The organism is Actinoplanes sp. GCM10030250, assembly GCF_042666575.1.
Classification (GTDB): Bacteria; Actinomycetota; Actinomycetes; order Mycobacteriales; family Micromonosporaceae; genus Actinoplanes.
In genome coordinates, this window is record NZ_JBHTDO010000009.1 from 66,292 (window position 1) to 233,694 (window position 167,403).

General features: G+C 71.0%; 150 protein-coding genes, 1 tRNA gene, 3 pseudogenes and 2 riboswitches. Of the genes and pseudogenes, 74 read left to right on the forward strand and 80 right to left on the reverse strand.

What is annotated here, in order from left to right; all coding sequences use genetic code 11:
* Window positions 1–143: 143 nt before the first annotated feature.
* Window positions 144–2,342, reverse strand: coding sequence for a putative bifunctional diguanylate cyclase/phosphodiesterase (locus tag ACFQV6_RS14425; protein WP_378027961.1), 2,199 nt, complete (start codon window positions 2,340–2,342; stop codon window positions 144–146).
* A gap of 114 nt (window positions 2,343–2,456) precedes the next feature.
* On the opposite strand from ACFQV6_RS14425, the gene ACFQV6_RS14430 reads away from it, so the two are divergent.
* Complete coding sequence (locus ACFQV6_RS14430; protein ID WP_378027962.1) at window positions 2,457–3,941, forward strand: diguanylate cyclase domain-containing protein; 1,485 nt, start codon at window positions 2,457–2,459, stop codon at window positions 3,939–3,941.
* A 257-nt stretch (window positions 3,942–4,198) separates the two neighbouring features.
* On the opposite strand, the gene ACFQV6_RS14435 is transcribed toward ACFQV6_RS14430, so the two are convergent.
* Window positions 4,199–5,533: a WD40 repeat domain-containing protein gene (locus ACFQV6_RS14435; protein WP_378027963.1), complete on the reverse strand. Its 1,335-nt coding sequence runs from the start codon at window positions 5,531–5,533 to the stop codon at window positions 4,199–4,201.
* Between the two features lie 10 nt (window positions 5,534–5,543).
* On the reverse strand, window positions 5,544–6,320 hold the full coding sequence (locus ACFQV6_RS14440) for an IclR family transcriptional regulator C-terminal domain-containing protein (RefSeq protein ID WP_378027964.1): 777 nt from the start codon (window positions 6,318–6,320) through the stop codon (window positions 5,544–5,546).
* Window positions 6,321–6,420: 100 nt separating this feature from the next.
* Between ACFQV6_RS14440 and ACFQV6_RS14445 the strand changes: the two genes are divergently transcribed.
* From ACFQV6_RS14445 to ACFQV6_RS14460, 4 genes are read left to right on the forward strand one after another with little or no spacing between them, the layout of a single operon-like run.
* The gene (locus tag ACFQV6_RS14445; RefSeq protein WP_378027965.1) at window positions 6,421–7,383 is read left to right on the forward strand and encodes an ABC transporter substrate-binding protein; all 963 of its coding nucleotides are present in this window, start codon (window positions 6,421–6,423) and stop codon (window positions 7,381–7,383) included.
* Complete coding sequence (locus tag ACFQV6_RS14450; RefSeq protein ID WP_378027966.1) at window positions 7,380–8,183, forward strand: ABC transporter permease; 804 nt, start codon at window positions 7,380–7,382, stop codon at window positions 8,181–8,183. Before ACFQV6_RS14445 ends, ACFQV6_RS14450 begins: the two co-directional genes overlap by 4 nt.
* Window positions 8,183–8,956: an ABC transporter permease gene (locus ACFQV6_RS14455; RefSeq protein ID WP_378027967.1), complete on the forward strand. Its 774-nt coding sequence runs from the start codon at window positions 8,183–8,185 to the stop codon at window positions 8,954–8,956. Before ACFQV6_RS14450 ends, ACFQV6_RS14455 begins: the two co-directional genes overlap by 1 nt.
* Before the next feature lie 10 nt (window positions 8,957–8,966).
* Window positions 8,967–9,740 carry an ABC transporter ATP-binding protein gene (locus tag ACFQV6_RS14460; RefSeq protein WP_378027968.1) on the forward strand — a complete coding sequence of 258 codons (774 nt, stop codon included), beginning with the start codon at window positions 8,967–8,969 and terminating at the stop codon, window positions 9,738–9,740.
* 44 nt (window positions 9,741–9,784) lie between these two features.
* Here ACFQV6_RS14460 and ACFQV6_RS14465 read toward each other — a convergent pair whose 3' ends face one another.
* Window positions 9,785–11,401: an alpha/beta hydrolase gene (locus ACFQV6_RS14465; RefSeq protein ID WP_378027969.1), complete on the reverse strand. Its 1,617-nt coding sequence runs from the start codon at window positions 11,399–11,401 to the stop codon at window positions 9,785–9,787.
* A 184-nt stretch (window positions 11,402–11,585) separates the two neighbouring features.
* Here ACFQV6_RS14465 and ACFQV6_RS14470 point away from each other — a divergent pair, with 184 nt between their 5' ends.
* From ACFQV6_RS14470 to ACFQV6_RS14495, 6 genes are all read left to right on the forward strand, one after another.
* On the forward strand, window positions 11,586–13,169 hold the full coding sequence (locus ACFQV6_RS14470; protein WP_378028102.1) for a M28 family metallopeptidase: 1,584 nt from the start codon (window positions 11,586–11,588) through the stop codon (window positions 13,167–13,169).
* 138 nt (window positions 13,170–13,307) lie between these two features.
* A complete protein-coding gene (locus ACFQV6_RS14475; RefSeq protein WP_378027970.1) occupies window positions 13,308–13,907 on the forward strand; it encodes a DUF2510 domain-containing protein in 600 nt (199 codons plus the stop codon).
* Window positions 13,908–14,069: 162 nt separating this feature from the next.
* On the forward strand, window positions 14,070–14,888 hold the full coding sequence (locus ACFQV6_RS14480) for an RNA methyltransferase (RefSeq protein WP_378028103.1): 819 nt from the start codon (window positions 14,070–14,072) through the stop codon (window positions 14,886–14,888).
* 391 nt (window positions 14,889–15,279) lie between these two features.
* On the forward strand, window positions 15,280–15,759 hold the full coding sequence (locus ACFQV6_RS14485; RefSeq protein ID WP_378027971.1) for a hypothetical protein: 480 nt from the start codon (window positions 15,280–15,282) through the stop codon (window positions 15,757–15,759).
* Window positions 15,760–15,766: 7 nt separating this feature from the next.
* The gene (locus ACFQV6_RS14490) at window positions 15,767–16,591 is read left to right on the forward strand and encodes a class F sortase (protein WP_378027972.1); all 825 of its coding nucleotides are present in this window, start codon (window positions 15,767–15,769) and stop codon (window positions 16,589–16,591) included.
* A gap of 194 nt (window positions 16,592–16,785) precedes the next feature.
* Complete coding sequence (locus tag ACFQV6_RS14495; RefSeq protein WP_378027973.1) at window positions 16,786–18,678, forward strand: glycosyl hydrolase family 28-related protein; 1,893 nt, start codon at window positions 16,786–16,788, stop codon at window positions 18,676–18,678.
* 13 nt (window positions 18,679–18,691) lie between these two features.
* Here the strand turns inward: ACFQV6_RS14495 and ACFQV6_RS14500 are convergent, their stop codons facing one another.
* A complete protein-coding gene (locus ACFQV6_RS14500) occupies window positions 18,692–19,108 on the reverse strand; it encodes a universal stress protein (RefSeq protein ID WP_378027974.1) in 417 nt (138 codons plus the stop codon).
* Between the two features lie 111 nt (window positions 19,109–19,219).
* Here ACFQV6_RS14500 and ACFQV6_RS14505 point away from each other — a divergent pair, with 111 nt between their 5' ends.
* The 5 genes from ACFQV6_RS14505 to ACFQV6_RS14525 all read left to right on the forward strand — a co-directional run bounded on the left by ACFQV6_RS14505 (window position 19,220) and on the right by ACFQV6_RS14525 (window position 27,908).
* Window positions 19,220–20,602 (forward strand): APC family permease, encoded by a 1,383-nt coding sequence (locus ACFQV6_RS14505; protein ID WP_378027975.1) that lies wholly within the window; start codon window positions 19,220–19,222, stop codon window positions 20,600–20,602.
* A 138-nt stretch (window positions 20,603–20,740) separates the two neighbouring features.
* Window positions 20,741–21,799, forward strand: a complete 1,059-nt coding sequence (locus ACFQV6_RS14510; RefSeq protein WP_378027976.1) for a helix-hairpin-helix domain-containing protein — start codon at window positions 20,741–20,743, stop codon at window positions 21,797–21,799.
* 156 nt (window positions 21,800–21,955) lie between these two features.
* Window positions 21,956–22,204 (forward strand): hypothetical protein, encoded by a 249-nt coding sequence (locus ACFQV6_RS14515; protein WP_378027977.1) that lies wholly within the window; start codon window positions 21,956–21,958, stop codon window positions 22,202–22,204.
* 350 nt (window positions 22,205–22,554) lie between these two features.
* Complete coding sequence (locus ACFQV6_RS14520) at window positions 22,555–26,520, forward strand: beta-propeller fold lactonase family protein (RefSeq protein ID WP_378027978.1); 3,966 nt, start codon at window positions 22,555–22,557, stop codon at window positions 26,518–26,520.
* Between the two features lie 23 nt (window positions 26,521–26,543).
* Complete coding sequence (locus ACFQV6_RS14525) at window positions 26,544–27,908, forward strand: transaminase (protein ID WP_378027979.1); 1,365 nt, start codon at window positions 26,544–26,546, stop codon at window positions 27,906–27,908.
* Between the two features lie 3 nt (window positions 27,909–27,911).
* Here the strand turns inward: ACFQV6_RS14525 and ACFQV6_RS14530 are convergent, their stop codons facing one another.
* A complete protein-coding gene (locus ACFQV6_RS14530; RefSeq protein WP_378027980.1) occupies window positions 27,912–28,835 on the reverse strand; it encodes a hypothetical protein in 924 nt (307 codons plus the stop codon).
* A gap of 5 nt (window positions 28,836–28,840) precedes the next feature.
* Window positions 28,841–29,341 carry a SigE family RNA polymerase sigma factor gene (locus ACFQV6_RS14535; RefSeq protein WP_378027981.1) on the reverse strand — a complete coding sequence of 167 codons (501 nt, stop codon included), beginning with the start codon at window positions 29,339–29,341 and terminating at the stop codon, window positions 28,841–28,843.
* Window positions 29,342–29,434: 93 nt separating this feature from the next.
* Here ACFQV6_RS14535 and ACFQV6_RS14540 point away from each other — a divergent pair, with 93 nt between their 5' ends.
* The gene (locus tag ACFQV6_RS14540) at window positions 29,435–30,247 is read left to right on the forward strand and encodes an alpha/beta fold hydrolase (protein WP_378027982.1); all 813 of its coding nucleotides are present in this window, start codon (window positions 29,435–29,437) and stop codon (window positions 30,245–30,247) included.
* Entirely contained in the window at window positions 30,240–31,331 is a 1,092-nt protein-coding gene (locus ACFQV6_RS14545; protein ID WP_378027983.1) for a phosphotransferase, read from the forward strand. The genes ACFQV6_RS14540 and ACFQV6_RS14545 overlap by 8 nt, the downstream gene beginning before the upstream one ends.
* 293 nt (window positions 31,332–31,624) lie before the next feature.
* On the opposite strand, the gene ACFQV6_RS14550 is transcribed toward ACFQV6_RS14545, so the two are convergent.
* The 4 genes from ACFQV6_RS14550 to ACFQV6_RS14565 all read right to left on the reverse strand — a co-directional run bounded on the left by ACFQV6_RS14550 (window position 31,625) and on the right by ACFQV6_RS14565 (window position 35,538).
* A complete protein-coding gene (locus ACFQV6_RS14550; protein ID WP_378027984.1) occupies window positions 31,625–32,134 on the reverse strand; it encodes a transglycosylase family protein in 510 nt (169 codons plus the stop codon).
* A gap of 40 nt (window positions 32,135–32,174) precedes the next feature.
* Window positions 32,175–32,352, reverse strand: a riboswitch (cyclic di-AMP (ydaO/yuaA leader).
* Between the two features lie 361 nt (window positions 32,353–32,713).
* Complete coding sequence (gene menC / locus ACFQV6_RS14555) at window positions 32,714–33,832, reverse strand: o-succinylbenzoate synthase (RefSeq protein ID WP_378027985.1); 1,119 nt, start codon at window positions 33,830–33,832, stop codon at window positions 32,714–32,716.
* Window positions 33,833–34,123: 291 nt separating this feature from the next.
* The gene (locus tag ACFQV6_RS14560) at window positions 34,124–34,756 is read right to left on the reverse strand and encodes a MurR/RpiR family transcriptional regulator (RefSeq protein WP_378027986.1); all 633 of its coding nucleotides are present in this window, start codon (window positions 34,754–34,756) and stop codon (window positions 34,124–34,126) included.
* Complete coding sequence (locus ACFQV6_RS14565) at window positions 34,753–35,538, reverse strand: GNAT family N-acetyltransferase (RefSeq protein WP_378028104.1); 786 nt, start codon at window positions 35,536–35,538, stop codon at window positions 34,753–34,755. The genes ACFQV6_RS14560 and ACFQV6_RS14565 overlap by 4 nt, the downstream gene beginning before the upstream one ends.
* 99 nt (window positions 35,539–35,637) lie before the next feature.
* Between ACFQV6_RS14565 and ACFQV6_RS14570 the strand changes: the two genes are divergently transcribed.
* From ACFQV6_RS14570 to ACFQV6_RS14580, 3 genes are all read left to right on the forward strand, one after another.
* Window positions 35,638–36,726, forward strand: a complete 1,089-nt coding sequence (locus ACFQV6_RS14570) for a M20/M25/M40 family metallo-hydrolase (RefSeq protein WP_378027987.1) — start codon at window positions 35,638–35,640, stop codon at window positions 36,724–36,726.
* A gap of 80 nt (window positions 36,727–36,806) precedes the next feature.
* Window positions 36,807–37,067: a DUF3040 domain-containing protein gene (locus ACFQV6_RS14575; protein WP_378027988.1), complete on the forward strand. Its 261-nt coding sequence runs from the start codon at window positions 36,807–36,809 to the stop codon at window positions 37,065–37,067.
* Window positions 37,068–37,107: 40 nt separating this feature from the next.
* Window positions 37,108–37,890 carry a HEAT repeat domain-containing protein gene (locus tag ACFQV6_RS14580; protein WP_378027989.1) on the forward strand — a complete coding sequence of 261 codons (783 nt, stop codon included), beginning with the start codon at window positions 37,108–37,110 and terminating at the stop codon, window positions 37,888–37,890.
* A gap of 238 nt (window positions 37,891–38,128) precedes the next feature.
* On the opposite strand, the gene ACFQV6_RS14585 is transcribed toward ACFQV6_RS14580, so the two are convergent.
* Genes ACFQV6_RS14585 through ACFQV6_RS14605 form a run of 5 tightly spaced genes read right to left on the reverse strand, consistent with a single transcriptional unit; the run spans window position 38,129 to window position 43,054 of the window.
* Complete coding sequence (locus tag ACFQV6_RS14585) at window positions 38,129–38,728, reverse strand: hypothetical protein (protein ID WP_378027990.1); 600 nt, start codon at window positions 38,726–38,728, stop codon at window positions 38,129–38,131.
* A 46-nt stretch (window positions 38,729–38,774) separates the two neighbouring features.
* Entirely contained in the window at window positions 38,775–39,947 is a 1,173-nt protein-coding gene (locus tag ACFQV6_RS14590; protein WP_378027991.1) for an ABC transporter permease, read from the reverse strand.
* Entirely contained in the window at window positions 39,944–40,702 is a 759-nt protein-coding gene (locus ACFQV6_RS14595; RefSeq protein WP_378027992.1) for an ABC transporter ATP-binding protein, read from the reverse strand. The genes ACFQV6_RS14590 and ACFQV6_RS14595 overlap by 4 nt, the downstream gene beginning before the upstream one ends.
* A gap of 2 nt (window positions 40,703–40,704) precedes the next feature.
* Window positions 40,705–41,895, reverse strand: coding sequence for an efflux RND transporter periplasmic adaptor subunit (locus tag ACFQV6_RS14600; protein WP_378027993.1), 1,191 nt, complete (start codon window positions 41,893–41,895; stop codon window positions 40,705–40,707).
* Window positions 41,896–41,953: 58 nt separating this feature from the next.
* A complete protein-coding gene (locus tag ACFQV6_RS14605; protein WP_378027994.1) occupies window positions 41,954–43,054 on the reverse strand; it encodes an efflux RND transporter periplasmic adaptor subunit in 1,101 nt (366 codons plus the stop codon).
* A 68-nt stretch (window positions 43,055–43,122) separates the two neighbouring features.
* On the opposite strand from ACFQV6_RS14605, the gene ACFQV6_RS14610 reads away from it, so the two are divergent.
* Window positions 43,123–44,574 carry an MFS transporter gene (locus ACFQV6_RS14610; RefSeq protein WP_378027995.1) on the forward strand — a complete coding sequence of 484 codons (1,452 nt, stop codon included), beginning with the start codon at window positions 43,123–43,125 and terminating at the stop codon, window positions 44,572–44,574.
* On the opposite strand, the gene ACFQV6_RS14615 is transcribed toward ACFQV6_RS14610, so the two are convergent.
* Together ACFQV6_RS14615 and ACFQV6_RS14620 are read right to left on the reverse strand one after the other, a co-directional pair.
* On the reverse strand, window positions 44,524–45,774 hold the full coding sequence (locus tag ACFQV6_RS14615) for an RNA polymerase sigma factor (protein ID WP_378027996.1): 1,251 nt from the start codon (window positions 45,772–45,774) through the stop codon (window positions 44,524–44,526). The two genes, ACFQV6_RS14610 and ACFQV6_RS14615, sit on opposite strands and share 51 nt — an antisense overlap.
* 2 nt (window positions 45,775–45,776) lie before the next feature.
* The gene (locus ACFQV6_RS14620) at window positions 45,777–46,118 is read right to left on the reverse strand and encodes a YciI family protein (protein WP_378027997.1); all 342 of its coding nucleotides are present in this window, start codon (window positions 46,116–46,118) and stop codon (window positions 45,777–45,779) included.
* A gap of 542 nt (window positions 46,119–46,660) precedes the next feature.
* Here ACFQV6_RS14620 and ACFQV6_RS14625 point away from each other — a divergent pair.
* Both ACFQV6_RS14625 and ACFQV6_RS14630 read left to right on the forward strand, forming a co-directional pair.
* A complete protein-coding gene (locus tag ACFQV6_RS14625) occupies window positions 46,661–46,876 on the forward strand; it encodes a ribbon-helix-helix protein, CopG family (RefSeq protein ID WP_378027998.1) in 216 nt (71 codons plus the stop codon).
* 290 nt (window positions 46,877–47,166) lie between these two features.
* A complete protein-coding gene (locus ACFQV6_RS14630) occupies window positions 47,167–47,325 on the forward strand; it encodes a hypothetical protein (RefSeq protein WP_378027999.1) in 159 nt (52 codons plus the stop codon).
* 67 nt (window positions 47,326–47,392) lie between these two features.
* On the opposite strand, the gene ACFQV6_RS14635 is transcribed toward ACFQV6_RS14630, so the two are convergent.
* From ACFQV6_RS14635 to ACFQV6_RS14660, 6 genes are read right to left on the reverse strand one after another with little or no spacing between them, the layout of a single operon-like run.
* Window positions 47,393–47,740, reverse strand: coding sequence for a DUF1330 domain-containing protein (locus tag ACFQV6_RS14635; protein ID WP_378028000.1), 348 nt, complete (start codon window positions 47,738–47,740; stop codon window positions 47,393–47,395).
* Between the two features lie 50 nt (window positions 47,741–47,790).
* Entirely contained in the window at window positions 47,791–48,387 is a 597-nt protein-coding gene (locus ACFQV6_RS14640) for a lactate utilization protein C (RefSeq protein WP_378028001.1), read from the reverse strand.
* Entirely contained in the window at window positions 48,384–49,814 is a 1,431-nt protein-coding gene (locus ACFQV6_RS14645; protein WP_378028002.1) for a LutB/LldF family L-lactate oxidation iron-sulfur protein, read from the reverse strand. Before ACFQV6_RS14645 ends, ACFQV6_RS14640 begins: the two co-directional genes overlap by 4 nt.
* Complete coding sequence (locus ACFQV6_RS14650) at window positions 49,811–50,545, reverse strand: (Fe-S)-binding protein (protein WP_378028003.1); 735 nt, start codon at window positions 50,543–50,545, stop codon at window positions 49,811–49,813. Before ACFQV6_RS14650 ends, ACFQV6_RS14645 begins: the two co-directional genes overlap by 4 nt.
* A 3-nt stretch (window positions 50,546–50,548) precedes the next feature.
* Window positions 50,549–51,928: a rhamnulokinase family protein gene (locus tag ACFQV6_RS14655; RefSeq protein ID WP_378028004.1), complete on the reverse strand. Its 1,380-nt coding sequence runs from the start codon at window positions 51,926–51,928 to the stop codon at window positions 50,549–50,551.
* Between the two features lie 12 nt (window positions 51,929–51,940).
* The gene (locus ACFQV6_RS14660) at window positions 51,941–53,971 is read right to left on the reverse strand and encodes a bifunctional aldolase/short-chain dehydrogenase (protein WP_378028005.1); all 2,031 of its coding nucleotides are present in this window, start codon (window positions 53,969–53,971) and stop codon (window positions 51,941–51,943) included.
* Window positions 53,972–54,167: 196 nt separating this feature from the next.
* Here ACFQV6_RS14660 and ACFQV6_RS14665 point away from each other — a divergent pair, with 196 nt between their 5' ends.
* Together ACFQV6_RS14665 and ACFQV6_RS14670 are read left to right on the forward strand one after the other, a co-directional pair.
* A complete protein-coding gene (locus ACFQV6_RS14665) occupies window positions 54,168–54,734 on the forward strand; it encodes a sugar O-acetyltransferase (protein ID WP_378028006.1) in 567 nt (188 codons plus the stop codon).
* The gene (locus ACFQV6_RS14670; protein WP_378028007.1) at window positions 54,731–55,495 is read left to right on the forward strand and encodes a TetR family transcriptional regulator; all 765 of its coding nucleotides are present in this window, start codon (window positions 54,731–54,733) and stop codon (window positions 55,493–55,495) included. Before ACFQV6_RS14665 ends, ACFQV6_RS14670 begins: the two co-directional genes overlap by 4 nt.
* Before the next feature lie 163 nt (window positions 55,496–55,658).
* Here ACFQV6_RS14670 and ACFQV6_RS14675 read toward each other — a convergent pair whose 3' ends face one another.
* Both ACFQV6_RS14675 and ACFQV6_RS14680 read right to left on the reverse strand, forming a co-directional pair.
* Window positions 55,659–56,048 carry a VOC family protein gene (locus ACFQV6_RS14675; protein ID WP_378028008.1) on the reverse strand — a complete coding sequence of 130 codons (390 nt, stop codon included), beginning with the start codon at window positions 56,046–56,048 and terminating at the stop codon, window positions 55,659–55,661.
* Window positions 56,045–57,133, reverse strand: coding sequence for an RNA ligase RtcB family protein (locus ACFQV6_RS14680; protein ID WP_378028009.1), 1,089 nt, complete (start codon window positions 57,131–57,133; stop codon window positions 56,045–56,047). Before ACFQV6_RS14680 ends, ACFQV6_RS14675 begins: the two co-directional genes overlap by 4 nt.
* A gap of 247 nt (window positions 57,134–57,380) precedes the next feature.
* On the opposite strand from ACFQV6_RS14680, the gene ACFQV6_RS14685 reads away from it, so the two are divergent.
* Window positions 57,381–58,253, forward strand: coding sequence for a dienelactone hydrolase family protein (locus ACFQV6_RS14685; RefSeq protein ID WP_378028105.1), 873 nt, complete (start codon window positions 57,381–57,383; stop codon window positions 58,251–58,253).
* A gap of 277 nt (window positions 58,254–58,530) precedes the next feature.
* Here the strand turns inward: ACFQV6_RS14685 and ACFQV6_RS14690 are convergent, their stop codons facing one another.
* From ACFQV6_RS14690 to ACFQV6_RS14740, 11 genes are all read right to left on the reverse strand, one after another.
* Window positions 58,531–59,364: a DUF72 domain-containing protein gene (locus ACFQV6_RS14690; RefSeq protein WP_378028106.1), complete on the reverse strand. Its 834-nt coding sequence runs from the start codon at window positions 59,362–59,364 to the stop codon at window positions 58,531–58,533.
* 26 nt (window positions 59,365–59,390) lie between these two features.
* Window positions 59,391–60,080: an alpha/beta fold hydrolase gene (locus ACFQV6_RS14695; RefSeq protein WP_378028010.1), complete on the reverse strand. Its 690-nt coding sequence runs from the start codon at window positions 60,078–60,080 to the stop codon at window positions 59,391–59,393.
* A gap of 4 nt (window positions 60,081–60,084) precedes the next feature.
* Complete coding sequence (locus tag ACFQV6_RS14700) at window positions 60,085–61,131, reverse strand: LacI family DNA-binding transcriptional regulator (protein WP_378028011.1); 1,047 nt, start codon at window positions 61,129–61,131, stop codon at window positions 60,085–60,087.
* Between the two features lie 89 nt (window positions 61,132–61,220).
* Entirely contained in the window at window positions 61,221–61,745 is a 525-nt protein-coding gene (locus ACFQV6_RS14705) for a hypothetical protein (protein WP_378028012.1), read from the reverse strand.
* Between the two features lie 336 nt (window positions 61,746–62,081).
* Window positions 62,082–62,453 carry a nuclear transport factor 2 family protein gene (locus ACFQV6_RS14710; protein WP_378028013.1) on the reverse strand — a complete coding sequence of 124 codons (372 nt, stop codon included), beginning with the start codon at window positions 62,451–62,453 and terminating at the stop codon, window positions 62,082–62,084.
* Window positions 62,454–62,533: 80 nt separating this feature from the next.
* A complete protein-coding gene (locus ACFQV6_RS14715) occupies window positions 62,534–63,511 on the reverse strand; it encodes a DUF2332 domain-containing protein (protein ID WP_378028014.1) in 978 nt (325 codons plus the stop codon).
* Window positions 63,512–64,147: 636 nt separating this feature from the next.
* Entirely contained in the window at window positions 64,148–66,394 is a 2,247-nt protein-coding gene (locus ACFQV6_RS14720; RefSeq protein WP_378028015.1) for a putative bifunctional diguanylate cyclase/phosphodiesterase, read from the reverse strand.
* 7 nt (window positions 66,395–66,401) lie between these two features.
* Window positions 66,402–67,211 (reverse strand): SAM-dependent methyltransferase, encoded by an 810-nt coding sequence (locus ACFQV6_RS14725; RefSeq protein WP_378028016.1) that lies wholly within the window; start codon window positions 67,209–67,211, stop codon window positions 66,402–66,404.
* 141 nt (window positions 67,212–67,352) lie between these two features.
* A complete protein-coding gene (locus ACFQV6_RS14730) occupies window positions 67,353–68,402 on the reverse strand; it encodes a M14 family zinc carboxypeptidase (RefSeq protein WP_378028017.1) in 1,050 nt (349 codons plus the stop codon).
* A 69-nt stretch (window positions 68,403–68,471) separates the two neighbouring features.
* Window positions 68,472–69,623: an acyl-CoA dehydrogenase family protein gene (locus ACFQV6_RS14735; protein ID WP_378028018.1), complete on the reverse strand. Its 1,152-nt coding sequence runs from the start codon at window positions 69,621–69,623 to the stop codon at window positions 68,472–68,474.
* Window positions 69,623–70,294: a TetR/AcrR family transcriptional regulator gene (locus ACFQV6_RS14740; RefSeq protein ID WP_378028019.1), complete on the reverse strand. Its 672-nt coding sequence runs from the start codon at window positions 70,292–70,294 to the stop codon at window positions 69,623–69,625. Before ACFQV6_RS14740 ends, ACFQV6_RS14735 begins: the two co-directional genes overlap by 1 nt.
* A gap of 111 nt (window positions 70,295–70,405) precedes the next feature.
* Between ACFQV6_RS14740 and ACFQV6_RS14745 the strand changes: the two genes are divergently transcribed.
* Complete coding sequence (locus ACFQV6_RS14745; RefSeq protein WP_378028020.1) at window positions 70,406–73,393, forward strand: crotonase/enoyl-CoA hydratase family protein; 2,988 nt, start codon at window positions 70,406–70,408, stop codon at window positions 73,391–73,393.
* Window positions 73,394–73,407: 14 nt separating this feature from the next.
* Complete coding sequence (locus tag ACFQV6_RS14750; RefSeq protein WP_378028021.1) at window positions 73,408–75,003, forward strand: acyl-CoA synthetase; 1,596 nt, start codon at window positions 73,408–73,410, stop codon at window positions 75,001–75,003.
* 168 nt (window positions 75,004–75,171) lie between these two features.
* Here the strand turns inward: ACFQV6_RS14750 and ACFQV6_RS14755 are convergent, their stop codons facing one another.
* Entirely contained in the window at window positions 75,172–75,780 is a 609-nt protein-coding gene (locus ACFQV6_RS14755; RefSeq protein ID WP_378028022.1) for a helix-turn-helix transcriptional regulator, read from the reverse strand.
* Window positions 75,781–75,933: 153 nt separating this feature from the next.
* Between ACFQV6_RS14755 and ACFQV6_RS14760 the strand changes: the two genes are divergently transcribed.
* The 3 genes from ACFQV6_RS14760 (at window position 75,934) to ACFQV6_RS14770 (ending at window position 78,210) form a co-directional block, all read left to right on the forward strand.
* Window positions 75,934–76,929 carry a hydrogenase expression protein HypE gene (locus ACFQV6_RS14760; protein ID WP_378028023.1) on the forward strand — a complete coding sequence of 332 codons (996 nt, stop codon included), beginning with the start codon at window positions 75,934–75,936 and terminating at the stop codon, window positions 76,927–76,929.
* Window positions 76,929–77,393, forward strand: coding sequence for a hypothetical protein (locus ACFQV6_RS14765; RefSeq protein WP_378028024.1), 465 nt, complete (start codon window positions 76,929–76,931; stop codon window positions 77,391–77,393). The genes ACFQV6_RS14760 and ACFQV6_RS14765 overlap by 1 nt, the downstream gene beginning before the upstream one ends.
* A 262-nt stretch (window positions 77,394–77,655) precedes the next feature.
* Window positions 77,656–78,210, forward strand: coding sequence for a hypothetical protein (locus tag ACFQV6_RS14770; protein ID WP_378028025.1), 555 nt, complete (start codon window positions 77,656–77,658; stop codon window positions 78,208–78,210).
* On the opposite strand, the gene hypB is transcribed toward ACFQV6_RS14770, so the two are convergent.
* Both hypB and hypA read right to left on the reverse strand, forming a co-directional pair.
* Window positions 78,203–78,838: a hydrogenase nickel incorporation protein HypB gene (hypB, locus tag ACFQV6_RS14775; protein ID WP_378028026.1), complete on the reverse strand. Its 636-nt coding sequence runs from the start codon at window positions 78,836–78,838 to the stop codon at window positions 78,203–78,205. The two genes, ACFQV6_RS14770 and hypB, sit on opposite strands and share 8 nt — an antisense overlap.
* Window positions 78,839–78,889: 51 nt before the next feature.
* Entirely contained in the window at window positions 78,890–79,219 is a 330-nt protein-coding gene (gene hypA, locus ACFQV6_RS14780) for a hydrogenase maturation nickel metallochaperone HypA (RefSeq protein WP_378028027.1), read from the reverse strand.
* 174 nt (window positions 79,220–79,393) lie between these two features.
* On the opposite strand from hypA, the gene ACFQV6_RS14785 reads away from it, so the two are divergent.
* The 14 genes from ACFQV6_RS14785 to ACFQV6_RS14850 all read left to right on the forward strand — a co-directional run bounded on the left by ACFQV6_RS14785 (window position 79,394) and on the right by ACFQV6_RS14850 (window position 92,281).
* A complete protein-coding gene (locus ACFQV6_RS14785; protein WP_378028028.1) occupies window positions 79,394–80,440 on the forward strand; it encodes a hydrogenase expression protein HypE in 1,047 nt (348 codons plus the stop codon).
* Between the two features lie 14 nt (window positions 80,441–80,454).
* Window positions 80,455–82,230 (forward strand): nickel-dependent hydrogenase large subunit, encoded by a 1,776-nt coding sequence (locus ACFQV6_RS14790; protein ID WP_378028029.1) that lies wholly within the window; start codon window positions 80,455–80,457, stop codon window positions 82,228–82,230.
* Window positions 82,231–82,234: 4 nt separating this feature from the next.
* A complete protein-coding gene (locus tag ACFQV6_RS14795; RefSeq protein WP_378028030.1) occupies window positions 82,235–82,708 on the forward strand; it encodes a hypothetical protein in 474 nt (157 codons plus the stop codon).
* A complete protein-coding gene (locus ACFQV6_RS14800) occupies window positions 82,705–83,376 on the forward strand; it encodes a DUF5947 family protein (RefSeq protein ID WP_378028031.1) in 672 nt (223 codons plus the stop codon). The genes ACFQV6_RS14795 and ACFQV6_RS14800 overlap by 4 nt, the downstream gene beginning before the upstream one ends.
* Window positions 83,373–84,014: a DUF6084 family protein gene (locus ACFQV6_RS14805; protein WP_378028032.1), complete on the forward strand. Its 642-nt coding sequence runs from the start codon at window positions 83,373–83,375 to the stop codon at window positions 84,012–84,014. The genes ACFQV6_RS14800 and ACFQV6_RS14805 overlap by 4 nt, the downstream gene beginning before the upstream one ends.
* On the forward strand, window positions 84,011–85,327 hold the full coding sequence (locus tag ACFQV6_RS14810; protein WP_378028033.1) for a hypothetical protein: 1,317 nt from the start codon (window positions 84,011–84,013) through the stop codon (window positions 85,325–85,327). Before ACFQV6_RS14805 ends, ACFQV6_RS14810 begins: the two co-directional genes overlap by 4 nt.
* On the forward strand, window positions 85,321–85,443 hold the full coding sequence (locus tag ACFQV6_RS14815; protein ID WP_378028034.1) for a DUF6893 family small protein: 123 nt from the start codon (window positions 85,321–85,323) through the stop codon (window positions 85,441–85,443). Before ACFQV6_RS14810 ends, ACFQV6_RS14815 begins: the two co-directional genes overlap by 7 nt.
* Window positions 85,440–85,940, forward strand: coding sequence for a hydrogenase maturation protease (locus ACFQV6_RS14820; protein ID WP_378028035.1), 501 nt, complete (start codon window positions 85,440–85,442; stop codon window positions 85,938–85,940). The genes ACFQV6_RS14815 and ACFQV6_RS14820 overlap by 4 nt, the downstream gene beginning before the upstream one ends.
* A gap of 1 nt (window position 85,941) precedes the next feature.
* Entirely contained in the window at window positions 85,942–88,548 is a 2,607-nt protein-coding gene (hypF, locus tag ACFQV6_RS14825; RefSeq protein WP_378028036.1) for a carbamoyltransferase HypF, read from the forward strand.
* A gap of 39 nt (window positions 88,549–88,587) precedes the next feature.
* Window positions 88,588–88,842 carry a HypC/HybG/HupF family hydrogenase formation chaperone gene (locus ACFQV6_RS14830; RefSeq protein WP_378028107.1) on the forward strand — a complete coding sequence of 85 codons (255 nt, stop codon included), beginning with the start codon at window positions 88,588–88,590 and terminating at the stop codon, window positions 88,840–88,842.
* Complete coding sequence (hypD, locus tag ACFQV6_RS14835; RefSeq protein WP_378028037.1) at window positions 88,826–89,920, forward strand: hydrogenase formation protein HypD; 1,095 nt, start codon at window positions 88,826–88,828, stop codon at window positions 89,918–89,920. Before ACFQV6_RS14830 ends, hypD begins: the two co-directional genes overlap by 17 nt.
* Complete coding sequence (hypE, locus tag ACFQV6_RS14840; protein WP_378028038.1) at window positions 89,917–90,966, forward strand: hydrogenase expression/formation protein HypE; 1,050 nt, start codon at window positions 89,917–89,919, stop codon at window positions 90,964–90,966. Before hypD ends, hypE begins: the two co-directional genes overlap by 4 nt.
* Window positions 90,967–90,968: 2 nt before the next feature.
* Window positions 90,969–91,673, forward strand: a complete 705-nt coding sequence (locus tag ACFQV6_RS14845) for a DUF6390 family protein (protein WP_378028039.1) — start codon at window positions 90,969–90,971, stop codon at window positions 91,671–91,673.
* A 101-nt stretch (window positions 91,674–91,774) separates the two neighbouring features.
* On the forward strand, window positions 91,775–92,281 hold the full coding sequence (locus ACFQV6_RS14850) for a peptidase inhibitor family I36 protein (protein ID WP_378028040.1): 507 nt from the start codon (window positions 91,775–91,777) through the stop codon (window positions 92,279–92,281).
* A 17-nt stretch (window positions 92,282–92,298) separates the two neighbouring features.
* Here the strand turns inward: ACFQV6_RS14850 and ACFQV6_RS14855 are convergent, their stop codons facing one another.
* The 6 genes from ACFQV6_RS14855 to ACFQV6_RS14880 form a co-directional block, all read right to left on the reverse strand.
* On the reverse strand, window positions 92,299–95,298 hold the full coding sequence (locus ACFQV6_RS14855; RefSeq protein WP_378028041.1) for a BTAD domain-containing putative transcriptional regulator: 3,000 nt from the start codon (window positions 95,296–95,298) through the stop codon (window positions 92,299–92,301).
* Window positions 95,299–95,776: 478 nt separating this feature from the next.
* The gene (locus ACFQV6_RS14860) at window positions 95,777–96,559 is read right to left on the reverse strand and encodes an SAM-dependent methyltransferase (RefSeq protein WP_378028042.1); all 783 of its coding nucleotides are present in this window, start codon (window positions 96,557–96,559) and stop codon (window positions 95,777–95,779) included.
* A 49-nt stretch (window positions 96,560–96,608) separates the two neighbouring features.
* Window positions 96,609–97,445, reverse strand: a complete 837-nt coding sequence (locus ACFQV6_RS14865; RefSeq protein WP_378028043.1) for a carbohydrate ABC transporter permease — start codon at window positions 97,443–97,445, stop codon at window positions 96,609–96,611.
* Window positions 97,442–98,359, reverse strand: a complete 918-nt coding sequence (locus tag ACFQV6_RS14870) for a carbohydrate ABC transporter permease (protein WP_378028044.1) — start codon at window positions 98,357–98,359, stop codon at window positions 97,442–97,444. Before ACFQV6_RS14870 ends, ACFQV6_RS14865 begins: the two co-directional genes overlap by 4 nt.
* Window positions 98,356–99,675 carry an ABC transporter substrate-binding protein gene (locus ACFQV6_RS14875; protein WP_378028045.1) on the reverse strand — a complete coding sequence of 440 codons (1,320 nt, stop codon included), beginning with the start codon at window positions 99,673–99,675 and terminating at the stop codon, window positions 98,356–98,358. The genes ACFQV6_RS14870 and ACFQV6_RS14875 overlap by 4 nt, the downstream gene beginning before the upstream one ends.
* Window positions 99,676–99,691: 16 nt before the next feature.
* Complete coding sequence (locus ACFQV6_RS14880) at window positions 99,692–102,427, reverse strand: family 78 glycoside hydrolase catalytic domain (protein ID WP_378028046.1); 2,736 nt, start codon at window positions 102,425–102,427, stop codon at window positions 99,692–99,694.
* A 187-nt stretch (window positions 102,428–102,614) separates the two neighbouring features.
* Here ACFQV6_RS14880 and ACFQV6_RS14885 point away from each other — a divergent pair, with 187 nt between their 5' ends.
* Window positions 102,615–103,556, forward strand: a complete 942-nt coding sequence (locus tag ACFQV6_RS14885; RefSeq protein WP_378028047.1) for a helix-turn-helix domain-containing protein — start codon at window positions 102,615–102,617, stop codon at window positions 103,554–103,556.
* Window positions 103,557–103,640: 84 nt separating this feature from the next.
* Here the strand turns inward: ACFQV6_RS14885 and ACFQV6_RS14890 are convergent, their stop codons facing one another.
* Window positions 103,641–104,225 carry a hypothetical protein gene (locus ACFQV6_RS14890; protein WP_378028048.1) on the reverse strand — a complete coding sequence of 195 codons (585 nt, stop codon included), beginning with the start codon at window positions 104,223–104,225 and terminating at the stop codon, window positions 103,641–103,643.
* Window positions 104,226–104,630: 405 nt separating this feature from the next.
* Between ACFQV6_RS14890 and ACFQV6_RS14895 the strand changes: the two genes are divergently transcribed.
* Window positions 104,631–105,029, forward strand: coding sequence for an MmcQ/YjbR family DNA-binding protein (locus tag ACFQV6_RS14895; RefSeq protein ID WP_325336505.1), 399 nt, complete (start codon window positions 104,631–104,633; stop codon window positions 105,027–105,029).
* Between the two features lie 196 nt (window positions 105,030–105,225).
* Here ACFQV6_RS14895 and ACFQV6_RS14900 read toward each other — a convergent pair whose 3' ends face one another.
* Together ACFQV6_RS14900 and ACFQV6_RS14905 are read right to left on the reverse strand one after the other, a co-directional pair.
* Complete coding sequence (locus ACFQV6_RS14900; RefSeq protein WP_378028049.1) at window positions 105,226–105,990, reverse strand: DinB family protein; 765 nt, start codon at window positions 105,988–105,990, stop codon at window positions 105,226–105,228.
* A 361-nt stretch (window positions 105,991–106,351) separates the two neighbouring features.
* The gene (locus tag ACFQV6_RS14905; RefSeq protein ID WP_378028050.1) at window positions 106,352–107,863 is read right to left on the reverse strand and encodes a hypothetical protein; all 1,512 of its coding nucleotides are present in this window, start codon (window positions 107,861–107,863) and stop codon (window positions 106,352–106,354) included.
* 157 nt (window positions 107,864–108,020) lie between these two features.
* Between ACFQV6_RS14905 and ACFQV6_RS14910 the strand changes: the two genes are divergently transcribed.
* Entirely contained in the window at window positions 108,021–109,109 is a 1,089-nt protein-coding gene (locus tag ACFQV6_RS14910; RefSeq protein WP_378028051.1) for a glutamate-cysteine ligase family protein, read from the forward strand.
* A gap of 29 nt (window positions 109,110–109,138) precedes the next feature.
* On the opposite strand, the gene ACFQV6_RS14915 is transcribed toward ACFQV6_RS14910, so the two are convergent.
* The gene (locus ACFQV6_RS14915; RefSeq protein ID WP_378028052.1) at window positions 109,139–110,017 is read right to left on the reverse strand and encodes an LLM class flavin-dependent oxidoreductase; all 879 of its coding nucleotides are present in this window, start codon (window positions 110,015–110,017) and stop codon (window positions 109,139–109,141) included.
* Between the two features lie 154 nt (window positions 110,018–110,171).
* Here ACFQV6_RS14915 and ACFQV6_RS14920 point away from each other — a divergent pair, with 154 nt between their 5' ends.
* On the forward strand, window positions 110,172–110,945 hold the full coding sequence (locus ACFQV6_RS14920) for a GAF domain-containing protein (protein WP_378028053.1): 774 nt from the start codon (window positions 110,172–110,174) through the stop codon (window positions 110,943–110,945).
* Window positions 110,946–110,993: 48 nt separating this feature from the next.
* On the opposite strand, the gene ACFQV6_RS14925 is transcribed toward ACFQV6_RS14920, so the two are convergent.
* Both ACFQV6_RS14925 and ACFQV6_RS14930 read right to left on the reverse strand, forming a co-directional pair.
* Complete coding sequence (locus ACFQV6_RS14925; RefSeq protein WP_378028054.1) at window positions 110,994–111,728, reverse strand: nucleotidyltransferase domain-containing protein; 735 nt, start codon at window positions 111,726–111,728, stop codon at window positions 110,994–110,996.
* 86 nt (window positions 111,729–111,814) lie between these two features.
* Window positions 111,815–112,030 (reverse strand): hypothetical protein, encoded by a 216-nt coding sequence (locus tag ACFQV6_RS14930; RefSeq protein WP_378028055.1) that lies wholly within the window; start codon window positions 112,028–112,030, stop codon window positions 111,815–111,817.
* A 418-nt stretch (window positions 112,031–112,448) separates the two neighbouring features.
* On the opposite strand from ACFQV6_RS14930, the gene ACFQV6_RS14935 reads away from it, so the two are divergent.
* Both ACFQV6_RS14935 and ACFQV6_RS14940 read left to right on the forward strand, forming a co-directional pair.
* Window positions 112,449–112,835, forward strand: a complete 387-nt coding sequence (locus ACFQV6_RS14935) for an ArsR/SmtB family transcription factor (protein ID WP_378028056.1) — start codon at window positions 112,449–112,451, stop codon at window positions 112,833–112,835.
* Window positions 112,832–113,314 (forward strand): SRPBCC domain-containing protein, encoded by a 483-nt coding sequence (locus ACFQV6_RS14940; protein WP_378028057.1) that lies wholly within the window; start codon window positions 112,832–112,834, stop codon window positions 113,312–113,314. The genes ACFQV6_RS14935 and ACFQV6_RS14940 overlap by 4 nt, the downstream gene beginning before the upstream one ends.
* Before the next feature lie 102 nt (window positions 113,315–113,416).
* On the opposite strand, the gene ACFQV6_RS14945 is transcribed toward ACFQV6_RS14940, so the two are convergent.
* The 4 genes from ACFQV6_RS14945 to ACFQV6_RS14960 are packed head-to-tail and all read right to left on the reverse strand — an operon-like array spanning window position 113,417 to window position 120,495.
* Window positions 113,417–114,676, reverse strand: coding sequence for a glycosyltransferase (locus ACFQV6_RS14945; protein WP_378028058.1), 1,260 nt, complete (start codon window positions 114,674–114,676; stop codon window positions 113,417–113,419).
* Between the two features lie 14 nt (window positions 114,677–114,690).
* The gene (locus ACFQV6_RS14950; RefSeq protein ID WP_378028108.1) at window positions 114,691–116,910 is read right to left on the reverse strand and encodes a glycoside hydrolase domain-containing protein; all 2,220 of its coding nucleotides are present in this window, start codon (window positions 116,908–116,910) and stop codon (window positions 114,691–114,693) included.
* Window positions 116,911–116,919: 9 nt separating this feature from the next.
* Complete coding sequence (locus ACFQV6_RS14955; RefSeq protein ID WP_378028059.1) at window positions 116,920–119,220, reverse strand: putative bifunctional diguanylate cyclase/phosphodiesterase; 2,301 nt, start codon at window positions 119,218–119,220, stop codon at window positions 116,920–116,922.
* A gap of 54 nt (window positions 119,221–119,274) precedes the next feature.
* Window positions 119,275–120,495 (reverse strand): aminotransferase class V-fold PLP-dependent enzyme, encoded by a 1,221-nt coding sequence (locus ACFQV6_RS14960; RefSeq protein WP_378028109.1) that lies wholly within the window; start codon window positions 120,493–120,495, stop codon window positions 119,275–119,277.
* 13 nt (window positions 120,496–120,508) lie between these two features.
* Window positions 120,509–120,623: riboswitch (SAM riboswitch) on the reverse strand.
* 37 nt (window positions 120,624–120,660) lie between these two features.
* Between ACFQV6_RS14960 and ACFQV6_RS14965 the strand changes: the two genes are divergently transcribed.
* Window positions 120,661–121,446: a DUF1684 domain-containing protein gene (locus ACFQV6_RS14965; RefSeq protein WP_378028060.1), complete on the forward strand. Its 786-nt coding sequence runs from the start codon at window positions 120,661–120,663 to the stop codon at window positions 121,444–121,446.
* Between the two features lie 9 nt (window positions 121,447–121,455).
* The gene (locus tag ACFQV6_RS14970; protein WP_378028061.1) at window positions 121,456–122,526 is read left to right on the forward strand and encodes a M20 family metallopeptidase; all 1,071 of its coding nucleotides are present in this window, start codon (window positions 121,456–121,458) and stop codon (window positions 122,524–122,526) included.
* 312 nt (window positions 122,527–122,838) lie between these two features.
* Here the strand turns inward: ACFQV6_RS14970 and ACFQV6_RS14975 are convergent, their stop codons facing one another.
* Both ACFQV6_RS14975 and ACFQV6_RS14980 read right to left on the reverse strand, forming a co-directional pair.
* Window positions 122,839–123,408, reverse strand: a complete 570-nt coding sequence (locus tag ACFQV6_RS14975) for an HDIG domain-containing metalloprotein (RefSeq protein ID WP_378028062.1) — start codon at window positions 123,406–123,408, stop codon at window positions 122,839–122,841.
* A 61-nt stretch (window positions 123,409–123,469) separates the two neighbouring features.
* A complete protein-coding gene (locus ACFQV6_RS14980) occupies window positions 123,470–124,690 on the reverse strand; it encodes an MFS transporter (RefSeq protein WP_378028063.1) in 1,221 nt (406 codons plus the stop codon).
* Between the two features lie 163 nt (window positions 124,691–124,853).
* Between ACFQV6_RS14980 and ACFQV6_RS14985 the strand changes: the two genes are divergently transcribed.
* On the forward strand, window positions 124,854–126,473 hold the full coding sequence (locus tag ACFQV6_RS14985; protein WP_378028064.1) for a glycoside hydrolase domain-containing protein: 1,620 nt from the start codon (window positions 124,854–124,856) through the stop codon (window positions 126,471–126,473).
* Window positions 126,474–126,628: 155 nt separating this feature from the next.
* On the forward strand, window positions 126,629–127,216 hold the full coding sequence (locus ACFQV6_RS14990; RefSeq protein ID WP_378028065.1) for a hypothetical protein: 588 nt from the start codon (window positions 126,629–126,631) through the stop codon (window positions 127,214–127,216).
* Between the two features lie 22 nt (window positions 127,217–127,238).
* On the opposite strand, the gene ACFQV6_RS14995 is transcribed toward ACFQV6_RS14990, so the two are convergent.
* Window positions 127,239–128,354, reverse strand: a complete 1,116-nt coding sequence (locus ACFQV6_RS14995) for an endo-1,4-beta-xylanase (protein WP_378028066.1) — start codon at window positions 128,352–128,354, stop codon at window positions 127,239–127,241.
* Between the two features lie 362 nt (window positions 128,355–128,716).
* Window positions 128,717–129,193 (reverse strand): NUDIX domain-containing protein, encoded by a 477-nt coding sequence (locus tag ACFQV6_RS15000; RefSeq protein WP_378028067.1) that lies wholly within the window; start codon window positions 129,191–129,193, stop codon window positions 128,717–128,719.
* An 85-nt stretch (window positions 129,194–129,278) separates the two neighbouring features.
* On the opposite strand from ACFQV6_RS15000, the gene ACFQV6_RS15005 reads away from it, so the two are divergent.
* Genes ACFQV6_RS15005 through ACFQV6_RS15015 form a run of 3 tightly spaced genes read left to right on the forward strand, consistent with a single transcriptional unit; the run spans window position 129,279 to window position 131,538 of the window.
* Window positions 129,279–129,674 carry a GntR family transcriptional regulator gene (locus ACFQV6_RS15005; protein ID WP_378028068.1) on the forward strand — a complete coding sequence of 132 codons (396 nt, stop codon included), beginning with the start codon at window positions 129,279–129,281 and terminating at the stop codon, window positions 129,672–129,674.
* On the forward strand, window positions 129,671–130,570 hold the full coding sequence (locus ACFQV6_RS15010; protein WP_378028069.1) for an ABC transporter ATP-binding protein: 900 nt from the start codon (window positions 129,671–129,673) through the stop codon (window positions 130,568–130,570). The genes ACFQV6_RS15005 and ACFQV6_RS15010 overlap by 4 nt, the downstream gene beginning before the upstream one ends.
* Complete coding sequence (locus ACFQV6_RS15015; protein WP_378028070.1) at window positions 130,567–131,538, forward strand: ABC transporter permease subunit; 972 nt, start codon at window positions 130,567–130,569, stop codon at window positions 131,536–131,538. Before ACFQV6_RS15010 ends, ACFQV6_RS15015 begins: the two co-directional genes overlap by 4 nt.
* A gap of 6 nt (window positions 131,539–131,544) precedes the next feature.
* Here ACFQV6_RS15015 and ACFQV6_RS15020 read toward each other — a convergent pair whose 3' ends face one another.
* From ACFQV6_RS15020 to ACFQV6_RS15040, 5 genes are all read right to left on the reverse strand, one after another.
* Entirely contained in the window at window positions 131,545–133,182 is a 1,638-nt protein-coding gene (locus tag ACFQV6_RS15020; protein WP_378028071.1) for an ATP-binding protein, read from the reverse strand.
* A 19-nt stretch (window positions 133,183–133,201) separates the two neighbouring features.
* Complete coding sequence (locus tag ACFQV6_RS15025; protein ID WP_378028072.1) at window positions 133,202–134,839, reverse strand: ATP-binding protein; 1,638 nt, start codon at window positions 134,837–134,839, stop codon at window positions 133,202–133,204.
* Window positions 134,840–134,890: 51 nt separating this feature from the next.
* Window positions 134,891–136,468: an ABC transporter permease gene (locus ACFQV6_RS15030; RefSeq protein WP_378028073.1), complete on the reverse strand. Its 1,578-nt coding sequence runs from the start codon at window positions 136,466–136,468 to the stop codon at window positions 134,891–134,893.
* Entirely contained in the window at window positions 136,465–137,355 is an 891-nt protein-coding gene (locus ACFQV6_RS15035) for an ATP-binding cassette domain-containing protein (RefSeq protein ID WP_378028074.1), read from the reverse strand. The genes ACFQV6_RS15030 and ACFQV6_RS15035 overlap by 4 nt, the downstream gene beginning before the upstream one ends.
* Window positions 137,356–137,691: 336 nt before the next feature.
* The gene (locus ACFQV6_RS15040) at window positions 137,692–137,967 is read right to left on the reverse strand and encodes a hypothetical protein (protein WP_378028075.1); all 276 of its coding nucleotides are present in this window, start codon (window positions 137,965–137,967) and stop codon (window positions 137,692–137,694) included.
* A 132-nt stretch (window positions 137,968–138,099) separates the two neighbouring features.
* Here ACFQV6_RS15040 and ACFQV6_RS15045 point away from each other — a divergent pair, with 132 nt between their 5' ends.
* The 3 genes from ACFQV6_RS15045 (at window position 138,100) to ACFQV6_RS15055 (ending at window position 140,240) form a co-directional block, all read left to right on the forward strand.
* A complete protein-coding gene (locus ACFQV6_RS15045) occupies window positions 138,100–138,837 on the forward strand; it encodes a class I SAM-dependent DNA methyltransferase (protein ID WP_378028076.1) in 738 nt (245 codons plus the stop codon).
* Entirely contained in the window at window positions 138,837–139,490 is a 654-nt protein-coding gene (locus ACFQV6_RS15050) for a GNAT family N-acetyltransferase (RefSeq protein WP_378028077.1), read from the forward strand. Before ACFQV6_RS15045 ends, ACFQV6_RS15050 begins: the two co-directional genes overlap by 1 nt.
* 99 nt (window positions 139,491–139,589) lie before the next feature.
* The gene (locus tag ACFQV6_RS15055; protein WP_378028078.1) at window positions 139,590–140,240 is read left to right on the forward strand and encodes a cysteine hydrolase family protein; all 651 of its coding nucleotides are present in this window, start codon (window positions 139,590–139,592) and stop codon (window positions 140,238–140,240) included.
* Between the two features lie 56 nt (window positions 140,241–140,296).
* On the opposite strand, the gene ACFQV6_RS15060 is transcribed toward ACFQV6_RS15055, so the two are convergent.
* Window positions 140,297–141,178, reverse strand: a complete 882-nt coding sequence (locus ACFQV6_RS15060) for a hypothetical protein (protein WP_378028079.1) — start codon at window positions 141,176–141,178, stop codon at window positions 140,297–140,299.
* 326 nt (window positions 141,179–141,504) lie between these two features.
* Here ACFQV6_RS15060 and ACFQV6_RS15065 point away from each other — a divergent pair, with 326 nt between their 5' ends.
* Window positions 141,505–142,977: an AAA family ATPase gene (locus ACFQV6_RS15065; RefSeq protein ID WP_378028080.1), complete on the forward strand. Its 1,473-nt coding sequence runs from the start codon at window positions 141,505–141,507 to the stop codon at window positions 142,975–142,977.
* Window positions 142,974–143,765, forward strand: coding sequence for an SDR family oxidoreductase (locus ACFQV6_RS15070; protein WP_378028081.1), 792 nt, complete (start codon window positions 142,974–142,976; stop codon window positions 143,763–143,765). Before ACFQV6_RS15065 ends, ACFQV6_RS15070 begins: the two co-directional genes overlap by 4 nt.
* A gap of 3 nt (window positions 143,766–143,768) precedes the next feature.
* On the opposite strand, the gene ACFQV6_RS15075 is transcribed toward ACFQV6_RS15070, so the two are convergent.
* Entirely contained in the window at window positions 143,769–144,872 is a 1,104-nt protein-coding gene (locus ACFQV6_RS15075) for a pyridoxal phosphate-dependent aminotransferase (RefSeq protein ID WP_378028082.1), read from the reverse strand.
* 63 nt (window positions 144,873–144,935) lie between these two features.
* Here ACFQV6_RS15075 and ACFQV6_RS15080 point away from each other — a divergent pair, with 63 nt between their 5' ends.
* Entirely contained in the window at window positions 144,936–146,360 is a 1,425-nt protein-coding gene (locus ACFQV6_RS15080; RefSeq protein ID WP_378028083.1) for a PLP-dependent aminotransferase family protein, read from the forward strand.
* 107 nt (window positions 146,361–146,467) lie between these two features.
* Here ACFQV6_RS15080 and ACFQV6_RS15085 read toward each other — a convergent pair whose 3' ends face one another.
* Entirely contained in the window at window positions 146,468–147,040 is a 573-nt protein-coding gene (locus ACFQV6_RS15085; protein ID WP_378028084.1) for a TetR/AcrR family transcriptional regulator, read from the reverse strand.
* A 111-nt stretch (window positions 147,041–147,151) separates the two neighbouring features.
* Between ACFQV6_RS15085 and ACFQV6_RS15090 the strand changes: the two genes are divergently transcribed.
* The 3 genes from ACFQV6_RS15090 (at window position 147,152) to ACFQV6_RS15100 (ending at window position 149,819) form a co-directional block, all read left to right on the forward strand.
* Window positions 147,152–148,183, forward strand: coding sequence for an aldo/keto reductase (locus ACFQV6_RS15090; RefSeq protein ID WP_378028085.1), 1,032 nt, complete (start codon window positions 147,152–147,154; stop codon window positions 148,181–148,183).
* 86 nt (window positions 148,184–148,269) lie between these two features.
* Window positions 148,270–148,611 (forward strand): YciI family protein, encoded by a 342-nt coding sequence (locus tag ACFQV6_RS15095; RefSeq protein ID WP_378028086.1) that lies wholly within the window; start codon window positions 148,270–148,272, stop codon window positions 148,609–148,611.
* The gene (locus ACFQV6_RS15100; protein WP_378028087.1) at window positions 148,608–149,819 is read left to right on the forward strand and encodes an RNA polymerase sigma factor; all 1,212 of its coding nucleotides are present in this window, start codon (window positions 148,608–148,610) and stop codon (window positions 149,817–149,819) included. Before ACFQV6_RS15095 ends, ACFQV6_RS15100 begins: the two co-directional genes overlap by 4 nt.
* On the opposite strand, the gene ACFQV6_RS15105 is transcribed toward ACFQV6_RS15100, so the two are convergent.
* From ACFQV6_RS15105 to ACFQV6_RS15120, 4 genes are all read right to left on the reverse strand, one after another.
* Window positions 149,812–150,246 (reverse strand): nitroreductase family deazaflavin-dependent oxidoreductase, encoded by a 435-nt coding sequence (locus ACFQV6_RS15105; protein WP_378028088.1) that lies wholly within the window; start codon window positions 150,244–150,246, stop codon window positions 149,812–149,814. The genes ACFQV6_RS15100 and ACFQV6_RS15105 overlap by 8 nt on opposite strands.
* A 160-nt stretch (window positions 150,247–150,406) precedes the next feature.
* Window positions 150,407–151,183, reverse strand: a complete 777-nt coding sequence (locus tag ACFQV6_RS15110; protein ID WP_378028089.1) for an ABC transporter permease — start codon at window positions 151,181–151,183, stop codon at window positions 150,407–150,409.
* Window positions 151,180–152,664 carry a hypothetical protein gene (locus ACFQV6_RS15115; protein ID WP_378028090.1) on the reverse strand — a complete coding sequence of 495 codons (1,485 nt, stop codon included), beginning with the start codon at window positions 152,662–152,664 and terminating at the stop codon, window positions 151,180–151,182. The genes ACFQV6_RS15110 and ACFQV6_RS15115 overlap by 4 nt, the downstream gene beginning before the upstream one ends.
* Window positions 152,661–153,596 (reverse strand): ATP-binding cassette domain-containing protein, encoded by a 936-nt coding sequence (locus ACFQV6_RS15120; RefSeq protein WP_378028091.1) that lies wholly within the window; start codon window positions 153,594–153,596, stop codon window positions 152,661–152,663. The genes ACFQV6_RS15115 and ACFQV6_RS15120 overlap by 4 nt, the downstream gene beginning before the upstream one ends.
* Window positions 153,597–153,729: 133 nt before the next feature.
* Between ACFQV6_RS15120 and ACFQV6_RS15125 the strand changes: the two genes are divergently transcribed.
* Both ACFQV6_RS15125 and ACFQV6_RS15130 read left to right on the forward strand, forming a co-directional pair.
* Window positions 153,730–154,392 (forward strand): response regulator transcription factor, encoded by a 663-nt coding sequence (locus ACFQV6_RS15125; RefSeq protein WP_378028092.1) that lies wholly within the window; start codon window positions 153,730–153,732, stop codon window positions 154,390–154,392.
* The gene (locus tag ACFQV6_RS15130) at window positions 154,389–155,483 is read left to right on the forward strand and encodes a sensor histidine kinase (protein ID WP_378028093.1); all 1,095 of its coding nucleotides are present in this window, start codon (window positions 154,389–154,391) and stop codon (window positions 155,481–155,483) included. The genes ACFQV6_RS15125 and ACFQV6_RS15130 overlap by 4 nt, the downstream gene beginning before the upstream one ends.
* A gap of 12 nt (window positions 155,484–155,495) precedes the next feature.
* On the opposite strand, the gene ACFQV6_RS15135 is transcribed toward ACFQV6_RS15130, so the two are convergent.
* The 5 genes from ACFQV6_RS15135 to ACFQV6_RS15155 form a co-directional block, all read right to left on the reverse strand.
* Window positions 155,496–157,721: a transglutaminaseTgpA domain-containing protein gene (locus tag ACFQV6_RS15135; protein WP_378028094.1), complete on the reverse strand. Its 2,226-nt coding sequence runs from the start codon at window positions 157,719–157,721 to the stop codon at window positions 155,496–155,498.
* Window positions 157,715–158,830, reverse strand: a complete 1,116-nt coding sequence (locus tag ACFQV6_RS15140) for a DUF58 domain-containing protein (RefSeq protein WP_378028095.1) — start codon at window positions 158,828–158,830, stop codon at window positions 157,715–157,717. Before ACFQV6_RS15140 ends, ACFQV6_RS15135 begins: the two co-directional genes overlap by 7 nt.
* Window positions 158,827–159,804 (reverse strand): AAA family ATPase, encoded by a 978-nt coding sequence (locus tag ACFQV6_RS15145; protein WP_378028096.1) that lies wholly within the window; start codon window positions 159,802–159,804, stop codon window positions 158,827–158,829. The genes ACFQV6_RS15140 and ACFQV6_RS15145 overlap by 4 nt, the downstream gene beginning before the upstream one ends.
* Window positions 159,798–162,401: a fibronectin type III domain-containing protein gene (locus ACFQV6_RS15150; protein WP_378028097.1), complete on the reverse strand. Its 2,604-nt coding sequence runs from the start codon at window positions 162,399–162,401 to the stop codon at window positions 159,798–159,800. Before ACFQV6_RS15150 ends, ACFQV6_RS15145 begins: the two co-directional genes overlap by 7 nt.
* Before the next feature lie 98 nt (window positions 162,402–162,499).
* Window positions 162,500–163,930, reverse strand: coding sequence for a tetratricopeptide repeat protein (locus ACFQV6_RS15155; RefSeq protein WP_378028098.1), 1,431 nt, complete (start codon window positions 163,928–163,930; stop codon window positions 162,500–162,502).
* Between the two features lie 200 nt (window positions 163,931–164,130).
* On the opposite strand from ACFQV6_RS15155, the gene ACFQV6_RS15160 reads away from it, so the two are divergent.
* Together ACFQV6_RS15160 and ACFQV6_RS15165 are read left to right on the forward strand one after the other, a co-directional pair.
* Window positions 164,131–164,215 (forward strand) — tRNA-Leu (locus ACFQV6_RS15160).
* Window positions 164,216–164,320: 105 nt separating this feature from the next.
* Entirely contained in the window at window positions 164,321–164,587 is a 267-nt protein-coding gene (locus tag ACFQV6_RS15165) for a hypothetical protein (protein WP_378028111.1), read from the forward strand.
* A gap of 164 nt (window positions 164,588–164,751) precedes the next feature.
* On the opposite strand, the pseudogene ACFQV6_RS15170 reads toward ACFQV6_RS15165, so the two are convergent.
* A pseudogene (locus ACFQV6_RS15170) lies at window positions 164,752–164,838 on the reverse strand (zinc ribbon domain-containing protein); the annotation flags it as partial.
* Entirely contained in the window at window positions 164,802–165,737 is a 936-nt protein-coding gene (locus tag ACFQV6_RS15175) for a recombinase family protein (protein ID WP_378028099.1), read from the reverse strand. The gene ACFQV6_RS15175 and the pseudogene ACFQV6_RS15170, both read right to left, overlap by 37 nt.
* A gap of 395 nt (window positions 165,738–166,132) precedes the next feature.
* Between ACFQV6_RS15175 and ACFQV6_RS15180 the strand changes: the two are divergent.
* Window positions 166,133–166,375 (forward strand): annotated as a pseudogene (locus ACFQV6_RS15180) (helix-turn-helix domain-containing protein); the annotation flags it as partial.
* Complete coding sequence (locus tag ACFQV6_RS15185) at window positions 166,293–167,135, forward strand: transposase (protein ID WP_378028110.1); 843 nt, start codon at window positions 166,293–166,295, stop codon at window positions 167,133–167,135. The pseudogene ACFQV6_RS15180 and the gene ACFQV6_RS15185, both read left to right, overlap by 83 nt.
* 37 nt (window positions 167,136–167,172) lie before the next feature.
* Here the strand turns inward: ACFQV6_RS15185 and ACFQV6_RS15190 are convergent.
* Window positions 167,173–167,403: pseudogene (locus tag ACFQV6_RS15190) on the reverse strand (hypothetical protein); the annotation flags it as partial.

The following is a 167,403-nucleotide window of genomic DNA, read 5'->3' on the forward strand; positions in this document are numbered from 1 at the left end:
CGGGCCCCGCTGAGCTGACCCGGGCCGGGCCCCGCTGAGCTGACCCGGGCCGGGCCCCGCTGAGCTGACCCGGGCCGGGCCCCGCTGAGCTGACCCGGGCCGGACCCCGCTGAGCTGACCCGGGGCCGGGCCGGGCCGGGTTCTCACACCCGGGCGGCGGGCTCCGGGAACGGCTCGAAGCTCGGCGACGGCACCGGGCGGCCGAAGTGGTAGCCCTGGGCGTACTGATAACCCAGGTCCCGCAGATAGCCCGCCTGCTCCGCGGTCTCCACCCCCTCAGCCACCGCCCGCAGGCCCAGCCCGTTGCTCACGTGGATCAGCGCGTCCACGATCACGGCGCGTTCACCGCCTGCGGTGATCTCGTCGACGAACGACTTGTCGACCTTCAGGACGTCCACCGGGACCGTGCGCAGCAACCCGAGCGAGGAGTGACCGGTACCGAAGTCGTCGAGGGCGATCCGCACGCCGGCCCGGTGCAGGGTCTCCACCGCCTCGATCGCCGTGCGCCCGGCGAACAGGGCCGTCTCGGTGACCTCGACCAGCAGCGACTCCGGATCCACACCGGCGCCGGCGAGGATACCGATCACCACGTCCGGGAAGCCGGGTTCGTTGAGCTGGCGGGCGGAGACGTTGACGCTGACGTACTGGGGCGCGCGCAGCCCGAGCTCGCGGCGCCACACGGCGAACTGCCGGCAGGCGGTCCGCATCACCCACTCCCCCAGCTCGACGATCAGCCCGTTGTCCTCGGCCGCCGGGATGAACGCGACCGGGCTGACCGGCCCGCGCACCGGATGCTCCCATCGCACCAGGGCCTCGACCGCCGCCACCCGGCCGCCCCGCAGCTCGATGATCGGCTGGTAGACGACGTGGAAGTCACCGTCGTCGAGGCTGTGCCGCAGATCGGCGCCGAGCCGTTCGGCGGCTTCGGCACGCTCGTCCAGTTCGGCGCTGTAGGTGACGAGCTGCCCGCCGGAGGCCTTGGCCGCGTACCGGGCGGTGTCGGCCCGGCGGACCAGCTCACCGGCGGTGATGTCACCGGACGCCTCCGCGACGCCGAGGCGAGCGTTGAGCAGCAGCTCGTGCTCACCGGCCTGGACCGGGTGGCGCAGCAGTTCGAGAAGCCGGTCGGACACCCTGTCACCGTCGCCGGGCAGGGTGTCGCAGACCAGCACCGCGAACTCGTCGGCGCCCATCCGGGCCACCACGTCGTGATCGCGGACGTAATCGCGCAGCAGCCCGGCGACGGCCACCAGCGCCTGGTCACCGGCGCCGCGGCCGAGACGGTCGTTGACGTGCTTGAACCCGGCCAGGTCGATCATGATCAGGTGGCAGCAGCCCTCCTCGACGGCCTTGGCGGCGAGCCGCTCGAAGTCGCGCCGGTTGGGCAGCCCGGTGAGGTCGTCGCGCATCGCCAGGATCCGCAGCTGCTCGGCCTGGGTGTCGACGCGGGCGATGTAGCCGTACATGCGGGTGGCGACGAGCACGAACAGGGCCATCGAGCCGAACCCGACGGCGGCCCAGCTCAGCGTTCCGCCGTTGCGCTCGCCCTGCACCAGCAGGACCGCCGGGACCAGCAGCATGCTGGCGGTCAGCACGATCAGGCGGCGGCCTCCCATGCTGTCGGGCTCGGACGCGTACCGGTGTGCCGCGGAGGGATGCGCCGCAGCAGCGGCCCACAGTGTGTAGGCGCACAGGTAACCGGCGAAGAGCAGCGGACCCGCGGCGGAGGCCTGGATCGAGGGGAGCAGCGTGTAGACGACGTTGCAGACCAGCGTGAGCGCGCTGCCGGCGGTCAGCAGCCAGAGGCTGGGGGTACGCGGCCCGCGCCGCAGCAGGATCGGCACGATCACCGCGCAGAGCAGCACGCCGACGCTGATGTAGCCGGCCGTCACCACCCGGCTCAGCAGCGGCGCCGATCCGTCCGTCACTATCGGCTCGATCAGGAACGTCCAGTAGACGATGCCCACCGCCACCGCGATGATCGCCGAGTCGATCAGGTTGCCGGACCGGATCGCGCCGCGCTGCCGGGTCCGCAGGTACAGCGCCACGGTCAGCAACGGATAGGCGCCCAGGTAGAGGGCGTCCGCCAGGGACGGATAGGGCGCACTTCCGCGAGCCAGCACGTAGTAGGCGTAGACGAGGTCACCGAGCACCCAGCAGAAGACACCGGCGGCGAAGAGGTACCAGCGGGCGGCGACCACCATCACGACGCACGCGGCCAGCGCGATGACGGCGGCGATGATCACGGCGAACCAGCCGTACGGCAGCAGGGCGTAGGCCAGCGCGGCGGCGATCCCGCCGGGCCACACCCGCCACCACGTGCGGAGCCGCAAGTCCGTCACAGTCCGTCTTTTCGGCTGATACACCTCGAAATTGAGGAACCAGCGGGCCTCAACTCCCCCCGCAACCTGCCGAAGCTGTCTGAGTCAATCGACCGGCGGAACGGGAAGGACTCGATGACGAACGGGACTCGTCCGGCCATCCGCGCCTGCATCGGCCTGTTCGCCGTCGCCGTCGCCTGGTTCGCGGTGAACATGGTGCACCCGGTCGGCCCGCCGATGCTGCTGTGGGCGACGATCCCGTGCATCGCTCCGCTCGTCACTGTCGTCTTCTGGCTCACCTCACGGAACCCGCGGCTGCCGGAGCCCACGCAACGGTTCTGGCGGCACCTGTCCCCCGTACCCCTGCTCATCGGTGCCGGTCAGAGCGCGCAGGCGATCGACGTGCTCAGCCACCCGGGGGTGCGCACCTCCTACACCGGCCCGTTGATGCTCGCCCTCGACGGCGCCGGCATCCTCGTCCTGAGCTATGCGCTCAGCCGCCTGCCCGTCGGCAACGACAAGCGCGGAGCGCTGGCCCGGGTGATCCTGGACGCCGGCAGCGTGGCCCTGGCCGCGGCCGTCTTCATCTGGCACTTCGGCACCCGGCAGGCGGTCGCCGCCGGGCTCACCCCGCCGGTGATCACCTCGCTGATCCTCTGCGTGCTCGCCATCCTCGCGGTGTTCGCGCTGGCCAAGGTGATCCTCGCTGACTACTCGGCGGTCGACGACCGCGGCCTGCGGTTCCTCGCCACCGGTGTCTTCATCGGCGCGCTGGCACCGATGTTCCAGCCGCTGGTCACGGCCGTCGACGAGCGGCTCTACGTCAATCAGCTGCACCTTCCGGCGGTCTTCTGCCTGGCCGCGCTCGCCGCGCACGCGCAGTGGCGGCTGCCCGCAGCTGTCCGCGCTCGGGCCGTCACCAAGCGGCGCCGTCCCTACAGCGTGCTGCCCTACACCGCGGTCGCGGCCGTGGACGGGCTGCTGCTCTGGGAGGCGTGGAGCGGCGGCGGCGACATCGTGATCCTGGCGTTCAGCGCCGTCGCGCTGACCGCGGTGGTGGTCGCGCGGCAGATGTCCGCCCTGCGCGACAACAGCCGCCTGCTCGCCCAGGTCGATCACGCCGCGAGCCACGACGCCCTCACCGGCCTCGCCAACCGGGCCCTGTTCCAGCGCCGCCTCGCCGGCTGCCTCACCGAGGACGGCCCGACACACGTCGCGCTGCTCGATCTCGACGGCTTCAAGGAGGTCAACGACACCTACGGCCACGAGACCGGTGACCTGCTGCTGACCACCGTCGCCGAGGTGCTGCGCGACAACATCCGGCCCGGCGACACCGCCGCGCGTCTGGGCGGCGACGAGTTCGTGCTGGTCCTGGCGGGTGCCGAGCGCGCCGAGGCGACCAGGGTGGCCGAGCTCATCGCCGAGTCGCTGCGGCGGGATCCGGTGGTCGCGCACGGCCACCGGCTCCATGTCCGCGCGAGCATCGGGCTCGCCCGCGGCGTCGCGGGCGCGGATCCGGGCGAGCTGCTGCGGCGGGCGGACGCCGCGATGTACGCGGCGAAGAGACTGCCCGGCACCGCGGTGCTCCATTCCGAGGCGCAGCTCCATCCCGCTGCGTGACCTTTTTTCGTACGGTCGGCGCAGGGCTCTCCACTGTTCACGCGATCGCCTGCCTGGTCACGGCCGCAGCGCGCCCGCCGGGCTGAAGCGCGTGGCTCCCCAACAGCTCTCACCGCCGCCGCCAAGCCGTCTCGACCCCGCTCACAACCAGCTGGCCGTCAGAGGTGCCCCCGAGCCGTTTCGGCCCCGCTCAGAGCCAGCTGGCCGTCAGAGGTGCCTCCGAGCCGTTTCGGCCCCGCTCAGTGCCAGCTGGATTTTCAGGCGGGGCGGCGGGAGCGGGGGCGGCGGGTGCGGAGGTGGTGGGTCAGGAGGAGTAGGAGGCCGGTGGCGAGGGAGAGTGCCAGGGCGAGGGGGATCAGGACGAGGGCGGCGATGGAGCGGGCCGGGAAGGGGCCGGCGCGCGGTTCGGGGCCGCCGAAGTGGCCGGCCGAGAGAAGGTCGCGGGCCACGTCCATGGTGAGGACGCCGTCCGGTGGGTCGAGCAGGGTGCGGGTGCCGCCGCCGGGTTCCAGGACCAGCAGCGTGATGTGGCCGGTCTCCTCCCAGCCGGTGTCGTTCCAGTAGGTGTTCGCCGGGAGGCGCTCGGCATCGTCCTCCGGCTCGTAGCGCAGGACGACCAGGTCACGGCCCTGGCTCCAGCCGAGCGCGCGGATCGCGGACCCGGTGATCGTCGCGAGCGCCGGGCCGGTCGCGGGGCGGCCGGTGGCGGCGTCGAGGTAGCCGATCGTCCAGCGCCGGGCGGCGAGCGCCGGCTCGTCGCAGTCCTGGAGGCAGCCGTCGAGGCCGGCGATCGCGATGCGCGTGCCGTCGTCGCTGAAGGCTCCGGCGCCGGCCAGGTACTGCCGGTCCGGCAGTCCGGCATTCCAGAGCATTTTCCCCGTACGGTCGACAAGCTTCACCGTCTGCCCCTCGGTGATCGCCATCAGCTGCCCGTCCGGGCTGAACGCGCCACGCGAGGCCGTGCGGATGTTCTCCCAGGCGTCGTGGCTGGCGCCGAGCACCACCAGGCGATCAGTCGCCAGATCGAGCAGCGCCAGCCGCATGGTCGCGGTGTCGGACTCGAACGGCGCCCTGTCGTAAACCTCGACGAGCATCGACTGCCCGTCCGGCGCCCACGCCACCGGGACGCAGCATCGCCCCTCCGGCTGCCCGCCGCGGTAGAGCGTGCTGCGGCCGGTGGTCAGATCGACGATGTCGAGCCCGGTCCCGCTCTCCGTCGAGTCCACCAGGTACTCCTGGGCGGCGCGGCGCCCGTCCGGGGAGAGCAGCACGTCCTCGCCGGCGATGATCGTGTTCTTGCCGCCGTACAGCAGAGTGCGGTACTTCCCGCCCCGGCCGACCGCGGCGATCTTGCCCTCGGAGTCGTAGAAGTCGGCGCCCTGGAAACCCGCGGTGTCGCCGCCGATCAGGACTGACGCCGGGCCGGGCGGGTCCATCCGCACGGTGGCCTGCCACATCCACGGCAGGCTCACCCCGCCCGGAACCACGTCGCCGACCGGGTCGGGCCGCTGCCAGGGCCGGACGAACGCGGCCAGGATCAGGGCGGAGATCAGCAGGCTGGCGGCGGCACCGGCGGCGACTCTTCTGAGCACGGCGGTCAGGCTACGCGCCGGGTGAGGCGATCCGCAGGTCCGCCTCGATCGCCGCGGTGGCGGCGAGCAGCGGGGGCAGCAGCCGTTCGCGGATGTCGTCGACGGTGGCCCGGGCGGCGTGCACCGAGACGTTGACCGCGCCCGCCGCGCGACCGTTGCGGTCCCGGATCGGCGCGGCGAGGGCCCGCAGTCCCTCCTCGAGTTCCTGGTCGACGATCGCGTAGCCCTGGGCGCGGACCCGGTCGAGCTCGGCGCGCAGGGCGGCCGCGGAGGTGAGGGTGCGGTCGGTGAGCGGCTCCAGCTTCGCCCGTGTGAGATAGGCCTCAAGCTCGTCGATGGGCAGGGCGGCGAGCAGGACACGGCCCATCGATGTCGCGTACGCCGGGAACCTCGTACCGACGTTGATGGCGACCCGCATGATCCTGCTGGTCGGGACGCGGGCGACGTAGACGATGTCGTCGCCGTCGAGCACCGACATCGAGGAGGACTCGCGGACCTGCGCGACGAGGTGCTCCAGGTGCGGCTCGGCAACCTCGGGAAGCGACAGGCTGGAGAGGTACGAGTACCCGAGCTCGAGCACGCGAGGTGCCAGGGAGAACAGCCGGCCGTCGGTCCGCGTGTAGCCCAGATCAGTGAGCGTGAGCAGGAATCGGCGTGCCGCCGCACGGGTCAGGCCGCACGCGCGCGCGACGTCACTGAGGGTCAGTTCGCGATGTTGTGCGTCGAATGCACGGATTACTGCGAGCCCTCGCTCCAGCGACTGAACGTAGTACGGTTCGCGCGGCATCAGAAGATCGAAAGCAATCGTTGACGTGACACGGGGCACATCATAGCGTTCTGTCTGAGAACTCGTGTTCGTAGAGCGCACACAATTTGAAGGAGTAGATATGCGGCGTCTCCTCACGGGGATCGTGGTGGCAGCGCTCGCCGGTTTCCTCGCGGCGTGTGGCACGTCCGGTGACTCCGGTGACTCGGGTGATACCGGCGGAGTCGACAACGTGAAGGTCGGCGTCATCCCCATCATCGACGTGGCACCGATCTATCTGGGCCAGCAGAAGGGGTTCTTCAAGAGCCGGAACATCGAGCTGACCATGGAAGCCGGTCAGGGCGGCGCGGCGATCGTGCCCGGCGTGGTCAGCGGCCAGTTCCAGTTCGGCTTCAGCAACTTCACCTCGCTGATGATCGCCCAGACCAAGAACGTGCCGATCAAGGCTGTCGCGGCCGGCGTGGCCTCCGTCGGTGAGCAGGGCAAGGACTTCGGCGCCGTCGTGGTGAAGAAGGACAGCCCGATCAAGACCGCCGCCGACCTGGTCGGCAAGAAGGTCTCGGTGAACACGCTGAAGAACATCGGTGACACCGTCACCCGCGAGTCGGTCCGCAAGGCCGGCGGCGACGGCGCCAACGTCAACTTCGTCGAGATGCCGTTCCCGAACATGCAGGCGGCCCTCGAGAAGGGCGACGTCGACGCGTCCTGGGTGGTCGAGCCGCAGCTGTCCACGATCAAGGCGGCCGGCGGGCGCGAGGTGGCCTCCACCTTCGTCGACGCCGCGCCGAACCTGACGGTCGCCGCGTACTTCGCCTCGGAGAAGCTGATCGCCGACGACGCCGACCTGGTCAAGCGCTTCACCGACGGGATCAACGAGTCGCTGGCGTACGCCGACGCCCACCCCGACGAGGTCCGCGCCTCGCTCAGCACCTACACGAAGATCGACCCGGCGCTCGGCGCCAAGCTGGTGCTGCCGAAGTGGCCCACCGAGATCAACAAGGCCTCGGTCGAGACGCTCGCCAAGCTCGGTTCCCAGGACGGCATCTTCGAGGGCAGCCCGGACCTGGAGAAGCTCCTCCCGTGACATCGGCACGCCGTGGCTACCCGGCCTGGCTCGGTCATCCCGTTGTTCTGGGCGGGGCCGGGCTGGCCGGGTTGCTCCTTCTCGTCGAACTCTTACCGCGCCTGGGCCTGGTCGACGACCGGTACCTGCCGCCGACCAGCCGGATCGTGGCCGCCCTGGCCGGCGAGACCGGCAATCCGGCGTTCTGGGCGTCGCTCGGCGACACCCTTGTCGCGTGGGCGCTCGGCCTGGCCATCGCGGTCGGCGCGGGGGTGCTGGCCGGCCTCGTGATCGGCTCCGTGCCGGTGCTGCGCGAGCTGACCGCCTCCACTGTCGAGTTCCTCCGGCCGATCCCGTCGGTCGCGCTGATCCCGCTCGCGGTGCTGCTCTACGGCACCGAGATCGGCTCCACCCTGATGCTCGTCTGCTACGCCGCCTTCTGGCAGGTTCTCGTGCAGGTGCTGTACGGGGTGGCCGACGTCGACCCGGTCGCGTACGAGACCGCCCGCAGCTTCCGGTTCTCCGCGTGGGCCCGGGTGCGGTACGTGCTCTGGCCGACCGCCCTGCCGTACGTCTTCACCGGTGTCCGCCTCGCCGCCTCGGTGGCGCTGGTCCTCGCGATCACCGCCGAGCTGGTGATCGGCGCTCCCGGCCTGGGCAAGGAGATCGCCGTCGCGCAGGCCTCCGACGCGGTGCCCACCATGTACGCGCTGATCGTCGTCACCGGCCTGCTCGGCGTCGTGATCAACCTGCTGGCTCGTACCGGCGAGCGCCGCCTGCTCGCTTGGCATCAGTCGGTGCGCGGGGAGATGGCCATCTGATGGGCGTACTGAAGAAGATTCTGCTCGCGATCGGCCTGCCGGTGGTGCTGTTCGCCGGATGGTTCCTGCTCAGCGACAGCAGCGAGAGCTTCTACGCTCCCCCGCTGCGCGACATCCTGGCGGCGTTCGGCGAGACCTGGACGGCCGACCGGATCGGCACCGACGTCGTGCCGAGCCTGCTGCGCCTCGCGGCCGGCTATGCCCTGGCCGCCGTCCTCGGCGTGACGATGGGCCTGGCGATCGGCATGAACCGGCGGTTGCGCGCCACCGTGGAGCCGGTCCTGGAGTTCTTCCGGGCCATCCCGCCGCCGGTCCTGGTCCCGGTCATCATGCTGTTCGCCGGCATCGGTGACGGCATGAAGGTGATCGTGATCGTTTTCGGCTGCGTCTGGCCGATCCTGCTCAACACCGTCGAGGGGGTCCGCGCGGTGGACAGCGTCGTGCTGGACACCGCCCGCGCCTACGGGGTGACCGGCCCGGCCCGGATCACCCGGGTGATCCTGCCGTCGGCGAGCCCGCAGATCGCGGCCGGACTGCGCCAGGCACTGTCCATCGCGATCATCCTGATGGTGATCAGCGAGATGTTCGCGGCGAGCAACGGCCTGGGCTTCACCATCGTCCAGTTCCAGCGCAGCTTCGCGATCCCCGAGATGTGGAGCGGGATCATCCTGCTCGGCCTGCTCGGCTTCGTGCTGTCGCTGCTTTTCCGGCTCGCCGAGCGGCGGGCGCTGCGGTGGTACGAGGGCCTGCGCGCGGCGCAGCGCACACGTTAGGAGGTTGACGATGCTCGAGGTCAAGGGCCTGCGGAAGGTCTACCGTTCCGGCAGCCGTGAGGTGGAGGCGCTGCGCGACCTCACCTTCACCGTCCAGAGCGGTGAGATGGTCTGCCTGGTCGGCCCGTCCGGCTGCGGCAAGACGACGCTGCTGCGCTGCGTCTCCGGCCTGCTGGACCCCACCGGCGGCGACGTGAAGGTCAACGGCAAGGCGGTCGACGGTCCGCCGCCGGGCATGGCCGTCGTCTTTCAGGAGTACGGCCGAAGCCTGTTCCCCTGGATGAGCGTGCGGGACAACGTGGAGCTGCCGCTCAAGCAAAAAGGTGTCGGGCGAGCCCGACGCAAGCAGCTGGTGGAGCAGTCACTGGACGCGGTAGGACTGACAGGCACGGCCGCGGCGTTCCCGTGGCAGCTCTCCGGTGGCATGCAGCAGCGGGTGGCGATCGCCCGCGCGGTCGCGTACGAGCCGCAGACGCTGCTGATGGACGAGCCGTTCGCGGCTGTCGACGCGCAGACCCGCGCCGACCTGGAGGACCTGGTCCGGCGGCTGTGGAAGCGGCTGAACGTGACGATCCTGTTCGTCACCCACGACATCGACGAGTCGGTGTACCTGGGGCAGCGGGTGGTGATGCTCTCGTCGTCGCCGACTGTGGTGCAGGACGAGCTGACGATCGACCTGCCGGACGAGCGGGACCAGCTGCACACCCGGGCGGATCCGAAGTTCATCGAGCTGCGGACCCGCGTCTACGAGCAGATCCAGCTGGCCAAGAAGAACGCCGCGTAGAAGGACGGCCCGGACACCCCTCGGATGTCCGGGCCGTCTCGACATCAGCGCTTGGTGATCGCTGCTTCCAGCTCGGCACGCACCTCGGCGCGGGCGTCACCCGCACCGGAGAACGACTTGGCCGTCGCCGCGGCGGCGGTCGGATCCGGCTGCGGAACCGGGTCGCACTTCAGGTCGGACCGGTTGCCGCGGACCCGGTCCGGCAGCTCGCCGGTGGCCAGGTACGCCGCGATGGTGTCGTCGGTGCACGCGATCCCGCTCAGCGAGCCGGAGTGCGTGGTACCGCCGACGCCCTCGATCAGCACCGACTTCGGGAAGCGCTTGCGCACCTCCAGAGCACCGGAGTACGGCGTGGCGGCGTCGTTGGTCTCGGCGATCATCAGGATCTCCGGCGCCTTCTTGCCGTTCACCTCGACCGGCTTGCCGGCTTTGGCACCCCAGAACAGGCACGGCGCGTTGAACCAGGCGTTGTTCCACGTCATGAACGGGTGCTTGGCGTGGATGCGCCAGTTGTCCCGCTGCCAGGTGGACCACTTCTTCGGCCACTGCACGTCGGTGCACTGGACGGCCAGGTAGACCGCGGTGCCGTTGTCGGCGCCGGGGCCGCCGGGCTCGCCGAAGAGCGCGAGCAGGCCCTCCGCGTCCTTGTTGTTGACCCAGGCCGAGAACGCCTCGGCCACCGACTCCCAGCCGTAGACGTAGTAGCCGGCCGAGACGAAGATGTCGTTCCACTCCGCCGGGCCGATCTTGCCGGCCGCCGGCGTCTTGATCAGCGAGTACAGGGTCGCGTAGTACTTCTGCTTGACCACCCTGGCGGACGTGCCGAGGTGGTAGACCGCGTCGTACTTGGCGATCCAGGCGAAGTAGACGTCCATGTTCTTGTCGAACTGGACGTCCTGGTCGAGGTTCGCGTCGTACCAGACGCGCTCGGGGTTGACCACACCGTCGAAGACCATCCGGCGGACCCGATCGGGGTGCAGGGTCGCGTAGACCTGGCCCAGATATGTCCCGTACGAGAAGCCGTAGAAGTTGATCTTCTTTTCACCGAGGGCCTTCCGCAGGCTCTCCATGTCAGCGATCGTGTCGGTGGTCCGCAGGTGATCGAGCAGGTCGCCGCCGGCCGCGTCGCAGGCCTCGGCGTACCCCTTGGCCTTGGCCAGCCAGGTCTTCTCGATCGACCGGGTGATCGGCACGTAGAACGGCCGGTTGTAACCGGTGTACTCCGGGTCACAGCTCAGGGCCGGGACGCTGGAGCCGACACCGCGCGGGTCGAAGCCGATCCAGTCGTAGAAGTCGCCGGCACCGTTCGGGATCGCCCCGCCCAGCGTGGCGAGACCCAGACCGGAACCGCCCGGGCCACCCGGGTTGGTCAGCATGACGCCCTGGTACTCGGTGTCAGCCGACTTGTGCTTGATCCGGGAGACCGCGACCTTGATCTTGGTGCCCTTGGGCTTCGCGTAGTCCAGGGGTACGACCAGGAAACCGCACTGCGCGCCGCGAGCCTGCAGGCTCGGCCGTGCGCAGGTGCCCCAGTCGATGGGTGGTGGCGTGTAACCACCGGCCGCGGGAGAACCGTGCGCCTGCGCCGCCGCCGGGATCACACCGGCACCGAGCAGGAGTCCCACGGAGGCGGCGATGGTGGCCGCCAGCATTCTTCGCATCCTCTGCCTTCCGTTCTCGAGCCACAGTGGTCGCCGTGACTCAGGGCGATTCCCGCAGCCTAGACATCCAGGGATGGAGATGCAGCGGTTCGACGTCGGGAAACAACGGAACGCGATCCGCACGGGACGATAGGTATCGATTGATATGACGATCCTGGGTTCCGTCGATGCGATGCTCGGGCGGATGCCGGCGCCCACCCCCGCGCCGGCCCGTTACCGAGCCCGCGGAGGAAAACCCGTGCGAGCCCCGTTCTTGAAGCGAGCCCTGCCCCTTGTCGGCGTGGCTGCGCTGGTCACCGGCCTGGCCTCGGCCACACCGGCCCAGGCTGCCGTCGCGCCGCCCGACATCGCCCTCGCCAGCGTGAAGGCGCACCTGACCCAGTTCCAGAACATCGCCACCGCCAACGGCGGCAACCGCGCCCACGGCCGGCCCGGGTACCTCGCCTCGGTCACCTACGTGAAGGGGCTGCTCGACGCGGCCGGGTTCACCACCAGCCAGCAGTCGTTCACCTACGGCGGCGCCACCGGCTACAACCTGATCGCGGACTGGCCGGGAGGCGACACCAGCGACACGCTGATGATCGGCGCGCACCTGGACAGCGTCACCGCCGGACCGGGCATCAACGACAACGGCTCCGGCTCGGCGGCCAACCTCGAGGTGGCGCTGCAGGTCGCGCGTACCGGGTTCCAGCCCGACCGGCACCTTCGTTTCGGCTGGTGGGGCGCGGAGGAGCTGGGCCTGCGGGGATCGACGGCGTACGTCAACTCGCTGTCCTCGGCGCAGAAGGCGTCGATCACCGGCTACCTGAACTTCGACATGGTCGGATCGCCGAACCCGGGCTACTTCCTCTACGACGGTGACAACTCGGACGGCACCGGCTCCGGGCCCGGCCCGGCCGGCTCGGCGCAGATCGAGCAGACGCTGGCGGCGTACTTCACGTCGATCGGCGTACCGACGCGGGGCACCGACTTCGACGGGCGCAGCGACTACGGCCCGTTCATCTCCGCCGGCATCCCGGCGGGCGGCATCTTCACCGGTGCCGAGGGCTCCAAGACGTCCGCGCAGGTCCAGCTCTGGGGCGGCACCACCGGCCGCTTCGACCCCTGCTACCACGCGTCCTGCGACACCATCACGAACATCAACGACACCGCGCTGAACCGGAACTCCGACGCCATCGCCTACACGGTGTGGACCCTCGCCGACGGCGGCACGACGGAACCGCCGCCCACCGGCACCACGGTCTGGGCGGACGACCTGGAGACCGCCACCGCCTGGACCGCGCTGTCCTCGGACACCGCGACCGCCGGCCGGTTCGAACGCGGCAACCCGGCGGCGACCACCAGCTCCGGCGTCGCGACCCAGCTCGACGCGGCGGCCAGCGGCAGCAACGCGCTGATCACCGGGGCGGCGGCGGGTGCCAGCGCCGGCGCCAACGACCTGGACGGCGGCATCTCGACCCTGCTCTCGCCGTCGATCACCCTGCCGACGGGGACGCTGACGCTCAGCCTCTCCTGGTACCTGGCCCACCTCAACAACGCGACGACCGCCGACTACCTGCGGGTGCGGGTGGTCTCCGGCTCCACGACCACCACGGTCCTGACGCAGACGGCCTCGGCGGCGAACAAGGCCGCGGCGTGGGCGACGGCCACCGCGAACCTGTCGTCCTACGCCGGCCAGACCATCCGGATCCAGGTCGAGGCGGCGGACGCGGGCACGGCGTCCCTCGTCGAGGCGGCCGTCGACAACCTGAAGATCACCAAAGCCTGACGCTCACCCGTGAAGGGTGCGGATTGCGGCCGTCCCGCAGTCCGCACCCTTTCTTCGCGCCCAAAGCTCTCAGGCCTTCGCGCGCGGTGCCGATGGGGACTCACAGCCGTTGGGATGCCACACAGAAGGACCCACACCATGAGCCCTGCGCAGCCGCCGGCGCCCCCCGGATGGTACGCCGACCCGAGCGGCCTGCCCGCCTCCCGCTGGTGGGATGGCCAGGAGTGGACCTCGCACGTGCAACCCGGCGCGACGGCCCGGCCGCCGACGACGATCTCCGCGGGCTGGCGCGGCGGGCCCGCGACCAAGCCGGTCGGTGAACCGCTCCCGGGCGCGCACACGGTCGAGGCTCCGGGTGATCAGTTCGCGCCTACGGCGCCTCCGTCGGCCACGCTGGGTGCGACGCAGTCAGCCTCTTCGGGGTACGCCCAGAGCACCACATTTCTCGCACAGCCGATGGACGCGGTCTCGGCGCAGCTGGGGTACACCTCGCCCGCGCCGGTGGTCACGCCGCCGGCCGCGGCCGCTGTGCCGTCGAAGCGGGCGGTGGTGGTGGGTGCGGTCAGCCTGCTGGTCAATCCGCTGCTGTTGTGCTCGGTCTACGCGATCCTGATGGGTTTGCGCGGGATCAAGGAGTCCCCGGCGGCGCGCCGGGACGGGCTGCTCGCGGTTGGTCTCGGGGCGGGTGGGGTGCTGACACACGCGGCACTGGTCGCCGTGCTGATCCTGGTGCTCTGACGCTGGAGCCGCGTGTGGCCCGTCGGTGCGCCGAGGGCAGCGCACGGTAAATTGTGGTCCTTCTCCATTCCGGCGCGGTGGCCGGAGCGGGCCGGTTTCGTCGCATCCGGCACGCCGGGCAGGGCATGCGGCGGGGTGACGGAGGCGGGGTCGGCGGTGGGTCTGCGGGTGAGTGGCCGCAATGCGCGGTTCCAGCAGTGGGAAGCCCTCCTCGGCAACCGGACCAAGCGGCAGCGCCGCGGCGAGTTCCTCGTGCAGGGTGTGCGCCCGATCAGCATGGCCGTCGAACACGGCTGGCAGATCCGGGAGCTGCTCCACGACGCCGGCGCTCACCTGTCCGACTGGGCCCGCGAAACCCTGGACACCGTCCCGGCCGAGAAGATCGCCGTCTCCCGTGAGCTGATGCACGAGCTGGGAGGCAAGGCCGACACCGTTCCGGAGCTCCTCGCCGTGGTCGCGCTGCCGGACGACGACCTGCGCCGCATCCCGGCCGGGCCGGCCATGCTCACCGTCGTCTTCGACCGGCCGGCCAGCCCCGGCAACATCGGAACCCTCATCCGGTCCGCGGACGCGTTCGGCGCCTCCGGCGTCATCATCACCGGCCACGCCGCCGACGTGTACGACCCGAAAGCCGTCCGGGCGAGCACCGGCTCACTGTTCGCCCTGCCCGTGGTCCGGGTCCCCTCTCACCAGGCCGTACTGTCCTGGGTCGCCGGCGTCCGCGCCGGCGGCGTCGCCATGAGCATCGTGGGGACCGACGAGCACGGCACCCTCGACGCCGCCGACCACGACTTCACCCGGCCCACCCTGATGCTGATCGGCAACGAGACCACCGGCCTCAGCTCCGGCTGGCGCGAGGCGTGCGACCAGCTCGTCCGGATCCCGATGTCCGGCTCCGCCAGCTCCCTGAACGCGGCGACCGCCGCAACGGTCGTCCTCTACGAATCAGCACGCCAGCGAACCGCCGCCACCCGCCGCTAGCCGCCACCGGCACGCGGCAGGCGGCAGGCGGCAGGCGGCAGGCGGCAGGCGGCAGGCGGCAGGCGGCAGCGATAGGCGCACACATTGAGGTTGCGTGCGCGTCCGCACCGGTCACGGCACCAGCCAGCGCACACGCAACTCCAATGTGCGCTGACCACCCCCGCCCCCGTCCTTGCGCGGGGGTCGCCGCGCCGCGACGTCGTTGCACGCCCCCGCGACGTCGTTGCGCGGGGCCCGCCGCCGCTCCCGATCTTGTGGAGAGGGCCGGTCCGGGGCGGTTGAAAGTCCGAAGTGACCGATCACGGACAGGCGGGTGCGGCGGGCGGGCCGGGTCACTAACGTGACGCCAACATCCCATCCGGGATGCGCCGTTTGGAGTGAAAGGCCTCCCGTGTCCTCTCCATCCCATGCACAGCCATCGCGGCGCAACCGGATCCTGGCGCTCGCCGTCGGTCTCATCCTCGCGTTGATCCTGCTGGTGATCCTGCTGACGCAGTGCGGGAGCCCGGGGGACAACACCGGCCAGCCGGGGCCGTCCAACCCGTCGGTGAGCAACTCCGCCGGCACGAACCCGTCGGCGAGCGTGGTGCCGCCGGTCACCGATCCGTCCGGCTCGACCGCGCCCGACCCCGATCCGAACGGGAGTGAGAGCACGGGGCCGGGCACGGATCCCGGCACCGGGCCGACCGAGCCCGAGGACACCACGGAACCCGATGACACGTCCGGCCCGACACCGAGCGGCGGCGTCGACGCGGGCGGCGGCAGTGGTCTCAGCGACCGGCGCGTCCCGCTCCTGGCGACCGGGTTGTTCCTGCTGCTGGCGGCACTCGGCACGGCCTGGCTGGCAGTCGGCCGCAGGTCGCGCGCCTGACACCGCTGTGCCTTACATCCGTAATCGCCGGGCGGCTGGGCTGACCGTGCTGCTGGCCCTGCTGGGCACGACGAGCATCACGATGGGCCTGCGCGTCGAGGTTGCCGCGCCCCCGCCGATAGCCGCCGATGCCCCACTGCCTTCACGAAAGACCTCCACCCCGGCTCCAGACTCCGCGACAGGCCCCGCGACGGATGAGACCGATGAGACCGATGGGACGGACGGGGTGGATTCCGCGACGGTTCCGGGCGTAGCCACCGCGCCGGAGGTCGGCGGCTGGCCCGGCGTCGCCCCCCTGCCCGGGACCACCAGGTCAGGCCCGGCCACCCGCACTCCGCGGGCGACCAGCACTCCTCAGGCGATCGCGGACAAGGGCCTCCCCCGCTCCGAGCCGGTCCGCCTCGAGATCCCGGCGATCAAGCTGCGCACCGGCCTCACCGCGGTAGGGCTGAACAGGGACGGCACCATCGAGGTGCCTCCGCTGCGTGCGAACGCGCCGGCCGGCTGGTACCGCCACTCGCCCACACCGGGCGAGCCCGGCCCGTCCGTGATCATCGGGCATGTCGATTCGGCGCGTGAGGGCCCGGCGGTCTTCTTCCGGGTGCGGGAGTTGCGGCCCGGCGACACCATTACGGTACGCAGGACCGACTCCACCGTCGCGCGGTTCACGGTGACCCGGGTCGCGAGTTATCCCAAACTGGACTTCCCGACGAGCGAGGTCTACGGCCCCGTGGATCATCCGGCGCTGCGGCTGGTCACCTGCGGCGGCAGTTTCGACCGGAGCCGGGGCAGCTATCGGAGCAATGTGGTCGTCTACGCCGAAGCGATCTGAGTGGACGTTCTGAAGGCTTCGAAACCGATTCCGGTACCGGTTCCACAGGGCCTTTCGGACACCTTGGTTCCGGAACACGACCGGCTCGTCCGGATCCGCGGCCTATGCCGGTTGACCCCTCTTGACATGGAGGTTCGGCGATTGCTTCTGTGACCGGGATCATTGCGATCTTGTTACGGAAGGGATCCCTCCGCATGACGCGAATCCGCGAGCGTAGTGGCCGTACACCACTGCGCCGCATCACTGCCGGAGCGCTCGCTCTCGGCCTCGCGCTGGCGGCCGCCGGCGCCGGGGCCGGACCGGCCGCCGCCACACCGGTCAAGACCGGTTCCGGCGCGCCGAACCTCGGCGCGAACGTGACCGTCTTCGACCCCAGCATGCCGGTGGGCGAGATCCAGGCCAAGCTGGACGCCACCCACGCCGCCCAGGTCAACAACGAAATGGGTACGGCGCGGTACGCGTTCCTGTTCAAGCCCGGAACCTACGGCACGGCCGACAAGCCGCTGCAGTTCCAGGTCGGCTACTACACCGAGATCACCGGTCTCGGCGCCAACCCGGGCGACGTCGTGATCAACGGCAAGGTGGAGGTCTACAACCGCTGCCTGAGCTCAGATCCGGCCAACCCGAACTGCATCGCGCTCGTCAACTTCTGGCGCACCATCTCCAACCTGACCGTCAACATCAACGGTGCGGGCCAGGACGGCTGCCGTGGAACGGCGAACTTCTGGGCCGTCTCGCAGGCGGTCTCGATGCGCCGCGTCCAGTTCACCGGCGGCGGCCTGTCGCTGATGGACTACTGCACCGCCGGTCCGCAGTTCGCCAGCGGCGGCTTCATCGCGAACTCCAAGCTGCCGGCCACCACCAACGGCTCGCAGCAGCAGTGGCTCACCCGCAACAGCGAGGTCGAGAGCTGGTCGAACGCGGTGTGGAACCAGGTGTTCGCCGGGGTGAAGGGCGCGCCGGACGACGCGGCATTCCCGGACCCGCCGTACACCACGCTGGAGACCACCCCGGTCAGCCGGGAGAAGCCGTACCTCTTCGTCGACGCGAAGGGTAAGTGGCAGGTCAAGGTGCCGGCCGCCAAGCGCAACACCAGCGGCTCCTCGTGGGACGCCGAGGGTGGCCGTACGCTGCCCCTGTCGGACTTCTACATCGCCAAGCCGGGTGACTCGGTCCAGAAGATCAACCTGGCCCTGGCCCTCGGCAAGCACCTCCTGCTGACCCCGGGCGTGTACGACATCGCCCGCAGCATCGAGGTGTGGCGGCCCAACACCGTCGTCCTCGGCATCGGCCACGCGACCCTCACCGCGGTCAACGGCTCGATCCCGATCGACGTCGCGGGCGTACCCGGCGTTGTCGTGGCCGGCGTGACCATCGACGCCGGAACCAAGGAGTCGCCGGTCCTGCTGCGTGTCGGCAAGAAGCACGGACTCGGCATCACCAGCCCGTCGAACCCGACGACGCTGAGCGATGTCTACTTCCGGGTCGGCGGCCCGCACATCGGCAAGGCGAACATCGCGCTCGAGGTCAACAGCGACGACGTCCTCATCGACCACACCTGGGTGTGGCGTGGTGACCACGGCGTTGAGGGCTTCACGGAGGGCGTGAACGGCGACACCGACCGGTGGCGTACCAACACCGGCCGGTACGGCGCGGTCATCAACGGCGACGACGTGACCGCGACGGGCCTGTTCGTCGAGCACTTCCAGAAGTACAACACCGTCTGGAACGGCGAGCGCGGCACCACGGTTCTCTACCAGAACGAGCTGCCGTACGACCCGCCGACGCAGGCCGACTGGATGAACGGCAAGGTCAAGGGCTACGCCGGTTACAAGGTGGGTGACAGGGTCAAGAAGCACACCCTGTTCGGCGGCGGCGTCTACGTCTTCAACCAGAACAACCCGGCCATCGAAACTGAGAACGGGTTCGAGGTACCGAAGACGCCGGGCGTCAAGCTGCACCACATCATGACCGTCAACCTCAGCGCCGGCGTGGTCAACCACGTGGTCAACGGCGTCGGCGAGGCGGCGGACATGACGAAGATCGGCCAGCCGGTCTTCGTGACCGATTACCCCGCGGCACCCTGATAAACGCTGGTGGTCACCCGCTCGCCGGGTGGGTGACCACCAGCACCGGGCGTCCGGCCTTCTCGATCAGGGTCAGCGGCACGCTGCCGAGCAGGCGCTGCGCCATCAGCGGCCGGGCACTCGAACCCACGACTATCAGATCGGCGCGATGCTCCTCCGCGTACCGAATGATCTGATCGACAGCCCGGCCCGGCAGGACCACGCGCCCGGCCTCGATGCCCGCGCCCGCCAGTCTCGCCACCGCGGCGTCCGCCGCACGCTCAGCGCGCTCGATGTAGACGCTGCGCGGCAGGGGCGCCAGATGCTCGGTCTCCAGTTCGTCGGCCGCGATCACCGTCACCGTCGCGCCGGTCTGCTTGACCAGGTCAGCGGCCGCGTCGGTGACCCATGGCTGATCGACCTCGGGATTGGCGGCGAGCACGATACGCATGGTGGCCTCTCCTGCCTGTTGATGTTTCCCGTCCTGCCACTTTGATGTTTCCCGCCACTCAAGGTACGGGTAACGTCACTGTTCCGCGATGGCTGCGACGAGGGGCGAGCTATGGCCGAGCCGATCAGCACCGGGCCGATCAGTACCGAGTCGGAACAGCCCACCTTGAACCGGGTCATCGGGCCGGCCCTGCTGTTGCTGTTCGTGGTCGGCGACATCCTGGGCACCGGGGTCTACGCGCTGACCGGCAAGGTCGCCAACGAGGTCGGCGGTGCGGTGTGGCTGCCGTTCCTGGTGGCCTTCGTGGTGGCGCTGCTGACCGCGTTCAGCTATCTGGAGCTGGTAACGAAGTATCCGCGGGCGGCCGGTGCCGCGCTCTACACGCACAAGGCGTTCGGCGTGCACTTCCTGACGTTCATGGTGACGTTCGCGGTGATGTGCTCCGGGCTCACCTCGGCGTCCAGCGCGTCCAAGGCCTTCGCCGGCAACTTCGGGGAGGCGTTCGACCTCTCCATCGGCGACGGTTTCGCGCTCACCGCCATCGCCCTCGGCTTCATCACGCTGGTCGCCCTGATCAACTTCCGCGGCGTCGGCGAGAGCGTCAAGGCCAACGTGGTGCTGACCTGCGTCGAGCTGACCGGCCTGCTGATCGTCATCGGGATCGGCGCCTACGCGCTCGGCGGCGGCAACGGCAACCTGTCCCGGCTGACCGAGTTCAACACCCCGCCCGGCGAGAGCATCGTCCTGTCCGTCACCGCCGGTACGGCACTCGCCTTCTTCGCCATGGTCGGCTTCGAGGACTCGGTGAACATGGCCGAGGAGACCCGCGACCCGGTCCGGATCTTCCCGAAGGTGATGCTGACCGGCCTGTGCATCACCGGCCTCATCTACGTGCTCGTCGCGATCTCCGCCGTCGCCCTGGTCTCCCCCGCCGACCTCGGTTCCGGCGACACCCCGCTGCTGAAGGTCGTCTCGGCCGGCGCCCCGAGTTTCCCGCTCTGGATCTTCGCCTTCATCACGATGTTCGCGGTGGCCAACTCCGCCCTGATCAACATGATGATGGCCTCCCGCCTGCTGTACGGGATGGCCAACGAGCGGGTCCTGCCCCGCATCCTCGGCCGCGTGCACCGGACCCGCCGTACGCCGTGGGTGGGCATCGTCTTCACCACGGTGATCGCTTTCGGGCTGATCTGGTTCGCCGACCTGACCGCGCTCGGCGGGACGACCGCGCTGCTGCTGCTCTGCGTCTTCACCGTGGTGAACGTGGCGGTTCTGGTACTGCGCAAGGACCCGGTTGAGCACAAGCACTTCAAGGCGCCCACGGTGATCCCGGTGATCGGTGCGGTCGCCTGCGCCTTCCTGGCCAGCCCGTTCTCCGGCCGAGCGACGGCGGACTACCGGGTGGCGGGAGTGCTGCTGCTCATCGGGATGGCGCTGTGGGCGCTGACGTATGCGGCAAAGCGGTTCGCACCGGACGCGATGTCCCGCTCCTGACCCCACGCGGCGATGCCCTCGGGAACGTGAGTGCGGATCGCATAGTGGCCGGTAGCCACCCTGATCGAGGCTGCTTGACGGGATGTGGAAAGCTGCCCGCTACCACATGCACCCTCATCTCCAAACCGGAGGCCCGATATGGCATCATTCCTCTACTTTGTTGCCGGGCTCGTGATCGGCGTCGCCGCCGGTTGGCTGCTCTGGGGCTGGCGTCACGTCTCCCCGCGGCCGAAGCCCGCCACCGACACCGCCGCTGACACCGCCCCGGTCGCGGCTTCCGCGGGCACCGTCGCGGCCCCCGCCACGGCTGCCGCGGGCACCGTCGCGGCCTCTGAGGCCGCCAAGTCCGACGAGTCCGATGACGTCCCGGTGGCGTCGGCTGAGCCGAAGGCCGCTGAGGACGCCACCGAGATCCTGCCCGTTGCCGACTCTGTTCCGGTCGCCCGGGAGTCGGCTGAGACGGTGGTCCTGCCCGCCGCCGAGCCGGTCGCCGATTCCACGCCCGCCGGTTCGCCGTTCGCCGCTTCGTCGTTCGCTGATGACTCCAGGACCGAGGTGCTGCCGGCCGCCGAGGCGACCCCGGCCGACGACAGGACCGAGTTCCTGCCGGCCGCCGAGGCGACTCCGGCCGACGACAAGACCGAGTTCCTGCCGGTTGCCGAGCCGGTTGCTGTTACCGAGCCGATCGCCTCGCCGGCGACCGAGCCGGTTGCCTCGCCGGCGACCGAGCCGGTTGCCGCCGGCGACGACAAGCCCGAGTTCGTCGAGGCGACGCCGGAGCAGGTTGAGGTTGTCGACGAGCCGGTGGCCGTCGCGGAGCCGGAGCCCGTGGTTGCCGCGGAGCCGGAGCCCGTGGTTGCCGCGGAGCCCGAGCCGGTGGCTGTCGTGGAGCCGGTTGTGGAGCCGGAGCCGGTTGCGGCGGCTGTGCCCGCGCCCAGTGCTGCCGTGGTCGAGGAGATTCTGGCTGCCGAGCCGGCGCCGGGTGTTCAGGAGCCGGACGACCTGACCAAGATCCCCGGCATCGGGCCGAAGATGGCGATGGCGCTCGCCGCCGCGGGGATCACCACGTACGAGAAGCTGGCCGACGCCGACGTCACCAGCCTCAAGCAGGCGGTCACCGCCGCCGGCATGCGCGGCTCGGCGAGCCTCGCGACCTGGCCGGAGCGGGCCCGCCAGCTGGTCAGCGTCAACAGCTGACCGTCCGGTTGCCTTTCCGGTGCACGGGACACCGGACAACGCTGTGACCTGGGCACACTCTGTTGCCCAGGTCACTTCGAAAAGTTGCAGCTCGGGAGCACCCCGGACGATGGTTGCGGCCGTCACCACCCGGCAGAACCCCCCGAGGAGCCCCCGATGTCGATGTCAGTCAGCGCCGCGACAGCCTCGACCTGGAACAGCTACGCCGCCTGGAGCAGGCTGATCAGCGCCCGGGACAGGCTCACCGGGGACCTCAGCCCGGTACCGGCCTGCGAATCCACCCTCATCAACGACCGGGCCGACGTGGTGAACGCCGCCCACGAGGTCGCCCGCGTCGAGGCGATCCGCGCGGCCGACGTAGCCCGCCTCACCGCGAGCCACCACACCTTCGACCTGATGATGTGACCCGCCCCCGGCGAGGGCGCGCTGCCACCGGGACGACATCGTCAAGGGGTGTCAGTGACGGATAGTCGTCAACGCGAGAAGACGGCTGTCGATGTCATGATCCCGTTTGCGCCACTGGATGCGGTGAAATTGCCGGCTCGGCATCATTGGCACATTTTGCTTGATCAACACGGGGTGGAGTGCCGGGCGGTACAACATCATCCCTGGTAGATCGCTATTCGGGGGACGTTCGCCGGCAGCGGGAAGTTCGTAGATCAACGACGCTGTGTTGCTGATGCATGGCGGTTCGTAATCATCGAGGGGTTTCGCCCCTGGGCTCCGGCATCGCACCATGGGTGCAGGGTGATGCGATGAGCGGGCGACGGCTGGCTGTGGTGGTGACGGTCGAGCACCACGAAGATCCTGTCCTGAGCAGGTTCGCGGTGCCGTCTGCTGACGTGCCCGCACTCGCCGAGGTGCTCGGCGACCCGGGGCTGGGCGGGTTCGACGTGGCGTTCCTCCGGGATGCGGGAGCACGCGAGGCGTACGCGAAGATCAAGGCCTTGTTCGACGGCCGCGACCAGGACGACAGTGTGTTGTTCTATTTCCGTGGCGTGATGCTGACCGGACCGGGTGCCGGGCTTCATCTGGCCGCGGCCGACACCATGATGAGCCGCCCGGCCGACACCGCCCTCGACGTGGCGCAGGTGGCGGCCCTGCTGCAGCACAGCCGGGCCGGGCAGGCCGTGGTGATGCTGGACGGGCGTACGGGTGGGCCGGTCGACGCCGGCCATCACTTCCGGGCGGCCCGATCGGCCGACTGGCAGAGCCGGATCGTGATCGCCACGACGGCGCGGCTCGAACCGCCGACCTTCGCGGGGCTGATCGCGGACGGGGTGCGCAGCGGTGCGGCCGACCGGGACCGGGACGGGTTCATCGGACTCGGCGAACTCCACGAGCACCTGCGCGAACGGGATCCCAACGTGCGCCAGTGGGTGTTCGGGTCGGGGCGCCAGCCGTACCTCTCCCGGGTGCGGCGCCCGGGAAGCGACCAGATGGCCCTGATCGCGCAGCTCGCCATGGCAGCGGGCGGCGATGATCTGTCCCGTGCTGTCGAGGCGCGCGCGACGCTGCGGCGGATAACCACCGGCGAGGGTCGCGTGGCTGCCGCGGCCTCGGCGGCGCTGCGCCGCACCTCGGTCCGGATCGCGGAACCGGCGCTGGACTTCGGGAGCGTGCCGTCCGGTACCCGGCAGTTGACCGCGGAGATACCCGTGCAGGGCCCTCCGCTGGCGGCGGCTTCGGCGGTGACCAGCAGCGTGGAAGGGTTGCACGCCCGGCTGGAGAGTGGGGTGCTGCGGGTTTCGTGGTTCCCGGCGGCGGGGCGGCTGGAGGGGACGGTTTCGCTGGAGGGGCCGGCCGGGAGTGCTCAGCTTGTTGTCACCGGGGAGGTGGCGGAGGAGGCCGGTGCCGGATGGCCCGCGCCGGGGGTGAACGGGGCTGTGGCGGAGATGCCGCAGTTGGCGGCTGGATCACCGGTGGTCAGGCCGGCGTTGCCGGCCGCGTTGCCGGCCTTGCCGTCGGCTTCGGAGGTTTCGGGGGAGGTTCGGCGAGGGCCGTTTCCGCCCGGTGCGGTGGCGGGGGCGGTCGCAGCGCAGATTCCGGCTCAGCGTGGGCCGGAGCGGCATCCGGTCTCGCCTGCGCCGCCCGGCGCTGAGGATCAGGTTTCGCCCGCGTCGCGCGGCGCCGATGATCCGCGGCAGGCCTGGCCGGGCACGGGTGGCTGGCCCAGTGCGGCATCCGGTGGCTTCGGATGGGCGAGCAAGCCGGCGTCGCCGCCGCCGAACGGGGCCGAAATTGCACACGAATCCGCTATCCCCGAAGGCGCCGAAGTGCGGGATACTTCCGCGTCCGGCAACACGGCGCCGGGCGACGTTGAGGGTTCGGCGGTCACCACCGGCGGCTCTTCGGCGAGCACGTCCCTGACTGACAGCACCACCGCTCCTGATGTCCCCACGGTGGAGGACGGTCCCGTACCGGACCGTTCCGAGCCGATCAGCAGCACGGCTGTGCAGCAGCAGCCCGCGGTGGACGATTCCGCAAAGGACGAACAACCCGTGTCCGACGACGCAGCACAACCGGGCGAACCCGCGGCGGTAGCCGAGAGCAGCACGCCCGAGCAGGAGCGCCGGCAGGCCCTCCCGACGCAGCGGCAACCGGCCGACGACCTGCCGGCGACTACCTCGTCCGGCGACCTGCCGGCGACTACCTCGTCCGGCGACCTGCCGGCGACTACCTCGTCCGGCGACCTGCCGGCGACTACCTCGTCCGGCGACCTGCCGGCGGCCGAGTCCGGCGACCTGCCGGCGGCTACCGAGGCCGGCGAGCTCTGGCCGGGCGAGGTGCCGGAACCGGCGAGCCCGTGGCCACCCGCCGCCGCGGTCGCCGGAACGGCCGTCACCGCCGGAGCAACCGCAGCCGCTACCGCTGGGGGCACGGCGCCCGCACCGCCTTCCCCTCCGCCGAGCGGTTCCGGAAACCCGTGGCTGACCACGCCCATTCGTGTGGAGAACGGCCAGGAAGCGAGCCGCTCCGAGGACCAGCCTGCCGCCTGGCCGACCGGCACCGTGAGCACAGCCGCAGCCGCCGAAAGCCCCGAGACCCCGGCCGCGCCGACGTCCCCGGCCGCATCGCCGGCGCCGCCCGCCCCGTGGCCGGGCCCGGTCCAAGCCTCAGGCGCCGATCTGACTCCACCCGCCGACCCCTGGCAAACCACCACACCCACCCAGGTCGACCAGGACGAACCCACCACCTGGTCCGGCGGCACACCCACCTCGGGCGCACCGGCCTCAGGCGCCCCACCGGCACCCTGGCCCATCGCCGGAGCCCAGCCCGCCCCATGGCCGGCACCCACCCCGGCACCCAGCCAGGCACCCGCCCCGGCGCCCGCCCCGGCACCCGCCCCGGCTCCCACGTCAGGCGCCCAAGCCAACCCCTGGCCGGCCACCACCCCCGCCGACCCCTGGCAGACCTCTACCGGCCAGCCGACACCCATCTCCGGCGGCCCCACCACCAACCGCGTAACAGGCTGGCCCGCCGCCACGTCTCCGGCAGCAACCGGCACACCCGCGGCATCGGCCTGGCCCGGCAGCACCGACTGGCCGCCCGCCCAGCCCCCTCCCCCGCAGCGCACCGACAACGCCGGCGCGCAGCCACCCCGCCGCCGCCACACCGGCCGGATCGCCGCCATCCTGCTGGTGATCCTCCTGCTGGCAGCGGGCACCTACGTGGGCGCACGGTTCGCACTCACCGGCGACGACAAGGACAAGCAGACCGAAGCCGCGCCGCAGCAGCAATCCGCACCGGCGTCGGAGGCCGCCGCGGCGCCCACCGAGGCCGCCACCACCGCACCCGCCCCCGTCGCGCCGGTGTCGATCGCCAAGCCCGCGGTGGTGGACACCTTCCGGCTGGGCCGCGAGCCGGAGGGCGTGGCCGTCGCGCCCGACAACCGTACGGTCTACGTCGCCGACCAGAACTCGAAGGACGTTCACTTCATCGACCTCGAGTCCCGCAAGATCACCTCGATCAAGGTCGCGAACACGCCCCGCTTCCTGGCAGTCTCGCCGGACGGAACCCGTCTCTACGTCTCGATGTTCGAGAACAACTTCACCGGCAACGGCCTGGCGGTGATCGACACGGGGAACCGTTCCGTGGTGAAGACGATCCGCACCGGGCCGCGGCCCTTCGAGCCGGCGGTGGCACCGGACGGGCAGGTCTGGCTGCCGATCCACAACGGCGGCCGGATCGAGATCTTCGACGACGAGTCGCTGACCGAGGCCGCCCGGATCTCGGTGCCGCCGAATCCGCACTGGGTGACGTTCTCACCGGACGGAAAGCTGGCCTACACCGCGAACCACGAGTCCAGCCAGGTGTCGGTGGTCAACACGGCCGACCGGATCGTCGTACGCAATGTCAAGGTTGGTAAATCCCCGCACAGCATCGCCGTCACGCCGGACGGCAAGACGCTCATCGTCACGAACTACGACCTGGACACCGTCGAGGTTTTCAACACCCCGGACATGCGGCGGCTCCAGCGGATCAACGTCGGCAAGGAGCCGCAGGCGGTCGTCACGTCGACCGACGGCAAGCACGCGTACGTGGTGAACGAGGGCTCGGACACCGTGTCGGTGATCGGCCTGAAGTCCGGCAAGGTGGTCTCGACGGTCAAAGTGGGTGACAGCCCGCGGGTCGTCGCGATCTCCCCCGACGGCTTGCGCCTCTACGTCACCGACGGCCGCGGACGTACGGTAACCGTACTCAAGACGACCGAGGAGTGACGATTCCCTGCTAACGTCTCGCCATGACGACGGATTCCGGTATCGACCGCGCCCGCCTGCGCACTCTCGCCGAGCGGGAGCGGGCCTCGTTCGCGGAGCGGCACCCGCGTTCGAGGGCCGCCTACGCCAAGGCTGACAACCTGTTCGGCCGCGTACCGATGACGTGGATGAACAAGACGGCCGCCGGTTTCCCGGTCTACCTGGCGACGGCCCGCGGCAACCGGATCACCGACGTCGACGGCAACGAGTACGTGGACTTCTGCCTCGGCGACACCGGTGCGATGGCCGGCCACTCCCCCGCTCCGGTGGTCGCCGCGGTGACCCGCCGGCTCGGCGAGCTGGGCGGCGCGAGCACCATGCTGCCGACCGAGGACGCCGCGGTCGCGGGCGCCGAGCTGGCCCGCCGGTTCGGCCTGCCGGCCTGGAGTTTCGCGCTGACCGCGACGGACGCGAACCGGTGGGCGATCCGGCTGCTGCGCGCCGTCACCGGCCGGTCGAAGATCCTGGTGAACAGCTACTGCTACCACGGTTCGGTGGACGAGTCGCTGATCGTGGTGGGCCCGGACGGGCGCGGGCAGAGCCGCGAGGGCAACGTCGGCGCCCCGGTGGACGTGACGATGACCAGCCGGGTGGCGGAGTTCAACGACCTGGAGGGCCTGGAGCGGGAGCTGGCGCACGGTGATGTCGCGGCGGTGCTGATGGAGCCGGCGCTGACGAACATCGGCATCGTGCTGCCGGAGGACGGCTATCTGGCGGGGGTGCGGGAGCTGACCCGCAGGTACGGGACCTATCTGATCAACGACGAGACGCACACGTTCTCGGCGGGGCCGGGCGGGGCGACGGCGCTGTGGGATTTGCAGCCGGACGTGGTGACGATCGGCAAGGCCATCGGTGGAGGCGTACCGGTTGGGGCGTACGGTCTCAGCACGGAGCTTGCCGAGACACTGACCGCTCGCGATGATCTCGACCTGGTGGACATGGGTGGGGTGGGCGGCACGCTCGCCGGCAATCCGGTGTCGATGGCCGCGACGCGCGCCACCCTGGAGGAGGTCCTCACCGACGCCGCGTTCACGCGCATGACCGAAACCGCATCGGGCTTCGCCGACCAGATCAACAAGATCATTCAGGGGTACGCCCTGCCATGGTCGGTAAGCCGGCTCGGCGCCCGCGTGGAGTACCGCTTCGCCGACCCGGCCCCGCGCAACGGCACCGAATCGGCGGCCGGTGCGGACGGCGAACTGGAGGACTTCCTGCACGTCTACCTGGCGAACCGGGGCGTGCTGCTCACCCCGTTCCACAACATGGCGCTGATGTGCCCGGAGACCTCGGCGGCCGACGTCGCCCGGCATCACGAGGTCTTCGACCGGGCGCTCGCCGAGCTGACCTGATCCTCAACGGTCACCTACCCAGGAGAGGTCCGGCGTGGTCCAGCGAAGTTCCTCGATCAGGCGCCCGGCCTCCGCGCCGGTGACCGAGTTCCCGGTGACATAGAGGCTGACGCCCGGGCCCGCGAGCCACCGGATCACCGAAGCCGGCGGCGGACCGGTCCGCACGACGACCTCGGCGGTCTGGAGGTAGTCGGCCGAGCAGTACAGCAGCGACTGCTGCCAGCCGCCCGCCGCCGCCGGAAACACGGTCGCCGTGGTGGTTCCGCCGGTGAACCGGCCGGGCACCCACGGCGAGCTCATCGACAGGTTCATCAGCGCGCTGCTGTGGATCGTCGACCGGGCCACCCGCAGCGCGACGTCCACCGGGTCGGGCAGGCCCTGCACCGCGACGGTCAGGCCCGGCCAGTCCGGCCCGGCCTTCCAGCAGACCTGGACCGTGTCGCCGGTCTGCAGGGTGCCGGGCCGGCCCGCGATGTCGACCGGTTCGCCGGAGTCGTCGCCGAGCCTGTCGTCGGCGTACAGGACGAGGCCCGGGCCCTCGGTGTCGGCCCGGACGCCGGGCGGCAGCCAGGAGCGGGCGGCGCCGCGCCCGGCGCCGGCCACCACACCCGGTTCCGGGCCGGTGGCGGTGTCGAACCGGACCGAGCGGTACTGCTCGGTGACTCCGTCCGGGAACCACGACGGAGTGAACATCAACGGTGCCTCGATCACCGAGGGCGCACCGGCGGGCGCCGTCTCGGGGCGCCGTTCCTTCAAGGTCAGTGGTACGCCGACCGCAGCGACCGCCGTGGCCGCCCCCGCGGTGAGCAGCAGCCGCCGCTGCCGGTGCGCCCGGGCCCGCGCCGTGATCCGCGCCTCCAGGCCGTGCGATGTCGGCGCCAGGGCGGCGATCGCCTCGTACGCGTCAGAGATCCTCTTCTCGTCCATCATGGTCATCCTCCGATGCGTGCGGTAGCGGCCGGAAAGTCTTTGCGGAGCGTCGCCAGAGCCCGGGAGGCATGGCTGCGGACCGTCACCACACGGCAACCGAGCAGGTCGGCGATCTCCGCGTCGGTGCGTCCCTCGTAGAACCTCAGCGCGAGCACGATGCGCTGCCGGATCGGCAGCCCGGCGAGCCGCCGGATCATCGCGTCGCGTTCGTCGACCGCGGCGCTGTGGTCCGCCTGCGGTTCGGCCACCGCGTCGAGCGCCGCCAGCGACAGCGGCACCACCGACGCCGCCCGGCGCCTGCGCCACGACGCGAGCTCGTTGATGATCATGCGTTTCACGTACGCCTCCGGCACCTCGGCACCGGCGATCCGCGACCAGCGCGGCTGTGCCCGGGCCATCACCTCCTGCACGATGTCCTCGCCCAGGTGCGGGTCGCAGGCCAGGACGGTGGCGTAGCGCAACAGCGACGCCAGCCGTGCCGACAGGAACTCCTCGAACGTCACCAGCCGCTCCCTTCCGTCCCTCGTGACGCGTTCGGCCGCCGGAAACGTGGAGTGGGGTCGCGGTGAAAAATCCCCGCGGACCATAGTGACCTGATGACCATCGAGATCGACATCCGCTCGGACGACGGGCGGACGGTGCACGCCTACAGCTGGGGCGACGGTGACCGGGTGGTGATGTGGCATCACGGCACGCCGAACGTCGGCTCGCCTCCCCAGCCCCTGTTCGCCGCGGCGACCCGGCTCGGGGTGCGGTTCCTCTCCTACGACCGGCCCGGTTACGGCGGCTCGACCCCGCTGCCCGGCCGGGACATGGCCTCGGCCGCCGGCCTGGCCGCGACGGTGGCGGACGCGTTCGGCGTGGCGCGGTTCGCGGTGCTCGGCCACTCCAGCGGCGGCCCGCACGCGCTGGCCTGCACGGCGCTGCTGCCGGACCGCGTGACGGCCGCGGCGAGCATCTCCGGCCTGGCACCCCGCACGGCCGCGGACCTCGACTGGTTCGACGGGATGGGCCCGGGCAGCCTCGCGACACTGGGCGCGGCGGCGGCCGGGCACGCGGCTGCGACCCAGGGCGAGCCTGATTTCACCCCCGGCGACTGGGCGGCGCTCGACGGCGACTGGGGCTGGTTCGGCAGCGTCGTCGAACCGGCGATGGCCCACGGACCCGCGCCACTGATCGACGACGACCTCGCCAACGCCGGCCCGTGGGGATTCGACCCGTCGACGATCACCGCCCCCGTACTGCTCGTGCACGGCGGCGCCGACCGGGTGGTGCCGAGCTCGCACAGCATCTGGCTGGCCGGGCAGCTCCAGGCCCCGGAGCTGCGGATCGAGATCGGCGAGGGTCACATCTCGGTGCTGCCGGTGCAGGCGGAGCCCGCGCTGGAGTGGCTGAGTCACCATGCGTGAGCCGCCCAGGGACCTCACCGAGGAGGCGGTGATCTCGGCACTGCGCGCCGGGTGGGAGATCGAGGCCGCCACCACGGAGTACCTGCCGGTGGGGGCGGGCAGTCATCACTGGTCGGTACGGGATCGCGGTGGCGCGACCTGGTTCGTGAAGGTGGACGACCTGGGTGCCGTCCCGGCCGGCCGGGAGGCGGCGTTCGACCGGCTGCGCCGATCCCTGATGACGGCGGTCACGCTACGTCGCGAGTCAGGGCTCGACTTCGTCCTCGCCCCGGTCCCGGCGCCGGGTGGGGAGGCCCTGCGGCGGCTTTCTTCACGGTACGGGCTGAGCTTGTACCCACTTCTCGAAGGCTCATCCGGCGACTTCACGCCGCATCCACCCGCCGACCGTCAGGCCCTCGTCGAGATGCTGGCCGCCCTGCACCGGACCGGCTCGTCCACAGCGTCCGACACCGCTTCGTCCCCTTCCCCTCTGTCCCTTCCCGGCCTGTCCCTTCCCGGCCTGTCCCTTCCCGGCCTGTCCCTTCCCCGGCCTTCCTTCCCCGGGCGTTCTGGGCTCGAAGAGGCGCTCCGGGACACGGGTCGCCCGTGGACCGCCGGCCCGTACGCCGAACCCACCCGTGCGGCCCTGACCACCCACACGACCCTGATCCAGAAATGGCTGACCGATTTCGACCAGCTCGCGGAAAGCATCGGCGATCCGGCCCGGTGGGTCCTCACCCACGGCGAACCCCACCCCGGTAACCTCCTGCACACCCCCGGCGGGCTGCTGCTGATCGACTGGGACACGGCCGGAGTCGCGCCACCGGAGCGGGACCTGTGGATGCTCACCTCCGTATTCGCGGAAATGCTGGGCGAGAAACCGAGCGGTGACGATGCCGCCGTCCTCGACCGCTACGCCGAACTGACCGGGCACCAGGCGTCCACGGACGCGCTCGCCTTCTACCGGCTGTGGTGGGTACTCGCGGACATCGCCATCTACACGGACCAGCTACGACGCCCGCACGTGGCGGGTGCCGACCTGGCGGCGTCCCTCAGCTACCTGACGGGCAACCTGCAAGCCAGCTGGTCCTCCACGAGCGACTGACGGCGCCCGTCGCGGTGTTTACCGGCCGGCGCGGCTGCTGGCCGACCGGCGCGGCTGCTGGCCGACCGGCGCGGCTGCTGGCCGACCGGCGCGGCTGCTGGCTGACCGTCGCGGCTGCTGGCTGCCCGGCACGGCTGCTGGCTGACCGGCGCGGCGACGTCCCGGATGATGACGCCATGCCCGGCATCGTCGGCGGGCATGGCGTCGTCGTAGGCGCGGCGTCTCCGGCGGTCAGCCCAGTGGCGTTGGTGGACGCCACACGGCCGCACTGTTCGGTAACGCGCGCTGTCGGATTAGCGGACGCGGATCCGCTGGCCCGGGAAGATCAGGCTCGGGCTGTCGAGCCGGTCCTTGTTCAGCTTGAACAGGGTGCGCCACCCACCGGTGACCTTGTGCTTCTTGGCGATCGAGGCGAGCGTGTCGCCGGAGCGGATCACGTACGTCTTGCCGCTCGGCTTAGCGACCGCCTTCTTCTTGGCCGCCTTGGTGGCCTTGTAGATGCCGGCCTTCTTTCCGCAGGTCGGCCAGGGGCTGAGGCCCCGCTTCGCGTGCAACTTCTTGGCGACCTTGATCTGTTCGGCCTTGGACGCCTTGTCGGCGGTCGGCGCATACTTCCCGCCGCCGTTCGCCTTCCACGTGCTGCGGCTGAACTGCAGGCCGCCGTAGTACCCGTTCCCGGTGTTGATGTGCCACCTGCCGCCGGACTCGCACTTGGCGAGCACGTCCCAGTTGACCTGGCGGGCCGCTGATGCCGGAGTGGCGGGGCCGAGCAGGATGCCGGCTCCGGTCACACCCGCTGTCACCAGACAGAGGGCAAGGCGCGTTCGTCTACCGATCCGAGACATGGATGATCCTCCACGCCTGCGAGGTGAGCTGTCGGGTTCGGGCAGAGTGGCCCGGCCGTCCTCATCACGGCTTCACCCCAAGACGCGGAGTATTCGCGCGCCGGCTTACCTGGGTCCCCCGCTCCTGCCGTCGATTCGTGTCTGTGGACAGCGGCAGGATTCGGCGGTCCATCCACAGTGCCCGCTGTGGCGGGACGGCCCGACGGTAACCACGACAGGGCGTGATCAACCAAGTTTTACACCCGGAATAGTGACGTGCTTCTCAGTATTTGCCCCTTTTGATCTTGTTCGTGCCCTGGAAAGGCAGGCATTCCGGAAAAGGCCCCCCGAGTCGCTCGTCCCACCATCCGGCAGACCACCAAAAGCCCCGATTCCCTCCTTTCGCCAGCCGATCTAAGTCCGATTTACCCGCTTTCGACGAGCGCACCTTTGCCTGATTCACCCCCTTTTGCCGGACGAGCCTTTAACCTCATCCGCCCCTTTCGCCGGGCAAGCCTCAGCTCGATTCACCCTCTCGCCGGCACGCTGGGGCCCCTCTCACCCTCCCTTCTTGATCACGAGCTGGTCGGTGGTGTGCCCGGCGACAAAGTCGAGGTCGGCCTCCCACCCGAGGCCCGGCCCCTCCGGCACGTCGACGAAACCGTCCACGGAGACGATCGGGCGGGTGGTGACGTCCCTGGCGTAGTACTTGTCAGAACCGGACACATCCGACGGCAGGGTGAACCCGGGCAGCGAACTGAGTGCCACATTCGCCGCCCGCCCGATGCCGAACTCGTGCATGCCTCCGCACCACACCGGCATCCCCTCCGCCCGGGCCAGCTCGTGAGCGCGAACCGCCTGAGTCAGGCCGCCCATCCGGGACACCTTGATGTTGAGAATCCGCCCGGAACCCAGCCGCAGCGCCGTGACCAGATCCTCGACATCCTCCACCGACTCATCCAGGCAAACCGGCGTCGCCAGTTCGGCCTGCAACTCCGCGTGCGCTACCAGAGCCCGGGGCGCGAAAGGCTGCTCGATCATCAACAGACCGCATTCGTCCAGTGTCCGAAAAATCGACATGTCGGAAATGCCATAAGCACCATTCGCGTCGACGTGCACCGGCACGGAAGGAAACGCGGACCGGACCTCTCGAACAGGTTCAACATCCCACCCCGGCGCGATCTTCAGCTTGATCCGCCGATATCCCGACGCCACCTGCGCCGAAACCTGAGCAAGCAGATCGTCGATCGTCGGCTCGATGCCCAGCGACACCCCGGCTTCGACGCTCGACCGTGTCCCGCCCAGAGCCTTCGCCAGCGGAACCCCCTGCAAGCCCGACCACAGAGCCCACGCGGCCATGTCGAACCCGGCCCGCGCGAAGTGGTTCCCCCGCACCTTCGCCATCGCACCCGCCAGCGAAGACGGATGCTCCCACGACGCACCAAGGACCAGCGGCGCCAGAAACGACCGCGCCACCCCCCAACAGCTCTCCACCGTCTCCGCCGAGTAGAACGGCCCGCTCGGCGAAGCGATCTCCCCCCACCCCACCGCCCCGTCCGCACTCCGCAGCACCACGAGAATGTGCTCCAGCTCCCGCTTCGCATGCGAACTGGTCCGGAACTGATGCACGAGCGGCAACCGAACCCGCCGCAACTCCACGGCCTCAACGCGGATCATCGCTCTCCCATCCCGATCACGGCTCTCCCCTGCGCTGCTCCTCCACGCGGATCACGGCTTGCCTGCGCGCGGCTCCCCACGCGGATCACGGCTTGCCTGCGCGCGCCTCCCCACGTGGATTGCGGCTTGCCTGCGCGCTGCTCCTCCACGCGGATCGCGGCTTGCCTGCGCGCGGCTCCCCACGCGGATCGCGGCTCTTCCCTGCTCGGCTTTCCCGCGGGGGGTCACGGCTCGGCTGTGCGCGGCTGCCGCGCGGGTCATAGCCCGGCCGTGCGCCGCTACCCAGGCGGATCATGGCTCGTCCATATAGAGACCCAGCTCGACGGCGAGGGCGTCCCGGTCGCGCAGGCGGCGGCCGGCGCCCTTCGAGCTGGCGATGGTCAGGGTGGCGAGCAGGTGCAGGGCGAGCACGACCGAGGTCGGCGAGTTCGCGAACGACGCGGTGTAGGTACCGATCACGATGCTCGTCGTAGCGACCTCACTCAACGGCGAGTCCTCGGAGTCGGTGATCAGAATCAGCTCACCGCCATGCCGCACGTAGACGTTGGCGACGTCGACGGTCTCCCGCCGATACCGCTCCATCGAGACGGCGATCAGCAGATCACCCTGCCGGATGTCGCTGAGCAGATCGAGCGGGCGCACCGACGCACCGTCAACCAGGTTGACCCCGGAGAGGCCGGCGGTCAGGTCGGACGCGAGCAGCGCGGCATAGCTGTGCGATTTGCCGTGGCCGATCAGATAACGCCGCCGCGCGGACACGATCAGGGCGGCGGCGCGCTCTATCGCATCCTGGTCGGCTGCCCAGGCCAGCGCCTTGTCGAACTCGGCGCGCTGCTGCTCCAGCACCCGCTGCTTGAGCACGTGCGCGGAGCGGCGCTGGACGTTGCGGTCGAACCGCTCGGCGGGAGTGGATGGTCGCGTCACGGTTCGCCATTCTCGAACGTGTAGACCACCCGGTCGCCCTCCGGGGCCCTGGTCACCGCGGTCAGCCGGCCACCGGCCGCGAAGTGCTCCCTGAGCTGCTGCCGCAGCCTGGCACGGTCAGCAAGCTCAGGAGCCGCGATCCGGTCACCCGCCGGGGCGCTCACCGCCGTGTGACGGTCAGCCGCCGTGTGACGGTCGGGCGGCCTGTAGCGGTCGGACGGCGTGTGACGGTCGGACGGCGTGTGACGGTCGGGCGGCGTGTGACGGTCGGGCGGCGTGTGGCGGTCGGCGCGCTCCGGGTTGGCCGTCAGGTCCCAGCTGACGAGCACGCGGTCGGTGCCGATCGCTCCGTAGAAGTCGGGCAGGAAGCGGATCCCGGTCGCGCCGAGAACCGCGAAGTTGAAGTGGGCGTTGCGCACCTCGTACGGATCGAAGGTCCACCGCATGGCCCCCGCACCCGTCCGGCGCGCCGCCGCGGCCTGGGCCTGTTTCAGCAGGCGCCCGACGCCGGCGCCCTGCATGCCCGGCGCGACAACCGCGGCCTGGCTGTAGTGGTAGATCGCGCCGTTCTCGACGGCGCAGAAGCCGTAGCAGAAGCCGGTCAGCACGCCGTCCGGGTTGAAGGCGCCGATCACGGTGCCCGAGTTCTCCCCCAGCGCGGCCAGCAGCCGGGGACTCAGGCCCCACTCGGGTTCGGTGTATCCGAAGACCAGACGGTAGAGGGCGGAGGCGGCCGTCCACTCGGCGAGCCCGTCCAGGTCACGCACCACCACGCCGGCCATCCGTGTCACCTCCGCCTCGATGATAGCAATCGTATGTCAGCCATTCTGCCCTTGAAAACGCTCGTTGACAACGCTTGCCGCAGAACTTAGCGTTCGTATATGTCATCCGCTGCCCTTGAGAACCTGCACCGATACACGTCCATGGAGTCGCCCACCGGTGACCCGCGGTCCCTCGCGGCTCTGGCGGAGATCCTCGAGGCGGATGCCGCCGGGGCCGGTTTCGCGACCGCCCGCGAGCAGCACCCCACTGGCGACCACCTCGTCTGGACGCTGCCGGCTCGCGGGGTGAAGGGTGAGCCGATCCTCTTGCTCAGCCACTACGACACCGTCTGGCCGGTCGGGACCCTGGCCGGCGGCATGCCGTGGGCGGTGGAGGGGGACGTGGTCCGCGGGCCCGGCGTCTACGACACGAAAGCCGGGATAGTGGCACTGCTCGCGGCGGCCGGGCGGATCGCCGAGCAGCCACATCCGGAAATCCGGGTCATCGTGGTCGCCGACGAGGAGATCGGCTCGCCGACCGCGGGTGACCTCGTCCAGGCGGAGGCAGCGGGGGCGCGGGCGGTGCTCGGGCTGGAGCCGCCACACCCGGGCGGTGACCTGAAGACGGGCCGGAGGGGCAGCACCCGGGCCCGGATCGAGGTCACCGGGATCGAGGCGCACGCGGCCCTCGACCCCGATGCGGGGGTGAACGCCATCGACGAGTTGATCGATCAGCTCGTGCGGGTGCGAGGGCTGGTCGCTGACCGTCCGGTGCTGCTGAACACCGGGACCATCACCGGCGGCGGGCGGACCAACGTGGTGGCCGGTGCAGCCCACGCCGATCTGGGGCTGCGGTTCATCAACCCGGACGACGAGCGAGCGGTGCTCGATGCGCTGCAACGGCTGGAGCCGGTGCGCGCGCGGGCGCGGATCACGTCGGCGCTGCTGTCACACCGGCCGACCTGGCAGCCGTCGGACACGGCCCTTCTGGAGCGGATCAGGCGGGTCGCGGCGGGGATCGGGCAGGAGCTGGACGGGCGGCCCGCCGACGGGGCCGCCGACACGAACACGACGGGAGCGCTCGGACGGCCCACTGTGGACGGGCTGGCTCCTGCCGGGGGCGGTGCTCACGCCCGTACCGAATGGGTCTCGGCCTCGAGCATCGCCTCGCGCACCGATCTGCTCGCGGCCCTGCTCACCGGCCTCTGAAGAATTTCTTATCGGAAGGTGGTTTGCGTCTTGCCTCTACGGGGTTCTCGTCGGAGTCTGGAGGCTCTGAGGAGTCATCGATGCTTGACGATAAAGAGCGCAGAATCCTCGCCGCCCTGGAACGCGACCTCACCCACGGCGACCCGGGCTTCGCCGCCCGGATGGCCGGGTCCGGGGAGGAACGGCCGTTCCCCGCCGTCTCCGCGCTCTGCGTCCTGCTGTTCCTCGCGTTCCCACTGGTCATGCTGCTCTTCGGGTGGCGCGGCATGGTGATCACGCTGGACGTGTTCGCGGTTGCCCTCGCGGTCGTACTGATCCGTCGTCGCAGGCGCCACCACTGACCGCACGGACGGGCTCGGGGCGCCTAAACTCCGCTGCACCATGGCGGATCTTGTGCACCTCACCCTGGAACGCAACGCGCGGCGCGTGATCCGCTCCGGGATCGCCGCCCGCAGTCACGGCTGGTTCGGGGACCGCGGTGTGTACTGCATGCCGGTGCTGCCGTCGTTCACCCTCACCCACCAGTGGGTGCGTGAGCTGCGGCGCTGGAAGCCGGGAGTGCACGTCGCAGTGCACCTGCGGGTGCCGGACGACGAGATCGTCACGGTGGGGCACTACGGGCGGGAGCCGCAGCGGGTTCCGCTGGCACGGGCGGTGGCCGTGATCCGCGAGGCGGCCGACCCGCGGGGCTTCGAGATCTTCGTGCCTCGGGCCGTCGGTGCCGGCGAGGTGCGGCGGATCCGCGACATCCCGCAGGGCGTGGGCTGGCGGTTCAAGCCGGGCGCACACGGGCGGCGGCCGTGCGCGTGCCCCGCGTGCCTGGCCTCCGGGACGCCGGGAGCCGGGAGGTTGCGGCGGCGGTTCCCGTATGAGGATCCGCTGCGTCCGAAGCCTGAGGTGATGGCGGAGTTGCGGGCTGCCACCACGAGCGAGCAGATCATCGAGGCGCTGAACGAATTGGGGCGTCGGAGCCGGGGTGGTGCGGAGGAGCTGGAGTTCCTGGTCGAGCATCCTGACTCGGAGGTGCGGGAGGTGCTCTTCTACTTGCTCGAGCGCTACCGCGGGAGGGTGGCTCGGGAGCTGCGCGATCGGCTCGGCTTCGACGACGACGACGACGAAGAGGAGGAGGAGGAAGAAGAAGAAGAGGAGAAGGAGCGATGGTGAACGGCGCGCGCGAGGCGGGCGGCACGCGGGAACCCTCAAGGAGGCTCAACACGAGTAGGCGCACACATTGGAGTTGCGAGTGCGCTGGTGGGGCCCATGGCGTTGGTAGACGCGCACGCAGCCCCAATGTGTGCGCCTACCTCCGCTCAGCACGCGCCGGGGCGGAAGTGGGGACCCAACGTGTGCGCCCATCCCGCCCGGCGTGGCGGTGAGCGGGGAGGAAAGGCGAGGCGGAGGGTCAGCCGGCGGTTACCGCGGTGGCGTTGAGGATGCCCTCCTCGTCGGGGGTGCCGGCGATGGTGACCTGCTGACCCGGGGTGAGGCTGGACAGAGCCGACAGCTGGGTCACCTTCACTGTGGTGGTGTCGGTCGTGCGCACGGTCACCGTCTCCCCCGCCGCTGTCTGCAGGTAGAGGGTCTTGCCATCGACGAGCTTGACAGTGCCGGCGGTGCCAGCAGCGGCAGGACCCGCGGCACCGGGAGCGGCAGGGTCGGCGGCGGCAGGACCCGCGGCACCGGCGGCGGGACCCGGGGCGCCGGCAGGGTCGGCGGCGCCGGGGGCTGCGGACTGGCCGCCGCGGGGCAGGCCGCTGGGCATTCCCGCGCCGCCGGGGAGGCGTTCCGGGAGGCTGCTCGTCTCGTCGGTGCCCCAGCGCTCCTGCGCCTGGACCCCGCCGAGGAACCCGCCCGCCAGCAGCGCCACCCCTAGCAGCGCAATAGTGGTCCGGTTCCACCAGCGGCGGGGGGCGGCGGCCTCGATCGCCTCGGTGAGGTCCGGCGGGGGCGGGGGCGTTTCGGTGCGCGGCAGGATCTCGGTGTCTTGGTCGGTGCTGGTCACTGGTCTCCCAATCCATGGCGCAAAACGTATAAAAACTCAGAAAACATCATTCGTAGCGCAGAGCATCGATCGGCCGCAGCCGAGCGGCCCTGGCAGCGGGCAACCCGCCGAAGAACAGGCCGATCAGCACAGACACACCCAGAGCGAGCACCACCGAGCTCGGCACGATCACCGGCTGCACCCCGACGATCTCGAAGCGGCTGCCGACCACAGCCGCGGCCACACCCAGGGCGCCGCCGATGAAGCTCAGCAGCGTGGCCTCGATCAGGAACTGGGTGAGGATCACCCGGCGGGGTGCGCCGAGGGCTTTACGGATGCCGATCTCCCGGGTCCGCTCCGTAACCGTGACCAGCATGATGTTGGTGATTCCGATGCCGCCGACCAGCAGGCTGATCGCGGCCACCGCACCGAGCAGCGTGGTGAACGTGTCAGCGGTCTCGGTCTGCGTCTCGAGGAGCTGCGACGCGTTCTGGATGCGGTAGGAGTCCGCTTCGATCCGCTGGTTCAGGACCGTGCTGACCTCGGACTGCACCGTGTTCACCTGGGCGGGGTCTCCGGCTTCGACCAGGATGGAGCTGAGGGGGCCGTACCCGGCGAGGACCTGGCGTACGGCACTGAGCGGCGCGACGGCGGTGTCGTTCGAGTCCTGGAAGCCCGGCGAGCTCTTCTCCTGGAGCACCCCGACGACGGTGAACAGCGCACCGCCGACGGTGACCTGCTGGCCGATCGGGTCGACGCCGGTGAACATCTCCTCCGCAACGGTCTGGCCCACGACGACGACGCGGCGGGCCTGGGCCTCGTCGTCGGCGGTGAAGGCGGCACCGGCGGCGACCGGGGAGTTGGAGGCGGCGAACCAGGCGGGGGTGGTGCCGACGAACGAGTTCACGTCGTGTTCGGTGCCCTCGTAGGTGAGCGTTGCCGACGTGCTGACCACCGGGCTCACCGATTTCACGCCGGGGGCGAGGAGCGGGTCGTCGAGGGAGTCGGCGACCCGCATGGTGAGGTCGCCGCTGCCACGGCTGGTGCTCATCACGGTGAGCGTGTTGGTGCCCAGGGCCTCGATCCGGTTCGCGACCGACTGGGCGGACCCGTTGCCGACCGCGACCAGCAGGATCACCGCGGCGACGCCGATCAGGATGCCGAGCATGGTGAGGCCCGAGCGCAGCTTGTTGGCGCCGATACCGCGCAGCGCGAACCGTACGATTTCTGCGAGGTTCACGTCCGGCCTCCTCTCGAAAGGGCTCCTCCCAGAAGGCCTGGCGCCGAGTGCCGGCCGACCGGGTCCTGGCGTGAATCGCCGGCCACCCGGCCGTCGAAGAGTCTGATCAGCCGGTCGGCGCGGGCACCCACCTCGCCCTCGTGCGTGATGATCACGATGGTGCGGCCCGCCGCGTTGAGGTCGTCGAACACGCTCAGCACCTCCTCGCTCGCGTGGCTGTCCAGGTTGCCGGTGGGCTCGTCGGCGAGCAGCAGCGCCGGCTCGGCGACCAGGGCGCGCGCGATCGCGACGCGCTGCTGCTGGCCGCCGGAGAGCTGGTGGGGCTCATGGTCGGCCCGGTCGGCGAGGCCGACCAGGTCCAGGGAGAACAGGGCGCGGCGGCGGCGTTCGGCGGCGCGCATTCCGGAGTACGCGAGGGGCAGTTCGACATTCGCAACGGCACTGGTACGCGGAATCAAATTGAACGCCTGGAAGACGAACCCGATGAGCCGGTTACGGACCAGTGCCAGCTGCGCGTCGGTGAGCCCGCTGACGTCCACCCCGTCCAGCAGATAGGTGCCGGTGGTCGGTACGTCGAGACAGCCGAGGATGTTCATCAGTGTGGATTTGCCGGAGCCCGACGACCCCATGATCGCCACGTACTCGCCGCGCTCGACCTGCACGGTGACGCCGTCGAGCGCGCGCACCGCTGTCTCGCCCTCGCCGTACACCTTGGTCAGCGACCGTACGTCGAGGACCGGGCGGGTGGCGGACATGCTCAGCGACCGCCCGTCCCACCGCCGCCGGCCGGCGCGACGCCTCCGCCGCTGAGGCCGCCGCCGGCCGGCGCGACGCCTCCGCCGCTGAGGCCGCCGCCGGCCGGCGCGACGCCACCGCCGCCGAACCCGGTCCCGCGGCCGGTGGTGGACGTCGTGGCCGAGGTGGTCGGCACGACGACCCGCTCACCCGCGGTGAGGCCCGAGGTGATCTGGTACGCGTCATCGCCCTCGAGACCGACCTGGACCTGCCGCACCTCCTGCCGGTTGGCGCTGTTCAGCACCGTGACGCTGTGCCGGTTCCCGGTCGCGGTGACGGCCGCCGAGTTCACCAGGACGGCGTTCTCGACGCTGCCGGTGACCACCGAGACGGTGACGGTCTGCCCCGGCTTCGCGCCGTCCGGCGGGTGGGGCAGGCTCACCGTGACCCCGTAGGTGACCGCACCGGCGGACGAGGAGGTCGCGGTGGGGTCGACCGTGACGACCTGACCGGTGCTCTCGGCACCCTCCAGCGCGTTCCAGGCGATCGTCGCGCTCTGCCCCTGCTTGAGGGCCGTCGCGTCAGCCTCCGAGAAGGCCGCCGTGATCTGCAGCTTCCCCAGATCGGCGATGTCAACGAAGCCCTCCGGGGATTCACCCCCAGCAGAGGCGGCGGGCGAGGACGACCCGCCGAGCGATCCGTTCACCGCCACGACCGTCCCGGCCATCGGCGCCGTCAGCCTGGTGCCGTCGACAGCCGCCTCCGCCTCGTCGACAGCGAGTTCCGCCCGGGTGACCTCGTTGACCGCGCTCGTGGTGTCGGTGCCCGCGTCCTCGGCCCGGCCGAGCGCGTCCTCGGCGGCCTTCAGGTCGGCCTTCGCCAGTTCCAGCTGCCGCTTCGCGCCGGTGGCACCGATCCGGGCCAGCAGCGCGCCCGCCGAGACCTTCTGGCCGACCTTCACCTTGATGGCGGTGACCGTGCCCGAGGTGCCGAAGGTCGCGGTCGCCGTGGCGGCGCTCTGCACGGTGCCGTCGGCCGTGACGGTCTTCGTGACGGTGCCCTGAGCGGCGGTCACCGTGCGGACCCCGGAGGCGTTCGCCCCGCTCTCCGACGAGGTGCCCCGGAGCAGGGTGTACCCCCAGAAAGCGGCACCGACGATCAACAGGGCCAGCAGTGCGTTGACCGCCGTGCTGGGACGACGTAGGGCATTCACCCCGTCATTCTGTCCGGTCCGACCGGTTCGTGGTGGCTTGTTCGCTGGTATTCGATCATCACCAGGAACGTACGACGTGTTCGCCCTCGGCCAGTCCGTCGGTTATCTCGGTGTATTGGTCCCCGCGGAGCCCGACGGCCACGGCGCGTTCGAGCGACCGGTTTCCGGAGCGCACCAGGACCGTTCCGGAGTCACCCGAGACGTCATGGATCGCTGTGGACGGCACGCGTACCGCCGCGGGAACCGTACCGGTGCGGACCTTGACCTGGGCGCTCTGCCCGACGAGCAGGCCGTCGGGCGAGTCGGTGAAGGACAGCAGGACGCCGTACCGGACGAGGGTGCCGTCGGAGGTGCCGGCCGGGTCGACCTGGACGACCGAGGCCTCGATCGGGGCGTCGGAACCGGCCAGGGTGACGGTGGCGGCCTGCTTCACGGCCAGGGAGCCGGCGTCCGCCTCCGGGAACTCGGCCCTGACCTGCATCCGGTACGTGTCAGCCAGGCTGATCACGGTCGACCCGGCGCGCACCTGGTCACCGACGCTGCCCGCGACGGCGACCACGGTCCCGGCGATGGGCGCCTTGATGACGGTGCCGTCCAGGGCGTCCTCGGCGTCGTCCACCGCCTTCTCGGCGCTGTTGACCTCCTGCTCGGCGTCGAGCACCGGGTCGGCGCCGGTGTCCGGGAAGCCGAGGGTGGCGCAGTCCGTGCCCGGGGTGGCGGCGGTGTCGCGTACGCATGCTGTGGCTTTTCTCGTTGCCGTCACCGCTGTGGCGTTGGCAGCGGCCAGGCGGTCCTCGGCTTCGGCGAGCTTCGCCCGGGCGTCGCTGAGGTCCTCGGCCGCCTCGGTGTTGTTGACGGTGGCGAGGGTCTGCCCGGCCGAGACGCGGTTGCCGGCCTGGACGGTCACCGACGCCAGCGTGCCGCCGGCCACGAACGCGAGGCTGCGGGTGGAGGCCGGCTCCACGGTGCCGGTGGTGGCCACGTCGACGGTGACCTGACCCTTGTCGACGGCGGCGACGACGACCGCGATCCTCGTGGTGCCGTCGTCGCGGGCGATGGCGAGGGTGACTCCCCCGGCGATCGCGCCGATGATGACGATGGCGGCGCCGATCCAGCGGATCCGCCGTTTAGCCCTGGTTTGCCCCGTTCCCTTGCTCATAGTGACTGATTGTTACTGTTCCGGCCCCCACGCGGATGGGAATCCGGGTCTGCGGCGATGATGGTCCCGTGCTCCTCACCTATGGCAGCCGGCAGGGCCGGTGGGTTCTCGCGGCGACGGTCGGCGGATCGGCTGTCGCCTCCATCGACGCGACAGCGGTCAACATCGCGCTGCCCGCCATCGGCCGCGAGTTCGGCGCGGACATGTCGGCCCTGCAGTGGGTGGTCACCGCCTACACGCTGACCCTGGCCGGGCTGCTGCTGGTGGCCGGGGCGCTGGGCGACAGGTACGGCCAGCGGCGGATCTTCACGATCGGCATCATCTGGTTCGCGCTGGCGTCCCTGCTCTGCAGCGTGGCGTGGAGCGCGCCGTCGCTGATCGGTGCGCGAGCGCTCCAGGGTGTCGGTGCCGCCCTGCTGACGCCGGGCAGCCTCGCGATCCTGGAGGCGGTCTTCGTGCCCGCCGACCGCGGCCGGGCGATCGGTGCCTGGTCCGGCCTGACCGGTGTGGCGAGCGCCGTCGGGCCGTTCCTCGGCGGATGGCTCATCCAGTCGGCGTCCTGGCGGTTCATCTTCGCGATCAACCTGCCGATCGCCGCCGCCGTCGTCCTCGTCGCGCGGCGCCACATCCCCGAGACCCGCGATCCGGACGCGCACGGACGGGTCGACATGTTCGGCGGTGTCCTCGTCACGCTCGGCCTGGTCGGGATCACCTTCGGGCTCATCCAGGGCCCGAACTACGCCGTTCTCGCCCTCGGCGCCGTGCTGCTGGCCGCGTTCATCGCCTGGGAGCATCACACCCCGTCGCCGATCCTGCCGCTGCACCTGTTCCGGTCCGCCCGGTTCAGCGCCACGAACCTGGTCACCTTCGTCGTGTACGGCGCGCTGGGCGGAGCGCTGTTCCTGCTCCCGCTCCAGCTCCAGGAGGTGTCCGGGTACACGCCGGTGCAGGCGGGCATCTCGCTGCTCCCGATCACCGTGATCATGCTCGCGCTGTCGGCACGCTCCGGTGCCCTCGCCGCCCGGATCGGGCCACGGCTCCAGATGAGCGCCGGCCCGGTGCTGGTCGGGCTCGGCCTCGCGCTGTTCACCCGGATCGGGCCGGCCGGGACGTACCTCACCGAGGTCCTGCCGGCCGTCCTCGTGCTCGGCCTCGGCCTGACCGTGACGGTCGCGCCGCTGACCGCGACCGTGCTGGCGGCGGTACCGGCGCGCAACGCCGGGGTGGCGTCGGCGGTCAACAACGACGTGGCCCGCGCGGCCGCCCTCATCGCGGTGGCGGTGCTTCCGGGCGTTGCGGGCATCACCAGCGACGCCTACCTGGACGCCACGAAGTTCACGGCCGGTTTCCACACCGCGGCGCTGATCTGCGCCGTGCTCTGTGTTCTCGCCGGGCTGCTCGCCGCCGTGACGATCCGCAACGAGGACCGGCCCGCGCAGGCACAGCCCGTTCATCCTCCGCACTGCCGACTAGACTGCCCGGCGCCCGTCGCCACCACCTCCGAGCAGGTCAGAGACTGAGTCGAGCCGGCGGCGCAGCAGCGCACGCTCCGGTTCGGTGCCGGCCAGGTGCAGCGCCTCACGGTAGGCGTCGGCCGCCTCGCGGCGCCTGCCGAGTCGCTCCAGAAGATCACCACGGGCGCTGGGGTACGGGTGATGCCCGCGCAGAAGCGGCTCGTCCGCCAACTCGTCGAGCAGGTCGAGGCCGGCCTGCGCCCCGTCGCGCATGGCCACCGCGGCCGCCCGGTTCAGCGCCACCACCGGCGATCCGGTGATCGTCATCAGCACGTCGTAGAGTGCCACGATCTGCGGCCAGTCCGTGCTCGCGAAGTCCGCCGCCTCGTCGTGCAGCGCGGCGATCGCGGCCTGCACACCGTAGGGACCGGCGGGCCCACCGGTCAGCGCGGTCACCACCAGCTCCCGCCCCTCGGCGATCATCCGCCGGTCCCAGCGCCCCCGGTCCTGCTCCGCCAGCAGCACGAGCCCGGCACGCGCGTCGCGCCGCGCGTGCACGAGCAGCATCAGCGCCAGCAATCCGGTGATCTCACGCTCCGAGCCGAGCAACCGCTGCAGGATGCGGGTCAGCCGGATGGCCTCGTCCGCAAGGTCAGCGCGCTGGGCCGCGTACCCCTCGGTGAAGATCGAGTAAATCGCCTGAAGGACCACCGGCAGGCGTTCCGGCAACTCGTCGGTGCCCGGCACCCGGAACGGGATCCGCGCCTCGCGGATCTTCTTCTTCGCCCTGGTGATCCGCTTCGCCATGGTCTCCACCGGCACCAGGAACGCCCGCGCCACCTCGGGCGTGGTCAGCCCACCCAGGCAGCGCAGGGTCAGCGCGATCCGGTCCTCCTCGGCGAGCGCCGGGTGCGCGCAGGTGAAGAAGAGCTGAAGCCGCTCGTCCGGCAGGTCGGCGTCCGGTTCCACCGGCGGGACCGGCCCGGCCCGGTCCGCCTCCACCTGCAGGACGGCCAGCCGGGTGGCGAGGACCCGGTCCCGGCGCAGCCGGTCGACGGCCTTGCGCCGGGCGGTGGTCATCAGCCAGGCGCCGGGCCGGGGTGGTACGCCCTCGGCCGGCCAGTGCGTCAGCGCCGCCTCGATCGCCTCCGAGGTGACCTCCTCGGCCAGGTCCAGATCGCCGAAGCGGCGGACGAGGGCCGCCAGCAACCGGCCGTGCTCCTCCCGGAACACCGCTTCGATCGAGGTGGCAGCCCCCGCCTCCACGATCAGAAGTCCGCGACCGGGCGGACGGTGATCGAACCGTCCCGCGAGCCGGGGCAGCGGGCCGCCCAGTCGAGGGCCACGTCGAGGTCGGGCACGTCGATGACGTAGAAGCCGCCCAGGATCTCCCGGGTCTCGGCGAACGGCCCGTCGGTCACGGTGCGCTTCCCGTCCGGGTCGACCCGGACGGTCGTGGCGCTGACCAGGTCGGCGAGCGACTCGCCGGAGACGAAGATGCCCGCCTCCTTGACCTCCTTGTCGAACGCCATCCAGTCGGCGGGCTCGCAACCCGGCGGCTTGCCGGCCTCGTCGACGGTGTCCGCGTTGATCAGCAGCAGGTACTTCATGGTCGCTCCTTCGGTGTCCCTCGGTCTCGGTACACCATCACTACGAGCGAGGGCGCTCGCCATGGACAGCCGTCCCGAGAAAGTTTGCCAGCCGCGCACGGCGAGCCGGTCCCACCGCCGATCGGCATTCGGTCAAAGGAACCCGTTCGGGCGTAATCGCGCGTCGCGGTATTCCTTCGGTATGCATCGAGTATATGTTCGAGGTGGTAGTGAAACCGTCAACATCCTCGGCTGAGGCTTCCAGCTCCCAGGCCGATGCAGTCGAGGCGGACCAACCGAAAGAGGTGAATCAGATTCGCATGATTCGAGGCCCGCCAGAACCGGCGAACACAGGACAGTCGATTTCCCGCATCGCCGGAAGAACCATTCCTGTATGACTCGCAGATCGGATCGGAAGAATGCCGAATCAACGATCACCGCCGGACCGCGCCGGGCACGTACCGCACCCATGCTGAGCCGATGAGCCGGAAAGAAGGTCCAATGACACGGCAGCGCGGCCCTCCGCGACGAGCGCCGACCTGAACAGGAGAAAGGAGGACAGCGTGGCGACCGGATATCAGAAGATTTCTGTGAACCTGTCGGACGAAGTACTCGGAGCACTGCGTGAGATGGCCGATCGGGACAACATCACCATGACGGAGGTCCTGCGCCGGGCCATCTCGACGCTGAAGTTCCTTGACGATTCACGACGAGACGGCAAAGCGTTACTACTGAGGGACGAAAAAACTCAAGAGATGGAACGGATCGTCTTTCAGTAGCTGCTGAAAGGGGTGACAACAGATGAATAAAGACGGCCGAAAACGGCCCCGGCTTGATCATTGGCGGAGGATGTTCGCCTGAATCCGCTACGAGCCGGGGGGAGGAGCAACAGCGGGACGCTACCATCGCATTCTCTGAACCACCCAACGAGTCCTCCCTTGGCGGGCTCATCGAACCGCAGCGTCAGCGAGTGCAAGGCGACGCCGACGGGTTGCCCCGTCGGACACTCGCTGCCTGTGTCACCTTCTTGTGCGCCACGTTTTTCTTGGCCGGCCTCACCTCATTGACGGTGGCAACAATCCTGGCTAAGCAGACCGACGCGATCTCCGAATACCTGAACAACGTGATCGCGTTCGTCTTCGGGGCGCTGGCTTCCGTTCTCGGATCCAGCTTCATCCGGTCCGGCCGCAACGAGACGGCAAGAAGTCGCAACGAGCACAACCAGTAGACATCGAGCGTGGTGGGGCCGTCCTGGCCCCACCGCGCTGCTGGCGTTGCTGTGATCCCGGCATCCGTCACACAGCATTAAGGCTGCTGCGCAGCGCGGCGGCCGACTTCCGCGGGTCGTAATCGGGGCCGACGCCCTCGACGACGATCACGTCGCCGTCGATGTGGCGGGTGCGCAGGGGCAGGATCGCCGTGTAGGCGGGTGACGCGTACCAGGCGTGGATCGCCGCCGTGTCCGGGAACTCGATCACGACGACGGCGCCGGGCCACTCCCCCTCGACGACCTCGACCTCGGCCATGTGCACGAGGAAGCGGCCGCCGAACGGGTCCATGGTGTCCTGGATGCGGTCGATGTAGTCGATCACGTCGTTGGTCATCCCGGCCGGCCGCAGGTGGGCGATGGCGTAAGCAGTCATGCCCCGAGCATCACCGTCCGGGCCGGGCACGGCGATTACCCGGGAGGTAATCAATCGAGCAGGATCAGGACGTGCAGGCTGCGCGGGCCGTGCACACCCTCCACCCGGTTCAGCTCGATGTCGCTGGTCGCCGACGGCCCGCTGATCCAGGTCAGCGGCCGCCGCGGGTCCAGGCGCGCGACCGCGTCCGGCACCGCGGCCACCACCTGGTCCGGGCGCAGCACGCAGATGTGCACGTCGGGCAGGAGCGTGATGATCCGCCGGCCCTGGTCGGGTGAGGCGTCCAGCACGATGGTCCCGGTCTCCGCCACCGCAACGGCCGCGGCCGTCAGGACAGCGTCGGCTGCGGCTATCCGGTCCGGCGCGAGGCCGTCGTCGGCAAAGGCACCGTGCGGGCGCCACGATTCAGGCAGACCTGGGGGTACGAGGACCGAGTGGCCCTCTCCGACCAGGCCGGCCACCGTCACGGCCACCTCATCGGAGGTCACCCGGTGCACGGTGGCCTTGTAGTCGACGAGCCGGTCGATCAGCACCTCGAGGTCGGCGGGCCGGCCGCCCGGCCGGTAGTCCCGGGGCACCCGCTCCGGCACCGGGGCGTCGCGCAGGGCCGCGCGCACCCGGCCGAGGATCAGTTCGCGGGAGCTCATCGCTGTGCCCACCAGTCACGGAACGTCTGCTTCGGGAACTCCGGGAGATCCCGTCCCGCCGTCCAGCCCGACAGCGGTGGTGGCAGACCCCGTCCGCGCCGCCCGGCTATCCGGGCCAGCTTCGCGGCGCGTTGCGCTCTCGCGTACAGCCGGGGGTGGTTCATGATCCGGGCCGCGGTCGCCATCGCGGCGCGCTCCGCCGCCGGGTGCGGCACCTTGTTGCGCAGGTGCACCAGCATCGACGGGATGTCGATCTTCACGGGGCAGGCGTCGAAGCAGGCGCCGCAGAGGGAGGACGCGTACGGCAGGGAGGCGTTGTCCGCGACGCCGGTCAGTTGCGGTGACAGCACCGCGCCGATCGGTCCCGGGTACACCGACCCGTACGCGTGCCCGCCGGTCCGCTCGTAGACCGGGCACACGTTGAGGCATGCCGAGCAGCGGATGCAGTGCAGTGCCGACCGTCCGGCCGGGTCGGCGAGGACCGCGCTGCGGCCGTTGTCGAGCAGCACCAGGTGGAAGTTCTGCGGTCCGTCGCCGGGAGTGACACCGGTCCACATCGTCGTGTACGGGTTCATCCGCTCCCCGGTCGACGCCCGCGGCAGCAGCTGCAGGAACACCTCCAGGTCGCGCCACGTGGGCAGGACCTTCTCGATGCCCATCACGGTGATCAGGGTGTCCGGCAGGGTCAGGCACATCCGCCCGTTGCCCTCGGACTCCACCACGCCGAGTGTGCCGGTCTCGGCGATCGCGAAGTTCGCCCCGCTCACCGCCACCGTCGTGGACAGGAACGTCTCGCGCAGGTAGCGCCGGGCCGCCGCGGCCAGCACCGGCGGGTCGTCGGTCAGCGCCGGGTCGACGCCCGGCATGGCGCGCAGGAAGATCTCCCGGATCTCCGAGCGGTTGCGGTGGATCGCCGGCACCAGGATGTGGCTGGGCCGGTCGTCGCCGAGCTGCACGATCAGCTCGGCCAGGTCGGTCTCGACCGGCGTGATGCCGGCCTGTTCCAGGGCCTCGTTGAGCGCGATCTCCTGGGTCGCCATCGACTTGACCTTGATGACCCGGGTCGAGCCGGTCTCCCGGACCAGGCGGGTGACGATCTGATTGGCCTCGTTGGCGTCGGCGGCCCAGTGCACCACGCCGCCGGCCTCGGTGACGCGCTCCTCCAGCGCCTCCAGCAGCTCGGGCAGCCGGGACATCACGTCGGCCTTGATCGCCGAGCCGGCGTCGCGCAGCTCCTGCCAGTCGGGCAGCTCGGCGATCACCCGGCCGGACTTGCCGCGGATCGTCGTGGTCGCGTGCCGCAGGTTGCGCCGCAGCTGGGAGTTGCCGAGCGCGTCGTGCGCGGCCTCCGGAAACGTCTGGTCACCGCGCAGGTGCCCGACGCCGCGCGGTGCGGTCGCCGGCATGCCCAGGAAAGTGCCGCTCATGAGTACTCCGTCGACGCCAGGATCTCGGCCAGGTGCACTGTCTTCACGCCGGTGCGCAGCCGGGACAGGCCGCCGCCGATGTGCATCAGGCAGGACGCGTCCCCGGCGGTGCAGACGTCCGCCCCGGTCGACACGATGTTCGTCATCTTGTCGGCCAGCATCGCCGTGGAGGTCTCCGCGTTCTTGATCGCGAAGGTGCCGCCGAACCCGCAGCACTGCTCGGCCGCCGGCAGCTCCACCAAATCCAGCCCCCGCACCCGGCGCAGCAGCCGCAGCGGCTTGTCACCGACCCGGATCATCCGCAGCGAGTGGCACGTCGGGTGGTAGGTGACCCGGTGCGGGTAGTACGCACCGACGTCCTCCACCTTCAGCACGTCGATCAGCAGCTCGGACAGCTCGTAGGTGCGCGCGCCCACCGAGGAGGCGCGAGCGGCGAGACCCGCCTCGCCGTAGGACGCGGCCACCATCTCGTGCTGGTGGCGGATCGAGCCCACGCACGATCCGGACGGCGCGACGATCACGTCGTACCGGTCGAAGGTCTCGACGTATCGTTTAACCAGCGGTAATGCCTCCCGCTGGTAGCCGGTGTTGACGTGCATCTGCCCGCAGCACGTCTGGGCCGGTGGGAAGACCACCTCGTGGCCGAGCCGTTCCAGCAGCAGGACGGTCGCCTTGGCCGCCTCCGGGAACAGGGTGTCGGCGAGGCAGGTCGCGAACAGCGCGATCCGCACCAGTCACCTCCCTGCCCGGGCGGCGGCGTCGTCCCAGGCGGAGGCGTCGCCGCGCGGCTCGTAGCGCACGATCCGTTGAGTCTCGCGCACCAGCGCCCGCATCGCATCCAGTCCGCCCTCGACCGCACCGGCGGCGCGCGCCTGCACGAGCAGGTTGCCGAGCGCTGTCGCCTCCACCGGGCCGGCCAGCACCGGCAGCGCGCAGGCGTCCGCGGTCAGCTGGCAGAGCAGCTCGTTGAGCGCTCCCCCGCCGACCAGGTGCACCACGTTCACCTCTCGGCCGGCGAGTTCGCGCGCCTGGCGTACCGCGCGTCGGTGTGCCAGGGCCAGGCTGTCCAGGATGCACCGGGTGATCACCGCGGGCCCGTCGCCGGCGGCGAGACCGGCCGTCTTGCGCAGGCGTCCCTCCATGTCACCGGGCGGCAGGAACACCGGGTCGTCCAGGTCGACCACGTGCGCCAGGGCCGGTTCGGCCGCCGCCGCCGTCAGCAGCTGCCCGAGGTCCGGTGAACCCCACTCGCGCAGGCACTCCTGGAGCGGCCACAGGCCCATGACGTTGCGCAGATAACGGATCGTGCCGTCGACGCCACCCTCGTTGGTGAAGTTCGCCTGCCGCGACTCGCGGCTGAGCACCGGGTGGTCCAGCTCGAGACCGACCAGGGACCAGGTGCCACAGGAGATGTACGCGAAATCGGCGCCCGCGGCCGGCACACCCACGATGGCCGACGCCGTGTCGTGCGAGCCGACCGCCACCACCGGCGTGCCCTGGTAATGCCCGATCACCTCGCCCGGCTGCCGGATCGGCGGCAGCAGCCCGGCGCGCAGCCCCAGGTCGGAGACGAGCGACTCGGACCAGTTCCGGGTACGCACGTCGAGCAGTCCCGTGGTCGACGCGTTCGTGTACTCCGCGCCGACCTGCCCGGTCAGCCAGTACGCCAGCAGGTCCGGGATCAGCAGCAGGTGCTCGGCGGTCAGGTACTGCGGTGTCTCCCGTGCGGCGATCAGCTGGTAGACCGTGTTGAACGGCAGCGTCTGCAGACCGGCGATCTCGTAGAAGTCGCCGTACCGCTCGGCGATCCCGTCGGTGCGCGAGTCCCGGTAGTGCACCGGGTTGCCGAGCAGCGCACCGGTCGCGTCGATCAGACCGTAGTCGACCGCCCACGAGTCGATGCCGATGCTGGCCACCGGCCCGGCCGCGCGCAGCCCGTCGAGCATGCCGCGGTGCAGCCCGAGAATGTCCCAGTGCAGGGTGCCGCCGACGCGCACCGGCTCGTTCGGGAACCGGTGCACCACGTCGAGGGTCAGCTCGCCCCCGCCGAGCCGGCCGACCACGACGCGCCCGCTGGACGCGCCGAGGTCGACCGCGGCGAATCTCTCGCTCATCGAACGCCGTGCTTATCGCAGGAACGCGGCGGCGACGCCGGCGTCGACCGGGACGTGCAGGCCGGTGGTGTGCGACAGGTCGCCGGCGGCGAGCACGAAGACCGCGTTCGCCACGTGCTCCGGCAGCACCTCGCGCTTGAGCAGGGTGCGCTGCGCGTAGAACTCGCCCAGCTGGTCCTCCGGCACGCCGTAGACGGCGGCGCGCTGGGCACCCCAGCCACCGGCGAAGATGCCCGAGCCGCGGACCACGCCGTCCGGGTTGATGCCGTTGACGCGGACGCCGTACGCGCCGAGCTCGGCGGCGAGCAGCCGGACCTGGTGCGCCTGGTCGGCCTTGGCCGCGCCGTACGCCACGTTGTTGGGCCCGGCGAACAGCGAGTTCTTGCTGGAGATGTAGACGATGTCGCCGCCCATCCCCTGCTCGATCAGAATTCTCGCGGCCGCCTTGGCGACCAGGAAGGAGCCCTTGGCCATCACGTCGTGCTGCAGGTCCCAATCCTGCTCGGTGGTCTCCAGCAGCGGCTTGGAGATGGACAGCCCGGCGTTGTTGACCACCAGGTCCACACCGCCGAAGGCGAGCACCGCCTCGCGCAGCGCGGCCTCGACCGCTGCGGCGTCGGTGACGTCGGCGGTGACCGCGACTGCCTTGTCGGTGCCGCCGATCTCGCGGGCCACCGTCTCGGCGGTCGCCGCGTCCCGGTCGGCGACAACGACGCAGGCACCCTCGGCGGCCAGCCGCAGCGCGATGGCCCGGCCGATGCCGGAACCGCCACCGGTCACGAATGCGACCCGGGTGGCCAGCGGCTTCGGCTTCGGCATCCGCTGGAGCTTGGCCTCCTCCAGTGCCCAGTACTCGATGCGGAACTTCTCCGACTCGTCGATCGGCGCGTAGCGGGAGACCGACTCGGCGCCGCGCATCACGTTGATCGCGTTGACGTAGAACTCGCCGGCGACCCGGGCGGTCTGCTTGTTGGCGCCGAACGAGAACATGCCAACGCCCGGTACCAGCACGATCGCCGGGTCGGCGCCGCGGATCGCGGGGCTGTCCGCGGTGGCGTGCCGCTCGTAGTAGCCGCGGTAGTCCTCTCGGTACGCCGCGTGCAGCTCCTTGAGCCGGGCCACGACCTCCTCCAGTGGCGCGTCCGGTGCGGTGTCGACAACGAGCGGCTTCACCTTGGTGCGCAGGAAGTGGTCGGGGCAGGACGTGCCGAGGGCGGCCAGCTCGGCCAGGCGCTCGCGGCCGACGAAGTCGAGCACCACGTCGCTGTCGGTGTAGTGGCCGACCTGCGGGCGGTCGGTCGAGGCGAGACCGCGAACCACAGCGAACAGAGCGGCGGCACGCTCCCTGCGTACGGCTGCCTCCAGAGGCTGATGGACCACCTCGCCGAACGGCGCGCTGCGGCCGTGCTCGGCCAGATAGGCCGCGGCCGTCTGAATGATCTCGGTGGAGTTGGCCTCGCACTCGTCGCTCGTCGTGCCCCACGCGGTGATGCCGTGCCCGCCCAGGATGACGCCGATGGCCTGCGGGTTCGCCTTCTGCACGGCGGCGATGTCGAGGCCCAGCTGGAAGCCGGGACGGCGCCAGTCCACCCAGACCACGCGCTCGCCGAAGATCTCCTTGGTCAGCGCCGGGCCGTCGGCGGCCGTCGCGATCGCGATGCCGGCGTCCGGGTGCAGGTGGTCGACGTGCGCGACGTCCACCAGGCCGTGCATCGCGGTGTCGATGCTCGGTGCGGCACCACCGCGGCCGTGCAGGCAGTAGTCGAACGCGGCGACCATCTCGTCCTCGCGCTCCAGCCCCGGGTAGACGGTGGGCAGCGCGCGCAGCCGGTCCAGGCGCAGCACCGCGAGGCCGGCTTCGGTGAGGGTGCCGAGGTCGCCACCGGAGCCCTTCACCCAGATCAGGTCGACCGGGGCGCCGGTGACCGGGTCGGTGTCGGTGCCCTTGGCGGAGGTGTTGCCGCCGGCGTAGTTGGTCGTGCGCGGGTCGGCGCCGAGACGGTTCGAGCGGGCGATCAGCTCGCTGACTACGGGGTTGGTCATGACGGTCCTGTCCACGGGGGCTTGCTCACGGCTCTACTGGCTTGCTCACGGCTTTACTGGCCCGCTCACGGCTTCGCAGCTTGCTAACGGCTTTCGAGATGCGTGAAACGTTTCAGAGTTACGGACAGATTACGAGCCATCGGCGGGTGTGGTCAAGGGCACTCGTGAACCTGATGACCAGCGTACGTTTGTACACATGACCGTCAGCGAGAAGAGCATGCGCGACCGGATGCTGGCCGGCGAGCTGTACATAGCCGACGACCCCGAGATCGGCCGTGACCTGGCCCGCGCCCAGCGCCTCAGTCACGAGATCAACACGATGGACCCGACCGACTACGACAGGCGCCGCGATCTGTTCACCGAGCTGCTCGGCGGTTACGGCGAGGGCGCCGAGATCCGCCCGCCGTTCCACTGCGACTACGGGTATCAGACCACGTTCGGCGCCCGCTCGTTCGCCAACTTCGGCCTCGTCGTGCTCGACGTGGCCACCGTGACCGTCGGCGACGACGTGCAGATCGGCCCCAACGTCCAGCTGCTCACCGCCACCCACCCCCTGGAGCCCGGCCCGCGCCGCGACAAGTGGGAGGCCGCGCAGCCGGTGGTGATCGGCGACAACGTCTGGCTGGGCGGCGGGGTGATCGTCTGCCCCGGCGTGACGATCGGCGAGAACACGGTGGTGGGCGCCGGCTCGGTCGTGGTCCGCGACCTGCCGGCGAACGTGGTGGCGGTCGGTTCGCCGGCACGGGTGATCCGCGAGCTGTGAAACCCACCAACCCGGGCCCGTCAGCCGCCGGCCCCGGCGTCCCACCCACAGCTGCCGCCGGCTCCGGCGTCCCACCCACAGCTGCCGCCGGCTCCGGCCTCTCACCCGCCGCCGCCGGCGGGCCCGGCTTCTCACCCTCGGTGGTTGCCGGCGGCGGCTCGGTTGCTTCTCGTGCTTCGTCGAGGGGTGCGGCGCCGAGCCAGCCGGGGCCTTCCGAGCGGCGGCCCCGGCGGCACGATCCGGACCGCAAGGACCGGATCATCGACGCGACCATCCGGGTGATCGCCGAGCACGGTGTCGCCGGCACCACCCACCGGCTGATCGCCGCCGCGGCCGACGTACCGCTCGGTTCGCTGACCTACCACTTCACCGGCCTCGACGACCTGCGCACGCAGGCTTTCCGCCGGCACGCCGAGCGGATGTCAGCCACCTACGCGGCGCACTTCGACGGCGTCTCCACCCGCGAACAGCTGATCGACGCCGTCACCGCCCTGATCCACGGTGACGCCGGGGCCGACCGCGACGACTGGGCGATCGCCTACGAGCTCTACCTCGCGGCGCTGCGCGACCCGGTCCTGCGCGAGGTGACCGAAAGCTGGATGCGCACCAGCCGGGCCGTGCTGGAACGGTTCGTCGACCCGGCCACCGCCCGCGGCGTGGACGGCCTGATCGAGGGCCTCGTCGTGCACAAGATCCTGGCCACCTCACCGGTGCCGATCGAGGAGATCCGGGCGGTCGTCACCCGCGCCGTCGGACCTTGATTTGTTAAATCTGTGTTACACGTACAACGTTTCAGGCCCCCTGGAGCGTCCGAAGTCATGAGGGCCGCACGCGGCCCGGGCACGGGTACGGGGAGCGGTGGCGGTTTCCGGTTCGGGACCGCCGCCGTCCCGTGTCGGAGAGCGTGGCCTGAACAGCGGCGGCTCATCCCGTTGGCGCGCACACCATGACCGGGTTGCCCTCGGGGTCGGCGACGTAGGCCATCCGCTCGCCCCACGGCTGGTCGGCCGGTTCCACCAGGACGGGCACGTCACGCGCCCGCAGCTCACCGATCGCCCGGTCCACGTCGCCGGTGTAGACGCAGAGCTCGAACTGCCGCCCCGCCCGCGGCCGCACCTCGAGCCCGTGCGACCCCAGCTGGCCGTCGGTGACCAGCGCGAGCGAGACGCCTGCCGACAGCGCGACGAACACGGGCGGGCCCTCGTCCGGGAAGCGGTAGGTCTCGGTGAAGCCGAGCAGGTCCCGGTAGAACTCCAGCATCGCATTCAGGTCCTCGACGTAGACGATCGTGGAAGCGTCCCGGAACTCGGTCATCGCCGGCCTCCTCGCTGTGGCGCCGTCTTGTAGGTGACCACCGGCACCGTGCTTACCACAGGGGTGGCCAGCCCGAACCCGGTCAGATCGCCGATCACCTGTTCGATCCGCTTGTACGCCGTGGGCGCCTCTTCGAACAACAGCTGCCGGTCGCCGCAGACGACCACCGAGCCGACGGCCGTACGCCGGAGCTCCTCGACTGTGTGCTTGGCCTTTCCTCGCCGCAGGGCGTCGGACCGCGACATTTTGCGGCCCGCACCGTGCGCCACCGAGTGGGCCGCCTCCGGTCCGGCGTGGGTGGCCACCAGGAACGAGCGGGTCCCGCGGGTCCCGGCGATCAGCACGTCCTGGCCGTCGCCGGGTGCGGCGCCCTTGCGGTGCAGGTAGGCGCCGTCGCGGACCTCCACCGAGTTGTGGCAGACGTCGGTGATCGGCTCGCCGAGGTGTGCACCGATCGCGTCGGCGACCCGCTCGGCCATCAGCCGCCGGTTGAGGTGGCCCCAGCGGACCGCGTCGTCGTGGGCGGCCAGATAGACGGCGGGGTCGGCTGCCGGGCCGGCGCCGTGCACCTCGGTGTGCGCGCGCAGGATCCGCTTGCCGAGGCCGCGGGAGCCGCTGTGGACGATCAGGACCACGTCACCGGCGGCCAGGCCGAGCCGCTCGGCATGGGCGGCGTCGGCCACCGCGTCGACCCGGGCGAGCTCGGCGAAGTGGTTGCCCCGGCCGAGGGTGCCGAGGCTGTCGGTGCAGCCGGCCGGGATGTCGGTCCCCGCCAGGCCGCCCGGGTCGAGCGGCACGTCGAGGTCGGGGAAGCGGGCGGCGAGCTTCTCCGGGACGACGCGCTTGAGGCGCAGCGGGAAGACGGCGATGCCGCAGCCGATGTCGGAGCCGACGAGCAGCGGGTAGAGCACCGAGGAAATCATGGCGGCGCCGATCGGTGCGCCCTTGCCGGGGTGCAGGTCGGGCATGCCGGCGACATGGATCATGCCGTCGAGGGCGGCGACCTGGTGGCACTGCGCGACCGCATCGGACTCGATCCAGCTTCCGGGCGCGGCGAAGACGGTGACTGTTGCAGACGACTGCACGAACGCTCTCTTCTCGAGGCAGGTGTGGAGAAACGGGCTGCTGAGGGCGGTTCGTCAGGACGTCATGCGTACCAGGGTGGCCGAGATCATCCGAGGTGACAACCGTATTTGACCTTGTTGGCATGCCGCCAATTACATAACGCCGACCGCAGGGAGTGGCTGGGATTACCGCTTTGTTACCGGCGGGTTAGCTTATTTACATCCATCGATGTTGATCCACGCCTCCCCCTACCCCTGGGAGTTCGACATGTCCCGCAGCCGGAAGGTCTCACTACTCACCGCCGTCACCGCGGCCCTCGCCACGGTCCTGATGGCGCCCGCCGCACCCGCGGCGGCCGCCAACCCGTACGAGCGCGGCCCCGCACCCTCGAACGCCAGCATCGAGGCCAGCCGGGGATCGTTCGCGATCACCCAGGTCGCGGTGGCACGGTCCGCCGTCACCGGTTTCGGCGGCGGCACGATCTATTACCCGACGTCCACCACGGCCGGCACGTTCGGCGGGGTGGCCATCTCGCCCGGCTTCACCGCCTCGCAGTCGAGCATCGCCTGGCTGGGACCGCGACTCGCCTCCCAGGGCTTCGTCGTGATCACCATCGACACGCTGAGCACCCTCGACCAGCCCGACAGCCGGGGCACCCAGCTGCTCGCGGCCCTCGACTACCTCACGCAGCGCAGCTCCGTACGCACCCGGATCGACGCCACCCGCCTCGGCGTGATGGGCCACTCGATGGGTGGCGGCGGCAGCCTCGCCGCGGCGCGGACCCGTCCCGCGTTGCAGGCGGCGGTGCCGCTCACGCCGTACCACGGCACCAAGTCCTGGACGACAGTCCGGGTCCCCACCATGATCATCGGTGCGGAGAACGACACCGTCGCGCCGGTCTCCTCACACTCCGAGCCGTTCTACACCAGCCTGACGGCGGCTCCGGACAAGGCGTACCTGGAGCTCAACAACGCGACCCACTCGGCACCCACCTCCGGCGGCAACGTCACCGTCGCGAAGTACAGCCTCTCCTGGATCAAGCGCTTCATCGACAACGACACCCGCTACGACCAGTTCCTCTGCCCGGCACCGACCGGGTCGGCGATCCAGGAGTACCGCGCCACCTGCCCGCACTCCTGACACTGCCGGCGCGTCTGACGATGTGACGCTTTCTGCTCGACAGGCGTGGGGTCCCGCTTCCAGGGGCCCCACGCTCGTCACGTGGCGCAGTCACCGGCGCCCGGGCTGTACACCTTCCAGGGTGAAGGTCCGCGGTGCATCGGGCGCAGGCTGACGCGGCTCCGGCTGGCTCCCGGTGCTGCGTCGCGCGCCGGGTGGCAGCACCGGGAGCCAGCCACAAAGATCCGGCTGGACGTGAGTGCTGCCTCGCGCGCCGGGAGGCAGGAAGCGCGGGCGATCAGAAGAGCGTGAGCGGCTCGTCCTCGGGCGGCGACAGCGGAGCGGGGTGCGGCAGCGACGGTAGGCCGGGTACGCGGGCGCGCACCTCGTCGTGGAAGCGGCGGCACAGTTCCGGGGCGTCGGCGTTGTCGGGGGTGTGCACGAAGACTGTCGGCGAGCGGCCCTCGCGCAGCCAGCCCGCCACCACCTCCACCCAGCGCTGCCAGCCCTCGACGGTTCGGGTGGTGTCGTCGCGGCCCAGGTAGCGGACGATCGGCCGGTCGGTGAGAGCCGCCGTGCGCAACGGCATGCGGGGCTTCTTCAGCCAGGCGTCGCGCTCCTCGTCGCTGGTGGGCGGGGTGGCGAAGAACGCGGTGGTGTCGAACGGGATCCACTCGGCGCCGGCGGCGGCGAGCACCTCCTCGAGGCGGTTCGGATCATCGAAGAAGGCGGAATGGCGAAGCTCTACGCCGTACCGATGGCCCTGGGGAAGGCTCCGCAGAAAGCGCGACAGAACCGTCAGGTCGCCGGGTCCGAAGGATCCCGGCAGTTGCACCCAGAGTGTGTGGGCACGCGGCCCGAGTGGCTCGATGGCGTGGAAGAACGCCCGCAGGGGCTCCTCCGCGCCGATGAGCCGCCGCTCGTGCGTTACCACTTTCGGCAGCTTGAGCACGAACCGGAAGTCCTCGCCGGTCTGCTCGGCCCACGTCGCCACGGTCTCGCGGGAGGGTGTGGCGTAGAACGTGGTGTTGCCCTCGACGGCGTTGCACCAGCCGGCGTAGGACCGCAGCCGCTCCTGCGCGGTGGCCGGATGCGGCAGGAACCGTCCCTGCCAGGACTTCAGGCTCCACATCGCGCAGCCGACGTGCAGCTTCGGGGTCATCGCCCGGTGACCGCGAGGATTTCGGCGACCAGTTCGGCGGGGTGGCTGAGCGCTGCCAGGTGGCCGCCCGGCACGATCCGCGGGGCGAGGCCGAGGCGTTCCCGTGCGACCCGCTCCTGGAAGTCCACGGGGAAGAACCGTTCTTCGGCGCCGGCGAGCACGTGGGTCGGCACGTCCGGCCAGGCAGGCAACGGCCACGGCTCGGTGAACGGCGTACCCGACTGCGGCTGCTCGGTGGCCAGCGCCTCGGCGGCGAGCGGCGCGGGGAGGTCGTGGAGGAAGTAGACCTCCAGGTCGAACGGGCCGTCCGGGTCGCGGCCCTCGCGGCGGTCCAGGTCGCGCCGGGCCTGCTCCTGGCGGGTCACCTCCCACCAGTCGCCGCCGGTCTCGCCCGGCAGCGGGATCATGGCGTTGAGCAGGACGATCGCCGAGACGGGCAGCCCGTCGCAGGTCAGCGGGGCGCTCAGCCCGCCCATCGAGTGGGCGACGAGCACCACGTCGTCCAGGCCGGTGGCGGCGGTGACGATGGCGTCCGCGTACTCCTGGAGGCCGGCCTTGTCGTCCGCGGCGGGCAGCTCGACGGCTGTCGCGTCGTGGCCCTGCTCGCGGAGCAGGGGGATCACGCGCTGCCAGGAGAAGGTGCTGCCACCGGCGCCCGGGACGAGGACATACGTACGGTTCGGCATCGTCCTACTTTAGAGAGCGCGCGGTCCCCGTGGATGCTCGCGCCACCAGCGCCGGGACGAAGGTCGCCTGCTCGTGCACGTGGTCCGGGTTCGTCGCCTCGTCCAGGACCAGCCGGGCCGCCGTGCGCCCCAGCTCCTGGCGCGGCTGGCGCACCGACGTGAGCGGGACCGCCGCCGCCGCCGCGAAGTCGATGTCGTCGAAGCCGACGATCGCCAGGTCGTCGGGAACCCGCAGCCCGGCGGTGACCGCGTGCTGGAGCAGGCCGAGGGCCAGCAGGTCGTTGGCGCAGAAGGCGGCGGTCGGCCGGCGGCGGCTGGGCAGCCCGGCGAGGCGCTCCCCGGCGGAGCGGCCCTCGTTGACGGTGAGCGCCTCGGTCGGCAGGTGGATCAGGTCCTCATCGGCCATGCCGAACTCCGACCACACCTCCCGGGCGCCCTGCAACCGCTCGCGGACCTGGCCGATGCTGGACGGGCCGCCGACGAACGCAACGCGCTGGTGACCGCGATCGATCAGGTGCTCCACGGCGATCCGGCCGCCGAGCACGTCGTCGACGGCGACCGAGCAGTGGCCGCCGCCGCTGCTGAGGCGGTCGACCATGACGAACGGGATGCCGCGCCGGGCGATCTCCGCCAGGTGCGAGGCGTCCGGGTCGACCGGGGTGATCAGGATGCCCTGCACCCGCTGCTGGACGAGCCGGTCGAGGTGCTTGGCCTCGCGCTCGCCCCGGCTGTTGCTGTTGCAGACGAACAGCGACAGGTCGGCGGCCTCGGCGGCGGTCTCGATGCCCTCGGCGACGTCGTGGAAGAACGGGTTGCCACCGTCGAGCATGACGTAGGCGAGGGCCCGGCTGGTCCCCGCGCGCAGCTGCCGCGCGGACTCGTTGCGGATGAAGCCGAGCTCGGCCATGGCCCGCTCGACCCGCTCCCGGGTGGTGGTGCTGACCACCGAGGGCCGGTTGAGCACGTTGGAGACCGTGCCCAGCGAGACGCCCGCGGCCGCGGCGACGTCCTTGACCGACGGGGCGCGGCCGTTGCGGGGCTGCTGGGTCACCGTGCCTCTTTTCCATCTCGCCTTTGAAACGTCAAATCGTCGAACAGCGATAACGTTGCCCACACAGGATCGCACGAATATGAAACATTTCAAGTCCCCGGTCGGGACCCGGTGCGGCTCTGACGATAGAAGACCCACGAGAGGAACGTGCTGAGGCCGCCTATCGCGAGGAACATCAAACCCCACGGGACGAATGCCCAGCTGTCCAGGTACCGGGTCGAGTCGTCGGTGACGCCGAGATCGGTGACGAGCTCACGCGGCTCCGCCGGGTCGACCAGAATTCGCATGGTGCGGCTGCGGTCCGGGTCGCACAGCGGCGGCTCGTCACAATCCACCTTCACCCGGTGGATCACGCCGCCGTACTCGTACTGCAGCCAGACCGTCGAGGACTGCCGCCGGCCCCGGTGATAGTTGGTCAGCAGCGCCTCGACCGCTACGCCGCTCTTTTCCAGGCGGTCGGCCTTGGCTGACGAGCCGGCTTTGATCGTGAGGACGTTGACAAGAACGTAGAGGCCGAGCGAGATGAGAACGACCGCGGCCACGGCGAAGGGCAGGAATGCGTGCCAGGGGTCGGCTGGTTCGCCGAAGCGGTTCGGTGGATCACGTCGCGGCATGCGCCCATTCTGGCGGTAACGATCAATGTCCGGGAGCCGGCGTTGCCTCCCGCCCCGAAAAGCCCGCTGAGCGCCAGCCGGATTGGCCGGCTGGGCGTGAGGGGTGCCTTCGGGGCCGAAACGCCCCGCTGAGCGCCAGCTGGTTTGGCCGGCTGGGCGTGAGGGGTGCTTTCGGGGCCGAAAAGCCCCGCTGAGCGCCAGCTGGTTTGGCCGGCTGGGCGTGAGCGGTGCCGTTCGGGCCGAAAAGCCCCGCTGAGCGCCAGCTGGATTGGCCGGCTGGGCGTGAGGGGTGCCTTTCGGGCCGAAAAGCCCCGCTGGGAGCCAGCTGGGGCGGGGCTAGGCGGGGGCGATGTGGGCGGCGATGATGCGCCAGCCTTTTTCGTACGCCCACGTGCGTGTGTAGCGCATCCGAGCACCGAACGGCTGCCCGCCGAACGTCCCGTTCACGGTGCCGGTGAAGAAGGTGACCCCCGTTGCGCCGACGACCAGCGACTCGAGGGCTTCCTCGACCAGTTCGCTGATCACCGAGGAGCCGCTGCGATAGGCGTTCAGGTCGTCCTGCTTGCTGAAGTGGGTACCGTCCGGTCCCACGGCGATCAGGCGGTCGTCGAGCAGCCGGTCGAGCTCTTCCACGTTTCCGGCGCGCTGCGCTGCCTGGAGGCGGCGCTCGGCGAGAAGCAGCTCCGCCGCGAGGTCCTGGTCTCCCATGGACAGCCAGCCTACGGCTGCCGCACGATGTCACCGCGACGTGGGCGGCCGGCGGGCCCGACCAGGTGAGAACGCGGGCGTCAGGAGGAACCAGCTGACGCCGTCACCGCGGCGGCGGGTGGCGGGCCGAACCAGGTGAGGGCGTCGCCGTGGGCCCGGGCCCAGGCGAGCGGCGTGCCGTTCAGCGACACCACGTTGTGCAGGGTCTCGTCCGGCGCCGGGGGCAGGTTGCCGAAGGCGATCACCGACGGGTTCTCCACCGAGATCCATTGGGCGGGCATTGCCCGTACCAAAGCCTGAAAGGCCTCCCGGCGCCCAGCCGGCACCTGATAGAGGACCGACGTGTGAAAGACCACGAGGGTCGCGCCGTCAGGCGCCTGCGCGGCCAGCGCGGGGAGATCATCCACAAGATCACCTCGCACCAGCAACGGTGGCTCGGCGACGGCGATGCGCGCGGCAGCAAGCTGCCGGGCCCGGCGGTGGTCCTGCTCCGGCCAGATCAGGGCCGTCAACCACGCGGCGTCTGCCGGGTCGGTCAGGTCGAGCGGGTTCAGGTCGAGACCGGCACGCCAAACAACATCGGGTACGCGGGACGGCATCTCGACGCCGGACAGCACACAGTCCAGCACCGGCCCGCCGGATCCGATCGTCCGTTCGCCGTAACGGTAGGTGTACCGGTCGGGGAACAGGTTGAGACCGGCCGACGTGCCGACCTCCAGCAGGGCCAGCGGCTGTGGCAGGGCGGCCAGCACCGGCAGCAGCAGCGCGCACCGGCCCGGCTCGTTGGTCTGCGTCGCCCGCGCACGGATCTGCTGTTCGACCCCGATCCAGTTCGCGACGGTGAACTCGGCGAACGCATCGGGGTCGGTGACCGGCCCGCCCAGGAACTGCACTACGGCGAACAGCAGGTTGGGCTGGCGCTTGGCGGGCGGAAGGGTGTCCAGCAGCGCGAGCAGCCGGGTATCGCGGGAGACCGTGAGGGCGAGGGCCTCGTAGGCGGGTGACTCCCCCGCCGCCTCCCGCGCGGCGAACTCGGCGTAGATCATCGCGGTCGTCACGATCGACGATGATGCCAGGTGGCGGCTGCGGCGACGGCCCCGCTGCACCCCCGGATCCGACCCCCCTGACGCCCAGCCCACCGGCCCAGCTGGCTCCCAGCGGGGTGTTTCGGGCCGGGAGGCACCCCTGACGCTCAGCCCACCGGACCAGCTGGCTCCCAGCGGGGTGTTTCAGGCCGCGCGACCCCCTCACGCCCAGCCCACCGAACCAGCTGGCTCCCAGCGGGGTGTTTCAGGCCGCGCGACCCCCCTCACGCCCAGCCCACCGAACCAGCTGGCTCGCAGCGGGGTGTTTCGGGCCGGGAGGCACCCCTGACGCTCAGCCCACCGGACCAGCTGGCTCCCAGCGGGGTGTTTCAGGCCGCGCGACCCCCCTGACGCCCAGCCCGCCGAACCAGCTGGCTCCCAGCGGGGTGTTTCGGGCCGGGAGGCACCGCTGAGGGCCAGCTGGGGAGGGGGCGGAAAGCGCTGAGTGGGGGGTGAGGCTTTGAGCAGGGGGTTTGGAATGGGGCGAGCCGCCCCGGCACCGGAGAATCGGCGACGAAGCGGCTCGAGCTGGCAGCGCTTCCCGGGGAGGACCCGACCCCTGGGAGCGCTCCCAAATGACGTTACAACACATTTACGTTGATGAGAAGATCAGATGGTGGCCTTGGATTCGCTGCGGAGCAACTCGGTCACCTCGTCGGCGGGGAGTGGGCGCGCGAAGAGCCAGCCCTGGCCCGTGTCGCAGCCCAGTTGGCGCAGCCGGTCGGCCTGCAATCGCGTCTCCACTGCCTCCGCGGTGACGCTGATACCGAGCGCGTGAGCCAGCCGCACGATCGTCTCGACGATCTCGGCATCAACCGAAACGCCGACCGAAGCGCCATCCGAGACGCCCGAAGCGCTTGCACCGGGCTCGCGTAGACCGTCCACGAATGGGCCGGCAAGCTTGAGTGTGTGCACCGGCAGCCGCCGCAAATACGCAAGGTTGGAATACCCGGTGCCGAAATCGTCGATCGCGATCCGGATCCCCCGCTGTGCCAGCCCGTCCAGCGCCCGCAGCGGCGCACCCTCCGTGTCCATGATCGCGTTCTCGGTCAGCTCCAGCATCAGCAGTCCCGCGGGCAGCCCGGTACGCGCGAGCACCCCCTCCACCTCCGCCACGAACCCCGGCTCGTGCGTCTGCGACACCGTCATGTTGACGCTCATCGACACCCGCAGCAGTGGAAAGTCCCGAGCCCACTCGGCCGCCTGCGTACAAGCCTGCTCCAGCACCCAGCGCCCCAGCTCAAGAATGACGCCGGTCTCCTCGGCGAGGGGGATGAACGCGTCCGGCCCCAGCAACCCCAGCACCGGATGCCGCCAGCGGACCAGCGCCTCCACACCGCGGAGCCGCTCATCGGCCAGCGACACCAGTGGCTGGTAGACGACGGTGAATTCCCGCCGATCGAGGGCGTCCGGCATCGCGGCGGCCAGTTCGTACCGGGCGGCCTGGCGGGCGTTGCGGTCGGCGTCGTACATCACGAAGCGCCCGCGGCCCTCCTGCTTGGCCACGTAGAGGGTGAGGTCGGCCGCTTTCATCAGCTCGACCGGGCTGGTCTCGGCCACCGCGCTCTCCACCACGCCGATGCTGGCCGTGACCCGCATCCGGTGCTGGCCCACCTGATAGGGCCGGGCCAGTTCGGCGAGCACCCGCTCGGCAAGGTCGCTGAGCCCGGCCGGGTTCTCGGCGAGCAGCACGAACTCGTCACCGCTCATCCGGCCCGCAACGAGGCCAGGCCCAGCCACGGAGCCAGGCCCAGCCACGGAGCCAGGCCCAGCCACGGAGCCGGGTTCAGCCACGGAGCCGGGCCCCTCCATAAAGCCATGGCCGGGCCCCGCCACGCACCGGCTGAGTCGTCGCGCCACGGCGACCAGCAGCGAGTCACCGACCTGATGGCCGAGAGTGTCGTTGACCCGCTTGAACCCGTCCAGATCCAGATAACAGAGGCCGACCCGGGCCCCCGGCACCGGATCGCCGAAGATCCGGTCGAGGTGGCCGGCGATCATCGCCCGGTTGGGCAGGCCGGTCAGCGGGTCGTGGGTGGCCTGGTGTTCGAGGCGGTCCTGCAGGCGCAGCCGGTCGGTGATGTCCTGCACCATGGCGATGGTGAACTCGGGGGCACCGTGCTCGTCCCGGATCAGCGAGGCGGTCATGTCGGTCCAGACGACCGCGCCGTCCTTGCGGTAGTAGGCCTTCTCCAGGCGGACGTGGTCCCGCTCGCCGTGGATCATCTCCTCGTAGAGCCGCCACATGTCGGGCGGGTCGCTGGGGTGGGTGAGGTGCGGGACCATCAGGTCGCACATCTCGTCGGGGTCGTAGCCGAGCAGATCGGCGAAGGCCTGGTTGACGCGGACGATCCGGCCGTCCATCGAGCTGACGCCGATGGCGACGGCGGCGCTGAAGAAGATCGCGCGCAGCCGCTCCTCGCTGGTGCGCAGGGCGCGTTCGGTGGCGTTCTGTGCGGCGAACACCGCCTGGGTGAGCCGCTCCTGTTCGGCCATGGTGGCGACGCGCAGCGCGGAGGCGTACCCCGAAGCAACCGCTCCCTGGATCTGCACCACGCGCTCGCGATGTCCCGGGCCGGCGCTCGCGGCTGCCGCGAGGTGGCTGCCGATCACCGAGACGGTGGCCGCCAGCACGGCGGGGTCGGTCAGATGCGCCTCGACCAGCGCCGCACCCACCTCGGCGGTGCGGCGCTGGTCGAACCGGGGCGCGCGCAGCGCGGCGGTGAGCCGCCCGGTGAGCCGGCGCAGGAGCGCGCCGAGCTCGCCGGTGTCCATCGGGACGAAACCGGCACGGGCCACCCGCCGCCGCCAGCGCCGGGCGAAGGCGGCCGGCCCGGCGACGTCTTGCGGTGGCATCCCCCGGTCAGTTCTTGCGGCCGACGCCGGCGTACGCCCCCACCCGCTCGGGATGCTCGTCCACCGGGTCGTCCGGGTCCGGCCGCCACTGCGGAATGAACACGAGACCCGGTTCGACGAGCTCGAACCCGTCGAAGTAGGCGGCGATCTGTGGACCGCCGCGCAGGACGATCTCGGTCGCCGTCCGCCCGGACAGCCGCTGCGCCTCGATCACCTCGGGCGGTTGCCCGTCCCCGGTCGCGTGCGAGACCAGCAGGTAGCTGCCGGTCGCGAGCGCGTCCCGCAGTGCCGCCACCACACCCGCCGGGTTGTCGGAATCGGGCACGAAGTGCAGCACCCCGGCGAGCAGCACGGCGACCGGCTCGTCGAAGTCGATCAGGCCGAGTTTCTCGCTCTCGGCCAGCACCCGGTCGACGTCGCGCACGTCGGCGCAGATCACCCCGGTCCGGTCGACGCCGGCGAGGATGGCCCGGCTGTGCTCCACGGCCACCGGATCGATGTCGACGTAGACGACGCTCGCGCCGGGTGCCGCCTCCAGCGCGATCTCGTGCACGTTGCCGGCGGTCGGGATGCCGGATCCGATGTCCAGGAACTGGCGGACCCCCTGGCCGGCCAGGAAACGCACCGCCCGGCGCAGGAAGACCCGGTTGGAGCGCATCGTCTCGCCGATGTTCGGCGTCATCGCGGCGATCTGGTCGGCGAGCGCGCGATCCACAGCGAAGTTGTGCGCCCCGCCGAGGAAGTAGTCGTACACCCGGGCGGCACTGGGCCGATTGACGTCGATCCCGGCCGGCACCCAGTCGTTCGGACCCGTCACGGCGCACCCTCCTCGTTGGACACTGTGTTGTGGACCTTTCAAGAACCACAACTGTCTATCGTCCCGGGCCGGGGAAGGCAAACTATTCGGCGTTTCCGCTTGTCACCACCAAAAACAGTTAAGAACCTTCTTCTGTACGACTCAAGCAGCGCCTTCCAGCTGCGGAGTCCGAGCGGCTCCCGGCAGGGCCGGTCCGCGCGCCGGGATCTCGTCCGCCCGGGCCGGGTCGATGCGCCACAGCGAGCCGTCCGCGGCACCCACGGCGGTCGCCAGCATCGACACGAACGCCGTACGGATCTGGAACTCGACCTGCTCCTCGGGCAGGTTCGACAGCTCCACCAGCAGCGACGCGCTGCCCAGAATCCCGTACGCGTTGCGCGCGATCCCCTCGTAGTCACCGCCCGGGTAGCGGGTCACGTAGGCGCCCGGGTAACGGCCCGTCGCCTCGTCGGTGCGCACCGCCAGTTGCCGTCCCGCGGTCACCACGCCGGCGGCCACCAGCGGGCTGGTCGGCCACAGCACCGAGGCGGTCGTCTCCTCGCCGCCGGGCTGCAGGTAGCGGCCCTGCATGTGGTAGTCGACGACGATCCGCGGGCGGGTCCGCTGCCACAGGCGGAGCACGGCCCGTGACTCCGGCACCGGGTTGTCGGCGATCGGGGTGAGCGGGTTGTGGAAGCGGTTGATGTCGTAGCCGACGCCCGGCTCGGAGTAGTCGCCGGAGGCGTCCGGGTCGTGGTTGTAGCGCTGGTCACGTACCGCGCCGTCGGGGTTGGCCTGCACGACGACGTCGATGGTGACCCGGCTCAGCAGGCTCCGGTGCCAGCGGCTGTCCGGCACGCCGAGGGCCCAGAGCAGGCGTACGGCGGCCGGGGTGCCCAGCGGTTCGTCACCGTGCTGTTGGGTGACGTAGAGCAGGCGGGTGCGCCCGTGCCCGATGGTGGCCAGACGCAGGGCCCGGCCCTCGTTGCTGCGCCCGATGACGCCGAGGCGGACCCGGCCGTCGCTGTCGCGGGCGATCCGGGCCAGAGCCCGGCGCACGTCGCCGGGGCTGGGCCGGTCCGGGACGAGTTTCGCCGGCACTGAGGCGGCGAGGTTGTCCGCGGTGACCGCCGGTGCGGCGTGCGCTGGTGCGGAGATCAGTCCGGCGCCGAGGACGGCAGCGGTGAACAGGGCGGCGAGCGTGGTCTTCACGGCGGCTCCTGAATCGTAAGACGTCGATGTCTTAGGCCACCGTAGAGGACCGCTCGCCGCCGCACATGATCAGCGGCCGTAGCCGAACACCTTGGCGGCCAGGTCGGTCATCACCTCGGTGGCGCCACCGCCGATGCCCAGGATGCGGGTGTCGCGGTAGTGCCGCTCGACCTCCGACTCACGCATGTATCCCATGCCGCCGTGCAGCTGGACCGCCTCGTCCACCACGTACTTGCAGGCTTCGACGGCGGCGTTCTTGGCCAGGCAGACCTCGCCGAACACCGCTTCGCCGCCGGCGTGGCGAACGGCGACCTGCCGGGTGTACGCCCGGGCCAGCTCGATCCGCTGGCGCATCTGGACCAGCTTGTGCTGCACGACCTGCCGGGCGATCAGCGGCTTGCCGAAGGTCTGGCGGGCACGCGTGTACTCCAGGGTCAGGTCCAGGCACCGCTGCGCCACCGCGTACGCGTGCACCGCGGCGATGATCCGCTCCGGGACGAAGACCTGGCCGATCAGCAGGAAGCCGGTATTCTCCGCGCCGATCAGGTTGGCGGCCGGCACCCGGCAGTCGGCGAAGGACAGCTCGGCGGTGTCGGAGCAGAGCCAGCCCATCTTGTCGAGCCGGCGGGACACGGTGAAGCCCGGCGTACCGCTTTCGATCACCAGCAGGCTGACACCGGACGCGCCGGGGCCGCCGGTGCGCACCGCGGTGGTCACGAAGTCGGCCCGCGTACCGGAGGTGATGAACATCTTGGCCCCGTTGACGACGTAGTCGTCGCCGTCGCGGACCGCCGTGGTGCGCAGCGAGCCGACGTCGGAGCCGGCGTCCGGCTCGGTGATGCCCAGCGCGGAGACCTTCTCGCCGGCCAGGGTGGGGCGCACGAACCGCTCGATCAGGGTGCTGTCGCCGGTGGCGACCATGTGCGGCAGCGCGATGCCGTGGGTGAACAGCGAGGCGTGGCAGCCGGACGAGCCGCCCGCCTCCAGGAACGCCTCGGTGGCGACGACCGTGTCGACGGTGTCGCCGCCCTCGCCGCCGCACTCCTCCGGGAAACCGATGCCGTAGAGGCCGGCCTTGGCGGCGCGCTGGTGCAGGTCGCGGGGCAGCTCGCCGGCGTGCTCCCAATCGGTCAGGTGCGGGGCGATCTCGCGGCGGACGAACTGGGTCATGGCGTCGCGCAGCGCGAGGCGTTCCGGGGTGGCGTAGGGGTCCGGGTACATCAAAGCTCCTTTACGGCGGGCCGGGGTGCGGGGTGGGGGCGCTCGACGAGGGTGTCCGGGTCGCGGCGGCCGAGCAGGATCGCGGCGGCGCGTTTCCAGCGCCGGATGAGCAGCTCGCGGCGGGCCAGGTCGCCGCTGACGATGCCGGTCATGGCGGAGCCGGTCAGCACCTCGAAGGTGAACTGGACGACGGTCGCGATCCGCGGGTCGCCGGGCTGGGTCTGATCCAGCAGGGCGCGGGAGCGCTCGTGCAGCACGCCGAAGACCTCCTTCTCCACCGGGATCAGGGCGTCGCGCAGCTCGGCGTCGGTGCGTGCGGCGTTCCACAGCTCGAGCGCGGCCCAGAACAGCGGTGAGGAGAAGTGCCGCCAGACGACGTCGATCAGGGCGTCCAGGCGGTCGGCGCCGCCGGGCACCGCGGCCAGCTCGGCGGCCAGGCCGTCCAGGCGGCGCCGCGCCACGTGCTGGACGGCGGCGACCAGGAGGTCCACTTTGGTGGGGAAATGGTGGAGCAGGGTGCCGCGCGGGACGTCGGCGCGGGCCAGCACCTCCGAGGTGGTGGTCTCGGAATATCCGCGCTCGACGAGGGATTCCACGGTGGCGTCGAGGATCTTCACCCGGGTCGTCTCGCTGCGCTGTGCCTGGGTGCGCCGCCCCTGTTCCGCTGCCACGCACTTACCGTACGACGTGACGGTTACTTTTGTCTCGCACCCGATCCCACCAGCTCTTGCCGTGACCCAGTTCACTCATTTACCGTCACGCCAGACTGTTAGGGGGACTCGATGCCGAGTGGCAGGGTGCGCGCCGGGCTGGCTGTCGGCCGGGCGCTGGCGGGGACCGTGCTGGGCCGGTTCACCAGCCGTCCGGCGGCCGCGTCCGCACCGCCCTCGGTCGAGCCGCCGCGCGAGCTGGCGTACCCGTACTCCGCCTCGCAGGAGATCGCGGCCGGTCCCGAGCAGGTCTTCGCCGTCCTGGCCGCGCCCGCGCGGATGGCCGACTGGCTGCTGATGCACACCGGCTGGCCGGGTGAGCCGCCCACCGGCATCACCGTCGGCGCGCGCTTCGCGCAGCGCGTCAAGCTCATGGGCATGCCGACCGAGGTGCGCTGGACGGTGGCCGGGCTTCAGGATTTCCGTACGGTGTGGCTGGACGGAACCGGTCCGATGGGGATCGTCGTCGGGCTCTACCTGTCGCTGACGCCGACCGCGACCGGCACGATCGTGCGGTGTGACGGAGGGGTCGAGGGCGGGACGGCGGACGGGCCGCTCGGGCCGATGGTCGCCCGGAATCTGGCCGACGCCATGCAGAAGTCCCTCGCCAAGCTCGCTGACGTGGTCACCTCCCCGGCCGCCGGTCCCGGATCTCGTGCCGCCGGATCTGGTACTCCTACTGGGGCTGGTGGCGGCAAGGCTCGTGCGGCCGCTGCCCGGCCCGTTTCTGATCGGGTCAAGCCGGCGCCGATCCGGCACGAGCGCACCGGGCTGGACGTCGACCCGTGGACGCCGGTGATCGTCGGCGTCGGGCAGGTTTCCGAGCGGTCCACCGAGCCGCTCGGCGGCGACCCCGTCGCCCTCGCCGTCCGGGCCCTGCACCAGGCCGCGCAGGACAGCGGCGCCGGCGCGGACCTGCTGGCCACCGCCGACTCGGTGGGCTACGTCGCCAGCGTCTCCTGGCAGTACCAGGACGGTGCCGCGCTGATCGCCGAGGCGGTCGGCGCCCACCCCGCGGAAACCGTGCAGACCAGCATCTTCGGCGGCGACGGCTCGCTGCGGCTGCTCAACGACACGGCGGCGGCGATCGCCGGCGGCCACGTCTCGGTCGCCCTTCTCGGCGGCGCCGAGGCCGCCGCGACCGCAGCCGCCGCCGAACGCGCGGCCCGGGAGCTGTCCTGGCCGGGACAACCGGAGGGTACGGTTCCGGCGCGCACGGTCGGCGTGGACACCACGCCCAACACCGACATCGAGATCGCGGCGGGCCTGGTCGCGCCGATCTACGTGTACGCGCTGATCGAATCAGCCGTCCGCGGCCGGCTCGGGTTGAGCCCCGACGAGCACCGGGACCGGATCACCGGGCTGTGGTCCCGGTTCTCCGAGGTCGCCGCCGAGAACCCGCACGCCTGGCGGCCGGAGAGCCGGACCGCCGAGGAGCTGGCCACGCCGGACGGTGACAACCGGCCGATCTCCGCGCCCTACCCGAAGCTGCTCACCGCGAACCTCCAGGTGAACCAGGCCAGCGGCATCATCCTGTGCAGCGCCGAGGCGGCCGAGCGGGCCGGTATCGCCCAGGACAGGTGGGTGTTCGCGCACGCCGGGGCGCACGCCACCGACGAGTGGTATGTGACCGAGCGCAACGACCTGGCGTCCTCCCCCGCGATCAACGCGGTCGGCACGGCCGTTCTGGATCACACCGGCATCACGATCGACGACGTGCGGCACGTCGACCTGTACGCGTGCTTCCCGTCGGCGGTGGAGATCGGGGCGGCGGAGCTGGGCCTGCCGCTGGACGACCCGGATCGCCCGCTGACCGTCACCGGCGGGCTCACGTTCGCGGGCGGGCCGGGTAACAACTACACGAGCCACGCGATCGCGAACCTCGTACCCCTGCTTCGATCCGACCCGGAGTCCTACGGCCTGGCGACGGCCCTCGGGTGGTATCTGACGAAGCACGCCGCGGGCGTGTTCTCGGCCCGGCCGCCGCGCCGGGCCTACCGCGACGCCGACGCCGACCTGCGCCTCGCGCGGCCCGCCGCGCGCAAGGTCAGCACCAGCTGGACCGGTCCCGCCGTGCTCGAGGCCTACACCGTCCCCTACGGCCGCGACGGTGAACCGGAAGCCGGCATCGTCACCGCGCTGACCGCAAATGGTCAGCGGGTGGTGCGGCGGGTCACCGACCGGGAGCTGACCGGCCGGCTGCTCGCCGAGGACCCGCTCGGGTGGCAGCTCGACATCACCGCCGACGGCTTCACGATCGCGGACACCACACCCGCCGCGCTGCCGCCCGCCGGTGAGCCGCCGGTGCTGGTGGAGTGGCACGGACCGGTCACCGTGATCCGGCTGAACCGCCCGGCCGCCCGCAACGCCGTCGACCTCGCCACCGCGCGCGCCCTGGAGCGGGCGTTCGACGCGTTCGAGGCCGACCCCGGCGCGCGGGTCGCGGTGCTGACCGGAAACGGTCCGGTGTTCTGCTCCGGGATGGACCTCAAGGCCGCCGCCCGCGGCGAATACCCGGTCACCGAGGGCCGCGGGCTGCTCGGCCTCACCGCCCGGCCACCGGCCAAACCGCTGATCGCCGCCGTGGAGGGCACCGCCCTGGCGGGTGGCTGCGAGCTCGCGCTGGCCGCCGACCTGATCGTGGCCGCCGAGGACGCCACGTTCGGCATCCCGGAGGTCACCCGCGGCCTGGTCGCCGCGGCCGGCGGCGTGCTGCGGCTGGCGCGGAGCCTGCCCCGGGCCACCACCCTCGAACTCGCACTCACCGGTGCGCCGATGCCCGCCCGGCGCCTGCACGACCTCGGTCTGATCAATCGCACCACCCCGTCCGGCAAAGCCCTGGAAACCGCACTCGACCTGGCACACCAGATAGCCGCGAACGCACCCCTCGCGGTTCTGCTCTCCAAGCGCATCGTCGACGAGCACCACGACTGGAGCACCGCGGAGTCCTTCGACCGGCTCTCCGGCATCGCCGCCGAGGTGATGGGCTCCCCGGACGCTCTCGAGGGCGTCCGCGCGTACGCCGAGAAGCGCGCCCCCGTCTGGAACCCGCCCTCCTAACAAAGGCCCTGACCATGATCGAACATCTGCAAGCCGTCCTGCGGATGCACCAGATCGGCATCGTCAACCTGTTGAGCCCCGGCCGGCTGCTGCGCGCGGCCAAGAACAACTCGCGGCTCGGCCCGCAGGCCGCCCTGATCATGAAGGCCGCCTCCGAGCACCCGGACCTCCCGGCCGTCACCGACGAACGCGGCACCCTGAACTACCGCGAGCTGAACACCCGGTCCAACTCCCTGGCCCACGCCCTGAAGAAGCTCAACCTGCCGGACCGTTCGGTGGTCGGCGTCCTCGCCCGCGACCACCGTGGCCTGGTGCTGGCGATCAGCGGTGTCGCCCGGGCCACGCTGCGCCTGGCGCTGATGAACACCGGCCTCGCCAAGCAGCAGTTCGCCGAGGTGGTGGCCCGCGAGAAGGTCCGGGTGATCCTCTACGACGAGGAGTTCGCCGACCTGGTCGCCGGCCTGCCCGAGGACATCCCCCGCTACACGACGTGGGGCTCGACCACAGACCCGTCGATCGACGAGCTGATCGCGGCGCACCCGTCCACGCCGTTGCCGCTGCCGGACCGGCCGGGCGGGTTCATCATCCTCACCAGCGGGACCACCGGGCTGCCCAAGGGCGCACCGCGGACCAAGGTGTCGCCGCTGGCCAGCGCCCTGATCGCGGACCGTATCCCGTTTCCCCGGCAGGGCGCCGCGGTGATCGCGTCACCGCTGTTCCACAGCACCGGCTTCGGCGCCTGGACCGTCGGGCTGTCGCTGTCCAACCACGCCGTGCTGCTGCGCCGCTTCGACGCCGAGCGGATCCTGCAGGCCATCGCCGAACACCGTGCGCAGATGCTCGTCGCGGTGCCCACCATGCTGACCCGGATCCTCGCCCTCGGCCCCGAGATCATCAGCAAGTACGACACGTCGTCGCTGAAGACGGTCTTCGTCGCCGGCTCGGCCCTGGCGCCCGAGCTGACCAGCCGCTTCCACGACCAGTTCGGCGACGTCATCTACAACGTGTACGGCTCCACCGAGGTCGCCGTCGCCTCGGTCGCCCAGCCGGCCGAGGCACGCCGGGCACCCGGAACCGTCGGCAAACCGCCGGTCACCGTGCACGTCGCGCTCTTCGACGACGAGGACCGCCGGATCACCGAGCCCGGGGTGCACGGGCGGGTGTTCGTGCGTACCGGCATCCCGTTCGAGGGCTACACCGACGGCCAGCACAAAAAGGTCATCGACGGCTACATGGCCACCGGCGACCAGGGCCACTTCGACGCCGAGGGCCTGCTGTTCATCGACGGCCGTGACGACGACATGGTCATCTCCGGCGGCGAGAACGTCTACCCGGTGGAGGTGGAGAACCTCCTCGCCGAACGCGAGGACGTCCTCGAGGCCGCGGTGATCGGCGTCGACGACCCGGAGTTCGGCAAGCGGCTGCGCGCCTTCATCGTCCCCACCGACTCGTCGGACCGCGACCCGCAGGTCATCAAGGACCACGTGAAGGCGAGCCTGGCCCGCTACAAGGTTCCCCGCGATGTGGTTTTCCTGGACGCGCTCCCCCGCAACCCGACCGGCAAGGTCATCCGCCGCGATCTCCCGACCGGCCCCCTCACGGAGAGCTGACCGCCCGCGCCTACCTCCTGACGCCATCGCCCACCCTCCTCCCACGGCCGTCGCGGCCGTCGCGGCCGTCGCGGCCGTCGCGGCCGTCGCGGCCGTCGCGGCCGTCGCGGCCGTCCCAACGTGTGCGGCGGTTCGCGAGCCGGCCCGGAGTCATGTCGGAGCCGTGGCTCAGTGGAACGGCTCGCCGAACTCCTCGCGGATCCGGTAGAGGTCGCGCAGGCGGGGTTCGGTGGAGCCGGCCACCCAGCGGCTGATGGTCTTGGTAGACACCTCGAGGCGGCGGGCTGCCGCCTCCATCGTCAGGCCCTCCTGGCGCAGTCGGCCGGACAGCCACGTGGAGAACGCCTGCTGGGCCACCGGCCCGGCCTCCGTGAGCGACGCGGAGACCACCGCCCGGCCGGTCGCCACCCGGCCGGCCGGCTGCACCGTCGCCGCCCGGCCGCCCGCCTGGACCGTCGCTACCTGGCCACCCGCTGCCTGGACTGCTGCCGTAGCGGCCGGGCGCACCGGCGCTGCGATGTCCGGTGCGAAGAGCACGTCCACCTCGGCGCCGGCCGGGAAGAGCCGCAGTGAGACCTGGATGGTGCCGGCGGCGCCGGCCGCGTCCAGCAGGACGTCGGCGACCCGCTCGCCGAGCAGGCGGATGTCGTCGTCGGACACCGATTTGCCGGTCAGCTGGCGGCGCACGAAGTCACGGACGTCCGGCAGGGCGGCGGGGCGCGCCGGGAACGCCTGCGCCACCACCTCGAGCGGCAGGATCTCGATACTCTCCGCCATCGGACCCCCTTCCAGCAGATCAGGGCCGGTTCCGCAGAGGCCCTAGGCGAGCTTACGGTCACCGGCCACACCCGATCGGGTGACAACTCCACTGTGCCGCACCCGCTAGCATCGCTTGCATCCAATCCGCCGACGTTCGGATGGAGATGCCCGGTGAACGTCCCGTCCGCGGACGACCGTGAGCAGGTGCTGCACATCCTCTGGATGAACGGCGGGCTGAGCTGCGACGGCGAGTCCGTTGCGCTGACCGCCGCCACCCAGCCGAGCATCGAGGAGATCGTCGCGGGTGCCCTGCCGGGCCTGCCGGAGATCGCGCTGCACTGGCCGTATTTCGACTTCGACAGCGGCCCCGACCAGAGTTCGGACAGCTTCATCGAGTGGTGGCACCGGGCCGACCGGGGCGAGCTCGATCCGTTCATCCTGATCGTCGAGGGTTCGGTGCCCGACGAGACGAACAAGGCGGAGGGCTACTGGAGCGGGTTCGGCAACGATCCGCTGACCGGGCAGCCGATCACCGCGTCCGAGTGGCTGGACCGGCTGGCGCCCAAGGCGACAGCGATCATGGCGGTGGGCACCTGCGCGGCGTACGGCGGTGTGCACGCGATGGCCGGCAACCCGACCGGGGCGATGGGCGTGCCCGATTATCTGGGCTGGGACTGGAAGTCGAAGACCGGGCTGCCGATCGTGTGCGTGCCGGGCTGCCCCACCCATCCGGACAACCTGGCCGAGACGATCCTGCACATGCTCTACCAGGTGGCCGGGCAGGCGCCGCAGATCGAGCTGGACGAGTCGCTGCGCCCGCGCTGGCTGTTCGAGACGACGGTGCACTCCGGCTGCGACCGGGCCTCCTTCTACGACCAGAGCGACTTCGCCACCGGCTACGGTTCGACGAACTGCCTGGTCAAGGTGGGGTGCTGGGGTCAGGTGGTCCGGTGCAACGTCGCCAAGCGCGGCTGGATCAACGGGGTCGGTGGCTGCCCCAACGTGGGCGGCATCTGCATCGCCTGCACGATGCCCGGTTTCCCGGACAAGTTCATGCCGTTCATGGAGGAGCCGGCGGGAGCGGCGCCGGCGGACGCTGGTTACGTGCCGTTGATCCGTACGCTGCGCGGCTTCACACTGCGCGTCTCCACCCAAACGGCCGGCTGATGACCAGCGCTGAGGAAGCGGGACAGCACATCGACCGGCTGCTGACGCAGTTGCGCGACAGCACCGATCCGAACGCCGCTCCGGCCGCCGAGGAGCTGGTCCGCCACCTGGTTCAGCTCTACGGGGACGGCCTGACCCGGATCGCCGCGATGCTCGGCCCCGACCGGCTGACCGAGCTGAGCGCCGACCCGCTGGTGGCGAGCCTGCTGCTGGTGCACGACCTGCATCCGGTGCCGGTGGCCGACCGGGTCCGGCAGGCGCTGGCCGGCACCGGCGCCGAGCTGCTGGGCATCAGCGAGAGCGGCGTGGTCCGGCTCCGGGTGACCGCGTCACGGTGCGGCGCGGCCGGGCAGATCGAGACCGCTGTCCGCCGGGCAGCCCCGGAAGTGTCCGGCGTGGATCTGGCGACGCGGCCGCCGTTGCTGCAGATAAAACCGCGGCCCGTCATGCACGGGGACAGTTGACGCACGCCATCGCCCGGTAGGCCCAACTTGGTCCGGGTAGCGGTCCGCGGCACCGGACACAACTGTCCACCGCACCCCTCATCACCCGTCTGAGCAGGCTTTTCACCCACCCCGCCGTACGCGGCACCGGCCCATAAGTGTGCGGACACGCTTGGCCCTGGCGCCGGTGACTCACCGTCATGCAGCCTGTTCACGGAGCCGCCCCGACGGCTCGACGACCCCCGACGACTTCATGAGGTGGACAGCCTTGCTCTGGCAGCGAATGACGACACGAAGAAAGCTCACGGCCGAGCCGGTGGAGTTCCGGTGGGGCGGCGGCAGCACGGCGCGGCGCCCGCGGCATGTGCCGATGGTCATCCGGGAACCCGAGGCCGTGTGGCTCGAGGTGGAGCCCCGGTCCTCGGTCACGGTGGCCGCGGTCCGCGAGGGCGACGCTGATTGGCACCCCGAGCGGGTGATGCGGCGCCTCGCCGAGTTGGCGGCCGGCGAGGCGCTGCTTGTGGTCCTCGGCTCCGACGACCGGCCCGTGGGTGACGCGGTGGTCGCCGAACTGCGCCGGTGTCTGCCGCTGCGCGAGGTGGTCGCGGTGCCCGTCCGTCACCGCCACGGCCAGCTGCTGCGTGACGCCGCCACCGTGGAGGGTCTGCTCGACGCCGGCCGCCTTCCGGTGGTGGTCACACCGGCGGGCACGATGCTCGACGTCACCGCCGAGATCGCCAGTTACCTGCGGGCCGACCGGGTGCTGCGGGTGCTGGACACCACCGAGGGCGCCGGCCTGTGCCAGGTGTGGCGCCGGCCCGAGCCGAGCGTCAACTGATGGCCAGCCAGTCGTACCAGGATCCGACGTTGTCGCCCCGGGTGGCGGAGAGGGCGACGACCTCGGCGCGCGGGTTGACCGACGCGACATACCCCCGGCAGGCGCCGAGATCGAAATCGACATACGGCAGGAGGTCTACCTTGTTCACCACGACCAGATCGGCAGCAGCGAACATGTACGGATATTTCAACGGCTTGTCGGTGCCCTCGGTCACCGAGATGATCACGACTTTGCTCTCCTCGCCCAGGTCGAACAACGCGGGGCAGACCAGGTTGCCGACGTTCTCCACGAACAGCAGGGAGCCGTCGGCCGGGGACAAGCGGTCCATCGCGCCGTGCAACATGGCCGCGTCCAGATGGCAGCCGGCGCCGGTGTTCACCTGCACGACCGGGCATCCGGTACGCCGGATCCGCTCGGCGTCGAGCCGCGTCTCCTGATCGCCCTCGACGACCGCCACCGGCCGTGTGCCGCCGGTGTCGCGGATGGTGCGCTCGAGCAGCGTGGTCTTGCCGGATCCGGGTGAGCTCATCAGGTTGACCGTACGAATTCCGCGGCCGGCCAGCCACCGCCGGTTCGCCGCGGCGAGTTCGTCGTTCTTGGCCAGTACCTTTTCCTCAAGGGTGACCACCTCGTGGGCATGCGGAGGTGAATGCCCGCAACCGCACGTCGCGCACATGGCTCAGCTCACCTCCATCGAGACGATCTGCAATTCGCGTCCCGCGGTCACGCTCAGATCGGCGCTGCCGCACGGGCACAGCAGGATCAGATCGGCGAGTTCGATCTCCGCCCCGCAGTCCCGGCAGCGCGCCGCACCGGCCCGCTGCTCGATCGCCAGCTCGGCGCCGTCGGCCACCGTGCCCTCCACTGCCAGGTCAAAGCAGAATCGCATTGCTTGGGGGACGACCGCCGTCAAAGCTCCGATGCGGACAGTCACCCGGTGGACCGTACGGCCCGCGGCCCGCTCGCAGACCGCGTCCACGATGCTTTCCGCGATCGCCAACTCGTGCATACCGGTCCCGATCCGAGGGCGCAAGACGAGGTCGTCCGGTCAGGTAGCCATCTACCGAACGGATTGACATTGTTACACGGCGCAGGTTTAGGGTGTTACCTGCCTCACACGTACGGGCCGAGCGTCGACCCCACCGCCTCAGGGGTCGTGGAAGACCCCGGAAACGGGTCACCCATGCCACCAGACGATTCGGGCGACACCCTCATCCACGTTCTCTGGCTCAATGCCGGCCTGAGCTGCGACGGTGACTCGGTCGCGCTCACCGCCGCCACCCAGCCCAGCATCGAGGAGATCGCGCTCGGCGCGCTGCCCGGCCTGCCCCGGATCGCCGTGCACTGGCCGCTGATCGACTTCGAGTGCGGGCCCAACGGCGGCGCCGACGACTTCCTGGAGTGGTTCTTCCGCGCCGACCGCGGCGAACTGGATCCGTTCGTGCTGGTGGTGGAGGGGTCGATACCCAACGAGCTGCTGCACGACGACGGTTACTGGAGCGGGTTCGGCAACAACCCGGCCACCGGGCAGCCGATGACCACCAGCGAGTGGCTCGACCGGCTGACACCCAAGGCCACCGCCGTCGTGGCGGTCGGCACCTGCGCGACCTACGGCGGGATCCACGCGATGGCCGGCAACCCGACCGGCGCGATGGGCGTACCCGATTATCTGGGCTGGAATTGGAAGTCCAAGGCGGGCATCCCGATCGTCTGCGTGCCGGGCTGCCCGATCCAGCCGGACAATCTCTCCGAGACGCTGACCTACCTGCTCTACCAGGCCACCGGCCAGGCGCCGATGATCCCCCTCGACGAGGCGCTGCGCCCGTCCTGGCTGTTCGGGCAGACCGTGCACGAGGGTTGCGACCGCGCCGGCTATTACGAGCAGGCCGACTTCGCCGACGAGTACGGCTCGCCCCAGTGCATCGTGAAGCTGGGCTGCTGGGGTCCGGTCGTGAAGTGCAACGTGCCCAAGCGCGGCTGGCTCAACGGGGTGGGCGGCTGTCCCAACGTGGGCGGCATCTGCATCGGCTGCACCATGCCCGGTTTCCCGGACAAGTTCATGCCGTTCATGGACGAGCCGCCGGGCGGCCGCCTGTCCACCAGGCTGATCGGCCCCTACGGCAAGACCGTCAAACGGCTGCGCGCCATCACCGCGCACACCCTCGACCGGGAGCCGCGATGGCGCCGGCCGGGCAAAGAGCTGACCACCGGCGCGACCCGGACCTGGTGACGGGAGAGGACGACATGACCGCCACCCCGAGCGGCAAGGACACCGAGCTCGTCGAGATGGCCTGGGACCCGATCACCCGGATCGTGGGCAGCCTCGGCATCTACACCAAGATCGACTTCAAGCAGCGGATCGTCGCCGAGTGCCACAGCACCAGCTCGATCTTCCGCGGCTACTCCATCTTCATGAAGGGCAAGGACCCGCGCGACGCGCACTTCATCACCAGCCGGATCTGCGGCATCTGCGGCGACAACCACGCCACCTGCTCCTGCTACGCGCAGAACATGGCGTACGGCGTGAAGCCACCGCACCTCGCCGAGTGGATCGTCAACCTCGGTGAGGCCGCCGAGTACATGTTCGACCACAACATCTTCCAGGAGAACCTGGTCGGGGTGGACTACTGCGAGAAGATGGTCGCCGAGACCAATCCGGGTGTGCTCGAGCAGGCCAACCGCACCGAGTCGCCCAACGCCGGCGCACACGGCTACCGCACCATCGGCGACATCATGCGCTCGCTCAACCCGTTCACCGGCGAGTTCTACCGCGAGGCGCTCCAGGTCAGCCGGATGACCCGGGAGATGTTCTGCCTGATGGAGGGCCGCCACGTGCACCCCTCCACGCTCTACCCCGGCGGGGTCGGCACGGTCGCCACCATCCAGCTGATGACCGACTACCTGACCCGGCTCATGCGGTACGTGGAGTTCATGAAGAAGGTCGTGCCGATGCACGACGACCTGTTCGACTTCTTCTACCAGGCGCTGCCGGGCTACGAGCTGGTCGGCAACCGGCGGATCATGCTGGGTTGCTGGGGTTCGTTCCAGGACCCGGAACACTGCAACTTCAAGTACGCGGACATGACCGACTGGGGCCGCAGGATGTACGTGACCCCCGGCATCGTCGTGGACGGCGAACTCCTCACCACCGACCTCGTGGAGATCAACCTCGGCATCCGCATCCTGCTCGGCTCGTCCTACTACGAGGACTGGCAGGACCAGGAGATGTTCGTGACGCACGACCCGCTCGGCAACCCGGTCGACCGGCGTCACCCGTGGAACCAGCACACCAACCCGCGCCCGCAGAAACGCGACCTGGACGGCAAGTACAGCTGGGTGATGTCGCCGCGCTGGTACGACGGCAAGGACTACCTGGCGCTGGACACCGGCGGCGGCCCGCTCGCCCGGCTCTGGTCGACGGCACTGGCCGGCCTCGTCGACATCGGCTACGTACAGTCGACCGGCAGCTCGGTGAAGATCAACCTGCCGAAGACCGCGCTCAAGGGCCCGGTCGAGATGGAGTGGAAGATCCCGCGCTGGAGCAACACGATCGAGCGCAATCGGGCCCGCACCTACTTCCAGGCGTACGCGGCGGCCTGTGCCCTGCATTTCGCGGAGAAGGCGCTCGCCGAGATCCGTGCCGGGCGCACCAAGACGTGGGAGCCGTTCGAGGTGCCCGACGAGGGCATCGGCTGCGGTTTCACCGAGGCGGTCCGCGGCGTGCTGTCGCACCACATGGTCATCCGGGACGGGAAGATCGCCAACTACCACCCGTACCCGCCGACGCCCTGGAACGCGAACCCGCGCGACACCTACGGCACTCCCGGACCGTATGAGGATGCCGTTCAGGGTCAGCCGATCTTCGAGGAGAACGACCGGGAGCACTTCAAAGGCATCGACATCATGCGTACGGTGCGCAGCTTCGATCCTTGTCTTCCGTGCGGGGTCCACATGTACCTGGGCGGCGGCAAGACCCTCGAGCTGCTGCACTCGCCCACCCAGTCGGCCGGGAGCGAGTGACCCCGTGCCGGACGTTCAGGACTGGCGGGCTGCCGGCGCCCGCATCGACGCGCTGATCGACGCCGAGACGGCCGGCCGGGACCGGGCCGAGGAACTCGTGCGGGTGGTCACCGGGCTCTACGGCGCCGGCCTGGAACGGCTGCTCGGCGTGCTGCACGACGCCGGGGCGCTCACCGACGAGGTGGTCGCCGCGGTGGCCGGTGACGACCTCGTCGCCGGGTTGCTGCTGGTGCACGGCCTGCACCCGTACGACACGGCCACCCGGGTGGCCGCCGCGCTGGCCGGCACCGGTGTGGAGCTCGTCGAGGTGACCGCCTCGGGCGTGTGCCGGTTGCGGGTGTCGCACGGCCATCCGCCGGCCGGCCTGGAGGAGATCGTCGAGGCCGCCGCGCCGGAGGTCACCGGCATCGAGGTGGCGGCAAAGCCGGCGCTCATCCCGGTGGCGTCGCTGTTCGCCCGGGTGGCTGAGCCGACATGAGCGACAACGCTGCCGGGCCGCTCTCCACGCTGCGCCGGATAGCCCGCAGCCGGCCCGCACCGCCGGAGGAACGCTGCGACATGTGCGCCACCCCGCTCGGCGGCGGCCATCCGCACGTGGTGGACCTGGAGACACGGCAGCTGATGTGCGCCTGCCGTGCCTGCTACCTGCTGTTCACCGACGCCGGCGCGCACCTGCGCTACCGGGCTGTTCCGGACCGCCACCTGTCGTTTCCCGGGCCGGTGGTCGACGAACGGGCCTGGGACGAGCTGCAGATCCCGGTCGGGCTCGCGTTCCTGTTCCACAACTCGGCGCAGGAGCGGATGGTGGCCTTCTACCCCGGCCCGGGCGGCGCCACCGAGTCCGAGCTGGACCTGCCGGCCTGGGAGCGGATCGTGGCGGAGCACCCCGTGCTGGCCACGCTGCAGCCGGACGTGGAGGCGCTGCTCGTGCGGCGGGGGGCGGACGCGTACCTGGTGCCGATCGACGCCTGCTACGAACTGGTCGGCCGGCTGCGCACGCTGTGGCGCGGCTTCGACGGCGGCCGCGAGGCGCACGAGGCGGTCGCCGTGTTCTTCGGCGCCCTGCGCGAGCGCAGCCGCCCGGCCGGCGACGCGCGCCCGGCCGGTGACGCCCGCCCGGCCGGTGGCGGGGAGGGGACCGGATGAGCGGCTACCGGTTCACCGTGCTGGATGTGGCCGCCGAGCCGTACGCGGTGGCGCCGCAACTGACCGCGCGGCTGCGCATCGAGGAGACCACCGGCCGCCGGATCCACGCGATCGCGCTGCGCTGCCAGGTGCGGATCGAGCCGCAGCGGCGCCGGTACGACGAGGGTGAGGAGGACGGGCTGCGCGGCCTGTTCGGCGAGCGCAGCCGGTGGGGCGACACCCTCAAGCCGTTCCTCTGGATGCAGGCCAACACCACGGTGCAGGGTTTCACCGGGCACACCGAGACCGATCTCGCCCTGCCCTGCACCTACGACCTGGACGTGATCGGCACCCGCTATCTGCACGCGCTCGGCGCCGGTGACGCGCCGCTGGACTTCCTGTTCTCCGGCACGATCTTCACCCGCGGCGGCAGCGGCTTCGAGGTGGAGCAGGTGCCGTGGGCGTGCGAGGCCCGGTACGCGATGCCGGTGGCGGTGTGGCGCGAGATGATCGCCTCCTACTTCCCGAACTCCGGCTGGCTGCGGGTCGGCTCGGACGTGCTCGCCGACCTGGCCGCGTTCCGGGCCCGGCACGATCTGATCAGCTGGGACGAGACGATGCAGCGGCTGCTGTCCGCCGCGGACCGGCCGGCGCCGTGAGCCTCGCCGCGGCCCGGGCGGTCGCCGACACGGTGCTCTACGAGGGTTACCTGCTCTATCCGTACCGGGCCAGTGCGGCGAAGAACCGGTCCCGCTGGCAGTTCGGGGTGCTCGGGCCGCCGCTCGCGGCCGCGCCGGCCTTCGCCGAGCCGCCCTCCCTGTCGATGCAGTGCCTGCTGTCCGGTGCCGGAGCTGTCACGGTCCACCTGCGGTTTCTCCAGTTGCAGGCGCGCGAGGTGCGGGACGGCTCGGGCACGCCGGTCGCGTCGCTGACCGTGGCCGGGCAGCGTGTGCTGAGCTGGGACGAGGCGGTGGAACGGGAGATCACCCTGCCGATGGTGCCGCTGTCGGGCACCGCGGAGTTCCCGGTGACCGTGCCGGGAGGCGCCGACGAGGAACCGCTCGACGGTGCCGACCAGGCGCCGCTTCGCGGTGGCGGCCGCGTTGTGCGCCGCCGCTGGCCGCTGGCAGCGCGGGTGCGCACCGCGGTCGAGCCGGACGGTGACCTGCTGCGCCTGACCGTCACGGTGACCAACGAGCATCCCGGGCCGGTGACCGGCAAGGACGAGACGGCTCGCCATTCGCTGCTCGGCACGCACCTGCTGATCGAGGCGCATGACGCGGCGTTCGTCTCGGTGCAGGAACCGCCGCCGGGCGCCGCCGAGGCCGCCGCCCGGTGCCGGCAGGAGCGTTGCTGGCCGGTGCTGGCCGGGTCGTCCCACCTGCTGCTCGGGGCGCCGATCATCCTGTACGACCACCCGCAACTGGCCGAGCAGAGCCCCGGCGCGCTGTTCGACGCCACCGAGATCGACGAGATCCTCACCCTGCGCGTGATGACCATGACCGACGCCGAGAAGGCGGAGGCCCGCGCCACCGACCCGCGCGCCGCCGCGATCGTCGACCGCTGCGACGACCTCGCCCCCGCCGACCTGCAACGCCTGCACGGCACCCGCCTCGACCCGCCACCCTCCGACGGCCCGGCACTCTCCGACGGCCCGGCGCCTTGGTGGGATCCGGCCGCGGACGCCGCGGCCGACCCCGCGACCGACGCGGTGCTGATCGCCGGGGTGCGGGTCGCCAAGGGGAGCCTGGTGCGGGTGCACCCGAGCCGGCGGGCCGACGCGCAGGACCTGTTCTACGCGGGCCAGGTCGCCCGGGTCACCGCGGTCTTCTCCGACGTGGATGGCGACACGCATGTGGCCGTCGTCCTGGTCGACGATCCGGCCGCCGACCTGCACGACTGGTACGGCCGCTACCTCTACTTCGCCCCCGACGAGCTCGAACCTCTGGAGCAGGAGGACCACGCATGTTGAAACTGATCGGTGCCGCCACCACCATCGCGCTCGGGGCCGCCACGGCATACGCCGTCCTGCTGGTCGTGGATTCGATTCCGGACATCCAGCGGTACCTGAAGATCCGCGCGATGTGAACGTCCTGGTGGCCGGCATCGGCAATCTGTTCCTGGGCGACGACGGGTTCGGGCCCGAGGTCGTCCGGCGGCTGGCGGCCGAGCCCGCCCGGCCCGGGGTACGGGTGTCCGACTACGGCATCCGCGGCATGCACCTGGCCTACGACCTGCTCGACGGGTACGACCTGCTGATACTCGTCGACGCACTGCCCAGCGCCGGCACGCCGGGCGAGGTCGTGGTGCTCGGCGTCGGCCCGGACGACGTCGGCCCCGCCGAGTTCGATCCGCACGGCATGAACCCGGTCGCCGTCCTCGGCGGCCTGTCCCGGCTCGGCGGCACGCTGCCACCGACCGTCGTCGTCGGCTGCCGCGTCGCCGCGGTGACCGAGGGCATCGGCCTCAGCCCATCAGTCGCCGCCGCAGTACCAGCCGCCGTCGACGCCGTGCGCACCGTGCTGACCCGCTGCCCCGCCGACTCCGGCGAACCCCGCATGACCACCGACTCCGGGAGGTCGTGACATGTGCCTCGGCATTCCCGGCCAGGTGGTGGAGATCGTCGACGGCTACGCGGGCCAGCTGGCGCTCGTGGACGTCGAGGGCGCCCGGCGGCGGGTCAACATCGGCATGCTGGACGCGCCGCCGGACCCGGGCGCGTGGGTGCTCATCCACCTCGGCTTCGCGGTCGAGGTGATCAACGCGGCGCGCGCCGGGCAGGCCATGGAGGGCCTGGAGCTGGTCGGCCAGCCCCGGCGGGCGCGGCGGCGGCTCACCGTGACCGGCCTGGTCCAGGGGGTCGGCTTCCGGCCCTTCGCGTACGCGACAGCGGCCTCCCTGGCCCTGGCCGGTTCGGTGGCCAACACGACCGGCGGCGTGATCATCGAGGTCGAGGGCGAGCCCGCCGCGGTGGACGACTACGGCCGCCAGTTGCGCACCGGCGCTCCCCCGCTCGCCATGATCGTCGACGTACGGGAGGAGGACGTGCCGGTCCGGGGCGGCACCGGCTTCACGATCGAGGCGTCCCGCAGCGACGGCACCGGGCGCACGCTCGCCTCACCGGACGTCGCCACCTGCGCCGACTGCCTGCGCGAACTGCGCGACCCGGCCGACCGCAGGCACCGGCACCCCTTCATCACCTGCACCAACTGCGGGCCGCGCTTCACGATCATCACCCGTCTTCCGTACGACCGGAACGCCACCACGATGGCCGGATTCCCGATGTGCCCGTCCTGCCGGTCCGAATACGACAACCCGGACGACCGCCGGTTCCACGCCCAGCCGATCGCCTGCACCGACTGCGGCCCCCGGCTGGAACTCGTCGACGCGGCCGGCACCCCGATCAGCAAGGACGACCCGGTGGAGGCCGCCCGCCGGCTGCTCGCGGACGGCCGGATAGTCGCGGTCAAGGGCCTGGGTGGCTACCACCTGGCCTGCGACGCCCGCAACACCGCCGCGGTGACCGAGTTGCGCCGCCGCAAGCAGCGCGGCGGCAAACCGTTCGCCGTCATGGTCGCCGACCTCGACGTGGCCCGCCGCCTGGTCACCCTCACCCACGACGAGGAACAGCTGCTCGCCGGGATACGCCGCCCCATCGTGCTGCTGCCCCGCCTGCCCTCCCCCGCCACGCCGGCCGCAACCGCGAACCAAGGCGGGCCTGAGGTCGCGGCGCGGGTCGCCGACGAGGTAGCGCCGGGCAACCCCGACCTCGGGCTGCTGCTGCCCTACACCCCGCTGCACGTGCTGCTGTTCGGCCTCCCGGGTGACCCTCCCGGACCGGACGCACTGGTGATGACCTCGGGCAACCTCGCCGGCGAGCCGATCGTCACCGACGACGCCGAGGCGCTGACCCGGCTCGGTGCGCTCGCCGACGCGTGGCTGCGGCACGACCGGCCGATCCGGGTGCCGGCCGACGACTCGGTGAGCCGGGTCGCCGCCGGGGCCGAACTGCCCATCCGCCGATCCCGGGGATACGCGCCGCTGCCGATCGCGCTGCCGTTCGAGGTACCCCCGATGCTGGCCGCCGGCGCCGACCTGAAGAACACCTGCGCCGTGGGCGAGGGCCGGTACGCCTGGCTCAGCCAGCACATCGGTGACATGGACGACCTGGCCACCATCACCGCGCTGACCGCCACCGAACGTCATCTCGAGGAGCTGACCGGGGTGCGGCCCGAGATCGTGGTGGCCGACCTGCACCCGGAGTACCGGTCGTCGCAGTGGGCCCGCCGGCACGCCGAGGGCCGGCCGCTGCAGCTGGTGCAGCACCACCACGCGCACATCGCGTCGGTGATGGCCGAGCACGGCCTCGGGCCCGGCGAGCAGGTCATCGGTGTCGCGTTCGACGGCACCGGGTACGGCCCGGACGGCGCCGTGTGGGGCGGCGAGGTGCTGATCGCCGGCTACAAGTCGTACCGCCGCGCGGCCCGGCTCGGCTACGTCCCACTGGCCGGCGGTGATGCGAGCGTGCGCCGCCCGTACCGGATGGCCCTGGCCCACCTGCACGCCGCCGGCGTCGCCTGGCACCCCGGCCTGCCACCGGTGCGCGTCTGCCCGCCCGCCGAACGCGACCTGCTCGCCCGCCAGTTCTCCGGCGCCGGCGAAACCGGCGCCGGTCATGGCAGCGGCAGCGGCGGGGGCTGCGTGCCGACCTCCAGCATGGGGCGGCTGTTCGACGCGGTGGCGTCGCTGGCCGGGGTACGGCAGCACGTCGAGTACGAGGCCGAGGCCGCCATCGGGCTCGAAGGGCTGGCGTATCGGGCGGCAGGCGAGCTTGCTCACCCGTACCGGATCGAAGTTTGTCCTTGTCAAGACGGACCGGACGTCGCCGACGCCGGCCCGATGATGCGCCGGATCGCGGCCGATGTGCTTGTCGGTGTGCCGGCGGCGAAGGTGGCGGCCAGGTTCCACGGCGCGGTGATTCTGCTGATCGCCGAGCTGGCGGACCGGTGCCGCGAGCAGACCGGGCTCGATGTGGTGGCGCTCGGCGGTGGTGTCTTCCAGAACGCGCTGCTGATCGGCGGCGCGGAGCGGGTCCTGCGGGAGCGTGGCTTCACCGTGCTGCGACCGCGGCTGCTGCCGCCCAACGACGGCGGCATCGCGCTGGGTCAGCTGGTGATCGGCGCGTCCGTCTGACCGATTCCGACCATCGTGATCAAGGAGGGAGTGACGCTCATGTGCCTGGCGGTTCCGGGGCGCGTGCTGAGCCTGGCCGAGGTCGACGGCGTGCCGATGGCCGAGGTCGACTTCGGTGGCGTGCGCAAGAACGTCTGCCTGCAGTACATCCCCGACGCCGGCGTGGGCGAGTACGTGGTGGTGCACGTCGGCTTCGCCATCCAGCGGCTCGACGAGGCGTCGGCGCGCGAGACGCTGGCCAATTTCGAGCGGATGGGCATCCTGGAGGAGGAGTTCGGTGAAGTACCTCGATGAGTTCAGCAATCCCGACCTGGCCCGCCGGCTGCTCGAGGCGATCCACGAGGTCACCACCCGTTCGTGGGCGATGATGGAGGTCTGCGGCGGTCAAACCCACTCGATCATCCGGCACGGCATCGACCAGCTGCTCCCCGACGGCGTCGAGATGATCCACGGGCCGGGCTGCCCGGTCTGCGTCACGCCGCTCGAGACGATCGACAAGGCACTGGCCATCGCCGCCGAGCCCGGGGTGATCTTCTGTTCGTTCGGTGACATGCTGCGGGTGCCGGGCAGCAGCCAGGACCTGTTCGCGGTGAAGAGCGCGGGCGGCGACGTGCGGGTGGTGTACTCGCCGCTGGACGCGCTGACGCTGGCCCGGGAGAACCCGGACCGGCAGGTGGTGTTCTTCGGTATCGGCTTCGAGACGACGGCGCCCGCGAACGCCATGACCGTCTACCAGGCGCAGCGTCTCGGCGTGAAGAACTTCTCGTTGCTGGTGTCGCATGTGCTGGTGCCGCCCGCGATCGCCGCCATCATGGAGTCGCCGCGCTGCCGGGTGCAGGCGTTCCTCGCCGCCGGGCACGTGTGCAGCGTGATGGGCACCAGCGAGTACCCGCCGCTGGCCGCGAAGTACGGCGTGCCGATCGTGGTCACCGGCTTCGAGCCCCTGGACATCCTGGAGGGGATCCGGCAGACCGTCGTGCAGCTGGAGGCCGGGCAGCACGAGCTGCGCAACGCGTACCCGCGGGCGGTGCGGGCCGAGGGCAACCCGGCGGCGATCGCCATGCTGCGTGACGTGTTCGAGGTGACCGACCGGACCTGGCGGGGCATCGGGATGATCCCCGGCAGCGGGTGGCGGCTGTCCGAGCGCTACCGGGAGTACGACGCCGAGGTGCGGTTCGACGTGGGCGGGGTGCGCACGTCGGAGTCGCCGCTGTGCCGGTCGGGTGAGGTGCTGCAAGGGCTGCTCAAGCCCAACGAGTGCGAGGCGTTCGGCAAGCAGTGCACGCCGCGGAACCCGCTCGGGGCGACCATGGTGTCGTCGGAGGGGGCTTGTGCGGCGTACCACGCGTACCGGCTGGTGGGTACGGCGTGACCGCTGACCTGGATTTCGAGGGCTGGACCTGCCCGGTGCCGCTGCGGGACACCCCCACGGTGGTGATGGGGCACGGTGGCGGCGGGGCGATGTCCGACGAGCTCGTGCGCCATCTCTTCCTGCCGGCGTACGGGCCGTTCGCCTCCGGCGACAGTGCGGTCGTGCCGGTCGGCGCGTCGCGGATCGCGTTCTCCACCGACTCGTACGTGGTGAAGCCGATGTTCTTCCCCGGCGGGTCGATCGGCGACCTGGCCGTCAACGGCACCGTCAACGACCTGGCGATGTCCGGCGCCACCCCGCTGTATCTCTCGATCGCGTTCATCCTGGAAGAGGGCACCGAGCTGGCCACGGTGGGCCGGATCGCGGCGGCGGTCGGAGCGGCGGCGCAGGCGGCCGGCGTCCGGGTCGTCACCGGCGACACCAAGGTCGTGGACAACGGCAGCGGCGACGGCGTCTTCCTCAACACCGCGGGCGTCGGCGTGGTGCCCGACGGTGTCGAGATCGGCCCGCACCGGGCCGCACCCGGGGACGCCGTGCTGATCAGCGGCGACATCGGCGTGCACGGGGTGGCGGTGATGAGCGTGCGGGAGGGCCTGGAGTTCGCCACCGGCGTGGCCAGCGACACGGCGCCGCTGCACGCCCTGGTCGGGGCGATGCTGGCCACCGGAGCCGACGTGCACGTGCTGCGTGACCCCACTCGCGGCGGGGTGTCCGCGTCGCTCAACGAGATCGCCCGTACGGCCGGGGTGGGCGTCGAGCTGACCGAACGTGATCTGCCGATCCCGGCCGGGGTGGCCGACGCGTGCAGCCTGCTCGGGCTGGACCCCCTCCAGGTGGCGAACGAGGGCAAGCTGCTGGCCTTCGTACCGCCCGGCGCCGCCGGCGAGGTGCTGGCGGCGATGCTGGCGCACCCGCTCGGCGCCGGGGCCCGCCGGATCGGCACCTGCGTGGCCGAGCATCCCGGGATGGTGGTGGCGCGGACCGCGCTCGGCGGCAGCCGGGTGGTCAGCATGCCGATCGGCGAACAGCTGCCCCGGATCTGCTGAGCATGAGCGCGGCCGGTGCGCTGATGTTCGCGCGGTACGCCTACCCGCCGAACGAGCTCGGCTACTGCGGTCCGGCCGGTGACATGCTGTCCGCCTCGGCTGCGGAGATCGCCCGGCGGGCCCGGGAGTTCGAGGGCGCCTGGGTCTACCTGGAGTTCCTGGCGTCGGCCGCCGGCATCGCGGATCCGCTGGACGAGGCGGTGGTGGAGGCGTACTGGGTGGGCAACGGTCTGGTCGACCTGCCCTCGCCGGCCGACCTGACGGGATATCTGCGGCGCCGGTTCGCGGGGCAGACGGGCGGCACCTGGGCGACGGCGTGGCGGCACGCTGCCGCGCATCACAGCTTCCACGTCTTCGAGGTGTACCCGTGGGCCGCCCTGCTGCGCCGCACCGGCAACCCCACGGCCGTGACCGTTCTCGATCAGTGCCGGATCCGCACGGGGGTGGTTCTGACCGTGGCGGGCGGCACCGCGACGGTCTCCGGGCGGCCACTGATCTGGAAGAAAGATCAGCTGGGGTACGGGGAGACGCGCTCGGAGACGGTCGCCTGGTCGGTGGAGGGGCGGTCGCTTCTCGCGGGGCTGGCTCCCGGCGATCGGGTCGCACTGCACTGGAACTGGGTCTGCGACATCCTGACCGACGAGCAGATGTCCCGCATCCTCCTCCACGAGGAGCGGCAGCTGCGCCTGCTCACCTCCGCCGCGTAGGCGCGCGGGCCGGAGGTTCCGCAACCTTTCCACAAGTTTTCCGCAGCCGGCGGGCGACAGCGTGAGCGGCATCGGAAAACCCCTGTGAAAGTGAGGTTGCCATGACATCCACCCGATCGTCGCGGACCCTGGTGCGCTCGGTCCTCGCCCTGACCCTCGGCATCCTGGGCCTGGTCGCGGCGGCGTCCCCGGCCGTGGCGTCGCCCGCACCCGCACCCCCGGACTCCTCGTCGAGGCCGGCGTCGATGAGCGCGGCAGCGCCGTCGCCGGCCAAGGATGTGGCAGCGCTGGTCGGCTGTCCGGCCGACTCGGTGTGCCTGTACAACGACAAGGACTTCAACGGGCACGTCTTCACCCTGGCGGCCGGCGGCTCGACAACGAGCCTGCACGCCTTCGCCTGCTCGCCCTGTGACAGCCCGAAGCACGGCGCCGGCGACGGCAACTTCGGCGACCAGATGAGCGCCTGGGTGAACAACACGTCGTGGTCGTACTGCTGGTACTACGACATCAACTACCGCAGTTACGTCAACGTCATGCCGCCGGGATCAGCGGTGGCCTGGGTCGGCACGCGAGCTCAGGACGAGGCCTCCTCGATCCGGCCCTGCTGACAGCGATCCCGCCCGTGTCACGACCCGCATCTGACGCGCTCGGCCTGCTCCGGCGGGCCGAGCGCCGCCAGACCCTGCTGGGCGCGAGCCTGCTGAGCGCGGGCGCCGCCCGCGACACCGAGAGCACTGGTGTACGCCTCGGCTGCCTCGCCCGGCCGGCCGGCCGCGAGCAGCGCCTCCCCCAGCCCGTTGAGTGCCGACGCCTGACCGCGCCGGTCACCCAGCGCCCGGAACAGTTCCAGGGCCTGCCCGTGGTGGTCACGGGCACGCTCGTACCGGCCGAGCCGGGTCTCGCAGGCGCCCAGGCTGTCCATGGTCTCGGCCTGGCTGCTGCGGTGGCCGAGTTCCCGGAACAGCGACAGTGCCTGCCGGTGCCGGGCGGCGGAGGCGCCGTACCGGCCCGCGAGGGCTTCGATCTCGCCGAGGCTGTTGTACGCCCAGGCCTCCCCGAAGGTGTGGCCGGCCTTGCGGTGCAGCGTCAGGGCCAGTTCCGCGTGGTCCCGGGACTGCCGTTCGCGGCCCAGGCGGGCGCCGACCGACGCGAGCCGGGTGAGAGCGTGCGCCTCCCCGATGAGGTCGCCGAGCCGCCGGTAGCGCAGCAGCGCCTGCTCGTACCGGGTGGCCGCGGCGGCGTACCGGGCCTGCTGCTCGTCGAGAGCGGCCAGGTTGCCGAGGGCGCGGGCCTGGCCCCGTTCGTCGCCGGCCTTCGCGGCGAGCCGACGGGCGAGTTCCAGGTGACTTCTCGCCTCCGCCGGGTGCCCGGCGAGGGCGTCGAGGTGGGCGAGGGCGTTCAGGGCGTACGCCTCGGCAGCGGTGTCACCGAGCAGGCGGGCCGCCGTACGCGCACTGCTGTGGATGGTGACGGCCGTGCCGTGGTCGCCACCGTCGAGGTAGCGGTAGAGCAGCGCCGACGCCTGTACCGCGTGATGCGGATGGTGGTGCGACGCCGCGTGCACGGCGGCCGCGGCCAGGTTGGGCAGTTCGGTGCGCAGCCATCCGCGGGCGGCGACCACCCCGGTGATCACCGGCATCGGCGTGCCGGGCGGCGGGATCGCCGGGCGCCGGTCCGCCTCACCCGGATAGAGGACCTGCATGGCCGCGGAGGCTCCGGCCAGATAATGATCGAGCAGCCGGGTCAGTGCGGCGGGCGCGCCGGGCTGTTCCCCGGCGAGCCGGACGGCGTACGCGCGAAGCAGATCGTGCAGCCCGTACCTGTCCGCCCCGGCCGGGTGGATCAGATGTGCCCGCACCAGTGCGCTCAGGGACCGGTGTGCCTCGGCGAGTGTGCAGCCGGCGAGGGCGGCCGCCGCGTAGGCGTCCAGGTCCGCTCCGGGGTGCAGGCCGATCAGGGTGAACAGCCGTACCGCGGCGGTGCGCAGGTGCCGCAGCGACCAGGAGAAGACCGCGCTGACGGCGGCCCGCGGGTCCTCGCCGTCACTGAGCAGGTCGAGGCGCCGCTGCTGCTCGGCCAGTTCGCCGGTGAGCGTGGCCAGGCCGGTCGCCGGGCGGGCGGCGGCCAGTTCCGCGGCGACGCGCAACGCCAGCGGCAGCCGGGCGCACTGCTCGGCCAGCAGGGCCGCGGCCTCGGGCTCACGGTCGACCCGGGCTCCCACAAGCTGCCCCAGCAGGCGTGCCGCGTCAACGGCGGGCAGCAGGCCGAGGGCGACTCGGCGGGCGCCGTTGACCGAGACCAGGCCGGCCAGGGAGTCCCGGCTGGTGACGATGACGGCGCACCCGGTCGTGCCGGGCAGCAGGTGGCGCAGCTGCTCCACGGCGGACGCGTTGTCCAGCACGATGAGCATGCGCCGCCCGGCGAGCCGGGTCCGGTAGTGCGCGGCGCGCTCGTCGACACCCGCCGGTACGGGCTGTCCGGTACCGGCGATCGAGGCCAGCAGCGCGCCGAGGGCGCCGAGCGGGGTCACCGGCTGTTCCGGGTCGTAGCCGCGCAGGTTGACGTAGAGCTGGCCGTCGGGGAACCGCTCACGGACCCGGTGCGCCCAGTGCACGGCTAGGGCGGTCTTGCCGGCGCCGGCCGTACCGGTGACGCAGATGATCAGCGGCGCCTGCCCGGCAGCGTCGTCCAGGAGCCGGTCGAACTCGGCGATCTCGCCGGTCCGGCCGGTGAAGGCCGCGACGTCGGCCGGCAGCTCGGCCGGCACGGCTACTTGAACCGGCACGGCTGGTTGCGCCGGCACGGCTGTTTGCGCCGGCACTGGAGCGGCTGTTTGGGCGGCGGGCGGGAAGGGAGCCGGAGCGGCCCGGGACGGCATCGGTGGCTCGTCGCGGAGCACTGACTGGTGTGCGGCGCGCAGGTCCGGGCCGGGGTCGACGCCGAGTTCGTCGCGCAGCAGGCGCCGAGTCCTGTCGAAGCGGTCCAGCGCGTCGGCCGCCCGCCCGGTGGCGTGCAGGGCCAGGACCAGCGCGGCGGCGGCCGGCTCGAGCATCGGCCGTTCCCCGGCGAGTTCGGTCAGCGGCACCAGCACGCTCTCGGCCCGGCCGAGGGTGATCTCGGCGTGTGCCCAGGCCACCGTCGCCTGCACGTGATCCTGGCGCAGCGACTCCCGCATCCGCCGCGCCCAGGCACCGCCCACTCCGGCGAGCGGCTCACCGCGCCAGAGCGCCAGCACCTCGCGCAGCAGCGCCGCGCGGGCCTCGCCGGGCAGGCCCGGGGCCCGGCTGCGGGTGAGCAGACCGCGGAAGGCCAGCACGTCCACCTGTTCGGCACCGGCGTCGAGCAGGTAGCCGCCGGGCGCGCGGACCAGCGGATGGCCGGTCTCCCCCGGGCCGGCCACCTCGTCGAGGGCGCGCCGCAGCCGGGCGATGTACGCGTACAGCGAGCGGCGCGCCTGCGACGGTGCCGCGTCGCCCCACACCCGGTCGATGAGGGTGTCCCGGCTCACCGGCCGGCCCGCCTCCAGCAGCAGCGCCGCCAGCACCGCTCGCTGCCGGGGCTCCCCGATCGCCGCCGCCCGGCCACCCGCGAGGACCTCGACCGGCCCCAGAACCCGGAACTGCATCTCAGCCGCCCTGCGTGTCGCCCCGGGACCGGTCCCGAGGATGGCCGTCCTCGCAACACGTTCGCGGGACGCCCCCTCCCGGATCGACGGTGACGCATATCCGTCAGCGTTCGCCGTCCACAGGGCCGCCCAGGCGCACACGGTGGGGGTTCGGGTGGACGCCGCCGGGCCCTGCAACGTGGATGGACGCGCACATTGGGGTTATGTGCGCGCCGACATGGCCCCTGACGTGGGCAGACGCGCACGTAACCCCAACGTGTGCACCCACCCCGCCGAGGACCGCCGCGCAACGCGGATCGGCAGGAGCGAGCGGCAGCAGCGGGCGGCGCGAACTTGCGGACGGCGTGGACGCACGGGAGTAGGCGGCGTTGGGCGCGCGGGAGCGGCGGGGTGGGCGGTGGGTGCGGGCGGGAGTAGGCGGCGGAGTGGGCGGCGGGTGCGGGCGGGAGTAGGCGGCGGGAGTGGAGTAGGCGGGCGGTCAGGGTTTGCGGGCTACGCCGCCGTAGAGGGCTACCTGCGCGTCGGTGAACGGCACGTCCTCGTCCGGCCGCCACTGCAGGATCGGCACCACTCCCGGCTCCACCATCTCCATCCCCGGGAAGAACCGGGCCACCTCGTCACGGGTGCGCAGGCGGGTGGGAATTCCCTGGCGGCGCATCACGTCGCCGAAGCGGTCCCACTTCTCCGGGTCGTGGTCGGCGGTGATGTGGGAGATGACCAGGTAGCTGCCGTGCGGCAACTCGGCCATCAGGCGGGCGACGATCCCGTACGGGTCGGCGGGGTCGGGCAGGAAGTGCAGCACCGCGTAGAGCAGCAGCGCGACCGGTTTGTCCAGGTCGATGGTCTCGCGAATCTCCGGTGAGGACAGGATGCGCTCGGGTTCGCGCAGGTCGGCGTCGAGGTAGCTGGTGCCCGGGGAGGTCAGCAGGGTGCGGGCCTGCGCGAGGACCAGGGGGTCGTTGTCGGCGTAGACGACCCGGGCGGACGGGTCCACCGCCTGCGCGACCTGGTGGACGCTGGGTTCGGTGGGCAGGCCGGTGCCGAGGTCGACGAACTGGCGGATGCCCGCCTCGGCGGCGAGGTACCGCACGGTTCGCCGCATGAAGGCCCGGTTCTGCCGGGGTGCGGTCGCCGCGTCCGGGTTCACCTTGAGCCCTTCGGCGGCGGCCGCGCGGTCGGCCGCGTAGTTGCTGGTGCCGCCGAGCAGGAAGTCGTACACCCGGGCGGGGTGTGGCCGCCCGGTGTCCAGTGGTTCGGCCATGATCTCTGCCCCCATCGATCAAACTTGATCCAGAGAGAATAGACCCGAATCATCCCTTGATGGCGCCTGAGGTCATGCCCGCGACGATGCGGCGGTTGAAGAACAGGAACATGATCAGTGGTGGAACGGTCACCAGCAGGATGTCCATGAACAACAGGTGGTACTGGGTGCTGAACTGGCCCGCGAAGTTGTAGACGGTGGTCTGCACGGTGGCGTTGTTGGAGCCGGGCAGGAAGTACAGCGGATTGACGAAGTCGTTGAAAACGGTCACCGACTGCACCACCACGGCGGTGATGATGACCGAGCGGAGCAGCGGAAATATCACCCGGAAGAAGAGCCGCAGGGGCCCCGCGCCGTCGATGATGGCCGCCTCGTCGAGTTCGCGCGGGATGGTCGCGATGAACGCCCGGAACAGCAGCACGCAGAAGCTGAGCCCGAAGGCGATCTCGATGGCGATCAGGCCGGGCATGGTGCCGAACAGGCCGAGCCCGTCGAGCACCCAGATGGTCGGCACCACGGCCGGCGGGATGATCAGCCCGCACAGCACCAGGAAGTTGATCAGGCCGTTCCAGCGGGAGGTGCGCCGTTGCAGGACGAACGCGACCATCGCCGCGAGCACCACCATGATCGTCACACTGGAGACGGTCAGGATCGTGCTGTTGATGTAGGCGATGATCAGCATGTAGTCGCGGGCCTGGAGCACCTCGATCAGGTTCGGCACGAACTGGAACTGGGTGGGCCACGAGAAGTCCAGCTCCGCCGCCTGCCGGGCGCCCTTGGCGGCGGTGAGCAGGATGAACGCGAACGGGATCAGGAACACCACGGCGGTGACGACGATCGCTGCCGAACCGAGCAGCCAGGCTCTCGCCCGCGCGGACAGGATCACAGCTCGACCTCCTTGCGGTTGAGGAACCGCGACAGCGGCAGCACGATCGCGGTGACCACGAGGAAGAGCACCACGTTGCCGGCGGTGGACAGGCCGTAGAAACCGGCCTGGTACTGCTTGTAGATCACCGAGGCGATCACGTCGGAGGTGAAGCCGGGCCCGCCGCGGGTCATCGCCCAGATCAGGTCGAACGAGCGGAGCCCGCCGATCAGCGACAGGATGATCACGGTGACGGTTGCCGGGCGGGCCAGCGGCAGGATCAGGTGCCGGAAGCTGTGCCAGGCGCTCGCGCCGTCGACCCGGGCGGCCTCGAAGTACTCCTGCGGGATGGACACGATCCCGGCGATGTAGATCAGCGTGGCGAGCCCGACACCCTTCCAGATGTCCACCAGGGCCACCGAGAGCAGCGCGTAGGACGGGTCGGTGAGCCAGCCGGGGCCCTGGACGCCGACAGCGGCCAGCGACTGGTTGATCAGGCCCTGTTCCGGGTCCATCAGCACGGTGAAGGTGAGGCCGACACCGATGGTGCTGACCAGCACCGGGAAGAACACCACCGACCGCAGGTAGCCGCGGGCCACGATCCGGGAGGTGAGCAGGATGGCGAGCAGCAGACCGAGGACGACCTTGGCCCCGGACGTGACGATGCCGTAGATCAGGGTGTTGACGAAGCCCTTGACCAGCGCGGGTTCGCCGAAGAACGTGACGAAGTTGTCCAGGCCGACGAAGTGCGACTCGAACAGCGTCCAGCGGGTCAGGCTGAAGTAGAACGACGCGAACGTCGGGACCAGGAAGAGGATGCCGTAGACGACAGCCGCCGGCAGGAAGAACCAGTTCGGGTACGGGCTACGCGCTCGCGCGGGGGACGACCCGGGAGCCCGGGTCGTCCCTTCACGAACGGCGGTCACCGTGCTCATGACCATCCCGGCAGGCCGAGCTGCTGTGCCTGCTTCTTGACGTCCTCGTCGTACAGTTTCGCCCCGTCGGCCGCCTTGCGGATGCCGGAGCCGACCTCGACGCAGATCTGCTCGAGCGCCGGGCCCTTGACCGGGGACACGAACTCCAGGGCCAGGCCGGACGCGCCAGGCGTACCGATGTAGGTCTGCATGTCCTTGACCACCTGCGGCACGGAGTCCGGCAGCGTGCAGCCCTGCACCGCGAACGGTCCGTTGATCACGGTGGCGGCGGCCTGCGCGGCGCAGCCGTCGGGGCTGGCCATGAAGGCCAGGAACTTCTTGGCGGCGTCGAGCTTGGCGCCGGTGGTGCTGACCGGGATGTAGGCGCCGCCCGGTGCCCACACGGTGAGGCCGTTCTTGGCGGCGTCGTTGCCGGGGATCGGGAACAGCCCGATCTTGTCGGCCTGCTCCGGGAAGGTGCCGAGGAGCTGGCTGATGATGCCGGACAGGATCGGGTACTGCGCGCCCTCACCCTTGGCCAGCTGCTCGACGGCGTCGTTGAGCTTGGCCGAGGCGAAGTCCTTGTTCACATATCCGGCGTCGTGGACCTGCTGGAGGTGCTCGAAGCCGGCCAGCGCGGCCGGGGTGGTCGCGTACTTGGCCTGGTTGGCGGTGTACTTCTCGGCGAAGTCCGGCTGGGCGGCGCTGACGTTGTGGAAGTCGCCGAGCACGAACAGCTGCGACGTCCAGGTCTCGCCGTAGGACTGGATGACCGGTGCCACGCCGGAAGCCTTGATCTTGGCGTTGTTGGCCATGAAGTCGTCCCAGGTCTTCGGGACCTGGAGGCCGAGTTTGTCGAAGACGGTCCGGTTGTAGAGGATCGCGCCGGCGTTGTAGGTGCCGAACGGCGCCCCGAACACCTTCCCCTCGCTGGTCACCGAGATCTTGAAGTTCTCGTCGACCTGCGCGGCCCACGGCTGGTCGTCGATGGCGACCAGATTCTTGGTCGGGGCGAGCGCCTGCACCAGGGAACCCGAGTTGTACTGGAACACGTCGGTCATGTCGCCCGTCGACAGGCGGGTCTTGACCAGGTTGTCACCCTCGGTGCCCTGCGGGCGGGTCTCCACCTTCACGGTGATGCCGGGGTTCTTGGCGTTGAACGCACTTGCCAGGCCCTCGGCCATCTTGCTGTTGGTGTCGGAGTTGTCGACGAGGAACGACAGCGTGACGGCGGCACCGTCACCCTCGTCGTCGCTGGAGCCGAGGCTGCCGGCACTGCAGCCGGACAGCGCGAGCGCGGCGGCCGTGACGGCGGCCAGGACTATCTTGATCTTCATCTTCTCTCCCAGGGGGTCAGACAGCGGTGCCGGGCAGCAGCCCGGTGAGGCGGTGGCGCAGGTCGGCGGCGTTCGGCACGAAGCCGCCCGAGGTGAGGGCATCGATGAGCTGGTCGGCGGGTGCGTCCAGGTAACGGCTGAGCCGGGCGGCCACCGCCGGCTCGTCGGCCGCGGCGCCCGCCTCGATCGCGGCGGCCACCACCGACTGCCAGAGCGGTTCGCGGTCGAGCACGTCACGCACGGTGGCGAACGCGGGTTCGGTGACCGGGTCAGGGACGGTCCAGGAGTGGTTGCCGTGGGTGACCCGCACCGGGCCGGTGCCGGGCAGATGCACGGTTGCCGTGCTGCCCACCGGCACGCGCAGGTCGAGGCGGAAATCGCCGCCGGCTCGCTGCCAGGAGACCTCGGCCATGCCGTACGGCGTGAGATGCCGGGCCGACGCCGAAGTCAGGCCGTTCCCGGGGACCGGGGCGACCAGCAGTTCGCGGTAACCGGGTGCGGCGGGAGCCAGGCCGGCGACCCGGCGGTGCAGCCAGTCCGCGACCGCACCGAGCGCGTAGTGGTTGAACGAGGTCATCTCGCCGGGGTTGATCGACCCGTCCGGCAGCATGCTGTCCCAGCGCTCCCACACCGTGGTGGCACCCATCGTCACCGCGTAGAGCCAGGACGGGCAGCCGGTCTGCAGCAGCAGCCGGTAGGCCACGGCGGACTCCCCCGCGTCGGTGAGCGCGTCGGCGATCAGCGGGGTGCCGACGAAACCGGTGGCGATGCGGAAACCCGAGGTGCGTACCAGATCCGCGAGCCGCCGGCCCGCGCGCTCACGCTGCCGCGGCGACGGCAGAAGGGCCCATTCCAGAGCCATCGCGTACGCCGTCTCAGCGTCGCCGAGCACACGCCCGCCCTCGGTAACGTACTCGGCGGCGAACGCGGCCCGCACCCGTTTCGCCAGGTCGCCGTAGTGTGCGGCGGTCGCGGTGTCGCCGAGCACCTCGGCCGCCTCGGCCAGGACCTGCGCCGAGCGGGCCAGGTGCGCGGTGGCGATGACGTCCGCGTCGGTGCGGGCCTGGAACGGGTTCTCCGGCGGCGCGGCCGGGTCCAGCCAGTCGCCGAACTGGAAACCGCCGGTCCACAGCAGGTCGTCACCGGCCAGGCCAGCGATCCGGTCCACCCAGGCGCGCATGCTCGGCAACTGCCGGGCCAGCAACTGACGGTCACCGGTACGCCGGTACAGCACCCAGGGCACGATGGTCGCCGCGTCACCCCAGGCCGCGGCCGACGGTGACTCCCCGTGCAGGACGTCCGGCACCACGAACGGCACCGAGCCGTCCTTGTACTGCTCGGCGGCGAGGTCGGCCAGCCACGAGGTGAGGAAACCGGCGCTGTCGAAGAGGAACGAGGCGGTCGGCGCGAACACCTGGATGTCACCGGTCCAGCCGAGCCGCTCGTCACGTTGCGGGCAGTCCGTCGGCACATCGAGGAAGTTGCCGCGCATCCCCCACACGACGTTCTCGTGGAACCGGTTCAGCAGGTCGTGGGAGCTGTCGAACCAGCCGGTACGCCGCAGGTCGGAGCCGACCACGACCGCCTCGACGTCCTCCGGGCGCAGGTCGCCGGCGCCGGTGACCTCCGCGTAGCGGAAGCCGTGGAAGGTGAAGACCGGTTCCAGGACCACCTCGTCCGGGCCGGCCAGCACGTAGGTGTCGGTGGCGGCGGCGGTGCGCAACGGCCGCACGCCGAGCTCGCCGTTCTCCAGCACCTCGGCGTGCCGCACGGTGATCTCGTGACCCTCGGTGTGGCCGCGGGTGCGCAGCCGGACCCAGCCGACGAGGTTCTGGCCGAAGTCGATCAGGTTGCCGGTGATCGACACGGCGGGCAGGACGCCGGTCACCCGCACCGGCGGGCCGTCGGCGCCGACGAGGGGGGTCAGGTCGGCCTCCACCTTGTCGACCCGGTGCCGGGATGCGGACGTCTCTCGGAGATCGGTGCGCTGTCCGTCGTACAGATCATCGCTCTTGATCTGGCTCGAGGATCCCTGCCACGTCTCGTCGGTGACCACCGACTGGATCGTGCCGTCGGCGAACGTCAGCTCGAGCTGGGCCAGCAGCGCGAGCCGGTCGCCGTAGAGTGCGCTGCCCTCGGCGAAGCCGAGACGGCCGCGGAACCAGCCGTTGCCGAGCAGCACGCGAAGATCGTTCTGGCCGTCGCGCAGCAGGCCCGTGACGTCGTAGGCCTGGTAGCGCAGCCGGCGCGAGTAGCTGGTCCAGCCGGGGGCGAGTTCCTGGTCGCCGACCCGCACGCCGTTGATCTCGGCGCGGTAGAGGCCGTGCGCGGTGGCGTAGAGGCGGGCGCTGACCACCTCGCCGGTGACGGTGAAGCCCTTGTGCAGGGCGTTGTCGTCGTCGAGCGGGCTGATGAACTGTGCGGTCCAGTCGCCGGTCGCCAGACCGTTCTCGACCACCGCGGCCTCGCTCCAGTCGCTCCACCCGCTGTCACCGTCACCGTCACCGTCACCGCGCACCCGGACCCGCACCTCGGCACGCTCGCGGGACTGCAACGGCTCGGCCGGCCACGGCACCAGGACCTGCTCGGCGGACTCCACCCGGTGGCTCGCGCCGTTCACCGAGATCTCGTAGGCCTGCTGCCGGTAGTCCGGCTCGGCCTCCTCGACGATCCAGGAGATCCGCGGGGTGCGAGTGGCGACGACGCTCGCGTCGGTGTGGTGTTCGAAACGCGGGGCGGACGGGCGCGACATGGGGCTCCTCACGGACGATGTGGTACTCGCCCGCACTGTGACCGCTGGGTTAACGCGGTGTTGCGGGCGCAGCTCCATCGTTCTTCCGCCGCACCGGCACGGATAGGCCAAGCTGCACCAGGGGTAGCACGATATTGACCTCGTGTGGGTCTGGCGCGCGGACCCGGTGCCGTGCTTTCGTGTGCGCGTGAGCGAACCCCCCGTCGAGCACGACCACGGCCGTGGGCTGCTCTATTTCGCCGACGGGTCGCTGGCCTACGCCGGGCACTACCTGCACCAGGACACCCACCCGGACCACACGCACAGCTTCGTGGAGATCGCCGTCGTCGTCGGCGGCGAGGGCCGGCACCGCTCCGTGCTCGGCCCGGAACGCATCTCCGTCGGCGACGTGCTGCTGCTGCGGCCCGGCGTCTGGCACGGGTACGAGCAATGCCGCTCCCTGGACCTGTACAACTGCTGCTTCTCGGTCGACCTGCTGCACCGGGAACTCGCCTGGACCCGCGAGGATCCGCTCCTCGGCTACCTGTTGTGGACCGGGCCGTACGCGATGCAGCGCCGTGGCATGCTGACCGCGCACCTGTCACCGGGCGAGCTGGCGGCGTGCATCGAGCACCTCGACGCGCTGGACAAACTGCGCGCGCAGCCGGTCGAGCAGCATCGGGGGGATCTGATCGGGCGGCTGACGCTGTTCCTGTCGGTGCTGTCCCGGTCGGTCGCCGGGGAGCAGGCGGCGGCGCCCACGCACCCGGCCGTCAGCCACGCGATGCGGTTGATGGAGGCGGACCTCGCCCGGCGGTGGACGCTGGCCGAACTCGCGGCGCGGCTGGGGTTGAGCGCGGGATATCTGGTGCGGTTGTTCAAGGCGGCCACGGGGCTGCCGCCGGTCGCGTACCTGTCCCGGCACCGGGTGGAGACGGCGGCGAACCTGCTGCTGCACACCGACGATCCGATCACGCTGATCGCGCAGAACGTGGGGTGGCCGGATCAGAATTACTTCGCTCGGCGGTTCCGGGCGCATTACGGGTTGAGTGCTTCGGTTTACCGGGCGCGGTTCACGCATGGGACGGTGCGGTTGGGGGCTACCGGGCAGCCGATCAAGGGGCGGGATACGGCGGGGGCCGGGCGATAGTCTCCTCGCCCGGCCACCGCACATCCCCCGTTCCCCCCGTCCTTTCCCCGCCCGGTCTCCCGTTCCGGTGTCTTGGTGTGTTTGTCAGTGCAGCGCGCGGGCTGTTGTCCGCATGGGTGTGATCACTTGTTCCCGGGCGTCGGGTGTCCGCCTGCCGAGCGGGGCGAACGCCGCCATCAGCAGGAGCGCGCCCAGCGGCAGCAGGTCGAGCCGGACGGTGATCGCGGCGATGCCGAGGCCGAACAGCAGCGGGCTCCAGAAGGGGACGCGGCGGGCGGCTACGGAAAGACCCAGCAGGGTGAGCATGCCCAGGGTGAACGCCATGGGGCCGGCCGCCTCGAGGAACTCGGGCAGTGGCGCCGACTCGCGGAAGCTCCGGGAGAGGTCGCCGGTGATCACCCAGAGGAAACAGGCGGCCCCGAAGACGGTGGCGACCGCGGCCACCGAGGCGACCCGGCGGGCTCCTCGCGGGACCAGACGGGTGAGCCGCACGGCGAGGAAGCCGAACAGGACCATGGCGGCGAAGAACGCCAGGTGCCCGATGTTCCAGGCCAGTCCGGGGCCCCGGTGGCCGTCGAAGCCGTCGACCAGCCGCAACAGCCCGTAGGTCAGCATCAGGATCGGTGCGCCCACGGCTGCCCGGCGGACGATGACGCTGTTCGATGACATGTGGTGACGGTATTGCCGTGGCGGGGCTCGGGAATACCGGCGGTTTCCCTGGTACTCCCCCGAGCCGCCCCCGCCACAACCCCTAGGGCTTCCTAGGAACCTATCTTGTTTGGGTCGCGGCGCGGGCGGCGCGGGGCCGCTTGGTTGGCCCGGGCGTTAGTGGCTGTCTCTCTACCTATTTCCGCAGCTAGCGCCAGTATCGCTCCTCCCGGCTCGGTCTCTGCCGTTCGGATCTGCGTCACAGTGACGCCGATCCGAACGCCGCACCGGCGAGGTGGCTGTAGGCACACAGGTCCTCCGAGCTGGGCCCGATAGTCCTATGACGTCGGCGCGGCCCCGCCAACCCCGGAGACTCTGATGTGCTGATGTCCTACCCGGCGGGGAGGATGGGCGCGGGAGGTACAGATGAGCGACATCGCGGACGTTCCACCCGCCGTTGTGGGCCGGCTCCGGGTGATCTGCGGGGAGCTACCCGAGGCGTACGAGGAGCCGGCGTGGATCGGCCTGCGGTGGCGGATTCGCCGGCGGACGTTCCTGCACGTCTACACCACCGACGAGAGGCGGTCGGCGTACATCGATCTGGACGATCCGGCCATCCTGATGACCTTCCGGGCGCCGCCCGGGGAGTTGGCCGCGCTGGCGCATGCCGGCCCTCCGTTCTTCCGGGCCGACTGGGGTGTGAATGTCGTGGGAATGGTGCTGGACGACGAGACGGACTGGGTCGAGGTTGCCGAGCTGGTGACGGACAGCTATCGCGTGCAGGCGCCCCGCCGCCTCGCGTTCCGGCTGAAGGCAGGTGGATGAACCGCCGGCTACCTCCCCTCGCGTCGTTCGTTGGGGAAGCCCGCATTGCTGGTCTTTCCGTAGCCGGTCGTGACTACCTCGCCGGTCGGCGCCGCGCCCTGGCTGGGCAGTGCGGGTGCGATGAGGGGCACCGACAGCAAGATGGGCTGGTCCAGCGCAGGATCGCGAGATCGCCGTCCATTGCCGGGACGCGCCTTCACTCGGTTCGGGCACCGGCCTCCAGCACGGTGAGGTCGCGCACCGCGTACCGGTGATGCTCGGCCTCTTCCTTGCACACCACCGTGAGGCAGCGGCGTACGACGTAGTCCTTGTCCGGGTAGGAGTCGGCCGGCTTGCGACCACACACCCGGTCGAGCTCGGCCTCGGTGAGCTCGTCGACGACCCGGCGCATCGTGGCCATGCGGGCCAGCCGCGGCGCGAGTACCTCGTCGAGCGTCGGGATGGCATCGAGGGTGAGCCCGAGCTTCGCCGATGCTTCGGCCGGCATCCCGCCGCCAGGAAGGCCCAACGAGTGGTACGGCGCATCCTCCTCGAGCACGGCGTTGCCGATCCAGGCATCGCTGGCCATCAGCAGATGCCGCTGCGTCTCGACGAACGACCACTCGCCGTCGACCTGCTCATGCAGCTTCGCCTCCGGTAGGCGCCTGGCACGGTCAAGCGTCGCCCCCCATTGCTTCTCGATGGCGTCCCAAGCGGCCCGGTATTCGGCGGCCGACGTGGCCTCACGGGCCAGCGCCCGGTTGGGATGCAGCCGATCGAGCTCGGCCTCGACGTAGGCGGTCACGTCGACGTCATTGACAACGACACGCTCGAAGCCGCCACCAAGGGAGACGTCACCCCCATAGCAGTCCACAATCTTCAGACCGGTGACGTCGCAATCGCGAATCTCGAGACCAGAGAGGTCGCACAGATGGATGCGGGCACCACGGAACTGGTCACCTTGGGTGTACTCAGCAGGCATGGGTCAGCTTCCCGTATCCGTCCCGCCCCCGCAAGTGAATGGCACAACGTGAGAGCCTCCGCGGGTGTCCGCGTCCAGGCGAGCGTGATGTTCGCCCAGGTGATGTGGGCTCCGGCGTAGCCGTTGTCGGCCCACATCAAGGTCAGTTCCGGGTTGCGCTCGCGCAGGACGGGCAGCAGCTCACGGGCGGCGTCCCGGTCGGTGACGTCGGCCGGTGTCACCGTCACCGTTCAAGGACAGGCTCTTAGTGGGGGCGCACGTTGAGGTTGCGTGCGAGCTGGTTGGTGCCCTGGGCTGCATGGGCGCGCACGGACGCGTTGTGTGCGCTTCTATTGCCGCTGGTGGGAGCAGGGGAGGCGCGTCAGGGGGTGACTTCGGTGCCCTGGTAGCCGGTGGGAGTGGGGATCACGGCGAAGTTCGCTACTACGGTGCCGATGGCGCGGGCGGTGGCCGGGGGTGGGGAGGCAACTGACGGGCGGCCGGACGGCGTGCACGGGGTGAAGACGTCGCCGCCTGTGCGCATGGTGGTGGCGGTTCGGTAGGGGAATCTGACCGCTTTGGGACACCAGACCACGGCGCCGGCGGCGGGTTTCGAGGTGCTGCCGGTGCGCAGGTCGATCAGGAGGGGGCCGGTGGGAGCGGGGGCGACGATGGTGTTCTCGTCGGCTACGGGGAGGCGGCCGGCGCCTACCGCAAGGGCTGTGGCGGGGCCTAAGGGGACGGACCAGCGGGACTTTCCGGTGCGGGGATCGAAGCCTTCGAGGTTGACCTTGAGAGCGGCGGAGGTGGTGGTGCGAGAGGCGTTCGTCGTGGTGACTGTGCCTCGGTAGCGGCAGCGGACTCCTCGGCCGGGAAGGGCGATGCGGCCGCCGCAGTCGATCACGGTGCCGTACTGGCGCCAGAGCAGGTGGCCGTCGGTGGCGTCGAGGCCTGCGGAAACCGGGTCGCGGGCCAGGTCGAGGGTGACCGCGGTCTTCGAGCGGGTGCCGCGGGCGTAGCCGGAACCGGTGTAGGCGTCGGCATCGGCCCCCGCGTCGGCGTCAGCATTGGCCGCGTGGGCGGTGGCGGCATCGTTGGTGTTGGTGTGCAGGGTCCAGCGGGTGCCGGTGGTGGCGGGTACGCGGGGGAACACGGCTGGGAGGGGGCGCTGCCAGTGGAGGGTGCCGTCGCGGAGCAGGGCGATCTGTTCGGCGGTGGTGGGGCCGAGGGCGATCAGGCCCTGGGGGCCTAGGTGGCGGGCGCCTTGTGGGGCGGTTTCGGCGTACGGGATGAACGCACCACTGTCGAGGTTGAGCCGGTAGCCGCGGACGGGATCGCCGGTTTCGGGGGTGGCGAGGGCGCAGACGGAGCGGCCCGCGAAGCAGCTTTCGGGTGGGGAGCTGAAGAGCATCGCGGGGGTGCGGTGGAGTTCGCGGCCGGTTCGCGGGTCGAGGACGGTGAGGCGGGCATGGTCGGGGCTGAAGGCGGGTTCGGGCTGGAGCAGTACAGCGTGGTTGCCGACGCGGTGCGGGGCGATCTCGGAGCCGGTTGGCTGGAGGCTCGGGGACACCTCCTGTTCCCAGAGCATCCTGCCGGTTGCGGGGGCGATGCCGCGGGCGTAGACGTGCCGGGCCCGCATCACGTAGCCGACCAGCACCCCGTCGACGGCGAGAGGCCGGCCGATCGGTGCGGCGTCGGTGGTGGTCCACTGCCGGGCGACGCGCGGCGCGGCGGCAACTCGCGGGCCGGCCGACGGCGGCGCGGTGGCGGCCGAGAGAGACAGGCGGGAGGTGGCTGAGGGGGACGGGTGGGGGCGGACTACCGCGGGAGGCGGTGGTGCTCCGAGGGCGGTAGCTGCGGTCAGGACTGTGAGGGCGGTGGCGGCCAGGTTCACGCGAAACAGTATGCAAGGATCAGAACGGTACAAGTGGGGTTTAAACGTCTAACCGCACCTCCGGGCTCGATATTCCTATTCAACTGATAGGAATGATATGCTCGTCGTCGCGGTTGGAGGGCGTGCTTCAGCTGCGTATCGGGGAGGAAGGCAGCGCGTGACCACCCTGAATGAACAGGACGCTGAGGAATTCATCGCGGCGCGGGCGATCGAACCGGGGCTTCCGGGGTTCGTCGGGATAGCCGTCGATCTCATGCTCGATCCGGCGTGTGCACCGGCCGGGCGGCGTCCGTTGCGGCACGGTTTCCTCGACGCCCGTTCGCCTCGGGTAATGGTCGTCAGCGGTCCGCCCTCCCCCGGGCTCGAGGTGGCGCTGCGCCGGATGTCCGACGACCTGGCCGCGGCGACCCGCATCGCGGAACAGCACCGGCTCACCGTGTTGCCGCAAGCGTCCGCCACGATGCACCCGGACGAGCCGGGCCACGCGGACGGGCCGGGCCACGCGGACGGGCCGGGCCACGCGGACGGGCCGGCTACCGCCGGGATCCGGGTGGGACTGGAGGCGGGGCTTGACGGTGGCGGGCCGCTCGGCCTGCGGCGCCGGTGGAATCTGGCGCACACTCTCGCGCCGGTGCTGGCGGCGGCCTTCGCGAACTCGCCGTTGGCTCAGGGGCGGCCGGCGGGCTGGCGCAGCGTACGGCAGGCGGTGCGCAGTGGCCTGCCGGTGCTGCCCGCTTTCGGGGAGCCACGGTTCGCCTGGACGACCTATGTCATGGACGCTCCCACGGCGACCGGGCGATCGCTGCGGCAGTGGATCCGCGGTGGTGGCCGTCCCACCGAGGGCGGCCTGCACCGGCATCTCGGCTCGCTGCGACCGCCGGTGGCCGCCCGCGGGCATCTGGAGATCGACGTCGCCGACCGTCAGCCGGGTGATGGCTGGCGGGTGCCGGCCGCGGTGATCGCCACCCTGCTCGACGACCCGCGCGCGGCGGAGGAGGCGTGGGAGGCGACTGCCCTGCTCGTTGCCGAGCCGCGGCTGTGGGAGCGGGCTGCCCGCGACGCGCTCACCGACCCGGTGCTGGCGGCCGCGGCGCGGGACTGCTTCATGGCTGCCTACGCGGCGCTGGCCCGGCTGGGCGCGTCGCGCGAGTTGCGGGACGCGGTCGCCGAGTTCACCGAGCGGTACGTGGCACGGGGCCGCTGCCCCGCCGACGACGTCCTCGACCAGGTCACCGCCCGGCCCTGAGCGAACGATCCGGGCTGCCGCGATCCCCGTCAGCCGCGAACCAGGCCCAGAACCGCATCCATCGCCTTGAACCGGTCGGCGCCCGCGCCCAGCGCCCGGTCCGGCACGATCAGCTCGTCCAGGCCCGCGGCCCGATACTCCTCGATTGCCGCCGCGAGCTTCGAAGGCGTGCCGCCGATGGCCGGCATTCCGGACTCCGGCAGCGGGCCGTCCACCACGGTCACCGCCTGTGCCGTGCGCGCGATCGATTTCGGGTCCCGTTCCACCTCGGCGCAGTGCCGGTCCAGGACCGCGGACTTGTGCGCGATCACGTCCGGTGTCCCCCAGGTGTTCCACATGTCCGCGTGTTCGGCCACCACGCGCAGCATCCGCTTCTCGCCCTTGGCACCGATCAGGATCGGCAGCGGGGACTGCACCGGCTTCGGTTCGCAGATCGCGTCGGTGACCGTGTAGTACTCGCCGTGGACGGTGGTGCGCGGCTCCCGCAGCAGACCGCGGAGCACGTGCAGAGCCTCCACGAACCGGTCGATGAGTTTGCCGGTCGGTGGGAGCTCCAGCCCGTACTGCTGATGCTCGTTGATCTGCCAGCCCGCGCCGACGCCCAGGGTGAAGCGGCCCTGGGTGATCTGGTCGACGGTGGCCGCCATGTTCGCCAGCACGGCGGGGTGGCGGTAGGTGTTGCCGTAGACGAGCGTGCCGATCCGGATCCGTGGCACGGCCGCACCGAGGGCCGCCACCACGGAGCCGCACTCCAGGACCGGGTGCTCCGGGTCGGCGCCGGTGCCCGCGTTGGGCATGAAGTGGTCGGCGAACCAGACGCCGTCCCAGCCGGTCTCGGCGGCGTGCCGGGCCACTTCGAGGACGTCACCGTACGGTTGCCCGGCGCCTGGCCAGATCGAGATTCGCATGACCGCCAGCCTGTCACGACCGATCGTGGTGGTGCCCGCCCGGCCCGCCTGTGGTACGACTGACTGGTGGGTCTCCGTCCCGCTGCCGTCCCCGCGCGAGCGCTTTTCGTGGTCGCGCGATGCACCGTAGGCGCGATCCGATGACGGCGATCCGATGACCGTGCAGCAGCCGTCGCCCGAGTGGATCGGGCGGGCCCAGGAGCTAGCCGCGCAGGCCCGCGAGCTGCACAGGAGGGCGTCCCGGCAGATGCAGGAGGCCCGGGAGGCCCGTGCCAGGGCCGTCAAGGACCGGGAGGCCGCGGAGAGCTGGCGCCGCGAGATCGAGGAGGATCTGCGCGGCCGCTGGCTCAGCGCCCAGCAGCGGGCGGCGGCGATCGCCCGGGAGGTGGCCGAGCTGGAAGCGGTCCGCGAACCCCGCCTGACCCTGTTCGAGAAGGATTTCTGGCATGTCAGCGACCCGGAGGCGATCGCGTCGGCGCTGCTGGCGGCCGCGCTGACGCTGAGCCGGGCGCAGATGGGCAACGTCCAGCTGTTCGACCCCGCCGCGGGTGGGCTGCGGATCGTGGCGCACCACCGGTTCGGGCCGGACTTCCTCCGGCATTTCGCGCTGGTGCGCGACCACGACCACGGTTCGGCGTGCGGCCGGGCGCTGTCCGAGGCGACAACGGTGCACGTTCGCGACGCCGAGCACAGCGCGGTCTTCGCGGCCGGGCCGACCCGCGACGTGGTGCTGGACGCCGGTGTGCGCGCGGTCCGGTCGATTCCGCTGGTCAGCAGCGCGGGCACGATGATCGGCATGATCTCGGTGCACTACGAACGGCCGCACGACCCGGACGCCACGGAGAGTGAGCTGCTCGCGATGGTGGCCGCCGCCGGGGCACGCCGCCTGAGCCGGGCCCGTGACGACGCCGATTTCACGACCCGCTGAAGCTCAGGCCGGGTGTGCTCAGGCCGGGTGTGCTCAGGCCGGGTGTGCTCAGCCCGGGTGTGCGCGGGTCACCGCTTCGTGTGCGCTGGCCACCGTTCGGCGGGCGTCGCGCCAGGCGATCCAGGCGGTCCGCAACCGGGGCGAGGTGACGTTCTCGCCCTGGCGGCGGGCTCTGAGCTGCGCGATCAGCCAGGCGGGGGCGTGCGCGGCCTCCACCGCCTCACTCTTGGTGAGCAGCGAGCCGTGCCGCAGTGCGTGCCGGCCGCGGGCCATCGAGGTCAGGCCGAGGTCGGCGATCACCGGGTTGAGCCACAGCCGCGGGCGGCGCGCGGCCCACGTCCAGTAGCCGGTCAGTTCCGCGCGGGCGGCGTCGCGCACGTCGTCGTCGCTCATCGGTGGCAGGATCTCGCTCGGCGGGCGACCGAAAACGGCATATCCGTGCCGCACCAGCTCGGCCCTGGTGATCCCGGACAGGATGCGCTGCACGAGCGCACCGTGTGTCCAGGTCGGATGTTCGGCGGCCAGGTCCGCGAGGCGCCCGCCGTCGGCGTAGACGCATCCGAGGTCGAGCCCGCGTGCGGACGAGGCATCCAACCGGCGGTGCAGCGCTGCGAGTTTCTCCTGGTCAGGTGGTCCGTCGGTGATCGCGACCAGGTCGAGGTCGCTCACCCCGGTGCGGTAGTCGCCGGTCGCGAGCGACCCCGCGACCAGGAGGTCGGTCACCCACCCGAGGGCGGCGAGCTCACGGCCGAGTTCCGCTACGGCGGCGGGGGCAGGCACCATGACGGCACTCTATGTGCCCCGGTCACGTCCGTCTTCGATCAAGAGCCATGCAGGCGTACGGTCGACCCGCCCCGCCGCACGGATCGTTACGCGCTGGAGCCGGTGGTCGCGGGTTGCGGTGCCGGCGAGGCGGCGACCGTGGCGGTGGCGGTGCTGGCGAAGTGCTCGGCCTCGGCGATGGCGGCCAGCACCGTGGTGTGCCGTTCCCCCGGTCTGACACATCGCGTGGCCGCCAGCCGATCTCGCAGGTCGAGCAGCCGGGCCAGGCAATTGTCGAACAGCACCAGCATGTCGTCGTGCACAGGTCCCCTCCGTCCGCGCGGGCGGTGCGGGCCGCCGCACGGTGCGGCGGCCCGGCAGCTCACTTCTTCTTGTCCTTCTTGCTCTTCTTGTCCTTCTTCGACTTCTTCGACTTCTTCGCCATGGCTGTTCCCCCTCCCGGCAAAGTTCGCGTCGCCCCGTCAACGGCGCCGACAACGAGCGTAGGACGCGAGACTCCCTCGAATCAGCGGTTCGATAACTCTCTGCCCGGTCGGTGGAACCCGCGCCCGTCACACGGCGCGCTCATTGATGGCTCCGGGATCACGTGGCCGGGATCCCGGCGGCAGCGGCTCGGCCTCTCCAGGAACAGCTTCGGCCAGGACTTTCAACTGAGTGGTTGACACGTACGGAAGCCCGGCTTATTGTTTCTTTCAACCGAGAAGTTGAAATGAGGGGCCGATGCCGGCGGACACGTTGACACGAGTCTTCTCCGCACTAGCCGATCCGACGCGCCGCGACATGGTGGCCCGGCTGGCTGATGGGGACGCGACGGTGAACCACTTGGCGGAGCCGTACCGGATGTCTCTGCAGGCGGTCTACAAACACCTCAAGGTGCTCGAGGAGGCCGGGGTGGTGACCCGCCCGCCGGGTCCGCAGCCGCGGATGGTCCACCTGGAGACGGAGGTCTTCGACGAGATGGACGCCTGGATCGAGCGGTACCGGCGCCGGGCCGAGGAGCGGTACAGCCGCCTCGACGCACTGCTGGCCGCGATGGACGACCGGAAACAGCCCCCGGAAACGGGACGCAGCACGACCCCCGACGAGCAAGGAGAGAGACTGTCATGACCGAGATCACGAACGCCGTCATCGAGGCCGACGCCAAGCTGCCGATCATCCGGATCACCCGGGACTTCGCGGCCACGCCGGAGCAGCTGATGCGGGCGCACACCGACCAGGACCTGTTCGTGCAGTGGAACGGGCCGGACTCGATCAGCAGCAAGATCGACTACTGGGACGCGCGGACCGGCGGCAGCTGGCGCTACCTGTCGACGCACGGCACCGACGAGATCGCCTTCCACGGCAGCTTCCACCACGTGGGTGCGAACAAGATCGTGCAGACGTTCACCTGGGAGGGCCAGCCCGACGGCGTCTCCCTGGAGACGGTGTGGTTCGAGGACCTGGGTGACGGCCGCACCCGGCTGCACGCGCAGTCCCTGGTGGACAGCTTCGAGGGCCGCGACGCCTGGCTGCAGAGCGGCATGGAGGTCGGCGTCAACGACGGCTACGCGAAACTGCAGAAGCTGGTCACCGACGGCAAGGTCTGACGCAGCCGAGATCCAGCGCCGGGATCCGATGCCGCGCTGGGATGTGTCCGAGCGGGAACGGCCGCCCCGAGGGGAAGCGGGGCGGCCGTTCGCCCGTACAGGTCAGGCGGTTTTCAGGTTGAAGAGGTCGTCGAAGACGGCGGCGCGGTCGAAGGCCATCGCGTGCGCCCGCGCGCGCTGCTCCAGGTCCCGGCGCTCGGTCTCGCTCATCTCCAGGACGACCCGGTCGAGGGCGTCGGCCAGGCCGTTGATGTCGCCGGCCTCGACGATCACCGCGGTGTCACCCACCGCCTCGCCGACACCGCCGGTCAGCGTGGTGACGATCGGCCCGCCGCCGGCCAGAGCCTTCTCCGCGAGCGCGATGCCGAAGGTCTCGACGAAGTCCGGCTCCGGCTTGGTCGGCAGGGCGTAGGCCGCACAGCCGGCCATCAGCAGCGGCTTCTCGTCGTCGTCCACATCGCTCAGGAAGCAGATGTTCCTGTCTTCCTTGGCCATCGCCTTGACGTGCTCCAGGGCCGGTCCGGTGCCCGCGATCACCAGCTTCACGTCGTCGCGGGAGCGCATCTGCCCGTACGCGATGACCAGGTCGTAGATGCCCTTGGCCCGCGCCACCCGGGAGAGGAAGAGGATGTATTTGCCGCGCTGGAGGCCGCGGCGTGCCAGGGCGGCGTCGATCGCGGCCGGTTCCAGGCCCAGGAAGGCCGACGAGTCGATCGGCGGATAGCTGACCGTGACCCGGCGCCGGCACTGCTCGGCGAAGCTGGTGCCGCAGTGGGCGTCGACCTCCTCGGCCGAGGAGATGATCTCGTCGCGGGTGTACTCGGAGACCGCGACCACCTCGTCGCTGGCGAGGAAGGTGGTGAGCAGCACGGTGGCCGCGCCGAACCGTCCCTCGCGCAGGCAGTTTCGGATCACGTTGGTGACGTCCGAGCCGACCGCCTTGGCGATGGTGCGCACCTGCGGGTCGAAACCGGCGGCCCGGGCCGCGGTGACCGCGTCGTTGATCACCTGGGTGTGCGGTACCAGGTACATCGAGAGGCACACGGTCGGCACCGGCTCGGCGAGCAGCTCGACCAGGCGGCCGGTGAGACCGGCCAGGTGCCGGCCGTCCGGTACGCGGTAGTCGCCGACCGCCTCCGGGCGCTCCACGGTGATCCCGGGGCTGTAGGGCAGGAGCCGGTCGAGGGGCTTGAGCGGCAGGCCGGCCGACTGGAGCGCCGGTATCGGCCAGGTCAGCAGCCGGACATCGTCGAAGCCGCGGGTCAGTGCGACTTCGGCGAGATTGCGGGCCTCGCCGGAATGACCGCAGATGACCGGATCGGCGCGGACCGCGATGACGAGACGGCGGGTCGGTCGGCTCATCGTGTTTCCTTCGGCTAAGGGTGTGAGAGGGACGGCGGCCGGGACCGGTGACCCCAGGTCGAGGGTTCGGGCCCGAGCCGCAGGTGAAGACGCCCGCCGGAGTGGACGTCGCCCGCGTTCAGGTGGGTGGAGGTGAGCGGCTTGCCGTTGAACGTCGCGGACTGGACGTACTGCGGTGCGGGGTGGCGGTCGAGGCCGTCGACGCCGATCGGGGTCTCCCGGTGCCCGCTGGTCTCGATGACGAACTCGCCGCCCTCGACCCGCAGCGCGGCCCGTTCGAAGGCGGGTGCGTTGACCAGGAACAGGTTCTGCCCGGCCACCGGGAACAGGCCGAGGGAGGCCCAGACGTACCAGGAGCTGAGCCCGCCGGAGTCGTCGTTGCCCGGCAGGCCACCCGGTCCGGTGCCGAACTGCCAGGTCAGCGCCGAGTGCACGACCTCGGCGGTGCGGTCGGGGCGGCCCGCGTAGTGGTAGGCCCAGGGCGCCTCCATGTCGGGCTCGTTGTTCAGGCCCTCGAAGCGGTTCAGGGCGTATCCGGCGGCCATCTCGCCGGGCTCCGGGCAGCGGCCGGCCTGCTTGACCGGGCCGGCGCCGTAGCCGAAGAACCGGTCGAGCCGATCGATGAAAGCCTCGTCGCCGCCGGCCAGGCCGATCCGGGAGGCCATGTCGTGCAGCAGGCGGAACGAGTAGTTCCACTTGCCGCCCTCGTAGAACTCGGAGTCGCGCAGCAGGCCGGTGGAAGGGTCGAACGCGTTGACCCAGTCGCGGCTGCGGCGTTCGAGGTCGGCGGCGAGGCGGTGGTCGTTGAGGGCGCGGGCCAGCTGGGCGGTGCAGTGGTGGGCGTACGCCAGGTCGAGGGTGTGCGTGATCGGATGGACCACGCCGTGCTCCCAGAAGTCCTCGCCGTAGAGCCGGCGCAGGTCGTCGACCATGTGCACGAGCGCCCAGGTCCAGTCGATACCGGGCCTGCCGAGCGCGTGCGCGTCGGCAAGTGCGGTGTGCGCGAGCGCGCTGGCCTGCCGGAAGAACCGGTCGGCACCGCGGGCCATCCGGTAGCCGATCGGGAAGTTGCCCTCCTCCTCGCACACCCGGATCAGCGATTCGAGCAGGTCGGTGGCCCGGTCCGGGACGATCGCGGAGAGCAGCGGCAACTGCGTCTTGTAGATGTCCCACATGGTGCAGATGTCGAAGGCGTACGGGCCGGAGTTGGGCCAGAACGGGCTCTCGTCGTCGGCGATGCACGGCTTGATCAGCGAGTGGTACATCGCGGTCGCCATGATCGTGCGGCGGGCCGGTGTGCCGCCGTCGACCTCGACCCGGCTCAGGTGGTCACCCCAGCGGGACCGGGTACGCGACCGCACCACCTCGAAGGCCGGGGTGTCGCCGGTGCCGCACTCGCGGAGCAGGTTCTCCCGGGCCTGCTCACCACCGCGCAGCGAGAAGCCCATCCGGACCTCGATGGTCTGCCCCGCTCGTACCGGCCCCATGAAGATCATGCCGAAGGGGCGGAGGGTGGTGTGCCGGATGCTGTCGAAGTCCAGGCGGGTGCCGCCCGGGATGAGCCGCCGGTCGTACCAGAGCATCTGCCGCCAGCCGGGACTGTCGACCTCGATGTGCACCGACAGCGGGACGCCCTCCATCACCACGGTGCCCTGCGCCCGGCCGTGTCCCATGCTCTCGGCCTGGGCGCGCAGCGGCACGGTCCGGCCGAGGTCGATCGCCAGGCCGCCGCAGGACAGGTCGATCACCACGCGGGCGCTCTGGTGGTCCGGGAAGGTGTACCGGTGGACGGCGACCTTCTCCCCCACCGTGATCTCGCAGCGCACCCCGGTGTCCAGGTTGGCCGCGTAGTAGCCGGCCTCGGCGCGCTCGTCCTCCAGCGGCCAGGCCTGGCCGAGGTCGTCGAGCGGCTGCACCATCGGGGTGACCCGTACGTAGTTGTAGTACTTGCGGATCGCGCCGGTGCCGGACTGCTGGAAGTGGGTGAACCCGGAGGCCTGCAGCCGCGGGAACATCTCCTCCGGTACGCCCTCGGTGTTCTTGGCGTAGCGGCCGTACCCGGTCGGGTAGGCACCCGAGTAGGCGCAGGCGGAGACCATGCCCAGCGGGGAGGTGGCGCCCGGGTGGGTGTTGCCGACCTGGGGTTTCGGCCACCACCAGGTAGCGGCGAGACCGTGTGCCCGGGGCAGGTCGGTCGCCGCTGTGCCGATGAAGGGATCAACGTTGTCAAGGATGGCCGGACTCTAACCGGCCAGTACGCTCCCGGTGGTTTCGTGCAGGTGAACAGCCCCGTTAGGGGCGATCATCTTTCCTGCTCGTAACATTTCGTCGAACTCCGCGCCCGGCAGCGGCTTGCTGAAGAAGAAGCCCTGCACCGCGGGGCAGCCGGCCGCCTGGAGCGCGGACCAGTCGGCGAACTCCTCGACGCCCTCGGCGATCGTGGACATGCCCAGGGAGCGGGCCAGCCACAGCACCGCCGAGATGATCGAGGACTTGCGCTGGTCCTCGGCGAGGCCGGCGACGAACGAGCGGTCCAGCTTGACGATGTCGGCGGGCAGCGACTTGAGCCAGGTCAGCGAGCTGTAGCCGGTGCCGAAGTCGTCGAGGGCGATGCGTACGCCGAGCTGCTTGAGCGCGGCGAGCCGCTCGCTGACGTCGACGGTCGAGGAGAGCAGCGCGGTCTCGGTGATCTCCAGGACCAGCCGGGCCGGGTCGAAGTGCGGCAGAGCGGACAGGATCCCGGCCACCATCGGTACGAAGTCGGGTTCGGCGAGCTGGCGGGGGCTGACGTTGACCGAGACGTAGCCGAGCCGGTCCGACCAGTGCAGCAGGTGGTCGATCGCGGACCGCAGCACGTGCTCGCCGAGCGGCACGATCAGGCCGGTCTCCTCGGCGGCGCCGATGAAGTGGCCCGGGCCGAGGATGTCGCCCTCCGGGGTGAGCATCCGGACCAGGGCCTCCGCGCCGATGATCCGGCCGGTGACGGTGGAGACGACCGGCTGGAACCAGAGCGGCAGGGTGCGGCGCGGGTCGGCGGCGAGGGCCTGGCGCAGGCGGGTCTCGGCGGCGATCCGCTCCTGGACCGGCACGCGCAGGTCGTCGGTGTAGACCTGGACCCGGTTGCCGCCGGCGCGCTTGGCGGCGTACATGGCGGTGTCGGCGGCGAGCACCACTTCGTCGGCGGCTGCGGCACCTCCACCGAAGGCGGTCGTGACGCCGAGGCTGACCGAGATCGGCAGTTCGCCGTCGCCGACCGGCAGGGGCTCGGCGAGGGCGTCGAGGATGCCGTCGGCGACCCGCAGGCCGGTGCCGGCCGGGCCGGGCAGGGCGACGACGAACTCGTCACCGCCGAGCCGGGCGACCAGGGCGCCGGGCGGGACCACACGGCTCAGGCGTACGGCGAGGGAGCGCAGCACGTCGTCGCCGGTGTGATGCCCGGACCCGTCGTTCACCGACTTGAAGCGGTCGACGTCGAGGTAGATGACGCTGACCGGCTCGGCGCTGCCGGCGAGCAGGGCGGTCAGGTCGTTCTCGAAGGCCTTGCGGGAGAGCAGGCCGGTGAGCGAGTCGTGGCGTACCTGGCGGCGCAGCTCGGCCTCGTGATCGCGGACCGCGGTGACGTCGAGGCAGTGCACGAAGATCAGCTGGAGGCGGCCCTGCCGGTCGTAGAGGCCGGTGCTGTGGATCTGCACCCAGATCATCGAGCCGTCGTCGGTGCGCTGGTACCGGTGGGTCACCGTGACCGGCTCGGTCTCCTCGACGAGTCCCTGGAACAGCTGCGCCGCGCTGTCGTCGACCGCGCGCAGCGGCAGGTCGGTGAGGGCGAACCCGGCGGGCAGCTCGTTCGGCAGCCGCAGCCATTCGCGGTAGGCGGCGTTGGTGCGCAGCAGCACACCGTCCGGCGCGATCATCGCCATCGGCACCGGCGTCTCGTCGAAGGCGACGCTGAGCTGGGCCTGGCTCTCCTGCAGGTTCTCCTGGGCGCGCTTCTCCTCGGACTCGGCCAGGCTCCAGGAGACCACCTGGAAACCGGCGGCGAGCAGCACCGCGCCGCCGTGCAGCGCGGCCCAGATCAGCGGGTGCGCGACGGCCGAGTCGTGGTCGTAGGTGTGGTCGCTGACCAGGGTCCCGAAGACACCGTGGTGCAGGGTGGTGGCGACGAGGAAGGCGCCGAACGGTGCCCAGTCGCGGTAGAGGGCGAGCGCCCCGACGGCGATGAAGAAGGTGAAGTGCGCCTCGGTGAGGCCGCCGCTGAGCGAGACGAACCCGCCGCACGCCACCGTGAAGCCGAGCGCGACGCTGACCGACCGCATCCGCCGCGACGGCAGCCGGACCGCCGCCGCCAGGGCCGGCAGCACCAGCCCGTCGGTGAGCAGCAGCGCGGGTACGGCCGGGTCGCCCTGCAGCGCCCCGAACACGGTCAGGATCACCATGAGGACGGCGAGAAGCACCGTCAGCAGCCGGTGCCGGCCCGCCCAGTCCTCGTCACGCAGCCCACCACCGGAGGGCAGCCGGTCGCGCAGCGTCGTCATCCAGGTCACCACGTAGAGCAGGATCGGCTCCCGGCCCGAGCGGGACAGGATCCCGCGGGTAGCGGCTCAGGAGCGAAGCGCCGCGAGGAGCCGGTCGACCTCGTCGGTGGTGCTGCCGAGACCGAAACTGGCACGCAGCAGACCCGTCGCGGTGCCGCACTCCCCCGCCGAGGCGGAGCGGGTCAGCCGGCGGACCAGCGGGTGGGCGCAGAACTGGCCGGCCCGCACGCCGATGCCGTGGTCGCGGGCGAGCCGCCGGGCGACCTCGGCCGGGTCGGAGCCGTCGAACGCGATCGAGACGATGCCGACGCGGGGCTGCTCCGGGCCGAACAGGCTGACCTCGGTGGCGCCGGGAACGTCGCGCAGGCCGTCGCGCAAGCGGGTGAGCAGGGCCTGCTCGTGGTCGTGCAGGGCGGTGCGATCGGCGCCGGTGAGCGCCTCGCAGACGGCGGCGAGGGCGACGGCGCCGAGCAGGTTGGGGGTGCCGCCCTCGTGCCGGGCCGGGCCGGTCGCCCAGGTCAGCTCGCCGGGCCGGTCACCGACCGAGGCGCTGGCGCCGCCGCCGGCCAGGTAGGGCGGTGCGGCGTCGAGCCAGTCGGCGCGACCGGCGAGGACACCGGCGCCGAACGGCGCGTACAGCTTGTGACCGGAAAAGGCCAGATAATCCGCGCCGAGCTCGTGGAGGGAGACCGGGTGGTGCGGTGCGAGCTGAGCGGCGTCGACAATCACGCGTACGCCGTACGAGTGCGCGACGTCCGCCAGGCGCCGGACCGGCCACACCTCACCGGTCACGTTGCTCGCCCCGGTCACGGTCAGTACGGCCGGACCGGTCAGCTGCCTCAGCGCCCGGTCCAGAGCCTCGACGGCCTCGTCCGGCGACGACGGCGCGGGCAGCCGCACCGGGTTCGGCCAGGGCAGCAGGTTGGCGTGGTGCTCGCCGTCGAACACGACAGTGGTGGTGCCCGGCGGCAGGGCGCGGGCGAGCAGGTTGAGCGCGTCCGTGGTGTTACGGGTGAAGACCACACAGTCGCCGGGACCCGCGCCGGTGAACTCGGCCACCACGTCACGGGCCAGCTCGTACGCGAGGGTGGACGCCTGCGACCGTACCCCCGTGCCCCGATGCACACTGCCGTAGCGCGGCAGCAGATCCTGGACCGCGCCGGCCGCGGCTCGCACGCAGGGCGCCGAGGCCGCGTAGTCGAGATGCGCGAAGCGCACGACCTCCCCGTCCGGGAGGGTGACCTTGAGGTCGTCGCCGACGACGTCGAGAGGGCTGATCGGGAACATGGCCGTGCCTCCGGGCTCGCGCTTGCCGCACCGGGTCCGGCGCGGCCTGGTCCTCACCCGGGGCACCCCATCGCGAACGCAAGGGTTGCCGGCCAGCAAGCCGGGGCTGTGCGCTGGCACTCATGACCTGCCGACGAAGGTAGCAGACGCCATAGAGTCGGAATCATGAATACCGAGTTCCGACAGGAGTGGGACGAGTGGCACGCGGCCCACGAGCAGCGGCGGGCGGCACCGCACGGCTTCCTCGCCATCACCGGTCTGCACTGGCTGGACGCGACTCCGCAGCGTTTCGACGGCGCGCCGGGCTCGTGGAGCAGCAGCCCGGAGGGGGTGACTGTCGCTCTCGGCGAGGGTGAGCAGCTCATCGTGGACGGCACGGCGCTGACCGGGACGCACCGGTTCCCGCCGATCGAGGAGCGCGCCGACATCACCGCTGACTACGGCGACGCGAAGATCGAGATCGCGCGGCGTGGCGGGTTCGACGTGGTCCGGCCGCGGCATCCGTCGAATCCGGTGCTGGCCGCCTACACCGGCACCCCGGCCTATCCGGCGGACGAGAAGTGGGTGGTCAGCGGGCGGTTCGTGCCCTACGACGAGCCGGTGCCGACGACGGTGGGCTCGGTGTCCGAAGGGCTCGAGCACGTCTACGAGTCGCCGGGCCGGGTCGACTTCGAGATCGGTGGGCAGCGGCTGTCGCTGATCGCGTTCAACGGGGCCGCGCCCGGGTCGCTCTACGTGCTGTTCACCGATGGGACGTCCGGGCTGACGACGTACGCGGCGAACCGCAGCCTGAACATCGCGCCTCCGGACGGGGACGGGGCGGTGGTGCTGGACTTCAATCGTTCGACGAACCTGCCGTGCGCGTACACGGAGTTCGCGACGTGCCCGCTGCCGCCGGCCGGTAACCGGCTTCCGGTCGCGGTCGAGGCCGGTGAGCTCCAGCCACGGTAGTTTCGGGCGATGGAGTCGCTTGTAGCGCCCGCGGTGGAGTTGATCGGGATTCGCTCCACCGCGGACCGGCCGGCTGAGTTGGGGCGGGCGCTCGGCTGCGTACTCGATCTGGTCGGTCCTGGTTTTGAGGTACGGCGTTTCGAGTCGCGCGGTAAGCCGAGTGCGCTGGTCTCGTCCGGCGGGTTTCCCCGGATCATCCTCAACGCCCACCTCGACGTCGTCCCGGGCACGCCTGATCAGTTCACCGCCCGGCGCGAGGGTGACCTGCTGTACGGCCGGGGCGCCCATGACATGAAGTGCGCCGCCGTCGTGCTGGCCACGGTGTTCCGCGATCTCGCACCGCGGCTGCCCTACCCGATCGCGTTGCAGCTGGTCACCGACGAGGAGGTGGGCGGTTTCGACGGCACCGGGCACCAGGTGGCGCAGGGTGTCCGGGGCGGTTTCGTGGTCATCGGTGAGCAGAGCAACCTGTGTGTCGTCACCGAGTCGAAGGGCATCCTGCGGGTGCGGCTCACCGCGAGCGGCCGGACTGCGCACGCCGCCTATCCGTGGCTCGGCGAGAACGCTCTGCTCACGGTTGTGGAGGCGGTCAACCGGTTGTTGAGCCGCTATCCGGTGCCGGTGGCCGAGGAGTGGACGACGACGGTGAACGTGGCCCGGATCGAGACCAGCAATGCGGCGGCGAACGTGGTGCCCGCTGATGCGACGGCCTGGCTGGACATCCGGTATCCCCCGTCGGAGGCGGGTCCGGGTGGGGATGCTCCGGCGTGGTTGCGGGAGATCGCCGGGCCGGGGGTGGAGGTCGAGGTGGAGGCGGCGGGGGCTCCGCATCACGCTGATCCGTTGTCGGCGGAGGTGGTGGCTTTGCGGCGGGCCGCTGAGTCGGTGGGGTACGAGGGGGCTTTGCTGCGTAAGCACGGTGCGGCGGACGGGCGGTTCTACTCGGCGCACGGGGTGGACGCGGTGATCTTCGGGCCGGGTGGGGACGGGCAGCACGGGCCCCACGAGTACGTGGACTTGCGGACGCTCCAGCCCTACCACGACGCCCTGACCACATTTCTCCACACCGTGCACCCCTGAAATACCCGGCTGGCCGTGAGGGGTGCCTCGCGCCGCGAAAAGCACCCCTTGACGCCAGCCGAGACACTCGGCTGGGCGTGAGCGGGGTCCTACGCTCCGAAAAGCACCGCTCAGCGCCAGCCGAGATGCCCGGCTGGGCGTGAGCGGGGTCCTACGCTCCAAAAAGCACCGCTCAGCGCCAGCCGAGATGCCCGGCTGGGCGTGAGCGGGGTCCTACGCCCCGAAAAGCACCGCTCAGCGCCAGCCGAGATGCCCGGCTGGGCGTGAGCGGGGTCCCGCGGCGCGAAAGGCCCCGCTCAGTGCCAGCCGGGGTCAGGCGGGAGTTGGGAAGGGGCTGCGCAGGAGGGACTCGACGCGGGTGGCGATGGCGCGGAGGTGGGGGCCGCGGGCCGCGTCGGCGAGGGCGTTGGCCGAGCAGGGGCCGTGGCGGTGCAGCATCTCCGCGTACCGCTGCTCGGTGCCGACCCGCTCACCGCGCGGGCTCGTCGTCTGATCGGCGTAGGTGAGGGCGTCCGCCATCAGGCTGCGCTCGTCCGCGAACACCGCGAGCTGCCCCGTGAACCCCTTGACCTCCGCCACGAACCGGGCCCCGGAGTGATAGGCCACAAGCCCCGCGATCCGCCCCGGCCAGCCCTCGGCGGTCAGGTGCACCGCGCCGTCGACCGGGTGGAATCCGGTGTGGGCGATCGGTTTCGCGTACCCGATGTCGTGCAGCCATGCCGCGGAGACCAGGATGTCCGGGTCCAGGCCCAGCCACCCGGCCAGGTCGGCGGCGCGCGAAGCGACGCCCGCGGTGTGCCGCCAGCGGTCGCCCATGTCACCCAGCAGGGTCTCGGCGATCGCGCGCGCGGCGTCGGCGCGGGTGGTCAGCATGCCGGTCATCGCCGGATCGTAGGCCCGCCCCAGTTAACAGCAGGCAAACGAACCGTAGCCGCCGCGCGAATCATGCGTCCGCGGGCACCGGCCGGCGGTTTCGGCGGTCCAGGGCGAACCCGATCGCGGCGAGCCACAGACCGCCGATGGCGAGGACCACACCGGTCCAGGCCGGGGCGAGATAGCCGAACCCCCGCGCGATGACCAGACCGCCCAGAGCCGCACCCAGGCTGTTGGCCAGGTTCATCGCCGACTGGTTCACCGCAGCGCCCATCAGCTGGGCCTCCGGCGCGACGGTGATCAGCCGGGCCTGGAGCGCCGGCCCGAGGAAGATGCTCGTCGCGCCGACCAGGAACGAGCTGACGAGCAGGCCGGGCGTATTGCTCGCGGTCATCGCGAACAGCAGGCAGGAGACGATCATCCCGGCGAAGCCGAGCACGGTGGCCCGGCGCAGGTTCCGGTCGGCGAAGACACCGCCGAGGGCGTTGCCAACCGTCATGCCGAGGCCGAACACCGCCAGGACCCACGGCACCCCGCTCTCCGGCAGCCCGGTCACCTCGGTGGTCACCGGCGCGATGTAGCTGTTGACCGCGAAGAACCCGGCGAAGCCGACCGACGCGGTGGCCGCCACCAGCCACACCTGCGGGCGGCGCAGGGCGCGCAACTCGGCGGCGGGTGAGCCTTCAGCCGCCGCGGGCGCGTCCGGCACGGTGGCGAGGACGGCGAACAGGGTGAGCACGAACGCACCGGCGATCACCAGGTAGGCGACGCGCCACCCGGCGTTCTGGCCCAGGTGGGTGATCAGCGGAACCCCCACCACGTTCGAGATGGTGAGGCCGCCGAGCACGATCGAGTAGCCGCGCGCCTCCCGGCCGGGACCCATCAGGGAGGCCGCGAGCAGGCCGGCCGCGCCGAAGTAGGCGCCGTGCGGCAGGGCTGCCACGAACCGGCCGGCCAGCACCCACCCGAAGCTGGGCGCCAGCGCGGAGGCGACGGTTCCGGCGGCGAAGAGCACCAGCAGGGCGAGGACCAGCCGCTTGCGCGGCATCCGGGCGGAGAGCACGGCGATCAGGGGCGCGCCGGCGACGACACCGAGGGCGTACGCGGTGATGACCCAGCCCGCCTGTGCGACAGCGTCCTCGGCCGACCGTTCCCACGCCAGCGGCAACAGGTCACGGGCCATGTCCGGCAGCAGCCCCATCGCGACGAACTCGGTGAGGCCGATCGCCACCCCGCCGAGGGCGAGCGCGAACAGGGCGGTCCAGCGTTGCCGCGGGGTGAGTTGATCCACTCGGGGAATCTATCGGTCCGGAGTGTTCGCCCAGGTCAGCGAGTGGCCCAGCTCACCACCTGACCGTTCGGATGACCACTACGGACCGAACGGCCCTGGCCGGGGCCGCAAACGTTTGCTTCCCTCGATGGGCTCCCGGCCACCGACGAATAGGTCAACTATGATGACAACGCCCACCCCCGGGCGTCACCGGCTCCACCCCCGTCGGCTCGTCAAGTACCGGAAGCGGCTACTCGGCGCACTCGTGGTGGCGCTCTGCGTCGCCCCGCTGGCGCTGGTGAACGGGAACGCCACCGCTGCCACGGCCCTGCCGCCGCAGCCCGGGAACTTCAAGGGGTACGCCTTCGACGCGTGCACCGCCCCGTCGAGCGACACGATGAAGGCGTGGCTGCAGTCGCCGTTCCGTGCGGTCGGCATCTACTTCGGTGGCGCCGCCCGCGGCTGCACGCAGGCGAACCTGACCGCCGACTGGGTCAAGGAGCAGATCGGCCGCGGCTGGCGGCTCATCCCGATCTACGTGGGGCCGCAGGCGACCTGCACGACCACCACGAAGAAGACCGTCATCGACAACGCGAGGGCGATCGCTCAGGGACGGGCCACCGCCGACGACGCGGTGAACCAGGCGAAGAAGCTGGGCCTCTCACCGGAGAGCGTGCTGATCTACGACATGGAGGCGTACCGCACCGACGACGCCACCTGCCGCAACGGCGTGCTGAACTTCATGAGCGCCTGGAGCGCCCGGCTGCACGACCACGGCTACTTCTCCGGTTACTACAGCAGCGTCAGCTCCGGCATCGCCGACCAGGTGACCGTTTACAACAAGGCCGGTTACGTGCGGCCGGACTACGTGGACTTCGCCCGCTGGGACGAGGTCGTCACGCTCACCGACAAGGCGATCCCGGCCACGCACTGGACACCGCAGCGCCGGATGAAGCAGTACCAGGGCGCCCACAAGGAGACCTGGGGCGGGGTGACGATCAACATCGACAGCAACTACCTTGATTTCGTACGCCTACCGGCACCCAAGCTCGCCGACTGGACCCGTAACGGCTGGTCCGACGTGCTGGCGCGGACCAAGAGCACCGGCAACCTCTTCGCGTACCCCGGCAATGGCACGGTGGTGACCGAGAGTGGCCGCACCAAGGTCTCCGGTTCCTTCGGCAAGGCCAACGCGATCGTGCGGATGGACCTCAACCGGGACGGCTTCCAGGACGTGATCACCCGGACCACGTCGGGTGCGCTCTACTTCTATCCCGGCAAGAGCAACGGCACGCTCGGTGCCCGCAAGGTGCTCGCCAAGAACTTCAAGCACATGCGGGAGCTGACCGCGATCGGCGACTTCAACAAGGACGGCTACCCCGACCTGCTGGCGTCGCAGACCAGCAACGGCAACGTCTACCTGTACCCGGGCAAGAAGGGCGCCAAGTTCGGCACCCGCAAGGCCCTCGCCTACGGCAACTGGAACGGTCGCAGCGAGTTCACCGGCGCCGGCGACTACAACCGCGACGGGTTCCAGGACCTGGTCATCAAGGTGAACAGCTCCGGCAACATGTATCTGATCCCGGGCAAGTCCGGCGGCTTCAAGTCACCGGTGAAACTGGGCGGCGGCCGTGGCCTGCGCGACTGGACCGGCATCGGCGACTTCGACCGGGACGGCTTCACCGACCTGGTCGCGGTGCAGGCGTCGACCGGTTATCTGATGCTGTTCCGCGGTACCGGCAAGGCATACAAGGCCGGTATCCGGATCTCGACCGGCTACAAGGGCCGTACGCCACTCTTCTGATCCTCTGAACAGCCACGACGACGGCCGCCCGCGGACCACGCGGGCGGCCGTCGTGTCATTCCGCGCCAACCGCACGGTGCCCCGGAAGGCGGCTCCGGCACTGTCAGCGGCCGGTAACGTCGGTTGCCGACCGGGCCGTCGGACAAGGAGCCGAGATGCCGGACCACGAGCAGCCGAGCCGAGCCGAACTCGACAACCGCGCCGAGCTCCAGCGCCGCATTGATCGAGAGCGGACGCAGGGAGAGGACCGGGTAGAGGCTCGTCAATACCTCGCCCGGAAGATTGAACTTGAGTGCCAGAACGAGACCATCGATGTCGACTTCCTGCTGCATGCCTACAGCGACATCTACGATCAGCCGGTTCTCATGCTCATGCAGGATCTGCAGAACCGGGCCGCGTTGTATTACAACGTCGTCGAGGCGCTCAAGGCACCCGGCTCGGGTGCCACCGCGGCGGATCTGAAAAGCCAGTACGCGCACCTCGGATTGATCTTCGAGGACAACGACTGGCCGAATCCGAACGGCCGGGATCTGATGGACAAGGCGATCAGCAGGATCAACAAGCTGCGGACAGCCATCCTGGACACGCTGCGCACCCACGGGCGCCGGCTCATCTCCGACCTGAACTTCGACGCCACGCTGGCGGTCGGTGTCCAGGTCGAGTTCTCCTGGCCGCCGGGTTTCACCATCACCGTGCAGCCCGAGGTCACCGTCAGGGTGCCCGAGGCGGTGGCCGCGCAATGATCCAACGCGGCCACCGCGTTTCTCAGCGGGCGGCGCGGAGGGTGTCGCGCAGGGTGTAGTAGGCGGGCTTGCGGCTGAAGTCGTCCCACATGATCGTGGCGGCGCCCTCGGCCGGGAAGAACACCGGCACCCAGCTGTACTTGTCGGTGAAGCCCCAGATGGTGAACGAGTTGCAGTGGTCGACGGCGAGGCAGGCGTTCAGGACCGTCTGGTAGTAGGTGGCCTGGGTCTGCAGCTGCTCGGCGGTGGGCACGCCGCCCTCGGGCAGGTCCATCCGCACGTCGAGTTCGGTGATCGCGGTCTTCAGGCCGAGGTCGTCGAAGCGCTGCAGGACCGCGCCGAGCTGGTCGGGCGCGCCGTAACGCATGCTCAGGTGGGCCTGTGAGGCGAAGCCGTGCAGCGGCACCCGGTCCTTGAGCAGCTGCTTCGCGAGCGCCTCGTAGGCGTCGACCTTGACGCCCGGCCAGTCGACGCCGTAGTCGTTGAGGAAGAGCTGGGCCTTCGGGTCGGCCTGGTGCGCCCAGCGGAACGCGTCGGCGACGATGCCGGGGCCGAGCTCCCGGATGAAGACGTTCTCCTGGCGGTACTCGCCGTTCTCGGTGAAGATCTCGTTGGCGACGTCCCACTGGTGGATCTTGCCGCGGTAGTGGCCGACGACCGTACGGATGTGGTTCTTCAGGATCGAGCGCAGCTCGGCCTTGGTGAAGGTGCCCTCGTTGAGCCAGGCCGGGTTCTGGCTGTGCCAGAGCAGCGTGTGCCCGCGGACGGCCTGACCGTTCTGCCGGGCGAACTTCACGATGGCGTCGGCCGGGCCGAAGTTGTAGCGGTCGCGCTCCGGGTGGATGAACTCCCACTTCATCTGGTTCTCCGGCGAGACCGAGCTGAACTCACGCGCCAGGACCTGGCGGTACTGCCTGTCGTTGGGGAACGGGTCGGGATAGGGCTGGTCGACGTGGTGGCCGCCGCCGGCGACCGCGGTGCCGATCCGCAAGTCTCGGGGTGCGGCCTTGCGCAGCGAGAGGTCGTGGCTGCCGTGCCGGTCCTTTTCCGAGGTCGCGGCCTGAACCGGCGGGCCTGAGGTGGCAAGCAGAGCCGACGTGGCAAGGACGGCCACGACGACGCGAGAGGTCTTTCTCACGGTGACTCCTTCAAGGGCGGGAGCCACGCCGGACCCGGAAGGTGGCGACCGGGCGAACGGCGTAACTTTCGGGTGTCATCCGTAAGTTATGTGGAGCACCGACGATCGTCAATGGGCGCGGCGCGGTGACCTCGCCGGGGGCGCTACGGCGCCGGGCGCCCGTGCCCCTCCGGGCGGGACTGCGCCGAATCCGGTCATCCGGCGGGCCGGGTGGGACGAATCACTTCCGTGGTGGGAACCGAGAGACTGATCAGGCGGGTGTGGAGCGACGGCACCCGGTACGAGATGACGGTGCCGGCCCCGATCGGCGAAGGTGAGCAGCCGTGCCGGGCTTGACCACTGGAGACCGATCGGTCACGAGCTCAGGACGCCGAATAACCATCCTCGAGATATGCGGTCTCTCCCTTCGTCCGCGCCTCCAAACTGGCGGCGGCCCGGCGGGCGAGTAGCGGCGAGAGTCGTTGTTCCTGCTCGTGCGGGTTCGACCACGCCCAACTGCGCAGTTCGCCGGGTGGCAGGTGGATGGCCGCGACCTGCTGGGGTGACAGCCGGCCACCGTCGAACACGATCATGAGGCCTTCGGTGCGGCCGGGACGTGGTGGCACCCAGTCGATGGCGAGTAGCCGACCTGGCTCGACGGTGAGCCCGAGCTCTTCCTGGATCTCGCGGACGGCGGCGGTGCGGGGCGACTCGTCGGCTTCGACGCAGCCGCCGGGCAGTTCCCAGTAGGTCTTGGTGTAGGCGGGTTCGACGAGCAGGAGCCGGCCGGTGTCGTCGAAGAAGAGGACGGCCGCGGCCATCCGCTTGCGCGGCAACGTGGCGGTGTAGTCGTCGGTCATCCCGCCAGGCTAGACACCGCGCCGGTTCTCTTGACCGGCGACTTACTGCTTTACTATGGTCCTAGTAAAGCAGTAAGGGGTTACCGTGTTCGTCTTCCGGCTCGACACCCATTCCGGCGTGCCGCCGTATCTGCAACTCGTTCAGCAGGTTCGCCAGGCGGTGCTGCTGGGCTTTCTCCAGCCCGGCGACCGGCTCCCGCTCATCCGGGAGGTGGTCGAGGACCTGGCGATCAATCCGAACACCGTCGCCAAGGCGTACCGGCAGATGGAGCAGGAGAACCTGGTCACCGGCCGGCCCGGCCAGGGGACGTTCGTCGATGAGCAGCAGTCGGCCGCGATGCCGGCGTCGACGTACACGTCGCTGGGCCGGGGCCTGGCGACCTGGCTGCGCCGTGCCTACGCCGCCGGCCTCGACGAGCGGGCGGTCAACGCGCTTTTCACCTCCGTGCACCAGCAGACCCGGAACGAGGACGCGGCGTGACAGAGACCGAGATCGCGCTGCGCACCGACGGTGTGGGCAAGCGATACCGGAAGGGCTGGGCGCTGCGCGACTGCACCCTGACCCTGCCGGCCGGCGGCGTGATCGCGCTGGTCGGGCCGAACGGCGCGGGTAAGACCACGCTGCTGCGCCTGGTCGTCGGGTTGCTGGCACCGAGCACCGGCACCGTGGAGGTCCTCGGCCACGACGTCACCGCCAGCACCCCGCACACCCTGTCCCGGGTCGGGTTCCTGGCCCAGGATCACCCGCTGTACAAGCGGTTCACCGTCGCCGAGATGCTCCGCTTCGGCCGGGCCTGTAACCTGCGGTTCGACCAAGGGCTGGCCGAACGGCGGCTGGCGAAGCTGGGCATTCCCCTCGACCGCAGAACCGGCACGCTCTCCGGCGGGCAGCAGGCCCAGGTCGCGCTGGCCCTGGCCCTGGCGAAGCGGCCCGACCTGCTCGTCCTCGACGAGCCGGTGGCCAGCCTCGACCCGCTGGCCCGGCACGAGTTCCTCCAGGTCCTCATGGGCGCGGTCGCCGAGGGCGGGGTGACTGTCCTGTTCTCCTCCCACCTCGTGCACGAGCTGGAGCGTGTCTGCGACCACCTGATCGTGCTCAACCACGGCCGGGTCACGCTCACCGGTGACATCGACACCCTCCTCGCCGAGCACCGCGTGCTCGTCGGCCCGCGCACGGTCACCGACCTCGACCGGGCCGGCACCGTCGTGGAGGCGGTCCACAGCGACCGGCACACGACCCTGCTGGTGCGCGACGGGGCCATCACCACCGCGCCTGGCTGGCAGGCCCAGCCGGTGGCGCTGGAGGAACTGGTGCTGGCGTACCTGCGCCGGCCGTCCGAGCCGGGCGCCGCTGTGACGGCGGGGGTGGCGGCATGACGTGGCTGATCTGGCGCCAGCACCGGGCCGAGGTCTGCGTCCTGGGTCTGCTAGTCGGCGTGTTCGGCATCGCCCTGCTCGTGCTCGGGGCGCAGGCCCACGACCTGTTCCCCGGCGGTCCCGCCCGGTGTGCGGGAGAGGCCGGTGTCACCGAGGGCTGCGCGGCCTCCTTCCGCCGGCTCGACGAGGGGTACGGGTACGTCGAGAACCTCCTGGCGGCCTTCTATCTGGTTCCCGTCGTCATCGGTGCGTTCCTCGGTGCGCCGCTGCTCGCGCGCGAGCTGGAGGACGGCACCTGGCAGCTCGCCTGGACGCAGGCCGTGCCGCGGATGCGCTGGCTGGCCGTCAAGCTCGCGGCCCTGGCCGGCGTCACCGTCACGCTCACCGCGCTGTTCACCGCGGTGCTCACCTGGTTCCGTCAGCCGTTCGACGCGTGGGAGGGGCGGTTCCAGTACGACGCCTTCGACCTGGAGGGACTTGTTCCGGTGGCGTACGCGCTGTTCGCGTTCGGCGTCGCCACCGCGGCCGGGGCGATCCTGCGGCGCAGCCTGCCCGCGTTCGGCGTCGCGTTCGGGGCGTTCCTGGCCGCCCGGATGTCGGTGGCGCTGCTGGCCCGTCCCGCGTACGCCACCCCGCTCACCACCACGGAGACGGTCCCCGCCGGCGGCTCGGCGGACCAGGCGGGGCACCTGCCCGGCATCGCCGGCTGGACGATCGAGAACGGCTACGCGGATGCCACGGGGCGCAGGCTGAGCTGGACCGAGTACTACGGGCTGGAGGACGCCGCCAACCGGGCCGGCACCAACCTCAACCAGTTCCTGAACGCGCGGGGCATCCAGCAGTTCGAGATCTACCACCCGGCCGACCGGTTCTGGACGTTCCAGCTCATCGAGGCGGCCCTGTTCGCCGCCGTCGCGGCGGTCCTGATCGGTGTGGTGGTGTGGCGGGTACGGCGCCGGATGATCTAGACCTGGCTACGGCCCGGGGAGGGTGAAGATCACCGCGGTGCCGCCGTCCGGGCTCTCCTCGACGCGGATCACGCCGCCGTGGCGGTCGACGATGCGGGCGCAGCTCGACAGGCCGATGCCGTGGCCGGAGGCCGGGGCGTTGTCGAGCCGGGTGAACATGTCGAACACGCGCTGCCGCTGCTCCGGCGGGATGCCGACCCCGTTGTCCGCGACCGTGACGGCCCAGCCGTTCCCGGCGGGCTCGGCGGTCACGGTGACCCGGCACTGTCGTTCCGGGTGCCGGTACTTGACCGCGTTGGCGATCAGGTTCTGCAGCAGTTGCCTGGTCAGCACCGGATCGCAGGAGACCGCCGGCAGTGGTGCGGGCACGGTGACCCGCGCCCCGGCGTCCTCGACCGCCGCGTGCAGGTCGGCGAGCGCCTGATCGGCGATCTCGTGCAGGTCGGCCGGGACCCGGCGGACCGGGGCACTGCCTGCCTGGGCGTAACCGAGCAGCGACCGGATGAGGTCCGTCATCCGGGTGACCGCCCGGGTCGCGGCGTCCACCCACTTGCGGGTGTCGCCGGTGGCCACGTCCTCGAGGAGCTCGAGATAGCCGCGGACCGCACCCAGCGGTGCGACCAGGTCGTGGCTCACGGCACCGGCGAAGTTCGCCAGGTCGGCGTTGGACCGGCGCAGGTCCTCGTTGGCGGCGGCCAGCTCGCGCCGGGCCGCCTCGATGGCGCGCTGCTGGGCGCGGTCGTTGGTGACGTCGTTCATCGCGACGACGGCGCCCATCGGTGTGCCGTCCGGTGCGATCAGGGCGCGGCCGCCGGCGCTGACGTGCACGGCCTCACCGGTCGTGCGCCTGATGATGAACTCGGCGTCGCTGACGGTGCCCTCGCTCAGGGCGCGGATCAGCGGGATCCGGTCGTGCGCGAGGGGGGTACGGCCGTCGGTCTCGTACAGCGAGTAGCGGGCGGCGAAGTCCTCCGGGGCGACGGCCGGGTCCGCGTCCAGCCCGTGCCACTCCCGCGCGGCCCGGTTGAACAGGGTCAGGCGGCCGCTGCGGTCGGCGGCCACCACGGCGACGTCGATCGTCTCGAGCAGCGTGTCGGTCCACCGCTGCCGGGCCTCGGAGATCGCCGCGATCTCCCGGTTGTAACGGGCCTGCCGGCGGCGTTCGAACAGGGCCAGGATGATGTCGGCGAGGTCCTCTAGCCGGGCGATCTGATCGTCGTCGAGGGTGGCCGGCTCGGTGTGGAAGACGCAGAGTGAGCCGAGCGCGTAACCGTCCGGGGTGATCAGCGGCGCCGAGGCGTAGAACCGCACGCCGGCGTGGACCCCGGTGACCCACGGGTTCGCCCGGTAGGCCGGGTCGAGGCTGGCGTCGGGCACGTAGGTGAACTGCCCGGCCTCGAACCGGATCGCGCACATCGAGTCGGACCGGTCCGAGGTGCCGCCCTCGAACCCGACGGTGGTGAGCTGGCACTGCCGGTTCTCGTCGATCAGGTTCAGGGTGGCGGTGGGCACGCCGGCGATGGCCGCGGCCACCCGGACCACCGCTTCGAGTTCGTCGCCGGCGGGCGAGTCGAGCAGGCGGTACTCGTGCAGGGCGGCGAGCCTCAGCCGTTCCCGCTGTCCCAGCGACTCGACGAGATCCACTCCTGGCCTATCGGCAGGCTCATCGGCTATCTGACCCGGTGGGCGCGGGCAGCGTGAAGACGACTGTCACCCCGCCGTCCCCGTTCTCCTCCATCCGGATCGTGCCGCCGTGCCGGTCGACGATGCGCAGGCAACTCGACAGTCCGATGCCCTGACCGCCGTCGGCGCGCGGGTCCAGCCGGGTGAACATCTCGAACACTCGGTAGCGGTGCTCGGCGGGAATGCCGATGCCGTTGTCGGCCACCCGCACAGCCTCGCTGCCGGCGGTCACGGTGATCAGGCACGGCCGCTCCGGATGCCGGTACTTCACCGAGTTGGCGATCAGATTCTGCAGCAGCTGCCGGACCAGCACCGGGTCGCAGGACACTTCGGGCAGGGCGCCGGGCACACTGACGCGCGCACCGCAGGACGCGATCTCGGCACGCAGGTCGGTCAAAACCTGATCGATCAACTTCTTCAGGGGTACGCGAACACGGCGTACCGGGGCACTGCCCGCGCGGGCGTACCCGAGGAGGGAGTCGATCAGGTCCCGCATCCTGATCACGGCACGTCCCGCCGCGTCGACCCACTGCCGGGGCCGGCCGTCCAGGTCGTCGCCGATCAGCTCCAGGTAGCCGCCGACCGCGGCCAGCGGCGCCACCAGGTCGTGGCTCACCGCGCCGGCGAAGTTGGTCAGGTCGGCGTTGGACCGGCGCAGGTCCGCGTTCGCCGCGCCCAGTCGCTCCTTCGCCTCCTCGATGATCCGGCGGCGGGTGTGGTCGCTGGTGATGTCGTGCAGCGCGACCACGGCGCCGGTGATCGTGCGGTCTGCCGCGGTCAGCGCCCGGGCGTTGGCCCGCAACCGCACCGGCTCGCGCCCGGGCGGCCGGACCATCAGCTCCCGGCCGATCACCGGGTCGCTCCCGCCCAGTACGAGCATCAGCGGCACCTGATCCTCCGGTACCAGGGTGCGCCCGTCCGGCTCGTACAGGGCGTAGCGGGCCGCGACGTCGACGGCCGGCGCCTCCAGGTCGATGTCCGGGGCGTGCCGGGCGCGGGCGGCCGGGTTGAACATGGTGACGCCGCCGATCCGGTCGACAGCGATCACGGCGACGTCGATGGTGTCCAGGACCGTCTCGGTCCACTGCGTACGGGCCTCCACGTCGGCGGCCATCTCGGCGGTGAGCCGGGCGAGCCGGCGCCGCTCGAAGAACGCCACGATGATCCCGGCGAGGTCCTCGAGGCGGCTGATCTGCTCGGTGGTGAGCTCGTGCGGCACGAGGTCGTAGACGCAGAGGGTGCCGAGGACGTAGCCGGACGGTGCGATGAGCGGGGCGGAGGCGTAGAAGACGAGGTTGCCCAGCTCACCGGTGACCCAGCGGTTGGATCGGTAGTCCGGATCCAGGCGGGCGTCGGGGAGGTGGACGAACCTGCCCTCTTCCAGGCGTACCGAACACATGGCGTCTTCCCGGTCGCAGTCGCGGCCGATGAAACCGACGGTGGTGAGCTGGCACTGCCGCCGGTCGTCGATCAGGTTGAGGGCGGCGGCGGGCACACCGGCCACGGCGGCCGCGACCCGGACCACCGCCTCCAGCTCGGCCTGCGGCGGGGTGTCGAGCAGCTGGTACTCGTGCAGCGCGGCAAGCCGCTGCTGCTCCCGTTCGACAGTGGTACCCACCTACACCTGTTCGGCACCCGGCTCGCACCCCTTACCGGCAACGCCCTTCCGTCAGTAGCCGACGTCGCGGCGGCGGAAACCGGCGAGGCCGGCGGCGAGCAGCACGGCGGCCACGGCGGTGAGTACGGCCAGGGGTGCGGCGGTCACCGTCTCCAGGGGTGCCTGAGGCAGGTGGACGAACGGGGACGCCTGTTGCGACCAGTCGGGCAGGCGGAACGAGTCGGCGAACAGCTGGACGACCGCGCAGTAGCCGACCGCCACCCAGCCGACCGCCACGGCGGCCCGCGCCTGCCAGCCCAGGCTCAGCACCGCCACGGCCACCACCGCCCACACCGCGGGCAGGTAGACCAGGGCCACGCCGGTCATCCGGAGGGCCTGGCCGGGTTCGCCGACGGTCAGCCCGTACGCGAGGCCCTCGCCGAACCCGGCGGCGAGCAGCACCAGGGCGCTCCCGGCCAGGGCGACGCTGAGATGGCTGCCCAGCCAGGCGGCGCGGCTGACCGCGGTGGCCAGCAGCGGCTCGGCGCGCCCGCCGGTCTCCTCGGACCGGGCCCGCAGGGCGGCGGCCACGCCGAAGGCGCAGGCGAGCAGGGCACCCGTGGTCACGGTGAGGGCGAGGTACGCGTCGACCACGTCCGACGCCCCGCCGGGGAGGAACTCGGCCACCTCGGGGTTGTCGGCGATGTACTGCTCGATGCTGTCGCCGAGCGAGCCGTACGCCAGGCCGAGCACGCCGACACCGGCGACCCAGCCGATCACGGAGCCCCGTTGCAGCCGCCACGCCAGCCCGATCGGGGTGCCCAGCGCCCGGGACGCGCGCGGGCGGCCGGGACGTGACCTGACCAGCCCGGCGCCGAAGTCCCGCCGGTCCAGGGCCACCAGCGCGATCCCGGTTGCCGCGACCGCCGTACCGATCAGGAGCAGCACCGGCCACCAGCGTTCCTGCCCGTACGGAAAAGTGCGCTGACCCCAGCCGATCGGCGACGCCCAGCTCAACGCGGTGTTGCCGGCGTCGCCGGCGGCGCGCAGCATGAAGGCCGCACCGATCGCCAGGCCGACCGCGCCGTAGACCCCCCTCGCGTGCTCGAACACCTGCGCCGCGACCGCTGTCAGCGTGGCGAACAGCAGGCCGACGCCGGCGAGCGCCGCGGCGAACAGCGCCGACCCGGCGACCGGCAGGCCGGTACCGGTGGCCACCGCGAAGACCAGCACGCCGACCGTGAGGTCGGCCAGCGCGGCCAGCCAGAGCGCGGCGAAGACCGGCGCCCGCCGCCCCACCCGGGCGGACCGGATCAGCTCGGCCCGGCCGGCCTCCTCGTCGGCGCGGGTGTGCCGGCCGACCAGGAACATGTTCATCAGGGCGATCACGATCGAGGTGAAGGCGAAGATCTCGAAGACGATCTCGCCGCCGATCGAGTCGAGCAGGCCGACCGGGCCGCTCATGGCGATGACCGCCGTGTTGCCGCCCAGGGTGGCGCGCAGTTTCGCCAGCTCCTCGGCGGTGCCGTAGAGGCTCTGGCTCTGGGTGGACTGGACCAGGACGAGCAGGCCGGCGCCGCCGATCCAGAGCGGGAGACGGACACGTTCCTGGCGCAGGCTGAACCTGAGCAGCGTGCGGGTCCCGCTCATTGCTCCTCGCCCTCACCGTAGTGGCGCAGGAACATCTCCTCCAGCGTCGGCGGGGTGCTGGTGATGCTGCGGACGCCCAGCGCCGCGAGTTCGCGCATCACCGGTTCCAGGCCCTGCGTGTCGACGTCGAAGCGGGCGTGGTGCTCGTTGACCACGGCGTCGTGCACCCCTGGCAGCCGATCGATGCCGGTCACCGGCTTGGCGGTTTCCACCGAGATCGACGTACGGGTCAGGTGCCGCAACTCGCTCAGCGTGCCCGACTCGACGGTGCGCCCCAGCCGGATGATGCTGACCCGGTCGCAGAGCGCCTCCACCTCGGCCAGGATGTGGCTGGAGAGCAGAACGGTGCGGCCCTCGTGCTTGAGCTGCTGCACACATCGCTGGAACTCGGACTCCATCAGCGGGTCGAGCCCGCTGGTCGGCTCGTCGAGCAGCAGCAGCTCCGCGCCGGAGGCGAGGGCGGCGATCAGGGCGACCTTCTGGCGGTTGCCCTTGGAGTAGGCGCGGGCCTTCTTCGACGGGTCCAGGTCGAACCGCTCCAGCAGCTCGTCGCGGCGCTTACGGTCCAGGTCACCCCGCAACCGGCCGATCAGGTCGATCACCTCGCCGCCGGTGATGCCCGGCCAGAGGATCACGTCGCCCGGCACGTAGGCCAGGCGCCGGTGCAGGGCGACGGCATCCGCCCATGGGTCGCCGCCGAGCATGCGCACGGTCCCGGCGTCCGCTCTCAGCAGGCCGAGCAGGACGCGGATGGTGGTGGTCTTGCCGCTGCCGTTGGGGCCGAGGAAGCCGTGCACCTCCCCCTCCTCAACGGTCAGGTCGAGCCCGTCGAGCGCTGTGGTCCGGCCGAACAACTTGGTCAGTCCGGAGATCGCGATAGCGGCCATGGATCGTCCTTCCTCACTCCCTTCCCAGAGTCCTCCGGGCGCGCGATCCCGGCAGCCCCGAACACAGTCCAAGAACCGACAATCTTGATCCGCCGCCCACGCCGCTCGCCCGCTCCCCTCGCTCGCTCGCGGGCCCGCTCGGTGGGGCGTGACGGGCGGCGGGGCGGGGCGGCTGGAGGTGGGCAGGTCAGCCCGGAGCGCGCGCAACGGTCTGGTGGGCGCAGCTGGGCCGCGTGGTGGAGGCGGTACCCCGTAGTTGGTTTTGGGGACTTCGTTCACCGTACGAAAAAAGGAGGGTGAGGCGAGGTCAAGCCTGGACCGGTGGGGTTTGGCGGGTCAGAACCATCTGCGGCGGCGGTAGTGACCGTGATGGCGATAGTGGCCGTGATGACGGTAGTGACCGTGATGTCCATATGCGCCGGGGTGACCGTAGGCGCCCGGGTGGCCGCCGTAAGCGCCCGGGTGGCCGTGACCGTAGCCCTGGCTGCGGGCGATGCGGTGGTTGACCTCGCGCAGGAGGCTGTCGACGGCGGGGTTGTGGCGCTTGTGGGACATGCGCTGGAGCCTTGAGGCGACCATGGAGAGAACGAACCGCTTCATCATGCCGCTCACGCATCGACTCCTTGTCAGTTCGGCCTCTGACGCTCCATGGTAGCCAGCCCCGTCCAGCCTGACCTGTACGTACGCTGCTGATTCGCTGTAAATCGGTGGACGTCATCCGGTGGGGCGACAAGGGTTGGCGGCATGTGGCAGGACGAGATCTGGGGCGACGGTACGGCTCGGCGATATGACACTCCGGGCAGTGGGATGTTCGCGCCGGAGGTGCTCGGGCCGGCGGTGGATCGCCTGGTCGCGCTGGCCGGAGACGGGCGGGCGCTGGAGTTCGCGATCGGGACCGGGCGGGTCGGTGTGCCGCTGGCGGAGCGTGGGGTGCCGGTCGCCGGGATCGAGCTGTCGGAGCCGATGCTCGCGCGGCTGCGCACGAAGGCCGGGCCGGAGCGGATTCCGGTGGTTGTCGGTGACATGTCGACGGCCACGGCGCCGGGGCGGTTCTCGCTGGTCTACCTGGTGTACAACACGATCTCGAACCTGACGACGCAGGCCGGGCAGGTGGCGTGCTTTCGCAACGCGGCGCGGCACCTGGAGCCGGGTGGCCGGTTCCTGATCGAGCTGTGGGTGCCTGAGCTGCGCAAACTGCCGCCGGGGCAGGAGGCGACGGTCTGGGCGGTGGAGGCGGGATATATCGGGCTGGACACGTACGACACGCTGAACCAGCACGTGGTCTCGCACCACTTCCGCTTCGGTGCCGGGGCGGAGGCCGAACTGGGGCGCAGTCCGCACCGCTACATCTGGCCGGCCGAGCTGGACCTGATGGGGCAGCTGGCCGGGTTCGAGCTGGAGAGCCGGCACGCGGACTTCAGCGGCGGGGAGTTCACGGCGGAGTCACGCTCGCACGTGTCGGTCTACCGGCTGGCGGGCTGATGCTGATCCGGCCGGCCGCCGGGGGCGACGCGGTGGGGCTGGCGGATGTGCATGTGCGTGCGTGGCGGGTGGCCTATCGAGGGCTGGTTCCGCAGGCTCATCTCGACCGGATGGATCCGGTGGCGCGTGTGCCGGGGTGGGAGCAGTGGATTCGGGAGGTGCGGCCGCCGGCGGGCATCTTCGTGCTGGACGACGGTGGGACGGTGGCGGGGTTCGTCACGGTGTCGGCGGGCCCGGAACCCGGCACCGGGGAGATCAACGCGATCTACCTGGCCCCGGAGCACTGGGGTCAGGGAGCCGGGCGGCAGCTGATGAGCTTCGCCGTGGATCATCTGACCCGGGCCGGATTCCGGGAGTCTGTGCTGTGGATGCTGGGGAGCAACGAGCGGGCGCGCAGATTCTACGAGGCCGGTGGGTGGGTGCCGGACGGGGTGTCCCGGGTGGACGAGTCTCGCGGAGCCCCTCTTACTGAGATCCGGTATCGCCGGAGTCTTGCTTCAGCGGCCGGTTTTGCGAGCGGCGGCCCTGCGGTCTCAGCGGCCGGCGGCTTTGCGGTCTCAGCGGCCGGCGGCTTTGCGGCGGCGGCGCCGGGCGAAGAGGGCGGCGGTGAGGGCGCCGACGGCCAGGGCGAGCAGGCCGACCTCACTGGGTGAGGCGAGTTCGACGAGCTGGGCGTCCTTGTTCTCGGTGGGGTTCTGCATGGTGATCACTGTAGACAGTCGGGCCAAGGCGCCGGGGTTAGGGTGACGTGCATGTACACCGAGCCGCACTGGGCCACGTCGGGGCTGGTCGTGATCGACATGCAGGTGGACTTCACCGAGGGCGGGGCGCTCGCGGTGCCGGGGACGGCAGCTGTCACGCCGAACGTGGGGCGGCTGGCGGACGGGTTCCGGCGAGCCGGGCTGCCTGTCGTGCACATCGTTCGGCTCTACCCGCCCGGGTCGGGTGATGTGGATCCGCCGCGCCGGGAATTCGTCGAGGCGGGCGGGGTGGCGGTGGCGCCGGGGACGCCGGGTTCCGCTGTGATCGCGGGGCTGGCGGGAGCCGGCGGGCCGGTCGAGGTTGACGCGGAGCTGGTGCTCAGCGGGGTGCCTCAAGAGGTGGGGAAGAACGAGATCGTGTTGTACAAGCCGCGGTGGGGGGCGTTCTACCGGACCGGGCTCCAGGGGTGGTTGCGGGAGCGCGGGGTGGACACGGTGGTGGTCGCGGGGTGCAACCTGCCGAACTGTCCGCGGGTGACGTTGTTCGAGGCGAGTGAGCGGGACTTTCGTACGGTGCTCGCGCACGACGCGGTGTCCCAGGCCAGTCCGGAGCGGCTGGCGGACCTGGCCGGTATCGGGGTGAATCTGCTTTCCACCGATGCCATCCTCGCTGCTGTCTCGGCCGGCTTGCGGCAACGCTGAAAGCCGGCCGGAAACGGCGACGGTGCGGGACCGTGGTCCCGCACCGTCAGCGGTGATTACTTCCGGGTCGTGGCGGCTTCCTCGGCCTGACCGGCTTCTTCCTGGCCGGCTTCCTCGGCGCCCGCCTCGTCCTGGCCGGCTTCCTCGGCGCCGCCCTCTTCCTGGCCGGCCTCTTCCTGGCCCTCTTCCGCGCCACCGGCGTCGCCGCCGGCCTCGGCCAGGGCGGCCTTGGCGTCCACCAGAGCCAGGCAGGACTGGAGCAGGACAGCCTGGGCAGCGGTCACAGCCGCGGCGGCGTCCTCGGCCGCGCCTTCCTCGCCGGCGCCCTCTTCAGCGGCGCCTTCCTCGGCAGCGCCCTCTTCAGCGGCGCCACCCTTCTCGGCGCCACCCTTCTCCGCGCCCTTGCCCTTGCCCGCGTTGCCCTTCTCGGCCTTCTTCATCGTCTTGGCCCACTTCTTGGCGAGGGCCTTCCGCTGAGCCTTCTCCTCGGCAGCGCTCTGCTCGTCGCCGGCGGCACCTTGCTCGGCGCCCTCTTCGGCACCCTGCTCGGCACCCTCCTCGGCGCCCTGCTCAGCACCTTCTTCGCCGGCACCGCCCTCGATCGCCGCGATGTCCGCCGCGAACTGGTCGCACGAAGCCTCCAGGGCCTGCGCCGCAGCCGCCGCCGCATCGTCGGGCTGCTGAGCCTCGACCGGGGCCAGTTCTTCGCCGTCGCACACCACCGTGCCGCCGTTGATCTGAAGGTCCGCGCACTGCGACACGTCGAACTGCTGACCGTCGACGTTGACCAGATCCACTGCCTTCGTATCGGTGCCGGCCGAGGCGAGCTGCACGCCGGTGATCCCGGTCGCCAGCAACACCCCCGCGACGGCCAGCGCGCCGATCGTCTTCCGCCGACTGCTGCTGCTCTGGTTGCGCCGGTAGGAACGCGCCCTCATGCTCACTCCTCGTCGTGGATGTCGATGTGCCCGGTCGGGGGCCAATACGGGCGGCGGGCGGCGGGCGGTTCAACACAATTCGGCACAAGGTCTCGGATGGGTGTTGGGCTGCCGTACAAAAGCGCAGGTCACGCCCTTCAATCAAGACCCCGGAAATTCTCGCGACATCGATCCGGGCCACGGCCGTTGATCTCTTTCGGTCGATGCGCACGGTCCACACTCGTCGGCGCCGCGCTGTCACCCGCCGAGACAGCCGCAATAGAGCCACACAAGACAACCCCCGCGACGGGGCCCCGGGCGGCCTGCTGATCGGGGAAAATAGGGGCATGGACGAGCGGGCCGACAGCTTCATCACCAGCTTCCAGGCGTTCCTGGACGAGGTGGTCTTCGATCAGCGGCGCAACCGTGCCGGCGAGCCGAGCCTGATCGACGAGCTGACCGGGCACCTCGGGTCCGACCCGCGACGCCTGCCGGTGGTCACCGAGGAAATTCCGGCGCACCTGTTCGTCGACCTCGATATCGCGCTTGCCGAGGTGCAGGAGGCGAGCCCGCGGAGTGCGGACGGGCAGAGCCGGCTGCTTGGTGTCGGTGGTGGGGAGCAGCGGCGGCACAACTCGCTCAGCGAGATCCTTGAGCACGCCGGGCGGCACGGCCAGTTTCCGGTCGGGGCGGTCGACTACCGCAGTATCGCGACCGGGCCCGACAGTGCACGCCAGGCGATCTCTTTCGGTCTGCGGCTGTTCACGTGGGAGGGCGCACCGGTGGCGGTGCTGCAGCGCACCGCCGAGCCGCGCTTCGGGCACGTCAAGGCGCTCATGGAGATCCTCACCCCGGCCGAGGGGGTCGCCGGGCGGCTGATCACCGCGGTGCGTGAGCTGATGCTGCGGCGGTCGGTGCTGCGCGGGCAGGTGCTGTCGCTGGGTGGTTCCGACTACGAGCCGGGGGTGGGCGGGATCGTCTTCCACCGGCGCCCGGCGCTCGCCCCGGATCAGATCATCCTGCCGCCGGGCGTGCTGGACCGGATCGTGCGGCACGTGGCGGGCGTTGCGGTGCACCGGGAGCGGCTGCGGGCGGCGGGGCAGCACCTGAAGCGAGGGCTGCTGCTGTACGGGCCGCCGGGGACCGGGAAGACGCACACGGTTCGCTACCTTCTCGGGGCATTGCCGGAGGTCACGGTCATCCTGATGGCGGGGCCGTCCATTGCGTACGTCTCGGAGGCCGCCCAGATGGCGCGAGCGCTGCAGCCCGCGCTGGTGGTCCTCGAGGATTGTGATCTGGTGGCCGAGAGCCGTGACCATCACGGCGGGCCGCAGCCGCTGCTGTTCGCCGTGCTGGAGGCGCTCGACGGTCTCAGCGACGACGCCGACGTCGCGTTCCTGCTGACCACCAACCGGGTCGACGTGCTGGAGCCGGCGCTCGCCCAGCGTCCGGGCCGGGTCGACCTGGCGGTGCAGGTTCCGCTGCCCGACGCCGCGGCCCGCCGCCGGTTGATCACGCTGTACGCGCGGGACCTGCCGTTCACGACCGGGGCCCTCGACCGGGCGGCCGAGCGGTCGGCGGGGATCACCGCGTCGTTCGCGAAGGAACTGGTCCGCCGGGCGGTGCTGATCGCCGCCGAGGCCGGTCACGAAGCGGGCGACGGCGAGGCCGGTCGCGAAGCCGGCGCCGCCGAGGCCGGTCGCGAAGCGGGCGACGCCGACCTGGCGAGCGCCCTCGACGAGATGCTCGCCGACAGCGAGTCGATCACGCGCTCGCTGCTGGGCGCGGCCGGCTCACCTGCCGGTATGGTGCACCGATGAAGCGCACCGCCCTCGTCACCGGGGCTTCGTCAGGCATCGGCAGAGCGACGGCGGCAGCCCTCGCCGCACGGGGTTACCGGGTGCTGGGCACCAGCCGTAAACCGGATCAGCAGCAGGTGCCCGGGGTCGAGTTCGTGGAGCTCGACCTCACCTCGGAGGATTCGATCGAGGCGCTGGCCGGCCCGCTCGCCCAGGTGGACGTGCTGGTCAACAACGCGGGCGAGAGCCAGTCCGGCCCGTTCGAGGAGTTGCCGGCCGACGCGCTGCAACGGTTGTTCCAGGTGAACGTTTTCGGCCCGGTCCGGCTGGCTCAGCTGGCGCTGCCCGGGATGCGGGAGCGGGGTTACGGCCGGGTTGTCATGGTCGGTTCGATGCTCGCGTCGTTCCCGCTCGCGTACCGGTCGTCCTATGTGGCGGCGAAAGCGGCGCTGAAGGGGTTCAGCAACGGGGCCCGGCATGAGCTTTCGCCGTTCGGGGTGTGGATGACCACCGTTGAACCGGGCTCGATCAGCACCGGTATCAGCGAACGGCGCACGAAGTATGTGGCACCCGATTCGCCGTACCGGCGCGACTTCGAGACGATGCTGGCCGCGCTGGATCGCAACGAGAAGGCCGGGATCAGCGCCGAGAGGGTCGCCGCGACGATCGTCAGCGCGATCGAGGCCGGCAAGCCGAAGGCGCGGTATGCGGTGGGTAGCAACGCGCCGCTGGTGTTTACCCTGCGCCGGGTGGTTCCGGCCGGGTTGGTGGAGAAGCTGACGCACCGCAAGCACGACCTGTCCCGCTGACGGCTATCGCTGTCGGCGTGGGCGGAGCGCCTCGGCTACTCGTGTCAGGGCTTCGGAGAAGTCGGCGGGCGGCAGGTGCCCGAACCCCAGCCGGAACACGCGATCGTCTTCGCCGAACCAGGATCCGGGAGCGACACGCACCTCCCGCTCCGCCAGGCGAGCGTAGAAAACGTCGACATTCACCTCAGGGCGCAGGCGCAGGCAGCACATCGGTCCCCCGTCCGGAACTACGAGATCAACCGGCTGGTCGGCGGCCCAGTGGCGCAACTCGGTGAGCTGTTCCCCGAGGAACTTGGTGCGCGGCGCGAGGATGTCGGACCGGCGCTCCAGCACCCGGGCGGCGAGGAACTCGTCCACTCCGGAGCAGGCGATCGTAGTGACGAACTTGGCTTCACGCAGGCGGGCGTAGAGATCAGGGTCGGTCACGGTGAGCCATCCGAGTCGCAGGCCGGGCGCACCGTGAGCCTTGGACACCGAGGAGCAGGTGACCACGGCCGGTGACAGGGTGGCGGCCGAGGGCGGGGTGGGTGCTTCGGCGTACGTCGACTCCCGATAGGTCTCGTCCACCAGCACCACCGCCTGCGGCGCTCGCTCGCGCACCGCATCGAGCAGCTCCCGCAGCTCACCCTCCGTGCACCGAACGCCGGAGGGATTCTGGGGCGAGGCCAGCGACACCAGACGGGTACGCGGTCCGAGCGCCGCGACGATCTCGCCCAAAGGAAGGCGGTAACCGTCGTCGAAGGAGGCTTTCACCAGGTCGAGCTGCGCCCCGAGCCCTTCCGGGACCGTCCGCGCCGGAGGGAAGCACGGCGTCACCAGCAGCACCCGGTCACCCGGTCCACACGTCGCCTGGGCCAGCAGGAACATCGCCTCGATCGCACCGACAGTGACCAGCACCTGGTCAGCGCCGACCCCGGTGCCACCCGCGATGAGCTCCCGCAACCCGGCGTCGCCGCGGGTGGTGCCATACCCGAGGGGGACGGCCGCCAGCTCAGCCGGATCGGCGAGGTCACCGAGAGACACCGGCGGGCTGGTGCTCTCGGCCAGGTCGTAGCGGACGTGCCCGTCGATCAGAGCGGTCATGGCACTCGGAGCGAAGTCGGTCATTTCCTCATGGTGGCGAAACTCGATGCGGCGTGGGAGGGCCAAAGCCGCTAGATTGGTCTGCTGATGGAGCCAATCGGATTCGTGGAGCGTCTCGGCCGCTGGTCGTCCGGGCGCGGCGCGCTGTACCTGCTGCTCGCCGTCCGCATCCGCACCCTGATCGACGACGGCGAGCTTCCACCGGGCGCGCCGCTGCCGCCGGATCGCACGCTCGCCGCCGCTCTGGCAGTCGGCCGCAGCACGGTGGTCGCCGCCTACGACCTGCTGTGCGGGGAGGGCCGCATCGTGCGGCGTCAGGGCAGCGGCACGCGGGTCGCCGGTCCGCCGTCCGCCGCCGCCCGGCCCACCACCGAGGCGCCCGCCTTCCTCCACCTGCTCGAACCCCGCGACGGCGTGATCATGCTGGCCTGCGCGGCGCCGGATTCGCCGCCGCCGGAGCTGGTGGAGGCCTACGCGCACACGGTGCCGCGATTGGCGGAGATCGCCGGCGACATCGGTTACCACCCCATGGGCCATGTCACCCTGCGTGAGGCGATCGCCGAGCGGTACACGGCTCGGGGACTATCGACCGGACCCGATCGCATCCTGATCACCACGGGCGGGCAGCAGGCGCTGACGTTGCTGGCCAGAGCCTTGATCAGGCCGGGTGACCGGGTGCTGGTGCAGGCACCGACGTACTTCGGCGCGCTCGAGGCGTTCCGCGAGGAGGGCGCCGCGCTGCACACGGCACCGGTCACGCTGAGTGGCTTTGCTGGCGCTCTTTCACAGATCAAACCCGTTTTCGCGTACGCGATGAGCTCTTTCCACAATCCGACCGGGACGGTGATCCCCTCCCCGGCCCGGCAACGGATCGTGGCCGAAGCCGGCGCGGCCGGCGTGCCGCTGATCGACGACGAGGTCCTCAGCGACCTGGGCTTTCCCGGCGAACCGGTCCCGCCGCCGCTGGCCGTCCACGACGATCGGGTGATCACCATCGGCTCGCTCAGCAAGATCGTGTGGGGCGGCCTGCGGGTCGGCTGGCTCCGTGCCCCGGCCCCGTTCATCGCGCGTCTCGCCCGGATGCGCACAGTCCTTGACCTGGGCGGCAACGTGCCCGCCCAGCTGGCCGCCGCCGACCTGCTCCCCCGGCTGGCCCCGCTCCTGCAACGCTCCGCCGCCGAACGTCGCTCCCGCCACGACCATCTGCGCGCCGAGCTCGCCCGGTCGTTGCCGTCCTGGCACGCGCCGGCCGTCCGCGGAGGTCAGACCCTGTGGATACGCCTCCCGCACGGCGACGGCCAGTCGTTCGCGCAGCAGGCCCTGCGACACGGTGTGGCGGTACTACCCGGCTCCGGCCTGGACCCGAGCGGCGCCGGCGCGGGCCACATCCGGCTGCACTTCCTCGCCGAGCCCACCGATCTCACCGAGGCGGTACGGCGGCTCGCCACGGCCTGGCACGACTACGACGCCCGCCCGAACCGCCTGCCCTACCCACCCGCCATGGCCGTCTGACCCCTTCCCCAGCCGGCTCCGAGCACTGCCACCCGCCCGTCGCGACCAACCGGCTGGGCGTGAGCGGTGCCTCCGCGCCGCTGAAGCACCCCTGGGAGCCAGCCGGGTCAGGGTTTGGCGAGGCCGGCGATGAGGAGGGCGACCATGCGGCGGGCGTCGTAGCGGGGGTCCTTGCCGGCGCCGATGCAGAGGTTGCCGACTGCGCGCATCAGGCCTACCGGTTCGATGCCGGGGACGATCTCGGCGGAGGCGGCGGTGAGGAGCTGGGCGCAGACGGGGACGAGGCGCTCGAGGAAGTAGGCGTGCAGCGTCTCGAACGTGGCGTCGCCGGACTGCAGTGCCTCGGCCAGACCGTGTTTGGTGATCAGGAAGTCGACGAACTGGTCGATCCAGCCGGCCAGGGCGGCATACGGCGTCGGGCTGTCGGCGAGTAGTGCCGGGCCGGCTTCGGCGCAGGCTTCGACCTGGTGCCGGTACACGGCCACGACAAGATCGGCGCGGGTCGGGAAGTGGCGGTAGATGGTGCCCACTCCTACGCCGGCTTTGGCGGCGATCTCCCGTACCGGAACCTCCACGCCGGAGGCGATGAAAGCCGCCGCCGCCGCCTCCAGCAGGCTCTTCTCGTTGCGTCGCGCATCGGCGCGTTTGCGCGTCTCCACCGGCCCCCCTGAGAAATCCACCTGGTAAACGGAGCCGTGTTCCGGTTATGGTTTAGCGGAACGCGGTTCCGTTTGTACAGGATGCCGCTTCGGCTCTCGACGAGCAACTCATCAACAGGGGGAGCAACAGCCATGCAGTACCGCACCTTGGGCCGCACCGGTGTGCAGGTCAGCACGCTCGTGCTCGGCGCCATGAACTTCGGCGCCATCGGCCGCACCAGCCAGGACGAGGCCACCGCCATCGTCGACGCCGCGCTGGACGCGGGCATCAACATGATCGACACCGCCGACATGTACAGCACCGGCGGCTCGGAGGAGATGGTCGGCAAGGCCATCGCCGGGCGCCGTGACGACATCGTGCTCGCCACGAAGGCGAACATGCCGATGAGCGAAGAGCGCAACCACCAGGGCAGTTCGCGCCGCTGGCTGGTCACCGCGCTCGACGACAGCCTGCGCCGGCTCGGTGTCGACCACGTCGACCTCTACCAGGTGCACCGATGGGATCCACGGACCTCCGACGAGGAGACGCTGTCGGCGCTGACCGATCTGCAGCGCGCCGGGAAGATCCGCTACTTCGGGTCGTCGACGTTCCCGGCGTACCGCATCGTGCAGGCACAGTGGGCCGCCCGGGAGAACAGGCTGGGCCGGTACGTCACCGAGCAGCCCAGTTACTCGATGCTGCAACGCGGGATCGAGGCACACGTCCTGCCCACCACCGAGGAGTACGGTCTCGGCGTCCTGGCGTGGAGTCCGCTTGCCTCCGGCTGGCTGTCCGGGGCGGTACGCGAGGGCCGGGAGATCACCACCCACCGCTCGGGTGTCCTCCCGCAGCGCTTCGACCTGACGATCCCGTCCAACCGCGCCCGCCTCGACGCCGTCGAACGGCTGGCCGCGGTCGCCGGCGAGGCGGGCCTGACGCTGATCCAGCTGGCGCTCGGCTTCGTGACGGCGCACCCGGGCGTGACCAGCGCGATCATCGGGCCGCGCACCGTGGAGCACCTGCAGTCGCAGCTCGCCGCGGCGGACACCGTGCTCTCCGCCGATGTCCTGGACGCCATCGACGCGGTTGTAGCGCCGGGGGTCGACCTCGCCCCGGACGAGAAGTTCGACACGCCGCCGGCCCTGCTCGACGCCTCGCTGCGACGCCGCCGGAAACTCACGTGAATATTTTCGATCCCGCGGTAGTAGGGGTCCATCCCCGTTCGTCATGACGGCGAAGATGGTTCCACGATCACGACGGGAGCAACACGATGAAGTATCTGATGCTGGTGTGCACGGACCCCGACCTCACGCCGGGCCAGGACGCGGGCGCTCCGTCCGGCGAGGACTGGGTTCGCGAGATGGACGGCAAGGGCATCCGGCTGATGGGCGACCGGATCCGGCCGGGGAGCGACTCGACCACGGTGCGCGTGCGCGGTGGTGAGGTGCTGCTGACCGACGGGCCGTACGCGGAGACCAAGGACGTGATTGCCGGCTTCGACGTGCTGGAGTGCGCCGACCTCGACGAGGCGATCGAGGTGGCGTCGCGGCATCCGATGGCGTGGGGCGGCGTGATCGAGTTGCGCCCCTTCTGGCCGTTCGAAGAGGCGTGACGGATCTCGTTGGGGCTCGCCTCGCTGAGGTCTACGCCGACGGGTGGAGCCGGATCGTCGCCACGATGATCCGGTTCACCGGCGGCGACTGGGACCTCGCCGAGGAGTGCGTGCAGGACGCGTTCACTCAGGCGATGCGGACGTGGCCCGCGTCCGGCGTACCGGATCAGCCTCTGGCCTGGGTGACCACGACGGCGCGCAACCGGGCGATCGACCGGATCCGCCGGGCCTCGGCCGAGCGGACCAAGCTGCGGGAGATGATCTCGATGGATCCGGCGCCACCGCCCTACACGACGGACAGTGAGATCCCGGACGAGCGCCTGGAGCTGATGTTCACCTGCTGCCATCCTGCGCTGAACACCGAATCCCAGGTGGCGCTGATCCTTCGCAGTCTCGCCGGGCTGAGCACCGCCGAGATCGCACGGGCCTTCCTGCTACCGGAGCGGACCATGGGCCAGCGCCTGTTCCGCGCCAAACAGAAGATCCAGCATGCGGGCATCCCGTTCCGGGTGCCGGCCGCGCACCTGCTGCCGGAGCGGCTCCCGGCCCTGCTGCACGTGCTGTATCTGCTGTTCAACGAGGGCTACGGCAAGCCGGAGAAGGCGGTGCTGTGCCAGGAGGCGATCCGTCTGGCCCGGTTGCTGACGGCGTTGATGCCGGACGAGCCGGAGGCGCAGGGCCTGCTCGCGCTGATGCTGCTGCACGACGCCCGGCGCTCGGCGCGGTTCGGCACGGCGGGTGAGCTGATCGTCATGGCTGATCAGGATCGGTCGCTCTGGGATCGGCGGCAGATCGAGGAGGGTGCCGCCATCTGTGAGCGGGCGCTGCGGCGGGGCCGGGCGGGGCCGTTCCAGTTACAGGCGGCGATCGCTGCCTGTCACGCGTCGGCGTCCACGGCGGAGGAGACGGACTGGCCGCAGATCGCCGGGCTGTACGGCCACCTCGCCCGTGTCGCGCCCGGCCCGGTCGTGGATCTGAACCGGGCGGTCGCGGTCAGCATGGTGGACGGGCCGGAGGCGGCGCTGGTTCTGGTGGACACGATCGCGGCGGCCGGACGGCTGGACGGTTATCACCTGCTGCACGCGACGAGGGCGGACCTGTTGCGGCGGGCCGGGCGCGGGGCGGAGGCGGCGGAGAGTTATCGCGCCGCGCTGGATCTGGCACCGACCGAGGCGGAGCGGCGGTTCCTGCAAGAGCGCCTCAGCTGACGATGCGGAAGACGGGGAGGCCGGGAGCCGCGGCGTCGATCTCGGCCCGCGGCGCGTCAGCCTTGAGGCCCTCGAAGAACGCGCCGGTCTCCCACGCCCACTTGCGCAGGTAGAGGCGGATCAGCGGCTCCTTGTCCGCGTCGGCGATCTCGACAGCGGTGAAGCGCTCGGTGCGGCGGCCGAGCCGCAGTTCACCCTCACCGGCGGCGCGTAGGTTGCGCACCCACTGGGTGTGGCCACGCGGTGCGAGAAGGTAGCGCTCCCCCTCGTACGAGAAAAGGTTGACCACGGTGGTGCGGACCTCGCCGCTCTTGCGGCCGCGCACCGCCAGGACGCGGCTGCCCATCAGGCTGATCCCGCGCGCGGTGAGCCATTTGGCGGTCTCGTTGAAGGCGTTGGTGGCGCGCTGGGGAGCCAGGTATCGCATGTCGTCTCCTCGTTGATGAGATCAGTGCTCTCTGTTGAGAACAGTGAACCGCATCGGCGCAGGCCCGTCAAGAGCAGTGCTCTCTTTTAGGATCGGCGTTCTAATTCGGCAGGTCCCGGCCTCGCTGAACCAGCAGTCCTCGGCTGACGCCCCGGGTGCTCTAGGCATCGCGCGAGCGGAGCAGTAGGCCGCCGGCCATGAGGGCGGCGGCGGCCCACCCGGCGGTGACACCGAGACCGGCCCAGGGGCTGAGAGGCAGGCTGGGCAGATCGGTGGTGACCTGGATGGTGAGCCCGGCGCTCATCGGGCCGATCTGCTGGAGCAGGCGCCGCCAGTGCGGGTCACCGATCACCTGGGTCAGCATCGGGAGCAGGTAGAGCAGGCCGAGAACGATCCCGATACTGGTCGCGGAGTCACGCACGACGGCGGCGATGCCGAGGCTGAGCAGGGCGATCAGGACCAGGTAGAGGATGGATCCGGCGGTCGCGCGCAGCGTCGGCCCGTCCGCGAGGGACAGGGCCGGGTGGCCGTGGGCGGCGGTGAAGCCGTTACGAAGCAGGATGAGGCCGCCGGCCAGCAGCGACCCGGGGACCGCGATGGCTCCGGCTACGGCCACGGCGCCGGCGAGTGTGACGGCCTTGGCCGCGAGGACGGTCACCCGGCGCGGCATCGCCATCAAGGTCGTGCGGATCATGCCGGTGCTGTGCTCGCCGCTGATCACCCGTACGGCGAGGACGGCCGCCAGGGCCTGGCCGAGCTGGACGCCGCCGAGGCTGAGCCTGGTCATGTCTCCCCCGCAGCCGGCGAACCCGCAGCTCGCTGTCGAGGCCGCCCCGGCGCTCAGGGCCACTGTCGCCGCGATCATGCCGAGCAGCAGCCACGGCGGGCCGGCCACGGTCCGCATCTTGGTCCATTCCGCGTGCAGAACCGGTCTCATGCGTCCCTCCGGCGGATGACGGCGACTGCCATGATCAGGCTGACCGCGGCGTAGCCGGCCAGGACGGCGAGACCGGCCCACGGCGGCAGCGGGTAGTAGCCGTTGTACGGCTTGTAGATGATGGTGACCTGGGGATATGGCACCAGCGTCTGCTGGACCGCGAAAGCCGCCGCCGGCGTCACCCGGGTCAGCCAGTTCGCCGCACTCACCGGCATGAACGGGTTGGCGATCAGGAGGTACGGCAGCACGACCGCCACGAGAACGGTGGTTACCGCGCCGGTGCCGGTCCGGGCGATGGCGCCGACGGCGAGAGCCAGGATCGAGGCGATCGCGAGCAGCGCCGCGGTTCCCAGCACCACCCGTAGTTCCGTCGAGAACGTGGCAGGGAAGATGTAGACGCCGTTCGCCCGGGCGAGCCGCTCACCGAGCGGCGCCGCGACGACCGCTCCGGCAAGCCCGGCGACGAAGGTGACAACTCCCAGCACGATCGCCTTGGCCACCAGCACCCGGCCCCGCCCGGGGCCGGCGGCCAGGGTGACGTGGATCAGGTTCTTCCGGTATTCCGTGGTGATGTACTGCGAAGCCACGACGATCACAGCGATCAGCGCGGCGAACGTACCGGTCAGGATGTCTTTCAGGGTGCCACCGGTCGGCAGGGTCTCACGGACGGCGGGCGCGATGTCGCCGGCGCCGGTCACCGTGAACGTGCCGCCCGATACGGTGAACGAGCCGGACTTGTTCTGCGGGTAGCCGGCGAAGGTCGGGGATTCGGGTCCCACCTGATCGCCGATCCAGGAGCCGCCGGCCCAGCGCCCCCGGGTACGAAGGTCGCCGAACACGGCGGTAGACACGCTCCCCAGGGTGCCCAGGCCGTCCACGGAAGGCGGCGACGCGACGAACAGCCCGCCCCGCGCGGCCGGTCCGAGCTCCAGATGTACGGTGCCGATCTCGGTCCAGTGCGTGCCGCCGGGCGAGGCGTAGCCGGTGATCGTGTCGCCCGAGCGGTCCAGCCGCAGCCGGCGTACGGAGGCGGCCGGGACCGGGCCGGGTGGTCCGGCGGTGTCGTGAAGATAGTTGTGCTGCATCCGCACGCCGTGGCTGCCGGTGACCATGATCGCCACGTAGGGCGAGCCCTGGCGGGTGCTCTGCTTGAGGATGATCCCGGCCTTCGCCCACGGCACGATGCCGGGTTGCAGGTCCGCGGGACCGGTGGGGATGCTGCTCGTCAGCGCGGACACGGAGACGGTGATGCTGCCGTCGCCGGTGAGCGGCCGGTGCACGAAGGAGAAGCTGTCCGTTACCGGCTGGCCGCCCGGCCCGACCGGCACCGGTGGTGAGCCCTTCTGATTGCTGCTGACCCCGGCGAGCAGGGCGACGAGCACCACCATCAGCGCCGCCGCCACCATGCCGGTCACCCAGCCCGCAACCGTCCGGAACTTGGTCCATTCCGCGTGCAGCACCTGGAGGAAGCCGAGTCTCATCGGGCCACCCCGGCGGGTGTCGCGGCACGGAACTCGACGGCGTCGCGGGTGAGTTCCAGGTAGACCTCCTCCAGGGTGGCGCGGTGTGCTGACACCTCGGAGAACGGCACCGCGCTCGCGTTGAGCAGCGTCACGATCCGCTCAGCGGGCAGCCCGGCGACGGTGATGACGTCGCTGACGGCCGCGGTGACGGTGGCGCCGGCGTGCGCGAGCACTGTCGTCGCCCGCGTGCCGGCCGTGGTCCGCACGGCTACCCGGCCCGAGGAGGCGGCCGCGATCAGGCCGGCTACGGGGGCATCGGCGACGGCCCTGCCGCGCCCGGCCACGACGAGATGATCGGCGGTGCCCTGCACCTCGCTCATCAGGTGGCTGGACACGAGGACGGCGCGGCCCTCAGCGGCCAGCGACCGCAGGAGGCCGCGCATCCAGATGATGCCGTCGGGGTCCATGCCGTTGAACGGCTCGTCGAGCATCACGATCGGCGGGTCGCCCAGCAGGGCGGCTGCGATGCCGAGTCGCTGGCGCATGCCGAGCGAGTAGCCGCCGGCCTTGCGCCGGGCCACCCCGGTCAGGCCGGCCAGCTCGATCACCCGGTCCACCCGCCGTGCGGTCAGGCCCTGCGAATGTGCCAGCCAGAGCAGGTGGTTGCGGGCACTGCGGCCGGGGTGCGGCGCCGCCGCGTCCAGCAGGGAACCGACGTGGCGGAGCGGGTACCGGAGGCTACGGTAGGGCTTGCCCCCGATGAGCGCGGTGCCCGCCTCGACCGCGTCCAGGCCGAGGATCACCCGCATCGTGGTGGACTTGCCGGCCCCGTTCGGCCCGGCGAAGCCGGTCACCACGCCCGGCCGGACGGTGAAGGACATGCCGTCGAGGGCCAGGGTGGTCCCGTACCGTTTGCGCAGTCCGGTGACGACGATCTCGAGATGACTCATCCCGGCAGTTGTACGCAGCACCCGGTTCCAGCACGGTCGCAGCGCTCGCGACCCGGCTGCGACCCTCGATCTGGCACGGTGGGGCAATGGCACCCCGACGCCCCACCCGCAGGACAACCGGCCGTGAGCCACAGTGAGGGTCCTTGTCGCCGAGGACTTCGAGGTTCTGGCCCGCGCCATCGGCACCGGGCTGCGCCGCGAGGGAATGGCCGTCGACGTCGTCCTGGACGGGACCGAGGCCCTCGACCGCCTTGCCGTCACCCGCTACGAGGTGGTGATCCTCGACCGTGACCTACCCGGTGTCCACGGCGACGAGATCTGCCGGCGACTGGCCGGCGACCGCTGCGACACCCGCGTGCTGATGCTGACCGCGGCCGGCACGATCGAGGATCGCGTCGAAGGGCTCAGCCTCGGCGCGGACGACTACCTGCCCAAGCCGTTCGCGTTCGCCGAGCTTGTCGCCCGGGTCCGGGCGCTGGCTCGCCGGGCCACGCCGCCGCTTCCGCCCACCCTGTCGTGCGGGGACATCATCCTGGACCCGGCTCGCCGGGTGGCGTCGCGCGGCGGCCGGCGGCTCGAGCTCAGCCCGAAGGAGTTCGCGCTCCTCGAATGCCTGCTGGGCTCGCCCGGCCTGGTCCTGCCCGCCGAGGAACTGCTCGAACGCGTCTGGGACGAGGCAGCCGATCCCTTCACGTCCGCGGTCAAGCACACCATGCACCGGTTGCGGGCCAAGCTCGGCGATCCGCCGGTGATCGAGACCGTCCGCGAGGGCGGTTACCGGATCGGGCCGTCATGACCGGTCCCGAGGGGCCCCGGCGATCCTTGCAGGCCCGGCTGGCGCTGTTCTACGCCGCGGGCATCTTCGCCGCCGGGATCGTGGTGCTCGCCGTCGTCCTGCTTCCTCTGGCCGGACTCCAGTCGACCGTGCCGGTCGGCAGCGGTGCCGCGCCCGCGATCGCCGGGACCGGCGGTGGAATCGGCCCGCACCAGCTTTTCGCCGGCGCCGCCATCGCCGTCGTCGTCCTGATCCCCGTCGCCCTCGCCGCCGGCTGGTTCGTCGCCGGCCGCTTCCTCAGGCCGTTGCGAGCCATCACCGTCACCGCCAGGGCCATCTCCGCCGGGAACCTGCACCAGCGGCTCAACCTCGGCGAGCCCACCGGCGAGCTGACCGAGCTGGGCCGCATTCTCGACGACCTGTTCGCCCGCCTCGATGCCGCCTTCGACGCGCAGCGGCACTTCGTCGCCAACGCCTCCCACGAGCTGCGCACACCCCTGGCCGGCCTGCGTACGCTCCTCGAAGTAGTCCTGGCCGACCCGGACGCCGACGCCGGCGCACTGCGCTCGGCATGCCACGAAGCCCTTGCTCTCGGCGGCCACCAGGAACGGCTCGTCGAGGCCCTGCTGACCCTGGCCACCAGCGAGCGCGGCCTCGCCCGCAGGGACACCGTCGACCTCGCCCGGATCGTGTCAGGGGTGCTCGACGCGCTCCGCGACCTGGCAGCACAGCGGGGTGTCCGCCTCATCGAACACGTGGCGCCCTCGGCGACGACCGGTGACCCGGGACTGATCGAAAGCCTGGTCGCCAACCTGATCGGCAACGCCGTCCGCCACAACCACCCGGACGGGCACGTGGAGATCGCCACCGGGACCTCCGGCACGCAGGCGATTCTCACGGTCGTCAACAGTGGGCCGGTCATCGCCGAGGACCAGATCGAGCGGCTCTTCCGGCCCTTCCAGCGGCTGGCGCCCGACCGGCGCGGTCGCCGCGACGGCTACGGTCTCGGCCTCGCCATCGCCGACGCCGTCGTCCAGGCACACCAGGCGACTTTGACCACCCGCGCACGGCCCGGAGGGGGCCTGGCGATCACCGTACGGTTTCCCGCCTGAACAGGGGCCGGGTCAGCGGTTGCGGTGCCAGCGCAGCGGCCCGGGCCGGACGTTCCACCACAGCCGCGCCCACCACGGGCGCTGCTTGTGCAGAGCCGTGGAATAGGTGAGCACGTCGGCTGCCGCCTGCGCCGCCTGATCAGCGCTGACCGCCTCCGGAGCGAACCCGGCGGTGTTGACAGCGGAAACAAGCCCGTCCAAGGGAGGAAGCGGGCCGGGCGGCGGCGGCACCGCGCGGCGCAGCAGACCCGAGCGGCGAACCACCGTCGGCGGCGCGGTGGCGAACTCTGCCGCTTCCGTTGCCGACAGGTGAACCGGAACAGGACGTCCCGCCAGCCGCAACGCGTCGGTCAGTTCCAGCCACGCTCCGGCCACCCGCTCCCCCGGCCCGCCGGTGGACAGTCTCCGCCGCCGCTGCGCTCGCCGCATCTGCATGACCGCCAGCGCCCCGATCACGGCCACGACCAGCACAGATCCGGACGCACCACCGGCAACGACCACACCGGAAAGACCCGCGGCCCGCGGCGCGGCGATCGCGGTCGCCGACGGCTCCGCGGAAGGAGCCTCAGACGTGGGCGGCGGCTCGGACGGCGCCGGCGGCGGCGTGGTCGGTTTAGGGGCGAAGTCCTCCTCGACCGGGCGCGGGTCGTCGCTCTTGGGCATCGGGTCGAAGGCCACCCAGCCGAGCCCGTCGAAGAGCACCTCGGGCCAGGCGAGCGCGTCACCGCCCGTGACGGCGCCGCCCGCGGCGGGCGCGGTGAAACCGACGACGATGCGGCTGGGCAGGCCGGTCAGGCGGGCGAGGAGGGCGTACGCGGCAGCGAACTGCTCCGAGGTGCCGACGCGCCCACCCTGTTCGGTGCGGCCGAACAGGAAGTGGTCGATGTTGGGGTAGGCGTGCCCGCTCGGCGCGTCAGCCACCGTCTTGTAGTGCTCGGCCAGGAACTCCTCGATCGCGATCGCCCGGTCGTAGGCGCCGCCGTTACCGTCGGCCAGGTGCTCGGCGAGCCGCTGGACCTGCTCGGGTACCCCGGTGCCGACAGTCAGGTAGCGGACCACCGGGTCACCGGAGGGCGCGTCGGCGGTCGGCAGCAGGTTGAGGTCGGGGGTCTGCACGCGGGAGGTGGCCGTGTAGCGCAGCCCGGGGATGAGCCCTTCGGGACGGATCAGCGTGCCGGTGCCCGCGTCGTACGCCACCCGGGCACCGGAGATGCTCGACGGCGCCGGGATCGCCGGGAGCAGCCGCCCGGTCAGCCCGGTGACGGTGATTTCCTGGTCGGCCTCGGTGATCGTGGCGCCCGGCAGCGCGGGCTGTTCGGGGAGCACCCGGCCGGCGTTGCGGTAGACGCCGCCGACCTTCCAGGTGACCCCGTCGTAGTCGGAGAGCACCGCCAGCCGCAGCCGGACCGCGGCCGCGGGATCGGCGGCCGAGCCGGGCTGGTACTCCAGCAGCGGCTGGGCCGGTGTCAGCGCCCATCCGGAGATCCGGTTCAGGGGACTCTCGTCCAGGTTGTCGACGCGAGGTGGTTCCACGTACCGCCGGGGGTCGACCGGTGTCGCGGAGACCTGGCTGCCGACCCACGGCCCGGCCAGGGCGATCACGCCGAGAAGGGCCACCAGGCCGGCGGCGGCCGCACCCAGCGCACGCACCCGCGCCCTGGCCGGCAGTGCCGAAGCCGCGGGCGAGGCCGGTGCGCCGGCGAGCAGGGCGGCCATGACCAGCGCGGCGAAGGCGAGGGTGAGGCCGGTGGCGGAGGGGGCGTTCGGGCCGACCACGTAGAGCGCGCCCGCGTAGAGCAGCACCGGCGGCAGGCAGCTGAGCAGTACGCGGCGCCCGCGCACGCCGATCTCGGTGGCGGCGAGGCCGGCGAGCCAGACCGCGACGACCGGCGCGACCACGGTGTCCGGCGTGGACTCGACCGGGATCATGGCGGTGAGCAGGCGCGGGATGCCGTTGGCGAGGGCGTCGCGGAGGATGGCGCCGGTGAGCCCGGCGGGGGCGGCGAGGTGCAGGGCGAGGACGGTGTAGCCGGCGAGCAGGACGGCGGAGACCGGTGCGGCGGTCCAGGAGGGCAGGCGGCGGGTGGCGACGCCGGTGCCGACGGAGCCTGCCGCGGCACCGGCGATGAGCTGCACGAACAAATCGTCGGAGTAGATCCGCCCGAGGGCGGCACCGGCCAGGAGCAGAAGACCGGCAAGGGCGAGGGGTACGCCGGCGGCTCGAAGCCGTCTCACCATCCGCGCACCCCGTCCCAGGCGGTGGCGAACTCGGCTCCGTCGGCGGCCTCGATGACGATCATGCGGTCGGCGCTGGACTCGGGTGCGGCGTCGCGGTCACCGAACAGCCCGGCGATCACCACCGGGTACGCCCCGCGCAGCCCGCTGACCGCACCGATGTCGTCGCGCCCACCGGGCCCGGTCAGGAAGATCAGCGTGTCGCCGAGCCGCTGCGCCCGCAGCCGCCGCAAGGTCGCCTCGAGGTCGCCGTCACCGGGCGTCACCTCGGTCAGCACGTCGAGGAACGGCCCCTCGGACGCCGCCGACACCAGGTGCAGGCTCACCGGCAGCGCCTCACGGGCGGCGGCGGTGACCACGGACGCGGCCGCCTCGCAGGCGTGCTCGAACGACTCCCCGTCGCCGGGGTGTGCCACCGCACGGTCGTCGAGCAGCACCACCAGGGTCGGCTCGGAGGTGTCGAGCTGTTCGCGGACCATCAGCTCGCCGACCTTGGCGCTGCTGCGCCAGTGGATGCGGCGCAGCTCGTCGCCCGGGACGTAGTCGCGCAGCGAGTCGAACGTGATGGTTCCCTGCGGCACCTTGTCGGCGCCGCCGTCGAGGCTGCGGGTCAGCCCGGCGGGCAGCGCGCGGAGCAGGTGGATGCGCGGGTGTACGCGGACGATCGTGGTGCCGCCGTAGGTGCGGGTCAGGGTCAGCAGCCCGAGCGGGTCACGGCGGGTGACGCCGAGCGGCCCGATCGGGACGAGCCCGCGGCGATGCGTCGGCACCGGGTATGCAGTGGTGGTGTCGTGGCCCGGGCGCAGCCGCAGCAGCGGCACGTCGACGGTCGACGGCCCGCACCGGTCCACCGCGATCATGGTGGCGGCCCGCATCCGGCTGCTGTTGCGGATGGTGAGGTTGATGGCGGCCGGTTCGCCGCGGGCGACCCGGTCGGGTTCGGCGACGCGGTCGACGCCGAGGCGGGGGCGCCAGGCCGCGAACCCGGCGGCGGCGAGGACGGCGAGCCCGGCGGCCGCTCCGAGCAGGGCGAGGTCGGGGTAGCCGAATCGGAAGCCGGCGGCGAGCAGCAGGACGGCGCAGACGAGCAGGGCGATGCCGCGAGCGGTCACGGTGTGGCGGGTACGCGCTGGTCGGGCAGGGGTACGGCAACCGAGCGCACGGCGTCGGCGAGGACGTCGGCGGCTGTCACACCGCGCAGTTGGGCGTCCGCCGACAGCAGCACCCGGTGCGCGAACACCGGTGTGATCAGGTCCTTGAAGTCTTCGGGCAGCACGTAGCCGCGGGCGTTGATCAGCGCGTACGCACTGGCGGCCCGGGTCAGCGCGATCACGCCGCGGGGGCTGACGCCGACCCGGACCTGAGGGTGGTTGCGGGTGGCGGCGGCGAGGCGTACGGCGTACGCATAGAGCGGGTCCGCGACGTGCACCGCCTGCGCCATACGCACCATCTCGCCGATCGTCGCCGTGTCGGTGACCGGCTCCAAACCGTCGGGTGACCGTCCCGCCGCACCCCGCAGCACCTCGATCTCGACCTGCTCGTCGGGATAGCCCACCGACAGCTTGACCAGGAACCGGTCGAGTTGCGCCTCGGGCAGCCGGTAGGTCCCGTCCATCTCGACCGGGTTCTGCGTCGCGACGACGAGGAACGGCTGCGGCACCGGGTGCGGTACGCCGTCGACGGTGACCCGCCGCTCCTCCATCACCTCGAGCAGCGACGACTGGGTCTTCGGCGACGCCCGGTTGATCTCGTCGGCGATCACGATGTTCGCGAAGACCGGCCCCGGGTGGAACTCGAACCCGCGGCTGGCCTGGTTGAAGATCGTCACGCCGGAGACGTCGGAGGGCAGCAGGTCCGGGGTGAACTGGATACGCCGCCACACCCCGTGGATCGACGAGGCGATGGCCCGGGCAAGGGTGGTCTTGCCGACGCCCGGCACGTCCTCCAGCAACACGTGTCCCTCGGCGAACAGCGCGGTGAGGGCGAGCCGGATCACCTCGGGCTTGCCGAGCACCACCGACCCGATCCGCTCGGCCAGTTTCTCGGCGACCTGGGCGAATCCGGTCACGTGTGCGGGGTTCAGCACGTCGGCAGATCCTCCAGGTTGTCGCCGCCGTCCAGGTTCAGCCAGGCCCAGGGGATGTAGGTCTTCCCCTCGTACTCCACCTGGATCCACCACGTGCTGCGCTTGTCGTTGTTGTAGACGAAGGCATAGACCTCGTCGCCGGTCTTCTTGCAGAACGCCTTGAGCTTGGTGCCGTTCTTGACCCAGCCGGCCTGCTGCGGGTCGCTCTGCTTGGTGCCCGTGAAGATCTCGTTGCCGTTGCGGCCGTCCACGTCGGCGTTGCAGTAGACCCGCTGGGCGGCGTCACCGGTGCCGTTGATGCAGGTCGCCGTCCCGAAGAGGGCGTCGGTGGCCTTGGCCGATGCCTTGGTGGTGGTGCCGGCGGCGTTCTTGGCGGTGACCGTGAACGTGTAGTCGGTGCTGGGCTTGAGCCCGGTGGCGTTGAGGCTGGAGCAGCTGCCCGACGAGCCCTTGCCACCGCCCGAGACCGTGAGCGTGCAGGTGGGAGTGCCGCCGCCACCGTCCACGGCGAACGTCACCGCCGCCGTGTTGAAGGTCGGGTTCACCGCCGTGACCGTGACCGTCGGCGCCGCGACGGTACGCGCGGTCGTGCTCGCCGCCTCGCCCGTCCCGGCCTCGTTGACCGCGGCCACCGAGACCTGCACGGTCTGACCGTCGCCGAGACCGGTCAGCGTGGTGGTCGTCGCGTTGGTGACGTCGGTGCTCCTGCCACCGGCCGTCACCACATACTTCGTGATGGGCCGGCCGTTCTCGGCGGCCGCGGCCCAGGTGACCCGGACGGCACCGGCCTGGTCGCCGGCGGTCGCCGCCTCGGCGCTGTCGGGGCGGCCCGGCTTGGCGTAGGGCACCACGCTGTTGCTGACCGCGGACGCCTGCGAACCGGCACCGATGTCGTTGACCGCGACGACGGTGAACGCATATTGCTTGCCGTAGTCCAGGCGGCCGTCGGCGATGGTGAACGAGGTCTCGGTGGCGTCGCCGGCCGGGGCCGAACCGCCCTCGGAGACCGCGGTGACCGTGTAGCGCTGGATGGTGCGGCCCTGCGCGTTCGCCGCCGGCCAGGTGACGGTGACCGTGCCGTCGGCTTTGGCCTCGGCGACCGGAGCGCCGGGCGCGTCCGGCACCTCGGAAGTGGGCCGGATCGCGTTGCTGCTCTTGGCCGGCCCGTCGCCCTTGCGGTTGACCGCGTGCACCTGGAACTTGTACGTCTCGCCGTTGGTCAGCCCGGTGACCACCAGCGACCGCTGCTCGGCACCGACCTGGAAGGTCCGCCCGGCGCCGGCCACCACGTACTTGCTGATCGCGGCACCGTTGTCGGCGGCGGCCTGCCAGGTGACGCGGGCCTCCGCGTTCCCGGCGGCGGCGCGCACGTTGCGGGGCGCGCCCGGCTCCTTGACGACCGGCTTCGGCGGCTTGCGCTTCGGCGGCGGGGGCGGCGGGTTCTCCGTCACCGGCGGCGGGTCACCGCCGAGGACGTCGTCGGCGTACTTGTCGACCACCCGGACCGTGTGCGCGTTGTCGACCACCCGGGCCGTCGAGGTGCCCGGCGCGTTGATGAACAGGTAGTTCTCCCGGATGTCGAGCTCCAGGCTGCCACCCGGGCGCGGCACGCTGATCTGCCTCTGCGGCTTGCCGCCGCCGTCGAAGACGTGCACGGTGCCACCGTCGGCGACGTAGAGGAAGCCCTCCCAGGCCACCGCCGCCGGCAACTCGCTGCCCTCGCCCGGCACGGTGACCTCGGTGCGCACCCCGCCACTCTCGTCCACCGCGTAGACCTTGCGGTCGGCCGGGACGGTCACCGCGACCGTGCTGCCCACGGTGTGCGGCGGCAGCAGGCCCGGCCCGGACAGCGGCAACTCGGTGGTGGTCTTGGTGGCGCCGAGCCGGGTGAACATGTTGGTGGTGCGGTCGAGCACCGCCGCGCCGTCGGCCAGAGTGGTCAGTGCCAGGTCGTGACTCGGATCGGCGACCGACTCGGTGCGCTCACGCTGCGGCCCCGCCCCGGTGGTGCCCTCGGAGGCCACCGCCGCCGGCGCGATCGCGGTAACGGTTCCCTCGCTCGGCGAGGCGACCCACAGCCGCCCCTTGCCGTCGAAGGTGCCGCCGGTGATCCCCGGCGGGAAGCTCAATGGATCACCCAGCGACTGCAACGACTTCGGATCGACCTGCTGCACCCTGCCCTGCACCGCGTCCACCACGAACGCCGCCGCCTCGTGCAGCGCCACACTGATCCCGCGCCCCGGTGCGGACTGCCCGTTCCAGAAGGCCCGCAGGTCGGTGAGGTCCATCGTGCCGATCGCGCCGGTGTGCACATCGCGCAGCAGCACGAACCGGTCGCTCTGCACGACCTCCAGCTCGTGCCCGCGCGCCGGCCCCACGTCGACCCGGGTGTCCACCTTGGCCGTCACACCGTTCAGCCGGGCGATCTCACCCTTGTTGCGGCTCCACACCCACGACGCGGCGTCGAAACTCGCCAGCGCCTCATCGGCCGCGCCCAGCCCGCGCGCGGTGAGCCCCAGCCCGGCGGCGAGAACCAGCACAACGCCGAGCGTGACCAGGTGACCACGCCGCGTCTTGGTGCCGTCTGAGCTGCTCACTACCGTGATCCCCTCGTCACACCCCGCCAGGACCGAGCCATCATAGGGAAAGGGAGGCAGTCGTCGATACCCGGCTTCCAAGCCTGTGGATACCGCTACTAGCGGTCCGTACAGACCTGATCGGAACTCTTGAACCGATCCGTGGCGTACACCGCGACCACCGCGAAACAGTAGTTCAGCTTCTTGTTGAGCCCACCCATCCGGAACGACGTCTCCCCAGGTCCGACCGAGGAAACCGGCCGCAGCGTCTCCCCCGGCCGGGCCATCGTGACCATGAACGGCACCCGCCCCTGAGCCGGGTCGGTCCACCGCACCTCGACCGTCGCCCCCTGGTCGTCAAGACTGATCTCACCGGGCGGCACCTCATCCTGAGTTGGCACACCCGGCTCGGTCACCTCACCCGTAGGGACCACCCCGCCACCGTTGTCCCCCACCCGATCAGCGAGCACGAACACCAGCGCCGCGACAGCCACCACAGCGGACAGCGTCGCCGCAATCACCGCGAAGACCGCCATGCCGCGGCGGCGGCCGCTTTCCGGGGCGCGCTGCGCCGGTTGCACATCAGAGACCATCGGGTACGAGTGAGCGATGCTCGCGGCGGTGTGGATGACTGTCGGGGGTTGGGGGTGGGCAGGGGGCGCCCCCTGCCAGATGGTGACCCCACCGGGCACGTTGCGCCCGTGGTGGTCGTCCCCGGTCCACGGGGTGAGGTCGGCGGGCGGAGGCTGAACGGTGGCACCGTTCTGCCAGGCGTTCTGTACGGGCCGTTGTTCCTGCCATTGATTCGGTGCCGGCGGCTGTCCGTGCCACTGGGGCGGGGCCGGTTGCTGTTCCTGGACGGGTGGCTCCTGCCGGGGTGGCGCCTGCCGGGGTGGCGCCTGCCGGGGTGCCACCTGCCCGGGTGGTCCGTTCCACGGTCCCGCGGCCAGGGTCTGGTCCGCGGCGACCGGAGCCGGCACGGTGGGAAAGACGCCGGTCGGCGCGTTCATCGGGTCCGGCTGCGGCGGAGGGGCAACCGGAGCCGGAGGCATGCTCGGGACCGCCCGAACCGTCAGCGGGGTTTCCGGGGTCGGAGCTGCGTCCCGTACCTCTGCCTGATCTTGGTCTTGACCGAGATAGGCCCGCGCCCGCGCGACCACCGGGTGTTGCTCCCCCAGCACCGCCGGCCCAAGATCGACAACCCGCCCGAACGCCTTGCGCGCCTCATGCCGGTTGCCCAGCTCCTCAGCGACAACGCCCAGATCATGCGAAATCCGCAGCATCAGCGGATCACTGTCCCCGAGCCGCCACTGACCCGCGGCGTAAGCCTCCTCGAGCGCCCGCCGAGCACCCACCGGCTCCTCCACCTGAAGCAGCACCCCGGCCAGCTCACGCTGCGCGGTGAGCACATCCAGATGATCCTCGGCCAGGTTCTCCCGCCCGAGCTCCACCGCCCGCTCCAGCAACACCAGCGCACCACCCAGATCCCCCGCAGCGACGAGGGCCTGCGCCCGTTGCAGGGCCGGAGTCAGCGGGGAGGACTGGGACACGCCCGCCATGCTGCCCGCTTCCTCCCCCGCCCGCCAGGCCGGGTCTCATTGCCCGGCTTTATGTGACGGATTGTCCGGCGCCCACCCCTGCTTTGAGCGCGAATCGGCGGCGTGTACAGTCTTCCCCTGTACGGCCCACGGAGCCGCCGGAGACCCAGGTGAAAGCCAGGGAGGATGGCCCCGGTAAGCTGTATGGGCAGGTCCGGGTGGCGGAATGGCAGACGCGCTAGCTTGAGGTGCTAGTGCCCTTTATCGGGCGTGGGGGTTCAAGTCCCCCCTCGGACACGTTAAACCCCACGCAGGTCATTCACGTTTTACGTGGTGCCTGGTGGGGTTTTGTGCATTCCGCGCCCTTTTGGCAGCCCATACTCGTCGCGCTGGTGGTCGACGATGCGGCCGTCGCCAGCCAGGGGGCACTGGCTTCGTGACCGGCGGCTCGATCACTTCCTCACTATCCTCGTGCACGGGCTCGGCTTCCGCCACTGCCTCGACACACTCGAGGGCCTCGTCGGACGCGTCGGTGTCTTCTACCTGCATGGCGGGATTGGCCATCGCCGGCTGGACAGGCTCGGCGAAGAGTTCCTGCACCGGCACGACCGGCGCGGCCTCGATCGTGAGAGTGCCGAATCCGCAGACGAGCACCGCGTCCGCAGGTAAGACGCCACATCCTCGGGGCCGTCCAGGTGCGCAAGGCTGGCATTCGCGGTGATCAGGTCCTGAGCCAGGCGGGCTTCCTGCCAGTACACCGCCCGCGTCCGGTCCGTACTTGGCAAGTGCGCACTGGTGTGCCCGTGCCGGCACCGGTATGCGGCCCGCCGCAGCCAATGTCCCGACATCCGCCGCCCACAAACCCCGCACACCAGCAACCCGGTCAGCGCGTACCGGCGGGCCCGCCCGTCCTCCGGCATCGCCCGGGCGGTGATCGCCTGCGCCGCGGTGAAGTCCTCATCACTGACCAGTGCGGGATGCATCCGTTCCGGGGAGACCACCCATTCCTCTCGCGGGTTCCAAACCCGTACCGGGCCAAGGCTCGTGCGCCGGTCCCCGGCACCGCCTCGCGGTGATCGGTGAACTGCCGATTCCACACCTCACGGCCGGTGAACCGCGGATTCGCCAAAATCGCCGCCACCGTCCGCACCGCACCCTCACGATGCGGGTTCCGGGCCCGGTCAAACGCGGCCGGCGACAGGACCCGCCGCTCGTTCAACACCCGCGCGATCCCCGCCGTGCTCATGCCCTCCAGCCTGCGAGCGAAGATCCACCGCACATTCGAAGCCGTAATCGGATCCATCTCCAGGCGGTGCTGGCGCCGGCCCCAGCTCGCATAAACTTTGTTCGGGTGCGGGCCCGCGTCAACGAGCTGGTAACCGTACGGCGGACGGCCACCGAGGTGACGGCCCTGCTCACGTACCTGCGCCGCCATCGCCGAACGCACCCGGAACCGGCTAAGCAGCACCTCCCGCTGCGACTGATGACCCAGCATCATCAACAACGCCCGATGCTCGGCATCGCCGAGGTCGACCGGGCCCTGCGCCTCCGGCAACCACACCTGCACGTCCAAGCGCTGCAGCGTCTCGATCACCCGTTGTGCCTCACCGCCGGCGAACGCCCTCTCGAACTCCCCCACGACCACGGCGTCAAACAGACGGTCTGGGCTGGCGGCAGCGGCCAACAACGCGGCCGCCTGCGGACGTCTGAGCCAAGGCAGATTGCCGGACGCGCCGGGATCGAAGAACTCCGCCACGATCCGGCCCCTGCCGGCGATCAGCCGTTGCGCTGACTCGATCTGCCACGCCCGCGACGACACCGGATCCTGATACTCGCTGGTCGAGATCCGCCCGTAGAAGGCGAAGCGGATGGCACCGACGCCCGCTGATGCAACGCGTCGACCACAAGATCAGACCCAACGGCGGGTCGAGCCTCGCGGACACGCTGCACCGGATCGCCTCCGCCACCGGCACCCCCACCCCCTGCGTTGACCACCAACGTTCACCGGGTCGGCGACACACCGAGACGCGTCCGCCGCTAGTCGTTGTCGAGGGCTCACTCTCAACGGCGGTGATTTCGGGCGTTGAGAGTGGGTGGCGGTTGGCTGAGCCGGTCAGGGCGCGGCGGTTGACGCAAGAAGAAGGCCGCAAGCTGCAACAACTTGTGCGTAGACGCAAGCACGATTCAGTCCGGGTGCGCCGGGCGTTGATCATCATGGCGTCGGCGTCCGGGACACCGGTCCCGGCGATCGCGAACCTGATCGCCGGGCACGAGGACACCGTCCGCGACGTGATCCACTCGTTCAACGAGATCGGCTTACGCGCGCTGGACCCTCAATGGGCGAGAGGCCGTCCCCGCCGGATCAACCACGACGATGAAGCGTTCATCGTCGCGACGGCCAAGGCCCGCCCGAGCACGCTCGGGCGGCCCTTCACCTGCTGGAGCCTGCGCAAACTCGCCGACCACCTGGCCACCGACGCCGACCGGACGGTGGACGTGGGCCGGGAACGGCTGCGGCAGAATCTGCGCCGTAACGAGGCCAGCTGGCAGCGGACCCGCACTTGGAAGGAGTCCAACGACCCGGACTTCGACACCAAACTCGACCGGATCGAGGAAGTCACCACCAAGTTCCCGCACCGGTGTTTCGCGTTCGACCAGTTCGGGCCGCTGTCGATCCGCCCGCACCACGGCCGTGGCTGGGCAGCGCAGTCGCATCCGGACCGGCTGCCGGCGACCTACCACCGCACGCACGGCATCCGCTACTTCCACGGCTGTTACAGCCGGCGACGACCAGCTCTGGGGCGTCAACCGGCGACGCAAAGGCGCAGATCACACCCTGTCCGCGCTGAAAACGATCCGGAAAGCACGGCCGGACGGCGCGCCGATCTACGTCATCCTGGACAACCTGTCGGCGAACAAGACCCCGGCCATCCGGGCCTGGGCGGCCCGCCACAAGGTCGAGCTGTGTCTCACCCCGACCAGCGCGTCATGGGCGAACCCGATCGAGGCACAGTTCGGGCCGCTGCGGATGTTCACCATGGCGAACTCGAACCACCCGAACCACACCGTCCTGGCCCACAAACTGCAGAAATACCTGCGCTGGCGCAACGCCAACGCCCGCCACCCCGACGTCCTGGCCGCCCAACGCCGCGAACGAGCCCGGATCCGCAGCGAACGCCAGCAACGCTGGGGCCGACCTCGGCTCAAGGCCGCCTGAGACCGCTCAGACCCGGCGAATGTTCATGGACAACGCACTAGCGGAACCGGTCGACGGTGACGGGAATCAGTCCCTGCTGCCGCATCTGCGTCGTCAGACCGCGCAGCAGAACACCGACCGCCTCGTCGCGCTCGCCAGCCAGATCGCAGGTCACGTCCAGGCCCCAGGCAGCGCCGGCGGCGACTCGACGGAGATCCCAGCGGAAGGAATCACCGGACACCTGGCGACGCACCGCTCCTAAGATCCGAACCTCGGGATCGGCAAGGTC

Excerpts from the sequence above, each read along its gene's own strand:
- ACFQV6_RS14430 (WP_378027962.1), top strand. The coding sequence starts at position 2,457 with ATGACGAACGGGACTCGTCCGGCCATCCGCGCCTGCATCGGCCTGTTC.
- ACFQV6_RS14440 (WP_378027964.1), bottom strand. The coding sequence starts at position 6,320 with ATGCCGCGCGAACCGTACTACGTTCAGTCGCTGGAGCGAGGGCTCGCA.
- ACFQV6_RS14445 (WP_378027965.1), top strand. The coding sequence starts at position 6,421 with ATGCGGCGTCTCCTCACGGGGATCGTGGTGGCAGCGCTCGCCGGTTTC.
- ACFQV6_RS14455 (WP_378027967.1), top strand. The coding sequence starts at position 8,183 with ATGGGCGTACTGAAGAAGATTCTGCTCGCGATCGGCCTGCCGGTGGTG.
- ACFQV6_RS14460 (WP_378027968.1), top strand. The coding sequence starts at position 8,967 with ATGCTCGAGGTCAAGGGCCTGCGGAAGGTCTACCGTTCCGGCAGCCGT.
- ACFQV6_RS14465 (WP_378027969.1), bottom strand. The coding sequence starts at position 11,401 with ATGCGAAGAATGCTGGCGGCCACCATCGCCGCCTCCGTGGGACTCCTG.
- ACFQV6_RS14470 (WP_378028102.1), top strand. The coding sequence starts at position 11,586 with ATGCCGGCGCCCACCCCCGCGCCGGCCCGTTACCGAGCCCGCGGAGGA.
- ACFQV6_RS14475 (WP_378027970.1), top strand. The coding sequence starts at position 13,308 with ATGAGCCCTGCGCAGCCGCCGGCGCCCCCCGGATGGTACGCCGACCCG.
- ACFQV6_RS14495 (WP_378027973.1), top strand. The coding sequence starts at position 16,786 with ATGACGCGAATCCGCGAGCGTAGTGGCCGTACACCACTGCGCCGCATC.
- ACFQV6_RS14500 (WP_378027974.1), bottom strand. The coding sequence starts at position 19,108 with ATGCGTATCGTGCTCGCCGCCAATCCCGAGGTCGATCAGCCATGGGTC.
- ACFQV6_RS14505 (WP_378027975.1), top strand. The coding sequence starts at position 19,220 with ATGGCCGAGCCGATCAGCACCGGGCCGATCAGTACCGAGTCGGAACAG.
- ACFQV6_RS14510 (WP_378027976.1), top strand. The coding sequence starts at position 20,741 with ATGGCATCATTCCTCTACTTTGTTGCCGGGCTCGTGATCGGCGTCGCC.
- ACFQV6_RS14515 (WP_378027977.1), top strand. The coding sequence starts at position 21,956 with ATGTCGATGTCAGTCAGCGCCGCGACAGCCTCGACCTGGAACAGCTAC.
- ACFQV6_RS14520 (WP_378027978.1), top strand. The coding sequence starts at position 22,555 with ATGAGCGGGCGACGGCTGGCTGTGGTGGTGACGGTCGAGCACCACGAA.
- ACFQV6_RS14525 (WP_378027979.1), top strand. The coding sequence starts at position 26,544 with ATGACGACGGATTCCGGTATCGACCGCGCCCGCCTGCGCACTCTCGCC.
- ACFQV6_RS14530 (WP_378027980.1), bottom strand. The coding sequence starts at position 28,835 with ATGGACGAGAAGAGGATCTCTGACGCGTACGAGGCGATCGCCGCCCTG.
- ACFQV6_RS14540 (WP_378027982.1), top strand. The coding sequence starts at position 29,435 with ATGACCATCGAGATCGACATCCGCTCGGACGACGGGCGGACGGTGCAC.
- ACFQV6_RS14545 (WP_378027983.1), top strand. The coding sequence starts at position 30,240 with ATGCGTGAGCCGCCCAGGGACCTCACCGAGGAGGCGGTGATCTCGGCA.
- menC (WP_378027985.1), bottom strand. The coding sequence starts at position 33,832 with ATGATCCGCGTTGAGGCCGTGGAGTTGCGGCGGGTTCGGTTGCCGCTC.
- ACFQV6_RS14565 (WP_378028104.1), bottom strand. The coding sequence starts at position 35,538 with ATGGCCGGCGTGGTGGTGCGTGACCTGGACGGGCTCGCCGAGTGGACG.
- ACFQV6_RS14570 (WP_378027987.1), top strand. The coding sequence starts at position 35,638 with ATGTCATCCGCTGCCCTTGAGAACCTGCACCGATACACGTCCATGGAG.
- ACFQV6_RS14575 (WP_378027988.1), top strand. The coding sequence starts at position 36,807 with ATGCTTGACGATAAAGAGCGCAGAATCCTCGCCGCCCTGGAACGCGAC.
- ACFQV6_RS14580 (WP_378027989.1), top strand. The coding sequence starts at position 37,108 with ATGGCGGATCTTGTGCACCTCACCCTGGAACGCAACGCGCGGCGCGTG.
- ACFQV6_RS14595 (WP_378027992.1), bottom strand. The coding sequence starts at position 40,702 with ATGTCCGCCACCCGCCCGGTCCTCGACGTACGGTCGCTGACCAAGGTG.
- ACFQV6_RS14605 (WP_378027994.1), bottom strand. The coding sequence starts at position 43,054 with ATGAGCAAGGGAACGGGGCAAACCAGGGCTAAACGGCGGATCCGCTGG.
- ACFQV6_RS14620 (WP_378027997.1), bottom strand. The coding sequence starts at position 46,118 with ATGAAGTACCTGCTGCTGATCAACGCGGACACCGTCGACGAGGCCGGC.
- ACFQV6_RS14635 (WP_378028000.1), bottom strand. The coding sequence starts at position 47,740 with ATGACTGCTTACGCCATCGCCCACCTGCGGCCGGCCGGGATGACCAAC.
- ACFQV6_RS14640 (WP_378028001.1), bottom strand. The coding sequence starts at position 48,387 with ATGAGCTCCCGCGAACTGATCCTCGGCCGGGTGCGCGCGGCCCTGCGC.
- ACFQV6_RS14645 (WP_378028002.1), bottom strand. The coding sequence starts at position 49,814 with ATGAGCGGCACTTTCCTGGGCATGCCGGCGACCGCACCGCGCGGCGTC.
- ACFQV6_RS14655 (WP_378028004.1), bottom strand. The coding sequence starts at position 51,928 with ATGAGCGAGAGATTCGCCGCGGTCGACCTCGGCGCGTCCAGCGGGCGC.
- ACFQV6_RS14660 (WP_378028005.1), bottom strand. The coding sequence starts at position 53,971 with ATGACCAACCCCGTAGTCAGCGAGCTGATCGCCCGCTCGAACCGTCTC.
- ACFQV6_RS14665 (WP_378028006.1), top strand. The coding sequence starts at position 54,168 with ATGACCGTCAGCGAGAAGAGCATGCGCGACCGGATGCTGGCCGGCGAG.
- ACFQV6_RS14675 (WP_378028008.1), bottom strand. The coding sequence starts at position 56,048 with ATGACCGAGTTCCGGGACGCTTCCACGATCGTCTACGTCGAGGACCTG.
- ACFQV6_RS14685 (WP_378028105.1), top strand. The coding sequence starts at position 57,381 with ATGTCCCGCAGCCGGAAGGTCTCACTACTCACCGCCGTCACCGCGGCC.
- ACFQV6_RS14690 (WP_378028106.1), bottom strand. The coding sequence starts at position 59,364 with ATGTGGAGCCTGAAGTCCTGGCAGGGACGGTTCCTGCCGCATCCGGCC.
- ACFQV6_RS14695 (WP_378028010.1), bottom strand. The coding sequence starts at position 60,080 with ATGCCGAACCGTACGTATGTCCTCGTCCCGGGCGCCGGTGGCAGCACC.
- ACFQV6_RS14705 (WP_378028012.1), bottom strand. The coding sequence starts at position 61,745 with ATGCCGCGACGTGATCCACCGAACCGCTTCGGCGAACCAGCCGACCCC.
- ACFQV6_RS14710 (WP_378028013.1), bottom strand. The coding sequence starts at position 62,453 with ATGGGAGACCAGGACCTCGCGGCGGAGCTGCTTCTCGCCGAGCGCCGC.
- ACFQV6_RS14720 (WP_378028015.1), bottom strand. The coding sequence starts at position 66,394 with ATGCCACCGCAAGACGTCGCCGGGCCGGCCGCCTTCGCCCGGCGCTGG.
- ACFQV6_RS14735 (WP_378028018.1), bottom strand. The coding sequence starts at position 69,623 with ATGTACCCGGACCCCTACGCCACCCCGGAACGCCTCGCGCTGCGCGAC.
- ACFQV6_RS14745 (WP_378028020.1), top strand. The coding sequence starts at position 70,406 with ATGCCGAGTGGCAGGGTGCGCGCCGGGCTGGCTGTCGGCCGGGCGCTG.
- ACFQV6_RS14750 (WP_378028021.1), top strand. The coding sequence starts at position 73,408 with ATGATCGAACATCTGCAAGCCGTCCTGCGGATGCACCAGATCGGCATC.
- ACFQV6_RS14755 (WP_378028022.1), bottom strand. The coding sequence starts at position 75,780 with ATGGCGGAGAGTATCGAGATCCTGCCGCTCGAGGTGGTGGCGCAGGCG.
- ACFQV6_RS14765 (WP_378028024.1), top strand. The coding sequence starts at position 76,929 with ATGACCAGCGCTGAGGAAGCGGGACAGCACATCGACCGGCTGCTGACG.
- ACFQV6_RS14770 (WP_378028025.1), top strand. The coding sequence starts at position 77,656 with ATGACGACACGAAGAAAGCTCACGGCCGAGCCGGTGGAGTTCCGGTGG.
- hypA (WP_378028027.1), bottom strand. The coding sequence starts at position 79,219 with ATGCACGAGTTGGCGATCGCGGAAAGCATCGTGGACGCGGTCTGCGAG.
- ACFQV6_RS14785 (WP_378028028.1), top strand. The coding sequence starts at position 79,394 with ATGCCACCAGACGATTCGGGCGACACCCTCATCCACGTTCTCTGGCTC.
- ACFQV6_RS14790 (WP_378028029.1), top strand. The coding sequence starts at position 80,455 with ATGACCGCCACCCCGAGCGGCAAGGACACCGAGCTCGTCGAGATGGCC.
- ACFQV6_RS14800 (WP_378028031.1), top strand. The coding sequence starts at position 82,705 with ATGAGCGACAACGCTGCCGGGCCGCTCTCCACGCTGCGCCGGATAGCC.
- ACFQV6_RS14805 (WP_378028032.1), top strand. The coding sequence starts at position 83,373 with ATGAGCGGCTACCGGTTCACCGTGCTGGATGTGGCCGCCGAGCCGTAC.
- ACFQV6_RS14815 (WP_378028034.1), top strand. The coding sequence starts at position 85,321 with ATGTTGAAACTGATCGGTGCCGCCACCACCATCGCGCTCGGGGCCGCC.
- hypF (WP_378028036.1), top strand. The coding sequence starts at position 85,942 with ATGTGCCTCGGCATTCCCGGCCAGGTGGTGGAGATCGTCGACGGCTAC.
- ACFQV6_RS14830 (WP_378028107.1), top strand. The coding sequence starts at position 88,588 with ATGTGCCTGGCGGTTCCGGGGCGCGTGCTGAGCCTGGCCGAGGTCGAC.
- ACFQV6_RS14845 (WP_378028039.1), top strand. The coding sequence starts at position 90,969 with ATGAGCGCGGCCGGTGCGCTGATGTTCGCGCGGTACGCCTACCCGCCG.
- ACFQV6_RS14850 (WP_378028040.1), top strand. The coding sequence starts at position 91,775 with ATGACATCCACCCGATCGTCGCGGACCCTGGTGCGCTCGGTCCTCGCC.
- ACFQV6_RS14855 (WP_378028041.1), bottom strand. The coding sequence starts at position 95,298 with ATGCAGTTCCGGGTTCTGGGGCCGGTCGAGGTCCTCGCGGGTGGCCGG.
- ACFQV6_RS14860 (WP_378028042.1), bottom strand. The coding sequence starts at position 96,559 with ATGGCCGAACCACTGGACACCGGGCGGCCACACCCCGCCCGGGTGTAC.
- ACFQV6_RS14870 (WP_378028044.1), bottom strand. The coding sequence starts at position 98,359 with ATGAGCACGGTGACCGCCGTTCGTGAAGGGACGACCCGGGCTCCCGGG.
- ACFQV6_RS14875 (WP_378028045.1), bottom strand. The coding sequence starts at position 99,675 with ATGAAGATCAAGATAGTCCTGGCCGCCGTCACGGCCGCCGCGCTCGCG.
- ACFQV6_RS14880 (WP_378028046.1), bottom strand. The coding sequence starts at position 102,427 with ATGTCGCGCCCGTCCGCCCCGCGTTTCGAACACCACACCGACGCGAGC.
- ACFQV6_RS14890 (WP_378028048.1), bottom strand. The coding sequence starts at position 104,225 with ATGTCATCGAACAGCGTCATCGTCCGCCGGGCAGCCGTGGGCGCACCG.
- ACFQV6_RS14895 (WP_325336505.1), top strand. The coding sequence starts at position 104,631 with ATGAGCGACATCGCGGACGTTCCACCCGCCGTTGTGGGCCGGCTCCGG.
- ACFQV6_RS14900 (WP_378028049.1), bottom strand. The coding sequence starts at position 105,990 with ATGCCTGCTGAGTACACCCAAGGTGACCAGTTCCGTGGTGCCCGCATC.
- ACFQV6_RS14915 (WP_378028052.1), bottom strand. The coding sequence starts at position 110,017 with ATGCGAATCTCGATCTGGCCAGGCGCCGGGCAACCGTACGGTGACGTC.
- ACFQV6_RS14920 (WP_378028053.1), top strand. The coding sequence starts at position 110,172 with ATGACCGTGCAGCAGCCGTCGCCCGAGTGGATCGGGCGGGCCCAGGAG.
- ACFQV6_RS14925 (WP_378028054.1), bottom strand. The coding sequence starts at position 111,728 with ATGGTGCCTGCCCCCGCCGCCGTAGCGGAACTCGGCCGTGAGCTCGCC.
- ACFQV6_RS14935 (WP_378028056.1), top strand. The coding sequence starts at position 112,449 with ATGCCGGCGGACACGTTGACACGAGTCTTCTCCGCACTAGCCGATCCG.
- ACFQV6_RS14940 (WP_378028057.1), top strand. The coding sequence starts at position 112,832 with ATGACCGAGATCACGAACGCCGTCATCGAGGCCGACGCCAAGCTGCCG.
- ACFQV6_RS14945 (WP_378028058.1), bottom strand. The coding sequence starts at position 114,676 with ATGAGCCGACCGACCCGCCGTCTCGTCATCGCGGTCCGCGCCGATCCG.
- ACFQV6_RS14960 (WP_378028109.1), bottom strand. The coding sequence starts at position 120,495 with ATGTTCCCGATCAGCCCTCTCGACGTCGTCGGCGACGACCTCAAGGTC.
- ACFQV6_RS14965 (WP_378028060.1), top strand. The coding sequence starts at position 120,661 with ATGAATACCGAGTTCCGACAGGAGTGGGACGAGTGGCACGCGGCCCAC.
- ACFQV6_RS14970 (WP_378028061.1), top strand. The coding sequence starts at position 121,456 with ATGGAGTCGCTTGTAGCGCCCGCGGTGGAGTTGATCGGGATTCGCTCC.
- ACFQV6_RS14975 (WP_378028062.1), bottom strand. The coding sequence starts at position 123,408 with ATGACCGGCATGCTGACCACCCGCGCCGACGCCGCGCGCGCGATCGCC.
- ACFQV6_RS14985 (WP_378028064.1), top strand. The coding sequence starts at position 124,854 with ATGACAACGCCCACCCCCGGGCGTCACCGGCTCCACCCCCGTCGGCTC.
- ACFQV6_RS14990 (WP_378028065.1), top strand. The coding sequence starts at position 126,629 with ATGCCGGACCACGAGCAGCCGAGCCGAGCCGAACTCGACAACCGCGCC.
- ACFQV6_RS15000 (WP_378028067.1), bottom strand. The coding sequence starts at position 129,193 with ATGACCGACGACTACACCGCCACGTTGCCGCGCAAGCGGATGGCCGCG.
- ACFQV6_RS15015 (WP_378028070.1), top strand. The coding sequence starts at position 130,567 with ATGACGTGGCTGATCTGGCGCCAGCACCGGGCCGAGGTCTGCGTCCTG.
- ACFQV6_RS15030 (WP_378028073.1), bottom strand. The coding sequence starts at position 136,468 with ATGAGCGGGACCCGCACGCTGCTCAGGTTCAGCCTGCGCCAGGAACGT.
- ACFQV6_RS15035 (WP_378028074.1), bottom strand. The coding sequence starts at position 137,355 with ATGGCCGCTATCGCGATCTCCGGACTGACCAAGTTGTTCGGCCGGACC.
- ACFQV6_RS15045 (WP_378028076.1), top strand. The coding sequence starts at position 138,100 with ATGTGGCAGGACGAGATCTGGGGCGACGGTACGGCTCGGCGATATGAC.
- ACFQV6_RS15050 (WP_378028077.1), top strand. The coding sequence starts at position 138,837 with ATGCTGATCCGGCCGGCCGCCGGGGGCGACGCGGTGGGGCTGGCGGAT.
- ACFQV6_RS15055 (WP_378028078.1), top strand. The coding sequence starts at position 139,590 with ATGTACACCGAGCCGCACTGGGCCACGTCGGGGCTGGTCGTGATCGAC.
- ACFQV6_RS15060 (WP_378028079.1), bottom strand. The coding sequence starts at position 141,178 with ATGAGGGCGCGTTCCTACCGGCGCAACCAGAGCAGCAGCAGTCGGCGG.
- ACFQV6_RS15065 (WP_378028080.1), top strand. The coding sequence starts at position 141,505 with ATGGACGAGCGGGCCGACAGCTTCATCACCAGCTTCCAGGCGTTCCTG.
- ACFQV6_RS15070 (WP_378028081.1), top strand. The coding sequence starts at position 142,974 with ATGAAGCGCACCGCCCTCGTCACCGGGGCTTCGTCAGGCATCGGCAGA.
- ACFQV6_RS15075 (WP_378028082.1), bottom strand. The coding sequence starts at position 144,872 with ATGACCGACTTCGCTCCGAGTGCCATGACCGCTCTGATCGACGGGCAC.
- ACFQV6_RS15080 (WP_378028083.1), top strand. The coding sequence starts at position 144,936 with ATGGAGCCAATCGGATTCGTGGAGCGTCTCGGCCGCTGGTCGTCCGGG.
- ACFQV6_RS15090 (WP_378028085.1), top strand. The coding sequence starts at position 147,152 with ATGCAGTACCGCACCTTGGGCCGCACCGGTGTGCAGGTCAGCACGCTC.
- ACFQV6_RS15095 (WP_378028086.1), top strand. The coding sequence starts at position 148,270 with ATGAAGTATCTGATGCTGGTGTGCACGGACCCCGACCTCACGCCGGGC.
- ACFQV6_RS15105 (WP_378028088.1), bottom strand. The coding sequence starts at position 150,246 with ATGCGATACCTGGCTCCCCAGCGCGCCACCAACGCCTTCAACGAGACC.
- ACFQV6_RS15110 (WP_378028089.1), bottom strand. The coding sequence starts at position 151,183 with ATGAGACCGGTTCTGCACGCGGAATGGACCAAGATGCGGACCGTGGCC.
- ACFQV6_RS15115 (WP_378028090.1), bottom strand. The coding sequence starts at position 152,664 with ATGAGACTCGGCTTCCTCCAGGTGCTGCACGCGGAATGGACCAAGTTC.
- ACFQV6_RS15120 (WP_378028091.1), bottom strand. The coding sequence starts at position 153,596 with ATGAGTCATCTCGAGATCGTCGTCACCGGACTGCGCAAACGGTACGGG.
- ACFQV6_RS15130 (WP_378028093.1), top strand. The coding sequence starts at position 154,389 with ATGACCGGTCCCGAGGGGCCCCGGCGATCCTTGCAGGCCCGGCTGGCG.
- ACFQV6_RS15135 (WP_378028094.1), bottom strand. The coding sequence starts at position 157,721 with ATGGTGAGACGGCTTCGAGCCGCCGGCGTACCCCTCGCCCTTGCCGGT.
- ACFQV6_RS15165 (WP_378028111.1), top strand. The coding sequence starts at position 164,321 with ATGCGGCCGTCGCCAGCCAGGGGGCACTGGCTTCGTGACCGGCGGCTC.
- ACFQV6_RS15185 (WP_378028110.1), top strand. The coding sequence starts at position 166,293 with ATGAAGCGTTCATCGTCGCGACGGCCAAGGCCCGCCCGAGCACGCTCG.